At 61.2% G+C, this 224,048-nt stretch carries 224 protein-coding genes and 6 tRNA genes (2 of these 230 only partly in view); 116 read left to right on the top strand and 114 right to left on the bottom strand.

Annotated features, from left to right (window positions below; genetic code table 11):
- On the top strand, positions 1-64 hold the final stretch of the coding sequence (locus FHS64_RS02195; protein WP_167174992.1) for a Tat pathway signal protein. Its footprint begins 332 nt before the window's first position; only the last 64 of its 396 coding nucleotides appear in the window; its start codon lies beyond the left edge, outside the window; its stop codon occupies positions 62-64.
- Position 65: 1 nt separating this feature from the next.
- On the opposite strand, the gene FHS64_RS02190 is transcribed toward FHS64_RS02195, so the two are convergent.
- Positions 66-1,055 (bottom strand): ABC transporter ATP-binding protein, encoded by a 990-nt coding sequence (locus tag FHS64_RS02190; protein ID WP_167174989.1) that lies wholly within the window; start codon positions 1,053-1,055, stop codon positions 66-68.
- Positions 1,056-1,219: 164 nt separating this feature from the next.
- Between FHS64_RS02190 and FHS64_RS02185 the strand changes: the two genes are divergently transcribed.
- The 10 genes from FHS64_RS02185 (at position 1,220) to FHS64_RS02140 (ending at position 8,786) form a co-directional block, all read left to right on the top strand.
- Positions 1,220-1,528, top strand: coding sequence for a hypothetical protein (locus FHS64_RS02185; RefSeq protein WP_167174986.1), 309 nt, complete (start codon positions 1,220-1,222; stop codon positions 1,526-1,528).
- A gap of 91 nt (positions 1,529-1,619) precedes the next feature.
- On the top strand, positions 1,620-1,859 hold the full coding sequence (locus FHS64_RS02180; protein WP_167174983.1) for a zinc-finger domain-containing protein: 240 nt from the start codon (positions 1,620-1,622) through the stop codon (positions 1,857-1,859).
- 75 nt (positions 1,860-1,934) lie between these two features.
- Positions 1,935-2,375 (top strand): lactoylglutathione lyase, encoded by a 441-nt coding sequence (locus FHS64_RS02175; RefSeq protein ID WP_167174980.1) that lies wholly within the window; start codon positions 1,935-1,937, stop codon positions 2,373-2,375.
- Between the two features lies 1 nt (position 2,376).
- Positions 2,377-2,994, top strand: a complete 618-nt coding sequence (locus FHS64_RS02170) for a DUF6655 family protein (protein ID WP_167174977.1) — start codon at positions 2,377-2,379, stop codon at positions 2,992-2,994.
- Positions 2,995-3,198: 204 nt separating this feature from the next.
- Positions 3,199-3,804 (top strand): nicotinate-nucleotide adenylyltransferase, encoded by a 606-nt coding sequence (locus tag FHS64_RS02165; RefSeq protein ID WP_208380523.1) that lies wholly within the window; start codon positions 3,199-3,201, stop codon positions 3,802-3,804.
- A gap of 57 nt (positions 3,805-3,861) precedes the next feature.
- Positions 3,862-4,362, top strand: coding sequence for a ribosome silencing factor (gene rsfS, locus FHS64_RS02160; RefSeq protein WP_167176223.1), 501 nt, complete (start codon positions 3,862-3,864; stop codon positions 4,360-4,362).
- Positions 4,363-4,388: 26 nt separating this feature from the next.
- Positions 4,389-4,853 (top strand): 23S rRNA (pseudouridine(1915)-N(3))-methyltransferase RlmH, encoded by a 465-nt coding sequence (gene rlmH / locus FHS64_RS02155; protein ID WP_167174972.1) that lies wholly within the window; start codon positions 4,389-4,391, stop codon positions 4,851-4,853.
- Positions 4,853-5,941, top strand: a complete 1,089-nt coding sequence (locus tag FHS64_RS02150; protein WP_167174969.1) for a murein hydrolase activator EnvC family protein — start codon at positions 4,853-4,855, stop codon at positions 5,939-5,941. Before rlmH ends, FHS64_RS02150 begins: the two co-directional genes overlap by 1 nt.
- A 174-nt stretch (positions 5,942-6,115) precedes the next feature.
- The gene (locus FHS64_RS02145; protein ID WP_167174966.1) at positions 6,116-7,474 is read left to right on the top strand and encodes a S41 family peptidase; all 1,359 of its coding nucleotides are present in this window, start codon (positions 6,116-6,118) and stop codon (positions 7,472-7,474) included.
- A 127-nt stretch (positions 7,475-7,601) separates the two neighbouring features.
- Positions 7,602-8,786: a divergent polysaccharide deacetylase family protein gene (locus FHS64_RS02140; protein WP_167176221.1), complete on the top strand. Its 1,185-nt coding sequence runs from the start codon at positions 7,602-7,604 to the stop codon at positions 8,784-8,786.
- On the opposite strand, the gene bioB is transcribed toward FHS64_RS02140, so the two are convergent.
- Together bioB and FHS64_RS02130 are read right to left on the bottom strand one after the other, a co-directional pair.
- A complete protein-coding gene (gene bioB, locus FHS64_RS02135) occupies positions 8,783-9,805 on the bottom strand; it encodes a biotin synthase BioB (protein ID WP_167174964.1) in 1,023 nt (340 codons plus the stop codon). The two genes, FHS64_RS02140 and bioB, sit on opposite strands and share 4 nt — an antisense overlap.
- Before the next feature lie 102 nt (positions 9,806-9,907).
- Positions 9,908-11,401, bottom strand: a complete 1,494-nt coding sequence (locus tag FHS64_RS02130; RefSeq protein ID WP_167174961.1) for a globin-coupled sensor protein — start codon at positions 11,399-11,401, stop codon at positions 9,908-9,910.
- Positions 11,402-11,656: 255 nt separating this feature from the next.
- Here FHS64_RS02130 and ahcY point away from each other — a divergent pair, with 255 nt between their 5' ends.
- Complete coding sequence (ahcY, locus tag FHS64_RS02125; RefSeq protein ID WP_167174958.1) at positions 11,657-13,048, top strand: adenosylhomocysteinase; 1,392 nt, start codon at positions 11,657-11,659, stop codon at positions 13,046-13,048.
- A gap of 63 nt (positions 13,049-13,111) precedes the next feature.
- Here ahcY and FHS64_RS02120 read toward each other — a convergent pair whose 3' ends face one another.
- Positions 13,112-14,233, bottom strand: coding sequence for a hypothetical protein (locus FHS64_RS02120; protein ID WP_167174955.1), 1,122 nt, complete (start codon positions 14,231-14,233; stop codon positions 13,112-13,114).
- Positions 14,234-14,351: 118 nt separating this feature from the next.
- The gene (locus tag FHS64_RS02115) at positions 14,352-16,565 is read right to left on the bottom strand and encodes a TonB-dependent receptor domain-containing protein (protein ID WP_167174953.1); all 2,214 of its coding nucleotides are present in this window, start codon (positions 16,563-16,565) and stop codon (positions 14,352-14,354) included.
- Positions 16,566-16,722: 157 nt separating this feature from the next.
- Here FHS64_RS02115 and FHS64_RS02110 point away from each other — a divergent pair, with 157 nt between their 5' ends.
- Positions 16,723-16,926, top strand: a complete 204-nt coding sequence (locus FHS64_RS02110; protein ID WP_167174950.1) for a twin transmembrane helix small protein — start codon at positions 16,723-16,725, stop codon at positions 16,924-16,926.
- Positions 16,927-16,963: 37 nt separating this feature from the next.
- Positions 16,964-17,536, top strand: a complete 573-nt coding sequence (locus FHS64_RS02105; protein WP_167174947.1) for a cob(I)yrinic acid a,c-diamide adenosyltransferase — start codon at positions 16,964-16,966, stop codon at positions 17,534-17,536.
- 92 nt (positions 17,537-17,628) lie between these two features.
- On the opposite strand, the gene FHS64_RS02100 is transcribed toward FHS64_RS02105, so the two are convergent.
- Entirely contained in the window at positions 17,629-17,970 is a 342-nt protein-coding gene (locus FHS64_RS02100) for a hypothetical protein (protein WP_167174943.1), read from the bottom strand.
- A 124-nt stretch (positions 17,971-18,094) separates the two neighbouring features.
- On the opposite strand from FHS64_RS02100, the gene FHS64_RS02095 reads away from it, so the two are divergent.
- From FHS64_RS02095 to arfB, 7 genes are all read left to right on the top strand, one after another.
- Positions 18,095-18,859 carry an electron transfer flavoprotein subunit beta/FixA family protein gene (locus tag FHS64_RS02095; protein WP_167174940.1) on the top strand — a complete coding sequence of 255 codons (765 nt, stop codon included), beginning with the start codon at positions 18,095-18,097 and terminating at the stop codon, positions 18,857-18,859.
- Positions 18,859-19,788, top strand: a complete 930-nt coding sequence (locus FHS64_RS02090; RefSeq protein ID WP_167174937.1) for an electron transfer flavoprotein subunit alpha/FixB family protein — start codon at positions 18,859-18,861, stop codon at positions 19,786-19,788. Before FHS64_RS02095 ends, FHS64_RS02090 begins: the two co-directional genes overlap by 1 nt.
- 109 nt (positions 19,789-19,897) lie before the next feature.
- On the top strand, positions 19,898-20,179 hold the full coding sequence (locus FHS64_RS02085; RefSeq protein ID WP_167174934.1) for a DUF167 family protein: 282 nt from the start codon (positions 19,898-19,900) through the stop codon (positions 20,177-20,179).
- Positions 20,180-20,263: 84 nt separating this feature from the next.
- Positions 20,264-21,754, top strand: a complete 1,491-nt coding sequence (locus FHS64_RS02080; protein WP_167174931.1) for an amidohydrolase — start codon at positions 20,264-20,266, stop codon at positions 21,752-21,754.
- Positions 21,755-21,757: 3 nt separating this feature from the next.
- On the top strand, positions 21,758-23,119 hold the full coding sequence (locus FHS64_RS02075) for an amidohydrolase family protein (RefSeq protein WP_167174928.1): 1,362 nt from the start codon (positions 21,758-21,760) through the stop codon (positions 23,117-23,119).
- A gap of 100 nt (positions 23,120-23,219) precedes the next feature.
- Positions 23,220-23,675, top strand: a complete 456-nt coding sequence (locus tag FHS64_RS02070; RefSeq protein ID WP_167174925.1) for a YaiI/YqxD family protein — start codon at positions 23,220-23,222, stop codon at positions 23,673-23,675.
- On the top strand, positions 23,675-24,088 hold the full coding sequence (gene arfB, locus FHS64_RS02065) for an alternative ribosome rescue aminoacyl-tRNA hydrolase ArfB (protein WP_167174922.1): 414 nt from the start codon (positions 23,675-23,677) through the stop codon (positions 24,086-24,088). The genes FHS64_RS02070 and arfB overlap by 1 nt, the downstream gene beginning before the upstream one ends.
- Here arfB and FHS64_RS02060 read toward each other — a convergent pair whose 3' ends face one another.
- From FHS64_RS02060 to FHS64_RS02050, 3 genes are read right to left on the bottom strand one after another with little or no spacing between them, the layout of a single operon-like run.
- Positions 24,089-24,571, bottom strand: coding sequence for a hypothetical protein (locus FHS64_RS02060; protein ID WP_167174919.1), 483 nt, complete (start codon positions 24,569-24,571; stop codon positions 24,089-24,091).
- Positions 24,572-24,609: 38 nt separating this feature from the next.
- Positions 24,610-26,193 carry a 2-polyprenylphenol 6-hydroxylase gene (ubiB, locus tag FHS64_RS02055; RefSeq protein WP_167174917.1) on the bottom strand — a complete coding sequence of 528 codons (1,584 nt, stop codon included), beginning with the start codon at positions 26,191-26,193 and terminating at the stop codon, positions 24,610-24,612.
- Positions 26,181-26,879, bottom strand: a complete 699-nt coding sequence (locus tag FHS64_RS02050; RefSeq protein ID WP_243862767.1) for a class I SAM-dependent methyltransferase — start codon at positions 26,877-26,879, stop codon at positions 26,181-26,183. Before FHS64_RS02050 ends, ubiB begins: the two co-directional genes overlap by 13 nt.
- A gap of 253 nt (positions 26,880-27,132) precedes the next feature.
- On the opposite strand from FHS64_RS02050, the gene FHS64_RS02045 reads away from it, so the two are divergent.
- From FHS64_RS02045 to FHS64_RS02030, 4 genes are all read left to right on the top strand, one after another.
- Complete coding sequence (locus tag FHS64_RS02045) at positions 27,133-27,438, top strand: 4a-hydroxytetrahydrobiopterin dehydratase (protein ID WP_167174912.1); 306 nt, start codon at positions 27,133-27,135, stop codon at positions 27,436-27,438.
- On the top strand, positions 27,435-28,217 hold the full coding sequence (locus tag FHS64_RS02040; RefSeq protein ID WP_167174909.1) for an SDR family oxidoreductase: 783 nt from the start codon (positions 27,435-27,437) through the stop codon (positions 28,215-28,217). The genes FHS64_RS02045 and FHS64_RS02040 overlap by 4 nt, the downstream gene beginning before the upstream one ends.
- Before the next feature lie 105 nt (positions 28,218-28,322).
- A tRNA-Arg gene (locus FHS64_RS02035) sits at positions 28,323-28,399 on the top strand.
- A gap of 351 nt (positions 28,400-28,750) precedes the next feature.
- Positions 28,751-29,377, top strand: a complete 627-nt coding sequence (locus FHS64_RS02030; protein ID WP_167174906.1) for a TetR/AcrR family transcriptional regulator — start codon at positions 28,751-28,753, stop codon at positions 29,375-29,377.
- Positions 29,378-29,534: 157 nt separating this feature from the next.
- On the opposite strand, the gene FHS64_RS02025 is transcribed toward FHS64_RS02030, so the two are convergent.
- Positions 29,535-29,611, bottom strand: a tRNA-Arg gene (locus FHS64_RS02025).
- A 178-nt stretch (positions 29,612-29,789) separates the two neighbouring features.
- Between FHS64_RS02025 and FHS64_RS02020 the strand changes: the two genes are divergently transcribed.
- Positions 29,790-31,550, top strand: coding sequence for a gamma-glutamyltransferase family protein (locus FHS64_RS02020; protein WP_167174903.1), 1,761 nt, complete (start codon positions 29,790-29,792; stop codon positions 31,548-31,550).
- A 56-nt stretch (positions 31,551-31,606) separates the two neighbouring features.
- Here the strand turns inward: FHS64_RS02020 and FHS64_RS02015 are convergent, their stop codons facing one another.
- Positions 31,607-32,338 (bottom strand): lipid A-modifier LpxR family protein, encoded by a 732-nt coding sequence (locus FHS64_RS02015; protein ID WP_243862671.1) that lies wholly within the window; start codon positions 32,336-32,338, stop codon positions 31,607-31,609.
- Between the two features lie 159 nt (positions 32,339-32,497).
- Positions 32,498-34,384: a ribonucleoside-diphosphate reductase subunit alpha gene (locus tag FHS64_RS02010; protein ID WP_167174897.1), complete on the bottom strand. Its 1,887-nt coding sequence runs from the start codon at positions 34,382-34,384 to the stop codon at positions 32,498-32,500.
- A 266-nt stretch (positions 34,385-34,650) separates the two neighbouring features.
- Here FHS64_RS02010 and FHS64_RS02005 point away from each other — a divergent pair, with 266 nt between their 5' ends.
- Both FHS64_RS02005 and FHS64_RS02000 read left to right on the top strand, forming a co-directional pair.
- Entirely contained in the window at positions 34,651-35,388 is a 738-nt protein-coding gene (locus tag FHS64_RS02005) for a phosphatase PAP2 family protein (protein WP_167174894.1), read from the top strand.
- Between the two features lie 116 nt (positions 35,389-35,504).
- Positions 35,505-36,830 (top strand): acetyl-CoA hydrolase/transferase family protein, encoded by a 1,326-nt coding sequence (locus FHS64_RS02000; RefSeq protein WP_167174891.1) that lies wholly within the window; start codon positions 35,505-35,507, stop codon positions 36,828-36,830.
- A 67-nt stretch (positions 36,831-36,897) separates the two neighbouring features.
- Here FHS64_RS02000 and FHS64_RS01995 read toward each other — a convergent pair whose 3' ends face one another.
- Positions 36,898-37,473, bottom strand: a complete 576-nt coding sequence (locus tag FHS64_RS01995; RefSeq protein ID WP_167174888.1) for an HdeD family acid-resistance protein — start codon at positions 37,471-37,473, stop codon at positions 36,898-36,900.
- Positions 37,474-37,781: 308 nt separating this feature from the next.
- On the opposite strand from FHS64_RS01995, the gene FHS64_RS01990 reads away from it, so the two are divergent.
- Complete coding sequence (locus tag FHS64_RS01990) at positions 37,782-38,834, top strand: ribonucleotide-diphosphate reductase subunit beta (RefSeq protein ID WP_167174885.1); 1,053 nt, start codon at positions 37,782-37,784, stop codon at positions 38,832-38,834.
- Between the two features lie 77 nt (positions 38,835-38,911).
- Here the strand turns inward: FHS64_RS01990 and FHS64_RS01985 are convergent, their stop codons facing one another.
- The 3 genes from FHS64_RS01985 to FHS64_RS01975 all read right to left on the bottom strand — a co-directional run bounded on the left by FHS64_RS01985 (position 38,912) and on the right by FHS64_RS01975 (position 41,666).
- Complete coding sequence (locus FHS64_RS01985; RefSeq protein WP_167174883.1) at positions 38,912-39,355, bottom strand: cell wall hydrolase; 444 nt, start codon at positions 39,353-39,355, stop codon at positions 38,912-38,914.
- The gene (locus FHS64_RS01980; protein ID WP_341771048.1) at positions 39,345-40,862 is read right to left on the bottom strand and encodes a sensor histidine kinase; all 1,518 of its coding nucleotides are present in this window, start codon (positions 40,860-40,862) and stop codon (positions 39,345-39,347) included. The genes FHS64_RS01985 and FHS64_RS01980 overlap by 11 nt, the downstream gene beginning before the upstream one ends.
- 84 nt (positions 40,863-40,946) lie before the next feature.
- Positions 40,947-41,666: a TVP38/TMEM64 family protein gene (locus tag FHS64_RS01975; RefSeq protein WP_243862761.1), complete on the bottom strand. Its 720-nt coding sequence runs from the start codon at positions 41,664-41,666 to the stop codon at positions 40,947-40,949.
- A gap of 183 nt (positions 41,667-41,849) precedes the next feature.
- On the opposite strand from FHS64_RS01975, the gene rpmH reads away from it, so the two are divergent.
- From rpmH to FHS64_RS01945, 6 genes are all read left to right on the top strand, one after another.
- Positions 41,850-41,984: a 50S ribosomal protein L34 gene (gene rpmH / locus FHS64_RS01970; protein ID WP_003164000.1), complete on the top strand. Its 135-nt coding sequence runs from the start codon at positions 41,850-41,852 to the stop codon at positions 41,982-41,984.
- 36 nt (positions 41,985-42,020) lie between these two features.
- Entirely contained in the window at positions 42,021-42,461 is a 441-nt protein-coding gene (rnpA, locus tag FHS64_RS01965) for a ribonuclease P protein component (protein WP_167174877.1), read from the top strand.
- Positions 42,462-42,466: 5 nt separating this feature from the next.
- The gene (yidC, locus tag FHS64_RS01960) at positions 42,467-44,260 is read left to right on the top strand and encodes a membrane protein insertase YidC (protein WP_167174874.1); all 1,794 of its coding nucleotides are present in this window, start codon (positions 42,467-42,469) and stop codon (positions 44,258-44,260) included.
- A gap of 4 nt (positions 44,261-44,264) precedes the next feature.
- Positions 44,265-44,924, top strand: coding sequence for a ribosome biogenesis GTP-binding protein YihA/YsxC (gene yihA, locus FHS64_RS01955; protein ID WP_243862670.1), 660 nt, complete (start codon positions 44,265-44,267; stop codon positions 44,922-44,924).
- A gap of 74 nt (positions 44,925-44,998) precedes the next feature.
- Positions 44,999-45,496: a DUF3617 domain-containing protein gene (locus tag FHS64_RS01950; protein ID WP_167174867.1), complete on the top strand. Its 498-nt coding sequence runs from the start codon at positions 44,999-45,001 to the stop codon at positions 45,494-45,496.
- A 70-nt stretch (positions 45,497-45,566) separates the two neighbouring features.
- A complete protein-coding gene (locus FHS64_RS01945) occupies positions 45,567-46,562 on the top strand; it encodes an LLM class flavin-dependent oxidoreductase (protein WP_167174864.1) in 996 nt (331 codons plus the stop codon).
- Here FHS64_RS01945 and FHS64_RS01940 read toward each other — a convergent pair.
- The 5 genes from FHS64_RS01940 to FHS64_RS01920 form a co-directional block, all read right to left on the bottom strand.
- Positions 46,559-47,101, bottom strand: a complete 543-nt coding sequence (locus FHS64_RS01940) for a hypothetical protein (protein WP_167174861.1) — start codon at positions 47,099-47,101, stop codon at positions 46,559-46,561. The genes FHS64_RS01945 and FHS64_RS01940 overlap by 4 nt on opposite strands.
- Entirely contained in the window at positions 47,101-48,225 is a 1,125-nt protein-coding gene (locus FHS64_RS01935; protein WP_167174858.1) for a polysaccharide biosynthesis/export family protein, read from the bottom strand. The genes FHS64_RS01940 and FHS64_RS01935 overlap by 1 nt, the downstream gene beginning before the upstream one ends.
- A 30-nt stretch (positions 48,226-48,255) precedes the next feature.
- Positions 48,256-49,518 carry a glycosyltransferase family 4 protein gene (locus FHS64_RS01930; RefSeq protein WP_167174855.1) on the bottom strand — a complete coding sequence of 421 codons (1,263 nt, stop codon included), beginning with the start codon at positions 49,516-49,518 and terminating at the stop codon, positions 48,256-48,258.
- Positions 49,518-50,513 (bottom strand): KpsF/GutQ family sugar-phosphate isomerase, encoded by a 996-nt coding sequence (locus FHS64_RS01925; protein WP_167174852.1) that lies wholly within the window; start codon positions 50,511-50,513, stop codon positions 49,518-49,520. Before FHS64_RS01925 ends, FHS64_RS01930 begins: the two co-directional genes overlap by 1 nt.
- A gap of 169 nt (positions 50,514-50,682) precedes the next feature.
- Complete coding sequence (locus FHS64_RS01920; protein WP_167176217.1) at positions 50,683-51,573, bottom strand: SDR family NAD(P)-dependent oxidoreductase; 891 nt, start codon at positions 51,571-51,573, stop codon at positions 50,683-50,685.
- A gap of 208 nt (positions 51,574-51,781) precedes the next feature.
- Between FHS64_RS01920 and FHS64_RS01915 the strand changes: the two genes are divergently transcribed.
- The 5 genes from FHS64_RS01915 (at position 51,782) to aguB (ending at position 58,995) form a co-directional block, all read left to right on the top strand.
- Positions 51,782-52,933, top strand: a complete 1,152-nt coding sequence (locus tag FHS64_RS01915) for an OmpA family protein (RefSeq protein WP_167174849.1) — start codon at positions 51,782-51,784, stop codon at positions 52,931-52,933.
- 316 nt (positions 52,934-53,249) lie between these two features.
- The gene (locus tag FHS64_RS01910) at positions 53,250-54,419 is read left to right on the top strand and encodes a capsular polysaccharide export protein, LipB/KpsS family (RefSeq protein WP_341771043.1); all 1,170 of its coding nucleotides are present in this window, start codon (positions 53,250-53,252) and stop codon (positions 54,417-54,419) included.
- Between the two features lie 180 nt (positions 54,420-54,599).
- On the top strand, positions 54,600-56,966 hold the full coding sequence (locus FHS64_RS01905; RefSeq protein WP_243862669.1) for a TonB-dependent receptor: 2,367 nt from the start codon (positions 54,600-54,602) through the stop codon (positions 56,964-56,966).
- Positions 56,967-57,121: 155 nt separating this feature from the next.
- Positions 57,122-58,126, top strand: a complete 1,005-nt coding sequence (locus FHS64_RS01900) for an agmatine deiminase family protein (RefSeq protein WP_167174843.1) — start codon at positions 57,122-57,124, stop codon at positions 58,124-58,126.
- Positions 58,126-58,995: an N-carbamoylputrescine amidase gene (gene aguB, locus FHS64_RS01895; RefSeq protein WP_167174840.1), complete on the top strand. Its 870-nt coding sequence runs from the start codon at positions 58,126-58,128 to the stop codon at positions 58,993-58,995. The genes FHS64_RS01900 and aguB overlap by 1 nt, the downstream gene beginning before the upstream one ends.
- A 33-nt stretch (positions 58,996-59,028) precedes the next feature.
- On the opposite strand, the gene FHS64_RS01890 is transcribed toward aguB, so the two are convergent.
- The 5 genes from FHS64_RS01890 to FHS64_RS01870 form a co-directional block, all read right to left on the bottom strand.
- Positions 59,029-59,988, bottom strand: coding sequence for a right-handed parallel beta-helix repeat-containing protein (locus FHS64_RS01890; RefSeq protein ID WP_167174837.1), 960 nt, complete (start codon positions 59,986-59,988; stop codon positions 59,029-59,031).
- A complete protein-coding gene (locus FHS64_RS01885; protein WP_167174834.1) occupies positions 59,985-60,809 on the bottom strand; it encodes a phosphatase PAP2 family protein in 825 nt (274 codons plus the stop codon). Before FHS64_RS01885 ends, FHS64_RS01890 begins: the two co-directional genes overlap by 4 nt.
- Positions 60,810-60,822: 13 nt before the next feature.
- Positions 60,823-61,302, bottom strand: a complete 480-nt coding sequence (locus tag FHS64_RS01880) for a hypothetical protein (RefSeq protein WP_167174831.1) — start codon at positions 61,300-61,302, stop codon at positions 60,823-60,825.
- 292 nt (positions 61,303-61,594) lie between these two features.
- Positions 61,595-62,641 (bottom strand): 1,9-bis(guanidino)-5-aza-nonane synthase, encoded by a 1,047-nt coding sequence (locus FHS64_RS01875; protein WP_167174827.1) that lies wholly within the window; start codon positions 62,639-62,641, stop codon positions 61,595-61,597.
- Between the two features lie 157 nt (positions 62,642-62,798).
- Complete coding sequence (locus FHS64_RS01870; RefSeq protein WP_167174824.1) at positions 62,799-64,061, bottom strand: type III PLP-dependent enzyme; 1,263 nt, start codon at positions 64,059-64,061, stop codon at positions 62,799-62,801.
- Between the two features lie 295 nt (positions 64,062-64,356).
- Here FHS64_RS01870 and phnC point away from each other — a divergent pair, with 295 nt between their 5' ends.
- From phnC to FHS64_RS01850, 4 genes are all read left to right on the top strand, one after another.
- Complete coding sequence (gene phnC / locus FHS64_RS01865; RefSeq protein ID WP_167174821.1) at positions 64,357-65,151, top strand: phosphonate ABC transporter ATP-binding protein; 795 nt, start codon at positions 64,357-64,359, stop codon at positions 65,149-65,151.
- A complete protein-coding gene (gene phnD / locus FHS64_RS01860; RefSeq protein WP_167174818.1) occupies positions 65,148-66,152 on the top strand; it encodes a phosphate/phosphite/phosphonate ABC transporter substrate-binding protein in 1,005 nt (334 codons plus the stop codon). Before phnC ends, phnD begins: the two co-directional genes overlap by 4 nt.
- Before the next feature lie 83 nt (positions 66,153-66,235).
- The gene (phnE, locus tag FHS64_RS01855; RefSeq protein ID WP_167176213.1) at positions 66,236-66,970 is read left to right on the top strand and encodes a phosphonate ABC transporter, permease protein PhnE; all 735 of its coding nucleotides are present in this window, start codon (positions 66,236-66,238) and stop codon (positions 66,968-66,970) included.
- A 96-nt stretch (positions 66,971-67,066) separates the two neighbouring features.
- Positions 67,067-68,152, top strand: coding sequence for a substrate-binding domain-containing protein (locus FHS64_RS01850; RefSeq protein WP_208380521.1), 1,086 nt, complete (start codon positions 67,067-67,069; stop codon positions 68,150-68,152).
- Positions 68,153-68,220: 68 nt separating this feature from the next.
- Here FHS64_RS01850 and FHS64_RS01845 read toward each other — a convergent pair whose 3' ends face one another.
- Positions 68,221-69,306 (bottom strand): glycosyltransferase family 4 protein, encoded by a 1,086-nt coding sequence (locus FHS64_RS01845; RefSeq protein ID WP_167174816.1) that lies wholly within the window; start codon positions 69,304-69,306, stop codon positions 68,221-68,223.
- A gap of 217 nt (positions 69,307-69,523) precedes the next feature.
- Between FHS64_RS01845 and FHS64_RS01840 the strand changes: the two genes are divergently transcribed.
- The 6 genes from FHS64_RS01840 (at position 69,524) to FHS64_RS01815 (ending at position 76,745) form a co-directional block, all read left to right on the top strand.
- Entirely contained in the window at positions 69,524-70,384 is an 861-nt protein-coding gene (locus FHS64_RS01840) for an FkbM family methyltransferase (RefSeq protein WP_167174813.1), read from the top strand.
- An 89-nt stretch (positions 70,385-70,473) separates the two neighbouring features.
- Complete coding sequence (putA, locus tag FHS64_RS01835; protein ID WP_167174811.1) at positions 70,474-73,590, top strand: bifunctional proline dehydrogenase/L-glutamate gamma-semialdehyde dehydrogenase PutA; 3,117 nt, start codon at positions 70,474-70,476, stop codon at positions 73,588-73,590.
- A 100-nt stretch (positions 73,591-73,690) separates the two neighbouring features.
- Positions 73,691-74,467: an ABC transporter permease gene (locus FHS64_RS01830; protein ID WP_167174808.1), complete on the top strand. Its 777-nt coding sequence runs from the start codon at positions 73,691-73,693 to the stop codon at positions 74,465-74,467.
- Between the two features lie 24 nt (positions 74,468-74,491).
- On the top strand, positions 74,492-75,655 hold the full coding sequence (locus tag FHS64_RS01825) for a KpsE/RkpR family capsule polysaccharide export protein (RefSeq protein WP_167174805.1): 1,164 nt from the start codon (positions 74,492-74,494) through the stop codon (positions 75,653-75,655).
- Positions 75,622-76,332 (top strand): ABC transporter ATP-binding protein, encoded by a 711-nt coding sequence (locus FHS64_RS01820; protein WP_167174802.1) that lies wholly within the window; start codon positions 75,622-75,624, stop codon positions 76,330-76,332. Before FHS64_RS01825 ends, FHS64_RS01820 begins: the two co-directional genes overlap by 34 nt.
- Positions 76,333-76,334: 2 nt before the next feature.
- Positions 76,335-76,745: a hypothetical protein gene (locus FHS64_RS01815; protein WP_167174799.1), complete on the top strand. Its 411-nt coding sequence runs from the start codon at positions 76,335-76,337 to the stop codon at positions 76,743-76,745.
- 82 nt (positions 76,746-76,827) lie between these two features.
- Here the strand turns inward: FHS64_RS01815 and FHS64_RS01810 are convergent, their stop codons facing one another.
- Genes FHS64_RS01810 through FHS64_RS01795 form a run of 4 tightly spaced genes read right to left on the bottom strand, consistent with a single transcriptional unit; the run spans position 76,828 to position 82,922 of the window.
- Entirely contained in the window at positions 76,828-78,981 is a 2,154-nt protein-coding gene (locus FHS64_RS01810) for a capsular polysaccharide export protein, LipB/KpsS family (RefSeq protein ID WP_167174796.1), read from the bottom strand.
- Positions 78,982-78,988: 7 nt separating this feature from the next.
- Positions 78,989-80,305 carry a glycosyltransferase family 4 protein gene (locus FHS64_RS01805; protein ID WP_167174793.1) on the bottom strand — a complete coding sequence of 439 codons (1,317 nt, stop codon included), beginning with the start codon at positions 80,303-80,305 and terminating at the stop codon, positions 78,989-78,991.
- A 17-nt stretch (positions 80,306-80,322) separates the two neighbouring features.
- Positions 80,323-81,237, bottom strand: coding sequence for a hydroxymethylglutaryl-CoA lyase (locus FHS64_RS01800; RefSeq protein ID WP_167174790.1), 915 nt, complete (start codon positions 81,235-81,237; stop codon positions 80,323-80,325).
- Positions 81,237-82,922: an ArnT family glycosyltransferase gene (locus FHS64_RS01795; RefSeq protein ID WP_167174787.1), complete on the bottom strand. Its 1,686-nt coding sequence runs from the start codon at positions 82,920-82,922 to the stop codon at positions 81,237-81,239. The genes FHS64_RS01800 and FHS64_RS01795 overlap by 1 nt, the downstream gene beginning before the upstream one ends.
- 136 nt (positions 82,923-83,058) lie before the next feature.
- Here FHS64_RS01795 and FHS64_RS01790 point away from each other — a divergent pair, with 136 nt between their 5' ends.
- Positions 83,059-83,835: a glycosyltransferase family 2 protein gene (locus FHS64_RS01790; RefSeq protein WP_167174784.1), complete on the top strand. Its 777-nt coding sequence runs from the start codon at positions 83,059-83,061 to the stop codon at positions 83,833-83,835.
- A 142-nt stretch (positions 83,836-83,977) separates the two neighbouring features.
- Here the strand turns inward: FHS64_RS01790 and FHS64_RS01785 are convergent, their stop codons facing one another.
- The 3 genes from FHS64_RS01785 to trhA all read right to left on the bottom strand — a co-directional run bounded on the left by FHS64_RS01785 (position 83,978) and on the right by trhA (position 85,803).
- Positions 83,978-84,343, bottom strand: a complete 366-nt coding sequence (locus FHS64_RS01785) for a hypothetical protein (RefSeq protein ID WP_167174781.1) — start codon at positions 84,341-84,343, stop codon at positions 83,978-83,980.
- Positions 84,344-84,357: 14 nt separating this feature from the next.
- Positions 84,358-84,945 (bottom strand): polyhydroxyalkanoate synthesis repressor PhaR, encoded by a 588-nt coding sequence (phaR, locus tag FHS64_RS01780; protein ID WP_243862668.1) that lies wholly within the window; start codon positions 84,943-84,945, stop codon positions 84,358-84,360.
- Between the two features lie 123 nt (positions 84,946-85,068).
- Positions 85,069-85,803, bottom strand: a complete 735-nt coding sequence (gene trhA, locus FHS64_RS01775) for a PAQR family membrane homeostasis protein TrhA (RefSeq protein ID WP_243862667.1) — start codon at positions 85,801-85,803, stop codon at positions 85,069-85,071.
- 175 nt (positions 85,804-85,978) lie between these two features.
- Between trhA and FHS64_RS01770 the strand changes: the two genes are divergently transcribed.
- Positions 85,979-87,154 carry an acetyl-CoA C-acetyltransferase gene (locus tag FHS64_RS01770; RefSeq protein WP_167174774.1) on the top strand — a complete coding sequence of 392 codons (1,176 nt, stop codon included), beginning with the start codon at positions 85,979-85,981 and terminating at the stop codon, positions 87,152-87,154.
- Between the two features lie 71 nt (positions 87,155-87,225).
- Here FHS64_RS01770 and FHS64_RS01765 read toward each other — a convergent pair whose 3' ends face one another.
- The 4 genes from FHS64_RS01765 to argB all read right to left on the bottom strand — a co-directional run bounded on the left by FHS64_RS01765 (position 87,226) and on the right by argB (position 92,156).
- Positions 87,226-89,343, bottom strand: coding sequence for a S8 family peptidase (locus tag FHS64_RS01765; RefSeq protein WP_341771042.1), 2,118 nt, complete (start codon positions 89,341-89,343; stop codon positions 87,226-87,228).
- Between the two features lie 331 nt (positions 89,344-89,674).
- Positions 89,675-90,532: a 2,3,4,5-tetrahydropyridine-2,6-dicarboxylate N-succinyltransferase gene (gene dapD / locus FHS64_RS01760; RefSeq protein WP_167174771.1), complete on the bottom strand. Its 858-nt coding sequence runs from the start codon at positions 90,530-90,532 to the stop codon at positions 89,675-89,677.
- Entirely contained in the window at positions 90,529-91,230 is a 702-nt protein-coding gene (locus tag FHS64_RS01755; protein ID WP_167174768.1) for a pyrimidine 5'-nucleotidase, read from the bottom strand. Before FHS64_RS01755 ends, dapD begins: the two co-directional genes overlap by 4 nt.
- Positions 91,227-92,156 carry an acetylglutamate kinase gene (gene argB / locus FHS64_RS01750; protein WP_167174765.1) on the bottom strand — a complete coding sequence of 310 codons (930 nt, stop codon included), beginning with the start codon at positions 92,154-92,156 and terminating at the stop codon, positions 91,227-91,229. The genes FHS64_RS01755 and argB overlap by 4 nt, the downstream gene beginning before the upstream one ends.
- 232 nt (positions 92,157-92,388) lie before the next feature.
- On the opposite strand from argB, the gene FHS64_RS01745 reads away from it, so the two are divergent.
- The 3 genes from FHS64_RS01745 to FHS64_RS01735 all read left to right on the top strand — a co-directional run bounded on the left by FHS64_RS01745 (position 92,389) and on the right by FHS64_RS01735 (position 97,479).
- The gene (locus tag FHS64_RS01745) at positions 92,389-94,611 is read left to right on the top strand and encodes an AGE family epimerase/isomerase (protein WP_167174762.1); all 2,223 of its coding nucleotides are present in this window, start codon (positions 92,389-92,391) and stop codon (positions 94,609-94,611) included.
- A gap of 209 nt (positions 94,612-94,820) precedes the next feature.
- Positions 94,821-95,981, top strand: coding sequence for an OmpA family protein (locus FHS64_RS01740; RefSeq protein WP_167174759.1), 1,161 nt, complete (start codon positions 94,821-94,823; stop codon positions 95,979-95,981).
- A gap of 184 nt (positions 95,982-96,165) precedes the next feature.
- Positions 96,166-97,479, top strand: a complete 1,314-nt coding sequence (locus FHS64_RS01735; RefSeq protein WP_167174756.1) for a UDP-glucose dehydrogenase family protein — start codon at positions 96,166-96,168, stop codon at positions 97,477-97,479.
- A gap of 66 nt (positions 97,480-97,545) precedes the next feature.
- Here FHS64_RS01735 and FHS64_RS01730 read toward each other — a convergent pair whose 3' ends face one another.
- Positions 97,546-98,217, bottom strand: a complete 672-nt coding sequence (locus tag FHS64_RS01730; RefSeq protein ID WP_167174753.1) for a YiaD family glycine zipper/OmpA-like lipoprotein — start codon at positions 98,215-98,217, stop codon at positions 97,546-97,548.
- A gap of 217 nt (positions 98,218-98,434) precedes the next feature.
- Between FHS64_RS01730 and FHS64_RS01725 the strand changes: the two genes are divergently transcribed.
- Complete coding sequence (locus FHS64_RS01725; RefSeq protein ID WP_167174750.1) at positions 98,435-98,851, top strand: Hsp20 family protein; 417 nt, start codon at positions 98,435-98,437, stop codon at positions 98,849-98,851.
- 81 nt (positions 98,852-98,932) lie between these two features.
- The gene (locus FHS64_RS01720) at positions 98,933-99,178 is read left to right on the top strand and encodes a DUF1150 family protein (protein ID WP_167174747.1); all 246 of its coding nucleotides are present in this window, start codon (positions 98,933-98,935) and stop codon (positions 99,176-99,178) included.
- A 71-nt stretch (positions 99,179-99,249) separates the two neighbouring features.
- On the opposite strand, the gene FHS64_RS01715 is transcribed toward FHS64_RS01720, so the two are convergent.
- From FHS64_RS01715 to rplU, 11 genes are all read right to left on the bottom strand, one after another.
- Positions 99,250-99,714 carry a PTS sugar transporter subunit IIA gene (locus tag FHS64_RS01715; protein WP_167174744.1) on the bottom strand — a complete coding sequence of 155 codons (465 nt, stop codon included), beginning with the start codon at positions 99,712-99,714 and terminating at the stop codon, positions 99,250-99,252.
- Positions 99,715-99,813: 99 nt separating this feature from the next.
- Entirely contained in the window at positions 99,814-100,449 is a 636-nt protein-coding gene (gene hpf / locus FHS64_RS01710; protein WP_167174741.1) for a ribosome hibernation-promoting factor, HPF/YfiA family, read from the bottom strand.
- Between the two features lie 90 nt (positions 100,450-100,539).
- Positions 100,540-102,030, bottom strand: coding sequence for an RNA polymerase factor sigma-54 (gene rpoN, locus FHS64_RS01705; protein ID WP_167174738.1), 1,491 nt, complete (start codon positions 102,028-102,030; stop codon positions 100,540-100,542).
- Between the two features lie 131 nt (positions 102,031-102,161).
- On the bottom strand, positions 102,162-102,962 hold the full coding sequence (gene lptB / locus FHS64_RS01700) for an LPS export ABC transporter ATP-binding protein (protein ID WP_243862666.1): 801 nt from the start codon (positions 102,960-102,962) through the stop codon (positions 102,162-102,164).
- A 10-nt stretch (positions 102,963-102,972) separates the two neighbouring features.
- Positions 102,973-103,452: an LptA/OstA family protein gene (locus FHS64_RS01695; protein WP_167174732.1), complete on the bottom strand. Its 480-nt coding sequence runs from the start codon at positions 103,450-103,452 to the stop codon at positions 102,973-102,975.
- 3 nt (positions 103,453-103,455) lie between these two features.
- Positions 103,456-104,130, bottom strand: coding sequence for an LPS export ABC transporter periplasmic protein LptC (gene lptC / locus FHS64_RS01690; RefSeq protein ID WP_167174729.1), 675 nt, complete (start codon positions 104,128-104,130; stop codon positions 103,456-103,458).
- A 19-nt stretch (positions 104,131-104,149) separates the two neighbouring features.
- Positions 104,150-104,764, bottom strand: a complete 615-nt coding sequence (locus tag FHS64_RS01685) for a ribonuclease D (RefSeq protein WP_167174726.1) — start codon at positions 104,762-104,764, stop codon at positions 104,150-104,152.
- 173 nt (positions 104,765-104,937) lie between these two features.
- Positions 104,938-105,024: transfer RNA gene (locus FHS64_RS01680), tRNA-Leu, on the bottom strand.
- A 128-nt stretch (positions 105,025-105,152) separates the two neighbouring features.
- The gene (locus tag FHS64_RS01675; RefSeq protein WP_167174723.1) at positions 105,153-105,686 is read right to left on the bottom strand and encodes a GNAT family N-acetyltransferase; all 534 of its coding nucleotides are present in this window, start codon (positions 105,684-105,686) and stop codon (positions 105,153-105,155) included.
- Positions 105,687-105,855: 169 nt separating this feature from the next.
- Positions 105,856-106,140 carry a 50S ribosomal protein L27 gene (rpmA, locus tag FHS64_RS01670; RefSeq protein WP_167174720.1) on the bottom strand — a complete coding sequence of 95 codons (285 nt, stop codon included), beginning with the start codon at positions 106,138-106,140 and terminating at the stop codon, positions 105,856-105,858.
- Positions 106,141-106,270: 130 nt separating this feature from the next.
- Entirely contained in the window at positions 106,271-106,744 is a 474-nt protein-coding gene (gene rplU, locus FHS64_RS01665; protein WP_167174717.1) for a 50S ribosomal protein L21, read from the bottom strand.
- Between the two features lie 268 nt (positions 106,745-107,012).
- Here rplU and FHS64_RS01660 point away from each other — a divergent pair, with 268 nt between their 5' ends.
- From FHS64_RS01660 to FHS64_RS01650, 3 genes are all read left to right on the top strand, one after another.
- Entirely contained in the window at positions 107,013-107,669 is a 657-nt protein-coding gene (locus FHS64_RS01660) for a hypothetical protein (protein ID WP_167174714.1), read from the top strand.
- Positions 107,670-107,744: 75 nt separating this feature from the next.
- Positions 107,745-108,857, top strand: coding sequence for a CobW family GTP-binding protein (locus FHS64_RS01655; RefSeq protein ID WP_167174711.1), 1,113 nt, complete (start codon positions 107,745-107,747; stop codon positions 108,855-108,857).
- Between the two features lie 10 nt (positions 108,858-108,867).
- Positions 108,868-109,074 (top strand): DUF2093 domain-containing protein, encoded by a 207-nt coding sequence (locus tag FHS64_RS01650; RefSeq protein ID WP_167174708.1) that lies wholly within the window; start codon positions 108,868-108,870, stop codon positions 109,072-109,074.
- 59 nt (positions 109,075-109,133) lie between these two features.
- Here FHS64_RS01650 and FHS64_RS01645 read toward each other — a convergent pair whose 3' ends face one another.
- The gene (locus FHS64_RS01645; RefSeq protein WP_167174705.1) at positions 109,134-109,814 is read right to left on the bottom strand and encodes an alpha/beta fold hydrolase; all 681 of its coding nucleotides are present in this window, start codon (positions 109,812-109,814) and stop codon (positions 109,134-109,136) included.
- Between the two features lie 98 nt (positions 109,815-109,912).
- Here FHS64_RS01645 and FHS64_RS01640 point away from each other — a divergent pair, with 98 nt between their 5' ends.
- From FHS64_RS01640 to FHS64_RS01630, 3 genes are all read left to right on the top strand, one after another.
- Positions 109,913-110,872 (top strand): WD40 repeat domain-containing protein, encoded by a 960-nt coding sequence (locus tag FHS64_RS01640; RefSeq protein ID WP_167174702.1) that lies wholly within the window; start codon positions 109,913-109,915, stop codon positions 110,870-110,872.
- Positions 110,873-110,894: 22 nt separating this feature from the next.
- Entirely contained in the window at positions 110,895-111,602 is a 708-nt protein-coding gene (gene mtgA / locus FHS64_RS01635; protein ID WP_167174699.1) for a monofunctional biosynthetic peptidoglycan transglycosylase, read from the top strand.
- 125 nt (positions 111,603-111,727) lie between these two features.
- Positions 111,728-113,617, top strand: a complete 1,890-nt coding sequence (locus FHS64_RS01630) for a TadE/TadG family type IV pilus assembly protein (protein ID WP_243862665.1) — start codon at positions 111,728-111,730, stop codon at positions 113,615-113,617.
- A gap of 78 nt (positions 113,618-113,695) precedes the next feature.
- Here FHS64_RS01630 and FHS64_RS01625 read toward each other — a convergent pair whose 3' ends face one another.
- From FHS64_RS01625 to FHS64_RS01605, 5 genes are all read right to left on the bottom strand, one after another.
- Complete coding sequence (locus FHS64_RS01625; RefSeq protein WP_167176205.1) at positions 113,696-114,607, bottom strand: isopenicillin N synthase family dioxygenase; 912 nt, start codon at positions 114,605-114,607, stop codon at positions 113,696-113,698.
- Positions 114,608-114,784: 177 nt separating this feature from the next.
- Positions 114,785-115,399 carry a thermonuclease family protein gene (locus tag FHS64_RS01620; RefSeq protein ID WP_167174693.1) on the bottom strand — a complete coding sequence of 205 codons (615 nt, stop codon included), beginning with the start codon at positions 115,397-115,399 and terminating at the stop codon, positions 114,785-114,787.
- Positions 115,400-115,494: 95 nt separating this feature from the next.
- Positions 115,495-115,570 (bottom strand) — tRNA-Ala (locus tag FHS64_RS01615).
- Between the two features lie 81 nt (positions 115,571-115,651).
- Positions 115,652-115,727, bottom strand: a tRNA-Ala gene (locus FHS64_RS01610).
- Positions 115,728-115,849: 122 nt separating this feature from the next.
- Positions 115,850-116,308 carry a TIGR02300 family protein gene (locus tag FHS64_RS01605; RefSeq protein ID WP_167174690.1) on the bottom strand — a complete coding sequence of 153 codons (459 nt, stop codon included), beginning with the start codon at positions 116,306-116,308 and terminating at the stop codon, positions 115,850-115,852.
- Positions 116,309-116,469: 161 nt separating this feature from the next.
- On the opposite strand from FHS64_RS01605, the gene aroA reads away from it, so the two are divergent.
- From aroA to mscL, 5 genes are all read left to right on the top strand, one after another.
- Positions 116,470-117,762 carry a 3-phosphoshikimate 1-carboxyvinyltransferase gene (aroA, locus tag FHS64_RS01600; protein WP_167176203.1) on the top strand — a complete coding sequence of 431 codons (1,293 nt, stop codon included), beginning with the start codon at positions 116,470-116,472 and terminating at the stop codon, positions 117,760-117,762.
- A 306-nt stretch (positions 117,763-118,068) separates the two neighbouring features.
- Positions 118,069-118,719: a (d)CMP kinase gene (gene cmk / locus FHS64_RS01595; protein ID WP_167176201.1), complete on the top strand. Its 651-nt coding sequence runs from the start codon at positions 118,069-118,071 to the stop codon at positions 118,717-118,719.
- A 231-nt stretch (positions 118,720-118,950) separates the two neighbouring features.
- Positions 118,951-120,648, top strand: a complete 1,698-nt coding sequence (rpsA, locus tag FHS64_RS01590) for a 30S ribosomal protein S1 (protein WP_167174687.1) — start codon at positions 118,951-118,953, stop codon at positions 120,646-120,648.
- Positions 120,649-120,884: 236 nt separating this feature from the next.
- Complete coding sequence (locus FHS64_RS01585; protein ID WP_167174684.1) at positions 120,885-121,175, top strand: integration host factor subunit beta; 291 nt, start codon at positions 120,885-120,887, stop codon at positions 121,173-121,175.
- Positions 121,176-121,240: 65 nt separating this feature from the next.
- A complete protein-coding gene (mscL, locus tag FHS64_RS01580; protein WP_167174681.1) occupies positions 121,241-121,642 on the top strand; it encodes a large-conductance mechanosensitive channel protein MscL in 402 nt (133 codons plus the stop codon).
- A gap of 70 nt (positions 121,643-121,712) precedes the next feature.
- Here mscL and FHS64_RS01575 read toward each other — a convergent pair whose 3' ends face one another.
- A complete protein-coding gene (locus FHS64_RS01575) occupies positions 121,713-122,279 on the bottom strand; it encodes a 3D domain-containing protein (protein WP_167174678.1) in 567 nt (188 codons plus the stop codon).
- A gap of 413 nt (positions 122,280-122,692) precedes the next feature.
- On the opposite strand from FHS64_RS01575, the gene FHS64_RS01570 reads away from it, so the two are divergent.
- On the top strand, positions 122,693-123,724 hold the full coding sequence (locus FHS64_RS01570; protein ID WP_243862664.1) for a phospholipase C/P1 nuclease family protein: 1,032 nt from the start codon (positions 122,693-122,695) through the stop codon (positions 123,722-123,724).
- Between the two features lie 83 nt (positions 123,725-123,807).
- Positions 123,808-124,626 (top strand): RNA methyltransferase, encoded by an 819-nt coding sequence (locus FHS64_RS01565; protein ID WP_167174675.1) that lies wholly within the window; start codon positions 123,808-123,810, stop codon positions 124,624-124,626.
- A 6-nt stretch (positions 124,627-124,632) separates the two neighbouring features.
- Here the strand turns inward: FHS64_RS01565 and FHS64_RS01560 are convergent, their stop codons facing one another.
- The 5 genes from FHS64_RS01560 to ppa form a co-directional block, all read right to left on the bottom strand.
- Entirely contained in the window at positions 124,633-125,799 is a 1,167-nt protein-coding gene (locus FHS64_RS01560; protein WP_167174672.1) for a patatin-like phospholipase family protein, read from the bottom strand.
- A 43-nt stretch (positions 125,800-125,842) separates the two neighbouring features.
- Positions 125,843-126,961 (bottom strand): acyl-CoA dehydrogenase family protein, encoded by a 1,119-nt coding sequence (locus tag FHS64_RS01555; protein ID WP_167174669.1) that lies wholly within the window; start codon positions 126,959-126,961, stop codon positions 125,843-125,845.
- 5 nt (positions 126,962-126,966) lie between these two features.
- Positions 126,967-128,145: an acyl-CoA dehydrogenase family protein gene (locus FHS64_RS01550; protein ID WP_167174666.1), complete on the bottom strand. Its 1,179-nt coding sequence runs from the start codon at positions 128,143-128,145 to the stop codon at positions 126,967-126,969.
- 99 nt (positions 128,146-128,244) lie between these two features.
- Positions 128,245-128,502, bottom strand: a complete 258-nt coding sequence (locus FHS64_RS01545; RefSeq protein ID WP_167174663.1) for an Lrp/AsnC ligand binding domain-containing protein — start codon at positions 128,500-128,502, stop codon at positions 128,245-128,247.
- A gap of 107 nt (positions 128,503-128,609) precedes the next feature.
- Positions 128,610-129,152: an inorganic diphosphatase gene (gene ppa / locus FHS64_RS01540; protein ID WP_167174660.1), complete on the bottom strand. Its 543-nt coding sequence runs from the start codon at positions 129,150-129,152 to the stop codon at positions 128,610-128,612.
- A gap of 122 nt (positions 129,153-129,274) precedes the next feature.
- On the opposite strand from ppa, the gene FHS64_RS01535 reads away from it, so the two are divergent.
- Positions 129,275-129,961 (top strand): DUF599 domain-containing protein, encoded by a 687-nt coding sequence (locus FHS64_RS01535; protein ID WP_167174657.1) that lies wholly within the window; start codon positions 129,275-129,277, stop codon positions 129,959-129,961.
- Between the two features lie 264 nt (positions 129,962-130,225).
- Here FHS64_RS01535 and FHS64_RS01530 read toward each other — a convergent pair whose 3' ends face one another.
- Positions 130,226-131,101 carry an N-formylglutamate amidohydrolase gene (locus FHS64_RS01530; RefSeq protein WP_243862663.1) on the bottom strand — a complete coding sequence of 292 codons (876 nt, stop codon included), beginning with the start codon at positions 131,099-131,101 and terminating at the stop codon, positions 130,226-130,228.
- A 120-nt stretch (positions 131,102-131,221) separates the two neighbouring features.
- Between FHS64_RS01530 and cpdR the strand changes: the two genes are divergently transcribed.
- From cpdR to FHS64_RS01515, 3 genes are all read left to right on the top strand, one after another.
- Positions 131,222-131,578, top strand: coding sequence for a cell cycle two-component system response regulator CpdR (cpdR, locus tag FHS64_RS01525; protein WP_167174653.1), 357 nt, complete (start codon positions 131,222-131,224; stop codon positions 131,576-131,578).
- 112 nt (positions 131,579-131,690) lie between these two features.
- Positions 131,691-131,765, top strand: a tRNA-Val gene (locus FHS64_RS01520).
- 266 nt (positions 131,766-132,031) lie between these two features.
- Positions 132,032-133,573: a S10 family peptidase gene (locus tag FHS64_RS01515; RefSeq protein WP_208380517.1), complete on the top strand. Its 1,542-nt coding sequence runs from the start codon at positions 132,032-132,034 to the stop codon at positions 133,571-133,573.
- Between the two features lie 60 nt (positions 133,574-133,633).
- On the opposite strand, the gene FHS64_RS01510 is transcribed toward FHS64_RS01515, so the two are convergent.
- The 11 genes from FHS64_RS01510 to FHS64_RS01460 all read right to left on the bottom strand — a co-directional run bounded on the left by FHS64_RS01510 (position 133,634) and on the right by FHS64_RS01460 (position 143,947).
- Complete coding sequence (locus FHS64_RS01510; protein ID WP_167174644.1) at positions 133,634-135,670, bottom strand: TonB-dependent receptor; 2,037 nt, start codon at positions 135,668-135,670, stop codon at positions 133,634-133,636.
- Positions 135,671-135,786: 116 nt separating this feature from the next.
- The gene (locus tag FHS64_RS01505) at positions 135,787-136,080 is read right to left on the bottom strand and encodes a hypothetical protein (RefSeq protein ID WP_167174641.1); all 294 of its coding nucleotides are present in this window, start codon (positions 136,078-136,080) and stop codon (positions 135,787-135,789) included.
- A gap of 159 nt (positions 136,081-136,239) precedes the next feature.
- Positions 136,240-137,124: a hypothetical protein gene (locus FHS64_RS14180; protein WP_208380515.1), complete on the bottom strand. Its 885-nt coding sequence runs from the start codon at positions 137,122-137,124 to the stop codon at positions 136,240-136,242.
- Between the two features lie 120 nt (positions 137,125-137,244).
- Complete coding sequence (gene hisIE / locus FHS64_RS01495) at positions 137,245-137,868, bottom strand: bifunctional phosphoribosyl-AMP cyclohydrolase/phosphoribosyl-ATP diphosphatase HisIE (protein ID WP_167174638.1); 624 nt, start codon at positions 137,866-137,868, stop codon at positions 137,245-137,247.
- A complete protein-coding gene (gene hisF, locus FHS64_RS01490) occupies positions 137,865-138,632 on the bottom strand; it encodes an imidazole glycerol phosphate synthase subunit HisF (protein ID WP_167174635.1) in 768 nt (255 codons plus the stop codon). Before hisF ends, hisIE begins: the two co-directional genes overlap by 4 nt.
- Before the next feature lie 28 nt (positions 138,633-138,660).
- Positions 138,661-139,392, bottom strand: a complete 732-nt coding sequence (gene hisA / locus FHS64_RS01485; RefSeq protein ID WP_167174632.1) for a 1-(5-phosphoribosyl)-5-[(5-phosphoribosylamino)methylideneamino]imidazole-4-carboxamide isomerase — start codon at positions 139,390-139,392, stop codon at positions 138,661-138,663.
- The gene (gene hisH / locus FHS64_RS01480; RefSeq protein ID WP_167174629.1) at positions 139,389-139,988 is read right to left on the bottom strand and encodes an imidazole glycerol phosphate synthase subunit HisH; all 600 of its coding nucleotides are present in this window, start codon (positions 139,986-139,988) and stop codon (positions 139,389-139,391) included. Before hisH ends, hisA begins: the two co-directional genes overlap by 4 nt.
- Positions 139,988-141,412, bottom strand: a complete 1,425-nt coding sequence (hisB, locus tag FHS64_RS01475) for an imidazoleglycerol-phosphate dehydratase HisB (RefSeq protein ID WP_167174626.1) — start codon at positions 141,410-141,412, stop codon at positions 139,988-139,990. The genes hisH and hisB overlap by 1 nt, the downstream gene beginning before the upstream one ends.
- Positions 141,409-142,716 carry a histidinol dehydrogenase gene (gene hisD, locus FHS64_RS01470; protein WP_167174623.1) on the bottom strand — a complete coding sequence of 436 codons (1,308 nt, stop codon included), beginning with the start codon at positions 142,714-142,716 and terminating at the stop codon, positions 141,409-141,411. Before hisD ends, hisB begins: the two co-directional genes overlap by 4 nt.
- A complete protein-coding gene (gene hisG / locus FHS64_RS01465; protein WP_167174620.1) occupies positions 142,716-143,597 on the bottom strand; it encodes an ATP phosphoribosyltransferase in 882 nt (293 codons plus the stop codon). Before hisG ends, hisD begins: the two co-directional genes overlap by 1 nt.
- Positions 143,598-143,620: 23 nt before the next feature.
- On the bottom strand, positions 143,621-143,947 hold the full coding sequence (locus tag FHS64_RS01460; RefSeq protein WP_167174617.1) for a YerC/YecD family TrpR-related protein: 327 nt from the start codon (positions 143,945-143,947) through the stop codon (positions 143,621-143,623).
- A gap of 174 nt (positions 143,948-144,121) precedes the next feature.
- Between FHS64_RS01460 and FHS64_RS01455 the strand changes: the two genes are divergently transcribed.
- Complete coding sequence (locus FHS64_RS01455) at positions 144,122-146,383, top strand: TonB-dependent receptor (protein WP_167174614.1); 2,262 nt, start codon at positions 144,122-144,124, stop codon at positions 146,381-146,383.
- Between the two features lie 84 nt (positions 146,384-146,467).
- On the top strand, positions 146,468-147,145 hold the full coding sequence (locus tag FHS64_RS01450; protein ID WP_167174611.1) for a Fe2+-dependent dioxygenase: 678 nt from the start codon (positions 146,468-146,470) through the stop codon (positions 147,143-147,145).
- A gap of 4 nt (positions 147,146-147,149) precedes the next feature.
- Here the strand turns inward: FHS64_RS01450 and FHS64_RS01445 are convergent, their stop codons facing one another.
- From FHS64_RS01445 to FHS64_RS01420, 6 genes are all read right to left on the bottom strand, one after another.
- Complete coding sequence (locus FHS64_RS01445; RefSeq protein ID WP_208380513.1) at positions 147,150-148,517, bottom strand: sulfite reductase subunit alpha; 1,368 nt, start codon at positions 148,515-148,517, stop codon at positions 147,150-147,152.
- Positions 148,518-148,536: 19 nt separating this feature from the next.
- Positions 148,537-149,628 (bottom strand): FAD:protein FMN transferase, encoded by a 1,092-nt coding sequence (locus tag FHS64_RS01440; protein WP_167174608.1) that lies wholly within the window; start codon positions 149,626-149,628, stop codon positions 148,537-148,539.
- Between the two features lie 2 nt (positions 149,629-149,630).
- A complete protein-coding gene (locus tag FHS64_RS01435) occupies positions 149,631-150,431 on the bottom strand; it encodes a DUF4198 domain-containing protein (RefSeq protein WP_167174605.1) in 801 nt (266 codons plus the stop codon).
- Between the two features lie 11 nt (positions 150,432-150,442).
- The gene (locus FHS64_RS01430) at positions 150,443-150,955 is read right to left on the bottom strand and encodes a DUF2271 domain-containing protein (RefSeq protein WP_167174602.1); all 513 of its coding nucleotides are present in this window, start codon (positions 150,953-150,955) and stop codon (positions 150,443-150,445) included.
- Positions 150,956-150,968: 13 nt separating this feature from the next.
- On the bottom strand, positions 150,969-151,580 hold the full coding sequence (locus FHS64_RS01425) for a PepSY-associated TM helix domain-containing protein (protein ID WP_243862756.1): 612 nt from the start codon (positions 151,578-151,580) through the stop codon (positions 150,969-150,971).
- Positions 151,581-151,720: 140 nt separating this feature from the next.
- On the bottom strand, positions 151,721-153,106 hold the full coding sequence (locus tag FHS64_RS01420) for a Mur ligase family protein (protein ID WP_167174599.1): 1,386 nt from the start codon (positions 153,104-153,106) through the stop codon (positions 151,721-151,723).
- 109 nt (positions 153,107-153,215) lie between these two features.
- Here FHS64_RS01420 and FHS64_RS01415 point away from each other — a divergent pair, with 109 nt between their 5' ends.
- Positions 153,216-154,061, top strand: a complete 846-nt coding sequence (locus FHS64_RS01415; RefSeq protein ID WP_167174596.1) for an LD-carboxypeptidase — start codon at positions 153,216-153,218, stop codon at positions 154,059-154,061.
- Here the strand turns inward: FHS64_RS01415 and FHS64_RS01410 are convergent.
- Together FHS64_RS01410 and FHS64_RS01405 are read right to left on the bottom strand one after the other, a co-directional pair.
- A complete protein-coding gene (locus tag FHS64_RS01410) occupies positions 154,058-154,567 on the bottom strand; it encodes a retropepsin-like aspartic protease family protein (RefSeq protein WP_167174593.1) in 510 nt (169 codons plus the stop codon). The genes FHS64_RS01415 and FHS64_RS01410 overlap by 4 nt on opposite strands.
- A gap of 78 nt (positions 154,568-154,645) precedes the next feature.
- Positions 154,646-154,870: a DUF1289 domain-containing protein gene (locus FHS64_RS01405; RefSeq protein WP_243862662.1), complete on the bottom strand. Its 225-nt coding sequence runs from the start codon at positions 154,868-154,870 to the stop codon at positions 154,646-154,648.
- A 183-nt stretch (positions 154,871-155,053) separates the two neighbouring features.
- On the opposite strand from FHS64_RS01405, the gene FHS64_RS01400 reads away from it, so the two are divergent.
- Together FHS64_RS01400 and FHS64_RS01395 are read left to right on the top strand one after the other, a co-directional pair.
- Positions 155,054-155,212, top strand: a complete 159-nt coding sequence (locus FHS64_RS01400) for a hypothetical protein (RefSeq protein WP_167174590.1) — start codon at positions 155,054-155,056, stop codon at positions 155,210-155,212.
- A 138-nt stretch (positions 155,213-155,350) separates the two neighbouring features.
- A complete protein-coding gene (locus FHS64_RS01395) occupies positions 155,351-156,148 on the top strand; it encodes a crotonase/enoyl-CoA hydratase family protein (protein ID WP_167174587.1) in 798 nt (265 codons plus the stop codon).
- 68 nt (positions 156,149-156,216) lie between these two features.
- On the opposite strand, the gene FHS64_RS01390 is transcribed toward FHS64_RS01395, so the two are convergent.
- From FHS64_RS01390 to FHS64_RS01380, 3 genes are read right to left on the bottom strand one after another with little or no spacing between them, the layout of a single operon-like run.
- On the bottom strand, positions 156,217-157,227 hold the full coding sequence (locus FHS64_RS01390) for an HlyD family secretion protein (protein WP_167174584.1): 1,011 nt from the start codon (positions 157,225-157,227) through the stop codon (positions 156,217-156,219).
- A 24-nt stretch (positions 157,228-157,251) separates the two neighbouring features.
- The gene (locus tag FHS64_RS01385; RefSeq protein ID WP_167174581.1) at positions 157,252-158,013 is read right to left on the bottom strand and encodes an ABC transporter ATP-binding protein; all 762 of its coding nucleotides are present in this window, start codon (positions 158,011-158,013) and stop codon (positions 157,252-157,254) included.
- A complete protein-coding gene (locus FHS64_RS01380) occupies positions 158,010-159,182 on the bottom strand; it encodes an ABC transporter permease (protein WP_167174578.1) in 1,173 nt (390 codons plus the stop codon). Before FHS64_RS01380 ends, FHS64_RS01385 begins: the two co-directional genes overlap by 4 nt.
- Before the next feature lie 200 nt (positions 159,183-159,382).
- Here FHS64_RS01380 and FHS64_RS01375 point away from each other — a divergent pair, with 200 nt between their 5' ends.
- From FHS64_RS01375 to FHS64_RS01365, 3 genes are all read left to right on the top strand, one after another.
- Complete coding sequence (locus FHS64_RS01375) at positions 159,383-161,479, top strand: S46 family peptidase (protein ID WP_167174575.1); 2,097 nt, start codon at positions 159,383-159,385, stop codon at positions 161,477-161,479.
- A gap of 89 nt (positions 161,480-161,568) precedes the next feature.
- The gene (locus tag FHS64_RS01370) at positions 161,569-163,659 is read left to right on the top strand and encodes a S46 family peptidase (protein ID WP_167174572.1); all 2,091 of its coding nucleotides are present in this window, start codon (positions 161,569-161,571) and stop codon (positions 163,657-163,659) included.
- Positions 163,660-163,670: 11 nt separating this feature from the next.
- Positions 163,671-164,201 (top strand): GNAT family N-acetyltransferase, encoded by a 531-nt coding sequence (locus tag FHS64_RS01365; RefSeq protein WP_167174569.1) that lies wholly within the window; start codon positions 163,671-163,673, stop codon positions 164,199-164,201.
- Between the two features lie 77 nt (positions 164,202-164,278).
- On the opposite strand, the gene pgsA is transcribed toward FHS64_RS01365, so the two are convergent.
- The 5 genes from pgsA to FHS64_RS01340 all read right to left on the bottom strand — a co-directional run bounded on the left by pgsA (position 164,279) and on the right by FHS64_RS01340 (position 168,479).
- Positions 164,279-164,911, bottom strand: coding sequence for a CDP-diacylglycerol--glycerol-3-phosphate 3-phosphatidyltransferase (gene pgsA / locus FHS64_RS01360; protein ID WP_167174566.1), 633 nt, complete (start codon positions 164,909-164,911; stop codon positions 164,279-164,281).
- A gap of 71 nt (positions 164,912-164,982) precedes the next feature.
- On the bottom strand, positions 164,983-165,594 hold the full coding sequence (locus tag FHS64_RS01355; RefSeq protein ID WP_167174563.1) for a carbonic anhydrase: 612 nt from the start codon (positions 165,592-165,594) through the stop codon (positions 164,983-164,985).
- A gap of 72 nt (positions 165,595-165,666) precedes the next feature.
- Complete coding sequence (uvrC, locus tag FHS64_RS01350) at positions 165,667-167,532, bottom strand: excinuclease ABC subunit UvrC (protein ID WP_167174560.1); 1,866 nt, start codon at positions 167,530-167,532, stop codon at positions 165,667-165,669.
- An 18-nt stretch (positions 167,533-167,550) separates the two neighbouring features.
- Entirely contained in the window at positions 167,551-168,000 is a 450-nt protein-coding gene (locus tag FHS64_RS01345) for a DMT family transporter (RefSeq protein WP_341771040.1), read from the bottom strand.
- Positions 168,001-168,005: 5 nt separating this feature from the next.
- Positions 168,006-168,479, bottom strand: coding sequence for an NUDIX domain-containing protein (locus FHS64_RS01340; protein ID WP_167174554.1), 474 nt, complete (start codon positions 168,477-168,479; stop codon positions 168,006-168,008).
- 154 nt (positions 168,480-168,633) lie between these two features.
- Between FHS64_RS01340 and FHS64_RS01335 the strand changes: the two genes are divergently transcribed.
- From FHS64_RS01335 to FHS64_RS01310, 6 genes are all read left to right on the top strand, one after another.
- Entirely contained in the window at positions 168,634-169,038 is a 405-nt protein-coding gene (locus tag FHS64_RS01335; RefSeq protein ID WP_167174551.1) for a dihydroneopterin aldolase, read from the top strand.
- A complete protein-coding gene (locus tag FHS64_RS01330; RefSeq protein ID WP_167174548.1) occupies positions 169,035-169,805 on the top strand; it encodes an SDR family NAD(P)-dependent oxidoreductase in 771 nt (256 codons plus the stop codon). Before FHS64_RS01335 ends, FHS64_RS01330 begins: the two co-directional genes overlap by 4 nt.
- An 89-nt stretch (positions 169,806-169,894) precedes the next feature.
- A complete protein-coding gene (locus FHS64_RS01325; protein WP_167174545.1) occupies positions 169,895-170,431 on the top strand; it encodes a 6-pyruvoyl trahydropterin synthase family protein in 537 nt (178 codons plus the stop codon).
- On the top strand, positions 170,428-170,817 hold the full coding sequence (gene folB / locus FHS64_RS01320; RefSeq protein ID WP_243862661.1) for a dihydroneopterin aldolase: 390 nt from the start codon (positions 170,428-170,430) through the stop codon (positions 170,815-170,817). Before FHS64_RS01325 ends, folB begins: the two co-directional genes overlap by 4 nt.
- A gap of 78 nt (positions 170,818-170,895) precedes the next feature.
- Positions 170,896-171,249 (top strand): serine/threonine protein kinase, encoded by a 354-nt coding sequence (locus FHS64_RS01315; RefSeq protein WP_167174543.1) that lies wholly within the window; start codon positions 170,896-170,898, stop codon positions 171,247-171,249.
- 16 nt (positions 171,250-171,265) lie between these two features.
- A complete protein-coding gene (locus FHS64_RS01310) occupies positions 171,266-171,556 on the top strand; it encodes an N-acetyltransferase (protein ID WP_167174540.1) in 291 nt (96 codons plus the stop codon).
- A gap of 139 nt (positions 171,557-171,695) precedes the next feature.
- Here FHS64_RS01310 and FHS64_RS01305 read toward each other — a convergent pair whose 3' ends face one another.
- Entirely contained in the window at positions 171,696-172,022 is a 327-nt protein-coding gene (locus tag FHS64_RS01305) for a hypothetical protein (protein WP_167174537.1), read from the bottom strand.
- 356 nt (positions 172,023-172,378) lie between these two features.
- Positions 172,379-172,609 (bottom strand): hypothetical protein, encoded by a 231-nt coding sequence (locus FHS64_RS01300; protein WP_167174534.1) that lies wholly within the window; start codon positions 172,607-172,609, stop codon positions 172,379-172,381.
- 1,178 nt (positions 172,610-173,787) lie between these two features.
- On the opposite strand from FHS64_RS01300, the gene FHS64_RS01295 reads away from it, so the two are divergent.
- Together FHS64_RS01295 and FHS64_RS01290 are read left to right on the top strand one after the other, a co-directional pair.
- Positions 173,788-175,059: an ATP-binding protein gene (locus tag FHS64_RS01295; protein WP_167174531.1), complete on the top strand. Its 1,272-nt coding sequence runs from the start codon at positions 173,788-173,790 to the stop codon at positions 175,057-175,059.
- Complete coding sequence (locus FHS64_RS01290; protein ID WP_167174528.1) at positions 175,056-175,895, top strand: DUF4435 domain-containing protein; 840 nt, start codon at positions 175,056-175,058, stop codon at positions 175,893-175,895. Before FHS64_RS01295 ends, FHS64_RS01290 begins: the two co-directional genes overlap by 4 nt.
- Positions 175,896-175,910: 15 nt before the next feature.
- Here FHS64_RS01290 and uvrB read toward each other — a convergent pair whose 3' ends face one another.
- Positions 175,911-178,241 carry an excinuclease ABC subunit UvrB gene (gene uvrB / locus FHS64_RS01285; protein WP_167176188.1) on the bottom strand — a complete coding sequence of 777 codons (2,331 nt, stop codon included), beginning with the start codon at positions 178,239-178,241 and terminating at the stop codon, positions 175,911-175,913.
- Between the two features lie 256 nt (positions 178,242-178,497).
- Here uvrB and FHS64_RS01280 point away from each other — a divergent pair, with 256 nt between their 5' ends.
- From FHS64_RS01280 to FHS64_RS01255, 6 genes are all read left to right on the top strand, one after another.
- Positions 178,498-179,076 (top strand): hypothetical protein, encoded by a 579-nt coding sequence (locus FHS64_RS01280; RefSeq protein ID WP_167174526.1) that lies wholly within the window; start codon positions 178,498-178,500, stop codon positions 179,074-179,076.
- 3 nt (positions 179,077-179,079) lie between these two features.
- Positions 179,080-180,345, top strand: a complete 1,266-nt coding sequence (locus FHS64_RS01275; RefSeq protein WP_167174523.1) for a dicarboxylate/amino acid:cation symporter — start codon at positions 179,080-179,082, stop codon at positions 180,343-180,345.
- Between the two features lie 89 nt (positions 180,346-180,434).
- Positions 180,435-180,647: a hypothetical protein gene (locus tag FHS64_RS01270; RefSeq protein WP_167174520.1), complete on the top strand. Its 213-nt coding sequence runs from the start codon at positions 180,435-180,437 to the stop codon at positions 180,645-180,647.
- 153 nt (positions 180,648-180,800) lie between these two features.
- Positions 180,801-181,127, top strand: a complete 327-nt coding sequence (locus tag FHS64_RS01265; protein ID WP_167174517.1) for a helix-turn-helix transcriptional regulator — start codon at positions 180,801-180,803, stop codon at positions 181,125-181,127.
- Positions 181,124-182,242: a hypothetical protein gene (locus FHS64_RS01260; RefSeq protein ID WP_167174514.1), complete on the top strand. Its 1,119-nt coding sequence runs from the start codon at positions 181,124-181,126 to the stop codon at positions 182,240-182,242. Before FHS64_RS01265 ends, FHS64_RS01260 begins: the two co-directional genes overlap by 4 nt.
- A gap of 73 nt (positions 182,243-182,315) precedes the next feature.
- Positions 182,316-182,843, top strand: a complete 528-nt coding sequence (locus tag FHS64_RS01255; protein WP_167174512.1) for a methylated-DNA--[protein]-cysteine S-methyltransferase — start codon at positions 182,316-182,318, stop codon at positions 182,841-182,843.
- Between the two features lie 13 nt (positions 182,844-182,856).
- Here the strand turns inward: FHS64_RS01255 and FHS64_RS01250 are convergent, their stop codons facing one another.
- The 3 genes from FHS64_RS01250 to FHS64_RS01240 form a co-directional block, all read right to left on the bottom strand.
- The gene (locus tag FHS64_RS01250) at positions 182,857-183,090 is read right to left on the bottom strand and encodes a DUF2798 domain-containing protein (protein ID WP_167174509.1); all 234 of its coding nucleotides are present in this window, start codon (positions 183,088-183,090) and stop codon (positions 182,857-182,859) included.
- A gap of 209 nt (positions 183,091-183,299) precedes the next feature.
- Positions 183,300-184,088 carry a tetratricopeptide repeat protein gene (locus FHS64_RS01245; protein ID WP_167174506.1) on the bottom strand — a complete coding sequence of 263 codons (789 nt, stop codon included), beginning with the start codon at positions 184,086-184,088 and terminating at the stop codon, positions 183,300-183,302.
- Between the two features lie 58 nt (positions 184,089-184,146).
- Positions 184,147-184,656 carry a GNAT family N-acetyltransferase gene (locus FHS64_RS01240; protein WP_167174503.1) on the bottom strand — a complete coding sequence of 170 codons (510 nt, stop codon included), beginning with the start codon at positions 184,654-184,656 and terminating at the stop codon, positions 184,147-184,149.
- A 106-nt stretch (positions 184,657-184,762) separates the two neighbouring features.
- Between FHS64_RS01240 and FHS64_RS01235 the strand changes: the two genes are divergently transcribed.
- From FHS64_RS01235 to FHS64_RS01225, 3 genes are all read left to right on the top strand, one after another.
- Positions 184,763-185,164, top strand: a complete 402-nt coding sequence (locus FHS64_RS01235; RefSeq protein WP_167174499.1) for a host attachment family protein — start codon at positions 184,763-184,765, stop codon at positions 185,162-185,164.
- A gap of 109 nt (positions 185,165-185,273) precedes the next feature.
- Positions 185,274-185,546 carry a hypothetical protein gene (locus tag FHS64_RS01230; RefSeq protein ID WP_167174496.1) on the top strand — a complete coding sequence of 91 codons (273 nt, stop codon included), beginning with the start codon at positions 185,274-185,276 and terminating at the stop codon, positions 185,544-185,546.
- A 90-nt stretch (positions 185,547-185,636) separates the two neighbouring features.
- Positions 185,637-185,984, top strand: coding sequence for a DUF3060 domain-containing protein (locus FHS64_RS01225; protein WP_167174493.1), 348 nt, complete (start codon positions 185,637-185,639; stop codon positions 185,982-185,984).
- Between the two features lie 55 nt (positions 185,985-186,039).
- Here the strand turns inward: FHS64_RS01225 and ilvA are convergent, their stop codons facing one another.
- Positions 186,040-187,548, bottom strand: a complete 1,509-nt coding sequence (ilvA, locus tag FHS64_RS01220) for a threonine ammonia-lyase, biosynthetic (RefSeq protein ID WP_167174490.1) — start codon at positions 187,546-187,548, stop codon at positions 186,040-186,042.
- Between the two features lie 214 nt (positions 187,549-187,762).
- Between ilvA and FHS64_RS01215 the strand changes: the two genes are divergently transcribed.
- The 7 genes from FHS64_RS01215 (at position 187,763) to nadC (ending at position 193,631) form a co-directional block, all read left to right on the top strand.
- Positions 187,763-188,413 (top strand): hypothetical protein, encoded by a 651-nt coding sequence (locus tag FHS64_RS01215; protein ID WP_167174487.1) that lies wholly within the window; start codon positions 187,763-187,765, stop codon positions 188,411-188,413.
- Positions 188,406-189,038 (top strand): hypothetical protein, encoded by a 633-nt coding sequence (locus tag FHS64_RS01210; RefSeq protein ID WP_167174484.1) that lies wholly within the window; start codon positions 188,406-188,408, stop codon positions 189,036-189,038. Before FHS64_RS01215 ends, FHS64_RS01210 begins: the two co-directional genes overlap by 8 nt.
- A complete protein-coding gene (locus FHS64_RS01205; protein ID WP_167174482.1) occupies positions 189,031-189,240 on the top strand; it encodes a helix-turn-helix transcriptional regulator in 210 nt (69 codons plus the stop codon). The genes FHS64_RS01210 and FHS64_RS01205 overlap by 8 nt, the downstream gene beginning before the upstream one ends.
- An 80-nt stretch (positions 189,241-189,320) precedes the next feature.
- Positions 189,321-190,403 (top strand): quinolinate synthase NadA, encoded by a 1,083-nt coding sequence (gene nadA / locus FHS64_RS01200; protein WP_167174479.1) that lies wholly within the window; start codon positions 189,321-189,323, stop codon positions 190,401-190,403.
- Positions 190,404-191,255, top strand: a complete 852-nt coding sequence (locus FHS64_RS01195) for a metalloprotease (protein WP_341771039.1) — start codon at positions 190,404-190,406, stop codon at positions 191,253-191,255.
- Positions 191,255-192,763, top strand: a complete 1,509-nt coding sequence (locus tag FHS64_RS01190; protein ID WP_167174476.1) for an L-aspartate oxidase — start codon at positions 191,255-191,257, stop codon at positions 192,761-192,763. Before FHS64_RS01195 ends, FHS64_RS01190 begins: the two co-directional genes overlap by 1 nt.
- Before the next feature lie 13 nt (positions 192,764-192,776).
- Positions 192,777-193,631: a carboxylating nicotinate-nucleotide diphosphorylase gene (gene nadC, locus FHS64_RS01185; RefSeq protein ID WP_167174473.1), complete on the top strand. Its 855-nt coding sequence runs from the start codon at positions 192,777-192,779 to the stop codon at positions 193,629-193,631.
- An 86-nt stretch (positions 193,632-193,717) separates the two neighbouring features.
- Here nadC and FHS64_RS01180 read toward each other — a convergent pair whose 3' ends face one another.
- Positions 193,718-194,728, bottom strand: coding sequence for a cell wall hydrolase (locus tag FHS64_RS01180; RefSeq protein ID WP_243862660.1), 1,011 nt, complete (start codon positions 194,726-194,728; stop codon positions 193,718-193,720).
- A 427-nt stretch (positions 194,729-195,155) separates the two neighbouring features.
- On the opposite strand from FHS64_RS01180, the gene FHS64_RS01175 reads away from it, so the two are divergent.
- Complete coding sequence (locus tag FHS64_RS01175) at positions 195,156-195,368, top strand: hypothetical protein (protein WP_167173843.1); 213 nt, start codon at positions 195,156-195,158, stop codon at positions 195,366-195,368.
- Positions 195,369-195,464: 96 nt separating this feature from the next.
- On the opposite strand, the gene FHS64_RS01170 is transcribed toward FHS64_RS01175, so the two are convergent.
- Complete coding sequence (locus tag FHS64_RS01170; protein ID WP_167174470.1) at positions 195,465-198,335, bottom strand: PAS domain S-box protein; 2,871 nt, start codon at positions 198,333-198,335, stop codon at positions 195,465-195,467.
- Between the two features lie 228 nt (positions 198,336-198,563).
- On the opposite strand from FHS64_RS01170, the gene FHS64_RS01165 reads away from it, so the two are divergent.
- Positions 198,564-199,043, top strand: a complete 480-nt coding sequence (locus tag FHS64_RS01165; RefSeq protein ID WP_167174467.1) for a Dps family protein — start codon at positions 198,564-198,566, stop codon at positions 199,041-199,043.
- A gap of 135 nt (positions 199,044-199,178) precedes the next feature.
- Entirely contained in the window at positions 199,179-200,348 is a 1,170-nt protein-coding gene (locus tag FHS64_RS01160) for a cell wall hydrolase (RefSeq protein ID WP_167174463.1), read from the top strand.
- 13 nt (positions 200,349-200,361) lie between these two features.
- On the opposite strand, the gene FHS64_RS01155 is transcribed toward FHS64_RS01160, so the two are convergent.
- Both FHS64_RS01155 and FHS64_RS01150 read right to left on the bottom strand, forming a co-directional pair.
- Positions 200,362-200,607: a helix-turn-helix domain-containing protein gene (locus FHS64_RS01155; protein WP_167174461.1), complete on the bottom strand. Its 246-nt coding sequence runs from the start codon at positions 200,605-200,607 to the stop codon at positions 200,362-200,364.
- Positions 200,607-201,209 (bottom strand): DUF2975 domain-containing protein, encoded by a 603-nt coding sequence (locus FHS64_RS01150; RefSeq protein ID WP_167174458.1) that lies wholly within the window; start codon positions 201,207-201,209, stop codon positions 200,607-200,609. The genes FHS64_RS01155 and FHS64_RS01150 overlap by 1 nt, the downstream gene beginning before the upstream one ends.
- A gap of 82 nt (positions 201,210-201,291) precedes the next feature.
- Here FHS64_RS01150 and FHS64_RS01145 point away from each other — a divergent pair, with 82 nt between their 5' ends.
- Positions 201,292-202,248: an MBL fold metallo-hydrolase gene (locus tag FHS64_RS01145; RefSeq protein ID WP_208380511.1), complete on the top strand. Its 957-nt coding sequence runs from the start codon at positions 201,292-201,294 to the stop codon at positions 202,246-202,248.
- On the opposite strand, the gene FHS64_RS01140 is transcribed toward FHS64_RS01145, so the two are convergent.
- From FHS64_RS01140 to FHS64_RS01100, 9 genes are all read right to left on the bottom strand, one after another.
- The gene (locus FHS64_RS01140; RefSeq protein ID WP_167174454.1) at positions 202,245-203,285 is read right to left on the bottom strand and encodes a hypothetical protein; all 1,041 of its coding nucleotides are present in this window, start codon (positions 203,283-203,285) and stop codon (positions 202,245-202,247) included. The two genes, FHS64_RS01145 and FHS64_RS01140, sit on opposite strands and share 4 nt — an antisense overlap.
- Before the next feature lie 434 nt (positions 203,286-203,719).
- Positions 203,720-204,691 carry a thioredoxin-disulfide reductase gene (trxB, locus tag FHS64_RS01135; RefSeq protein ID WP_167174451.1) on the bottom strand — a complete coding sequence of 324 codons (972 nt, stop codon included), beginning with the start codon at positions 204,689-204,691 and terminating at the stop codon, positions 203,720-203,722.
- 50 nt (positions 204,692-204,741) lie between these two features.
- Positions 204,742-206,259, bottom strand: a complete 1,518-nt coding sequence (locus FHS64_RS01130; protein ID WP_167174448.1) for a DUF389 domain-containing protein — start codon at positions 206,257-206,259, stop codon at positions 204,742-204,744.
- Between the two features lie 84 nt (positions 206,260-206,343).
- Positions 206,344-207,291 carry a mitochondrial fission ELM1 family protein gene (locus FHS64_RS01125; RefSeq protein WP_243862659.1) on the bottom strand — a complete coding sequence of 316 codons (948 nt, stop codon included), beginning with the start codon at positions 207,289-207,291 and terminating at the stop codon, positions 206,344-206,346.
- 50 nt (positions 207,292-207,341) lie between these two features.
- On the bottom strand, positions 207,342-207,815 hold the full coding sequence (gene greA / locus FHS64_RS01120) for a transcription elongation factor GreA (protein ID WP_167174442.1): 474 nt from the start codon (positions 207,813-207,815) through the stop codon (positions 207,342-207,344).
- 152 nt (positions 207,816-207,967) lie between these two features.
- Complete coding sequence (locus tag FHS64_RS01115) at positions 207,968-208,213, bottom strand: hypothetical protein (RefSeq protein ID WP_167174439.1); 246 nt, start codon at positions 208,211-208,213, stop codon at positions 207,968-207,970.
- A 102-nt stretch (positions 208,214-208,315) separates the two neighbouring features.
- Positions 208,316-208,537, bottom strand: coding sequence for a tellurite resistance TerB family protein (locus tag FHS64_RS01110; protein WP_167174436.1), 222 nt, complete (start codon positions 208,535-208,537; stop codon positions 208,316-208,318).
- Between the two features lie 86 nt (positions 208,538-208,623).
- Complete coding sequence (locus tag FHS64_RS01105; RefSeq protein ID WP_167174433.1) at positions 208,624-209,964, bottom strand: M20 metallopeptidase family protein; 1,341 nt, start codon at positions 209,962-209,964, stop codon at positions 208,624-208,626.
- A 64-nt stretch (positions 209,965-210,028) separates the two neighbouring features.
- A complete protein-coding gene (locus FHS64_RS01100) occupies positions 210,029-210,301 on the bottom strand; it encodes a DUF1294 domain-containing protein (protein ID WP_167174430.1) in 273 nt (90 codons plus the stop codon).
- 48 nt (positions 210,302-210,349) lie between these two features.
- On the opposite strand from FHS64_RS01100, the gene FHS64_RS01095 reads away from it, so the two are divergent.
- A complete protein-coding gene (locus FHS64_RS01095; protein ID WP_167174428.1) occupies positions 210,350-210,775 on the top strand; it encodes a hypothetical protein in 426 nt (141 codons plus the stop codon).
- Between the two features lie 167 nt (positions 210,776-210,942).
- On the opposite strand, the gene carB is transcribed toward FHS64_RS01095, so the two are convergent.
- The 4 genes from carB to FHS64_RS01075 form a co-directional block, all read right to left on the bottom strand.
- On the bottom strand, positions 210,943-214,242 hold the full coding sequence (gene carB, locus FHS64_RS01090) for a carbamoyl-phosphate synthase large subunit (RefSeq protein ID WP_167174424.1): 3,300 nt from the start codon (positions 214,240-214,242) through the stop codon (positions 210,943-210,945).
- Positions 214,243-214,254: 12 nt separating this feature from the next.
- The gene (locus FHS64_RS01085) at positions 214,255-214,527 is read right to left on the bottom strand and encodes a hypothetical protein (protein WP_341771038.1); all 273 of its coding nucleotides are present in this window, start codon (positions 214,525-214,527) and stop codon (positions 214,255-214,257) included.
- A gap of 317 nt (positions 214,528-214,844) precedes the next feature.
- Entirely contained in the window at positions 214,845-218,189 is a 3,345-nt protein-coding gene (locus FHS64_RS01080) for a TonB-dependent receptor domain-containing protein (protein WP_167174409.1), read from the bottom strand.
- Between the two features lie 319 nt (positions 218,190-218,508).
- Entirely contained in the window at positions 218,509-219,207 is a 699-nt protein-coding gene (locus tag FHS64_RS01075) for an HAD family hydrolase (protein WP_167174407.1), read from the bottom strand.
- A gap of 122 nt (positions 219,208-219,329) precedes the next feature.
- On the opposite strand from FHS64_RS01075, the gene FHS64_RS01070 reads away from it, so the two are divergent.
- The 5 genes from FHS64_RS01070 to FHS64_RS01050 all read left to right on the top strand — a co-directional run.
- Complete coding sequence (locus tag FHS64_RS01070) at positions 219,330-220,646, top strand: amino acid permease (RefSeq protein WP_167174405.1); 1,317 nt, start codon at positions 219,330-219,332, stop codon at positions 220,644-220,646.
- A gap of 89 nt (positions 220,647-220,735) precedes the next feature.
- Positions 220,736-221,896: a glutamine-hydrolyzing carbamoyl-phosphate synthase small subunit gene (gene carA / locus FHS64_RS01065; protein WP_167174403.1), complete on the top strand. Its 1,161-nt coding sequence runs from the start codon at positions 220,736-220,738 to the stop codon at positions 221,894-221,896.
- The gene (locus FHS64_RS01060; protein WP_167174395.1) at positions 221,897-222,874 is read left to right on the top strand and encodes a hypothetical protein; all 978 of its coding nucleotides are present in this window, start codon (positions 221,897-221,899) and stop codon (positions 222,872-222,874) included.
- Positions 222,875-222,975: 101 nt separating this feature from the next.
- Positions 222,976-223,755 carry an enoyl-CoA hydratase-related protein gene (locus FHS64_RS01055; RefSeq protein ID WP_167174393.1) on the top strand — a complete coding sequence of 260 codons (780 nt, stop codon included), beginning with the start codon at positions 222,976-222,978 and terminating at the stop codon, positions 223,753-223,755.
- Positions 223,756-223,759: 4 nt separating this feature from the next.
- Positions 223,760-224,048 carry the start of an SDR family NAD(P)-dependent oxidoreductase gene (locus FHS64_RS01050; protein WP_167174390.1) on the top strand. It continues 434 nt past the right edge of the window, so 289 of the gene's 723 nt are visible here — the first part of the coding sequence; it begins with the start codon at positions 223,760-223,762; its stop codon lies beyond the right edge, outside the window.

Below are 224,048 nucleotides of genomic sequence, written 5' to 3'. Positions count from 1 at the left end.
CGCCGACCGCGTTCTGGGCCGGACGGGTGCCCGCGTCATGCTGGGCACGGTTATGGTGACCTGACCTAGTCCTTGGTCGGATCGGGACGGCTGGTATCGCCATAGGTCAGGGCGAGGAAGACGTCTTCCAGATCGGGGTCTTCGGTCGTGATGTCGTGAATGGAAATACCCGCGCCACGCACAGCGGCCAGCACCTGCTCTACACTGGCCTCGCCCGTGCGATAGGTGACGGCAAAGGCCCCATTGGCCCGCGACGTAACGCTAAATCCGTTGAGGACGGGCAGGGTGGTGACGGGCGTCTCGGGCGTGACCACCACATTGCGCGTGTCCAGACGGCGCAGCAACTGCTCGGTTGGCTCGCAGGTAATGACCTCGCCGCGATTGACGATGGCGATGGTGTCACACAGTTCCTGCGCTTCTTCGAGATAGTGGGTCGTCAGGATAACCGTGACGCCTTCCTCGTTGATCTTGCGGACATAGTCCCAGAGTTGGCGGCGCAGTTCCACATCCACACCGGCAGTCGGCTCGTCGAGGATCAGTACCGGCGGATTATGCACCAGCGCCTTGGCCACCATCAGGCGGCGCTTCATGCCACCCGACAGCGAGCGCACATAGGCATTGGCCTTGTCCGACAGGCCAAGAGCGGCCAGCAACTCATCGGAGCGACGTTCGTCGGCAGGCACGCCATAGAAACCGGCCTGAACCTCCAGGGATTCGCGCGGGGTGAAGAACACGTCGGCGACGATTTCCTGCGGCACCACACCCAGTGCCGAACGGGCATCACGGCTGTGGGTGTCGATGTCGCGGTCCCAGATTTTGACCGTACCCTCGGACTTGTTCACCACGCCGGCAATGATGTTGATGAGGGTGGACTTGCCCGCACCGTTCGGACCCAGAAGGCCGAACATCGAGCCGCGCTTGACCGTCAGATCCACGCCGCGCAACGCCACCTTGGGTGGGGCCTTGCCATTGCCCTTATAGGTCTTTTTCAGACCGAGAACCTCGATGGCGTTTTCAGGCAGGATCGAGGGTGTCGAGGCAGTGGAAGCAGTCATGCGCGGGCTTTGCATATCAAAGAGGAACAGCTGGGCCATAGGTAGGGATGATGTCGGCCTTAGCCAAGGCATGGTAGAAAAAACATCAGACAAGTGTGCTTGACATCGCAAAACAGATAGGACAAGTTATCTTTACATAACGACAAGGTATCTGGACACAGCAAATGACCCAAGCCACCACCGCCATCGAAGCCCCGAAAAAACGTTCGCTGAAACTGCGCACGATCGGTTTTGTCGCTCTCGGATTCTGCGCCCTCGGCTATGCCGGTTTTGTGGCCAGCGTGTTTGCGATCAAGGCCGAAATGATCGCCATGACTACGGGCCTTGCCATAGCCGGTGTCTTTGCCATTGTCGGCGAGGCCGGACTGTGGATCGGGGCGGCCAGTCTGGGTCTGAGCTTCTATGCCCGCCGTCGTGACCGTGTGGCCCGCTTCTTTGGCCGGATGAAGTCGGCCTTTTCCTCAAAGTCCTGAGCCGGAGCCAGCCAAGACGCGGGCGGCAAGGGTTTGACCTGATGACGGCAGACGCCTAGGAAGGCGCAAACGCCTATCTGAGGATTGATCCATGCCGCCGCGCCACCTCGACGCCCCTGTTCCCCAAGCCGAAGAAGTTCTGGTCTCGCAAAAGCGCGTGGCCTGTGACGGCGGTGGCGGTGCCCTCGGTCACCCGCTGGTCTATCTGGAAATGGGTGAAGACGACTCCGTCGAGTGCACCTATTGCGACCGCCGCTTCGTACTGGCAGCCTCGGCCCATGACGACAGCCACTATGTGGATCCGGCAGCCCGCCCGCCAGAATCCCACTAAGGCCAGCAAGGCTCGCAGAAATGCGGGCCTTTGGTTTGTCACATTTAGGTCGTTGTTCGGGGTAAGGTAGCTCTCATGCGTTATTTACACACCATGGTTCGGGTGAAAGACCTCGAGGCGTCGCTGCGTTTCTACTGTGACCTGCTGGGTCTGGTGGAAACCCGCCGTATAGAAAACGAGGCGGGCCGCTTTACGCTGGTCTATCTGGCGGCACCGATGGATGCGGACCGTGCGCGTACCGAGCACCAGCCCGAAGTCGAGTTGACCTATAATTGGGACACCGAAGACTATGATGGCGGTCGTAATTTCGGCCACCTCGCCTTCGAGGTCGATGATGTCTATGCCGCCTGTGAAAAACTTGCCGCTGGCGGTGTGGTGATCAACCGCCCGCCGCGTGACGGCTGGATGGCCTTTATCCGCTCGCCGGACAATATCTCGATCGAACTGCTGCAAAAGGGCGAGCGTCTTGCGCCCGCCGAACCGTGGGCTTCGATGCCCAATACGGGTCACTGGTAAGATGGGGGCCGCACGCCTTCTTCCGGTTTTGTCGCTGGCCTTGCTGGCGACAGCCTGTGCCTCGGTGACCGAAACCAATCCGGCACGGACGGCAACGGACATGCTGCTGGTCAACCGTGCCGCCGAGCGTGCGGTCGAAGGCTTGATGCTGCCGATCCCGCAAGGGGCGCGGGTCTATGTCGATGAAACCTATTTTCAGGCCGAGAATGCCCGTTTTGCGCTGAGCGCCATTCGCGCCGCCCTGTCAGAAGCGGGCTATGCGCTGGTGCGTGAGCGCGGCGAAAGCGATGCGGTATTCGAGGTTCGCGCTGCCGCCCTGTCGTTGGAACAGATGCGCCGCGTATTCGGTATCCCCGACATGCGTGTGCCGATCAATGACGCGTTGAATGTCGTCTCCATCCCCGAGGTTTCGATCTATTCGAACCGTGATCGGATGGGCGTGGCCGAGTTTTCGGGCTTTATCTATGACACCCGCACCGGCATGCCGTTGGGCGCAGTCACCCCGATGATCGGCCAGTACAAGATCCGCAGCCACAAGGCGCTGATGATGATCACCTGGGGCCAGCAACTGGCACAACCGGGCGAGCGTGATCCGGGATCGAGCTGGCGCGAGTTCTGATCGCTCATAAAACTGGCCGTATCCAGACGTTTTGGCCCCGTGTCGGGTTTCGTCGAGACAGGCCGTAAACCGCATGTTAGGGCAGCCATGAGCAAAAGCACCCTACTGTCACCTCAAAGCCGTAACTGAACGCCCTTGTCCTTCTTCCATGCCGGACCTGCACCCAAAGGCAGCGGCCTCCGTTCCGGAGCGCTGAGGGATGGGTTGCACCTGACACCGGGGATGAAGGTGGGCCTGTTTGGCGGCTCGTTTAATCCGGCCCATGACGGTCATGCCCATGTGGCCGAAACTGCGATGCGTCGCCTCGGGCTGGACCGTGTGGTCTGGCTGGTCTCCCCGCAAAATCCGCTGAAATCCACGCATGAGATGGCCCCACTGGACGAGCGGCTGCGCTCGGCGCGCGACATGGCCCGCATGGTCGGTCCCCGCATGATTGTCTCGGATGTCGAGACGCGTATGGGCACCCAGTGGACGGTCGATACGCTTAGAACTTTGGTCGCACGCCACCCCGGGGTGAAATTCGTGTGGTTGATGGGCTCCGACAATCTGGCGGGGTTCCACCGCTGGAGGGGCTGGACCGACATCATGCGGCTGATGCCGATGGCGGTGATCGCCCGCCCCGGAAGCCTGATGGACAGCCGATCTGCGCCTGCTGCGGTGCGGTTCTCGAAGGCGCGTGTTCCGGCAGAGCAGGCGGGCTTGTTGCCCAGCCTTCAGGCTCCGGCCTGGACCTATATCGTGGCCCCTTTGAATCCGCGTTCTTCGAGCGCAATTCGCACAGCACGAAACCGTTCCACCGAGGACGGGTGACGTTTTCAGCGATAGGTGCTATAGTGGTCTTTTGGTAAACCCTATCGGAGCCCTCCGCTGAGCCCCCACCCCGCGCACGATGCGCATGACGTCGCTGCCCAATCGGCAGAGCGTGACACGGACGTCCTCGATCCCCTCCATTCGGTAGCGGACGAGTTTGACGACGAGTCCCTTCAGAATGACGCTGGTGACAACCAGCCGCTGCCGACCGGCCAGACCGAGTTGGAAAACGCCATTCTGGCCAAACTGGATTTTGACAAGGCGCAGGACATGGTCCTGATCGACCTGCGTGGCAAGAGCCCGATGTCCGACGCCATGATCGTGGCTTCGGGCCGCTCGCACCGTCACGTCGGTGCCTTGGCCGACCACCTGCTGCGCCTGTTTAAGGAAATGGGTCTGGGCAAGGTGAAGGTCGAAGGTTTGCCGCACTGTGACTGGGTGCTGCTGGATGCCGGTGACGTCATCGTTCACCTGTTCCGTCCGGAAGTGCGTACCTTCTACAACATCGAAAAGATCTGGGCTGTCGACAGCGCCCACCGTGGCTTCGGTCGCAACTGATCCTTTTTATCTGACGGACTGTCTCGATGAAGCTGGCGATTGCGGCGATCGGTAAACCGGGCCGTGGCCCCGAGGCGGAACTGGCAGACGATTATGCCCGACGGGCGACCCTTGCGGGTCGCCCTTTAGGTTTGGGGCCACTGGAACTGATCGATCTCGAACCGCGCAAGAGCGGTAAGGGGCCGGAAGCGGACCTGTTGCTGGCCGCCGCCGAGGGTGCACACCTGATCGCCTGTGACGAGCGCGGAAAAGCCTATTCCAGCCGCGCCTTTGCCGAACATATTGCCACCCTGCGCGATCAGGGCGAGCGCAAGCTGGTCTTTGTGATCGGCGGCGCAGACGGGCTGGATGCGCGGGTGCGCGATGTGGCCCGCTCGACTCTGGCCTTCGGTCCGCAGACATGGCCCCATGCACTGGCGCGGGCCATGCTGGCCGAACAGGTTTACAGGGCCGTGACGATCATGGCCGGATCACCTTATCATCGGGACTGATGCAACGCCCCGTCCTCATACTGGCGACCTCGACCGCCCTGATGCTGCTGGCCACCGGACCGGCGGTTGGACAGCGTCCGTCTCCGAACGAAGAACTGGCGCGGCTGAATGTCGAGTACCGTGACGAGATGGCCCGCGCGCGCCGTCTGCGGGCCGAGGCGGCACAGGCGGCCGAAGATCTGGTCAAGCTGGATGCACAATTATCGGACCTGCGCGGTGAGCAGGCCAGCGACGACCTGCAAATGGATGCCCAGCGGGCGCGCCTGAAGGAACTGGGCGAGCGCGAGGCGTCCCTGATGTCGCAGATGTCGCGCGAGGGGGCCGCGCAGGGGCGTTTGCTCTCGGCCTTGCAGATGATGTCGCGCAAACCACCGCCGCCATTGCTGGTGCCCGCCGAGCGGGCCCGCGATACGGTGCGCGCCAATATTATGATCCGCGCCATGACGCCGGAAATCCACAAGCGCACCGCGGTTCTGGTCGAGCGGCAGGAAGAGATCAACCGCATCCGCCGACTGGCCGCCATGTCGAGCGAGCGCCTGTTTACGGTCGAAAGCGCCCAGAACCAGCGTCGGGCCGAGATCGAAAACCTGACCACCCGCAAAATGGCCCTTCGCAGTGTGTTGCGGGCCGAGGCGGCCCGTGCCGAACGCGCGACCAATGCACTGGAGGCCCGCATCCGTGATGTCGGCGGGCGTCTGCCTGCGGTTGACGGCCAGACCTCTGAGGCGGTCAGTCGCAACCCTGCGGGCCGCGACCGGTTGGCGCGGCCGGTATCGGGACTTCCGGCCCAGACCTATGGTGCGGGTTCTGTGGGCTGGCGCTGGCATGCCAGCAAGGCTCCGGTGGGGGCACCTGCGGCGGGGCGTGTGCTGTTTGCCGGTCCGATGAAGGAATGGGGCGAGATCGTCATTCTGGACCTCGGACCGGGCTGGCGCGCCGTGATGGCGGGTATGGACCGCGTCGATGTCGAGGTTGGCCAGCGCGTCAGCGAAGGTCAGACCCTTGGCCATACGGCCGAGGATGGCGAAGCCTATTTCGAGCTGCGTCGCGGCGAGCATCCGATTGATCCGGCACCTTGGCTAGATTGACAGGGCTGGATTGAGGGCTGGTCTGATCTCTTCACAAAGTCGCCAGATGGCCCTCTGAGACGGGATTGCCTTAAAAAATCCGAGGCCTACCGATTGTATCTGCGTCTATAGCGCGTAAGGATCGGGCGAATGGATATCGGTCGCCGAACACGGTGGCCGCAGGAAAGAGAACGAATGCGTAAACTGCTTCTCGTGGGCTGTGCCGCCCTGGTCTTGGGCGGGTCGGCCGCGGCTGTGGCCAGCCAGACCCCGCGCAACGAGACCTTCCGCATGCTGGAACTGTTTGGCGATGTCATGGGCATTGTCGAGCAGGTCTATGTGGTGCCGGTCGATAACAAGAAGCTGATCGAGGCGGCGCTGTCGGGCATGATGACGGCGCTGGACCCGCATTCGAACTATCTGGCCCCTAAGGCTTATGGCGATCTGCGTGAACGCACCGAGGGTCAGTATTCGGGCGTCGGCCTGACCATTTCGGCGGACGGTGCGCTGATCAAGGTCGTCTCGCCGATGGATGAAAGCCCCTCGGCCCGTGCCGGTGTTCAGGCGGGCGATGTCATCAGCGCCATCAACGGCCAAAGCACGGCGGGCATGACCGTCAGTGACGTGTCGGACAAGCTGCGCGGTGCGGCGGGCACCTCGATCAAGGTCACCTTCCTGCGCGACGGCGAAGACCCGCGCGAGGTCGAGTTGACCCGCGAAGTCATCAAGGTGAACTCGGTCACCGGTCGTCTTGAAGGCGATTATGGCTATCTGCGCATCTCGACCTTCAACGAGAATACCGAGCGCGAACTGCACGAAACCATTGCTCGCCTGAAGTCCGAAAAGCCGGGCCTGAAGGGCTATGTGCTGGACCTGCGCAATAATGGCGGCGGCTTGCTGAATGCGGCTGTGGCCGTGTCCGACAGCTTTATGGAACAAGGCGAAATCGTCAGCCAGCGCGGCCGTAAGCCCGAGGATATCGAGCGCTGGTCGGCCAAGGCGGGTGATCTGACCGGCGGGCTGCCGGTTGTGGTGCTGATCAACTATGGCTCGGCCTCGGCTTCGGAAATCGTGGCCGGTGCGCTCAAGGATCAGGAACGCGCCACTATTGTCGGCCTGACCAGCTTCGGCAAGGGCTCGGTCCAGACCGTGATTCCGCTGCGTGGCGGTCAGGATGGCGCGGTCTCGCTGACCACGGCCCGCTACTACACGCCGTCGGGACGCTCGATCCAGAAGATCGGCATCGAGCCGGACCTCGAGGTCGCCCGCTCCGAAGCCGAAGCCAAGGTGATTTCGCGCTCCAGCTTCATCTATTCCGAAGCGGCCTATGCCACGGCTCTGGATTCCTCGATCGGTGCTGAGCGCCGTGGCCCGCACACGCCGCACGAGGCACCGGGCGAGGGCTTTGACAAGGACACCGATTATCAGCTCCAGCGCGCGCTGGATGTGCTGAAGGCCGGCGGCGACCTGTCCAAGGTGGCGGCACCGCCCGAGGGCATTATTGTCTTCGATCCCGAAGCCGAAGTGCCAGCCAAGGAAGAGAGCACCGACTAAATCGGCGCTTTTGTCCAACGTGGTGAACAAACGTTAGGGTTTCTTAACCCTGACGTGACTTGATCCAAGGTGAAGGTTGCCGTCTTGCGGCAACTGCCCCCTGGATTGATCGAGCCTCGCTGTGACCATGTTCGCAAAGAGACAATCTGCTCTTGCCGCTGCGGCGGGAATGCCCTCGGCCTCTGCGCGCGAGCGGTTGAACCGCGCCATACTGGCCAAGCCGCAGGTGATTGTGGGAGCGGCGGGTCTGTGCGTTGTGGGGGCTGCGGCTCTGTTTATCGCCCTGACGGGTGATCCGCGTGCGGCCATGCCCTCTGCCGGTGCGCGTCTGGAAGCCGACAAGCCCACAGCCGAACTGGCCAGCGGCGAAGACGTCTTCGGCTATGCGGGAATGGACCTCTACCAGACCCTCGATAACGAAGGTCTGGATGCCGAAGGTGCGGGCGGTTTTGGTGACGCCCTGATCACCCTGCCCGAAGGGGCCAGCGTATCGGCCACCGGCAGTTTCACCGCCCCAGTGCGCCAGCCTGATCCCCTACCTGCCGCCCCCATGGCGGGTCTGCACCAGCCGGGGCCGGAAGGGCCACTGCCGCGCATCGCCGCCGATGGCCGCGTTCCGGCACAGGCCTATGCCCGTCCGTTCCGCGCCAATGGCAAGCCGACAGTTTCGCTGGTGGTAGGCGGTCTGGGGCTGAACGCTGTGACAACGCGCGCGGCGATTGAACGCCTGCCTGCCGATGTGACGCTCAGCTTCGTGCCCTATGCCGAGGGCTTGCAGCGCTGGGTGGATATGGCCCGCTCCTATGGCCACGAGGTTCTGATCGAACTGCCGATGGAGCCGACCGGCTATCCGAACAATGACCCCGGTCCCTATACGCTTTTGGCCAGCAGCAGCGCCGAGGATGTCTCGGTCAAGCTTGACTGGCTGCTGTCGCGGGCCGTGGGCTTTTACGGGGTCAGCAACTATCTGGGCGACCGCTTTGCCACCTCCGATACGGCGACCTCGGCCCTGATGGGCCAGTTGCGCCAACGCGGTCTGGCCTTTGTCGATGACGGCAGCCTGCAGGGCCGCCCGGGGGCCTTTGCCCGTGCATCGGCGGACCGTATCGTCGATGAGGAACAGTCACCGGCGGCTATCCTGCGCCAGCTTCATGCGCTGGAGATCCAAGCCAAGACCGACGGTGCGGCCTTTGGCTCGGGCTTCAGCTATCCGGTGACCATCGAGGTGGCCTCGCGCTGGGTGGCCGGACTGGAGCAACGCGGTCTGCAACTGGCTCCGGCCTCGGCCATGACCCGCCGTCGTTCGGCCTAGGCCGACACAGCTTCCCTCAAAGGCATGGGCCGCAGGTCCAGCATACGGAACAGCGCCGTATCGTGATCTTCCTCGGGGTTCGGCGTGGTTAAAAGCTTGCCGCCGACAAAGATGGAATTGGCACCGGCAAGGAAGCACAAGGCCTGCATTTCTGCGCTCATGCCCTCGCGACCTGCCGACAGCCTCACCATGGATTTGGGGCAGACCAGACGCGCGACGGCGACCGTGCGCACGAACTCGATCGGATGAATCTCGCCTTCCTTGAGCACCCTCTCGCCCAGCGGCGTGCCGCCAACCGGCACCAGAGCATTGACCGGCAGACTGTCGGGATGGACGGGCAGGGTGGCCAGTTGCTGCAACAGGCCTGCACGGTCGCGGCGGCTCTCGCCCATGCCGACAATACCGCCGCAGCAGGTGCTCATACCGGCATCGCGCACATGCTGCAGGGTGTCGAGACGGTCCTGATAGGAGCGGGTGGTCACCACCTGATCGTAGTAGTCGGGTCCGGTGTCGAGGTTGTGGTTATAATAGTCCAGACCGGCCTCTTTGAGTTGGCGGGCCTGATCGGCATTCAACATGCCCAGCGTGGCGCAGGTTTCCAATCCCAGCGCTTTGACGCCTGAAATCATCGCCGCCAGCTTGGGCGTGTCGCGGTCTTTCAGTTCGCGCCATGCGGCACCCATGCAGAACCGGCTGGCCCCGCCTGCCTTGGCGGCCATGGCCTCGGCGATGACATCGGTAGGGACCATCAGCTTTTCGGCTTTCAGGCCGGTTTTGAAACTGGCCGATTGCGAGCAATAGCCACAGTTCTCGGCGCAGCCGCCGGTCTTGATCGACAGAAGCTGGCTTTTCTGGACCTCGCTGGGATCAAAGCTTTGGCGGTGGACGCTGGCGGCCTGATAGACCAGTTCCATAAAGGGCAGGGCGAACAGGGCCTCGACCTCGTCCAGCGTCCAGTCGTGACGCGGAATGCCCGCAGCGGCGGGGTGGGGGCGGTCGGCGCGTGAATCGTCTGGCATGGTCTGGCTCCTGTCAAAACAGGGCAAACCAACTAGACGCCGACCGCTTCAGTCCCAAGAGCGATTTCGAAAAATCGCCATCGATAATCGATAAGTCGGGTTTTACGCGACGTGGGTATTGCTGACAGCCAGACGCACGGGCGGCTCGTTATGATCCAGCTTGAAGCGGCTGACCTGCTGGTTCAGGCCGTGGGCTTCGTTGGCCAATTGACGGGCCGCAGCGGTGGCCTCTTCGGTCATGGCGGCGTTCTGCTGGGTGATGTCGTCCATCTCGCCCATGGCGCGGCGCACGCGGGCAAGGCCCTCGGCCTGTTCCTGTGCCGACATGGCAATACTGCCGGCCAGAGCATCAACGGCGACCACCTTGGAGCCAATGCGTTCCAGCGCTTCGCCGGTCTTCTCGACCAGATCAACGCCCTTGGCGACATGGGCGCTGGAGGTCGAGATCAGACCCCGGATTTCGCCCGAAGCCGCTGCCGAACGCTGGGCCAGTGCCCGCACTTCCTGCGCCACGACCGAGAAGCCACGACCGGCATCGCCCGCGCGGGCGGCTTCGACACTGGCATTCAGGGCCAGCAGGTTGGTCTGGAAGGCAATCTCGTCGATCAGGCTGGTGAAGCGGGCAATCTCGGCCGAGGATTCGGCAATGGCGTGGATGGCGTGGACGGCATCGGCCACGACCGAGGTGGTGTCCAACACATCGGCGCGGGCCTCTGCCACAGCCGCCGCCGTCTGGCGCGCGCCTTCGGCAGAGGTGCTGACCTGAGTGGCGATGGCGTCGGTCTCGTTGACGGTGCGCTCCAGATTGGCGGCCTGACGTTCGGTGCGCGTGGCCAGATCTTCGGAGGCCACGGCCAGTTGGCTGGAGCCTGCGCTCAGGCTCTCGACACTGTCGGCCACGGCGCGAACCGTGGTGCGAAGGGCGCGGGTGGCGGCATGGAAGTCATGCTGCAACGAGCGGTATTCTTCAGGGAAATTGCCGTTGATCGTGGTCGAAAGATCGCTCTCGGCCAGACCGTGCAGGGCCTTGCCGAGGGCGGCAACGACTTCGTTCTGGCGGGCTTCGGCCTCGAGTTGTTGCTGTTGGGCCTTGTTGCGGGCCTCGGCCAGTGTGTCCAGATAGACGCTGATGGCCATGTCCATATCCAGCATGACGCGCTGGTTCAGCTCGGCAATGGCCTCGGCGGTGACGCGGTCATGGGCCTTTTTATTGGCGAACATCTTGCGCGGGCGCAGGGCGATCGCGCGCGTCAGATAGGCCAGGATGATGCTGTAGCCACCGATATACCAACGCGGCTCTAGGCCGATGCGGGCATGGACCCTGCCGATGGTGCGCACGGATGCGCCATATTCCGCATCGGCGCGGCCTTCGATGATGGATTTCCAGTGTTGCTGCTGGGCGGCATGGGCGGTCTGGATATGAGCTTCATCACGGAAGAAGCGCATCGTTTCCGGCTCGGCGCGGGCGCGGTCGTAAAACGCATCCAGTGCCTTGGGAAGGGCGGTCTCGATGATCGACCCCATGGCGCGGTAGCTGGCAGTCGTGCCGTTTAAGCCCATGAAATTCATACGGTGTTCCAGCGTTTGAACCGACATACGCGTACAAAACTCCTGTGCAGATGCAGGCCCGGCACCGACAACATACTGATCATGGGGGATGGCCAAGCTTGTCCATAAGGGGTGAAGCCAAACGGAACCTTAATCTGGATCAAAGTCCGGTGGAGGGATTCATATAAAGATATCCTTATATGATGATTGCCCTGTGGACCGGCGCGCGGTATAGGCAGTGCAAGTTAAACTGCCATCCATGCCACTTCGCCTGCGGGCCTAGACATTAAGAGACCCCTCCGCATGACCGATTATATCGTTCGCGACATCTCGCTTGCCGACTTTGGCAACAAGGAAATCGCCATCGCCGAAACCGAAATGCCGGGCCTGATGGCGCTGCGTGCGGAATACGGTGCCGCGCAACCGCTGAAGGGTGCCCGCATCGCCGGCAGCCTGCACATGACCATCCAGACTGCCGTTCTGATCCAGACGCTGGAAGCGCTGGGTGCCGAAGTGCGCTGGGCCTCGTGCAACATCTTCTCGACGCAGGACCACGCCGCTGCGGCCATCGCCGCTTCGGGCACGCCGGTCTTCGCTCTGAAGGGTGAAACCCTCGAAGAGTACTGGGACTATGCCCACAAGATCTTCGAATGGGCTGACGGTGGCTATCCGAACCTGATCCTCGACGACGGTGGCGACGCCACCCTGCTGTGCGTGCTTGGCCCGAAGGCCGAGAAGGACATCTCGGTCCTGTCGAACCCGCAGAACGAAGAAGAAGAAGCTCTCTTCAAGGTCATGAAGCGTTACATCGCTGAAAAGCCGGGCTTCTATTCGGCCATCCGTGACGCCATCGGCGGCGTGTCGGAAGAAACCACCACCGGCGTTCACCGCCTGTACCAGATGGCAGAGCGCGGCGAACTGCCGTTCCCGGCCATCAACGTCAATGACAGCGTCACCAAGTCGAAATTCGACAACCTGTATGGCTGCCGTGAATCGCTGGTGGATGCGATCCGTCGCGGCACCGACGTCATGCTGTCGGGCAAGGTTGCTGTGGTTTGCGGTTATGGCGACGTGGGCAAGGGCTCGGCCGCTTCGCTCCGTAATGGCGGCGCACGCGTGATCGTCACCGAAATCGACCCGATCTGCGCCCTGCAAGCGGCGATGGAAGGCTATGAGGTCCAGACCCTCGAAGACGTTGCCGACAAGGCCGACATCTTCGTCACCACGACCGGCAACAAGGACGTTATCCGCGTCGAGCACATGCGTGCGATGCGTAACAACGCCATCGTCTGCAACATCGGTCACTTCGACTCGGAGATTCAGGTCGCTGGCCTGAAGAACTTCAAGTGGGACGAGATCAAGCCGCAGGTCCACCACATCGAATTCCCGGACGGCAAGAAGATCATCCTGCTGTCGGAAGGCCGTCTGGTGAACCTCGGCAACGCGACCGGCCACCCGTCGTTCGTGATGTCGGCTTCGTTCACCAACCAGACTCTGGCCCAGATCGAACTGTGGACCAATGCCAAGTCGTACGAGAACTCGGTCTACACCCTGCCCAAGCACCTCGACGAGAAGGTCGCCTTCCTGCACCTCGAAAAGCTGGGCGCGAAACTGACCGTCCTGAACAAGGAACAGGCCGACTATATCAACGTGCCGGTCGAAGGCCCGTTCAAGCCGGAGCACTACCGCTACTAAGCGGCAGTCACTGTCAAAATGCGAAAGGGCCAGCGGAAACGCTGGCCCTTTTTCTTTGTACAATCAGACCTGAAACTCGGCGGCGAGGTCTTCCAGATTTCGCCCCATCAGGCCGGTCTCGAAATCCATGAAGATGTCGATCAGTTCGTCGACCTGAACCGGTGCGCTTTGCGGGCTGAAGCGGAAGCGCCAGAAGCTGACAATGTGCTGGATCGCCCCCAACTGGTCACCCAGACGGGTAAACAGATGCGGTGCCTCCAAAAGGAAGTCGCGGAAGGCCAGCGGTTCGCCGCGCGTGGTAAGGCCCGCATAGGCCTCGTCATAATAGCGCAGGGTCTGGCTGACCTTGTCGCAGGTCTGGACGATGTTACTGCGAAGGACGCTGCGCCCGCGACGGATATATTCCTTGGACGAGGCATCGACCGGCCCATGCGGCGTGATGCTGGCGACCTCGTCGGCGACCTTGGCAATGTCCTGCGTCAGGCTGCTGAGCGCCCATTTGTAATAGAGGAAGCCTTTCCAGCAGAAGACGCCCTCCTGATACTGTTCAGGCTCTAGCCGCAGGGTCAGGCGCAGGGCTTCCAGACGGTCGCCGGGCGTATTGGACAGGATCTTGTTGGCCATCCGTGCCGAAGAATGCGAGGCATCCTGATCGGCCCCGATGCTCATACGCACCAGAGGTTCGACTTCGCGTTCCACAAAGGCCGACATCCTGGCGAGGTCCGCTTCGGAAATGGCGAAATAGCAAGGCGCGGCATCCACGCCGCCACGGCGCAGCTGCTCGCGCAACAGGAACGGGTCCAGCGAAGGAAGCTGGTCCATCAGGCGCAGGGTGCGGATGTCAGGGTGTTCGGGCGGCAGGCCAAAGGCCTCCAGCATCACCCGCTCGAAACCGATCTGGTTGACGAACACAAAGCGCCCGCCGGTCTTCAGGTCATTCACATCGATCGGCAGCACCAGCTTGGTGGCGACCTGACGGCGACCGGGGAAGCTGTCCGTCTCGTTGCGACGCAGACGATGCTTGATGATCAGCGACGTATTCAGTGACGGCGTCTGGAACATAGGCCGCTCGGCCCAATCGTCGGTATGGCCGTGATCGTCGGCAACCTTGAGCAGGTTCAGCACGCGTGCGGTCGAGGCGGAACGCCGCAGATGTTCAAGATTTCGAATGGCGCGATCAGTCATGCGGGCATTAATGGCGTCGAAATATGACCAAGGACTTAGCTGTCACGACTTTTGTCGAATACAAACAATAAGGGCCACCCGACGGGGTGGCCCTGACTGAACTTAAAGGCTGTGCCGTTTAGAAGCTGGTGGTCACCGACACCCAGAGACGGCGCGGCTCCTGATTGTTGGCGTACAGGTTGGTATAGCTGACGGCATTGGTATTGGTGTTGCTGACATAGGCACCGTACGAGACGAAATCCTTGTCCAGCAGGTTGTAGATGGCACCGTTAAAGGTAACGCGCTCGTTCAGCTTGTACGAACCGCCAAGGTGGAAGACCTCATAGGCGCGGTAGTCGCCCCAGGTGGCCTTGGCCGTGCTGGTGGCGGTGTCGGGATCGCGGAAGCGGTCGCTGCGATATTCGCCGCGCAGCCACAGGTTCAGCTTGTCGTTCACATCCCAGCGCACGGCGGCATTCAGCATATGTTCGGGCGTGTTGTAGAGGGGCAGGCCGATCTCGGGACCGCTCTTCTGCTCGCTGTCCGTATAGGTGTAGTTGCCGTTCAGCGACCATGCGTCCGCAAAGTTCCAGCGGAAGGCGGCTTCCACACCCTGCGTTACGGCCTCGTCGACGTTTACCGACTGGCTGAACTGATCGACATCGGGCCAGTAGCCGTAATCGACGCAGCCGGGACGGTTGTTCTGCGTCTCGTCACGGATGACGGGCGGGCCGTTATCGATGATGGGCGCGAACGAACAGTTCAGCAGGCCGTTGCCGCTGGTGATCTTGTCGGTGAACTCGTTGTGGAAGACGACGAAGTTGGCGCGGAAATTGTCGCGGTTGTCATAGAAGACGGCGAACTCGGTCGAGGTCGAGGTTTCCGGCTTCAGGGTCGGCGTGCCGATGGTCGGGCGCGTGCCCTGTCCGGTGAAGCCGGTGATGCCGGGGGCGATCTGGTCCAGACGCGGGGTCTTGAAGCCCTGGCTGACACCACCCTTCAGGGTCCAGTTCTCGGTCGCGTTCCACACCAGATAGGCGCGCGGGCTGAAGTGGTCGCCGAACACATTGTGATCGTCGTAGCGGACGCCCAGCGTCAGAGCCAGATTGTCGGCCAGACGCCATTCGTCTTCGGCAAACAGGGCCCATTGCTGGTGGGTATAGGGGGCGGGGGCCACGCCATCGACCATTTCGGCATCCCAGTACTGGCCGCCGACGGTGAAGGTGTGGTTGCGCCACTGCGACAGCAACTTGGTGTCGAAGATGGTGTTGGTCGCTTCCAGCGTGCGCGCATCACCGGCCTTGCGGTCGGTATCGGGCACGTCGTCGGGCAGGATGCGGCCCAGTGTCTCGCGCGTCGAATGCGACAGGGTGGATTGCAGCTCACCAAACGGCAGGCGCCAGTTGTGGGCGACGACATATTCGTTCTGGTTGAACTCTTGCGAGGGACCATAGCCACGCAGGCCCAGCGTACCCAGCTGGGCGGTAGAGTTGTCGTACCACTGGCGTTGCAGGTCCACATCCACATAGAGGTCGTGGTCGGCATGGGCCGTCAGGTTCAAGCGGCCACCGATGGACCAGATTTCGTTCTCGACCGGGCTGGGGCCGCGCTGGCTGATGATGACCGCGCCGCCGTCATCCTTTTCATAGGTCAGGCTGGACGCTTCGCGCTGGGAATAACGGCCGCGCAGGGCCAGACCCAGCAGGTCGGGAACCAGAGGTCCCTGTGCATAGGCGCTGGCGCTGTAGATATTGCCGAACTGGTCGTCGCCTTGCAGGGTCGCGTCGGCGCTGAACGAGCCAGCCCATTCGGTTCCGACCTTGCGGGTGATGATGTTGACCACACCGCCCATGGCATCCGACCCGTAAAGGGTCGAGACCGGACCACGTACCACCTCGATGCGGTCGATGGCCGACATGGGCGGGATAAAGCTGGTCGAGGTTTCGCCAAAGCCGTTCGGCGTGATGTTGCCCGCAGCATTCTGGCGACGGCCGTCGATCAAAATCAGGGTGTAGTCGCTGGGCATACCGCGGATCGAGATGTTCAGACCGCCGGTCTTGCCCGCCGAGGCACCCACATCGATGCCCTCAACATTGGCCAGCGCTTCGGCCAGACTCTGGTGGCGCTCGGAAGACAATTCCTCGCGGGTCAGGACGCTGATTGAAGCGGGAGCCTGTTCAATTTTTTGCTCGAAACCGCCTGCCGTCACGACGACGTCGCTGACGCGGGTGGGCGTGTTTTGATCCACAATCACCGTCTCGGCATGCGCGCCGGCACCAAAGGACAGAAGTCCTGCGCCGAGTGCGGATGCGGCCAAATATTGCGCGCGACGAGAAGTGTTCTGGATAGCCATGGGAGCCCCGTTTCATTTGCGAGTGCTTCTCAACTCCCTTTGCAAACGATTTGCAATAACGACTCTATGTACTGCGACAGACTGCCGCAGTTTTGGGCCGGACACGAGGTCGTCATTGAGGCTGGCGTCCTAAAGGGCCCCGCATTAGAAGGAGGGCATGAACGTGATCGATATCCTGATTGTCATTGCCCTGATCGGCGTGGTCGCGAGCCTGGTTCTGGGTATCGCCAACCTTTATCGCAGCAGCGAGAAGGACAGCATGCGCTCGAACAAGCTGATGCGCATGCGGGTGATTTTTCAGGCTGTGGCCATTGTGCTGCTTGTGGTCGGTGTGGCCATCAAGAAATACCACGCAGGCTAAGGCCTTTCTGCTCGTCCAGTTTTAAACGGAGTTCCCGATGGTTACGCTCAACAAGATCTACACGCGCACCGGGGACAAGGGCACGACGCGGCTGGCCACGGGTCAGGAAGTGTCCAAGACCAGCCACCGCGTCTCGGCCTATGGGGCCGTGGACGAACTGAACGCCATTATCGGTATTGCCCGTCTGCACAGCGCCCAGAACGACCGTATCGATGCCAAGCTGGGACGTATCCAGAACGAGTTGTTCGATCTGGGGGCCGATCTGGCCACACCGCTGGAGCCTGCACCCAAATGGGAGGCGCTGCGGATTGTCGCATCGCAGGTCGAGCGTCTGGAGCAGGAAATCGACTGGATGAACGAGAGCCTGAAGCCTCTCGACAGCTTCATCCTGCCGGGTGGTTCGCCGCTCTCGACCTATCTGCATGTGGCCCGCACCATCTGCCGTCGTGCAGAGCGTGACACCGTGGCGATGATCGAGGCGGGCGAGGTCGTCAATAACGAGGCGCTGCGCTATCTCAACCGCCTGTCCGACCACCTGTTCGTGGCGGCACGCCGCGCCAATGCCAATGGTGCGGACGACATCAAGTGGGTACCCGGCGGGACGCGCTAACAGCGCGGTAACGCAAAAAGCCTAAGAGCCGGCACGCGCTAGGACACTTTGAACGACAGACTGTTTGGAAGGGCGCGATAATCGCGCCCTTTTTATTTGGCGTTGAGCGCTTCGACGCGGGCGCGTTCAGCATCGGTGGCGGCTTTGCGAGCGCGGTTATAGGCAGCCAGCTGGGCTTCCTTGTCCACCAGATCCTTGTTCATGCCTGCCGACGCCTCGGCGCGGGTGGTGCCTTCGGGGCGGCCCGTAATGTCCGGAATATAGATGGGCTGGGCACAGATACGGGTTTCCATATCGTACCAGCGACCTTCGCGGGCGCACTTCTCGCCCGGCTCCACCCAGAAATGCTGCAGGATGAACAGGCCACACATTGCAACCGCAAACAGGGCTGCGAAAATCATGGACAGGCGACGGAAAGTCAAAAACCGCTTCATGATAGCGCCTATAAATCAAAAAACATCACTTGGCACGGCGGTTCTTCACCTTACGTTACGTTGACAGGCGCGGACTCTCGGTCCACTCCCTCCCCAAACATTTCGACCACAAGCGGATAGTCTTATGAAGATACTCGTCCCGGTGAAACGGGTGATCGATTCCAACGTGAAGGCTCGCGTCAAGGCGGACCAGACCGGTGTTGATCTGGCCAACGTCAAGATGAGCATGAACCCCTTTGACGAAATCGCCGTCGAGGAAGCTGTCCGTCTGAAGGAAGGCAAGGAACACCACGCTGCTGGCACCGCCAGCGAGATCGTGGTCGTGTCCATCGGCGTCACCCAGGCGCAAGAGACCATCCGCACGGCTCTGGCCATGGGTGCCGATCGCGGCATTCTGGTCCAGTCCGATACCGATCTGGAGCCGCTGGCCATTGCCAAGCTGCTCAAGGCGGTTGTCGATGAAGAAAAGCCGGACCTGATCCTGATGGGCAAACAGTCCATCGACGGCGACAACAATGCTGTGGGCCAGATGCTGGCCGCTCTGCTGGACTGGCCGCAAGCCACGTTTGCCGGCAAGCTGGAAATCGCTGGCGGCAAGGCCACTGTGACCCGCGAAGTCGATGGCGGTCTGCAAACCGTAGCCGCCGAGCTTCCGGCTGTGGTCACGGTTGACCTGCGCCTGAACACCCCGCGCTATGCTTCGCTGCCGAACATCATGAAGGCGAAGAAGAAAGAGATCGTCACCAAGTCGGTCGCCGATTACGGCGTCGACACGGCGGACCGTCTCAAGGTGCTCAAGGTTACCGAACCGGCCAAGCGTTCGGCCGGTATCAAGGTGGCCGACGCTGCCGAACTGGTTGCCAACCTCAAGAATGCGGGTGTTCTGTAATGGCTGTTCTCGTAATTGCTGACCACGACGGCGCTCACCTGCGTGACACCACCCACAAGACCGTAACGGCCGCCAAGGCCATTTCGGGTGATGTGGACGTTATGGTTCTGGGCCAAGGCGCATCGGCTGTGGCCGACGCTGCGGCCAAGATCGACGGCGTGCGCAAGGTCCTGCTGGCCGAAGGCGCTGGCGTGGCTCAGGGTCTGGCCGAAGCTGTAGAAGCGACGGTTGTGCCGCTGGCTGCGGGCTATGACGCCATTCTGGTTCCGGCCAATACCGACGGCAAGAACTACGCCCCGCGTATCGCCGCCAAGCTGGACGTGGCACCGATCTCGGACATCGTGGAAGTGGTATCGGCCGACACCTTCGTGCGTCCGATCTATGCCGGTAACGCGCTGGAAACCATCCAGTCCGCCGACGCCAAGAAGGTCATCACGGTTCGCCCGACGGCTTTTGCCGCAGCAGGTGAAGGGGGCTCGGCCTCGGTTGAGTCCATCGCCGCTGCCGAAGCGCCGAAGACCACCTTCGTCTCGGCGGAAATGGTCAAGTCGGATCGTCCGGAACTGGGCGCTGCCAAGATCATCGTCTCGGGCGGTCGCGCTCTGGGTTCGGCCGAAGAGTTCGCAGCCGTTATCGAGCCGCTGGCTGACAAGCTGGGTGCTGCTGTCGGTGCCTCGCGCGCCGCAGTGGACGCTGGCTATGCGCCGAACGATTACCAAGTCGGCCAGACCGGCAAGGTCGTCGCGCCGCAACTCTATATCGCGATCGGTATCTCGGGTGCCATCCAGCACCTTGCTGGCATGAAGGACTCCAAGGTCATCGTGGCGATCAACAAGGACGCGGATGCCCCGATCTTCCAGATCGCGGACTTCGGTCTGGTTGCCGACTACAAGACCGCCGTGCCGGAACTGATGGCTGCCCTCGGTTAAGGGCTTGGGCTAAGACGCCCACATCATCATCCGCAAGGATCAGAAGCGCGCCGGACGGGAAACTGTCCGGCGCGTTTTCTTTTGGGCCACAGGCTGGCTATGAGAGGCTATGAGCGCGCGTATTCCCGTCAAACTGACCCCCAAATCCTCGAAGGATGCCGTCGAGGGGTGGGACCTTGATCCCGAAGGCCGTCCGGTCCTCAAGGTGAGGGTGCGGGCCATGCCGGTTGATGGCGCGGCCAATGCGGCGCTGGTGGCGGTGCTGGCCAAGGCCTTGGGCGTGCCGCGCCGCGACGTGAATCTAGCGCGTGGAAACCAGTCCAGATTGAAGATGATCGAGGTCGAGGGGCTTAGCGATAGCGAAGTTCGCGAAAGATTGCCCGCAGGCTGATTTCGCCTTTACAGCGCCGGTGTAACCCCCTTTGAATACCCGCAGTTGTCTGCCCGCAGACTGCGGGTGTGAGGGGGCTCACCCATGTTACTGAATCGCCTGCGAGGCCCAAGCCTCGCTGTCCTGTCATGCGCCATGGGCGCACTGTTGCTGTCGGCCTGTGCGACGACGGGCGAGGCTTCGTCCTCGAACGCGCAAACGCCGGTCAAATCGGAAAGCCGCGCACTGGCTACGGGCTTGAACAGCGCGTCCGATCTCAATCCGTATCCCTCGACCTATGCGCCGCTGCCACGCCAGAACATGGCCATTGTCGGCGCGACGGTTTTTGACGGCGCAGGCCGCAAGATCGAGAACGGTGTGGTGGTTGTGACCGACGGTCTGATCGCCGCCGTAGGCGATGCCTCGACGCCGGTTCCGCAAGGATACCAGATTGTCGATGGCCGTGGTCGTTTCGTGACGCCGGGCATTATCGACATCCACTCGCACCTTGGTGTCTATCCGTCGCCGGGCGTGCAGGGCATGTCGGACGGAAACGAGGTTACCGGCCCCAACACGGCCAATGTCTGGTCCGAGCACTCGGTCTGGCCGCAAGATCCCGGTTTCCACACGGCCCGCGCCGGTGGTGTGACCACGGTTCAAATCCTGCCCGGTTCGGCCAACCTGTTTGGCGGTCGCGGTGTGACGCTGCGTAACGTGCCGTCCACCACCATGCAGGGGATGAAATTCCCCAATGCGCCCTATGGTCTGAAAATGGCCTGTGGTGAAAACCCGTCGCGCGTCTATGGCAGCCGTAACCAGACGCCTGCCACCGGCATGGGCAATATGGCCGGTTTCCGTGCGGGCTTCATTGCCGCGCAGGATTACCGTGACAAGTGGAACAAGTACCGTGAAACGGGTCAGGGCACGCCGCCGACCCGCAATCTGCAACTGGAAACCATTGCCGGTGTTCTGGACGGCAGCATCATGGTGCAGAACCACTGCTACCGCGCTGACGAAATGGCGCTGATGATGGATATGGCCGAGGAGTTCGGCTTCAAGATCAAGACCTTCCACCATGCGATCGAGGGTTACAAGCTGGCCCCACAACTGGCCGAGGCCGGTATCTGTGCCGCCATGTGGACCGGCTGGTGGGGCTTCAAGATGGAAGCTCTGGACGGTATCGAGGAAAATGCGGCCATTGTTGATGCGGCCCCGAACTCGTGCGCTGTCATCCACTCCGATGATGCCGAACTGATCCAGCGCCTCAATCAGGAAGCCGCGGCTTCGCTGTCGGCGGGGCGTCGTGCGGGTATGAATATCTCCGAGGAACGCGCCATCAGCTGGATCACGCTGAACGCGGCCAAGGCCATCGGCATCGAGGACCAGACCGGTTCGCTGGAAGTCGGCAAACGCGCCGATGTGGTGATCTGGAGCGCCAACCCGCTGTCCGTCTATGCGCGTGCCGATCAGGTCTTCATCGACGGCAGCCTGAGCTTTGACCGTAGCAATCCGGCCTATCAGCCGGTGTCCGATTTCGAACTGGGCCAGCCGGGCTTTAATCGCCCTGCCGCAGGCACCGCACAGGGAGCCCGCTGATCCATGCGTATGACCTCGATTATGGCCGCTGTTGCGGCAACGCTCCTGACCGCTGCGCCGGTTCTGGCCCAAGACGTCGCCATCACAGGTGCCAAGGTTCTGACCGGGACCTCGGTGATTGAAAACGGCACGGTGCTGATCCGTAATGGCCGTGTGGTATCCGTCGGCACGGCGGCAGCCCCTGCGGGCATCCGCACCATCGACGCACGCGGCAAGATTGTCTCGCCGGGTATTGTGGCGGTGGATTCCGGCCTCGCGACCAGCGAAGTCAGCTCGGTGCGCGGCACGAATGACCTGTCCAACAGCGCCAACTCGCTGACGGCGGCGTTCGATGTCTCCTATGGCATCGATCCGTGGTCCTTCACCCTGCCGACTGCGCGTCTGGGCGGTGTCACCCGCGCGGTGGTCACGCCCCAGCATGGCGGCTCGGGCGGTGGTCACAGCCACGACGATTCCGGCTTTGACGATATGACGGCCGGTGCCGGTCATGGCGGCTTCCAAAGCCCGGGCCTGTTTGCAGGTCAGGCGGCAGTCATCAGTCTGAAAGACGGCACCGATATTCTGGTGAAGTCCAAGGTGGCCATGACGGCCCCGTTCGGTGAAGCCGGTGCCCGCGTGGCCGGTGGTTCGCGCGGTGGCCAGTTTGTGCTGTTCAAGGAAACCCTGAACGAAGTGCGCGCCTATCAGCGCAACAAGGCGGCCTATGACCGTGGCGACATGCGCGCCCTGTCGCTGTCGCGTGCCGACCTCGAGGCCCTGATCCCTGTGATCGAAGGCCGTATGCCGCTGATCGTGACGGTGAACCGTGCCTCGGACATCCGTCAGGTCCTGCGTCTGGCCCGCGAGGAAGGCCTGAAGGTCATCCTCGACGGTGCCGCCGAGGGCTGGCTGGTGGCTGACGAAATCGCTGCTGCCAATGTGCCGGTTCTGATCCATCCGATCACCAACCTGCCCAGCAATTTCGAAATGCGGGCCGCCCGTATGCAGAACGCTGCCGCGCTGAATGCGGCCGGTGTGCTGATCGCGCTTAAAGGCAATGAGGGTGCAAACCATCGCGCCCGCGACATTCGCTATAATGCCGGTAACGCCGTCTCGCACGGCCTGCCGTTCGAGGCTGCGATTGCCGCCATCACCGTCAATCCGGCGCGTATCTTCGGCTTTGCCGGCCAGTTCGGCGAGTTGAAAGCCGGCGCTGCGGGCGATGTGGTGATCTGGTCGGGTGATCCGCTGGAGCCGCTGAGCCAGCCGGAAGCCGTGCTGATCGACGGTGTCGAGCAGCCACTGGATACGGCGCGCAACCTGCAACTGCGTGATCGCTATCTGCCGAATGCTGCGGGCAACCGCGCACCGGCCTATACCTACTGATCATCCGAAAGGGTGAAACAAGGGGGCATCCGGTCCATGGGCCGGATGCCCTTTTGCTTGCGGCTCTTTAGTTTGCGGGCCAGTCCGCTAAAGAGGGGCTATGGCCAAGACCTTATACATTGATGCCGATGCCTGCCCTGTGAAGGAAGAGGTCTATCGCGTGGCCCGTCGCCTGAACTGGCCGGTCTTTGTGGTGTCCAACAGTTGGATACGCACGCCGCAGGAAAGCCTGATCCGCCAGATCGTTGTCGATGCCGGTCCCGATATTGCCGATGACTGGATCGCCGAGCGGGCAGGGGCGGGCGATGTGGTCATCACCAATGATTTTCCGCTGGCCGACCGTTGCCTGAAATCGGGCGCGGAATGCATTCGCCCCAATGGCACAGTGCTGGATGAAAACACCATCGGCTCGGCACTGGCAGGGCGTATGGTGGGCGAACATCTGCGCTCGATGGGGGTGGAGACTTCCGGCCCGCCGCCCTTTTCCAATGCCGACCGTTCCAAATTCCTTCAGGCACTGGATGCTGCTGCCGCGCGGGCAGCAAGGAAGGCGTAATGGCCGAGCTGAAACGCCGCATCCCTGACGAAGAGTTGGAGTTCCGTTTCTATCGCGCCGGCGGTCCGGGCGGCCAGAACGTCAACAAGGTCTCGACCGCCGTACAGATGCGGTTCGATGCCAAAAACTCGCCCAGCCTCAACGACTATACGCGCGAGCGCCTGATGAAAAAGGCGGGCAGTCGCCTGACGCTGGACGGGGTGATCGTGATCACCGCGACGCGCTTTCGCACGCAGGAGCGCAACCGTCAGGACGCTATCGAGCGGCTGGAGGAAATGGTCGCCGAGGCGGCAGTGCGTCAGGCCTATCGCGTGGCCACCAAGCCGACGCGGGCTTCCAAGGAGCGTCGCCTCAAGGCCAAGTCCACCCGCTCTGCCGTCAAGAGCGGGCGGGGCAAGGTCAGTTTCGACTGATTACTGTTCGACCGGACGGAACAGGAGGGCCGCGATCTGGTCTTCATTGTCGAAGCCGATCATCCACTCGGTCGACTGGTTTTTGAAATCCACGCGGAACACATCCACGCCGTCAGGCTGGGCCAGATGGCGCACGGACTGGATGTCACCGAACTGGGTCAGCAAGCCGCCGATCTGGCTGGACTGTTCGCGAATCTTGGCCGCCAGATCGGCGCTGAAAGGCGAATAATCGACCTCGCCCGATTTCAGGTTGGCGATCACTTCCAAAAGCGCGGTCTGGGCGCGCGCAATATCGGGTGCGGCTGGCGGGGCAGGTGGAGCCGGTGGTGTCGCCGGTCGCGCGGGCTGCTGGGCTGGCGTGCTAAAGGTATCGGGCAGTCTGGCTGCCGCTGCGGGGTTTTGCGCGGGAGCTGTTTGGGCGCTGGCGGCGGCGGGGGCCGCCACAGCCACGGCGATCAAGGCAAACAGGGCAGTCGTCTTCATAAAACAGTCCTTTGCTGGCCCGTCGCCGAGCCGATGGATCAGCTCAGAAGATGGGGCCAAAGCGTCAATATCAAGGCTGCCGCCGAGGCACAGGCCGAGAGCGTGGCAATGACCACGACCCAGGCCGGTGTATGGGGGCGCTCGACCACTAACGTCTGGGACTGCTGAGGGTTCTGCGCCATTTGCGACAGGGCCTTCAGGGTATCGCGGGCATCTTCCAGCAATTCCTTGGCCTGAGCCTGCACACCCAGTTCGCGGCGGATCCAGCGCTCGACAACCGGCTTGGCCGCTTCCCACAGGTCGTGATCGGGGTTCAGGCGACGCGCCACACCCTCGACCGACACCATGGTCTTTTGCAGCAGCACCAGTTCGGGGCGCAGATGCATGTCGAACAGGGCGGTGATCTCGAACAACTGGCCCAGCAAACGCCCCATCGAGACCTGTGACGCGGCACGGCCAATCACCGGCTCGCCTACGGCCCGTAGAGCCTGCGCAAAGGTTTCCACCGAATGGTGCGGCGGCACATAGCCAGCATCGAAATGGACGCGCGAGATGCGGTCATAATCGCGGCTGATGAAACCCCACAGGATTTCGGCCAGATAGCGACGCTCGGACGGACGCAGACGACCGACAATGCCGAAATCGATGGCAGTGATCTTGTCGGCCCCGTCTGCGAACAGATTGCCTTCGTGCAGATCGGCATGGAACACGCCGTGGTCCAGCGCCTGAACGAGGAAGGCACGCACCACCTTGTCGGCCAGCACATTGCGTTCCAGCACAGGCAGATCGGCCATTTCAGGGGCCGTCATCGGCAGGCCTTGCGCCCATTCCAGCGTCAGAACGCGCTTGCCGACGCCATCCCAGATCACCTTGGGGGCGATCATATAGCCGTCCTTGGCCATGACCTCGCCAAGCTCGGACGCCGCAGCGGCCTCGAGGCGCATGTCCAACTCAAGCTGGAGCGAGCGGGCAATGATCTCGACAAAGGCGCGCGGTTCCAGACGGCGGGCAGGCTCTACGGCCCAGTCCACCAGCTTGGCCCCCAGACGCATGGCGTCCAGACCCTGCGATACCTTGCGTTCGATACCGGGGCGCAGGATTTTGACGGCCACCTTGGTGCCATCGGCCATGGTGGCCGGATGGGCCTGTGCCAGCGATGCGGCACCTACGGCCTCACCGAAATCCACATAGAGACTATCGGCACTGCGACCCAGCGAGCGTTCGATCTCCTTGCGGGCCTGATCGATCGGGAAGGGCGGCAGCTTGTCCTTCAGGTGGCCAAGGTCTTGCGCGAACTGCAGGCCGAAAATATCGGCGCGGGTGGCCAGAACCTGACCCAGCTTGATCGCCACCGGTCCAAGCTTTTCGCAGGCCGCACCGACACGCTGGCCGGGGCGACCGGCGCGTAGCTTACGGCTGGCAAAGGCCTGAACGAAACCGGCAAACGGGCGGCCCCATGCGGGTAGAAGCTCATTGGCCTCGCGCGGGATCAGGGCATCGTGACGCGCCAGAACCCACCCCCATTGCACCAGCCGCAAGGCCGAGCGCACGGGCGCTTTGATCCGCTCGACCTCGGGTTTGGGGGGCGGGGTCTTAAAAGTCAGCCGGCTCAGATCGCCCACCCGTGGTGAATGGCGGCGACGCCACCCGTCAGATTGGTCACCGAGACGCGGCTGAAACCGGCATCCTCGATCATGGTCTTGAAGGTCTGCTGGTCAGGGAAGCGACGGATGGATTCCACCAGATACTGGTAGCTGTCACGGTCCTTGGCGACCAGTTGACCAATGGCCGGAATAGCGTTGAACGACCATGCGTCATAGGCCTTGCGCATGACCGCCGTGGTCGGGCGTGAGAATTCGAGGCACATGAAGCGGCCGCCGGGCTTAAGCACGCGGCGGGCTTCCTTCAGGGCGACCGGAATATCGGCCACGTTACGGATGCCGAAACTGATCGAATAGGCATCGACCGAGGCGTCCGGCAGCGGCAGGCTCATGGCGTCACCGACGCTCCAGACCATTTCCGGCTCGCCGCCCTTATGGACACCGGCAAGGATCATCTCGGCATTGTAGTCCAGCACGATGACCTTGGCGTCTTCACCGCCGCGACGTTCCTGTGCGGCGCGTGCCATCTTGGAATAGCGACGCGACATGTCGCCCGTGCCACCGGCCACATCCAGAATAACCTCGCCCGGACGGGCATTCAGCTTAGCGGCGGCAGCGTCTTTCCAGACGCGGTGCACACCGACGCTCATCAGGTCGTTCATCAAGTCGTAATTTGAGGCGACCGAGTTGAAGACACCGCGCACCATCTGCACCTTCTCGCGCGCATCAACATCGCGGAAGCCGAAGGAGGAGGTCTTGCCCGAAGGCGTGCCCGAGAGCGTGTCTGCAGACTTGTCGGAAGCGGTATCTGAGGAGGTCATGTGGCTGGTTTAGCGCCTGTGATGCGGTTCGTCATCCGTCGATGCATGCGAAGTTTGCAATGACATGCACCGGATGCTTGTCGGGGCAGGAAGAAGCGGGTTACGCCTAGGGGAATAAATGATCCTCAGGGAGTGGGATATGTCTGCTGTGCCGCCACAGATCGCCGTCGAACAGGCGCTGGAACAATTGCCGCTGTGGCAAAAGGCCGACGATGCGCGCCCTGCCATTTTCCGTTCGCTGCGCTTTGCCGATTTCAATGCCGCCTTCGGCTTTATGACCCGCATCGCCATTCAGGCGGAAAAGTCCGACCACCATCCCGAATGGTCCAATGTCTGGAACCGCGTGGATATTGTCCTGACCACCCATGATGCGGGCGGTGTGACCCAGCGCGATCTGGATCTGGCGCGTTTTATCGATGCAGCTTCTGACGGCCTGACCCAATGAGCGGTCGGGTTGCAGGTAAGGCGGCCCTGATAACGGGTGCAGCCGGTGGTCTCGGCGAGGCCATGGCACGCATGATGGCCCGCGAAGGGGCCAAGCTGGCCCTGACCGATATCGACGGTGATCGCGTTCAGGCCCTGGCCGACAGCATCAATGCCGACCATCCCGACACCGCCTTTGCCTATGCCCATGATGTCACCGATGAGGGCGACTGGATGCGGGTGGTGGCCAACAGCGCCCGCGATATGGGCGGTATTTCGGTGCTGGTGAACAATGCCGGTATCGGTGGCCAGTTGGTGTTTGCCGAGCAGGACACGCTGGAAAACTGGCGCAAGGTCCAGTCGGTCAATCTCGAATCGGTCATGCTGGGATGCAAGCATGCTTTGCCGCATCTGAAAGCCGCGCCGATGGCCTCGATCATCAACATCTCGTCGATCGCGGGCTTGGCGGCGGCGCCCGGCATGGGGGCCTATAACGCCACCAAGGCAGCGGTCTGGCTCTATACCAAGACCGTGGCTCTGGAATGCGCCAAGGCGGGCGGCACGGTGCGCGCCAACTCGGTGCATCCGGTCTTTATCAAGACGCCCATCCTTGATCCCTTCATCGCCATGGCGGGCGGTCAGGAAGATATGGCACACGAAAAACTGGCCCGCGGCATCCCGCTGAAACGCATCGGCGAGCCGGATGATGTGGCCTATTGCGTGCTGTATCTGGCCTCCGACGAGAGCAAGTTCGTCACTGGTGCCGAGTTCAAAATCGATGGCGGACTGACGGCCCAATAGACGGCTCAGTAAAAGACAGTGCTTTAGCAGCGCGGCGGTCGATCATCAGGGTTGAGGCCGCCACGCCCTTGCTGTAAGCACCGCCTTCGGCCTCGCGCCGCCAACGCACCCGTAGCTCAGCTGGATAGAGTACTGCCCTCCGAAGGCAGGGGTCACAGGTTCGAATCCTGTCGGGTGCGCCATTTTCCTCAATCTATGTGCGTGTGAACCAGGCTGCGTTTGTGGTCTGGTTTCAACCTGTGCGCGGTGTGCCGGTATGGGCGGATCGGGGCGGTTTTAAGCGCGATAGGCCCGGTTCTGACGCGTTAAGTAATAATGCGTATACAAACTGAAATGTCTGGTCAGGTGGAACCAAATGCACAATCAACGCGATTGAGCATGGGTGTTCGCGCTGTAGCTGGTGTTGTGGGCGGGTACTTTTATTTTTAGTCCCGTAACCGTCATGGGGTGCTGTTGTCGCGATACCGTCAGGTCATCGTCGAGGTCGTGCAACCTATGCCGGACAAAGCTGTAGTGGTTAGAACATGCAAACCGTGAACACGTCCCGAATCCCTCTGGATGGCCGTCACCTTCGCAGTGAGCGTAGCCGCTCTGTTATTGCCCGCAGCATGCTCGATCTGGTGCGCGAGACAGGCCAGATGCCGACCACGGATGCGGTCGCCGATCGGGCCGGTGTCTCGCGTCGTTCGGTGTTCCGCCACTATGCCGATGTCAGCGAGCTGCTGACCGCAGCCTACGAGCTTCAGCGCGAGGAAGCCTTCAGGCGCTTTCCACGCCGCGATCCGTCGCAATGGTCGCCCGAGGAGCGGATCATGGCGCTGTCGGAGCGTTCCAGCGAACTGTACGAATATGTCAGCCCTGTGCGCCGTGCCGCCGTCTATATGTCTCGTGACTATCCTGTGCTGCAACATTTGCTGAGGGGCGATGATTCCGTTCACCGGATGATCGTTATCGATCTGTTCGCCCCGTCACTGGAGCATCGCAGCGATGCGGACGCTTCGGTGCTGATCTCTGCACTGGTGGCGGCATCGGGGTGGGCCACTTGGGAAGGCTTGCGCCGCGAACAGGGGCTGTCGGTCGAGGTGGCCCGTGCGGTGGTGCAAAACCTGATGCGGGGCATTCTCATGGTTGCCAAAACGGGTACCCCCGTCACCGTCTGATACTAATCCTTGGCCAATCCCTATGGGGGCTGGCCAAGGCTTTTCCTGCGCGGGCAAACCCGCAGCCCTGAAAAGCAGAAACCCCGCCGCGGTAAACCGCAGGCGGGGTTTTCTAGTCTGTCGAAGTCATGTCCATTTTATCCGATGAAGGAGAAAATGGCGCACCCGGAGCGATTCGAACGCCCGACCCTCAGATTCGTAGTCTGATGCTCTATCCAGCTGAGCTACGGGTGCGCTGTGACTTTCGTCGTTCTCGTCGTGGGCAGTTCCCCGCGGCGAGGTGGGCTATCTAGCTTTCCCCCTTTGGGATGGCAATAGAAAAATCGAAAAAACTGAAAGAAAATCTTGGGTTGGCGGAAAGAGGCTTAAGCCTTAGGCATAAGTCTCCCGTGATGCGGCAGGAGTAGAGTTGATGAACGCAATATTTGACCGTCCGAATGGCTTGAAGCGCACGAGTGCACTATCGGCTCTGTTTTTGGCGGTTGGGCTGCTTTCCGCAAATATTCCGGACACGGCTATCGCGTATGAGGCACCGGTCGCACAGGATGCGGCTGCGGCTTCATCACAGCGCGCACACGGCCCGTTTGTAGCGGCGGCGAATCCGCTGGCGGCCGAGGCGGGCATGAAGATTCTGCGCGCGGGTGGTTCGGCCGTGGATGCCGCTGTCGCCATTCAGGCCACCCTCAGCCTTGTCGAGCCGCAATCGTCGGGTCTAGGCGGCGGGGCCTTCATGATGGTCTATGACGCCGAGAGCGGTGATGTGCATGCCTATGACGGGCGCGAAATGGCCCCGGGCAATGCCACACCGGAACTGTTCTACGAGAATGGCGAGCCGCTGGCCTTTATGGATGCGGTGCTGTCGGGCCGTTCGACGGGCGTGCCGGGTGTGGTGGCCATGCTGGGTATGGCCCACAAGGATTACGGGACTCTGGAATGGCGCAACCTGTTCGGCGATGCCGAGCATTGGGCCACGGAGGGCTTTGTCGTTTCGCCGCGCATGGCCGGTTTTGTGAATGCCGGTCGCGGTCAGGCTGTCACCGAATGGGCAACCCGCTATTTCACCAAGCCGGACGGCACCCGCTATCAGGCTGGCGATACGCTGAAGAATCCCGCCTATGCCCACACCCTGCGCCGTCTGGCCAATGAGGGACCGAGCGTCTTCTATCAGGGCGATATCCCTGAACAAATTATTGCCGCCACCCATGCACAGCCGCGTCCCGGTGGTCTGACGCTGGAGGACTTTGCCGATTATCGTCCGCTGCGCCGTGACCCGCTGTGCCGTCCGTATCGGGCCTATGTGGTCTGCGTGCCGACCACGCCGTCCAGTGGCGTGGCCATACTCCAGTTCCTCGGTATGGCCGAACAGACCCCCGATCTGGCCAAGGGCAAGGACAGCCCTGAGGCCTGGGTGGCGCTGGGCCGTCTGCAACGCCTGATGTATGCCGACCGTGACCGCTATGTGGGCGATGGCGACTTTGTCGGCGTGCCGGTGGCGGGCCTGCTGGATCAGGACTATATGGCCTCGCGCGCGGCACTGCTGCCGCAGATCAACGGGCCGGTAGAGGCGGGACGTCCTACCGGATCGTCCGCGCAACTGTCGGACGCGACGCTGGAGCCTGCAGGTACCACGCACTTCGTCGTTGTCGATGCGGCCGGTAATGCCGTCAGTATGACCACGACGGTGGAATCCTATTTCGGGTCCGGCCGTATGGCGGGCGGTTTCTTTGTGAACAACCAACTGACGGACTTCTCGTTCACACCGATGGAAGATGGCCATCCGGCCCCCAATGCAGTGGCCGCAGGCAAGCGTCCGCGTTCGTCCATGATCCCGACGATCATTCTGGATCGTGAAGGCAATCTGGTGGGCGCGATCGGCTCTCCGGGCGGTTCGTCCATTCTGGCCTATGTGGCCAAGACGCTGGTGGGTGTGGTTGAGTGGGACATGACCATGCAGGACGCCATTGCCCTGCCCAATCTGGTGGTGCGCGGCACCATGGTCGGCGCTGACTCAGAGCAGATTCCGGCTAATATCCGTGATGCTCTGGGCGCAGCCGGTATGGAGGTGCGCCCCAACGCGACTGAAACATCCGGCCTGCATGGTGCCATGTGGCGTGATGGCCGCTGGGACGGCGGGGCCGATCCGCGCCGCGAGGGCGTGGCGCTGACCCAATAGGCTCCACACAGACTTCAAAGGCCGGATCATTTGATCCGGCCTTTTTTGTTGTCTGCCTATTGGGGGCGGATCGAGAACTGGAAGGCGAGGCGGGCCTCGTCAACATCGGTTTTCAGGCCGCCATAACCGCGCAGGCCGTCAATATCGACCTCGCGATAGGCAATCCCCACCGAGCTTTGCATGGCTCCGCGCCGCCACGCTACGCCGATAGCGGCATCGCCTAGCGAGTGGCTGCTATCCTGACTGAGTCCCTCATTGCTGAGACCCCCGTCACGCTGGCGGGTGAAATTGTAGCCGACCGCGCGCTTTGAGCCCGAGGCAAACACATACCAGCGCGGGCGGTCGCCAAAGGTGTCCTCACCATCGGGGGCCAGTTCGTCCAGACTGTCATCAAGACCGCGTCCAAAGCGTATGGTGGCACCGGCTTGGGCGCTGGACCGGCCTTCGCTCCAGCCGAGACCGGCATGGGGGGTCAGCGAGACTTCGAGGCCCGATGTTGTGAGTTCATGTAGGGCGGTCCAGTCCTTGCGCCATTCAACGGCGGTATGGACGGGCTGGCTGTCGGGGCGTTGCAGGGCCAGCGGACTATCCAGAGGGGACAGGTGCCGGACGGTCCAGCGTTCATCGCTGTCGGGCATGGCCATGGTCTGGTGGATTTCGCGCCATTCCGGTCCGGCAAGGGCTGTGGTCTGGTGGTCCAGAGACACTGTCCAGTCAGGGCTTTGGGCGTGGACGGGGATGGCGCTCATGCCCAGGGCGCAACAGGCATAGGCCACCATTGTGGGCATGGTCCTGTCCGCTTTCCGGTGCGGGCCTGTGCAGCGCATGTCCAGCCTCCCTTGGCACTTCCGTTTTCGCTTAGCGGCAACGCTCCATGAGAATTAAAAACGCTGCCCGAGAGGAAGTTCCCGGGCAGCGTCAAATAAAGGCGGGATTGTGTCAATGCCCTATTGGCAGGCGAGGCACTCGTCGTAATCGGTCGGGGCGGCCGAGAAGAGGTCCGGCTGGTTCGGATCGATCTCGGCTTCTTCCTTGGTGTCGGCACCGGCAAAGGCGGCGCGCTGGACCGATTTGGAGCGTAGATAATACAGCGATTTCACGCCGCGTTCCCACGCCGACCAGTGCAGCATGTGCAGGTCCCACTTGTTGACATCGCCCGGCACGAACAGGTTCAGCGACTGGGCCTGACAGATTTCAGGCGCACGGTCGGCGGCCAGTTCGATCAGCCAACGCTGGTCCAGCTCGAAGGCGGTCTTGAAGATGTCCTTCTCGTCGTCGGACAGGAAGTCCAGATGCTGGATCGAGCCTTCGTGTTCGAGGATCGAGTTCCAGTTGGCCTCGGTGTTCTGGCCCTTTTCTTCAAGCAGACGCTCGAGGAAGGGGTTCTTGACGGCGAACGAGCCCGACAGGGTCTTGTGGGTATAGATATTGGCCGGGATCGGCTCGATGCCTGCAGATGTACCGCCGCAGATGATCGAGATCGATGCGGTCGGGGCAATCGCCATCTTGTGCGAGAAGCGCTCCATGACGCCACGGTCGGCGGCGTCGGGGCAGGGGCCTTTTTCTTCGGCAAGCAGCTTGGAGGCCTTGTCGGCCTCGCGGCGCAGGTGCTTGAACAGGCGCATGTTCCAGCTCTTGGCCATGGCGCTTTCAAAGGCCACGCCCTGAGCTTGCAGGAACGAGTGGAAGCCCATCAGGCCCAGACCCACCGAACGCTCGCGCTGGGCCGAATAAACGGCCTGCGACATGGCATCCGGCGCGCGGTCGATAAAGTCCTGCAGGACATTGTCGAGGAAGCGCATGACGTCTTCGATGAACTGCGGCTCTTCGCGCCATTCGAGGAAGGTCTCGGCATTGACCGACGACAGGCAGCACACGGCGGTGCGCTCGTTGTTCAGGTGGTCCTTGCCGGTGGCCAGCATGATTTCGGCGCACAGGTTGGATTGCTTGACCGACAGACCCAGTTCGCGCTGGTGCTGGGCCAGCTGGCGGTTCACCGTGTCCGAGAAAATCAGATAGGGCTCACCCGTCTGCATGCGGATGTCGAGGATCTTGGTCCACAGCGAGCGGGCATCGACCGTCTTGCGAACTTCGTTGTTCTTGGGCGAGCGCAGGTCGAACGACTTGCCGTCGCGCACGGCTTCCATGAACGCGTCGCTGATGCTGATCCCGTGGTGCAGGTTCAGCGACTTGCGGTTGAAGTCACCCGAGGGTTTGCGGATTTCGAGGAATTCCTCGATCTCGGGGTGGTGGACGTCCAGATAGACAGCCGCCGAACCGCGACGCAGCGAGCCTTGCGAAATGGCCAGGGTCAGGCTGTCCATAACGCGGATGAAGGGGATGATGCCCGAGGTCTGGCCCGCGCCCTTGACCTGTTCACCGATGGAGCGGACGTCGCCCCAATAGGTGCCGATGCCGCCACCGTTCGAGGCCAGCTGGACGTTCTCGTTCCAGACGTTCTGGATGCCGTCGAGGCTGTCGGATACCGAGTTCAGGAAGCAGGAGATGGGCAGGCCGCGATCGGCACCGCCGTTCGACAGAACCGGCGTGGCAGGCATGAACCACAGTTTCGACATGTAGTCGTAAACACGCTGGGCGTGCTCGGCATCGTCGGCGAAGGCGACGGCGACGCGGGCAAACATGTCCTGATAGGATTCACCGGCGAGGAGATAACGGTCCTCGAGGGTCTTTTTGCCGAAATCTGTCAACAGGTCGTCACGCGAACGGTCTAGCGTGAGGCTACCCGCCACCAGTTCAAGACGTGGTTTGAAAGTCTTCAAACCCGTTGAAACTGCCGAAAAATCCGTTGTCTTGAGAGCTTCGCCGCCTGCCATTGCTACAACCCGTAAACCTGTGGATAACGCCAGATGTTGTAGTCACAACACCACTTACCTCTAAATCTAGGGTTAAGACGGGGCTGGGTTCAAATTCTTTAATTTCAAATTCAGCTAATTTTTCTCTTGCTATCCCTATGTGGGCCAATGGCGTTGCAGTGGCTTGGAATAAGCCGAAACCTATGCCACGGTTTTGTCATAATTATCTCGGGAATCGTCCCGTAAGGGGACGGAACTGAAAGCTGACAGGAGCCGTTGTCGATCCCATGACTGCTCATCCGATTGCGTTCACCGCACGTGTTATCCGTGTCGCCCGTGCAGAAATTGGCACTGTTGCAGGCCTGTTGGCAGGCAGTCTCGGTCTGGCGCTTTTTGCCGGCGTCGCCGATGGCGTGGCCGATGGGGATGACCAGAGTTTTGACTGGGCTGTGCTGCGCTGGACCCGTCCCTATGCCGACGCACCGGATCGCCCCATAGGTCCATGGTGGCTGCATGAAGCGGCCATCGACATCACCTCGCTGGGCGGCATTTCGGTACTGGCGATTTTTGCCCTGATGGCGGTCGGTTTCCTGCTGATCCACGGCAAGAAGCTGTCGGCCTTCCTGATGGTGCTGGGTCTGGCGGGTGGTGTGCTGCTGTCGGAAGGGCTGAAGGCATTGTTTGACCGCCCGCGTCCGCCCGCCGCCTATCAGGTGGTCGAGACGCTGAATGCCAGTTTCCCCTCGGGTCATGCCCTGTTGGCGACAGTCTTTTATCTCAGCGTCGGTGTCATGCTGACGCGGGCCTTTCCGCGCACCCGCATGAAGGCCTATGCGCTGGGATGGGCGGTGGTGCTGGTCTTGCTGATCGGGCTGACGCGCATCTATCTGGGCGCGCACTGGGCCTCGGATGTGGCGGCGGGCTGGGGGATTGGCGCTTTCTGGGCCATGCTTTTGTGGCTGTTTGCCTATGCGATGGAGCGCCGCCAGAGGCTGCACATGGCGCGCTTGCAGGACGAACCCTAGTATCTGTTCCTAGACCAAGGTCTAGGAAGGGACAGGCCCCGAGTGCGGTTACCAAAAGTCATGACAAACCGAGACGCGCGCCCCGCCTAAGGGCTTGCGGAACCATCGAGGACGCTATGACCGATCTTGCCGCTCTTTATGCCGAAAAACGGGTAACGGCTGACGAGGCTGTCAAGGCGATACCTGCGGGCGCGAAACTGGCCATGGGTCTGGGCATCTCGCAGCCGCCAGCCCTGCTGAAGGCCTTGGCCCAGCGTGCCGAGGCGGGCGATATTGCCGATGTGAACATCTATTACCTGCTGTCGGTGAAGACGGCGGGCGATACGGTCCTGCGCTACGAGCTGACAGACCGTCTGCGTCCCTACAGCCTGTTCCACGGGGCCATCGAGCGCAAGCTGGACCAGCGCGGTCGCGAGGAAGGTCGTCAGGGCGTGTGGTTCGTGCCCGTCAGCTTCCAGCAAACCCCCGAGGTGCTGGTCAACCAGATCAAGGTGGACACGCTGGTGACCACGGTCTCGCCGATGGACGAGGACGGCTATTTCTCGTTCGGCGTGAATGTGGACTATGCGACGCCGGTGGCCCGCTCGGGCGCGCGCCTGATCCTCGAGGTCAACGAGAACTTCCCGCGTGTGGCCGGTGATACCCGCGTGCATATTTCCGAGGTCACGGCTCTGGTCGAGAACCATGTACCGCTGATCGAGGTGGGCCAGGCCCCGATGACGCCCAATGACGAGATCATCGGCGGCATTATCGCTGGAATGATCGAGGATGGTTCGACCCTGCAAATGGGCATCGGTGCCCTGCCGGATGCTGTCTGTGCGGCCCTGTTCGAGCGCAAGGATCTGGGGGTGCATACCGAATTGATGACGCCGGGCCTGATCGCGCTGATCCGTGCAGGGGTCATCAATAACAGCCAAAAGGCCATCCATACCGGCAAGTCGATCTTTACCTTCGCCATGGGCACCAAGGCCGATTACGACTTCATCAACGGCAATGATGATTTCGAGGCCTATGGCGTCGATTATGTGAACGATCCGGCCGTGATCGCCCAAAATGACAAGGTGGTTTCCGTTAACGCGACCCTGCAGATCGATCTGTTCGGGGCCGCCTGTTCGGAATATCTGAACGGTCGCCAGTTCACCGCCTCGGGCGGTCAGCTGGACTTTGTGCGCGGGGCATCGCGCTCCAAGGGCGGCAAGTCGATCATCGCCTGCCACTCGACGGCTGCCAAGGGCGCGGTTTCGCGCATTGTCGCCAGACTGGATGGTCCGGTGACGACGCCGCGCAATGATGTGCACTGGGTGGTAACCGAGCATGGTGCCGTCAATCTGCGCGGGCTGACCGATTGTGAGCGCGCGCGTGCCCTGATCGGGATTGCCGCCCCTGAATTCCGTGAAGGATTGATGGCCGAGGCCCGCGAAATGGGGCTGATCCAAGCCTAAAAAGCTGGAGATGTTGCCATAAGCCCGTCGCCTGATGTGCAGGCGGCGGGCTTTTTGTTTTGGCCGATTACTGGGCGTGCTTACGAAGCTGCAAGGCCCAGATCACGCCCGCTATACCCAGAACAATGGCCCATGCGCCGATCACCCATGTGATGGCCAAGGAGGCTTGGGCCGGAGCGGACAGTACCAGTATCCCGAACAGGACCGAGACGATCCCTGCAGGGATCAGGATCCATGAATGTTTGGTCGTTTTGCGCAGCATAATGGCACCGGCAAAATCGAACAGGCCCCGCACAATCGCGGCCACGCCGACCAGCATGATAAAGACCAGAGCTGTAAGGCCGGGCATGGCGAGCGCGATGCCGCCGGCAATCAGGGCCACAATCCCGCCGAGTACCAGCCACCAGCGCGAGCGCGTACCACCACCGCGAATGGCCGCGATGAGCGACAAGATGCCATCCGCCAGAGCGTAAAAGGCATACAGAAATACAAATGCGATCAAGCTGACCATGGGCCAGACGACGGCAATCGCTCCGAATGCGATGGCCAGAATCGAGCGCAAAAGGACAATATTCCACGCCGCAGAAAGGTCGGTTTGCAAAGCGGAAAACGGATTGATTCCAGAGGGGGTGTTCTCGTTCATTCTGCTCGCTCGTGCACTGTTGAGGGTGTTTGCAAAAATCCCGATGGGGGACCACATTATGAATAACAGTGGTTCTTAAATATTTCTATTACGGGGCTGCATGGCAGGGAGCCTGTGGCGATTTGTAATGGGGCCAAGGCTTATCCTCTGATTATCCCACAGATGAATGGTCTAGATGCTCTACATATTGTGGCTGAATAAAATTTGATCGCAATATAGGCGAAAAATCGGGTTGTATGCGCACGGCGGCTGGCGCATGTTCGGGGCCTCTAATCCCTATCCGTTCCTATTCGTCAGGACCTTGAGCGATGAACGCGCCTTCCTCGATCATCCGGCCCGGTACCGCCGGTCTGTTGACCCCTTCCGCTGCCTATAAGCCCTTCCGCTATCCGTGGGCTTTCGACATGTGGAAGACCCAGCAACAGGTCCACTGGATGCCTGAAGAGGTGCCGCTGGGCGAGGATGTCAAGGACTGGGCGAACAACCTCACCGACAGCGAGCGTAACCTGCTGACCCAGATTTTCCGCTTCTTTACGCAAGCGGATATCGAGGTTCAGGACAACTATATGGAACGCTACGGTCGGGTGTTTAAGCCGACCGAAGTGAAGATGATGCTGGCGGCCTTTGCGAATATGGAAACCATCCATATCGCCGCCTATGCGCTTCTGCTCGAAACCATCGGCATGCCCGAGAGCGAGTTCGGGGCCTTCATGGAATACGAGGCCATGAAGGACAAGCACGACTATATGGGCCAGTTCGGTGTCGATACGGATGCCGATATCTGTCGCACGCTGGCGATGTTCGGTGGCTTCTCCGAAGGGCTCCAGCTGTTCGCGTCGTTTGCGATGCTGATGAACTTCCCGCGCCAGAACAAGATGAAGGGCATGGGCCAGATCGTGTCGTGGTCGGTGCGTGACGAGAGCCTGCACTGCGACGGCATCATTAAGCTGTACCACGCCTTCAACAAGGAAACCGGTGCCGTCACCAAGTCTGTGGCCGACGACATTGTCGATTGCTGCAAGACCGTGATCGACATGGAAGACAAGTTCATCGATCTGGCCTTCGAGCTGGGTCCGGTGAACGGCATGACGCCGGAAGACATCAAGCAATATATCCGCTTTATTGCCGACTGGCGTCTGCGCCAACTGCAACTGCCCGAAGTGTACGGCGTGACGGAAAACCCGCTGCCGTGGCTACAGTCGCTGCTGTCGGGTGTCGAGCATGCCAACTTCTTCGAGGCCCGCGCGACCGAATATTCCAAGGCTGCAACCCAGGGCGCATGGCATGGCGCGGACGGTGTGTGGGACAGCTTCGATGCGCTGATGAAAAAGCGCAAGGAACAGGCCGCACAGGACGCCTGATCCCGAACCTTGGCTGATTAAAAAAGGCGCGGACCTCTCGGGGACCGCGCCTTTTTCATTATGCGTTCTGTTGTCGCCTATTGCGGTGTGCAGCGGCTGCGGTCGCCCTTGTTACAGGCCTCCCAGTCGGCACGGACGCGGGCATAGCGTTCCTGCTCGGCCTGATAGCGGGCCTGGTTCTCGGCGTTCTCGGCGTCGATACGCTGGCGCTCGGCTTCAACGCGGGCCAGTTCGGCCTGATATTCGGCCTGTGCCTTGGCGTACTCGGCCTGATTGGCGCGGTCGCGCATCTCGGCCAGATCGTTCTGGTCCAGAATCTCGGCATTCAGGGCATTGGTGGTGCGCTGCTCTTGCGGGTCCTGCTTTTCGTCAGGGGCATGGCGGTAGGCCTCGCCACGCTCGCGCAGGGCCTGTGCCACCGGATCGGGCGTCTTGGCCTCAGGGGCGGCGTTCTGGGCCACTGCGGGGGCAGCCAGACCCAGTACCAGGGCGCTGCAAAGGATAAGGGTCTTAGTCGGCATGGAAGGGGACTCCCGTTTCTTCAGTCGTTTTGGCAGGTGTATCGGCACCGGTTAATGGCTGTGGCAGTCGCAGTTCAAACGTCGAACCCTCCGGTCCGGTTTCAACCAGCCGCAGGTCGCCGCCATGATTGGCCGCCAGTTCGCGTGAGATGGTCAGGCCAAGGCCTGTGCCATCGGACTTGGATCCGCTGACAAACGGCTCGAACAGGCGACCGGCCAGACGTTCGGGAACACCCGGACCATTGTCGCGGATACGGATGACGGACATGCCGTTTTGGATGTCGGCCTCGATGGTGATCTGTCCGGCCTCGCCCGCATTGAGGGTTTCGATGGCCTGACGGGCATTTCGCATCAGATTGACCAGAATGCGGTGTAGCTGGTCGGGATCGGCGCTGATGACAAAACGCGCCGGCAGATGGGCGGCCAGACGCACCCCCTTGTCCGACAGGCCGGCATCCTCGCCAGCCGCGGCCACCACGCGGGCCAGCAGCAGGCGGCGACGTTCGGGCTCAGGCTCTTCGGACTTGCCGTATTCCAGCACATTGCGCGCCAGGTTGGCGGCGCGTCCCAGCGCCCGCTCCAGACGCGGCAGGGCCTTGGCCACCAGCGGGTCGGACGAGGAGGACAGGCGCTCGGAGGCAATCTGGGCCGAGGTCAGCATGTTGCGAAGGTCGTGGTTGATCTTGGCCACAGCCTCGCCCAGCGCCACCAGACGGGCACGCGAGCGCAGCGACTGGCGCACCTCTTCTTGCATACGGGCCAGTTCGCGCTCGACGCGGCCGATCTCGTCATGACGATCCGAAGGGGCCTCGCCACGGATTTCGGGATTGGCCGCAAAGCGTTCAATGGAGCGGGTGACCCGTTGCAACGGTTGCAGCACCAGAAATGACAGGCCCAGCCACAGGAGGCCACCGGCCACCAAGGCGATAATCATCGACACAAACAGATTATTGAGAATAAAGGCCCGCAGCTCGACCTTGAGCGGCTGTGCGGGGGCCAATATCTCGATCAGGTCACCCGAGCGATAACGGGGCGTAGCCTGCACCCGCAGCGAGCGGTCAGGGTGGCCAAACAGGGTCCGCCACGGGTCGAGCAGCTTGTTGCCGATGCTGCGGTTTCTCAGGTCGATCAGGTCGGGTGTGCGTGGCAGGTTGGGGGCCTGTAGCAACAGTCGCCTTACGCCCTGTTCGCCGACTACAACCGATTGCACGCCACCAATAGTCAGAAGTTGCTCGGCGGTGGTGTCCTCGACCGCCGAATAGGGCAGGGCCTCGACCCCCACAGAAGCCAGTTCCGCCGCCTGTAGGCGGTCCCTCAGCCAGCGTTCCTGAAAGGACGAGGCGCTGGGGACAAGGATCATGCCCGCCACCAGCAGCGTAAACGCCACCGTCAGCAACATCAGGCGCGCTGTCAGCCCGTCGGGTCCATGCGGACGCAAGCGCTCGCCCTTGCGGGGCGGAAGCGGCAGCTTCAGCTTGCCAATAGAGATGCGGCGCGGATCAATCACAACAGGTTCAATAGCACGTCTGTAAAGCTTGGTGAGCCTCTCTTGGGCAGAAGAGGCCAGAGCGGTGGCCCGAGTGGGTGTTTGTCAGTCTTCTTTGCCGATGGGCGATGAAAAGCGCGATTTGTACAGCTTCAGGCCAAGGGGCAGGATCATCGACAGGAAGGCCACCCCCAGCAAGGGCCACATAAAGCGCTGGAACAGGGACTGGATGTCTGGGTCGGGATCATACAGCAGCACGCTGTGCAGGCCGCTGCCGATCCAGCAATAGATGATGTGGGCGGGTAACAGGCCGATAAAGGTGGCGGCCAGATAGGGGCGCAAGGGGGCCGACATAATTCCTGCGGCCACATTGATCATATGAAACGGCACAGAAACGATCAGGCGGGCGGTCAGGACGTACCAGAAGGTATTGCGGTCCACACCGTCACAGATGCGCTTGAGCAGACCTGTATCGGCCTCGGCCTTGCGTTTCAGTGATTCTCCAAGCGCTGTGCGGCCCACATAATAGACGGCCAGCGCCCCCACTGTGGCGGCAAAAGAGGTGGCGATGCCCCCGACCCACGGTCCAAACAGATATCCGGCGGTCAGGGTGACGAAGAACACCCCCGGCACAACGCTGGCGGTCAGGACGGTAAACACCACCATCAAGGCCAGCAGGGCCAGAAGGTAATACTGGTCTACCCATGCCGAAAGCACGGCCCCGTGCAATCTCAGCGTCTCCAGAGACAGATATCTGTTCCAGCCCGAGGCAAAGATCAGGGCGGCGGCCAAAACCACCAGTGCCAGAGGGATAAAGCGTGACATACGGGGCAAGTCGGGCATTCCAGATTGCGGTGTTGTCGAAAAACTTGGCGGATTCCAGTGTTTGCGGCGCAGACAAAAGGCTCGGTACCGTTGACTCCGGTGCAGGGGGGTTCTATACGCCCGCCTCTCTTCCGCGGTAGATGATCGTATCTATCGTTAACCTATATAAACCTGGAGCCGACCGTGAAACGGACCTATCAGCCGTCGCGTCTCGTGCGCAAGCGCCGTCACGGCTTCCGTTCGCGGATGGCCACCAAGAACGGTCAAAAGATCGTAGCGCGTCGCCGCGCTAAAGGCCGCAAGCGCCTGACCGCCTAAAGTCACGCGCCCATTAACCCATATAAAGGGGGGCGCATGACCGATCTGATGAAAATCGATCGCCTATTGCGGCGGCCCCAGTTTCTGGCGGCCGCCAAAGGCGTTTCTCAACCGAGAGGCGCCGTGGTCATCCAACAGCTTGACCGGGCCGACGGCAGCGATGCCATCCGTGCCGGATTTACCGCGACCCGCAAGGTCGGCGGATCGGTGGTGCGCAACCGCGCCAAGCGACGGTTACGCGAGGCTGCACGCCAGCTTTTGCCCCTTTATGGCGCGCCGGGCTGTGACTATGTGCTGATTGCCCGCATGGGCACGGCCGACCGAGACTGGGACCGATTGCTTGACGACGTGAAATCGGCCCTTACAAGGCTCTCCAAGATGCGTACCGATCCATCCCTTGCTAAGGGTGGTTCTTCCGGTGCGCCCCATAACGATCAATCGCGCCCCGCCACACAGGCCGCTGACCAGGACCGCTGATCCCGATGCAAAGAGAAAATTCGCGCAACACAATCATCTTCTTCGTGTGCGCGGCCCTGATTATGGGCTTCTACTATTTCGCCGTGATGAAGCCGCAGGCTGACCAACAGCGTGCGGCCCGTATTGCGACCGCTGAAATGTCGCAAGAGGCTGGCACCGCTGTAGGCGATGCCGAGGCCACTCTGGCCGGTGGTGCCTATGTCACGGACCGTTCGGCGGCGCTGGGCGCAGCAGGTCGTGTCCAGATCGAAACCGGTACCGTCAAGGGCTCGCTGTCCCTGCTGGGTAGCCGCATCGACGACCTGTTCCTGACCAATTACAAACAGGAACTGGGCAGCGATGCTCCGGTCGAACTGTTCCGCCCGCAGGGCATGGAACATGCCTATTTCGCGCAATTCGGCTGGCGCGGTGAAAACGTCGCCGGTGGTGTCCCGGGACCGAACACGGTCTGGACCCTGTCCAAGGGCGACAAGCTGACCCCGACCACGCCGGTTGAACTGACGTGGGATAACGGCAATGGCCTGCGTTTCGTCCGTACCATCTCGGTTGACGAGCAATACCTGTTCACCGTCAAAGATACGGTCGCCAACCTCGGTGCAACCGCGATCACGATTGCGCCTTATGGCCGCGTCGAGCGTCAGGGCATCGGCAGCGATCTGGGCAAGCAGATGATCTCGCACGAGGGCGCCATCGGCACCTTCGGTGATGGCAAGTCCTATTCGACCGAGCAGATCAAGTACAAGGACTGGGCCAAGAAGGCGCGCGTGGAGAAGACCTCTACCGGCGGCTGGATGGGCATCAGCGACAAATACTGGCTGGCGGCCCTGATCCCGGCACAGGACGAAAAGATCGATGCGCGCTTTACCGTGCGTAATGTCCAGAACGTCGATGTGCACGAGGCGAACATGCTGGGCGCGGCCCACATCATCGCGCCGGGCAAGCAGATCACCGAGACGCAACGTCTGTTCGCCGGTGTGAAGCGCAACGAGATTCTGAAATCCTACGAGGAAAACCTCGGCCTGCCGCGTTTCGTCTATGCGATCGACTGGGGCATGTTCTGGTTCCTGACCCGCCCGATCTTTGCGGTTCTGGAATTCTTCTTCGGCCTGCTGGGCAATTTCGGTCTGGCCATTCTGGCCCTGACTGTGGTCGTCAAGCTGGTTCTCTTCCCGCTGGCCAACAAGTCGTATGCGTCGATGTCGAAGATGCGCATGCTGCAGCCCAAGCTGGAAGAGCTGAAGAAAAAGCACGGCAAGGACCCGCAAAAGCAGCAGCAGGAAATGATGGCCCTGTACCAGCGCGAGAAGATCAATCCGCTGGCGGGTTGCCTTCCGATCCTGGTGCAGATTCCGGTCTTCTATGCGCTGTACAAGGTGCTGTTCGTGACCATCGAAATGCGTCACGCGCCGTTCTTCGGCTGGATCAAGGACCTGTCGGCGAAAGACCCGACGACCATCTGGAACCTGTTCGGTGCCATCCCGTTCGATCCGGCGGCTATTCCGCTGCTGGGCGGTCTGCTGGGTGGTCCGCTGCACCTCGGCGTCCTGCCGCTGGTCTATGGTCTGACCATGTGGCTGCAAATGTCGATGAACCCGCCGGCACAGGACCCGATGCAGCGCCAGATCTTTGCGCTGATGCCGCTGGTCTTCACTTTCATCATGGCACCGTTCGCGGCTGGCCTGCTGATCTACTGGGCGTGGAACAACATCCTGTCGATCCTGCAGCAGTATGTGATCATGCATAAATACAAGGCCGAGAACCCTATCGACACCTTCTTTGCCCGTTTCAAGAAGGGCTGATTCATTGGACGAACCCAAGGTTGGCGAATATTCCGCCGAAGAGGTCGAAGCCGCCCGCGTCCTGTTTTCGCGTCAGGCCACCTTCATGCTCGGCTGCGCCAAGATCGAGCAACTGCCCGAGCCCAATCTCCCCGAGATTGCGTTCGCCGGTCGCTCGAACGTGGGCAAGTCCAGCCTGATCAACGGTCTGGTGGGCATGCACAAGCTGGCGCGTGCCTCCAACGAGCCGGGTCGTACCCGCGAGGTCAACTTCTTCAACCTCGACGACAAGATCCGTCTGGTGGACCTTCCGGGCTATGGCTGGGCCAAGGCCTCCAAGAGCACCGTGAAGAAGTTTCAGGATCTCGGCCGCGACTATCTGCGCGGTCGGGTGACCTTGAAACGGGTCTATCTGCTGATCGATGCCCGCCACGGCCTGAAAAAGGTTGATGACGAGGCACTGGATGCGCTCGATTTGGCGGCGGTGTCGTACCAGATCGTGCTGACCAAGGCGGACAAGCTCAAAAAGGGCGAGGCCGAAAAGGTTCAGGCCGAGACCCTGAAAGCGATTGCCAAGCGTCCGGCAGCCTATCCCCATGTCGCCGTGACCTCTTCGGAGAAGGGTCTGGGCCTTCCCGAGCTGCGTGCCGAGATTCTGCGCACGACCGGCGTGGTGATGGATTAAACGCTGCCTTACTGAACTATGTTCAGAATATGGCGTTCTCGCAGGTGCAATGATTGGCACTTGGGAGATATGTCATGCGTTTTGCGAACATCGGTTGCGTTGCGGTTATCGGTATTCTGGGGCTGGCGGCCTGTAGTAACAATGCCGAGACTCCGGCAGGTGAGGCGGGCACAGCCGCCAAGGGGGGCGATAGCGCCCCCGCCATGCTCGAAGGGCCAAAGCCCGGTAAGTGGCGTATCACGACGGCTATGACCGGCATGCCGGGCGGTGTCGCCATTCCTCCGACAGAAATCTGCGTGACCGAGGCCGTGCTGGAAGCTCCGGTCGGGGCGGGCCAAACCGAAGGGGCCGAGTGCAGCGTCACGCCGTACAGTCGCGAGGGTGATGCCACTGTGGCCACATCGACCTGCAAGATGCCGGGGAATATGACCGCGACATCTACGGTGCGCATTACCGGTGATTTCAACAGCCGCTATGTGACCGAGGTCACGACCAAGATGGATCCGGCACCGGCACCGACCATGGCTGAAACCAAGATGACGATTACCTCGGAACGCATCGGCGACTGCTGATCGGTCTGATTTCTTGTGAAGCGGTCATCCCCGCTATGGTGTCACGACGAGACGTCACCATATCGGAGGGATGACCGCTTTTTCGATTCTTGATCTCGCACCCGTGCCCTCCGGTTCCAGCATCGGACAGGCGCTCCACAATACGATTGATCTGGCCCGCCATGCCGAGCGCCTGGGCTATAAGCGATATTGGCTGGCCGAACACCACAACATGCCCGGCATTGCCAGTGCCGCGACCTCGGTCGTGATCGGGGCGGTGGCAGCGGCGACCAAGACGATCCGCGTGGGCGCGGGCGGTGTCATGCTGCCCAACCATGCGCCTCTGGTCATTGCCGAACAGTTCGGAACCTTGGCCGCCCTTTATCCAGGCCGGATTGATCTGGGGCTGGGGCGTGCGCCCGGTACAGACCAGATGACGGCCCGCGCCTTGCGCCGGACGCTGCAGGGCGATGTGGACAGCTTCCCGCAGGATGTGATGGAGCTGATGCGCTGGTTCGATCCTGTGGTGGAGGGCCAGCGTATCGCCGCCTATCCGGGCGAAGGTCAGGACGTGAAGGTCTGGGTGCTCGGCTCGTCCACCTACGGGGCACAGTTGGCGGCCCATCTGGGATTGCCCTATGCCTTTGCCAGCCATTTCGCGCCGGGCGAGATGATGCGGGCCATCGATATCTATCGCCAGACCTTCCGGCCTTCGGCCGCGCTGGAAGCCCCCTATGTGATGCTGGGCTATAATGCCTTTGTGGCCGATAGCGATGTCGAGGCGCACAAGCTGTTCAGTTCGGTCCAGCAGGCCTTTGTGAACCTGCGCCTGAACAAGGCGGGCAAGCTGCCTATGCCGGTCGAGGGGTATTATGAGGGGCTGGACGGCACATCGAAGGCCGTGGTGGATTCGGCCCTGTCCTGTGCGGCGGTCGGCGCGGTGGACACAGTACGCGAAACCATCAAGGCGTTTGTCGAGAAAACCGGCGCGGACGAGCTGATGGTCACCAGCCAGATATGGGACCCGCAGGCCCGCGTGCGCTCGCTGGAACTGTTGGCCGAGGCCGTCGGGCTGGGTGCCGTCTAGGTCTTGTCTGCGACAGAGGTGAAGACCAGAGGCGTATAGGTCTCACCACCGGATTTGCTGTTTCGCGCCTGCATCAACAGGCCGGACGCCGTGCCGAGCAACAGGGCATTGGCAATATCGCCGGAGGTGACAGCTTCGTCGCTTTCTAGTTTCTGGCGTAACTCGTCACAGGTCTGGAGCAGGCTGGAGGCGTGGCGCACCTCCTCGACCGGACTGTGGCGACCAAGGCGGGCGCGTGTACCAAAGCGCCAGCCCGCGCCTTCGGGCGCGGCTTGCAGCAGGTCCCATTTCTGGGCAGGGGTCAGGCCATCGGGCAGCCGTTCCCACGGCGCATCCGGCCCCTTGGCGCAATAGCTACCGGCTTCTGTAGGCAGGCCATGCTGGCGGTAAATGTCCAGCGAGGCCTCCTGAACCGACCGGATCTGGCGCGGCAGGTCATCGGGCCATGCGAGAGCGTTTAACGGCGCATCGGGGATGACCGCAGGCTCAGGACGGGGCGTGATGCCCAGTGCCTGACGCATGCGGTCCCGAATGCCCATTAGTCGTTCAGAGCGTTGCTGGTGACCGACACATCATAGACAATGCGGGTCATGCTCTGGACCACTTCAAAGAATTTACGCATCTCGGCGGCACCCGAACGCGGCGCATAGATGATGTCGTCCGGTTCGATCTGGAAATTGCTGGCGATAAAGAAGCCCTGACCCTCATTGAGGTTCAGGCGGTAAACCACCGGCACACCGCGCGAGGTCACAGGCTGGGTCAGGCCCAGTGCGCTGGCCACTTCGGGGCGCTCGAAACGGAAGACCAGCACCGAACGGGCATTGGCCTGATTTGTGTCCAGACCGCCCACACCGCTCAAGGCTTCGCTGAGAGTCAGCGGGCCGGGCGGCAGTTCGCTGCGGGCCACAGCATTAAAGGCCCCGAACGACGAGAAGCGACGCGGACGATAGGTCAGGTTGATCTGGTCGCCGCGTTGCAGGCGGATATTCTCGTCAAACTTGGTGGTCACGACCGACATGGGGGCCGAATAGGTGCGGCCCTCGCGCATGATCACCACATCGACATCATAGGGCGAACGCGACGAGCCACCGGCGGCGGCGATGATGTCCAGCAACTGGTCATGATTGGCGTTCAACGCCTGACGGCCCGGATTGCGGACATCGCCCAGAACCGTGACCGAGTTGGAGGCCGAATTGGCGGTGACGACCACCTGCGGATTGGCAACCTTGCCCGCAAGCGAGCGGCGGATGGCGGTGGCCGCCTGGCCGGGCGTCATGCCGCGCACAGTGACCGAACCGGCATAGGGCACAGGCACGGCACCGTTGCGGTCCACAGTCAGAGGTGGCAGCGAGGGGCCGCTATCACCGCTGGCAAACAGGTTGGTACCGGGGGCGAAAATGCTGACGGCCAGAGTGTCGCCGATGCCGATAATATCGGTCGGTTCATGGCTGTCGGCCAAGGCCAGACCGGCAAAGGAACGCGGCGGGGCCTGGCGCAGGCGCTCGCTCAGTTCGAAGCTCAGATCGACCATGGCATAGCTGCGTGTCGCATCGGCTGATGTCGCGCCATCATTGACGCCCGAACCCGACGGTCCGTCACGCGGCAAGGTCTGGCAACCCGCAAGAAGGGCCAGGATCATCAGGCTTGCAGCGGTTCTGGTCATATGAAGCTCTAAATTCCGTTTCACCGAGACTTACCCCTGTTGGTGCAAAGTCGCCAGAGGATTGAGTATCCGCTCTTCGACAATGGCGAAATGTTCGGCCCAGCTGGGGGCGGTATACTGTGGCGCAGAGGGTTTGCGGGCGCTGTATTCTTGGATGGCCGACATCCAGCCCGACCCGTCTAGCGGGTCGATAAGGCGGGCATGGCCGACCAGTTCACGATGCGGGGGGATGTCGGAGGCAATCAACGGCACACCAAGGGCCGAGGCCTCGACCGCAGGCAGATCAAAGCCCTCGACACTGGAAGGCGATAGTACGGCCTGCGCGCCCAGCATGATCTTGGTCAGGGTATGGTCCGACATGCCTTCGGCCTGATGTACCAGCCCCTGTAGCTCGGGGCAGCGGTGTAGCAGGGCCAATTCCGCTTCGTTCTCCCAGCCATAGCGCCCGATCAGGACGAGGGCAGGGGTCTGTTCGCCCATCTGTTCGGCGAGGGTGCGCCACAGACTAAGGATGAAGGCGAGGTTCTTGCGGCCTTCGATCGTGCCGACATGCACGAAATAGGGACGTGCAGTTTCCAGCGGCTCGGCTTGTCCAAGATGGCTTTCCAGCCCCAGATGCGCGACATCGACCGGCAGGCTGGGCAGGTCATTGGCTGTCGCAAACCGCCCAAGCTCGCTGGCCGTATAGGCGCTGTTGGCAATGATATGGCTGCCCAGTGACAGGGCATGGCGCATGCGGCGGGCATGTTTCTCGTCATCGCCGAGGCGGCAATATTGCGGATGGGTCACAGGAATGAGGTCGTGAACCATCAGCAGGCGGGGAATACCGGCCTCCTGAAGCGAATTCAGGAGTTCAGGCTCGTCCAGCCCCGTATGGCCGACATTGATATAGGCCATGGCCGACGGCAGGGCCGTGCGGCGCGCGCGGAAAAACTGTCGGGCGACGTGGCGTTTTTTACGCGTTTCTGTGCTGACCGGCAGGGGCGAGCGCACCGAATATTGCGGGCGCTGTGTGGCGCTGAGTGCCTGAAGCAGAGCCGTGTCCTGCGGGCGATCCTGCGCTTCGGACAAGCCGTTCCAGCGCGATCTCATTTCGCTGATGCGGTCGCGGAACCAGTCATTGGACACCAGAGCCAACTGGCCCTTGCGGGCGCGAACCGGCACCATCCGGTAGTACGGATGGGCGATCAGCCATTCCGCATAAGCCAGACAGACGCGGTCAATGCCGGTCGGTGCTGCCCGCTCAGTGCGGCTCAGCAACCGGCTGGCATCCAGCAGGACGGTGGGATGCATCAGGAAACGTAACCGGCTTGCATAAGCTCGGCGAGGTGGATCACGGCCACCGGACGCTCATTCTCGACCACATAGAGATTACTGATCTTGTTGGTCGTCAGTAGGTCCACGACATCACGCATACGCTGGTCCGGATCCACCGTGATCGGCGAACGGCTCATAATATCGGCGGCGGTAATGGCCGAGATGTCATGGCTGAAGGCTCGGCGCACGTCGCCATCGGTAATGATACCGGCCAGAGTCTTGTCAGGATTGAGCACCGCCACCGTGCCCTTGCGGCCTTTGGTGATGGCCGAGACGATGTCGGTGAAATTGGCATCCAGCGGCACCGAGGTGGGCACGGCGCTATGGCCACCCATCCATTCGCGGACCGATTGCAGGCTCATGCCGAGGGCACCGCCCGGATGATGCAGGCCGAAATCCTCGCGCGTAAAGCCGCGCTGTTCCATCAGCACCATGGACAGGGCATCGCCAAGCGCCAGTGTCATCAGTGTGGATGTGGTCGGGGCCAGCCCCTCGGGGCAGGCCTCTGCGACCTTGGGCATTTCCAGCACTACCTGCGAGTGGCGGCCCAGAAGGCTGTCCTTGCGCTGGGTGATGCCGATGACCGGAATATTGTTACGCTGGCAATAGATCAGCGGATCGCGCAACTCGCGGCTTTCGCCGGAGTTGGAAATGGCGAGGACCGTCACATCGGGGCGCAACATGCCCAGATCGCCATGGCTCATCTCGGCGGGGTGGACGAAGAAGGCATTGGTGCCGGTCGAGGCCATGGTGGCGGCAATCTTGCCGCCGATATGGCCCGACTTGCCCATGCCGGTAACGACCACATAGCCGGGGCGCGACAGAATAATGGCGCAGGCGCGGGCAATGGAATCGTCCAGCGTCTCGTCCAGCTTTTGCAGGGCGGCAATGTTCAACTGGATAACGCTTCGGGCCCGCTCGGTCATGGCGATGGCAGCATCGGAAAGGGAGAGCCCGGATGAAGTGGTCATAAGTCGTTCCAGTGACGCGATTGTCTCTAATCTCGTGTGATTAACGCCATCCGGTACGGGCTGACAACGACCCGTGAGTCTTTATGTGGTGCACGAGGTGTCGCACAGCGCGTGAAAGTCAGAGAAAATGGAGTACAGGCCGAGCTTGATACCTGTACTCCACTCATGCTCATCCTTGGGCGGACTGTGCCTTTGTGAGCTCGATCATGCCTTGTGCCGCGCCCATCTCCGGTACGATTTCACCGGTACGGTCGGATATCTTGTCAAAACGGGCGGCCACCTGCTCTGCGGCCTCGGGGCCGGTGATAAAATCACCCTGCGTCAGGGTAATATAGGCGCGCTCGAAGCCGCCTGCACCTGCGGCCAGAATGCAGCGGGTGGGGGCATCGGGGCTGACCAGGTGCAACAGGCCCGGGGTGACCAGAGCCGGTGCCAGGGCTTCCAAGGGGAGGCCAAGATCTTCTGTCATGCGGGTATGGGCGGTCGGTGCCAAGCAGTTAACGCGGATATCGTTCTTGGCTCCTTCAATCGACAGGGTCTGCATCAATCCGACCAGAGCCATCTTGGCGGCCCCGTAGTTGGACTGTCCAAAATTGCCGAACAGACCCGATGAGGATGTGGTCATGACGATGCGGCCATAATTCTGGGCGCGCATGATGTCCCAGACGGCCTTGGTGCAGTTGACGGCCCCCATCAGGTGCACATCCATGACCAACCGGAAGTCGTCGAGCTCCATCTTGGCAAAGCTCTTGTCGCGCAAAATTCCGGCATTATTGACCAGAATATCGATGCGGCCCCATTGGGCCATGGTGTCGGCCACCATCTGGCTGACGGCTGCGAAATCGGTCACAGAAGCGGCACTGGCCATGGCCTCACCTCCTGCGGCGCGAATTTCGTCTACGACAGCTTCGGCGGCCGACTGGGAAGCGCCCGATCCGTCGCGCGAACCGCCCAGATCATTAATGACCACCTTGGCTCCGCGCGCGGCCAGGGCCAATGCGTGCTCACGACCCAAACCCCCGCCCGCGCCGGTGACGATGGCGACCTGACCTTTGAACATATCTGACACGCATGACCTCCCGAATGTGTGCGATCAGGTCTTGTACATGAGGGTGCCGGGGGCAACAAAAAAGTGTTGGAAAGGCGCCACAGTTGCCATAATCCGCGTGATTACAAGGAACCAGCATGCAGCAACGTCGTTTGTTGCCTCGAGTGTCTTTGTGGGAACATGAAGACTTCGCACTCATAAATCAGTGAGAGAGGACACCATGAAGCTGAAACTTCTTGCCAGTGTCGCCGCCGCGGGACTGTTTGCGGCTGGTGCCGCTTCGGCTGAGCCGGACGGCTGGTACGGCGCTATCGATGCCGGTTATCATATCATCGACGACATCAATGCCGAGTCGTCGACCACCGGTGCAAACTGGAACTGGGAAGTCAACGACGGCTGGACCGCTTTTGCGCGTCTCGGCTACCGCTTCAACCCGAACTGGCGCGCCGAACTCGAAGGCGGCTACCGCTCGGGTGACATCGGCACCGTTCGTGCCGTCTCGGGCGCACAGGGTCTGTGCAACCTGACCCCGGCTACCGGTCCGTGCCACTCGCCGGAAGGCGACATCACCTCGACCACCCTGATGGCCAACGTCATTTATGACTTCGGCACCCCGGAATGGACCCTGCGTCCGTTCGTGGGTCTGGGCGTCGGTGTGAACCGCGTAAACGTCGACACTGTCGGTCGTCTGCGTCAGGCTCCGGGTGGCGCTTTCGCTGCTGACGATTCCTCGACCAAGTTCGCTGCTCAGGCCATTGCTGGTCTGGCATGGGCGATCTCGGATCGTGCAAACATCGACCTGACCTACCGTTACCTGACCGGCGATGCCAACTGGGAATCGTCCGTTCCGGCTTCGGTTACTCCGGCATTTGGCGAATGGTCGGGCGATTATGACCAGTCGCACGCTGTGACCCTGGGTCTGCGTTATGCGTTCGGTGCGGAAGACGCTCCGCCTCCGCCGCCTCCGCCGCCTCCGCCGCCTCCGCCGCCGCCTCCGCCGCCGCCTCCGCCGCCTCCGCCGCCTCCGGCCAAGCCGGCAGCCCGTCAGTTCGTGGTCTACTTCGACTTCGACCGTTCGGACCTGACCGCGGAAGCACGCTCGGTTGTGACCCAGGCTGCCAACTACGCCAAGTCGGGCGCTCCGACCCGCGTACTGGTCGTCGGTCACACGGATACCTCGGGTAACGCAGCCTACAACCTGGGCCTGTCGAACCGTCGTGCCCGTACCGTTGCTGATGCCCTGGTTGCCCAAGGCGTCAACGGTGGCGTGATCTCGCTGGACGGCAAGGGCGAAACCGCTCCGGCCAAGCCTACGGCTGACGGCGTGCGCGAGCCGCTGAACCGTCGTGCCAGCATCGACATCAACTTCTAATCTACTGAAGGGGAGGGCGGTGACGTTCTCCCCGACAGTTGACCGAAGATGATCATTTACATTGAACCGCAGGGTGCCCATCCAGCATTCTGCGGTTCTTTTGTATGGACTTAAGTCTTCAATATTTACTTTCTGTTTGGCGTAACGCGCGAAGCTGAGTACCAAGATTTTGGAGGGCATTCGCGGTGTGAGATTGCCGTTCGACCCTTGCCCTCCCTATGAGAGACTTTGACTGTTGCTAGCCCCATACGAACCTGAACATACAACTGTTGTCGACGGGCAGGCGAAGGCGTTGCAAGGGCGACGTTTTCTATTGGTGACCTTGCCGTTCGGCCCTTTTGGTCGTCATCTGAACACAGCATTGTTGGCTATGGGAGCCGACAGTGTGCACCGCATGGTGTTTAATGCGGGTGATGCTTTCAATTGGGAGCTTAAAGGTCGGGTCCGGTTCAGTGGCTCGTCTGCGGACTGGCAGAAGCAGTTTCCAGGCATCGCCGGCCAGTACACGGATGTGGTCATTTTCGGTGAAAGCGGACCGTATAATCAGGCCGTAGCCGAATTGGCCAAATCCATTCCGTCGCGTTTGTGGGTGTTGGAGAACGGCTATTTTCGCCCGGACTGGATTACGCTGGAGCGTAATGGCGTCAATGCCTCCAGTCCCTTACCGCGATCGGCTGAAGGCTATGGAGAGCCGGTTCCCGAAATGGCGGTCAGCCATAGTGTCGGTCGCATCCTGCCGTACCACATCATCAATATCAGCGCGTATCATATGGTGCAGTTGCTGGGGGGCTGGCTCTACCCCAATTATCGCAACCCCTATACGGTACCGGCCTGGCTACAGTGTGTCAGCCATGTGCAACGCTATGTCCGCTTGGCTTTGCGGTCTTCCAAGCAGGTGGTGGATGCAGAGGCCTTACGCGAAAAGGGGCCTTTCTTTATCGGATGCCTGCAGCGTGAAGGTGATAACCAGCTTCTGCGTTATTCCAAATATGCAGATAACACGGCCTTTATTGTCGAGTTAATGAACAGCTTTGCCAAGCATGCGCCCGCATCGGCGCGTCTTGTGTTCAAGAACCACCCGCTGGACCCGGGGCTAGTTGATTTCAGCGCTGTCGTAAAAAATCTGGCGGTCTCACGCGGTCTGTCCGGTCGCGTTGACTTTATTGATGGTGGAAATCTTGCCGAACTTTGCCGTGCCTCACAGGGCATGGTGGTCAATAATTCGAGCGCAGCCTTGTCTGCACTGGGGTTTGGCACGCCGGTAAAGGTATTGGGCAAGGCTTTCTTTAATTTCGAAGGTTTGACCTACCAGAAGTCCCTGCATGACTTCTGGAGACACCCGAAACCCGCGGACCCTGAACTGTTCAAACGCTTCAGGGCGCATGTGCTGGCCAAGGCACAAATCAACGGCAATTTTCATGAGCCGAGGGTCATTCGTCGAACGGCCCGCGCAGTTGCTGCACGCTTTGTGCGGCTAGATAGCTGATTTGTCCTTTTAAATCCGGACTTTCCACAGGCTGTGGCGTCTAGGACACCCTGCGACGCTGTCATGTTTCTGTCATGTTTTTGTCGCCCAAACTTATGTTCCAGCGACTAAATCCCCGTTCATCAAATGAACAAGTACCTCCCTCCTTTCACCTCGGGGGTACGACAAAGGGGATATCCGTTGTCCAATTTTGCTCGCAGCCTGACCTTCGGCGCATCGGCTATCGCCATTGCGCTTGGTATGGCCACCACCGCTTCGGCTCAATCGACCGGCTCGGAAGCTTTTGAAGTCGAACAAGTCGTCGTCACCGGTACGCGCGGTCCGCGCGCTATCGAAGGTGTTGTTGCAGAGAACAACCCGAAGTCGCGTGCGACCATCACCGAGCAATACATCGGTACGCAGGCTGCTGGTCAAACCATCCTGAACTCGATCAACCTTCTTCCGGGTGTGAACTTCACCAACAACGATGCTTACGGTTCGGCTGGTGGTGACCTGACCATCCGCGGTTTCGATTCTGCACGTGTTTCGCTGACCCAAGACGGCATCCCGATGAACGATACCGGGAACTATGCCATCTACTCGAACCAGCAGATGGACCCGGAACTGATCCAGCGCGCTGCTGTGAACCTGGGCACGACCGACGTCGACTCCCCGACGGCATCGGCTACCGGTGGCACCGTGAACTATGTCACCCGTCGTCCGAGTGAAGAGTTTGGCGTGATCTTCCAGCCGTCGCTGGGCGAATACGGCTATCGTCGTGCATTCGGCTTGGTTGAAACCGGCGAGTTCGGCCCGTGGGGCACCCGCGCCTGGTTTGCTGCGTCTAAGACCAAGTACGACCACTTTGTGGGTGCAGGCGGCGTGGACAAGATGCAGCTGAACGGCCGCATTTATCAGCCGCTGGGCGACAATGGCGACTTCGTCTCGCTGACCGCTCACTACAATGAAAACCGCAACCAGTTCATGCCGCGCGTTAGTCTCGCCGACTTTGAAAAGGGCGGTGCTTACGACAAGAACGACTACAATACCGTCCGTTCGCAAGCCACGGCTGTGAACCCGTCGAACACCGGCAACATCCGCGGTCAATCGCGTTTCACCCTGTCGGACAAGCTGACCCTGACGGTTGACCCTTCGTTCCAGTACACTCTGGCACACGGTGGCGGTACGCACACCACCAGCGAAACCGATCCGCAGCTGATCGGTAACTCGTCGGCGGCCGGTGTAGATCTGAACGGTGACGGCAAGATCGACCCGAACACCAAGGTAACCCTGTTCCGCCCGAACATCACCAACACCCACCGTTATGGCGTGACCAGCTCGCTGATCTGGAACGTGAGCGAGAACCACCAACTGCGTGGTGCCTACACCTTTGACTGGGGTCGTCACCGCCAGACCGGCCAAATGGGCTATATCGACGCCAACGGCTTCCCGGAAGACTGGTTCGCCGGTCGTAACGGTCGCCCGGTCGAGCTGCCGGACGGCACTGTCCTGCGTCGTCGTGACCGCCTGTCGTACGCCATGCTGAACCAGATCGCTGCCGAGTACCGCGGTTCGTTCTTCAACAACGCTGTTGACCTGACCGTTGGCGTCCGCGCCCCGTTCTTCGATCGCGAACTGAACAACTACTGCTACCAGCGCGATACCTTCAACGCTTACTGCACCACCGAAACGCCTTCGGTTGTGAACCCGGACGGCACTGTGCAGTTCCCGTCGTCGGCGATGAACAGCAATGCCAACAACAAGTACCGTGCGCCTGTTTCGTTCGACAAGAAGTATGACGCCGTGCTGCCAAACCTGGGTGTGACCTGGAAGTTTGGTGACAGCCAGTCGATCTATGCTTCGTATGCTGAAGGCTTCTCGGCTCCGCGTACCGATGACCTGTACGACGTTGTTGACGTGAATCCGGAACCGGAAACCACGAACTCGTACGACATCGGCTACCGCTTCCAGTCGGGCACCCTGATCGCTTCGATTGCTGCTTGGAAGACCGATTACGCCAACCGTATCGTTCGTACATATGACGAAGCGGCTGACATGTACCTGACCCGCAACGTGGGTGACGTGACCCTGCAGGGTATTGATGGTCAAATCGGTTGGTCCCCGATCGAGAACCTGTCGCTGACCGGTTCGTTCACCTACACTGACAGTGAAGTGAAGAACGACCTGCCGAATGGCATCAAAGATGGTGTAGCGCAGTTCATCCCGACCGCCGGCAACCAACTGGTTGAAACCCCGGATTGGCAGTTCGGTGGCCGCGTGGCCTACACGATCGGTGATTTCGATCTGGGCCTGCAAGGCAAGTATGTCGGTGAGCGTTTCGCCAACGACATCAACACCGAAGTGGCTCCGGACTACCTGACCTTCGATCTGGACGTCCGTTACAATCTGAAGGCTCTGGGCAAGGGTAACTCCTACCTGCAGCTGAACGTGATCAACCTGTTCGACGAAGAATATCTGGCTGATATCTCGACCCAGACCGATCGTGCGGCCTCGTACCAGCTGGGCGCACCGCGCACAGCTATGATCACCCTGCGCGCTTCGTTCTAAGACGAACTGCCAGTTTGCTAAAAAGGAAGGGCGGTCCGGAAACGGGCCGCCCTTTCTGTTTGAGGCTATGACGGCGTATCCATTGAAGTGAGAGGCTATAAGTCCTATCTCGCCACTTCGTTTTTCTGTTTCCACGCCCTTTCGAGGACGCCCCGATGACCACCACCTTGATCCCTGCCGAATGGGCACCGCAGCGTGCCATGTGGGTTGGCTGGCCCAGCCATGCCGAGCTTTGGCAAGAAGACCTCGAACAGGCACAGGAAGAGGTCGAGGCTCTGGTGCGGGCTCTGGCCGGTGCCGGTGGCGTCAAGGTCAAGCTGATGACCGGTAACGAAGAGGCGCTGGAGCCTGCGCGTGCGCGTTTTGCCGATGTCGCGGGCGTAGAGATTGTGGCCGGTCGCTTTGGCGATATCTGGCTGCGTGATACCGGCCCGATCTTTGGTCAGGGTTCGGCCTCGGCCAATGCCTTCACCTTTAATGGCTGGGGCGGCAAATATGACCTGCCGTTTGACGACGAGGTCGCCGACCAGATTGGCGAGCAGTCGGGCGTGGCCATTACCCGCCATGACTTCATCCTTGAAGGCGGCGCGGTCGATCACGATGGCGAGGGCACGGTTCTGACCACGCGCCAGTGCGTGCTGAACACCAACCGCAACCAGGGCTGGACGGAAGAAGCCGCAGAGGCGGCCTTTGCCAAGGCACTGGGGGCCAAGAAGGTCATCTGGCTGGGTGATGGTCTGTTGAACGACCACACAGATGGCCACGTCGATAATCTGGCCCGCTTTGTTGCCCCGGGTGTCGTGGCGTGCCCGATCGCGTTTGGCGAAGATGATCCGAATGCGGACGTTTACGACGAAACCGCGCGTATTCTGTCGGCCTCGACCGATGCGGCGGGCCGTCCGATCAAGGTGCTGCGTATTCCGTCGCCGGGTCTGGTTGCGGACGAGGATGGCGAGCCTATTCCGGCCAGCCACATGAATTTCCTCATCACCAATAAGGCTGTGGTCGTGCCGACCTATGGCAATGACATTGCGGCCCGCATGGCCTGCGAAGCACTGGCCACGGTCTATCCGGACCACAAGATCATTCCGTCGCCGTCGATGGCCATTCTGACCGGCGGTGGCTCGTTCCACTGCATCAGCCAGCAGGAGCCTGCATAATGTCCCGCACGATTTCCGTCGCCGGTATCCAGACCTCTTACGGCATGGATATTCAGGACAATATCGACAAGACCATTGTCCTGATCCGTGAAGCTGCCGCCAAGGGTGCGCAGGTCATCCTGCCGCCTGAGCTGTTTCAGGGGCCGTATTTCTGCGTCTCGCAGGAAGAGCACTGGTTCGAGCATGCCTATGAGTGGGACAAGCACCCGTGCGTGACCCAGTTGATGCCGATCGCCAAGGAACTGGGCGTGGCCATCCCCGTCTCGATCTTCGAGCGTGAAGGCCCGCAATATTATAACTCGCTAGTCATGCTGGATGCCGATGGCGAGGCCATGGGCGTCTATCGCAAGAGCCACATCCCTGATGGTCCGGGCTATCAGGAGAAGTATTATTTCCGTCCGGGCGATACCGGCTTCAAGGTCTGGAACACGCGCTTCGGCAAGGTCGGCGTCGGTATCTGCTGGGACCAGTGGTACCCCGAGACCGCCCGCGCCATGATGCTGCAAGGCGCAGAGGTGCTGATGTACCCGACCGCCATCGGCACCGAGCCGCATGATGACAGCCTCGACACCGCTGCTCCGTGGCAGCGCGCCATGCAGGGCCATGCGGTATCCAATGTGGTGCCGGTCGTCGGTGCCAACCGCATCGGCCACGAACAGGTGACTGAAGCCGGCCAGACCTTCTATGGCCACAGCTTCATCGCCAACCATCGCGGTGATCTGGTTGAAAGCTTCGGGCGTGATGAAGAGGGTGTGCTGGTTGCGACCTTCGACCTCGACTTCCTTGATCGCCACCGCGCGGCGTGGGGCTTCTTCCGCGACCGCCGCACGGACCTTTATGGTCCGCTGACGGGCACCAAGCGCGTTTAAAATGAAAAGGCGGGGTCACATGCCCCGCCTTTTTTATGGTCTGCGATTATTGCGCACAGTGTTGCCGGTGGCGTTGTCGCGGTCATCAATGCTGCTGCCGAACGGATAGCCGCTATCTGCGCCACAATAGGAACGGCGGCCATTACGGGCATTCTCGACCACCAGACGCGGACGCAGCCACGCGGTACCGGTAAAGCTGTTGTTCTCGATGATGTTGTCCGAGGGGGTCTGGTGGCGGATCACGCCGCGTTCGCCGCAGTTGCGATACAGATAGATGCCCGGCTGGCCATGCAGATCAAAGCGATTGCCGCTGATCGTGTTGCGGGCTGATCCGTCGATAGCGATCATCTCGCGGCCCGTGCGGGTCAGGATGCGGTTATTGCGGAGGGTATTGTCCGCGCTCTCGGCATCCAGATAAACGGCGGTGGCTGTTGTGGTGCCATCCAGCGTGGCGTCCTCTAACGTAAGGCGCGTGACCCCCGGCCCGACATAGAGCGGAATAGTGCCGCGTGCCGTGATGCGTACCTGCTCCAACCGGATATGGCGTGGTGCGACCGCTTGCAGGTGCTCTGTGTGGCCTGCTTGGCGCGAGGAGAGGCGTAGGTCGTCATAACTGCCGTCTGCGCCCATGCCCCACACCCGCACAGCACCAAAGACATGGCAGTTGCGCACGGTGATACCGGACGTCGGTAGCCATTGTCCGCCTGCGGACTTTTCCGAGCGGATCATCACCGTGGGGGCCGAGGCACTGACCGTCGTATCGGGGCGGCCAATTGAGCCACCATTACAATCCAGCGTCACATTCGAAGATTGCGGGCCTTCCAGCACAAGATGGCGACGGATGGGCTGATCCGGTGCCAAACGGGCGCTACAGGTCAGGCGATAGGGCGTGTCGGAGAGGGCTGTGAGGGCGGCGACCTGTTCGGGGCTGCATGAAGGTGCGGCAGATACAGCGCCAGACAGGCTGGCCGCCAGTATCAGGGCTGTAATCACAGGTTCTGGGACAGGGCAGACCGTTCGGCGGCACAGCCGGGATTGGTCTTGCCGCTGGCCTTTAGGGCGGCATATTCCTGACGGGCCAAGGCGAGGTCGGCCTGAAACTCTGCGGCATCGGCGGCGCGGTCAAAGACGGCCTTGCCCAAGCCTTCGCCGGTCTGGGCGTCCAGCGGATAGTGCATGGCGCAGACAACGCGGCTGAGGGCGATCTGGTGACCTGTCTCGCGGGCGGCCTGTGCATGTTCTGGGGCGATGGCGGCCATGGCCTCGCCATAGGCCGCGGCCACGGTGGCGCTACCCGACGGATAGGAGGCAGAGGCGCGGCCTGCGCGGGAGACGCGCTGGCACGCCTCGCGGGCCGGATCATCGCCGACAGGGCGGGCGCGATGGGCACGAAGTTTGACGAGGGTGGATGTGGCCTCGGCATCCTCGAACAGGCGCTGCATCAGGCGCGCCGTGGCGGGGGTGGTATTCTGGGCCGGATCGAAGCGAACACCCAAGGTGCAATCAAAATGCTGAAGCGCGAATGGCGAACGGACCTCGGCATGGCTGGTGGCCATCAGCCAGCGGTCGGTATTTTCAAGCACGCGATAGGTGGCCGACAAGGCGCGGTCAGCGGCTTCGGCCTCGCTGCCCGCAGCGGGAGGCGGCGGTACGACATCGGCCAGCAATTGCAGGTCACTGCGGGACAGATAGCCGTGATGGGCGGGATCGGCGGCAACGGCCTTGGGTTCGAATGCGGCCGGGGTGCCGACGCATCCGCTTAACAAGGCGGAGAGACTGGCCACACAGGTGCCAAAAACGAAACCTGCCTTCATGGCCTTTGATCCTCTAGTGACCCGATTTCCAGGTCAGATGTACCGATGTCAGGTTCTGGTCGCCGGGCGAGGCAATGACCTGAACCTCGGCCCCCTTGGCATCAAGCGCGGCAAAGGCGCGGGCATTGCCCTGATTCATCGCCATGACGGGATCAAGGCCGTTGGTATCGGCCAGGGTACGATAATGTTCGATGACCTGTTCGGGCGTGGCCGGGGTGGTGAACTCGGCAATTCCGCCGGGACCATCGGGGCCATCGGCTGTGACCGGCGGCTGCAGCAGGGTTGCGCCCGGATAGAGGCTGGCAAAGGCTGGCGCATTGGCGGCCAGAGGTTGCAGGTCGGCGCTTTCGGCGGTAGCGACCGGAGTCTTCGGCGCAGCGTCGACAGGGGTCGCTTGCGCATCGGTGATCGGCGCATTGCTACCGGTGTCACCACAGGCGGCAAGGCTGCTGGCCAGTACCATGACAGCAATCGTTTTTGCGTAGACCTTCATATGCCGACTAGATCCTAAACCATGGATTAAACCCATAACTGAACCATTGGAGCGACCGCAGCAAGGCACCATTATGGTATTCGTGTCTCATTGTTTTCATGGGTAATATTACGGGCACACCGCCCCCTGATGTGACGGGCAGTTTTGTCTGGAATGATCCGTAAGCAACAGATCGGGCATTGTGAAAAAGCGTCACCAACGCGCTTCAAACATTATGCAGGCAAAGAAAAACCCCGACGGATAATCCATCGGGGTTTTCTTTATTTGGAAGCGTAAAACGCGTGCTTTCGGCTTACTTGCCGAACAGCTTGGCGAAGTTACGGGCTTCGCGCGTCTTCCAAGCACCACGGTGATAGGCGTCCGAACCGATCAGCGGCACGACGGTGGTGGCTTCGGCATAGACCATTTGTTCGTAGGTGGTCGAAACCTTGCCCCACGAAGCGGCTTCCTTGAGGGTCGAGGACGAGCAGGCACCGTCGCGGACGTCGGCGACAGTGATCTGGATGGCGTATTTGTGCATTTCGGCATCAACACCGAGGATTTCGGCGCAGACCACGGTGTCTTGAGCGAAGTTCTTCGGAACGCCGCCGCCAACCATGAACAGGCCGGTGGTGCCAGCAGCGATCTTGATGTCGGTCAGTTCGCGGAAGTCGGCAACCGCGTCGATGCACATGTAAGGCTGACCGGCAGCGGCGCGTTCTTTCTGGTGCTTGACCAGACCGAAGCCAGCCGACGAGTCGACGAAGGCCGGGCAGAAGATCGGCACGCCCTTCTCATAGGCGGTCTGGATCAGAGAGCCAGGCTTCTTGGCATTGCCTTCCGACAGCCACTTGCCCATTTCCCAGATGAATTCGCGCGACGAGTACGGGCGCGGCTCGAGGCTGTTGGCGATCTCGAGAATGGTGTGGTCGCAGTTTTGCAGCTCTTCTTCATCGATATAGGTATCGTAGATACGGTCGATGTAGTTTTCGCGCAGGACGTTGTCGTCCACCTGGCTGTCAGCTTGGTAGTGCTTGTAGCCAAGGGCTTCGAAGAAATCCATGTCCACGATCGAGGCACCGGTGGCGACCACGGCGTCGATCATGTTGCACTGGAGCATGTCGCGATAGACGTGCATGCAGCCGCCAGCCGAGGTCGAACCGGCCAGGATCAGCCACGGCGAGCACTCTTTGTCTTCCAGTGCCATGTTGAAGATGTCGGCGGCGCGGGCGGTGTCGCGCGACGAGAACGACATCTTGCGCATCGAGTCGATGATCGGACGGGCGTCATAGGACGAGATATCGACGTGCTCGACAGTGTTGTTGAGCAGTTGTGCTTTCATGTTCGACTGAGCGGTCATTTCAGCGGTTTCCCTAAAGATTTGAGCGCCCGTCTTAAACGAAACAGCGACCCGGACGGAGCGACGGGCCGCTATTTATACAAACGCCCTATGACGCTTTTGGCGCCATATGACGTTTTTGGACCGGTCCACGAAGGAACCGGTCCGTATCTGGTGATTATTTCCGGCGCTTGCGTTGGCCAGCCTTGCCCTTGGGGCGCGACAGACGAACGATCTTGCGCGAGTTTTCCTCGGCGGTCGTGCGGACCGTCGGGATCGAACGCGGGGCCAGACCGTAGAGCGAAGCCATCGGCGCATCTTCGACAACAGCGACCTCGTGATCGCCATAGCCGTTGAAGCCGGTGGACATGGCCACGCCATAGGCACCCATCATGCCGATCTCGATGAAGTCGCCTTCACGGATATCGGCCGGCAGGTAAAACGGGCCGGGCATGTGGTCGATGCTGTCGCAGGTCGGGCCATAGAAGCGGAACGGCTTCATTTCCGACGAGGATTCACCGTCACGGACCAGCTTGGTCGGGAAAGGCCAGCGCGAGTGCGTGGCATCGAACAGCGAGCCATATGAGCCGTCGTTCAGATACAGGGCATCGCCTTTACGCAGATCGACACGGCACAGGACGGACGAACCTTCGGCCACCAGCGCACGACCCGGCTCGCACCACAGTTCCGTGGTTTCCGAGACAGGCATGTCTTCAAAGCCGCGATGGATCGCGTCGGCATATTCCTGAAGGTCCGGCGGGACCATGCCCGGATAGACCGACGGGAAGCCGCCGCCGACATCCACGATATCGACGAACACGCCGGCCTTCTTGATGGCGCGACCGACCTGGGTCATCGCCGCCTCATAGGCCGACGGGCGCATGCATTGCGAACCGACGTGGAAGCTGACGCCCATCTGGCCGTGCTGAACCGCCTGGCGGGCGGCCAGCAGCAGGGCAGGGGCCTGATCGGGCGTGATGCCGAACTTGCCGGACAGCGAATAGGCTGCGCCATCCGCCGACACACCCATGCGCACGATCAGGTTCAGATCGGCTGCATTGTCCGTCGACTCGATGATCTTTTGCAGTTCATCGTGGCTGTCGAGCACGAAGGTGCGCACATTATAGTCAAAATAGGCAGACTTGATGGCGGCACGACTCTTGACCGGATGCATGAAGGCCAGACGGGCATCGGCGCTGATCGAGCGCACCAGCGCGATCTCGGCAATCGAGGCCACGTCAAAGGCGTTGACGCCCGAATTGACGAGGGTCTCGATGATCCACGCAGAAGGGTTCGCCTTCACGGCATAGAAGACGTCGGCCTTGAGATTATTCTGGAACCAGCGCGCTGCTACGGCAACCGAGGCCGGACGCACAAGTGCGACAGGACGCTCGGGGGACCGCTCACGGACCAGGTCCAGGGGAAGTTGGTACGTGCGCAATTCACGTAACCCCCTGTTAATTGTTAAACCCAGACCGGCGTTAGCGGCGCAAGAGGACCTTACGGGGTCCGCCGGAAGTCGCGATATGGGGTTATTACGCCGCGTTGTAAAGAGGTAATTTTAAGGCAAGCCGAGCGTCGTTATAAAGCCTCAAAGTACGTATTTATACGCACTATACCGTTGTCTGAAACAACGCGCACTGGACGAAATCGCCGCATGCGTGTCATTAAGACTTGCCCTTGCGCCGTTCTCGCGTCATGCGGCGCCCCTTTATCTTAACCTCACCCACGGGTTCATGAGTTCTTCAAACATCGCCGTCGCGTCGGTACGCGGCGTCTCGAAGACCTACGGGGCCAGAAAGGCTCTCGACGGCGTGTCCGTCGAGGTCGGCGCCGGTGAAATGGTCGCCCTGATTGGTCCCTCGGGTTCGGGCAAGTCTACCTTGCTGCGCTCGATCACTGGTCTTCATCCGATTGATCCCGGCGGGACAATCACCGTATTTGGCGACGTCGTTCAGCAGAACGGGCGTGTGACCGGTGCTGTGCGCCGTGCGCGTGGTCGTCTGGGCATGATCTTCCAGCAGTTCAATCTGGTGGGACGTCTCAGCCTGTTTTCCAATGTCATGCTGGGTGCGCTGGGTCGTCTGCCTGCGTGGCGCGGCTTCTTCGGGCTCTGGCCCAAGGCCGACCGCGAGATGGCCATGGCGGCCCTGCATCGCGTCGGCGTGTCCGAATATGCTCCCCAGCGTGCCAACACCCTGTCGGGTGGCCAGCAGCAACGCGGCGCTATCGCCCGTGCACTGGTACAAGGCGCGCAGGCCATTCTGGCCGACGAGCCTGTCGCCTCGCTTGATCCGGTTTCCGCCCGCAAGGTGATGGAACTGCTGGTCGAGCTGAACAAGCGCGACGGTCTGGGTGTCATTGTTACCCTGCACCAGGTTGATTATGCGATCCGTTATTGTGACCGCGTCATCGCCCTGCAAAAGGGCAAGATTGTCTATGACGGACCGGCGACCGGTCTGGATACGCAACGCCTGATCGAAATCTACGGTCCCGAATACGAGGACGCGTTCTGGGAGGCCAAGGCATGACCCAATTCAATCTGTCGCGTCGTGCGCTGGCGGCTGTTGCCGGTGCCGTTCTGGCACTGGGTGTTGCCGCCTGTGGTTCGGGCGACAAGCCCGCATCCGGCAGCGCGCAAGAAGTGAAGTTCGCCATTCTACCGGCCGAGGGTCAATCGTCCTCGGGCCCGCTATGGCAGCCACTGCTGGACGATATGTCCAAGTCGATCGGCGTGCCGGTCAAGCCGTACTTTGCCTCGAACTATACGGTTCTGGTCGAAGCCATGCGCGGCAACCAGATCCAGGCAGCCTGGTTCCCGGCCAAGACGGCCATTGAAGCCATCGAGCGCGCCAATGGCGAGGTTGTGGCCCGTATCGTCGATCCGAACGGTCTGGACAGCTACCAGTCGACCCTGATCGTCAAAAAGGGTTCGGGTATTACGCTTGAAGACGTGATGGCCTGTGGCAAGAAGTACGATTTCGGTATCGGTGATGCCCTGTCGACCTCGGGCACGCTGGCTCCGCTGACCTTCCTGTTCAATCCGGCGGGCGTCAGCCCCGAGCAGTGCTTCAAGACCGTGCGTGCGGCCAACCATCAGGCGAACTCGTTCGCGGTGGCTAATGGTCTGGTGCAGGTTGCGACCTCGAATACCATCAATGCCATCACCGTAAAGCGCCAAAATCCAGCCATCGCGGCACAGCTTGAAGAAATCTGGCGTTCGCCGCCGATGCCGGAAGCCGGTATCGTTGTGCGTAACGACCTTGATCCGGCTGTGAAGGAAAAGATCCGCACCTTCTTCCTGACCTATGGTCGCGGTGAAGGTCCGGAAGGCGATCGTCAGCGTCAGATCCTGCTGGCCCTGAACTATTCGGGCTTCAATCCGGCCGACGAAAGCTATCTGAATCCGATCCGTGAAATGATTGCGGACCAGAATCTGGCCGACGCCAAGAAGAAGGGCGACAAGGCTGCGGCTGAACGTGCCGAGGCGGAACTGAACCGCCTGCGTGCCCTGCGCGAGGTTCAACCTTGACCGCACCTGTAACTTCGCCTGCCAGTGTGACCGCTGTCCCCAAACCCCCCGTCAAATCGTTGGGGGCCTGGGCTCTCGACGCCATGATCTGGGGTGGTGTGGCGGTTCTGCTGCTCATCAGCATCGACGCTGTCGATCTGAAGAACGTCTCGCGCCTGTTCACCAATGCCGAGAACATGAAGGGCTTCGCAGCCGATCTGCTGCGCCCGAATTGGGATGACTGGCAGCTCTATGTTTCCAAGATGTGGGAAACGATCCAGATCGCGCTCTGGGGCACCTTCCTTGCCATCTTCCTCGGCGTGCCGATGGGTTTGGCGGCGGCCCGCAATATTGCGCCTGTATGGGTGGTAACGCCCGTGCGCTGGTTGATGAACGCCCTGCGCTCGATCCCCGATCTGGTTATGGGCCTGCTGTTCGTCGTTGCTGTGGGCCTTGGTCCTCTGGCCGGTGTTCTGGCGATTGCGCTGAACACGGCCGGTGTTCTGGCCAAGCTGTTCTCGGAAGCGGTTGAATCCATCGACAAGGGTCCGGTCGAAGGCGTTCGCGCCACCGGCGCTCCGAAGCTGCATGAAATCATGTGGGGCGTGATCCCGCAGGTTGCGCCGCTGTGGACCTCGTTTGCCCTCTACCGCTTTGAATCCAACAGCCGCTCGGCCACCGTGCTGGGTCTGATTGGTGCGGGCGGTATCGGTCAGGTGCTGTTCGACCGTATGAACGGCTTTGACTACAGCTCCGTCTCGGCCATCGTGATCATTGTCGTGGTTGCGGTGACGCTGATCGACATGTTGTCACAAGCTATGCGCAAGCGTCTGCTGTAACCGCGTCAGGTTTACGCAGACTGTCACAAAAGGTCTGGCCGGACCGTCACAAATCGTCTCTATGCGCATCATATTGATGATTTGAGAGGTCCGGCCATGACTGTCCTTCCGACCCGCCTGTTTAAAGTTTCGGTCTGTGTAGCGGCCTTTGCCGCTCTGGCCGCCTGTGGCGAAGGCTCCTCTTCGGGAGCTGCCGGCAACCAGAAAGCCCGTACGGGCGTTTGGGCCGCCGGTTCTTCTACTGTTTTCCCGTTCGTGACCCGCGTTGCCGAAAATTTCGGCCGCAACAATGCCGGTGGCGCACAGCCCCGCGTTGAAGCTCTGGGCACCGGCGGCGGCATTCAGGCCTTCTGTTCGGGTATTGGTCCTTCGACCCCCGACATCGCCAATGCTTCGCGCCAGATGAAGCAGAGCGAGTTTGACCGTTGCGTCCAGAACGGTGTCACCGACATTATCGAGCTGAAGATCGGCTATGACGGTATCGTCGTGGCCACGGCCCGTAATGGCGCATCGTTCGATCTGCGCCTGCAGGACCTGTATATGGGTCTGGCCAAGGAAGTTCCGGGTGCGGACGGCAAGTTTGTCGCCAACCCGAACACGGCGTGGAATCAGGTGAACCCGAACCTTCCGGCGCAACGTATCCAGGTTTACGGCCCGCCGCCCACCTCGGGCACCCGCGATGCCTTCCTTGAGCTGGGTATGGCACCGGGTGGCGAAAAGGTACCGGCTGTGGCCGCTCTGAAAGGTGACAAGGCCCGCTTCGAGGCCCTGACCCACACCCTGCGTGAAGACACCCTGTGGATCGACTCGGGCGAGAACGACAACGCTATCGTCCAGACCCTGACCCGTACTCCGGGTTCGCTGGGCGTGTTCGGCTTCTCGTTCCTTGAGCAGAACATGGACACCGTGAAGGCCGAGACGATTGATGGCGTCGCGCCGTCGATCGAAGCGATTGCCGACGGCTCCTATCCGCTGGCCCGCAGCCTGTATGTCTATGTGAAGAAGGCCCATATCGGCGTCATTCCGGGCCTGCAGGAATTCGTTCTGGAATTCATGTCGGACGGTTCGGCCGGTCGTGGCGGTTATCTGCAAGACCGTGGTCTGGTGCCGCTGGGTGCCGAAGAACTGGCCGCCGAGCGTGCCAAGGCGAGCAGCCAAACGGTTATGGCGCGCCCGAACTAAGCGAGCGCCTTTAAGCCAAAAAGAAACGCCCCGAAGAGAACTTCGGGGCGTTTTGTTTTGTCAGGTTGTCAGGCGGCCTGTTTGCGGCGTAGGCGCGCTATGCGGCGCAGGCGGCGCCAGAAGCGTCCGCGCTGGGGTTCCGGATAGGGTTGCAGGTTCTCGACGAACTGCTCGGCCGAGGCGCGCCAGCTGAACTTCTCGGCATAGGCACGCACGGCCTTGCGGTCGAGTTGCAGACATTCGAGGCAGGCGGTTCTCAGATCGTCATTGATGACGCCGGCGCCCGAGTTTGGAATGATGTCGATGGGGCCGTGGGCGGGGAAGGCAGCGACCGGCGTGCCGGTGGCCATGGCTTCCAGAATCACCAGCCCGAACGTGTCGGTCCAGCTGGGGAAGACAAACACATCGGCATCGGCAAAGCAGCGGGCCAGATCGTCACCGAACTTGGCCCCGAGGAATTTGGCCTCGGGGTATTTCTCCTCGAGCTCGGCGCGCGCCGGACCATCACCGACGATGATCTTGGTACCGGGCAGGTCCTGTTCGAGGAAGGTCTCGATGTTTTTCTCGACGGCAACACGGCCCACATTCAGGAAGAAGGGGCGCGGCCAGTCCTTGCCGCCCAGTTCGTCGAAAATGGGCGCAAGGTCCGGATTGAAAATGTCCGTATCCACACCGCGTGTCCACGGCGAGACATTGCGGAAGCCATGCTCGGTCAGTTCGTCACGCAGGGTCGGGGTCGCCACCATCAGGCGTCCCGATGGCTTGTGGAACCACTTCATATAGGCGTAGCCGACCTGAACAGGGATCGGGAAACGCGCCGAAACATATTCGGGAAACTTGGTGTGGTAGCTGGTGGTGAAGGGCAGTTTCCACTCGATACAGATGCGGCGTGTGGCAATGCCCAGCGGCCCTTCGGTGGAGATATGCACCGCCTCTGGCTCGAACGCGCGCAGGCGCTCGCGGATTTCCTCTTCGGCCCCGAGGGCGAGGCGGATTTCCGGATAGGTCGGGCAGGGGATAGTTTTGAACTGGTTGGGTTCAATCACCTCGACCTCATGGCCCATGGCGCGGCATTCAGCCACGGTACGGGTCAGGGTGCGGACGACGCCATTGACCTGAGGTTCCCAGGCGTCAGTGACCAGAACGATACGCATGAAGTCGATTGGGCCTTCCAGCCGTTTCGGAGATTCAACCAGTTGTAGCGACTTGCTGTGACGAAGGCGAGACGAAAGCACCGACTATTGATGGATGCCGTCCGACGGAGAGATCAGAACACGCACGGGTTAGTATACAAATATTCGGCGCATTGTTGGTTTGTGGTTCAAATAAGCGGCTGCGGTCGCTAGTAGAGGCCTAACTTCAGGAGTGTGCATGCGGTTTTTCAAGAAAAACTCGGCAAAAAATATTGTGGCTCAGCAGCCCGTCGAGATGCCCCGTGAGTATTATTATCTAGGCGAAGGCATTGCGCAGCTACGGTTGAAGAGTGGTCACTTCATCCATGTCGACCCTATGGATGAAAGCGTCTGCGCGCACCTGATTGCTTTTGGCGAATGGGAACCCTGGATTCTACGGGTTGTACGCCAGTTGCTGCGACCCGGAGACCATGTGGTCGAGGTGGGAGGCCATGTCGGCTATTACACCCTGGCGATGGCCGACAAGGTTGGCGCGACGGGCTCGATCCTGTCTTTCGAGGCCAATCCGCGTCTGGCCGAATTGGCGCGACGTTCGGTTCTGTTCAACGGTTACGCATCGCGTGTGCGTATCGAACAGAAGGCTGTCAGTCATGCGGGCGGAATGCTGCGTTTTATGCTGTCGCGACGTTTCTCGGGTGGTGGACACCTGTTTATACGCAACGGGCTGCTTTCGAAGGATGCAGAGGTCATAGAGGTCGAGTCTGTGCGACTGGACGATCTGGATTTGCCGAAGGTCCGGTTGCTGCGAATGGATGCTGAGGGCTCCGAGGCTCTGATCCTCGAGGGTGCGTCAAATCTGCTTGAGACAGAAGGCCTTATCGTTTGTATGGAGTGGGATCGGATCCAGATGCGGTCCCGCTCGAAGCCTGCGGAACTGGTCAAATCTTTAACCGACAGAGGCTTCCGTTTCTGGTATATTACGATGCAGGGCGAAGTAGAGCCCGTGGATGCATCCGCTATGATGGAAATCCCGCATTGTGATATCTTGGTGAGCAGGATTGATGTTCTTGACCTGATGTCTTCGGAGAATGTTGTTTAAAGGCCTTAAAATTCGGTCTTGATGGCCATTAGCCGCAACACATTCGCCCATCTCTTGATTATCAGAGTGATATTATAGGAGTATAGGCGATGAAGCCGAGTGAACTGCGCCACTGGGACGACTTGGATCGTAACAAGTTCCGCGATGAGCGTGAAACCGTTGCTGACCTTTTGTCGCGTCCTCACCTGAGTCCGGCCGAGCGCGCCACGGTTCTGGCCGAGGCGACCGCCTTGGTCGAGCATGCGCGCCAGAGCCAGAAGAAACAGGGCGTAGTCGAAAGCTTCTTACAGGAGTTCTCGCTGGGCACTCAAGAGGGTCTGGCCCTGATGACGCTGGCCGAAGCCCTGCTGCGGACGCCGGATTCGATGACGCGCGACCGCCTGATCTCCGAGAAGATCGGCTCGGCCGACTGGGCCAGCCATATGGGCCAGTCGGACAGCGCTCTGGTCAACTTCTCCAGCTTCGGCCTGATGATTGCGGGCAAGCTGGTCGAGCCGGAAGACGAGATCAAGCGCGACCTGCCCAACTATCTGAAGCGCATTGCCGGACGTCTGGGCGAGCCGGTGATTCGTCAGGCCGTGGGTACGGCTGTGAAGATCATGGGCGAGCAGTTCGTAGTTGGCCGCACGATCGAGGGTGCCCTGAAGCGTTCGGATAAAGAAGGCTGGCTGTGCAGCTTCGACATGCTGGGCGAAGGGGCCCGCACGGTCGCCGATGCCGAGCGTTACGAAAAAATCTATGCCGATGCCATCGAGGCTGTCGGCAAGACCGCAACGGGCCAAGGCCCCGAGGTCGGTCACGGTGTGTCGGTCAAGCTGTCGGCCCTGTCGCCGCGCTATCAGGCCGTACAGGAAGACCGCGTCTGGGAAGAGCTCTATCCGCGCATCCTGCGTCTGGCGCAGATCGCCGCTAAATATGACATCAACTATACGATCGACGCCGAAGAGGCCGACCGTCTGGCGCTGTCGCTGAAGCTGCTGGAGCGCCTGTGCGCCGAGCCGTCGCTGGGCAACTGGAAGGGCCTTGGCCTTGCGGTCCAAGCCTATCAGAAGCGCACGACCGAAACGATCCAGTCGCTGATCGACCTGTCCAAGCGCACCAACCGTCGCCTGATGGTGCGTCTGGTCAAGGGTGCCTATTGGGACACCGAGATCAAGCTGGCGCAGGTCAATGGCCGCACCGACTATCCGGTGTTCACCACCAAGCCCGCAACCGACCTGAATTATCTGGTTTGCGCGCGCATGATGATCGAGGCTGCGCCTCACATCTATTGCCAGTTCGCGACCCACAATGCGCACACTCTGGCCGCTGTTCGACGTATGGCGCGTGACCGTAACGTCACCATCGAGCACCAGCGCCTGCACGGTATGGGCGAGGCTCTGTACGAAGCAGGCAACAGCCTGTGGTCGGACGAGAAGCTGATTGTCCGCGCCTATGCACCGGTCGGTGGCCACGAAGAGCTGCTGCCCTATCTGGTGCGCCGTCTGCTTGAAAACGGTGCCAACTCCTCCTTCGTGCACGCCCTGCTGGACGAGCGCGTACCGGCCGCTGATGTGGCCGCCGATCCTATCACTGCCGTCGAGGCCCAGCCCGACCGCCATCCCAAGATTGCAGTACCCATGAACATCTACGGTGACCGCCAGAACTCCCTTGGCCGCGACTATTCGACCGCTGAAGCCCGCGACGCCCATGCTGTGGCGCTTAAGGCTGTGGATGCCGAGACGCTGACGGCGGGCCCGATCATCGGTGGCAAACTGCTGGGCGGTACAAATGCTCAGGACGTGACCAACCCGTATGACCGCGCTCAGGTCGTCGGCAAAACCTCGGACGCGACGCCGGAACAGGTCGATCAGGCTGTTCGTAAAGCCGCCGAAGCACAGGTGGCGTGGGACAAGCTGCTGGGTTCCGGTCGTGCGCCGGTTCTGCGCGCCATGGCCGATACGCTCGAAGCCGACATGGACCGCATGGTCGCCATCCTGTCGCGCGAAGCGGGTAAGACGCTGAACGACGGCGTGGCCGAGGTTCGCGAAGCCGTCGATTTCCTGCGCTATTACGCCATGCTGGCCGAGCGCGACTTTGGCGGTCGCGAGACGCTGAAGGGCCCGACGGGCGAAGTGAACCAACTGGTCCTGCATGGCCGTGGCGTCTTCGCTGCCATCAGCCCGTGGAACTTCCCGCTGGCCATCTTCACCGGCCAGATCGCTGCGGCACTGGCGGCGGGTAATGCTGTCGTGGCCAAGCCTGCCGAGCAGACCCCGCTGGTCGCCGCCGAAGCGGTGCGCCTGTATTACAAGGCTGGCCTGAACCCTGACCTGCTGGCCCTCGTTCCGGGCCGTGGCGAGACAGTGGGCGTGGCTCTGACCTCGCACCCGATGATTGACGGTGTGGCCTTCACCGGCGGCACCGACACCGCCAACGCCATCAACCGTGGTCTGGCTAACCGCCAAGGCCCGATCATCCCGTTCATCGCCGAAACCGGCGGCCTGAACGGCATGTTCGTGGATACGACGGCCCTGAAAGAACAGATCATCGACGACGTGATCCTGTCGGCCTTCGGCTCGGCTGGTCAGCGTTGCTCGGCCCTGCGCATCCTCTATGTGCCGCATGAAGCCGCCGATGCTCTCATCGAGGGTCTGAAGGGCGCTCTGGCCGTTCAGGTCATCGCTGATCCGTCTGATCCCAAGACCGATATCGGTCCGGTGATCGATGCCGAAAGCCGCGAGAACCTCGAAAAGCACGTCGCGCGTCTGGAAAAAGAAGCCAAGATCATCGCACGCGGCACCCTGCCGGCGGATGCCGCCAAGGGTGACCTGTTCGCGCCGGTCATCGCCGAAATCCCGACGCCGGACTTCTTGGAGCGCGAAGTGTTCGGCCCGATCCTGCACGTCTATCGCTATGACGCGAAGAAGCTGAAGGAAACGGCATCGGCACTGGCGGCGCGCGGCTTTGGCCTGACGCTGGGCGTACACAGCCGTATCGACGCCTTCGCTGAAGAAGTGATGGCACTGGTTCCGGCGGGCAATGTCTATGTGAACCGCTCGATCATCGGCGCAGTCGTCGGCGTCCAGCCGTTCGGCGGCGAAGGCCTGTCGGGCACCGGCCCCAAGGCCGGCGGCCCCAACAGCCTGATCCGCTACGCCTCCGAAAAGGCCATCAGCATCAACATCGCCGCCCAAGGCGGTGATCCGGCACTGCTGAACCTGTAACTGGACGTTGCGTTTCGGTTCGCCGTAGTTATGGTGCCGAGGAAATTACCTTCCTTGGCACCATATGTTCGCAACTGCGGGCGAAACTCTTGGATTCCTGATGATCCGCGCATTCCTATCCAGGCAATCCCAGATCATCGGTGCGCTCATGATGCGCGAAATGGCCACTCGCTACGGACGTCGTGGCGGTGGCTTTTTGTGGTTGATCGGCGAGCCCCTGCTTTTTTGCGTCGGCGTGATACTGATGTGGGTTTTTATCCGGCATCGTGGACAGTCAGATGTGGCTGTCGCGCCATTCGTAATGAGTGGCTATATGTGTCTCATCTTGTTGAGGCACAGCATCAGCTTCAGCATTAGCGCAGTTAATTCAAATATTGGCTTGCTGTACCATCGGGCGATCAGTCCGATGCATTTCTTCGTGTCTCGTTCGGTACTGGAACTAGCCGGTACGACACTGGCCTTTATCGTTGTGTATGTGGCCTTGGTGGTGCTTCATCAGGTGGGAGCGCCCAGTGATTGGCTGTACCTGTATGGGGGCTGGTTCCTGATGTGGCTGATGGCCACGGGGACGGGCTACATACTTTCAGGCCTTGCGATGCGTTCTGATGTTATGGAACGTCTCGTTCCCTTGGTCAGTTACGCCATGATCCCCCTATCCGGCGTGTTTTTCATGATCGACTGGTTGCCGGAAGCTGCGCGTGAAAAATACTTGCTGGTGCCGTTTCCCAATGCGGTGGAAATGGTAAGGGCCGGTATTTTCGGTGATATAGTGACGACTCATTTTAACGTTGGTTATGCCATAGGGTCTGCACTTGTGCTTTTACTGGCGGGACTGCTTCTGCTCCGTAATGCCGAGGGTTATCTCGATGTGGACTAGAAAATTTGGGATAAGTTGGGCTTTATGACTGATCAGCTTCGTTATGTTGGAGGCTTGCCCGGCAAGGTGCAGCCTCCCAAGTCGAACCTTGCACGGTTGAGCAAGCGTATCCCTGTGGGACTGGCCTTGGTTGTGGGTGTTCCAACGGTGTTGGCATGCCTGTATTGGGGCGTAATAGCCTCACCGCGCTATGTGTCCGAGGCCCATTTTACGGTGCGCAAAACGGATGCGTCGCGACCCAATAATCTCGGCTTGGTTCTGCAGAATGTTGGTTTGTCGGCAGGCACTTCTGAATCTTTTGCCGTGCAGGACTTTGTCACGTCGCGCGATGCTGCCAAGCAACTCCATCAAGAGTTCAACCTTGACGAGGTGTTTACCCGCAATGGTGCAGACATATTCTCGCGGCACCCGGGCATTTTTTCAGGCGAGACAGATGAAGGTCGTTACAAGACGCTAAAGCGTTATGTGAAGGTGACCTATAATGGCACCAGCGGCATTACCAAGCTTTCCGTGCAGGCATTCACCCCGCAGGACGCACGCAACCTCAATCTGGCCTTGCTTGCCGCAGGCGAGCAACTGGTAAACCGCCTGAACGAACGGGCTGCGAAAGATGCGGTCGTCGATGCGGAACAGGCCGTTCAGGATGCGACAGCCAAACGTAGCTTGGTTCAGGCGCAACTGACGGAGTTTCGTAATCGTGAGCGCTTTGTAGATCCGCAGATGACGGCTGCTGAATCGACGCAGTTGATCTCGGGCCTGTTGGCGACGGCAGCAGGTATCAGGGCAGAACTGTCCGAACTGCGTCGTTCGGCTCCCCAAAGTCCGCAAATCCCTATTCTGGCCGGGCGACTGTCGGCCTATGAGGGCCAAATCGCCGAGGCTCGGGCCGAGCTGGTAGGCGAGGCAGAATCTCTGGTCCCCAAGCTCTCCGCCTATGAAGGACTTGTCCTGCAACGTGAATTGGCAGACCGCGCTCTTACCGAAGCTTCGGCGGGCTTGATTACGGCCCAGCAATCCGCACGACGCCAGAAGCTGTATCTGGACAGGATCGTGGAACCGAACCTGTCTGATAAGTCGACCCAACCGCATCGTCTGCGTTCTATTCTGATCGTCTTCCTGAGCAGCTTCATCATCTATGTGCTGGGACGCTTGCTATGGGCGGGCTTGCGGGAGCATCGCCAAGAGTGACGCAAGATGGCTTGGCTCCACCGGCAGGTTTGCGTGTACGCAATGTGTCCAAGGCCTATAAACACGCAAACCGTACTGTTTTTTCGGGGCTGAGTTTCGATCTCGAACGTGGAGAGCGGATGGCAATCCTGGGCCGTAATGGTCAGGGAAAGTCAACGCTCATCAAGATGCTGGGTGGCGTGTTGCCGGTGACCAGCGGCACGATTGACTGGCGGATGAGCTCGTCCTGGCCCATTGGCTTTTCGGGTGGGTTTCAGGGAAGCTTGTCCGGCCTCGACAATATTCGCTTTCTGGCGCGCCTGCACCAGAAAGACTATCGCGAGACCTTGGAGCGCGTCGATGCGTTTGCCGAATTGGGCAAGGCGCTAGAAGAACCGGCCAAGCATTACTCCTCGGGTATGAGGGCGCGCTTGGCATTCGGTTTGTCGCTTGCGATCGAATTCGATTGTTATCTGATCGACGAGCTTGTGGCCGTCGGTGATGCCCGTTTTCAAAAGAAATGTAATCAGGAACTTTTTGAAAAACGTGCAGACCGCGCTTTTATGATTGCTTCACACAACACCAAGCTTGTTCTGGATATTTGCGACCGTGCCCTACTTATCGAAAGCGGGCAGTCAAGAATATTCGACGACGTGGAAGAAGCGCTCGACGTCTATAGCTGGCTGAAAGCGATTTAGACATGAACGCGCACTCAGGCACAGTTATCGACGCTCAAAATTGGGGTGTTGAGCGTTTCCGATATAATGATCGCGGACTTGTTCAACGCGAACGTATCAATAAAATGGATATAGTCGGGCGTGCCCGCTGCTTGGTGTGGGGGCCTTATCAGGAGCTACCGCCTGGACGATGGGTGGCGAAGGCTAGGTTTAGTATGGATGAGTGGGCTTGCCGCCATCAATTTGCGATCGAGTTTGGTCAAAAATCTAACTATAGCCGACATGAATTTCGAGCGGGTAAGCCCGGAATATTTGAATTCGATATTGAATTTGAAACGAACGAAACCGAAAAAACGGAACTTCGTATAATTTTGAATCAAAGTTCTCTTGGCGGTGAGTTTGAGTTTCTTGGCGTGCAAGTTACGCGCCAGTAAAGCTTGATCCTGTCAAGTTAAATTGGCCGCGCTCGGTGAAGCGAGCGTAAACCAATCCAATATGACTGCATTGCCATATTGGTTATTTTAGATGCTTTATCCAGATACCTAAAAAAATGGGTCTAGGAGACGAAGTGGCAGTCGGTGCCATGGGCCATTTTGTTCTGAACTCGTAGTTGGCCTGCTGTTTAGGAGCCAATCTCGTCCGGAATTTAAAGAAAGGTGTCGATGATACCTTGGTTGCCTGATCCAGCCTATGTTCGATGATTTCCATCTTCAGACGTTTCCAGCGGGGCCACGCCAGCATGCTCTTGGCAAAGTCGTACCAGGACGCAGAAGGCAGTATCCAAGATACCTCCCACTGGCCGCTGGGGAGGGGCAGGTAGGGGCCATATAGAAGGTGGGGGTATGCACCATCCAGGGGGACGTGGCCCGTGCTCGGTGCTGGAACTGTGGCGGGATAGCTGAAGGCCTCAGGCGGTAGGTGCCAGTCGATATAATCGGTAGCGTCGATTGTCGGCACTTGCATGCCTTGCGGTGAGACACACAGGGTTACAAGTCGATAGTCTGTATTCTCGGGATCGTTCTCGACCAATATGTACGGCCCGCGCAGCTCGGCGCAGATATAGGCAATATCATCTGACGAAAAACGCTGGGCACTGGCGGGATCGGCTGAAACATCCAGGCGGCAACCAATCCGGACCGGTGCGCAATATTGCTTCAGGGCATGATCGAGAAAGGCCTGCGGGAAGGCGCACTCTTCTAGCCGAATGCTCAGGGTCGTGAGCCCGTCCTGTTTATTTCCTCGAACGGGATGGGCGGCTAGAACTGATGGCGGGGCGCATGGCCCGCCGTACGGGTGGGCGAAGAGCGCCGTGTCCGGTGTGTGCTCGAAGAGTGTAGAACGCTCGAAGCTGCTTAGCAGGCTCAAGGCCTGATCAAGTTTTGGCGTGTGATGAAGCTGTGCATGTAGGGCACGGGCTACCAGAACCAGATCCTGAACCTTTTGCGAATAATAGGGGGTCAGGCTCTGTTGGCTCGCAGGTGGCTGGGCGATCTGTAGACGGTCGCGCAACTGCTGGTGGTTACCATCGGCGATCAGACTGTGATGCAGAAGGTGCTGCACCACGACAGCGACAGTCTCGGGGGGCGGTGGGTTCAGGTTGACGGAACTGAAGGGATTGTCGCCAGCGCCAAGGCCACAGGTTAGTCCGTATCCGCTATAGATGGGCTGGCCGGTCATGATCACCGGCTTACCCCTCAAGGCGGCTTCCAGACCGGCATTGGAGCTATGGACAAGGACGGCGTCGCTATTTTCTATCGCGGTATGGATGTCGATGTCTGCGACCAGCAGGTCATCGCCGATCGTGCGCGGCAGGGTAATGGCGTCAGGGGCGGCCTTGGGGTGCGGCTTGAACAGGATGCGCCAGTCCAAGGACAGCTTGGCAATCGTAGCGGCGTAAAGCGCTTGCAGAGAGCTATGCTCGCCAAGGCCGACAACGGCATTGGCATCGCTAGGGACCTGACCGGCTACAAACAGAACCGGGCGGCTGTCGCGGGCCTTCCATTCCAGCAGCGCAGCATCGTGTGCGCTATCCTGAAGATATTTGCTTTGTCTGGCCTGTCGCCAGTTATGGATGAAGGCGTGTGTATCAGGGGTAATTTCAGTGGAGACTGGCTGGGTATCGCTGGCGCACAGACCTCTGAAAAAATGCGGGGCCTGTGCATCCACATAAAGGTGGTCGGGGAAAAAACCGCTTTCCCAAAATAGGGCTGGAATGCCTCTGAATGCGGCGACCTCGGTGATGAGGCGCGAAATGATTTCGGCCCCGTGGGCAATGAAAATCACATCGGGACGTTCGCGCTCGAACATCTCGATCAGCCGGACAGCGATGCCACGCAGGTGCTGGTGCCATATGCTTTCCGGAAGCAGCAAGTCGGGTGTCGCCGCCTCGGTGGCAAAGCTGTGTGCCAGAAGCTCCAGCAAATCCAGCGTCAGGCCGTATTGACGCTGGAGGGCAAACTCCGAGACGCGAGGTGCCGAGCCGATATCGGCATCGAGAAGGGTTGTCTCGGTGTGCCATGCGGCCTGACCATCCGGCCAGTAGGGAACCATGGTGACGCATAGCCCTGCCTGCTCGCCGGTGCGGGCAAGTTTTTCAGCATTCCGGGCAGATTCGTCGCCCGGAAGGCGAAAGAGAAGCGCACGTTTGGAGGGGGCAGGGCCAGTGGTCATGGACGGATCAGGTGGCTGCAAAGCCCAGCTTTGCATACATGGCGGCCAGAGCCTGTTGATAGGCCTCGACACTGAAGCGTCCTGACTGGATCAGGCCTCGGGCTTGTAGATCATCACGCAGCGCATCATCCGCATCCAGTGTTCTGATGCCTACCGTCATGGCGCGCACATCATAAGGATCGACCATGATGGCAGCATCGCCCGCAACCTCTGGCAAGGAACCGCCTGTCGAGGTCAATACGGCTGTGCCCAGTGCCATCGATTCAAGCACCGGCAGGCCGAAGCCCTCATAAAGCGAGGGGAACAAGGTGGCCTTGGCACCCCGGATCAGGCTGACCAGCAGGCTGAAGGGCATGTATTCATATTGGCGAATGCGGTCGGCACTGGGACCACCATCGCGCTTAACCTGATTGAGTAGAGCCACTTCGCCCGCTTCCAGCCAGCCATTTCCGCCAATCAGGACCAGTGGCGTCTGTGAGCCGGAAGCCAGATAGGCCTCGACGACGCGCCCCAGATTTTTCTTGGGCTCGATAGCTCCGAAATGCAGGAAGTAGTTTTTCCAACCTAAACCGAAAATGCCTTCCAGTTCGGTTTCGACATCCTCTTGAGGGCGTTCGGTCAGAGACTTTGGCAGATCAACGGCCTGATACGTATTGGTGATGCGTTCCTCGGGCACGTTCAGGATACGGATCAGGTCCTGCTTGGTCGTTTCCGACACGACGGCGATGTGATCGGCACGTTTCACCACTTCCTGACACTGGGCCATGAACACCTCCTTGTCGTCCATGGTCGCATGGGGCAGGCGCAAGGGGATCAGGTCGTGGAAGGTGTAGATGTTCGGGACGCCCTTGGCATAGGTCGGCAAGGGGCAGGTCCAGTGCATCACATCCGGCTTGGTAAAACCGTTCTGTTCGCTAAAGCTGACAGGGCTGGGCTTGCCATATGTCTTGAAACTGCGGTGAGCTAGGTCATACAGCGCGTTTGAAACCCAGAAGCTGTCCGCTGCCGGACGATTGCCGCCGGGCCAGATCACTTCACCGGACGGTTTGACAGGATAGGCGGTTTGGCCGAACCGCGAGGTATAGGTGCGCATCATGCGCTGGGCCCTGGCCTTGCGGTTCAGTTTCGCGGGCGCGCGCGGTGCATCGGTGAGTGCGGTTTCATTGACGATATTGCTCGCACTGGCTTTGAGCGCAGGGCCGTAAAGGGCCTGTGTCTCATAGTTCAGGCTCTTCAGGTTGGACAGCAGGTTGCGTCCATAGGTGGCAATACCAGTGCCCTTGGGCAGGGCGAGGTTGAAGCCGTCGATGCAGATTTTGGTCATGAAGTTTTGTGGGTCTTTTAGGCAGGCCAGTGACCGGCGCGGCTAAGGGCGCTGGGGACGGGGCGGTTCAGGTGCTGGCCGATCCAGCGGGCGGTGTCGATGAGGGCTTCGAGATTGTAGCCGGTTTGGAAGCCGCCGCGGTGGAGGGCGTAGACGAGGTCTTCGGTGGCGAGGTTGCCGGTGGCACCGGGGGCGAACGGGCATCCGCCAATGCCGCCGACCGAGGCGTCCAGAATGTCGATACCGGCTTCGATGCCGGCATAGGCATTGGCAAGGCCGGTATTGCGGGTGTCGTGGAAATGCAGGCGCAGTTTGGCGTCTCTGGCGACCTTGCGGGCGGCCTCGACCTTTTTGGTGACGCTCCACGGATCGGCCACGCCGATGGTGTCGGCCAGAGCGATTTCTTTCAGGCCCAGTTCGGCGACGCGTCCGACCATGTCGGTGACCTGATCGACCGATATCTCGCCATCAAACGGACAGCCCCAGACGCAGGACAGGGTGGCTGACAAGGACGGGACGCCTTCGCCAGAGCCCTCGGCATTGGCGCGACCGGCGACGATCTCGGACAACATCTGGATTTGCTGGTCGGGCGTCAGGCCCTGGTTTTTGACGCCGAAACCTTCGCTGACGGACAAGGAGACATTGACCTCGTCAACAGCGGTGCCAAGGGCACGATCATAGCCCTTGCCATTGAGGACCAGACCGATGCGGCTGCGGCCCGCTTCGTGGGGCAGGGTAGCCATGACCTCTTCGGCACCGGCCATTTGCGGCACATATTTGGGATGCACGAAGCTGACAGCCTCGATGCGGCGGGCGCCTGCGGCCTCTAGGCGGCGTACGAACTCGGCACGGATATTGGGGGCAAGGACGGCTTTTTCGTTTTGCAGGCCGTCACGCGGGCCGACCTCTACGATCTCGATAAAACGGCCCATCAACGCGCCTCGTTACTGTTCTTGGCTTGGCCATGCCCGACGGGGGCATAGACGGTCAGGCGCACATCGTCGCCATTGGAATAGTTGTGTCCGCGTACCTCGCCAACGGAGCGACCCGCGGCACCGAGCTCGGACATGGCGGTGCGGAAGGCCGCATCGTCGCGGGATTCGACGATAGCGGGGCGACCTTCGGCCAAGGCCTTGGCGGCACCGGCGGCATCGGTCAGTTGTGTCTCGCGTCCGGTCAGGAACACAAAGCTGGGTTCATGGAAACCGGTGATGGCGACGGGGCCGGGCAGGCGTCCTTGAGCGGGGTGAATGCCGGCGCTTTCCATGGTCTTGACCAGTTGCGGGGCCACAGACAGGGGGCGTAACTGACGCAGGGTTCCTGCCAGACCGGCATGGGCGATAATACCAAAGACCAGCGCCGCCAGAACGGCCGTGATAGCGGCGCGGTTGACCAGCATGAAGCCACCGATAGCCGCTGCCATCATGGCGCAAACGATGGTGATATTGGCCCATGTCTGGGCGGTCGAGCGACCGAACTCGGTCAGGCCATACAGCACAAGCAGGCTGAGCAGTCCGGCAACCAACAGGCCGAGCGCTGCACCCGTCCAGCGCGAAATGCGCCCGATGGGCTGCGTCAGGGCTGCTGCCATCAACAGGGCCAGCGCCCCGAAGGTGGGCAAGGTGTAGTGGACCAGCTTGGTCGGGGCCAGTTCGAACATAATCCACGCCGGTATCAGCCAGCACAGCGCAAAGCGGATCAGCGGCTCGGAACGACGCTGCCATCCGATCACAAGGGCGGCAGGCAACATCAAGGTGGCAGGGAACAGAAGCAGCGGTGCCAGCAACAGATAGGTGCCAAACGGCGCACCGTGGCTTTCATGCGCACCGACCAGTTTGGGGGCCAGATCGCCGCCGAGCGCCTCACGCCAGAAGCCGCCATCGGTGGCAATGGTGATGGCAATGGCCCACGGCCCGATCATCAGGGCCAGCAGGGGCAGACCCCAGCCCCAGCCCAGCTTGCCCAGCCAGCGGATATTGCGGTCCCACAGGCTGAGGGAGATCATGGTCAGGGCGATGACCATGGGACCAATCGGTCCCTTGATGAGGATCGACAGGCCGATCCCCGCCCAGAATAGAAGCTTGTGCAGACGTTCAGGTGTCTGTCCGGCGCGCGTGGCCAGATAGATGCGGGCCAGTGCGGCCAGAGACAATGTGGTCAGGCCACACAGCATGGCATCGGTCTTGGCGATCCCTGCCTCGGTCGAGAGCAGGAAGGTGGCCCCTAGAATGGCCCCTGCGAGGAAACCGGCGCGGTTGCCGAGTGTGGCGGCCCCCAGCCATGCCACGGCCCATGCGGCCAGCATGGCCCCGAACAGCGAAGGCAGGCGATAGGGCTGGATGGCGCGATCAGCCGGATCGGAAATCGTGCCGACGACTGCGGCCTGCATCCAGTGGATGCCTATGGGCTTTTTCCAGCGAGGGTCGTCCTGAAAGCGGATATCGACATAGTCGCCCGTTTCCAGCATTTGCGACGTGGCCTGTGCAAAGCGGCTTTCGTCGCGATCCAGTGGCGGCAACAGCAGCAGGCCCGGCAAACCGGCGAGCAGGGTCAGCAGGGCCGCCAGCATGGGGCCACGCCATCCGGCGATAAATCGATCCAAGTTCGGACGCATCATAAGGTCATTCGTATCATGCGTTGCCAAAGAGGCGAAAGCTTTTGGCGATCATAGGGCTGTGAAGAATGACGGGGTTTGACGCGGGCGTGAAATCCGGCCCGTATCGTCTGTCACAGGGATGGTTTAAAGCGGAGCCATGAGCGGTATTCTGAAATCTGTTTCTTCGCCCGATAGCTTTGATGCTCCCGCCATTTCGGTGGTCGTGCCGGTGCATGACGAGGCCGGTGCGGCGGTGGCGCTGGCGCGTGATATCGCCACGGCTTTTGCGGGGCGGTCTTATGAAATGGTCTTTGTCGATGATGCCAGCCGCGACGATACGCTGAGCCTGTTGCGCGCCGCGACGAAGGACATGCCGCACTTGCGGGTCTTGTCGCACGGCACCAATGCAGGCCAGAGCCGCGCGGTGCGCACAGGGGTGCTGGCGGCTCGAGGCGACATCATTGTCACGCTGGATGGTGATGGCCAGAATCCACCGCATGATGCGCCGCGACTGGTTGACCTGTTGCAAGCCTCGGAACCGGATGTGGCACTGGTCGGCGGGCGTCGTGCCAAGCGTCAGGACAGCGCGGCCAAACGTAGTGCCTCGGTATGGGCGAACCGTATCCGCAAAAAACTGCTGAAGGACGATGCCGACGATACGGGGTGCGGCCTGAAGGTGTTTCGTCGCGAGGCCTATCTGCGTCTTCCCTATTTTGATCACATGCACCGCTATCTGCCGGCGCTGATGATCCGAGAGGGCTATCGCAACCTTTACTTGGATGTGGATCACCGCCACCGCGAGACGGGCCGCTCGAAATACACCAACTGGGGGCGCTTGAAGGCCTCGGTGTGGGACATGCTGGGTGTGATCTGGTTGCAGTCGCGCCTGCGCTCGCCGGGCAAGGTCACCGAATACGGCGCGCCGGAAGCCTGAACCTAGCTGAAGGCCAGAAAGATCAGGCTGACAACGGTGGTTTCAAACAGGCGGCTGGTGACAGACAGGATCGACAGCATGGGTGGCTCCGTGACGTAGTGTCACGACAGCCCGCAAATGTGATGCCACAAACCTGTGGGGTCTAGATTTCGGTCTTCTTGCGCTGGCCGGTAGGCGGACGACGGTCGTTCTGGCCTGAATATTCGCGGCTCAGATAGGTGCTGCGGGCGGTATCCAGAACCTCGGGCCCGCCGCGCAGGCCGCGCTTCTTGCCGGGTTGACCCAGTATCTGGGCGGCAAAAGCCGCCGGAGGGGGCGGGGATACTGAGGCAGGCTTTGCCGAGCGGGGCGTTTCATCGCGGCTATTGGGGCCCGCAACCAGTGCCTTGGAGTCCGGTGTACGTTTCTGGCGGCGCTCGCCCTGCCGACGCTCGCCATCACGCGGGTCCATCGCATCGGGGATGGAGGCGTGGATGGCGGCATTCACAGGAGGGATCGGCGCGGTCATGGTCCGGTCGCCGTTTAGGAGCCGGACGATTTGGACAGGCGGTCCAGCTGTTCGCGCATGGCGTCCATCTGGCGGCGCATTTCGTTCAGATCGTCGTTCTTGCTTTCGGTCTGGCCTTCGCTGGCAGCGGGGGCAGGCGCATCTGCGGGGGCGGCGGCATTATAGCCAAAGCCGGGGAACATCCGCATGGTCCGCTCGAAGATGGCCATGTTCTGGCGCACGGCTTCTTCCATGATATTGCCGCCGGGCGTCTGGGCAAAAGCCTTGGTGAACTGCTGGCGCAGGTCATCCTGCTGGCGGGTAAAGTGGTCCAGCGACATTTCCAGATAGGATGGCAGAACGGCCTGCATGTTGTCGCCATAATAGCCGATCAACTGGCGCAGGAACTGGACCGGCAACAGGGCCTCGCCACGGTTCTCCTGCTCGAAGATGATCTGGGTCAGGATCTGGCGCGTCAGGTCGTCATTCGACTTGGCGTCATGAACAGTGAACTCGATCCCCTGACGAACCATCTGGGCCAGATCGTCCAGCGTCACATAGCTGCTGGTGGCCGTATTATAGAGACGGCGGTTGGCGTACTTCTTGATGACGACGGTACCCATCGACTTTCCACCCTCTGAAGACGTGTTTGCCACGCTTTTTCTCGCACTGTTTATGCGCGCACCATCCCGCATTGCGAGTGCGAAGGCGAGTCCGGATTTTCAAACCGTGGTGAACAGTCAGGCTTAACTGGCAACAGGGGCCAGTACGACGCCGATCAGGATGGCAGTCCAGTGCATCCCTGCGCCCGCAACCACAAAGCTGTGCCAGATGGCGCGGCGATATTTCAGGGCGCGGTTGATGAAGAAGAGCACACCGACCGTATAGGTCACGCCGCCGGCCACCAGCAGGCCAAGGGCGACAGGCGATATCGTGTCGATCATCGGCTTGATGGCAAACACAATCAGCCAGCCGAACAGCACATAGACGCAGGACCAGAAGATGTCCGACAGGCGCGGCACGAACATCTTGGCAAAGGCCCCGCCCAGACCGATGGTCCAGACCAGCAGGGTAAAGCCGATCGATAGTGCGCCCTCGAAACGCTGGGTCGTGATGGGGGTATAGCTGCCCGCGATCATCAGAAAGATAAAGGCTTCGTCCAGACGACGCAGGACAGGCCGTGCCGCACACGGATGGGTCTGGTTATAGACGGTCGAGGCCGTCAACATGCCGATCAGGCACAGGCTGTACAGCAGGGTGGCGGCTACCGCACCGATACCGGCATAGATGCCCGCCAGAGTGGCCAGAACGCCCGCACCGATCAGGGCCAGAACCAGACCGACCGCATGCACCAGAAGATCGGCCCGCTTGGCCGCAGGGCTGGCATAATGTTCTTCCATGTCCAGCGCGTCGGGCGTGGTCATGATGCGCAACAGGCGGCGGCCCAGATTGAGCTTCTCGGCAGGTGGCATTTCGGTCATCGGGCGGGCTCCCTTTTCGAGGGGGTGGAGGCGGACGCGGTCAGAACACTGGGAAACTATATAGGCGGGAAGATGTCTGGAAGCTGAATCGTTCCCGCCTCTTGCATCAAAGGTTGGCTTGCGCCCTAAATGCTGCATGTGCGAAGAAGCAAAAAATCTTCGGGGAGTGAATATCTTGAAAGACGTTGTCATCGTTTCCGCCGCCCGCACGCCGGTTGGCTCTTTCCTCGGGGCGCTGTCCTCGCTGCCAGCCTCGAAGCTGGGCGAGGTCGTGATCAAGGGGGCGCTGGAGCGTGCCGGTGTTTCGGGCGAGGAAGTGGACGAGGTCATCCTCGGTCAGGTTTTGCAAGCCGGTGCAGGCCAAGGTCCGGCCCGTCAGGCCGCTATCAATGCCGGTGTCCGCAAGGAAGCGGCGGCCTGGTCGCTGAACCAGCTGTGCGGCTCGGGTTTGCGCGCTGTCGCTCTGGGCTATCAGCAGATTGCTGCGGGCGATGCCAATATTGTCGTCGTCGGTGGTCAGGAATCCATGTCGCAGGCTCCGCACCTGCAACAACTGCGTAATGGCCACAAGATGGGCGCTGTGACCTTTGAAGATCACATGCTGCGTGATGGTCTGCTGGATGCCTTCCACGGCTATCACATGGGCCAGACCGCCGAGAACATCGCCAACAAGTGGGAACTGTCGCGCGCCGAGCAGGACCAGTTCGCTGTCGCCAGCCAGAACAAGGCCGAGGCCGCTCAAAAGGCAGGCAAGTTCGCCGATGAAATCGTTCCGGTGACCGTGCCGGGCCGCAAGGGCGATGTGGTTGTCGATCAGGACGAATATATTCGCCACGGCGCAACCATCGAGGCCATGGAAAAACTGCGTCCGGCCTTTGTAAAGGACGGTTCGGTAACGGCGGCTAACGCCTCGGGCATCAATGACGGTGCTGCCGCTCTGGTGCTGATGAGCGCCGAAGAAGCCGCCAAGCGCGGTCTGGAACCGCTGGCCCGCATCGCCTCGTGGGCGACCGCTGGCGTTGATCCGGCCATCATGGGCACCGGCCCCATTCCGGCCTCGACCGCCGCTCTGAAAAAGGCAGGCTGGGAAGTGGCAGACCTCGACCTGATCGAGTCGAACGAAGCCTTTGCCGCCCAGTCGCTATGCGTGGTCAAGGAACTGAACCTCGATCCGGCCAAGGTGAACGTCAATGGTGGTGCCATCGCCATCGGTCACCCTGTCGGGGCTTCGGGTGCGCGTATCCTGACCACACTGCTGTTCGAGATGAAGCGCTCGGGTGCGAAGAAGGGTCTGGCGACCCTGTGCGTCGGCGGCGGCATGGGCGTGGCCCTGTGCGTCGAACGCACTTAACGCTCAAGACTTGATGTCAAAAGAAACGGCCGGTGGTTCATCCACCGGCCGTTTTGTTTTGAGCCCTGTACTTAGAAGGCCCGTCGCCAGTGGGCGAGGAAGGCATAGCCGGGCTTGGCGTCGCGCTGGTGCTGTTCGTTGCGGATGGCGGTGGCCTCGAACTGGAGAGTGGCACCGTCGGACAGGGCGTGGATGCTGCGCATGCTGAAATCGATCTGGCGACCTGACGGGCTGGCCGAGAAGCGGCGCACCGAGAAGGTCACGGGATCGAAATAGTCCAGAGGCGTATCGGCCAGAGTAGCGCTGAAAGTGCCGCTTTCGACGCGCAAGGGCTGGCTGATCTGCCAGCTCAACTGCTGGCAGCCCAGCAGCTCGAACGGACACAGCGCCAGCATTTGCAGACGCCAGTTGCTGCTGATGGCCTTGTCTTCCAGCGACATGAAGCGACCGTCGATTGCGGTGCTGCCGATACCGCCCTCGGCCACAAAGGCCAGACCGTTGGCCATCTGCCAGTTGCCGCCTATGGCCGCAAAGGTGGTGTTGGCCGGAAGGGCCAGATCACTGCTGGTGGGCATATAGGCACCCAGCGGCCCCATGCGCTCGTCCAGTTGGCCAAGGCTGAAGGACAGGCCGCCCGCGCCTTTGCGCCAGTCCAGACCGAAGCGGGCATATTTGGCGGCGTCGCGCTCGACCGATTGCAGGGGCGCACGGCGGTCGCCGCCCCCGCTCTCGGCGGTGACATTGAAATGGCCGAGGGTTTCGTCCTGGAAGTTCAGCGACCCGCGCACGGCGTGATTGGCCTGTGCGAGGGCGGTGAAACCATCGCCCGCGCCGGTGCGGAAGGGCGAGCGCGCCCCGCCTTCGCCCTGCCATGCAGCAAATGAAACGTGCGGCGTGTCGATCGCCACCATGGCTTCGCGGCGGGTTTCGGTGCCCAGCCACGGGGCCGAATACAGGTCATGGCGCGGCAGTAAGGGCTCGGGCTCCAGCATGGGCTGGGCGGCGCTGAGTGACAGGGTACTGCCCGCAGGACCAAGGGCCGTCACGCGGGTCTGTACGGTGGGCGGGGCCAGATCGGGTTGGAAGCTGCGGCGCGGTGCGGCGCGATAGCTGCCGGCCAGATTGACCGTAAACAGGCGTGAATACTGGTCATAGGCGATGGTGCCCAGACTGTCGGTGCGGGAAATGGCATCACCAAAGGCAGCACCGGCATAGGTGCCCGGTGGCACATCCAGACCAATGGCTGTGGCGGATGTTGCGCTCGGCGAAGAGGTCCGGCCAATCGGCTGGAAGGCCCGCTCGATATCCAGCTTGCCGCGACCCCAGACGATATCGGTGCCGGTATCACCGGCATCTGTCGCCGAGGTCAGCAGGATATCGACAATCTCGCGTCCCGAAAGGTTGGGGAAGGCCTGTTTCAACAAGGCCATGGCACCGGCCACGGCAGGCGACGAAAAGGATGTGCCGGAAATCTCCCAGCAACTGGTGTCACCACAGTCGGCAATAATCTTTTCGCCCGGCGCGGAAATATAGGCCGTTTGGTTGACACCGGCGCGGTTGGAAAACGAGGACATGCCGCCCGTTACGCCATGGGAGCCAACAACGATGATGCTACCGGCAAAGCGGGGATCCGTCGCATAGCGGCCCGGCCATGACGGGTTTACCTCGCCCTCATTGCCCGATGAGATGGCAATAATGGCGCCGGCATTGACCGCCCGCAGCAGGGCCTGCTCGAAGGTGAACCCCATCGAGCTTTCACCACCCAGTGACATATTGATGATGCGGGCTCCGTTGGCGACGGCATAATCAAGGGCACGGGCGAGGTCAGAGCTTTTGAAACAGACATCGTCTTCGGGCTTGGTGCATTCGCTGACATCGGCGCGAATGGCCAGAATGGTGGATTCATGGGCCACGCCGATGGTGCCGCGCCCGTTATGCGGAGCGGCGATCACGCTGGCGACACGGGTGCCGTGGCGGTCGGGGCTTTCCAGTGTGTTGCGGCCCATAACGATGTCGGTCGAGGCCGCAGAGACGTTGATGCCAAGGTCGGGATGGTTGGCGGTCATGCCGCTGTCGATGACGGCGACCGAAACCCCTCTACCGGTCGCACCGGTTTGCCATGCCGAAATCGCTTTGGCGTCGGCGATACCCCAGTTGCGCGTGTATTCGCGCGAGTTGACGTCCGGCACTGTCGCCGGAGGGGGCGGCGGTGGAGGAGGAGGGGGCGGCGGCGGTGGTGGAGGCGGAGGGACAGGCGTGGGCGTTGCTGCGCCTCCGCCACCGCCGCCACCACAGGCCGCGAGAGGAACCGCCATCAGCAGAATGGCACTGAATGACAGCACCAAGGATTTGATCCGCATCCGTCCCATCCTGCGCACTCCATGATGAGGAAGTTTTCGACAGCCAGATTAGAACGCAACCGTTAATCAACCGATGCAATCCCAATAATGTTCCGCCATAAAAAAGGGTCGACCCAGAAGGCCGACCCTTTAAATATCTGTGCGAATAGTCGCGAAAGCTTTAGTCGCGCAGCAGTTCGTTGACGCCGGTCTTGGCGCGGGTCTGGGCATCCACACGCTTGACGATGACGGCGCAATACAGCGACGGACCGCCGTTCGGATCGGGCAGCGAACCCGGAACCACGACCGAATAGGCCGGAACCTCGCCACGGAAGATTTCGCCGGTGGCGCGATCCACGATCTTGGTCGAGCCGGACAGGAAGACGCCCATGGCCAGAACGGCGCCTTCGCGCACGATCACGCCTTCGGCGACCTCGGCACGGGCACCGATGAAGCAGCCGTCCTCGATGATGGTCGGGTTGGCTTGCAGCGGCTCCAGCACGCCGCCGATACCGGCACCGCCCGACAGGTGGACGTTCTTGCCGATCTGGGCGCACGAGCCGACGGTGGCCCAGGTATCGACCATGGTGCCTTCACCGACATAGGCACCGATGTTGACGAAGGACGGCATCAGAACGACCGACTTGGCGATGTGCGCGCCGTGACGGACGATAGCCCCCGGAACCGAACGGAAACCTGCGGTCTGGTAATCGGTGGTGGTCCAGTCACCGAACTTGTTCGGGACCTTGTCGAAGAACGGGCCGATGCCGGGGGCGGGGCTGTTCATGCCACGGTCGCCTGCGCGCATGATGACATTGTCATTCAGGCGGAAGCCCAGCAGCACGGCTTTTTTCAGCCACTGGTGGGTGTTCCACACGCCGTCATCGCCACGGGTGGCGACGCGCGCCTCGCCCGAATCCAGCATGTCGAGTGCGGCCTCGACCGCTTCGCGCACTTCGCCATGGGTCGAGGACGAGATATCGGCACGGGCTTCCCATGCGGCTTCGATAACGGCTTCAAGCTGGGCGTGTTTGGTCATACGGGATCTCCGTCAAGAATGGCGGTGGTCAGGAAGGGCGGCAGGGCAGCCGCACGATAGTCGATAAAGTCGCCTTCGGCACTGAAGGCTTTGGGACCGACCAGAACAGTGGTCATGCCGATTGCCTTGGCCGGAACCAAATTTTGCGGCGTGTCCTCGAAGAAGCAGGCCGTGGAGGCATCAATGCCGAAACGGGCCAGCATTTTGTCAAATGTGCGCGGATCGGGCTTGGGGATCAGGTCGGCATCTTCCAGCGCAAACACGCCGTCAAATAGATCGTCAATGCCCAGCTTGCCCAGAACGCGGTGGGCATGGACGCTGGAGCCATTGGTGAAGATGACGCGACGCCCCTCAAGGCGCTCCAGCCCCTGACGCAGGGCCGTGTCCGGCTCCAGCACGTCCAGAGGGACATCGTGGACCTCGGCCAGAAAATGGTGCGGGTCGATCTGGTAGCGGGTCATCAGGCCGGCCAGCGAGGTGCCATAGTTGTGCAGGAAGGATTTTTGCATCACCAGCGCCTCGTCGGCAGGTAGGCCGGAGGTGCGCACCACATAGGCATTGATGCGCTGCTCCACGAGACCCATGAACTGGTTCTCGACCGGATAGAGGGTGTTATCGAGGTCGAAAACCCACGACTTCACACCCCGCAGGTCGGCCGCGCTGTCGGCGGCCAGACCTTGTGTAGAGAGAAGGCTCAACGGGCTGTGACCAGCGTACCGGCACCATTTTCGGTGAACAGTTCCACCAGCATGGCATGCGGACGGCGGCCATCCAGAATAACCACGGCCTCGACGCCTGCACGGACAGCCGCCATTGCGGTTTCCAGCTTGGGGATCATGCCGCCGGTGGCGACGCCGTCGTCGATCAGCTTTTGTGCGTCTTCGAGACTCATCTGGCGGATAATCTCGCCATCGGCACCCTTAACGCCCGGAACGTCGGTCAGCAGCAGCATGCGCTTGGCATTCAGCGAACCGGCAATGGCACCGGCGACGGTGTCGGCGTTGACATTATAGGTCAGGCCGTCTTCGGCCACGCCGATGGGGGCGATGACCGGAACCCAGTCTTCGGTTTCCGACGCGATCAGGCCCTTGATCAGCTTGGGGTCAACCTTGGTTGGCTCGCCGACAAAGCCCAGATCGACCTCATGCTCGATCATGCTGTCGGGGTCGCGTTTGGTGCGGCGCGTTTTCTCGACGGTCAGCAGACCGGCATCCTTGCCCGACAGACCCACGCCGCGCACATCGGCTTCCTTGCCGGCGACGGTGATCCAGTGGGCGATCTCTTTATTGACCGCACCCGACAGGACCATCTCGGCCACAGCCATCGTGTCTTTGTCGGTGACGCGCAGGCCGTCCACAAAAGCGGATTTGACCCCCGCCTTGTCCAGCATGGCGCTGATTTGCGGGCCGCCGCCGTGGACAACCACGGGGTTCACACCCATCAGTTTCAGCAGCACCACATCAGCGGCGAACTGTTTGGCAACAGCGCTCTCGCCCATGGCGTGGCCGCCATATTTAATGACCACAGTCTCCCGGTCATAGACCTGGATATAGGGCAGGGCCTCGGCAAGGGTCTTTGCCGTCTCCCAGCTGCGCTCTTCGGATTGCCGATCAACTTCGTTCATAGCCGCGCGCATAGCGCTCTAGCGCCGCTAAGTCACCCTCGAAACAGGAATAAGAATGCAGAAGCGGTAAAGGTTTGATCCCGGAACAGGGGTGGTGGCCAAGGTCGCGCGCTGCGTTTTGCCACAGGGTTGAATGCGCAATTCTTATGTGCTGTCTTGCCCGTTCGTGATGCTAATCGTCTGACGACTATCAACATCTGGCGTGTGTTACTCACCATTACCGAGGATTGTTTTGGCGCTTTACCCTGTGATTATGTGCGGTGGCTCCGGCACGCGTCTGTGGCCAGCATCGCGTCCGTCACGCCCTAAACAGTTCATTCCGCTGAGCGGTAACCGGTCGCTGTTTCAGGAAACGGTGCTGCGTGTCCTGCCGATGGTTCAGGCTCCGGGCCGTATCATCGTGGTCGGTGGTGTGGTGCACCGTGCGCTGATCGTCGAACAATTAGAGGCTATCGGTGTTAGCGCCCAGATTCTGCTGGAGCCGGAGGGACGGGATTCCGCACCGGCCATGGCCGCGGCAGCGGCATGGACGCTGACGCAGGACGCTGACGGTATCAACGTCTTCGTTTCCTCGGACCATTATGTGCCCGATCGTGCCGCGTTTCAGGCCGCGATTACGCAGGCCGTAGGCGGTGCCGAGGCCGGACGGATCGTGACGCTCGGTATCAAGCCAACCGAAGCGGCAACGGCCTATGGGTATATTGCGCCGTCGGGACCGGGGCTTTCGGATGTTCGCCAGTTTATTGAAAAACCGGATAAGGCGGCGGCCCAGAGCCTGGTCAATGCGGGCTATCTTTGGAATGCGGGCATTTTTATTTGCCGCGCCGATGTCCTGAAAAACGAGTTCGAGGTCTGTGAATCGACCGTCTGGCCGGTGGCCGAGCGCAGTCTTGCGGGCGTGGGGCACCATACGCTGGCGGTTCTAAGTAGCGCGTTCAGCAAGGCCCCTAAAATCTCGATCGACTATGCGGTGATGGAGAACACCCAAAAGGCCAGTGTCCTTGAAGTGGATTTCCACTGGTCGGATCTTGGCTCATGGGATGCCCTTGCGGCACGTGGTGACGGTGAATACGGCACCCATATTTTCGAAGACGCCGAAGGCTGCATGGTGCGTGCGCCCGAGGGTACTCTGGTGGCCGCTCTGGGCGTGCGTGATCTGGGTATTATTGTCGAGAAAGATGCGGTTCTGGTGTGTGACCTGTCGCGCGCCCAAGAAGTTAAAAAAATTGTCGAGCGGGTGAAGCTGCTCTCGCCCCAGCATCTGGACTTTGAAAAAGCCGAAACGCCCTCGTTGCAGGATAGCGGCAAGCGCTTTTTCGAATGGATGAAACTGCGGGCTTTGCCGGTTTGGCATTCACTGGGGCAGGACGAGGATGGTGTGTTTGCGGAGGCCCTGACCCTGTCGGGCGAGCAGACGACGTTGACGCATCGCCTGCGCGTACAGACCCGTCAGATCTATTGCTTTGCCGAGGCGGGCGCGTTGGGCTGGGCGGGGCGCTGGCGCTCTGCGGTCGAGGGCGGGGTCGATGCTCTGGAGCGGTTTTACCATAAGGGCGACGCAGAATGGCTACCCGCCATCCATTGTGACCGTTCGGCCGTCAGTGGCGAGACACTGGTCTATGATCAGGCCTTTGTGCTGTTTGCTCTGGCGGCGGCGGCAAAGCATGACATTGCAGCAGAACGGTCCAAGGCGCAGGCCAAGGCGTTACTGGATCGCTTAAGACAGAACCGGTTGCCGCAGGGCGGTCTGCGCGAAGGTGGGAGCCATCCGTTCCAGTCCAATGCCCACATGCATTTGCTGGAGGCCTGTCTGGCCTGGGCCGAAGTGGATGATGATCCGTGCTGGCTGGAGTTCGCCGACGACATTGTGGAGCTTGCGCTCAAATATTTCATTGACCCTGAAACAGGCTGTCTGCGCGAGTTTTTTGACGCGCAGTGGCAACCTGCGGCGGGGGATGACGGGCGTATTATCGAGCCGGGGCATCAGTTCGAGTGGATGTGGTTGCTTAGCCGCTATGCGCAGTTGCGTAACCGCAGTGACATTATGCCGGTGGCCTTGCGCCTCTATTCATGGGGGCAACGCGGATACTGGGATCCGGCCTGTGTGATGGTGGATACACTGAACGAGGACGGCTCTGCGCGCGTGCGTCGTGCACGTCTATGGCCGCAGGCTGAATGGTTGCGTGCCGCACTGCTCATGGCCGAGATGGCCCCGCGTTCGGAGCGCAAGACCTATCTGGACGATGCCAATTCTGCCTTGCAGGGTTTGGAGCTTTACCTGACAGACAGGGGGCTTTGGCACGATAAACGGGTCTCGAATCTGAGCTTTATTGACGAGCCGTCTCCCGCCACATCCCTGTATCACATCATGGGGGCCTGTAATCAGTTGGCGAAGACGGACAAGGCTCTGAGATTGGGCATATTGTCGAACGGCTTTGCTACGGCTTTGACATAAGGCGTGCAAATTTAGGGTATGTGCTTGTGCGCCCTGAACTTCTTTTCTTAACACTTATTTACAGCTTGTAGCCTCAAAACCACGGTTGTCAGTCGATATTGTTCAGCTTCGGTTCATCGCTCGACCTTAGCCTTAGTCACTGATATCTATCTAAACAGGCGTGGCCTTGAGTCTCGTCATCTTTCAACAATTCTTGGAGGGCCGCTTTCATGCGCGTCAAGAGTTTGATTCTGGCTTCTAGCGCGGCGGCCGCTCTGGCGATGTCGGCTGGTGCCGCTTCGGCTGAGCCGGACGGCTGGTACGGTGCTATCGATGCCGGTTACCACATCATCGACGACATCAATGCCGAGGCTTCGGTCACCGGTAACAATTGGAACTGGGAAGTCAACGACGGCTGGACTGCCTTTGCGCGTCTCGGCTACCGCTTCAACCCGAACTGGCGCGCTGAACTCGAAGGCGGCTACCGCTCGGGTGACATCGGCACCGTTCGTGCCGCCTCGGGCGCACAGGGTCTGTGCAACCTGACCCCGGCTACCGGTCCGTGCCACTCGCCGGAAGGCGACATCACCTCGACCACCCTGATGGCCAACGTCATTTATGACTTCGGCACCCCGGAATGGACCCTGCGTCCGTTCGTGGGTCTGGGCGTCGGTGTGAACCGCGTAAACGTCGACACCGTTGGTCGTCTGCGTCAGGCTCCGGGTGGTGCTTTCGCTGCTGACGATTCCTCGACCAAGTTCGCTGCTCAGGCCATTGCTGGTCTGGCATGGGCTGTTTCGGATCGTGCAAACATCGACCTGACCTACCGTTACCTGACCGGCGAAGCCAACTGGCAGTCGTCCGTTCCGGCTTCGGTTAATCCGGCATTCGGTGAATGGTCGGGCGACTATGACCAGTCGCACGCTGTGACCCTGGGTCTGCGTTATGCGTTCGGTGCGGAAGACGCTCCGCCGCCGCCGCCGCCGCCGCCGCCGCCGCCTCCGCCGCCGCCGCCGCCGCCTCCGCCGCCGCCTCCGCCGCCTCCGGCCAAGCCGGCAGCCCGTCAGTTCGTGGTCTACTTCGACTTCGACCGTTCGGACCTGACCGCGGAAGCACGCTCGGTTGTGACCCAGGCTGCCAACTACGCCAAGTCGGGCGCTCCGACCCGCGTACTGGTCGTCGGTCACACGGATACCTCGGGTAACGCAGCCTACAACCTGGGCCTGTCGAACCGTCGTGCCCGTACCGTTGCTGATGCCCTGGTTGCCCAAGGCGTCAACGGTGGCGTGATCTCGCTGGACGGCAAGGGCGAAACCGCTCCGGCCAAGCCTACGGCTGACGGCGTGCGCGAGCCGCTGAACCGTCGTGCCAGCATCGACATCAACTTCTAATCTACTGAAGGGGAGGCGGTAACGTTCTCCCCGACAGTTGACCGAAGTGTCGACAAGATTGAGGACGATTGGCCTAACCGCCAGTCGTCCTTTTTCTTTTTGTCATGCAAGCATGCGATGTGCTGGATCGCGAAGGGCGTAGCGGCTATTTCAGACGTGCCTACAGTGAAAGAGGGAAACGCTTATGCGCGTCGCCATGATCGGCACTGGCTATGTTGGCCTCGTATCGGGGGCCTGTTTTGCAGACTTTGGTCACGTGGTGACCTGTGTCGACAAGGATCAGGGCAAGATTGAAAGCCTTGAGCAAAATATTATTCCGATATTCGAACCGGGTCTGGATGATCTGGTGGCAACCAATGCGCGTGATGGTCGGCTGAAATTTGCCATCGATGGTGCCGAAGCCATCCGGACGGCCGATGCGGTCTTTATCGCGGTAGGAACACCGTCACGTCGCGGAGACGGCCATGCGGACCTGTCCTATGTCTATGCGGCAGCCGAAGAGATCGCGGACCTGATCGAAGGCTTTACCGTGATCGTCACCAAGTCGACGGTTCCGGTCGGGACGGGCGACGAGATAGAGCGCATCATCCGCGAGCGCCGTCCCGACGCCGACTTTGCCGTCGTTTCCAATCCCGAATTTTTGCGTGAAGGGGCGGCAATTGACGATTTCAAGCGCCCTGACCGTGTGGTTGTCGGCACCGATAGCGAGCGCGCCCGTCTGGTGATGGCCGAGCTCTATCGTCCGCTCAATCTGAACGAAACACCGATGCTGTACACAGGACGTCGCACGTCCGAACTGATCAAATATGCGGCCAATGCGTTTCTGGCGATGAAGATTACCTTCATCAACGAGATGGCGGACCTGTGTGAAACCGTGGGTGCGGACGTGCAGCAGGTGGCGCGCGGTATCGGTCTGGATAACCGCATCGGTTCCAAATTCCTGCATGCGGGACCGGGCTATGGCGGATCGTGCTTCCCCAAGGATACGCTGGCTCTGGTGAGGACGGCGACCGATGCCGGATCGCCTGTCCGCTTGATCGAGACGACAGTGGCCGTCAACGAGGCGCGCAAAAAGGCCATGGCCGACCGTGTCGTCAAGGCGCTGGGCGGCACGGTTGTAGGCAAGACGGTTGGCGTGTTGGGTCTGACCTTCAAGCCCAATACGGACGACATGCGCGATGCCCCGTCACTGGACATTATTCCGGCTCTGCAAGCCGCCGGTGCGATCATCAAGGCCTTTGACCCCGAAGGCATGGACGAAGCGGCCAAGCTGCTCAGCAATGTCGAATATTGCAAAGGCCCCTATGATGCGGTGACGGGTGCCGATGTGGTGTGCATCCTGACCGAGTGGGACCAGTTCCGCGCACTGGATCTGGACCGGATCAAATTGCTGATGACGGCACCGATCATGGTCGATCTGCGCAACGTCTATAAGGACGCGTATATGCGGGCGAGGGGCTTTGTCTATACGTCCATTGGGCGTCCGGACGAGGCGTAACATATAAAAAGGGCGGCCTTTGCGGGCCGCCCTTTTCGTATGCGCCTGTAGATTTAAGACGGCAGATCAGCCGGTGAACGGACGGATCACGATCTCGACGCGGCGGTTCCGGGCCTTGCCCTCGACCGTATCATTGGAGGCAATGGGGTTGCGGGCGCTGTTGCCTGCCACATACAGGCGTTCACGCAGTACGCCATTATTGATCAGATAGTTGGCGACCGACAGGGCGCGGTTTTCCGACAGGGGCTGATTAATGTGATCGCCGCCCGAGGCATCGGTATGGCCAACAATGTCCACGGTCGAACGGTCATATTCACGCAGCACGCGGGCCACGTCGTCGAGTACCGGCAGGAAGCGGGCATCGATGCTGGCCTGGTTCACCGCGAAGGTGACATCCGACGGCATGCGCAGAACCAGATTGTCACCCTGACGGGCAACGCCCACGCCGGTGCCGGACAGTTCGGCTTCGAGGGCGCGTTGCTGGCGGTCCATATATTGGCCAACGCCTGCGCCAGCCAGAGCACCGATACCGGCACCGATCAGAGCATTCTTGCGGCCCTGTTCGGAGTTGTTGGTATTGGTCAGATAACCCAGCACGGCGCCACCCAGAGCGCCAGCAATCGCACCGGTTCCGGTGTTGTTGCGGCGGGGCCCCGAGCTATAGGGGTCAGTGGTGGTGCAGGCTGCGCCCATCAGAGCGGCGATGCTGATACCGATTACGGTGATTTTGGCGCGCATTGGGAACCTCGAAAGAAGGGGAAAAATCTATGTCCGCTAAACGAATACATATGGTGCAGGTTCCTGTCTGTATATGCGATGAACGACAAGAAATATCGGGGATGGGCTAAGGCATTGATTTGAGCCTGAACTGTTCCCATTCTAAGTTTAGGTGACGGCTTGGGGTTTTACACACAAGGCGTCTTGGTTGCTGGATTCAGGACCGCAGGAGTTTGTAATGAGCCGTACCCCGTCTTTGATGGACGCCCCTTTTTTGCTGGGCTTCGATCAGACCCGCGCCTTGATAGACCGTGCCCAGCGCGCGGCATCGGATGCCTATCCACCGTATAATGTTGAACAAATCGGCGAGGGCGTTCGCATTACGCTGGCAGTGGCCGGTTTTACGCCGGATGAGCTGAATGTCACTGTCGAGGGGCGCCAACTGACCCTGACCGGCAAGCGCGACGAGGCGGCACGTCCCGAGGGAGCCTTCCTGCATCGTGGCATTGCCTCACGCGGATTCGTGCGGACCTTTGTGCTGGCCGACGGACTGGAAGTGAAGGGCTCGCGCTTGCTGCACGGTCTGCTTCATGTCGATCTTTTCCAGCCTGACCAGAAGAAAGCCACACGCAATATCCCGATTTCCACGGACTGAGCAGATTCGTTCCACAGGCAGAGCATACGCCAAGCTTGCGTATCGCTAAGGCTGTTATCCTAGTTTGAGGAGGCGTTCCCAATGATGCCGATGATGATGGACCACGATTTCAGCGCGTTTGAAGTGCCGGGTCTTGTCTATGTGCGCGAGGTTTTTGCGCGCGATATCCTGTCGGATATCGAAGATGACGACGTCGATTTTTCGCCGGATCAGGTGCTGTATGCCCTTTATGGCTCGGATGGCGAACGTCTGGCCGTGATGCTGGACCGCGAGACGGCCTTCAAGGCCGCAGAGGCCCACGATATGGCACCCGTCTCGGTGCAATAGGCGCACTACGGATTGAAACGAAAACGGGGCCCCGTAAGGAGCCCCGTTTTTTATGTCCGTCGATATGCGCGCTATGCGGCGGCGGCACTGCCTGTTTGCACAAACAGAGCCTGAACGCCGTCAACCGTCTGGGCCTGACGCAGACGTTCGCGCAGTTCGGGCGAACGCATGGCACGGGACACCACAGCCAGTGCCCGCAAATGTTCTGCACCGGCCGAAGGCGGCGCAAACAGACCGAACAACAGGTCTACCGGACGGTCATCCAGCGATTCATAGGCGACCGGACTGTCCAGTCGCACAAAGACGCCGCAGACACGCTCCAAGCCCTCGACCCGGGCATGGGGCACAGCGACCCCGTAGCCAAGGCCGGTCGAGCCAAGCGCTTCACGTTCCAGCAGGGCATCCAGCGCCTTGGTGGCGTCCAGACCAAAGGCGTTGGCCGCCAAGTCGGCGACAGCGCCCAAGGCCTGGCGTTTGGAAGATACGCCCCCGCGCAAGACAACACCGTCTGATGACAGCAAATCTGCGATATCCATATCGGTCTCGTTCAACGGCCCATAGGGTACAGGGCGCCGCCTTTTAGGCGGTTTACCCCGAATACAAAAGCCACTTTAGTGTGCTCTAGGCGATCGACGTTACTTTCGGACCAATGTGCGCTCGGGATCGACCCAGCCCACATTGCCGTCAGGACGCCGATAAACCACGGACAAACCGCCATGTGCCGCATTGCGGAACATCACGACCGGATAGCCCGTCATGTCCAGCTCGGCCACGGCACGACCCACAGTCAGGGTGCGGATTTCGGCCTCGGTTTCGGCAATGACCATGCCGACCGGAGGCGGCTCATGGGCATTCTCGAGATCACCGAACTCGGCTTCATCCTCGACCTGATCGGGGTTTTTGAAAATGGTCAGTTGCGCCACTTCGCGGGCGGCGTTTTCGGTTTTCTCGGGCGATAGACCCTTGGGCCCGATATGGTGATCTTTCAGGCGGCGCTTATAGCGGCGAACACGCTTTTCAAGCTTGTCGAGGCTATCGGAGAATGCCGAATGGGCATCGCTCCCCTGACCTGTTGTGACCAATGACTGTCCCGATGCGAGCCGGACCCAGCTATCTACTCGAAAGCCATGTCCGTCCTTAGAGACAACAACCTCGGCGTCTTGTGCGCCTCGGGCAAAATATTTGCCGACTCCATCTTCAAGTTCTTGAGAGATGCGCGAGCCTAGCGCTTCGCCAACATCAACTTGTTTACCGGTGACCTGAATGTTCATAGCCATACCAATACAACGCGACTGTTCCGACTTGGTGTCAACGTCGATCACTGAAATGTGGTGAGGCTTAACCCTGAAGCAAACAGGGACCTAGGCAGCCTTGCGCATACGGCGGCGCTCGACCGAGGATGGAATCCTCAAGGCTTCTCGATACTTGGCGACGGTACGACGGGCGATATCGATACCCGTGTCCTGCAAAATCTCGACGATGCGATCGTCGCTCAAAACCTCGCCTGTAACATCTTCGGCGTCGATCATGGATTTGATCCGGTGACGGACGGCTTCGGCGGAGTGGGTCGCCCCGCCATCGCTGGACTGGATGGCGGCGGTGAAGAAGAATTTCAGCTCGAAAACACCGCGCGGCGTGGCGATGTATTTATTGGACGTGACGCGGCTGACGGTCGATTCGTGCATTTCGATGGCCTCGGCCACGACCTTGAGGGTCAGCGGGCGCAGGAACTCGACGCCGAAGGCCAGAAACGCATCCTGCTGGCGCACAATCTCGCTGGCGACCTTGAGGATGGTGCGGGCGCGCTGGTCCAGCGATTTCACCAGCCAACTGGCCTGCGCGGCGCAATCGGCCACAAACACCTTGTCATCGTCCGAGCGGGCGCTGGCCGAGACTTCGGCATGATAGCGCTTGTCCATCAGCAGGCGGGGCAGGGTGTCGCTGTTCAGTTCGACCTTCCAGCCGCCAGCGGGGTCGGAACGCACAAATACATCCGGCACAACCGTCTGGGCCGGTTCGGAGCCAAAACCGGCCCCCGGACGCGGGGTCAAACCCTGAATCTCGGCAATCATCTCGCCAAGGTCTTCCTGATCGACGCCGCACAGCTTGCGAAGGGCGACCAGATCGCGACGGGCCAGAAGATCGAGATTGTCCAGCAGGGCTTCCATGGCCGGATCAAACCGGTTTTGCTCGACAAGTTGCAGCTTCAGACATTCGGGGATGTTGCGGGCCATCACACCGGTCGGCTCGAAGCCCTGACAGCAGGTCAGGATTGCCTCGATCCGTGCGCGGGCCACACCCAGTCGGGTGGCGATCTCGTCGAGGTCGGCGCGCAGATAGCCCGCGTCATCGACACTATCGATCAGGATCAGCGCAATGGCATGGTCGCTGGGGCTGAAACCGGCCAGCGACGCCTGTGCCTGAAGGTGTTCCGACAGCGTGGTTTCCTGCTTGTCGGGGCGATCATGGTCGTCACTGTCGAACGAGCCGCCATTACCTGTGCGTGACCAGTCGCTGAGGCCGGGCTGGGCGTCGGTGCGGACTTCGTTCTGTTCGCCGGGGGCGGCGTCATAGACGGCCTCCTGCGGGGCATCGAGGGCGTTCTCACTGCCTTGGGCAACGCCGTCCTGAAACTGGATCTCGCTGTCGGAGGCGTGGGCCTCCGGGGCTTCAGCCGCCTCGGAGGGGGCTTCGTTCTCGATGCGCGACAATAGGGGATTGCGCTCAAGCTCGGCCTCGACAAAGGCCTCAAGCTCAAGATTGGATAGCTGCAATAGTTTGATGGCCTGCTGAAGCTGGGGGGTAATAACCAACCCCTGCCCCTGCCGGACCTCAAGCCTCTGCCCGATCACGCGTCGTTTCCCCCTGCCGGTGCACCAGATTGGCCCGGAACTTGCTTATCGATCATAACATGACCGATAGCCAGTTAACGACTGGTGAGTGGCTAGGCTTTCGCAGGTCTTAAAGGCATGGGGAGGCGGCCCTAGCCGTACATCTCGCCCAGATAGGCGCGGCGTACCTCGGCGCTGTCGACGGCTTCCTGAGCGGTGCCTTCAAACAGGACCGAGCCGGAAGTGATGATCGAAACGCGATCGATAATGTCCAGCGTCTCGCGCACATTGTGGTCGGTAATCAGCACGCCAATGCCCTGACCGGACAGATAGCGGATGACCGAACGGATATCGGCAATGGCCAAGGGGTCGATACCGGCAAAGGGTTCGTCCAGCAGCATGAAGCTGGGCTTGCCGGCCAAGGCGCGGGCGATCTCGACACGGCGGCGCTCGCCACCCGACAGGCCTGTGGCAGGCGCATGACGCAGATGGTCGATACGCAGCTCTTCCAGCAGGCGCGTGGTCTCGTCTTTAATCTCGCGCTCGGACGTATGGCGCAGTTCCACCACGGCGGCGACGTTCTGTTCGACCGTCATACCGCGAAAGATCGAGGCCTCCTGCGCCAGATAGCCAAGGCCCATGCGCGAGCGCTGGTACATCGGCTGATGGGTGATGTTCTCGTTGTCCAGCCAGATGGTGCCGCTGTCGGCGGGGATCAGGCCGGTAATCATGTAGAAGCAGGTCGTCTTGCCCGCACCGTTTGGTCCCAGCAGGCCGAAAACCTCGCCGCGCTGAACGGTCAGCGACACATCGCGCACGACCTGACGCGGGCCAAAGCTGCGGGCCAGATGCTCGACACGCAGGCCGCGCTTGGCAGCATCGTTCACCGGCTGGTCGGAAGTGTGTTCCGGCTCCGGTGTGATGTTCAGGGCTGACAGTTCCTTGCGCGCCAAGTGGGGCCCCTTAGTTCGACGGGTAGAAGACGCCGCGAACGCGGGTGCCGGCGCTTTCGATGCGGGCTGTCTCGGTACGGACATTATAGACCAGACGCCCGCCGGTCAGAACATTCTGGCCCTGCGTCAGGATGACATCGCCGGTTACCAGAACCTGACCGTCATTGAGCGTATAGACGGCGTTATTGCCGCGCATGCTCTGGTCGGGGGTGACGAAATAGACATTGCCGGTGGCTTCCACGCGGGTCAGTTCGCCATTGGTGGTATAGCCGCGAATGGCATCGGCCCGCAGACGGTTGGTGCCTTGCGTCACCTCGGCACGGCCACGCAGGGCGAAGCCGTCGGCGGTATATTCACCGGAGTCCGCGCCGTACTGGACGGGTTGACGGGTGGCGTCGGCCGGATTGCTGCTCTGGGCGCCGGTCACAGCCGGAACGCCAAGGGCGAGGATCAGCGCAGCGCTGGCAATAAGGGTGCTGGTCTTAGACATAGTTTACCTGCCCGGCCCCGAAGGGTTGATGGTTCCGCTGATCTTTTGGTCGCCCTGACCTTTGAATTCAATACGGCGGCCGTCTTCGTAAATGGCATAGGACGACGCATTGATGGTTCCAAGCGGGCCGTTACCGACAACGCCCTTGTCACCTGTAACGATCCCGGTCTGGGTGTCGATAACCGCTTCGGGCGTTTTCAGCGAGAAGCCGGATGCGCCGTCGGTAATCTGTACATTAGGACCGATAACGACCTTGCGGTCGCCTTCGTCATAGCGCCCGCCATCGGCCGTCAGCTTGGTGATTTTCTGGCCGCCAAGGTTCAGTTCCAGAAGAGGCTTGATCAGCCGGTACTGGTCGTTGTCGGGCGCGCGGACGGCCCCTTCGGCTCCGATACGGAAGCTGCGTCCTTGCGCGTCCTGACCGTGGAACATGGGGTTGTCGAGGCGCAGTTCGCGGCTTTCGCTGGCGCGGCGCTCGACGCCCGACATGACCGAGCGGAACACCACCCAGGTCACGGCGCTGCCGGCAATCAACAGGATAATGATGGGCAGGATTTTACGCAGGCGCTGCACGCGTTCGGAGCGTCGGCGCCAGCGCACACCGGCGGCGGCCACGCGCGCTTCGTCGGCGTCTTTCAACGCTTGCTGATGCGGGTTGTGGCCTTCGGGTTCGCTCATCAGTGTCTCTAAGGGCGGATCAGGCGTGGGCGAAGATGTCGACTTCGTCCCAGCCAGCCAGATCGAGGCGGGAGCGAATCGGCAGGAAATCGAAACAGGCGGCGGCCAGCTCGGCGCGGCCTTCGCGCGCCAGCATGATATTCAGACGCTCCATGACGACGTGCAGATGCAGCACGTCGGAGGCGGCATAGTCCAGTTGCGCCTGCGTCAGGGTTTCGGAACCCCAGTCCGAAGATTGCTGGGCCTTGGACAGGTCCACACCGGCCATTTCACGCACCACGTCCTTCAGGCCGTGGCGGTCCGTATAGGTGCGGGCCAGTTTGGACGCGATCTTGGTGCAGTACACCGGACGGGTCTCGACACCCAGATGCAGTTCGAACATGCCGATGTCGAAACGGCCAAAGTGGAAGATTTTCAAAACCTTCGGGTCGGACAGGACGCGTTTCAGGTTCGGGCAGTCATAGGCCGGACGACGCATGCGCACGACGTGGGCATTGCCGTCACCCGACGACAGCTGCACCACGCACAGCTCATCACGACGGAAGCGCAGGCCCATGGTTTCCGAATCCACAGCCACAACGGGGCCAAGATCCAGATCGTCGGGCAGGTCACCTTCGTGGAGATAAACGGTCATGTGTCGAACTCGGTTTGCAGCGTATCCGTGGATACGACAAAATGGGGCCTGAACATAGACGAACCACGTCTGACCGCTAGGTAGTGTGCCCAAGAAAGCACCCGTGACGGGACAGACGGGAGGTCCATAGACAAATGGCGCTGCATCTTGTGATGCAGCGCCATTTGAATAAATGGTGCCCAGAAGAGGACTCGAACCTCCACGGCCGTTAAGCCACTGGCACCTGAAGCCAGCGCGTCTACCAATTCCGCCATCTGGGCCGGAGGGAGCGTTTCCGCCCCGCCGATGAGTGGGGTATAGGGGGCGCTCATTCGGCGGTCAACAGAGTTTTTTCAGTTTCGTGAAAAAACACGGTGATTGGCGAAACTACCGCGATTACAGCGACCTATCAGGCAAGCCAGACCATGCGGCGCGTGTCTGTGAGGGCGCTGCGGGCGTGACTGAATTCGCGGCGGGTTTCGCCCGTATAGAGGAAGCCGGCCTTCTCCAGAACGCGACCCGAAGCGGGGTTGTCGGCAAAGTGGCCCGCGACCATGGCGCGGCGCTTCCACTTGCGCGACGCCCAGACCAGAGCCCCTTGCAGCGCTTCGGTGGCATAGCCGCGACCCCAGAATTCGCGCCCGATCCAATAGCCGGTTTCAGGTACAGGATCGCTATCCTCGAACATGCCGATCACACCGACAGGGCCGTGGTCCTCGTGTTCGATGACGAAGGTGTTGGCGCGGGCTGGGTCCTGACTGGCGACGTGCAGCACGAAATCTTCGGCGTGGATCGACGTATAGGGGTGGGGGAGCCGCAGGGTCATGCGGGCAATATCGATATCGTTCGCCATACGGGCGATGCGCGATGCGTCTTGAGGGCGCGGAGCGCGCAAGGTCAGGCGCCGCGTTTCGACGACGGGAGAGGTTTCAATCACGCACATGTACTGCCTCGATCTCTCTGTACCGTCGCCTTGGAGGGTTCGGACGGCTTTCGAAGCGGGGAAACGCAAACGGGGAGCCTGGTGATCCAGACTCCCCGCGGAATATTTTCCCTAGGTCCGGATCGGCTGCTGGTTGAGCAACACGATCCGAATCAAAGTGCAGATCGCGTTACTCGGCGGCCATCGCCTCGGCTGCGTCATTGGCAGCCACGATGGATACGTAACAACGGCCACCAGCTTTGGTGGTGAACTGCACTGCGCCGGTTGCGGTCGCAAACAGGGTGTGGTCACGACCCAGGCCAACATTGGTGCCCGGGTGGAACTTGGTGCCGCGTTGGCGCACGAGGATGTTGCCAGCGAGAACCTTCTCGCCGCCATACTTCTTCACGCCAAGGCGTTTCGACTCTGAGTCGCGGCCGTTACGCGACGAACCGCCGGATTTTTTGTGAGCCATCTTGCTGCTCCTCTGTTTGACGCGCTCCGGTCCTGAAACCTGTGTGGAGCTTGTCTATCGTTACTGGCGGCCCGTTAGATAACGGTCGCATGTTCTATGTGGGTGCCCCGTAAGGCACCCGGCGAAACTCTTAGGCCTCGGTGGCCTTGGCTTTTTTGGCCGGAGCCTTCTTAGCCTTAGGAGCTTCCTCAGCTGGGGCGGCTTCGACGCGCGGGGCCAGGCCACGAGCGCGAGCATTGATTTCAGCCTTGGTGATAAGGTTGACCGTACCATCCCATTTTGCAGTTTCGCCAGCACCTTCGATGCCGGTGATTTGCAGAACGGATTCCATCTGGCGATGGCCGTTGGTACGACGATAACCCTGACGACGGATCTTCTTGAAGATCTTGATCTTCTCGCCCTTGCGGGTTTCGATCAGGGTCGCAGCCACCGTGGCGCCTTCGACAACAGGAGCGCCAACAGTGACACCCTTGTCGCCGCCCAGCATGAGGACTTCGTTAAAGGAAATAGCAGCGCCTGCATCGCCGTCGAGCTTTTCGACAACAACAACATCGCCCGGTTGGACCCGGTACTGCTTTCCGCCGGTCTTGATCACCGCGTACATATGAAGCCTCAGCGTGAACGCAAAAAAGAATGCGCCCGCCGGGAAACCCGCGGGCGAAGAGCGGCGACATATACGGATGGTGACGAAAGAGTCAACGGATATCGGGTATTAAAGCCCGTGAAGTCGTCGCTGAATGTGGGGTGTGGCCTGATTGCATGCCTGCTGCAAGGGATTTGGCGCTGAATCAGGGTTTCTCACCCTATCCTAAAGTGTGATTCCGCCTGCGGGAGTCTCGACTGTTACATCATAACACTATAGAGGGGTGGTGATGATAACCTCCGACCTCGCCCAGCCTCTTGTCCTGTCTCTGCTCGGAGGTGGCTTTATAGCGGCAGCCCTGCATGCGGCCCTGCCCACCCACTGGTTACCCTTTGTACTGGTCGGGCGTGCGCAAGGCTGGACGATGCGTCGTCTGGGCATGGTGGTGGTGGCCGCCGCGCTGGCGCATGTGGCAACAACGGCTCTTATAGGGGGCGCAGTCACGATTGCAGGGGTAGCGCTGGACCGCTGGCTGCATGGCGTCTTGCCGCATCTGTCGTCGGCCCTGCTGTTTCTGTTCGGGGCTTTTTATCTGGCGCGCTATTGGCACCGCACCACAGTGCCTGACTGTAAAGGGTGCGAGCATGACGAGCCCAAGGTGTCTGACCGCACGGCGATTCTGGGCCTGATTGCCCTGATGGCGGCCTCGCCGGGCGAGGTTCTGTTGCCGGTCTATCTGTCTTCGGCCACGCAGGGCTTGAGCGTGTTTCTAGCTCTGACGGCCGGATTTGTGCTGGGGACCATTGTGGGCATGCTGGTTCTGACCTCGCTGGCCATGGCGGGCTATTCCATTTTGCGACTGGAACGCTGGGCGCGTTACGAAGGTGTGGTGCTGGGCGCGGCCCTGATCGGGCTTGGCTTTATAATGGCCTTCCATCCCGCCTGAGTAGATGTGTCGTTGCCGCGTTAAAATGGCGCGATGGGGCTTTTCAACCGGCGTTTGAAGGGCCATCTAGCGGCCATGACCCAAAAGACCCCAGTGACCGTCCTGACCGGCTACCTCGGTGCCGGTAAAACCACGCTTCTGAACCGCATCCTCACCGAGGATCACGGCAAGCGTTATGCTGTCATCGTCAACGAGTTCGGCGAGATCGGTATCGACAACGATCTGGTGGTCGGTGCCGACGAAGACGTGTTCGAAATGAACAATGGCTGCGTCTGCTGCACGGTGCGCGGTGACTTGATCCGTGTGGTTTCGGGCCTGATGAAGCGCCAGCGTCCGGGTAAACCCGCATTTGACGCCATCATCGTCGAAACGACCGGCTTGGCCGATCCGGGGCCGGTGGCCCAGACCTTCTTTGTTGACGAAGAGGTCAAGGCCAAGACCCAGTTGGACAGCGTGACGGCGCTGGTTGACGCCAAGCACGTCATGGCGCGTCTGGACGACAGCAAAGAAGCCCGCGAGCAGGTGGCCTTTGCCGACCGTATTATCCTGAACAAGATCGATCTGGTGTCCGAAGAGGAACTGGTTGCGGTCGAGGCCCGCCTGCGTGCGCTGAACCCACTGGCCCCCATCGTGCGCGCCGAGCGCTCGAACGTGCCGCTGGATCAGGTTCTGGGTCTTCATGCGTTTGATCTGGAGCGCATCCTCGAGGTCAATCCGAACTTTGTGAACCCGCCGCACGGTGCCGATGGCCACGTCCATGACGAGCATTGCGGCCATGACCACGGCCATCACCACCACGATCATGACCATGTGCATGACGAGAACTGTGGCCACGACCACAGCGATGACCACGGCCACGACCACCATCATGGCGCACGCGGCCACGCCCATAATGACGACATCAAAGGCATCTCGCTGACGCTGGATCGCCCGATGAACGGTGCCAAATTCACCGCATGGCTGGACAAGCTGCTGGGCGAGCAGGGCCAGAACATCCTGCGCGCCAAGGGCATTATCGACGTGGCGGGCGAGGATCGCCGTCTGGTGTTCCAGGCCGTGCACATGATCCTTGAAGGCGACCTGCAACAGCCATGGGGCGACGAGCGCCGCTGGAGCCGTGCCGTCTTTATTGGCCGTGACCTCGACGAAGCCGAACTGAAGGCTGGCTTCGAGGCGTGTGCCGCCTAAGGAGAATAGAATGACCGAAGCATTCAAGCGCGAAGCCAAGCTGGTCTATCACTCGGGCAGTTTCGATGTGGTCCAGTCCGGCGACCATGTCGTCTGCGCCGTCAGCGGCCAGCCTGTGCCTGTCGAGGCCTTGAACTACTGGAGCGCCGAGCTTCAGGAGGCCTATGCCAAACCGGCGCTGATGATCGAGCGTCTGCGTGGGCTGGATCGTCTGTAAGCGACCTATTCGCCCATATTGAAACGGCCACTGTCGCTAGGCAGTGGCCGTTTTGCTTTTTAGAACCCTTGCAGCCAGTCCGTCATGGTGCTGGCCAGCGCGTCTGGCTGTTCCAGCGGGATCATGTGGCCGCTATCGGGGATGGTGATCAGAGACGCCGAAATGCCGTTCGCCAGTTCTTGGGCCTCGGCGGGGCTTCTGAGGGCGTCAGTGTCGGCAGCGATAATCAGGGTTGGCACGTTGATGTCGGACAGGCGGTCCAGATCGCCGTCGCGGGCGATGTAGGACTGTCGGTGAAAGACGTGGCCGCCCAGATTGATGCCCATATCGCGGACGCGGGCCAGCATGTCGGCATCATCACGCAGTCGGGGATGCAAGGATGACTGGATGGCGGGGCGGCTGAGGCCTTTAAAGCGTTCGGGCGGGGATTTGAGGCTGGAGCGACGCTGGCGGATCATTTCATCCGTGTCGCCGCGCGCCGAGGTGGCGATCAGGATCAGGCTTTGCACGCGATCCGGCGCAAGGCGCACGATTTCGCGGGCCACATAGCCGCCCATGGAAAAACCGGCGAGATGGAAATGCGCGGGCAGGGCGGGCAACAGGGCCTGCGCCATCGCCTCGATGGTTTCGCCTTCGCGCAGGGCCACGGGAATGACCGGCCTGTACGGAGCTAGGGCCTCCAGCATGTCATCCCACAGGGTTTCATCGGCCATAAAGCCGGAGACGAGAACAATCGCCATAGCTACTCCCTTTGCGTGTTTCCTATAGGCGCGCCCGCCCGCCACGGCTATGAGCAGTCTTTAGAGTATTTGCGCCCTTCAAGCTTGCCGAGACCCCTATGAATTTCACCTTCGATGCCCAGATTACCGCTGCCCTGTTCGACAAAACACAGGCCGTGTTCGCATTGGGTGACGGTTCGGTGCGTTTCGAGGACGGGTCGCGCAACGAAGTGCATGACGGCGCGGTGCTGTGCGCCTGTGTCCACCCGTCGGGAGAGGGCATTGTCACTGGTGGTGATGACGGCAAGGTCGTTTGGAGCCGTGTGGGCGAGGCCATGGTTCTGGCCGAGGGCAAGGGCTGGATCGACTCGATTGCTGCCAGCGCTGAAAGCGGTCTGATCGCTTTTTCGTCGGGGCGCACCCTGTCGGTGATCGACACCAAGGATCCGGTCTTCCGTCGTGATTTTCAGCACGAACGCACCGTCTCGGGCGTGGCTTTTGATCCCAAGGGGCGCCGTATCGCCACCTCGACCTATGGCGGGGCGTGGCTGTGGTATGCGCGGATTGAACAGCAGCAGCCGGTGAAGCTGCAATGGGCAGGCTCGCACCTGTCCGTCGCCTTCTCGCCGGACGGTGCCTATGTGATCACCGCCATGCAGGACAACCAGTTGCATGGCTGGCGCCTGAAGGATCAACGCAATATGCGGATGGGCGGCTATCCGTCCAAGATCAAGAGCTTTGCCTTCCTGTCCAAGGGGCAGCTTCTGGCCACGTCGGGCGCGCAAGGTGTGGTGCTGTGGCCGTTCATCGGCTCCAACGGTCCGATGGGCCGCGAGGCGACCGAGATCGGGTATGACGAGACGACCTTGATCGCGCAGGTGGCGGCATCGAACACGCAAGGCCGTCTGGTCGCGGGTCTGGAAGATGGCCGTGTCTGGTGGGCCGATCCGGCAGGGCGCGGTCTGGACTTCATCAAGCAGGACAAGGGTGCGCCGATCACTGCTCTGGCCATGAGCCATGGCGGCGCGCGCATCGCATGGGCCGATGAAGACGGCCATGCGGGCGTTCATTCGTTCTGATTTCTGCGCAGGGGGGGCGAGGATGGCCAAGTCGGCAAGCCGTAAACGGCGACCACTGCTGAAGCTGTTCCTGTTTGTGTTGGCGCTTCCGTTCCTGCAGGTGGCGGTGTTTCGCTTTGTACCGCCGCCGCCAAACATTCTAATGATCTCGCAAGCCCTCAAGGGGCACGGGCTGGATTATCGCTGGCGCTCGCTGGATGACTTGTCGCCCTATCTGGTGACCGCAGCCATTGCGGCCGAGGATGCGCAGTTTTGCGCGCATAACGGCTTTGACGTGGACGCTATCCGCAAGGCGATGAAGGCCAATGAGCGGGCCGAGGCGCGCGGTTCGGCCAAGATGCGCGGCGGCTCGACCATTTCGCAGCAGACAGCCAAGAACGTCTTTCTGTGGCCGGGGCGCTCCTATATCCGCAAAGGTCTGGAGGCGGGCTATACGGTCCTGATCGAGTTCGGCTGGGGCAAGAAGCGGATCATGGAAGTGTATCTGAACGTCGCCGAGTTCGCGCCGGGGGTGTACGGGGCCGAGGCTGCGGCGCAGCACTGGTTCGGGAAAAGTGCCAAAAACCTGGATCGTCGCGAGGCGGCACGCCTGATCGCGGTTTTGCCCAGCCCGCGTCGCTATAATGCGGCATCCCCCGGTCCCTATGTGCGCGGCCGTACTTCACGCATTCAGGCTAATGCCGGACAGGTGCGGGCGCAGGGCTTGAACCGGTGTGTCATAGACCGTTAGGGGTCTTGTGACACTGTGAGGGCGGCACAACCATGGCGTTAACCCTTCCTGTTGATCGCCTATAACCAATTTATCGCCCATTTTAGGCTGTTCGAGCGAATGGCAAACTGATGCTGGAGAGTAGAATGAACAGCTTCACAGGTCGTTTTGTGCATTTGTTGCAACGTTTTACACGTTCGCAACGAGGCAATGTGGCGATGATTGCCGGTATTGCCCTGCCTGTGCTGCTAATGATCTCGGCCGGTGCCATCGACCTGCACAATGCCGCCAAGGTGAAGAGCGAGCTTCAGGACGCGCTGGATGCCGCGACACTGGCCGCAGCCCGTTCGAACGCGACGACCAATGCCGATGTGCAGAAGGTTGGCATGGCATCGCTCAAGGCCAATATGCCGAACTATTTCCTGACCAATCCCGGTGACGTCGCCAGCTTTACTGTGAATGATAGGACCGAGGTTCAGGCCACCGCGACGGTTCAGGTCAAGACCATCATCGCCAATGTCTTCCTGCCGCCCTACGGCCAGTTGTTCGACGACTACCTGCCTATGGGGGCGTCTTCCAACGTCCTGCGCGCGTCGCGCAATGTGGAAGTGGCTATGGCGCTGGACGTGACCGGCTCGATGAGCGACGGCGTCGATTACATGCCAGACCTCAGGGCCGCTGCGACGGAACTGGCGGGAATTGTGGTTCAAGGCGATCAAAGTCTGTTCACCACGCGCGTGGCGCTGGTGCCTTATGCAGGCGGGGTCAATGTCGGAGATTTTGCCAACGCCTTACGTGGGTCCATGCGGGACCAGCTTACCGATGTGACCAAGTCCGAATGGGCGCAATCACCAACATCGATTACGGGGGTGTCAGGCCAGACTTTGACGGCCCGCAATCACGGCTTGAAGGTTGGAGATCCCGTTTTCCTGACAGGATTTAGCACGCGCGGAAACCTGAATGAGACTGCCCGTATTGTTAAAAAAGTGACGAGTGCAGACAATTTCGAATTGGAGGGCTCGTATAGCTCGACAGATTTGGGGGGCTCCTCACGCGCAGTGCGAAAATGCGAAACTGAGGGCTGTTATACGGTCCTGACTTCTGTGAACCACAGCTTGGTCACAGGCGAAATCGCGCAAATCACAAATACAAGTGGCGTAACCGGTTTGAATGATCGTCATCCGGTTACGGTGATCGACGAGAACCGTTTCTCGGTCCCGCTGGTGGGGTATAATCGCGGTAATTTGTCACGAAACGGCAAGGTGGAATGCGGCCGCGATGGTTGTCAGAACCGTATGTTCCGACACATCCGCAACAGCACTAAGGTGGATTATTATACCCGTCTGCCCGCTACGACCTGTGTCAGTGAACGTCCACGGGGCAATAACGCGCCCTCCGAAGCCGCGCCCTCATCAACGACCTATGTCGGTCGTGCCTATTTGAGCAGCAGTAACAATCCCTGCCCGTCGGCCCAGTTCATACCTCTGACCAACCAGTTGACCGGTAAGGGGGGATTGAACGAAACGATTAAAACCTACCGTGCCGGTGGTTCGACGGCCGGCCAAGTCGGGATCGAGATGGCTTGGTATGCTGTTTCCCCGACCTTCGGCAGCGTGTTTCCGGCAGCGAGCCGTCCCAATGCCTATAACACTGCGGAGACGGTGAAGGCGGTTATTCTGATGACGGATGGTGAGTTCAACACGCCTTTTTGTGAGGGTGTTATCGCTCGTAATGCCGGATCAGGCTCGGGTAATGACGAGTTCAAGATCAACTGCAATGCTACCAATGGCGAGGGTTTTGCGCAGTCTGTACAGCTGTGTGCCGCCATGAAGGCGCAAGGCATCGTGGTCTACACAGTGGGCTTCAATCTTAAGCTAACCAGCATTTCTGGTCCGATCGATACGGCTTATGAAGTCATGCACACCTGTGCCACCAATCCGAATGAGACCTTCTTCCCTGCTGCGACCGGTACCGACCTAAAGGAAGCCTTCAAATCTATCGGTCGTGACATTACGCGCCTGCGGATCGCCCGCTAAGGCGAGGTGTGCAGCGGATACAAGAAGGGCCGGACGAGTGATCGTCCGGCCCTTTTCATTTGGTGGTGCCTAGGTCGCTTAGATCAGTTTGATTTCGCGCAGGCGCTCGGTGAGGAAGTCCTCGGCCAGGATGGTCTTGCCGGCATAACGGTCAGGATTTTCCTCGGTGATCGTCGACGGCAGGGTCTCGATCGGGAAGTCCGGATTGAAGTGCAGGAAGAACGGGGTCGAGTAGCGCGCAAAGCCGCGGCGTTCCGGTGCCGGATTGACCACGCGGTGGGTGGTGGACGGCAGGACGTGGTTGACCAGACGTTGCAGCATGTCACCGATATTGATGACCAGCGCACCCGGAGGCGGGGCGATGTCCAGCCATTCGCCGTCCGAGTCCTTCAGTTGCAGACCGGCTTCTTCGGCGCCCAGCAACAGGGTGATGACGTTGATGTCTTCGTGGGCACCGGCGCGCACGCCTTCGGCATCGGCCGGAAGCGGCGGATAGTGCAGCAGGCGCAGGATCGAGTTACCCAGCTGGACCTTGTCCTCGAAATAGTCGTCGTCCAGCTTCAGATAGCGGGCGATGGCCTTGAGGACGCGGCGACCCAGCTCGTCCAGAGCCGAGAACATGCCATAGACGTTTTTCTGGAAGGTCGGAACTTCCGACGGCCAGACATTGTCACGCATGAACTTCTTGTATTCGTGACCTTCGGGCAGTTCGCGGCCGGTGTGCCAGAACTCTTTCAGGTCGCGTACCGAAGCGCCCTTGGCGGTTTCGATACCGAACGGAGTCAGGCCGCGTGCGCCGCCGGTGCCGGCCTGATGGTATTGGCGCTTGGTCTCTTCATCGAGGGCGAAGAAGGTCTTGGCATCGGCAATGGCGGCGTCGATGACGGCCTGATCCAGACCGTGATCGGATACGACGGCAAAGCCGTAGCGGGCAAAGGACGCGCCCAGTTCGTCGGCGAAACCCTGAAAATCGGCATCATAGCGGGTCATCGAGACCGGAACGATAGCCTTGGTGTTGCTGCCTTCGGCAGCTTTGGCGGTGATGGTGCTCACAGCAATCAGCCTCTAAACCAGAAATATGGCCCGCCTCTTACAGCAATATGTGGCCAAAAGGCAGACGCATGGCGAAAGGTCGGGGGATCGGGCCGAAATCTGATCTGGATCAAGCTATAGGGCGTCGGGTGTCGCCTGACAGATGGGCACGTCGCGATGGAAGCGCGGCCATAGGGCGGCATTGCCGCTTTGGACCATGGCGCAGTTCACCTCGGTATGGTCGGGCGTCCAGCAGATGGCGGTCACGCGCTCATAGCTTTGACCGACATTCTGGCAGGACAGGGTCTTGTTCTGCACCAGACGCTTGAGGGCCTCGGTCGAGGCGGCCGCCGAGGCTGTGGGGCAGGGGTGCCCCTGCGAGCAGGTTTCATCACGTTCGCGGGCCGAGATGGCATGCAGGCGCACGCGTGTGCCGTCCTTGCAGCGCAGGGTATCGCCATCGTTCACGCGCTCGACGCGGCAGGTGAAATCGGCCTTGCGCGCCAGTATCTCATTGGTGGGCGCAGGTGCCATGGCCGGAGAAATGGTGCGCCCGATCTGTTGGGCGGTGGACACGGCCTGTTCAGGCAGGCCCGCCTTCTCGCCATATTGCGACACCAGCCAGATCGCCAACAGAACCAGCAGCACCAAGCCGATCCCCAGCGGTCCCTTGGGCATCTTGGGGCGACGCGGCGGCGGAGGGGTGCGCGGGCGGAAGCGAACTACATGGGAGCGGTTTTGGCGGGACATCGGGAGCCATCGGCGAATCGTCAGGAAGGCGGCACTCTAGCCGATCGGGTGCCAGATAGGACAAAGGCCCCGCGGGGGTTCCGCGAGGCCTTTGATGGTGGAGCTTAGCGGAGTCGAACCGCTGACCTCTTGCATGCCATGCAAGCGCTCTACCAACTGAGCTAAAGCCCCGGACCGTTTGGTCGGGTGAAAGTCCAAAACAGGGCCTTCATAAAATGGAAAACCCCCCGCTGTGGTCCAGCGAGGGGTTTATGGTGGAGCTTAGCGGAGTCGAACCGCTGACCTCTTGCATGCCATGCAAGCGCTCTACCAACTGAGCTAAAGCCCCGAACCTTCCGGTCGGTCCCGTCGGGCTTGTGGCCCGTCGAGGTGGCGGAAACTAGGGAGTTCCGACCGGAAGGTCAAGCGGTTCTGAAAACTTTTTTCCGCTTAGTTTTCAGAACCTTGTTTTTATTCGTCGTCGAGTGACGGCTTGGTCAGTTCTTCTTCCAGACCATCGTCATCTTCGTCTTCGATGAAGGGTACGGAGTCGTCATCTTCGTCGAGAACGTCGTCGTCATCACCGTCTGTGGTGTTGAGGTTGGCTTCGTCATCGACAGGATCGGCGTCGTCATCGTCCGGCGTCAGGATCGGCTCGTGGCCTTCCTGATCGATCTCGGGCGTCGAGGCCTCGCCATCGTCCTCTTCGTCTTCGGCGTCTGCCGACTTGTCGGCGACTTGATCTTCATTTTCTTCTTCGTCGGCAGCATAGCCGGCACCACGACGGACGCGACGGCTCTTCAGAGCCTCTTCCATCGGGTCGAACTCGGTTGCGCATTTGGGGCAACGCGCCGGACGACGGTTCAGGTCGTAGAATTTGGCCTGGCAGCTCGGGCAGAGCTGCTTTTGGCCCAGTTCAGGATTAGCCACGGATGAAACCTTCGGCGGGAGTGGAGTTGAAACTCGGGAAATCGGTCGGCTCCCTTGCCACCCGATGAGCCCACTGTCAAAAGCCTTATGTGACGCGCCTGCGTCCTGTTTTCCAGATGTAATCGGAGCCGAGTAGCCGGGTGAGCGAATCCAAGACCTTTATTGCGTCCCCAAGTCCCTCCCTGAAGGGGGCGGTGAAGGCTCCCGGAGATAAGTCTATCTCTCACAGAAGTCTCATCTTTGGCGCTATGGCCGAAGGTGTGACCGAGATCGACGGGCTACTGGAAGGCGACGATATTCTGGCCACGGCGCGGGCTATGGCCTCGCTGGGGGCCAAGGTTGAAAAATTCGGTCAGGGTCACTGGAAGGTGACCGGCAAGGGCCGTCTGCAATCGCCGAACGACACGATCGACTGTGGCAATGCCGGAACCGGCGTGCGTCTGTTGATGGGGGCGGTGGCCGGATATCCGGTCAATGTGACCTTTGATGGCGATGTGTCTTTGCGCAAGCGCCCGATGAAGCGTGTGACCGGGCCTCTGGCCTCGATGGGCGCGCGGTTTGACTGGAAGCTGGACGAGGATCGTCTGCCGGTAGAGGTCAAGGGCGGCAAGCTGACGGCCATCGACTATGTGCAGAGCGTCGCCTCGGCACAGATCAAGTCGGCCATCCTGCTGGCAGCTTTGAATGCCTCGGGCACCACCCGTATTACCGAGCCGGAAAAGAGCCGTGACCATACCGAGCGTATGCTGGTGGCCTTCGGGGCCAAGGTGGATGTGCAGGAGGTCGGCGAGGGCTGGGTGATCGCGCTGGAGGGCGGTCAGTCCTTGCGCGGCACTTCGGTATCGGTGCCGGGCGATCCGTCGTCTGCGGCCTTCCCGCTGGCGGCAGCCCTGATCGTGCCGGGCTCGGAAGTGACGGTAGAAGGCGTGATGCTGAACCCGTTGCGCGCGGCCCTGTTCGACACATGGATCGATATGGGCGCGGATCTGACCATCACCAATCGCCAGATGGCGGGTGGCGAGGAGGTCGGTGATGTGACGGCCCGTTATTCCAGGCTGAAGGGCATTGTGGTGCCGGAAATGCGCGCCGCAGCCATGATCGACGAATATCCGGTCCTTGCCGCCACCGCCGCCTTTGCCGAGGGGCAGACGGTGATGCGCGGCATTGGCGAGATGCGCGTGAAAGAAAGCGACCGCATCGCCCTGATGGTGGCGGGTCTGCGGGCATGCGGCGTTGAGGTCGAGGAAGAGCCCGAAGGCTTTGTCGTCACCGGTGGTCCGGTCAAGGGCGGGGCCACGGTGGATACCGCCCACGATCACCGCATTGCCATGAGCCATCTGGTGCTAGGCCTTGCTGCGGAACATCCGGTGGCTGTGCGTGATCCTGAAATGATCGCCACGTCCTTCCCCGGTTTTGTCGCTCTGATGAACGGGTTGGGTGCCAAGATCGCGTGAAGCCGATAGCTGTATCGTGATGAGCCCCCGAAAAAACAAAGGCCGCCCATGGCGTGACATCGTCACGTCGCGGGCGGCCTTCGGGTTCTTGTCATGGTGCGTTTTCGAGGGCGCGCGCGGGTTTCTGGATATTCTTGAGCGCGGATCAATCCGTAACCGGCGTGGTCCGGACATCGATGTTAGCGAGAACCCTCTTGTATTTTGGGGCCTAAACGGCTTTTTCGGGCTCTCTATTTTACTGGCAGCAGGATTGGCCGTGATCTGCCTGTTTGCTGCCTTCCAAGCCTTTTCTAGAAAGTCAGTATCCTGACACAGTCCCTCGTCATCGCCGTTGATGGTCCTGCCGCATCCGGCAAGGGTACGATCGCCTCGCGTCTGGCCGATCATTATGGCCTGCCCTATCTGGATACGGGGCTGCTGTACCGTGCTGTGGGCATGGGTGTGCTGGATGCCGGTGGTGATCTGGACGACGAGGCTGTGGCCGGCGAGGTCGCGCGCAAACTGAAGGCCGAGGGCCTTTCGGACGATGTGCGTCTGACCACAGGCGAGGCCGGAGAGGCGGCCAGCCGCGTGGCGGGCCACAAGGCTGTGCGCGAGGCTTTGCTGAAGCTGCAACAGGACTTTGCCGCCCAAGATGGTGGTGCAGTGCTGGATGGTCGCGACATCGGCACGGTGATCGCGCCAGATGCCCATGCGAAACTGTTTGTGACAGCCTCTGCCGAAGTGCGGGCCGAGCGCCGCTGGAAACAGCTGAATGCGCGCGGCATCCTGATATCGTTTGAAGAAATGCTGGCCGATATCCGCAAGCGCGATGCCCGTGATGCCGGTCGCGATTCCGCGCCGATGGTACAAGCTGACGACGCTATCTTGCTGGATACGACTGAAATGGGTATAGAGGCCGCCTTCGATGCGGCCCGCCGTATCGTCGAGACAGCGCGCGCTAAGCACGGCGTCTGATCATAACGGCCCGCCTGTCGAGGACAGGTCCGCCGGATCGGAACCGCAGTTCTTTAGCAAATCCAACGCGTTGAACCTCGAGAACCGCGGGCGTTACGGGCTTTCAAGCCGCCTATTTGCGCGCCTCGTATCGACACGATTTCTACCCAAACTCTTCACCCCCTTCGCGTGCGCGCCGCTTTTCGAAGCTGTTGTTCGCAAAGACCCATTCCCATCAACCCCAAGAGTCATATGACCGATACCTTTAACCCCACTCGCGATGATTTCGCCGCTCTGCTCGACGAACAACTGCAAGGCCGCGATCTTGGCGAAGGCCAAGTCGTTCACGGTCGCGTTGTCGGCATCGAAAAAGACATCGTCATCATCGACGTTGGCCTGAAAACCGAAGGCCGCATCGCCATGCGCGAATTCGGTCAAGGCGAAGGCGCTGTCCTTCCGAAGGTCGGCGACAACGTCGAAGTTTACCTGGAACGCGTTGAAAACGCTCTGGGTGAAGCCGTCATCAGCCGCGACAAGGCTCGCCGCGAAGAAGCCTGGACCCGTCTGGAAGCCGTCTTCGCCGAAGGTCAGCCGGTCAACGGTGCTATCGTCGGCCGCGTCAAGGGTGGTTTCACTGTCGATCTGGGCGGCGCTTCGGCCTTCCTGCCGGGTTCGCAAGTCGACATCCGTCCGGTTCGCGACGTCACCCCGCTGATGGGCAAGGAACAACCGTTCGCCATCCTGAAAATGGACCGTCCGCGCGGCAACATCGTTGTTTCGCGCCGTGCGATCCTGGAAGAAGCCCGCGCCGAACAGCGCACCGAGCTGGTTGGTCAGCTGGCCGAGGGTGAAATCCGTGAAGGCGTCGTCAAGAACATCACCGATTACGGTGCGTTCGTTGACCTGGGCGGCATCGACGGCCTGCTGCACGTCACCGACATGTCGTGGAAGCGCGTGTCGCATCCGTCGCAAGTCCTGGCTGTTGGCGACACCGTCAAGGTCCAGATCGTCAAGATCAACCCGGACACCCAACGTATCTCGCTGGGCATGAAGCAACTGCAGTCGGATCCGTGGGATGGTGTTGAAGCCAAGTACCCGGTCGGCGCCAAGTACACCGGTCGCATCACCAACATCACTGACTACGGCGCATTCGTTGAGCTGGAAGCCGGTGTTGAAGGTCTGGTCCACGTTTCGGAAATGTCCTGGACCAAGAAGAACGTCCACCCGGGCAAGATCGTCTCCACCTCGCAAGAAGTGGACGTCATCGTTCTGGACGTCGACAGCGCCAAGCGCCGTATCTCGCTGGGCCTGAAGCAAGCTCAAGCCAACCCGTGGGAAGCTTTCGTTGAAGCTCACCCGGTCGGTTCGACCGTCGAAGGTGAAGTCAAGAACGCCACCGAGTTCGGCCTGTTCGTCGGCCTGGACAACGACATCGACGGCATGGTCCACCTGTCGGACCTGGACTGGAACGTGTCGGGCGAAGAAGCCATCCAGCGTTACCGCAAGGGTGAAGTCATCAAGGCCAAGGTTCTTGATGTCGACATCGAGAAAGAACGCGTCTCGCTGGGCGTCAAGCAACTGGGCGCTGACCCGATGGAAGGCGACGTCTACAAGCGTGGCCAACAGATCACCGTCACCGTTTCGGCTATCGAAACCGGCGGCATCGAAGTCAAGTTCGGTGAAGACGACGCTCTGGTCACCGCCTTCATCCGCAAGTCGGACCTGTCGCGCGACCGTAACGAGCAGCGTCCGGAACGCTTCTCGGTTGGCGATCGTATCGACGCTATGATCACTGCCGTTGACAAGGCCACGCGCCGCGTCTCGGTGTCGGTCAAGGCACTCGAAATGAAGGACGAGCAAGAAGCCATCGAGCAGTTCGGTTCGTCGGAATCGGGCGCTTCGCTGGGCGACATTCTGGGCGCAGCCCTGAAGAACGCCTCGAAGGACTAAGTCCTGAAGCGACCAAGGCTGTGGCCCTCAAGGCCATAGTCGGGAAATGACGAGGGCGGCCGGAGCAATCCGGTCGCCCTTTTCTTTGCCGTGCGCTTACGGAGCGGATTTAGAGGTTAATCGCAGAAAATCGTTATCTGAGATGCGATTTTCCTCTTTCTTCCAAGGTCATCAGGTGTTTAGGTGCTGTACCGAGGATGGCGAATGGGCCAGCCGAGACACAGACGGGGGCCTGTATGATCAAGTCCGAACTGATCGAGAAGCTGGCAGCAGAGAATCTCCATCTCACGCATGCCGAAGTCGAACGCGTGGTAAACGTCATTCTTGGACAAATGACCGGTGCCTTGTCCGAGGGCGGGCGGGTAGAGCTTCGGGGGTTTGGCGCGTTTTCTGTACGCAGCCGTCCGGCCCGTTCCGGCCGCAACCCGCGCACTGGTGAAACCGTAGAAGTTCCGGCCAAGGCCGTACCGTTTTTCAAAAGCGGCAAGGAACTAAGGGTGCGTCTGAACGCTTCTGGCGACGCCTGATCTTCCCTATAGGGGGAACAGATTCTGGTGCGGTCGATGCCGCGCCCGCCTAAAGGAGCAAATCAATGAGTCTTGGTAGCGAATTCAAGGAATTCATCGCACGCGGCAACGTTGTCGATCTGGCTGTCGGTGTCATCATCGGCGGGGCCTTCGGCAAGATCGTTACCAGCCTGGTGGACCAGATTGTCATGCCGCCGATTGGCTGGCTGATTGGCGGTGTAGATTTTGCCGCCCTGAAATACACGCTGCCGGTCAATCCGACGAACCCGACGGGCGATCCGGCGGTGATCGAATACGGTGCGTTTATCAACACCTGTATCCAGTTCCTGATCGTGGCCTTCGTCATCTTCATGATGGTCAAGGTGGTGAACAAGCTGCGTCGCACGCAGGAAGAGGCACCGGCTGCACCCTCGGCTACCGAGGCTCTGCTGGCTGAAATCCGTGACGAGTTGAAAAAGCGCCCTTAAGCGGTGGCTTCGAGACAAACAAAAAGGCCGCCGGATCGCTCCGGCGGCCTTTTTTGTATCTTGGTATCGATCAGTTCGATGCGGTTTCCCAGGCGGGCGGGCAACCTTCGAAATCGCCGGCATCCACAACCGTCAGGGTCTTCATGTTCAGCGGCATGGCCGGACGCATCGAGCCGCGACCATGGCCGGTATAGAGGTCGATCTTGGAGCCACGGATGGCACCGCCCGTGTCCGAAGCATACCAGTAGCCGTCGTGCTTGGTACCGTCTGCCATTTGCAGGCCCACGGTCTCACGGATGAACAGGCGGGTGCGGCGCGGAATAACGCGCGGGTCGGTGGCGACGGTACGCATGGCAATCGGGCGGCAACCGAGAGAATCGTTACCGGTCGCGCCACCACCACCTGCGTGATAGAGGCGGGCCGAGGCGCGCCAGTCGGCTTCGGCGCTCATATGTTCTTGCTGTTCGTCGCTGAGCACCGCGTTTTCGACGGCGGCGACGGCTTCGGTGTCAACTTCGGCTGCGAGAGATGCGGGAGCAATTTCGTTTGCAACAACAGTCTCATAGGGGACAGGTCCGCCAGTAGCAGCGAACGACAGGGCCCACAGGGCGGCCAGAGCGGCGACCGTATTCAGCATCTAATTCACATGAGCAGCACCGGCACCACGCTCACCGGCGAGAGCGCTTTTGACGACGAAATGTGTCAAAGTCGTGTCAAATGAGTTGATCGAGAGGAAGGTCGCAATTTTACTAGGCATTGTAACAGCACATCGCCGCGTCTGTTCAGAATAGGGCGCGGTAATGAATACAGTATTGAGTGATATTGCTAATCTTTTTGCCGCAATCATCTCATGTAAATTTTCTTATCACGCGTCTGTGAAAGCTTTATTGCGAAGATTTCAGTTCGTAAGAGCAAATATTCTCGGCTTTGGTGTTTCTTTAATCGACGAATTTCGAGCGCAACCACAGGTGTATGAAGCGCATCGGTGGCGGGCTGTGTCCGAATGGGATAAATCAGCACACGATTTGACCCTATCCACCGGAGTTCGCCATGCGATCCACCAAGCACCTGATGATTTCTGCCGCTGCCGCCCTGATGCTGGTGGCTGTGCCTGCCGCGCAGGTCGTGGCCTGGGGGGCTTCGGGGCACCGCGTGATCGGCGTTACCGCCATGCGCGCCCTGCCGGACACCCTGCCGGCCTTCCTGCGTTCGCCGGGGGCTGCATCGGATGTGGGTGAATATTCGCGCGAGCCGGACCGCTGGAAGGGTGCGGGCCAACCGCACGACCGCGAGCGCGACACGGCACACTTTGTCGACATGGATGATGCAGGCCGTGTGATGGACCATCGCGGCATGACGATGGACCAGTTGCCACGCCTTAAGTCGGAATATGATGCGGCCCTGACCAAGGCGGGTCTGGATGTCGATAAGGCCGGTTATCTGCCCTATGCGATCATGGATGCGTGGCAAAACCTGGAACGCGACTTTGCCTATTGGCGCGTGCTGAACGCTGCCGAAGCGCGTGAAACCGATCTGGCCAAGCGCGAATGGTATCGTGCCGACCGCCTGCGCCGCGAACAACTGATCCTGCGCGATATCGGCGTCCTCAGCCACTATCTGGGCGACGCGTCCCAGCCGCACCACACGACCATCCACTTCAATGGCTGGGGCGGTGAAACCAATCCCGAAGGCTTTACGACCTCGCGCCGCACACACGGCCAGTTTGAAGGGGCCTTTACCTCGCGCAACCTGAATCCGGCGACGGTATCGGCGGCAATGGCACCGCTGAATGTCGAAGGCTTTGATGTTCGCGCCCGCACCGGTACGTTTTTGAACACCACGCTGGGCACGGTTATTCCCTTCTATCGCATGGAGAAGGACGGGGCCTTTGATGGCACCGATCCGCGCGGTATTGCCTTTGTGAACGAGCGTCTGGCCGCAGGGGCCGAACAGGTCCGCGACTTTACGGTGGCGGCGTGGAATGTGTCGGGCACGGCCGCCGTCGGCTGGCCAGCGGTCAAGGTGGCCGAGGTCGAGGCAGGTAGCGTCGATCCGTGGGTGGCTCTGGTCGGCGAAGACTAAATCGGACGAAACTTTCGTCAATTATGATGAACGGGACCGCTCCTGCCTTCGCAGGGGCGGTCTTCGCGTTTAAGGAAGCGGCTATGAGCGAACACACCCCCAGCCCCCTTACGCCGCCGGTCGTCATTCTCGACCGCTCGCAACTGGCCGACAACATCGGTTCGGTGGCGCGTGTCATGGCCAATTTCGGTCTGTCGGAACTGCGTCTGGTCAATCCGCGCGATGGCTGGCCGCAGGAACGGGCCTGGGCGACGGCGTCCGGTGCCGACTGGGTGCTGGACGGTATCAAGGTGTTCGATACGGTGGCCGACGCCATCAGCGACCTGAACGTGGTGTTCGCCACCACCGCCCGTCCGCGCGAGACACGCCAGCCGGTGCGCACGCCGCGCGAGAGTGCCCGCGTCCTGTATGACGAGACGGCATCGGGCCTGAAATGCGGTCTGCTGTTTGGCGGAGAGCGTGCCGGACTGGAGACCTCGGATATTGCCCTTTGCGCGGGCATCACCACCATTCCGATCGATCCGCGCCACCAGTCACTGAATCTGGCACAGGCCGTGGCGATCAATGCCTATGAGTGGCGCACCCTGATCCTCGATGCCCCGCCGCCGCGTTTCCGCGAGGCAGAGCCACCGGCGGCCAATGAGCTGCTGATCGGCATGTACGAGCATCTGGAGGCAGAGCTGGATAATGGCGGCTTCTTCCACCCGCCCGAGAAGAAGCGCTCCATGAGCCAGAACCTGCGGGTCATGTTGGGGCGCGCTAGCTTTAGCGAGCAGGAAGTGGCCACCTTCCGTGGTGTGATCCATGCGCTGGCCAAGGGCCGTGGTCGTGTGCTGGCCAAGTTGGCGGCCAAAGCCGCGGCGGAAAACAAGGACCAGCCTTCCAAACCGTCCGAAGGCTAAACTCGCCTATTTAAGCAGGCTGTCTTTCCACCGCTCGAACCCTGTGGGGGCCACGGCGGTGGTCCACAGCTCGCCCGAGGCGGCGCGCTGGCGTCCCGCTTCGAACAGACGTGCCATGGCGGCGGTTTCAAAATTCATGGCATGCCCCCGCTCGGCACTGGGCGGGATGGAAGCCAGCTTTAGCGGGATGCCACGCGCGGCGCACAGGGTGATCGCCGTTGATAGCGCCTGACGATAGGAAAACCGCAGCATGGCCTCGAAGCTGCGGGTTAGGACGGCGGCAATATTGGGCGGGGTGGTGCGTGGATCGGGATCCAGCACAGTATTGATCAACACATGCACCCGTCCGCCCTTCAGGCGACGCCCCAGATTTTGCCACTGCATCAGGGCCGTGGGCATCAGAAACAGAGGCGAGGCGACGCCGCCATCGACGTGCATCTCCTCATAGCGCTGACCTTCATGCTCGGTGATGATGCGGCGGGGGCTGAAGATACCCGGCAGGCTGGCCGAGGCGACCAGAACATCGCGGAACAGGTTCAGCGCCGCCTCGCCACCATGACTGGCAATGGCACCCATGTCCCAGACGCTGGGTTCCTGACGGTCCAGATCGGTGGTGGTGACCAGTAGCCTGCGCCCGCGTGCATGTTCGGCGGCGACCGCCTTTATCAGTTCGGCATCAATGAAAGGGGCGATCAACTCGTCCAGCGAGCGACTGCTGATGAGGCCGCCGCTAAAAGGTGCCGCGACACGGCGCGGGCTGAGCAGGCTTTGGGCATGGCCGCCCGTATAGGCCTCTTTCAGCTTGTGGTCCCATTGCGGGCCCAGAAAGGCGAGGGGGGCGATCAGGGCCCCTGTGCTGACGCCGGTCACGAGGGCGAATTCGGGGCGGGTGCCGGTCTCGCTCCACCCCGTGATGGCCCCGGCACCATAGGCCCCATCTGCGGCACCGCCTGACAGGGCCAGAATGTCATAGCGTCCCGAGGCCCAGCCCGATCGGGGCAGGGACAGGTGGTCGGCGGCGCTAACGAGACCGGCCTCGGCACTGTCGGTACACAGGCGGATATTCTTGAAACCCGGCACACTGGCATTGGCGACGGGCGGACATTCCAGTCTGCCGCGTACAAAGGGGCGCGACCGGCGCGCGGCAGGATCGGATGACGGGGTGTCGCTCATAATCCCAGCCTTACGCAGCGGTCGGCCCTTGGCAAGACTGGCCCTAATAGTTGCGAGCGCGGGCCAGTTGCTCGGCGTGGAAATGGCTGTCGCCCAGCGTCTCGTTCAGCACCCTGACCCGCTTCATATAGAGACCGATGTCGAACTCGTCGGTCATGCCGACGCCGCCATGCATCTGCACGCCTTCCTGAACGGCCAGTTCGGCCACGCGACCGGCCTTGGCCTTGGCGACAGAGGCAGACAGGCCAGCTGTTTCCTTGCCCTCGTCGATAGCTTGCAGGGCACCGAGGGTTGCGGCCTTGGCCAGTTCCAGCTCGGTATAGAGATGGGCGGCGCGGTGTTGCAGGGCTTGGAACTCGCCGATCAGCTTGCCGAACTGCTGGCGGGTTTTCAGATAGTCGAGCGTGATGGCAAAGGCCTGATCGCCCGCGCCGTTCAGGCCCGCTGCGGCACAGGCGCGGCCCAGTGACAGGGCCCTGTCCAGCACCGGCTGGCCGGAACCGACCTCGCCGATCAGGGCGTCGGCATCGACCTCGACATCCTTCAAGGTAATGCGGGCGGCATTATGGGCATCGACCATGACGGTCCGCTCGATATTGATCCCGTCTGTTTTGGGATCAACGAGGAACAGGCTGAGGCCCTCATCGGTTTGCGCGGCAACAATCAGGGCATCGGCGACGTGGCCGTCCAGCACCAGCGCCTTGGCTCCGTTCAGTTTGAAGCCGTTACCGCTGCGTTCCGCGCGGGTCTCTATGCGGTGCGGGGCGTGTTTGGCCCCTTCATCGACAGCCAGAGAGACAATGGCCTCGCCCGCTGCGATCTTGGACAGCCAAAACTTCTGCGCGTCCGATCCGGCGTTTTGCAAAATACTGGCCGAGAGGACCGCGCTGCCGAAGAAGGGCGAGGGGGGCAGGGTGCGGCCAAGGCTTTCGGCAATCACGCCCGCCTCGACAGCACCGAGGCCGGAGCCGCCATGTTCTTCGTCAATCAGCACACCGGCAAAGCCCATTTCGCCGAACTGCTGCCACAGGGTGCGAGAGAGGCCGTCGGCATCATGGCTGTCGCGCAACTGGCGCAAATGTTTGATCGGGGCGTGCTCGCCAAGAAAGCCGTCCACGGCATCTTTCAGCATCACCTGTTCGTCTGTCAGGATCAAAGCCATGGTCTTTATGCTCCCGGCAGGTTGAGAAGGTGTTTGGCGATGATGTTGAGCTGCACCTCGGTGGTGCCGCCCTCGATGGAGTTGGCCTTGGTGCGTAACCAGCTGCGGGCGGTATCGCCCTCGTGCGAGCGCTCGCTTTCCCATTCCAGCGCGTCGATGCCGCCCGCGGCCATCAACAACTCGTATTTGCGCTTGTTCAGCTCAGAGCCGTAATATTTCAGCATCGAGGCCAATGCCGGATGGGCCTGACCGGCCTTCATGCGATCCACGGCACTGTCCATGGCCAGCTTGAAGGCAGCGGCATCCATGTCCCATTCGGTGATGCGGGCGCGCAGCATCGGATCATCGATACGACCCTGATCGTCGGTGCCGATGGAATCACGGGCGATCTCGCCCAGCGGGCGGCCCATGCCTTCGCCCATGGCCCCGATCATGGTGCGTTCGTGGGCCAGCAGGTATTTGGCGACGTCCCAGCCGCGGTTCAGTTCACCGACGAGGTTTTCCTTCTCGACGCGGACATTGTCGAAGAAGGTCTCGCAGAAGGGCGACTTGCCGGAAATCAGCGTGATGGGGCGTGTCGAGACACCCGGCGTTTCCATGTCGAACAGGACAAAGCTGATGCCGCGATGCTTGTTTGACGGGTCGGTACGGACCAGACAGAAGATCCAGTCGGCCTTGTCGGCATAGGAGGTCCAGATTTTCTGGCCGTTGACGATCCAGTGGTCGCCCATATCCTCGGCGCGGGTTTGGAGCGAGGCGAGGTCCGAACCCGATCCCGGTTCCGAATAGCCCTGACACCAGCGGATTTCGCCGCGCACGATAGGGGGCAGGTATTTCTTTTTCTGCTCTTCAGTGCCGAAGGCCAAAAGGGCAGGGCCAAGCATCCAGATGCCAAAGCTGCTGAGGGCTGGCTGGGCCTTGATGCGGAGAAGCTCGGATTGCAAAATCTTGGCCTGTTCGCGGGTCAGGCCACCGCCGCCATATTCGGCGGGCCATTCGGGGGCAGTCCAGCCCTTGGCCCCCATGGCATCCATCCACGCCTTGTGGGCGGGGGTTTTGAAGGTGGCGTTGCGGCCACCCCAGATCAGATCATTTTCAGATTCGACCAGCCCGCGTACTTCGGGTGGGCAGTTCGCTTCCAGCCAGTTCCGCACTTCGAGGCGGAAGGTTTCCGGATCACTCATAGGCACGTTTCCCCTTCGGTATGGCCTCTGCGGGCCATCTTCGGGATCGACGTTATCACATGGGTTTCGATTGGCTACGGTCTAGATCAAACCGTGCGATCACCCCTTCGTGGGCAGGAAGGGCGAGAAGGTGATGACCGTAAACGTGTCGCGGATATGCGGACGGGTCTGGACCTGTTTGGTGACGAAGGTGCCGATATCGGCATCCTTGGGCAGGTGGAACTTGGCCAGAAGGTCATGCTGGCCCGAGGTGGAATAGACCTCGCTGACGTTCTCGACATTGTCCACCAGATCGGCGGCCACGTCATTGGCATAGCCCAGCTCGCATTTGATGAAGACGAAGATGGCGGTCATCATGGCGGTATTCTCCCTAGTCAGGCTTCTTTAGCGTGTGGCCGCTGTAACGGCCAAGAAAAAGGGCGCAGCCGTTGCCGGATGCGCCCCAGATCGTTTTTAGCGGTCGCTTACTTGGCGGCCAGCTTGGCCTGATGCGCGGCCTGACCGGCAACGATCAGGTCAGCGGCTTCCTGAGCCGAACCCCAACGGTCGATCTTGACGAACTTGCCCTTCTCCAGATCCTTGTAGCGGGTGAAGAAGTGCTCGATCTGCTGCAGCTGGATGGCCGGCAGTTGCTCGTATGACTTAATGTCCGAATAGAACGGGCTCATCTTGTCGACCGGCACGCACAGGATCTTCTCGTCGCCACCGGCTTCGTCGGTCATGATCAGCACGCCGATCGGACGCGAACGCAGGACGCTGCCCGGGACCACCGGATACGGGGTCAGGACCAGCACGTCGCAGGGGTCGCCATCGTCCGACAGGGTGTGCGGGATGAAGCCATAATTGGCCGGATAGATCATCGGGGTCGACAGGAAGCGGTCGACGTACAGAGCGCCCGATTCCTTATCCATCTCGTACTTGACCGGCGAGCCGCCAGCCGAGATTTCGATGATGGCGTTAACGTCCCACGGGGCGTCCTTACCAACCGGAATGGCGTCGATGTTCATATTTGTGCTCTATTGCAGATGCGAAAGATGTTGGCGGGCGTGATAAGCTTTGCGCGGGCCGACGGCAAGCGTCACGGCTTGGTTGTGTGTGCGGCAATGGTGTTCGGGAGGGTTTGACGTCGATGTCGGTTCTGGATTGGGTCGCTCTTGTCGTCTTTCTTGTGGCCTGGCTGGGCTATGATCCGGTGCTGGGTGCGTTGGCGCGGCGCGGCGGCACTTTGAACACCGATATGCTGACGGTGCGCAACAGCTGGATGAACGCCATGACCAATCGCCAGATGCGGTTGGTGGATGCCCAGCTTATGGGGCACACAATTTCGTCGGCCTCATTCTTTGCTTCGACCAACCTGCTGCTGATTGCGGCGGTGGCGGGCGTGTTGTTCGGCGGGGATGTCGCCTTGCGCAATATCGCCGCTCTGGGCGCTGAAGTGACGACTATCAAGGTGATGGAGGGCAAGCTGGCCCTGATCCTGCTTTGTCTGGCGCGGGGACTTCTGGACTTTATCTGGGCGCTGCGACAGCTCAACTATACGGTGGCCCTGATCGGCGCGGCGCCCGAAGTGCACGAGGAAGCCGATCGCGCATCCTACGGGGCGGCTGTGGGCAAGGTGCTCAATCCGGCCCTGTCTTCGTTCAACCGGGGTGAACGGGGCTATTATTTCGCCCTTGCGGCGGCGGTCTGGATGTTTGGATCGCTGTGGTTGTTGCTGGCGGTCATCATGGTGACCAGCCTGTTATTGTGGCGCCAGTCGGCATCGCCATCGGCCCGTGCGGTTCGCGCGGCCCGCCGCTTGTTGGAGCGTCCCTAGACCTTGGTCGAATGCTGTTGTGCAATTCAGCGAAATAACGCCGGAATGTAACGAATTCGCTCAATTATTACAGGGTTTGAAACAGGGTGTGAAACAAAGCCGTGAATCCGAGGCTTGATATTTTGTGCACTGCAACCTAACTTGTTCTTCGACGCTTTCGGGCGTCTCGCCCTTCCTGGGCGTTTCCTCCCTATAGACTTTTATAGCCGCGCCGGTTCTGGCGCGGCTTTTTTTTAGCTGAATTCAGGTTGACCTAGGGTCAGATTATGCGCCGCCGAGGGTTCCGGCATGGATGCGGCCCAGCTCGGCGATGACCCGTTTCAATGCTGTGTGACAGCGCTTCCAGCCGATAGCGGGCTGATGGTGGGCCTCGTTCCAGTACAGGCGGCGATTGACCTCGATTTGCAGGGCATGGAACCCGTCTTCGGGGCGACCCCACTCTTGGGTGGCATAGCCTCCCGCATAGGGGCGGTTCAAACCGACGCGCCAGCCCTGCGCCTCGCACAGGGCGCGTAGTGTGCGGGTCCAAAACACATCGCAACTGGTACCGTGACGGTCCCCCAGAATAATATCGGGACCGTTCGCGCCGGTGGCTCTTTGGGGCATGGAGTGCCAGTCGATCAGCAGGGCCTGTCCGTGCTGTTCTCTCGCCTGTGTCATCAGCCCGGCAAGGGCGGTATGATAGGGGCGATAGACGCGATCAAGCCGTGCGCTGGCCTCAAGGAAAGTCAGGCGGCGCTGATATAGAGGCTGTCTGTCGCTGGCCAACCGGTGCAGCACGCCATAGCCCGCCAGTGTCTTTGGCGATGGCTCCAGCGGCGGGCAGTCGATGATCAGGCTGGGGTCCAGATCGGTTTCAGCGCGGTTCAGATCTATATAGGCGCGCCCGTATCGGGCAATCAGAAGGGCTGCCCCGTGGTCTGTGCCGCTGGCGATCAACCGGTCCATGGCGGCGTCCTCAACCGCCTGCACCGTGGCCTTGTCAGCCACGCAATCCATATCGGCGGGATAGAAGTCGCCGGAATGGGGAGAGGCAAAGATCAGGCCCGCAATGTCCGGCTTGGACGCTGGCCGGACCTCGTAGGATGCGGGCATCGCATCTGTGTCGGTATCCGCAGCAGGGGACGAGTTGAAGGCCATGGCACGACATACAATGTTTGGCGTCTGACGTCGCCTTTGCTGTTTCCCTTCATGCGTGGTTTACGCGTCGGTGTTAGACGAAAGTCCAGCAACTGATTCAATGGGTCACCGGAACCACTCATGGCGCGAATTCTTCTGGCCGAAGATGATTATTCCCTGCGCGGCTTTCTCAAGCGGGCGCTTGAGCGGGCCGGTCACGATGTGATCGATTGCGAAAATGGCGACGATGCGATCGATGCACTGGAGGTGCACGATTTCGATCTGCTGTTGACCGATATTGTTATGCCGGGGGCGGACGGTATCGAGGTGGCCCGCACCGCCAGTGCCCGCGATCCGGCCATGAAAATCATGTTCATCAGCGGTTTCGCCGCTGTGGCCCTGACCGCAGCCCAGGCGTCGCCGCAGGCCAAGGTCCTGGCCAAACCCGTCCATTTGAAAGACCTCGTGGACGAAGTTGACCGTATGATTGCGGCGTGATTTGAAAAATAACGGAAAAGGCCGAAAAAACCACTTGCGGAAGTCGTAAAACGGGGGCTATACGACGGGCCTTCCCGCCCACCAAGGCAACTTGATGGGTCGCTGAAAAGGCGGACGCGTAGCTCAGCGGGAGAGCACCTCGTTGACATCGAGGGGGTCACAGGTTCAATCCCTGTCGTGTCCACCATTTCCTCTTATCCAGACATTCTGACGTACAGCTCTGAGCAAGAGCCTTTTTCGCGTGTCTGGAATGGTGGCTCTGTGGGCCATAGGGGTTTAGGTCCCCTTTTCGGATAATCTTCGGTGAACCTCGAGGATTGGACCGATTTTATCTGACCCTTTCGTTATATCGCTGGTTTACATTCGGACTGGATTGCCGCCACATTTCACTATGGTGCTGCCTTAGGCACCACGCGCTCGAGGGGAGTGCGGATGTGTATGAGGGGCTTCAACTTGAAGAAACTGGTTATTGCCGCCGTCTCGGCGTTGTTGCTGGCGGGGCCTGCGATGGCCCAAGGCCAAAGTCAGGCTTCGGGCGACGCGCGCAGCGAGGGAGCCGCCTCGCGCGAGCGTCCCTCGCATAATATTCCGCCGCCGGTGGTTTCGACCACGCGCCATACGGGCGTGTTCGGCGGTCAGCGCATTGCCTATCGCGCCATTGCGGGCGAGACCTATCTGAAGGACAAGGACGGCAAGCCGCTCGCGGCCATCACCTCCTATAGCTACATCAAGGAAGGTCCGACCGATCCGAACCGTCCGGTGACCTTCCTGTGGAATGGTGGTCCGGGTTCGGGTTCGCTGTGGCTGCAGATGGGTGCCTTTGGTCCCAAGCGCGTTGTTGTGCCGTCGGATGCCCGCGATGACGGTGCCGCACCGTTCCCGATGATCGACAACACCGAGTCGCTGTTGGATGTCACCGACATCGTCTTTATCGATCCGGTCGGTACAGGCTTCAGCCGCGCACTGGGCGATACGGATCCGGCCAAATACTGGGGCGTGACGCAGGACGCCAAGTCGATGGCGGACTTCATCCGTCTGTGGCTGAACGAGCATGGCCGCTGGAACGCACCGAAATTTATCGGTGGTGAAAGCTATGGCACCACCCGTTCGGCGGCAGTCATCAACGAGCTGGAGGGCACTTATACGGATGTGTCCATCAACGGCATCCTGCTGATCTCGTCGATCCTCGACTTCAGTCAGGCCGCCAATGTTCAGGGCAATGAGCTGGGCTTTGTCACCAACCTGCCGTCCTATGCGGCGACGGCCTGGTACCACAACAAGGTGCCGAACCGTCCGGCGACGGTGGAAGCCTTTGCGGCCGAGGCCCGTGCCTTTGCCATTGGTCCGTATGCTTCGGCCCTGTTGAAGGGCAATGACCTGACCGCTCAGGAGCGTGCAGCCATCCTGCCGCAACTGGCGCGTTATACCGGCATTTCGGAAACCTATCTCGATCAGGTCAATCTGCGCCTGTCGCCCAGCCGCTTCTATAAAGAGCTGTTGCGTGACCGTGGCCTGTCTGTTGGGCGTCTGGACACCCGCTATACCGGCGTCGATTACGACAATGGCGGCGAGCGCCCGGACAATGATCCGAGCTTCTACGGCATCGATGGTGCCTATACGGCGGCGATGAACAGCTGGGTGCGCGAGACACTGAAATACTCGCCGGACGTGGTCTATTCCTCGATCGGCGGCACGCGTAGCTGGGACTGGACGCTTCCCTCCGCCGGGCGCGGTGGTGCCGAGTATCTGAACGTAGCGCCTTACATCGGTAAGGCCCTGCGCGAGAACAGCGCCCTGCGCGTCTTTGTGGGGCAGGGCTATTACGACATGGCCACGCCGTTCTTCGGGGCGGAATACTCGCTGAACCGTCCGGGCTTCCCGACCGATGGCCGTATCGAGTGGCACTACTATGAATCCGGACACATGATGTACGTCCGCGAGGATGATCTGCGTAAATTGTCGAACGACATCCGCACCTTCATCCGTAACCGTTAAGCCGTCTGGGCTTATGATCCTTGGCCCCGCAGCTTCGGCTGCGGGGCTATTTTTATGCTCTTAATAGGTCAGGCGCACACCGGCCCGTACCGTGCGCGGGGCGGTATATCCGGCAATGCCGGTGCCGGTCATCGCGGTCTCGATATCCTCGTCCAGCAGGTTGTCGGCGGCGATCCACAGGGCGGCATGGGACAGGACCTGCCACTGGGCGCGGGTGTCGATGGTCCATGCGGCCTTGAGGGGACGGCTGTTTAGATCATCGTCGAAACGGGCCGATTCATAACGGGCATTGGCCGACAAGGAGAGGCTGGGTGTCATCTGCCAGTCCGCCCCGATATTGGCGCTCCATTCGGGGGCCTGTGCGGGACGAAGGCCGGTCAGTTGCGGGGCCAGCATGCCGCCGTCCATTTCGGCATCCGTCCATGCCAGTGCGGCCTTGAGGTCAAGGGTGTCGCTGGCCTCATAACGGCCTGCCAGTTCCAGACCCGTGGCCGAAACCGATCCGGCATTCTGGCGCTGGCGCAACACGCCGCCTGCCGGCACAAAGCCCGCACGCGGGAAGGTGCCCGGCCCCTCGGCGAGGGTGACGTTGACCACAACGTCGTCGATCATATTGCGGAACAGGGTGGCCGACAGGCTGTGGCGATCACCCCTATGGCCCCACTCCATTTCGATGCCTTGCAGGGTTTCCGGTATCAGCCCCGCATTGGCTTCGGTCAGGTCGTTGCCGACGCGGAACGGACGGTGAAGCTCGTTGAGGGTGGCGGGACGGAAGCCGGAATAGGCCGAGGCGCGCAGCCAGCTATTGGCCCCCAAGGCACGGCGAACCCCCAAGCGGGCGCTGACGACCTTGTCGCTGCGGGCGGGATCGTTTTCATCAAGGGTGGTGGCCCCCGTTTGCAGGTCATTTTCAAACCGGAAGCCGTTCTCATTCTTCCATTCGTCGAGGCGCAGGCCACCGGCGACAATCCATGGCCCGTTAAGCCATGAGGCATCGACATAGCCGCCAATGACCGAGGTCTCGCCGCCCGCCATGCGCCCGCGCGTAAAGACACCGCCCATATAGCGGAACATTTCCTGCGTCTGGCCCTCGTTAAAGCGGGCATCAAGACCGATCTCCCATTCCAGCAGGCCGTTCAGGGCCAGCGTGTTGCGAATCGCGACATTGGCCCCGCGACCGCGGGCTGGGGTGCGGTATTGCTCATTGGCGGGCGTGACGGTGGTGCGGTCTGGCGAGACCGCACCGGACGTGTTGAACAGGTTGCTGTGGTTCTCCCACAACTGGATGCGCCACGATGGCCCTTGGGTGGCCTGTTTGGACAAGGTGGCCGAGACGCTGTTTCCCGACGCATTGGCACGGTTGCGGCCAAGGCCCGATCCGCGGTCTTCTTCCCAGCTTGCGGCCCGCAGCGACAGGCTGGTCTCGTCACCGACAGCATAGTCCAGACGACCGGACAGGCTTTCAAGCTTCAGGTCCATCGGCACATCGGCAGGGCCGGATTGAAGGCCGCGCACCGGCACATAGCCGTCGCTGGTTTCGTGGTTGCCGGAAACGGTCAGCCCGAACCGGCCATGTTCAAGACGGGTGCTGGCGGCGGCGCGTAGTCCGCCACGGCTGGCCACCGACAGGTCGGCCATGCCCTGAGGGCGGTCGCTTTCGCGCAGGGCAATCGTGCCCGTCAGTGCCCCTGCGCCATAGGGGCCGGAGCCCGCGCCGCGCATGACATCAATGGCTTCAAGGCTTTCGGGCGTGATCTGTCCCCAGATGACCCAGCCGCCAAAGGGATCGTTTATCGGCACCCCGTCCAGCGTCACCAAGGCGCGACCGGCCCCCGTCGGGGCTATGGCGCGAAGGGACAGGCCTTGGGTGGTCGGGTTGGCGGCCAGACTGTCGGCGCGGCGAAACAGGGTGACGGCGGGGATTTGGCGCAGGGCCTGATCGACACGCGGTGCGTTCGCCAAGTCCTGAGCCAGCAACAGGGTGTGGTCAAAGGCGAGCTGGGCCTGTTGCGGGCGCAAGCGGGCCGCTGTGACGACAATCTCTTCGAGCCGGGCGATTTCGGAAGGCGAGGTTTGCGGGGGTGGGGGGATATCCATCAGCACGAAACACTCCATCAAACCTTGCGAACCTTCACCATAGCCAAGGCCGGTCTGCTTGCAAAAGAAGAACCCCGCCGACAGAGCCAGCGGGGTTTTGGGCAGATCACATCAGCTTAGTGGCTGGGGGTAGCCGGAGCCGGGGCCGGTGCGGGGGTCGCGCTGTCACGAATGGCGTCGGCCTGTTTTTCGGCAGCCTTGCCCACAGCATCGGCCTGGGCATCAAGCGATTCCTGAGCGGCATTGGTGGAGGCGGCATCAGCCTGATTTTCAAGCTGGGTCACGGCCACATCGGCCTGAGCCTCTACGGCATCGGCCTTGGCGTCGGCTTCTTTTTCGGCCGCGTTCTGGCAAGCGGCCAGACCGGTCAGGGCAGCAACAGAAATCGCAGCAAGTACAATTTTACGCATTTGGAACTCCTCGCAAGGGGTGTGGAGATAGGTAAACGCGAAGGAGCAGATTCAGTTCACACATCCGTGAAGTTTGAGTGATCCGAGATATTTAAGGCAAAGAAAAACGCCCCGTACCGGAAAGGTGCGGGGCGCTTCATCTTGCTTGGAAATACAGGCTTAGTTGATTTCCGAAACTGACAGGGTGCCGTTGGCCATTTGGCCGCCAACCGTGCCGACCCAGATGTCGTAGGTGCCGCTCTGGGCGCGGCGATAGGAGACGCGCGGGTCCAGATTGCCGTCGCTGTCGTCGTCGCAGGTCCATTCACCGTCCGGCCCGTTGATAAGCAGCACGGCGTCATCATCGCTGACGAAGGTGAAGACCAGCGGCGCGTTGCGGTTGCCCGTATAGGTCACCGAATAGTCCGGTGCCGAGGACACCGAACCGGGGCAGCTGTCATCCACCGAGGAGATCGGCACACTGCCACCGGCCACAATCTCGATATTGTGCGGATCGGGGCGGAAGCCGCTGCGCAGGGTCACGCCGCCGAAATTGGAATCGAGGCTCAGATCGATCTGGCCACCCGAGGCATAGGTGCCCGAATCCGATAGTTCCGAGATTTCCAGCGTGGCGCGTGCGCGCTCATTGCCATAGGTGCCGACCCAGATGTGATAGGTACCCGATTGCGGGCGCGGGAAGGACAGTTCCGGGCTCAGGCCGTTGGTGTCGTCATCGCACTGCCAGGAACCTTGCGGATCGCGCACGACCAGCGTGGTGTCGGAATCCGAATTGCTGCGGATATAGAGCGGCATGTCGGTGGCCGAGTAACGCAGCACATAGTCCGGATTATTGCCGATCATACCGGCGCAGCGACCGCCGCCCAGTTGGCCGGCGTCATTATTGCCGCCAGCGGTCATTTGCACGGTGTGGGGATCCGGTGTGAAGCCGCCGCTCAGTCGGGTCTGACCGAATACCGGCGTGCCACGCCAATCCTGAGCCTGAGCGGTCGCTACCGGTGCGAGGACCAGGCACGCGGCCAGTACAGGACGGATAAATCGCGACATGTGTATCTCTCCAAGGCGAACAGGCTGTTCGCAGGGCGGTTGGCATATTCAGCGCAACATAAAAAAGCAAAGCACAGCCATGTTACTACTGGGGATATGACAGTTCGTTACTCGAAAGGGTTACTTTTCACGCGATTTCAGAACGTCGATGACATCCTTAAGTTTCATGCCGCGCGCCTGAAGCAGGACCAGAAGGTGATAGATCAGGTCGGCTGATTCACTGGCGACTTCCGCGTCGGGACCGGCGGTCGCGGCCAGAGCGGTTTCAACGCCTTCTTCACCGACCTTCTGGGCAATGCGTTTGATGCCTTGCTGCATCAGGCGGGCGGTCCAGCTTTCTTGAGGATCGGCGGCGGCACGGATAGCAATGGTGCGTTCCAGTTTCGCCAGTTGACCGACACCGGGGGCCACTTCGTCACCAAAACAAGAGACGCGGTTCAGGTGGCAGGCATTGCCGACGGGGCGGACCTTGAGCACTACGGCATCGGCATCGCAATCGGGCGTGACCGACACGACATTGAGGAAATCGCCCGAGGTTTCCCCCTTGCGCCATCGCCCGCCGCGCGAGCGCGAGAAGAAGGTGGCCTGTCCGCTGTCTATGGTTTCGGCAAGCGCCGCCTTGTCCATATAGGCGAGGGTCAGGACCTGAAGTGTGTCGGCATCCTGAACCACGGCGGGGATCAGGCCGTCGCCCTTGGCAAAGTCGATGGTTTCGATATCGAAATCGACAGTCACAGCGGTCATATCCGCACCTCTATGCCATGGGCATCCAGATAGGTTTTCAGGTCGGGAATGGCGATGGCTCCCGAGTGGAAGACGCTGGCGGCCAAGGCACCTGAAACGTCGGCATCCTTGAAGGCCGACAGGAAATGCTCCATCGCGCCTGCGCCGCCCGACGCCACCAATGGAATGGTCAGGCGCTCGCGCACCGCAGACAGTTGGGCAATGTCATAGCCTTTACGCACGCCGTCCTGATCGATGCAGTTCAGCACGATCTCGCCTGCGCCCAGGCTCTGGGCTTCCAGAATCCAGTCCAGTGTCCGCTTGCCCGCGCCGCGTCGGGCATCGGGATCGCCAGTATATTTGTGGACCTTCCATTCGCCATCCTGAAAGGCGCTGTCGACGCCGACGACGACGCACTGACGGCCCAGTCGCTCGGCCATTTCGGTAATCAGTTCGGGCCGTTCCAGAGCGGGCGAGTTGATCGACACCTTGTCAGCCCCGTGGTCCAGACAGCGGGCGGCCTGTTCGACAGTGCGGATACCGCCCGCGACACAGAAGGGGATGTCCAAAAGGCGGGCAATGTCCTGCACCCATGAATAATCAAGGGTGCGGCCTTCGGGACTGGCGGTGATGTCGTAAAAGACCAGCTCGTCCGCGCCCTCGTCACGATAACGGGCGGCAAGCTCTGCGGCATCGCCCATATCGACGTGACCTTCAAAGCGCACGCCCTTGACGACGCGACCGTCTTTCACGTCGAGGCAGGGGATGATGCGCCTGGCGGTCATTGGACCGCATCCTTGCTGAAAAACAGGGTCATTGGACCGCTTTCAGGGCTTCGGTCACCGTGAAACGGCCTTCATAGAGGGCGCGGCCGGTGATGGCACCGTCACAGCCGATGGCCTTGGCGGCGGTCAGGTCCTCAAGGGTGGCGACGCCGCCCGAGGCCTGTATCTTTAGATCGGGGCGGCGTTGTACGGCCTCGCTCAGCAGGTCGATATTGGCACCGGTCAAGGCACCGTCACGGCTGACATCGGTCATCAGAACATGGGTCAGCAGGCTGGACGGATAGCGGTCCAGCACGGTCCACAGATCGACACCGGCCGACTGGGTCCAGCCCTTCAGGGCGGGCACGGGCAGGCCGTCCTCGTATTTGACATCGAGGGCCAGAGTGATGGCTTCGGAGCCGAACTGGTCCAGCCATGCCAGAACCTGATCGGTCTGGGTGACGGCCAGAGAGCCGACAACGACGCGGGTGACGCCATTGTCCAGCAGGTGTTTGATATCGTCCTCGGTACGGACCCCGCCGCCGCACTGGATTTTGATATCCACGGCACGGGCCATTTCGCCGACCAGCTCATATTGCTGGGCCGCGCCGGCCTTGGCACCGTCGAGATCGACAATATGGACCCATTGCGCACCCTCGGCAGCAAAGGCGGCGAGGCGGTGGGCGGGGTTGTCGTCGTAGCGGGTGACCTGATTGAAATCACCGTGCAGCAGGCGCACCGCAAAGCCGTCTTTCAGGTCGATGGCGGGGTAGATGATCATGCCGGTAACTCGAGGAAGTTTTTGAGGATACGCGCGCCGGTCTTGGCCGAACGCTCGGGGTGGAATTGGCAGCCCCAGCGATTGCCGCTGTTCACAACGGCGGGAACGGTCTGGCCGTAATCGGCATAGGCGACGGTGGCCGGACCATCGGGGCAGACGAAGCTATGCACGAAATAGACCCATTCTCCGGCCTCGACGCCCTGCATTAACGGGTCATCGCGGCGGATATGCAGGCGGCTCCATCCCATATGGGGGGAGGGACGCGAGGGGCCGGATATGACGGGGGTAACGCGGCCGTCGATCAGACCCAGCATGTCGGCACCGCCGTCTTCGTCGGATGTCTCGAACAAAAGCTGCTGGCCAAGGCAGACGCCCAGCAAGGGACGCTCGAAGGCCCGCAGCGCATCCGTCAGCCCGAGGGCGTTGAGCTGTTTCATGGCATAGCCCGCCGCCCCGACACCGGGCAGGATGACACGCTCGGCCTCGGGCACATCTGCCGGATCGTCGGTGATGCGCACCCGCGCACCCAGCCGCTCCAGCGCAAAACGCACCGAGGCGATATTGCCCGCGCCATAACCGATCAGGGTCACGTCCATTACAGCACGCCCTTGGTGGACGGGATGGCGTCGCCCTCGATGCGGATGGCCTGACGCAGCGCGCGGCCAAAACCCTTATAGCAGGCCTCGGTCTTGTGGTGGTCGTCGGTGCCGGTGACCTTGATGTGGACGGCGGCCCCGAGGTGTTCGGCCAGCGAGCGGAAGACGTGGGCGGTCATGTCGGTGCGATAGTCACCCAGATAGGGCGTATCGAACGTGCCTTCGAAGACAGGGAAGGGACGGCCCGACAGGTCGATGGAGACAACCGCATTGGCTTCGTCCATCGGCAGGACAAAGCCGTAACGCTGGATGCCCTTGCGTTCGCCCAGTGCCTGTTTCAGGGCTTGGCCCAGAGCAATGGCGCTGTCTTCGATGGTGTGGTGCGGATCGGTGTGGAGATCGCCCTCGCATTTGAGGCGCAGCGAAAACCCGCCATGGGCGGCGATCTGTTCCAGCATGTGGTCAAAGAAGCCGATGCCGGTTTCGATCTTTACAGGACCGGTTTCATCAAGGTTCACGGCGCAGACGATACGGGTCTCGTGGGTATCACGCACAGATTGGCCGGTACGGGGTGCGCGTTTGTTGGCGGGCGTCAGGCCGAAGGCAGCCAGAAGGCGGTCATTGACGTCGCTCTTGAGGGACACCGGCAGACGCAGGCGCTCTTCGGACACATCGGCACTGATGCCGTATGTTTTCAACGCGGCCAGTGCGCTGTCGATATCGGCGGGGCGGGCGATGATGATCGGACCTATGCCGTTATCGACGGGCATGAGGCGCGACAGTTCGCGCACGAGGCGTTCGCGTTCGCGACGGACCGTGGCGATACGTTCATGGCCTTCCAGCATGCGCGACGGGTCCAGCACCTGCTGCGCCAGCTTCACCAGCGGGGCGGGCAGGGCATAGGGTTCCAGCACGCTTTCAAGGCGGGCGAGGATTTGCGGTTGGGCAATGGCGGCCCCGACACGCGCACCGGCCAGACCATAGGCCAGTGACAGGCTGCGAAGCACGACGAGGTTGGGCGTGTCTTTAATGACCGTGACGGCCGAGGTGGCATCCGAAAACTCGATCATGCCTTCGTCCACCACCAGCAGGGCGGGGGCGACGCGGGCGGCCATTTCGGTAATAGCCTCGAGCGATCCTACGGCGCGGGCGATGACAGCCATCGCATCACCCTTGGCCGGATAGATGGCTGACAGGCGCAAGTAAGGCTCGGCCTTGGGGGCTTCGACCGAGCCACCGTCACGGGCCGCCAGACGCCACACCAGTTCCAGCGCGTGGGTCAGACCGCGAACAGGCAGAACCTGTTCGGGATCAACGCCATAGATCTCGGCCATACGCGCGGCCAGAGCCGCAGGACTGGCCGGATAGGCGTCCAGGCCCTCGGCACCCGATACGAGCGGAGGAAAGGGTGCGGGCAGGCTCATTCTTCACACCTGTAATCTGCGGCGCGGGCGTGGGCTTCCAACCCTTCGAGGCGGGCAAGGCGTGCGGCCACGGGGGCAAGGGTGTGCGCGCCTTCCTCGTTGACATATTGCACCGACATCGAGGTCATGAAGCTGGCGGTGGTGATACCGCCAAGGGCGCGGGCGCTGCCATCGGTGGGCAGGACGTGGCTGGGACCGGCGGCGTAATCGCCGAGGGTTTCTGCGGCCCATGCCCCGACAAAGATGGCACCGGCAGCTTCGATCCCGTCCACCAGATCACCGGCATCCTCGGTTTGCAGGGCAAGGTGTTCGGGGGCGTAGAGGTTGATGACCTCCAGTATCGTCTCGCGGTCCCGAGCAAGGATGCCGCGGGCATTGGCTAGCGAGGCGCGGGCAATCTCTGCGCGGGGCAGGGTGGTGATCTGGTCTTCGACCTCTTCGATAATGGCGTTGAGGGCGGATTTGGATGTGGCGACCAGAATAACCTGTGCGTCGGTATCGTGCTCGGCCTGACCCAGCAGGTCGGCGGCGGCGATGATCGGATCGGCGGCGCTATCGGCCACCACCATCAGTTCGGACGGACCGGCGGGCATGTCGATGGCCGGACCGGAAGGCAGGGCAGCGGCCTGTTTTTTGGCCTCGGCCACATAGGCATTGCCCGGCCCGAACAGCTTGTCGCAGCGCGGAATAATGCCATCTTCCAGTTCGACACCATAGGTCATGGCGGCGATGGCCTGTGCCCCGCCCATGGCCCAGATGGCCTCAAGGCCCGCCTCGGCGGCGGCAATAATCATGGCGGGGTGGACGCCTCCATCCTTGGAGGGCGGGGTCACGACGATGCGGGTGGCCACACCGGCCACCTGCGCCGGAATGGCCTGCATCAACAGGGACGAGAACAGGGGGGCCGTGCCACCCGGAACATAGATGCCCGCTGTTCTGATGGTGCGCCATGCCAGCTTGGAGCGTACGCCCTTGGTGGTTTCGATCAGGTCTGTATCCGACGGCTTGGTCGCCTGATGGAAGACGCGGATATTTTCGGCTGCGATACGGATGGCGCGGGTATCGGCAGGGGCCAGCAGATCGCGGGCGGCGTTCAGCGTCTCGTTATTGATCGCGATGCGGCGCGGCGGGGCACCGTCCAGCTTGAGGCACCAGTCGGTTACGGCGGCACCACCGCGTGCGGCGACGTCATCCATGATCTGGCGCACCACATCCGTCACATCGGCGGCGACGCGGTTGGCCGGACGGGCCAGTGCCTCGCGCTTTTGGGCGGCATCCAGTTGGGACCATTCAAACGTCTTCATCACATCATCTTCTCAATGGGCAGGACAAGGATGGCCGAGGCCCCGACGGCCTTCAGCTTTTCCAGCGTTTCCCAGAATACAGCTTCCTGACACACGGCGTGAAGCGCCACGGCATCGTCACGGCCCGCCAGCGGCATAATGGTGGGCGATCCGGCCCCCGGCAGGATGGCGATGATGTCGTCCAGTGCGGAACGCGGGGCGTTCATCATCACATATTTTGCACCCGAAGAGGCGATAACGCCGCTCATACGCTCCATGATGCTGTCCAGCAGATCGGCCAGTTCCGCCTCGGGCGGTGTGGGCGATTTGATCAGGACGGCCTGTGATTCAAACACGGTGTCGCGAGCCACAAGGCCGTTGGCTTCCAGCGTGGCACCGGTCGAAACCAGATCGCAGATACCGGTGGCCAGCTTCATGCGCGGGGCAACCTCAACGGCACCACGCATCAGCACGACATCGGCCTTGACCCCTTCACCCGCCAGATAGCGCTTCAGGATATTGGGATAGGAGGTGGCAATGCGCTGGCCTTGCAGCGATTGCGGGCCCTGCCAGTCTATGCCCGGCAAGGTGGCCAGTTTCAGCGTGCAGCGGCCAAAGCCCAGCGGCATGACCACCTCGGCATTGGGGCCGCCATTACGGCCTTCTTCGAGGACGTTCTCGCCGACAATGCCCAGATCGCATACGCCATCGGCGACGAAGGTGGGGATGTCGTCATCGCGCACGCGGATCAGGTCGATGGGATAGTTCTCGACGCGATACAGCAGTTCGTTGTGACCCTTGACCCATTTCAGGCCCGCATCGCGGATCAGGTCCAGCGAGCGGTCGGCCAGACGGCCGGATTTCTGAATGGCGATGCGGAGCCGACCTTGTGCGGTGCTCATGGGGTTACTCTTTCGGGTAGAATTCAGTCAGCGGACGAAAGGCGATCAAGGGCAATGCGATAGCCTTGATGCGGCATGTCCTTCAGGTAGCGGGCCACGCGGACGACAGTGGTGGGGCTGGCCTCGGCTTCGGCGGCAATCTCGCGATAGGACTTGCCGCCCCCGTCCAGCAGGCGTGCCACCTGCCAGCGCTCGGTAAAGGCCCGTAGTTCCGCCGGTGTGCAAAGGTCGGCCAGAAAGGCCTCCATTTCCTCGGGCGACTGCATGGACAGCAGGGCCTCCAGAAGGGCCGCGCGGGCGGTGTCCTTTGGGGCGGGTGTCGAGGCAGGGCGTGCGGGCTGTGTCGTCATGACCGTTCCACTATGCTGTAACAGTGGAACGGTCAAGGGGGCAGAACGGATCGGGTGCGACAAATTTGCACACCTTTTAAGCGTGATAATGAGAACGGTTATCATTCGACTTGCGACAGTCTGACGCAGCCTATATGCAAGCGCTTCTCATTTTTACATCAAGGGCTGAACCCGATGTCCGATACCCGAGCCTTGGCACTGAAGGCGCTTTTCCTGGCTGGCGGAGCCGCCGGTGTGCTGGCCGCAGCACCAGTCATGGCCGAAGACATCGCGCCCCTGCCCGAAGCGCAGGACAGCACTAATCTCGGAACCATCGATGTTAACGGCCACAAGACCCGTCGCGAGCCGTCGGGTAACAAGTTCGTTGCGCCGCTGGTGGATACGCCGCGCGCTGTGACCGTGATCCCGCAACAGGTGATCGAACAGACGGCAGCCATGTCGCTGCAGGATATTCTGGCCAACTCGCCGGGCATCACGCTGGGCGCAGGCGAAGGTGGCCAGCCGCTGGCCGACCGTCCGGTCATCCGTGGTCAGGCCTCGGGCAACAACATCTTTGTCGACGGACTGCGCGATTCGGGCGGCCAGCAGCGCGAACTGTTCAATCTTGAACAGGTAGAAGTCGTGAAGGGTCCCGATGCGGTCTATGCGGGCCGTGGCTCGGGCGGTGGCAGCATCAATCTGGCCACCAAGCAACCGCGCCTGACCGACTTCACCCACGCCTCGATCGGTGCGGGCACCGACGGTTATCTGCGCGGTACGGTGGACGGCAATTATCGCGTCGGCGAGAATACGGCCCTGCGTCTGAACATCATGGGTGCCCAAGGCGACGTGCCGGGCCGTGATACGGTCGATTATGACAAGTGGGGCGTGGCCGCAGCCTTCGCGGCGGGCCTTGGCACCGACACCACCTTTACGGCCAGCTACTACCATCTGACGTCCAACCAGATGCCGGACTATGGTCTGCCGTTGTTCACCAAGACCAATGTACGCGATGATGAAAGCGGTATTCTGGAGGTGCCGCGCGACGCCTTCTATGGCCTGAAGGACCGCGACTATCTGGAGAATACGGTCGATACCTTCTCGGCCATCTTTACCCACGATTTCAGCGACACGCTGCGTATCCGCAATGTCAGCCGCTATTCGCAAACCCTGAACGACTATGTCGTCACCAATCCCGGCGACGGCGGCAATGTCACCAATGGTGGCGTGGCCAATGTGGACGGCGTCTGGTGGATGAAGCGCGGCACCAAGTCGCGCTGGAATCCGGCCGAGACGATTGCCAATGTGACCGACCTGACCGGCAGCTTTGACACCGGTTCGATCCGTCACAACTTCAATGCCGGTGTGGAACTGTCGCGCGAAAAGAACCGCAACGCCTCCTATACGGTGGTCACGACCTCGGGTGCGGCCTGCCCTGCGCCGTTGACGGGTATGGACTGCACGCCGCTGTATAATCCGAACACTTCGGATAGCTGGTCCGGCACGATCACGCGCGGTCCGGTCAGCCGCAATACCACGGACACCGTGGCCCTTTATGCGTTTGATGCGATCCATCTGACCGACAAGCTGATCCTGAATCTGGGCATCCGCTATGACGATTATTCGGTCGAGGGTGTCGATGCTTCGGGGTCACTGGATGCGCCGGTCTATACGCCGCGCCAGGGTGACTGGAGCTTCACCAACTATCAGGCCGGTCTTGTTTACAAGCCGACGCAGAACTCCAGCATCTATGCTTCGTGGTCCACGTCTTCGACCCCGCCGACCATTTCGGCAGGTGACCAGAATACGGGTGGCGGCATTGGTACGGGCAATCTGTCCGACCGTCTGCTGGACCCCGAAGAAACCGAGAGCTTCGAAATCGGGGCCAAGGCCAACCTGTTCGACCAGAAGCTGTCTCTGGGCATTGCCGCCTTCCAGCTGACCCGCGAGAATGCCCAGATTCTGACGGCCCCGAACGTCTATGAGCAGGCGGGCGAAGTCGAGGTGAAGGGTATCGAACTGTCGGCAGCCGGTAACATCACCGACAAGTGGCAGGTGTTCGGCGGTTATACTTGGATGGATTCGGAACTGACCAAGGGAGCCTATAACAGCACTGTGGTTGGCGAATCCCTTGCCAATACGCCGGAACATTCGGCCAGCCTGTTCACCACCTATCGCCTGCTGCCCAAGCTGACTGTCGGCGGCGGCGTCTATTATGTGTCCAAGTCGTGGGGCGGTAATCAGGGCGGTGCCGGTGGTGGTGCCAACCGTGTTTATGCGCCGGAATATACCCGTGTGGACCTGATGGGCACCTATGACATCAACGAGAAGGCGTCTGTGACGCTGAACGTCAAGAATGTCGGCGACGAGCGTTACATCATGCGCACCAACGGCGTGCACCACGCCGATGTGGCACCGGGCCGTCAGGCTCTGCTGACACTGAACCTGCGTTACTGATCGCGGGCTTGAAACCCGAAACTTATGGCCCTGTCACCCTTGCGGTGGCAGGGTCATTTGCATCTTTCCAAGGATTGATCCGACATGCTGCTGCACATTCCTGCTGTCTTCACCAAGGACGAAGTGGCGCGTTTGCGCTCGGTGCTGGATGCGGGGCCGTGGGCGGATGGCAATATGACCTCTGGCCACCAGTCGGCGACGGCCAAGCAGAACCGGCAACTGCCCGAAGACTGCGCCGAGGCAAAAGAGATGTCGGCACTGGTGACACAGGCGCTCTATGCCCACCCGATGTTCATGTCGGCGGCCTTGCCGCACACCCTCTTTCCGCCGCTGTTCAACCGTTACGAGGGCGGGGACACCTTTGGTCTGCATGTCGATAATGCCATTCGCCAGCGCGGCAATATGCGTATCCGCAGCGACCTGTCGGCCACCCTGTTTCTGAGCGAGCCGGATGATTATGACGGCGGCGAACTGGTGATCGAAGAGATGTATGGCGAGCAGAGCGTCAAACTGCCCGCCGGTGACATGGTGCTTTACCCGTCAAAAAGCCTGCACCGTGTCACGCCCGTGACGCGCGGCGCGCGGGTATCAAGCTTTATGTGGTTGCAAAGCCTGATCCGCGACGATGCCGACCGCGAGAGCCTGTTCCGCATGGATGTGGCTATCCAGCGTCTGAACATCGAACGTGGTCCGAAAGATCAGGCTGTGATCGAGCTAACGGGCGTTTATCACAATCTGCTTCGGCGCTGGTCCGAGGTCTAAGGCCTTAATAGACGTCGCGGCGGTAATGGCCGCTGTCGGTTAGGCCATTCAGTATGTCCTCGCCCAGCGCCACTTCGAGGGCTGCGTGGACGCCCTGCGACATGCCTTCCAGACTGCCGCAGACAAAGATCGTGGCCCCTTCTTCGACCATGCGGACGATCTCGCGGGCATTTTCCGACACCAGATGCTGGACGTAGCGGCCATCGCCTTCGTCACGCGACCATGCGCGGTCCAGTCGGGTCAGGTGCTTGTCGGCCAGCATCTGCTGTAGTTCGGCATCGAACAGGGCATCGTGGGCTTGGGTACGCTCGCCGTACAGCAGCCATGTGGGGGCCTGTCCGGTACGGGTTTTCAGATGCGCGCGCAGGCCAGCAATGCCGGTGCCGTTGCCGATCAGGATCGCGGTGGATTGCGGTGGGACCGGACGGAAGGCGGGGTTGCTGCGGACCCGCATTTCCACCTCTCCGCCCATTTTCAGGGTTTGGATCATCCAGCCGGAACCGGCCCCAAAGCCACCGTCAGGCAGGGTGGCCAGACGCACGCACAGTTCCAGACTGCCATCCTGTGGCAGGCTGGCAATGGAATATTCGCGCAGCAGATCGGGGGCGTCACCTGCCACCGGAATCACCATCTCGGCAATGTCTCCGGCCTGCCAGGTCGGAATATGGCCCTTGGGCGTAAAGCGTAAGTGCCATGCCTCGCCGCCGGGGCTGCCGAGGTTCATCAAGGTGCGCTCGGCCAGTATCCACGGATCATAGGCGGGCGGTGCCCAGTCATGATCGGTGGTCGAGCCGGTCAGGGCCGACAGGTGGTGCTGCCAGTGGTGGATGTCCTCGATGCGGCCATTATCGACCTCGATGCGCTCGAAGATGGGGCTGGCCTTGCTGGCGGCCAGCCAGTGGTCCAGCGCGCGGCCAAAGGCGCAATAATGCTCATAGCTGCTGTCACCCAGTGCCAGCACGGCATAGGACAGATGCGACAGGGCCATGGGCTGACCCATGTGGCGACGCAGGAAGCCCGAAGCATTGTCCGGTGCATCGCCTTCACCCGTCGTCGAGGCGATGAACAGGATGCGGCGGGCAACCGACAGGGTATCGGCGTCCAGTTCGCTAAGCGCGATGACGCGCGCCGCCACACCGGCATCGGTCAGGGCCGAGGCGGTCTTTTCTGCCAGTTCCGAGGCCAGACCCGTCTGGCTGCCATAGGCCACCAGCACGGTGTGGGCCGCACCGGATTTCAGTTCTTCGGAGCGGGCCTTCTTGGTGCGAGCCAGCTTGCGGGACTTGGCAAAGGCCCAGCCTGCATGGGCCAGCCACAGGGCGGTCAGGCCACCGGCCCACATCCAGTTGCTAAGATCGGAAGTCACAGTCATGCGGTCACAAACAAAGGTCTTATTGGTCGGGCGAAGCGGTCGCTTCGTCGTCCATCATGGCGGCATAGGCCGGGGTATAGGCTTCGCGAAGGCCGTCAGCGGTGCGGATCAGGAAATGGGCGCACAGGTTCATGGCGCGGGCCAAATCAAGGCCGTCATAGGGGCCAAGAACGGTCAACGCCGTCGCCAGAGCATCGGCGCACATGGCCGAAGCCTCGAATACGGTGACCTGTGCCACGCCGTTATTGACCGGATAGCCGGTAGAGCCGTCGATCGTGTGGCTGTAGTTTTGGCCGTTATGGCTGAAGGTTTTGCGCCAGTCGCCGGATGTGGCCACGGCCAGATCATAAAGGGCGCAGACGGTGCGCGGGGCGGGGCTGTTCTCGACAGTTTCGATCTCGACCCACCACGGCTGGGCATCGGGTTTGACGCCGCGCCCTTTCAGCTCGCCACCGATCTCGACCAGATGCGAGGTGGCCCCGAGACGGGTCAGGAGGTCGGAAATCCTGTCGACAGCATGGCCCTTGGCGATGCCGGAAAAGTCTAGCTTCATATTGCCCGCTTGCAGCGCCGAGCGTTCGTCGCGGTTTAGACGCAGACGGTTCCAGCCACTGACCTTCAGGGCCTCGGCAATATCGGTTTCGGACGGGACGGGGAGGAGCGACGGGCGCGGACCCTGCGGGCCAAAGCCCCACAGATCGACAAGGGCACCCAGTGTCGGATCGACGGCGCCGTTCACATCGTCGGCGAGGTCGAGCGAGGCGGTCAGAAGCGACCAGAATTGTTCGGACAGCGGCACAAAGCCGGTATCGGCATTATTGAAGCGCGAGATTTCGCTGTGGTCTACCCACGGACTGAACAGGGCAATCACCGTGTCCAGTTCGGCCTCGATGGCCGCGCGGAAGGTTTGAAGGTCCGAGGCTGGCGGTGGCACAAAGCGCACCTGCCAGCTCGTCCCCATGCTCAGCCCGTCCAGCGACCAGACCATGTCGCTGGGCGGGCGTTCAGGTCCGCCCTCTACCGGTGGGATCAACACGCGGTTCTCGCCGAAATCATTGGCGACTGGATCGCCGATAATGACGGGCGAGGGGGCGGAACTGGAGCGTTTCATACTTACGGCAGGACTTCGATCGTGCCGTTATAGGAGGCATTGGTGCCCGGCTGGCCATTGGCACCCTCCGAGCGGACCGAAGCGCCGATCCAGTGCAGACCGGCACCCGACCATGCGACCGAGAAGGTACCGTCAGCAGCGGTCTTGACGGTGACTTCTTCAGGGTTGCTGCGATAGCGGATGCCTTCGCGGGCGATGGTCACGTCCACATCGGTAGCCGGTTGACCGTTCAGCAGCAGTTTGAAGGTCGAGGTTTCACCTTCGGCCGCATCGTTCGGGTGGGTGACGGGGATCAGTTCCAGACCCTGGTTGGTCGGAGCCAGCGCCGTATCATTCGGGTTGCCCAGCGTCACAAAGGTTTCGGTGCGCGAGGCGGTACGGGTCGGCACGACATTGGTGGCGTCAGCGGGAATGGCGGTGGCGAACTCGGCCTCGGTGCCACGGAAGCGCTTACGCTCGCCGCCCTGTTCGTACATGGCCATGAAGCCCTGCGAGACATTGGCGATGCGGTAGGTGCCTTCCTGCTTCAGTTCGACATCGAACATGGAGCGGTAGCGGCCTTGGGCGCTGTTCTGCGCTTGCAGCTTGGTGCCGTCCGGCGCGGTGATTTCGAGGCCCGACAGGCGCATGGCGGCATGGTCGGCATGGAAGACGATGTTGGACATGCCGGCATCAAAGCCGACCCATGCATCATTGCCCGACAGGACGGTGGCGCTCGGGGCCATCCATGCACGGTGGGCCTGCGCGGCCATCGGGGCGGCCAGAGCGGCCGTCAGGGCCAGAAAGGCGAGGGTCTTTTTCATGAAACTGATCCTTAGCGGGTGACGTTGACGCGCACAGCGCCGAGTTCGGAAGAGCCGGAGCCATTGGCCGTGTTCGGGCCGCCCCAGCGGAAGGGAACGCGGACGATCTCGCGACCACCCAGTTCACGCGCGGCCTCGACCGCAATCACATAGTTGCCGGCGGCCAGATTACGCAGGCGTGCGGCAGGCACAGTGACCGTATGGCGACCCGGAGCCTTGGTCGGGCCGGAAACACCGTCGGCCGGAAGCTGCATGGCGCGACCGCCCTTGCGCCACCAGGTGCGCATGTCCTTCAGCCAGTCCTTGCCATCGCCCTCGGCATTACGGGTCTGTTGGTACCAGACGGCGAGGCTGCGGTTCAGGGACTGGTCGGGGTTCTCGATCCACACAGCCACATAGGGGCGGTGGTAGGAGGCCGTGTTCAGGCGCGGAACGTCCACAGTCACCGACAGGTCGGCGGCCAGTGCCGGAGCGGCAGCAGCCGTCATAGCGGCGGTGGTCAGGACGAGAGGAAGCTTACGCATAGGAGGATGCTCGTCAGTGGATAAAGATAAGGGCGATAACGACAGGAATAAGCAGTCCCAGACCCACCAGAGGCCATGAGGACGGGCGGCTGCGGGCATGCAGCCAGACAAGGGCAAGGCCGGTCAGGGTGAAGATCACGCAGGCCACAGCGAACACATCGATGAACCAGAACCACACCGTGCCGCTGTTACGGCCCTTGTGCAGGTCGTTCAGATAGGAGATCGCGCCGCGCGTGGTCTTTTCATAGACGACTTCACCCGAGGTGCGGTCCATTGTCATCCATGCATCGCCACCCGGCATGGGCAGGGCGACATAGATTTCTTCCGCCGTGGTTTCGGTCGGCTTGTCGGCGATGTTGACGCTCAGGATCTCGGAGGCCCAGCGGACCATATAGTCTGGCACCGGATCGGTGGTTTCGTCGGGAAACTCTGCGAGCCGCCGAACCAGCGGGGTCGGGATCTGCGCCAGGGTTTCCTTGACCACCGGGGTCGAGGGAATGCTGGCGGCGTGGTTCAGCGTAATGCCGGTAATGGCAAACAGCATCATGCCCACAAGGCTGATGGCCGCTGAAATCCAGTGCCATGTATGAAGCTGTTTCAGCCAGAACGAGCGACGCGCGTTCATGGCCGCCGCAGGGCGGGCTTCGGCAGTCTCGGACGGGGAGGCAACTTTGTTCACGCAGTGGCTGTGCCACATACTGCGAACGATTTGCAATACCAAAAGAGCGCCAGCGTCACTGTGTTCGCTGATGTGGGTGGAAAACCTTAAATCCGGTCCAGAATATCGCGCGCAAAAACAGACAAGGTGTCGTCGCGGGCACCCATGACCAGAATCCGGTCACCGCTGCGGGCCAGTTCAAGAATGCGGTTGCCGCAGTCCTCGCGGGTTTCCAGTGCCTCGGCGGCCTGACCGCGCTGGCGCACGCCTTCTGCAATGTCTTCGGAGGTAACGCTGCGGTCGGTGGTGCCGCCATAATAGACGGGCTGCGGCATCAGAAGGACGTCACCGTCCTTCATCAGCGAGGCAAAGGTGTCGATGAACTCGGCCTTCATTAGCTTCAGCGGGCCAAAGCCGTGCGGCTGGAACATGATGACCAGACGGCCTGCATAGCTGTGCAGTGTGTTCAGCGTGGCCGAGATTTTGTCGGGGTTATGGGCAAAATCGTCGATGACGGTGATGCTGTTCTTGGTGCCGACGGTTTCCAGACGACGACGGATGCCCTCGAAGCTTTCCAGCGCCTTGGCGGCAGCGGCCACATCTAGCCCCAGCGCCTTGACGGCGGCGATGGCGGCCAGCGCATTGGCGATGTTGTGAGCGCCCGGAACCTTGAGGCGTACTGTGTGGGTATGGCCCTGATCGACCATGTCGAAGCGGATGCCATCGGCCAGTGGCTCGATGTTGCAGGCATGAAGATCGGCGGCGGGATTGTGCAGCGAGAAGGTCAGGACCGGCTTGCCGGACAGACGCGCGGCCAAGGCGGCGCTTTCGTCATTGTCGAGATTCAGTACGGCGGCCTTGGCGCGACCCACAAACCCGCCGAACAGGTCGCGCAACTCCTCCATCGACTTGTGGTCGAGCGAGATGTTGGAGACGACAGCGACCGTGGCGTCATAGCGGGCAATAGAGCCGTCGGACTCATCGACCTCGGCGGCGAATACATCGGGGTTGCCGACGAGGGCCGAGGCAAAGGGATGGTCCTCGGTGGCGAAATTCTTCATCACCGCGCCGTTTACGACGGTCGGCTGGCGATCAAGTTGGTGCAAGATCCAGGCAATCATGCCGGTAATGGTGGACTTGCCGCTGGTGCCCGCCACGCCGATCGAGGTCGGGGCGGCATTGAACAACTGGCTCAGCATTTGCGGGCGGGTGATGATGGTGGCACCCACGGCCTTGGCGGCGGCGATATCGGGCACCGTGTCCTCGATAGCGCCGGAGGCAACCACGATCTGTTCCGGCGAGGTCACGCCCGAGCCGTCCTGCGCGAACAGGGCCACGCCATGCTCGCGGAGCCAGTCGAACTTTTCGGGCGTGCGTCCCTGATCCAGCGAGCGGTCCGAACCGGCGATGCGATGGCCTTGCGATTGTACGATCAGGGCCAGCGGCATCATGCCGGATCCACCGATGCCACAGAAATAGTAGTCTTTAATCATGGGCCTGATCTTGACGCAGGAGGTCGGGAGTTGTCCGGTGCCTGACTAGCACGCAAGACGCTTTGCGCCACCCCAGAACACCATTCCCGTTGACGAGATCCGACAGACCATGACGACCAAAGCTTTCCGTATCGGTGTGGTCAATGCCAGCTCGCGACTTGATCCACTGCGGGGTCAGGCGATTGCGGACTGGGCGGCGCGTCTATGGCCTGCGGGCGAGGTGGAACTGGTGATGCATCCGTCGCTCTATGAGGTGCATGGCCATTTTGGCGGTGATGACGCCACACGGGCGGCGGCTTTTGTGGACTGTGCCAATGATCCCGATCTCGATGCTGTCTGGTTTGCGCGCGGGGGCTATGGCGCATGCCGGATTGCCGAGGCGGTGATCCCGCAACTGAACGAACATGCCCGCGCCAAGCGCTATATGGGCTATTCGGATGCCGGAACCCTGCTGGCGGCCTTGTACAAGGCGGGCATTGGTCAGGTGGCGCACGGGCCAATGGCGGCGGACGGCTCGCGCAATGACGAAACGGGCTTGCGGGCGGTGAACTGGCTACGAACCGGAGATGCGTCTTCGCTGGAAGGCAATCTGGCGAGTGATCCGCGCCCTGCTGTGGCGTTTAATCTGACCATTCTGAATGAGTTGGTGGGCACGGCGGTCGAGCCGGACCTGTCAGGCCATGTCATCATGCTGGAAGAGGTTTCCGAGGCGCTTTATCGTGTGGACAGGATGATGTTCCACCTGACGGGGCAGGCCTCGATCCGCAAATGCGTGGGTATTCGCATGGGGCGCGTGTCGGACGTCACCGAGAATGATCCCGACTTCGGTATGACGGCGGTGGAAATCGCCCGCTACTGGTGCGAGCGTTCGGGCATTGCCTATCTGGGCGAGGCCGATATCGGTCATGACCGCAATAACAAGGTGGTGCCGTTCGGGCCACGCCGAGGCGTTTAGCCCTTCAGGACGATTCCGTCGGGGCGGGCCTCGAAGGCAGACAGGCGGCCAAGGAAGCTCATACCCAGCAGGGGTGCGGGCAGGTCGCGGTCCACGATGACGGCCTCGACATTTTTCATCTGCACACCGGCAATGGCGATATCGCGCAGCACCACGGGCGCGGCCCTGACGGGACCTGCGGCTGTGGCAAGGGTCTGCGAGAAGTCGCTGTCGTGCGGGATGACGCCCAGCTTGCGGGCATCGCGGCGGCTGAGGGTTACGAGGCTGGCACCGGTATCAACCAGCATCCTCATGGACTGGCCCTCGATGGCGGCATCGGCCCAATAATGGCCGTCGGCGGCGCGCAGCACGGCAGGCGCTGCTATCGGTGTCAGCGAGGACGCGCGCAAGGCGACGGGGCTTTGCGGCTCGGCGCTATAGGCCAGATGCAAGGCACCGACGCAGGCCACCGACGTGGCCACTGCGGCGATAAAGATTGATATTGAGCGCGTATCGAAGCGGATCATGGGGTGATCCTGCCACCGGCGGGTTCTTATGGTGTGAACCGACGTGGCGAACAAAAGGTTTACGCGGGAACCTTGTTCTTAGCGCAGTTTCGGATCGATGCGTTCGATGCGGGAGGGCAGTTCCAGCATCAGTTGCTGGCGGCGCTGTTCGCCCATCCGGCTCCATTCGGCGATTTCACCCAAGGTCCGGTAGCAGCCCAGGCACAGGCCGGATGCGCCATCCACCGTGCAGACCATAATACAGGGGCTGGTTATCGGGGGATTGGCAATCGGGCGCGGCGGCGCAGGGCGTTGGTCAGTCATGCTCTTTGTCATTCTGAACTGCTTTTATGACAGAGGTGCGACAGATATTCCGATCTCTGAGCATAATTATTGACTTTCTCAACCTTTAGTCTATATAGGACGCATTACACGAACTGACTTCACAGGGTGAGAGTCCCAAAAAGCAAGCGTGTTTTCTTTCTCGTTCAACTGAAAGGAAACGCTATGAACGACAAGAACCGTAAGTTGCAGCACGCCATGATGTCCTTCGCCCTTTTTGGCGGCATGCTGGTAAACACAAAGAATGTGAATGGCGCAGGTGATCGTGCGATCAGCCATCCATCCAACTTTGTACCGATCAAACTCAATAAGGCGCGCGCGTAGTCGCGAGACCTGTTGAAGTTTAAATATCGAACCCCGGTCAGAAAGGCCGGGGTTTTTGTATTTTAAGGCACTTTTTCTTGCCCTTGCGCGGGCGGTGGTTGAAACAGGGCGCAGTGATCGCTGCAAACCGGAGCTCCCATGGCCCTGATTACCGAGACGCGTGAAGGTTCTGTCCTGATCTGGACCCTTAGCCGACCAGAGCGCCTGAATGCGCTGCCGGACATGACCGACGGGGACGAGGTGGCCAATGCGTGCGAGCGCGCCAATGCCGATCCGAGCGTCTCCTGTGTGGTGCTGACGGGCGAAGGGCGGGCCTTTTCGGCCGGTGGCGATCTGCGGGCCATGCAGGAACGCCGCGATCTGTTTGAAGGCTCGGGGGCGGCGATCCGCGAGCGCTATCGCCGGATTGTCCATCGCATTGTGCGGGCGCTGTACGGGCTGGACGTGCCGCTGATTACGGCTGTGAACGGTCCGGCCATGGGTCTGGGATGCGATATTGCGGGCCTTGGCGATATCCGTATCGCTTCGGAACGGGCCAGTTTCGGCATTCCGTTTATGAAGCTGGGCATTATTCCGGGCGATGGCGGATCGTGGCTGTTGCCGCGCAATATTGGCTATAACCGCGCGGCGGAAATGCTGTTCACAGCCCGCTCGATCGATGCGGAAACGGCGGACAAATGGGGTCTGGTCAACCGTGTCGTGGCGCATGATACGCTGATGGACGAGGCCATGATAACGGCCCGCCAGATTGCCGCCCAGCCGGTACAGGCGGTGCGTATGGGCAAGACGCTGTTGCGTCAGGGCCGCGACACCAATTTCGACCAGATGCTGGAAATGAGTGCCGCCATGCAGGCACTGGCCCATTTGACCGAGGACCACATCGAAGGCGTGACGGCTGTACTGGAAAAGCGCACCGGCGTGTTCACGGGCCAATAGGCACCGACATTACGATCAAAAAAAAGGCCCGCCGGTTTGGCGGGCCTTTTGTTTTGTGTGGCGCGGCCTTAGCGGCGGGCCGGTGTTTGCATGGCGCGGTTGGCGGGGACACCGACCGTGGGTTCACGCTTGGCACCGGGGGTCTCGCCGGGCTTCATGAACTTGACCAGTACGCGCTGGCCGATCAGCAGCGGAGCATCGCCGACATCAACGACAACCTCGACGACGCGTTCGTCGGTGCGTTGCGACGGGTCGTCCGAGGCCAGTTTACGGGCACCGAACACGGCGGCACGGCGCAGAACCTTGCCGACATAGACCTTGGACGGGTCACTTTCCGGGGTCACCTCGACCTGCTGTCCAGCGGCCACATTGGGGATGTCGGCTTCGACGATTTCGGCGCGCGCGATACGCGGAGCCTTGGGTTCCAGATCGAACATGTTCGACACGTTCAGGGTCGAGGCACCGGCACCCGGATTGGCATAGCGGCGCACGATGCGGCCATCGGCGGGTGCACGGATGACGGTCATCTCGACATTATAGGCGGCTTGATCGCGACGGGCGCGGGCGGTTTCGACCGCTGCCTGCTGCGAGCCCAGACGGGCGCGGGCCGAGGCAACATCGTCGCGGGCCTTGTCGAGACGCTGGGCGGCGACGAAATTGGTCGCGGCCAGTTGCTGCATACGGGCCAGTTCACGTTCGGCGGCGCTGATATCCACCTGAATCTGGCGAAGCTGGCTCTCGGCAGCGTTCAGATCGGCATTGGCGGTTTGCAGTTGCAGGCGCGGCTCGTCGTCTTCCTGACGGGCCAGAATCTGGCCGGTGGTGACCATGTCGCCTTCCTGCACCAGCACATCGCGCACGACACCGCCTCGACGGGCCGCGATCTGGATGATGCCGCCTTCAACGTCGATCTTGCCATTGGCGATGGCGGCATAGGGGCTTTCGACCTTAACCGCAGCCTGTTTGGCTTCTTCGGCTTTCTTGGCCTTGGCACCGTTGAACATCGTAAATCCGGCGAGCGCCAGTACGACGAGGACCAGACCGATCCAGAGCCATTTGTTCTTCAGAAAGGCGGGCATTTCAAAGAGTTCCAGACATTAAGATCAGTGTGGGGCCAAGGCGGAGTTTAGAAGGGCTTCGGGATCGGGGGAGCGACGCTGGTCATCAATGATGACCCCGTCCTCGATATGGATGACGCGGTCGGCCCAGGCTTCAAGGCGCGGGTCGTGGGTCACGCAGATGACGGCGGCACCATGTTCGGTTGCGGCACGACGCAGTAGGCGGATAACGACCTGACCGTTCTCGCCATCCAGCGCCGAGGTTGGTTCGTCCGCGAAGAGAATCTGCGGGTCCTTGGCAAGGGCGCGGGCAATGGCGACGCGCTGCTTCTCGCCGCCGGACAATGCCGCCGGTCGCTGGTGCAGGCGATGGCCAAGGCCGACTTCTTCAAGGGCCAGCTTGGCGCGGGCCTTGGCGGCATCGGGCGTCAGGCCCTGATATTTAAGGACCGTCGTGACCTGTTGCAGGGCGCTGAGCGACGGGAACAGGTTGAAACCCTGAAAGATGAAACCGCAGTGATCGAGGCGGAACTTGTCGATCTTGCCGGACGAAAGCTTCCACAGATTGGGTTGATCCAGCGCCGCAACGGTGCCCTCATCGGGGCGCAACAGGCCGGACAGGGCGGCGATCAGGGTGGACTTACCCGAACCGGACGGCCCCATAACCATGGTCAGGTCGCCGTGGCGGGCATCGAAGTCGACATTCTTCAGAACCTCGACATAGCCACGACCGGACTTGAAGCGCTTGATAATGCCCTTGGCTTCGATGGCAGCGTCGCCGTGTTTTCCATGAACTTTTGTGATCATCGCAGCAGGTCCGCCGGTTGGCTCTTTTTGAGGATGCCCATCGAGAGGAAGCCCGACAGCATGGAGATGGCGATCAGGCCACCACCGACGACGATCAACAGCAGGGGCGGCATGGCGATAATGACCGCATTGGAACGGGCCAGCAGGGACAAGATCCATGTCAGCAGGATTGCAGCCCCCACGCCGACCAAGCCCACCCAGAAGCTCAGCTCCATGACGATGCGGCGCAGCGAGCCCATGCCGACGCCCAGAGCCCGCAGCGAGGCGAACTCCTTGATATTGGCCATGATGGCACCGCGCAGGGTCTGCCAGGTGATGGCTACACCGATGATGATACCCAGCACGACGCAACCGCCGATGATGATGACGAGGATGCCTTCCTCGAACATGGCGCCGGCATTGGCGTCGGCCAGTTCCTGACGGGTCCAGGCCTTCCATTGGCCCTTGCCCATTTCATTCAACTGGGCGGCGACAATTGTGGCTTGCGACGGATCGCGCAGCTTGATCATCAGCGGGCCAACACGCGGTCCGGTATCGGCCTGACCGACCATACGCAAGGTATCGCGCGACATGACCACGCCCGGTTGCATCATGTTGGGATAGCCGCGGGTTACGCCGACGATCGTGACGGTCTGGCCATTATAAAGGGCCTTGTCGCCCAGCTTGACGCCGAGGGTCTTCAGCGCCGTCTCGTCCACAGCGACCGTATAAGGTTGGCGCAGGGCATCGACCAGTTCGCGCGAATAGTCGGTGGGAATTGTTACCGAACCCGGTGTGGTGTCGATGATGCTGGACTGGACGAATTTTTGACGCGGGGCACCTTGCTTGGCGCGATCCGCCTGACTGCGTGTCGGATCAACTTCCTTGATCGACTGGAAGGTTCCGCCAGCACCGTCCAGAGGTTGGACCTCGACGACAGCAGGGTGGTTATAGGTCAGAGGAATAAAGCGGCGCGGCACGCCGGACGGCCCGCCGATCAGGCTCTTGGCACCCGGTTGCATGATGATGATATCGGCGCTGGAGCGTTCGATAGTGGCGGTAAAGCCCTTGCCGATGCCGATGAAGACACCGGTCATGGCCAGCACAAGCAGACCTGACAGGGCCAGAGCCATAACGGCGGCCATATATCTGCGCCACTCGAAGAGCAGCGTGGACAGCGCAAGCGACATTTGTGGAACGACCCTCGTAATATGATGATGTTCTGGAGGCTGGCTGACCTAAGGCCAAGTTAAATCGAGGTAAGACTGTGACTTTACCTCGGCGGCAGCTTGGGATTATGGCTGTGCGCGGAAACCACCCTTTGCGGTGGCAGGATTTTCGAAGAGGGGGGAGGGCGTGGTGCCCTGTCCGTGTTTCGAAGGGAGCCCCTATGTCGCTTCGTCGTACGATTAGCTTCTCGGCCTCGCTGGCCGTGTTGGGCATGGCCGCCGCCATGGTCAGCGTTCCGACCACTTCGGCCCGCGCCGAAGAAGGTATGTGGACCTTTGATAATTTCCCGATTCAGGCCGTCAACACGGCCTATGGCACCCGTCTGGACCAGAAGTGGCTGGACAGCGTGCGTGAGTCGGCTGTGCGTCTGCAAGGTTGCTCGGCTTCGTTCGTATCGGGCGAAGGCCTGATCCTGACCAACCACCACTGTGTGGTGTCCTGCATTCAGGACCTGTCGAGCGCAGAAAACGACTATGTGAAAAATGGCTGGGTGACGGCCAACCGCGAAGAAGAAAAGACCTGCCCGGGCCAGACCGCTGAAGTCCTGACCGAGATCGTCGATGTGACGGATCGTGTTCTGGGTGCCGGTGCCGGTCTTGAAGGCGGTGCCTTTGTACGTGCCCGCTCCAGCGAGATCGAAAAGATCCAGAAGGAAGCCTGCGGCGACGATACCAAGCGCACCTGTCAGGTGATCAGCTTCTATCGCGGTGGCCAGTACAAGCTTTACAAGTTCAAGAAGTACGATGACGTCCGTCTGGTGTTCGCACCGGAATTCCAGGCCGCCTTCTTCGGTGGTGATCCGGACAATTTCAACTTCCCGCGCTATGCCCTCGATGCGGCCTTCCTGCGTGCCTATGAAGACGGCAAGCCCGTCACCTCGCCGGTGCACCTGAAGTGGAATGCCGATGCGCCCAAGGAAGGCGATCCGGTATTTGTCGCCGGTAACCCCGGCACGACCCAGCGCCTGCTGACCGTTTCGCAACTGGCGCAACTGCGTGACCAGCAACTGCCGGTGACGCTGATCCAGTCGTCGGAACTGCGTGGCCGTCTGGGCGAATATGCCACGACGTCCGAGGAAGCCCGCCGCGTGACGGTGGACCCGCTGTTCGGTCTGGAGAACAGCTTCAAGGTCTTCTACGGCCAGGTCGGTGCTCTGACTGATCCGGCCTTCTTCGGCAAGAAGGTGGCCGAGGAAGCCGAGCTGCGCGAGCGCGTGGCGGCTGATCCGGCTCTGGTCGAGCGCATCGGCAATCCGTGGGCCGATATGGATGCGGTGGTTGCGACCCAGCGTCGTCTGTACCTGCCGTATCGCCAACTGGAAGCCGCTGCCGGCCAACGCTCGTCGCTGTACTCGTATGCCCGTTCGATCGTGCGCGCCTCCAAGGAACGCGCCAAGGCCGCCGACCAGCGCCGTGCCGGTTATTCGGATGCGGACATCGCGGCCATGGGCCGTCGCCTGTCCACCGAAGTGCCGATTGCCAATGATGTCGAGCGTATCGCGCTCAGCTTCTGGCTGACCAAGACCCGCGAATATCTGACGGCTGATCATCCGCAGGTGAAGGCTCTGATCGGTGCCGAGAACCCCGAAGAGCTGGCCACCCGTTTGGTGGAAGGCACCCGTCTGGCCGATCCGGCCTTCCGTGCTCAGGCTCTGGCTATGACGCCGGAACAGATCGCCGCTTCGGACGATGCCCTGCTGAAGTTCGTGCTGGCCAATGACGATGCGGCCCAAGCCGTTCGTGCCCAGTATGAAGCCGAGGTTTCGGCCCCGTCTTCGCGCGCGGCTGAAAAGATCGCTCAGGCCCGTTTCGCCGTTTACGGCACCAACCTGTATCCGGACGCGACCTTTAGCCTGCGTCTGTCGTACGGCTCGGTGAAGGGCTGGACCGAGGGTGACAAGACCATCACCCCGTTCACCAATATCGGTGGCCTGTATGAGCGTCAGACCGGTGCATCGCCTTATGATGCCTCGGAGCGTTTCATGGCGGCGCGTGATCGCGTGAACAATGATGCGGTTTATAACTTCGTTTCGACCAATGACATCATTGGTGGCAACTCCGGTTCGCCGGTGATCAATGCCAAGGGCGAAGTGATCGGCGCAGCCTTCGACGGCAACATCCACTCGCTGGGTGGCAGCTTCGGCTATGACGGCGAACTGAACCGTACGGTTACGGTTTCGACCTCGGCCATCACCGAAGCCCTGCGTACGGTTTACAACCAACCGCACCTGCTGCGTGAACTGGGTGTGCGCCGCTAAGCGCACAGATCATTCACAATGATGCGGAGGGGGTTGCCATTGGCAGCCCCCTCTTGTCTTTTCAGCGCAATTCACGAGGGACCACCTTCATGCGCCATTTCGCATTCTTCGCTTCCGCCGCCGTGCTTGCCTTTGCAGCTTCGGTTACTCCCGCCGCTGCCGAAGAAGGCATGTGGACCTATGACAACTTCCCGATTGCGCGGGCGAACGAGTCACTGGGCACCCATATCGATCAGGGCTTCCTTGATCGTCTGCGCCTGTCGTCGGTGAAGTTTGGCGGTTGCTCGGCCGGTCTGATTTCGGGCGAAGGCCTGATCATGACCAATAACCACTGCGTTGCGACCTGCGTGGCCAACCTGTCCACGCCGCAACTCCAGTATGCCGAGACGGGCTTCCTGCCGAAGAGCCGCGAGGAAGAGCTGAAGTGTCAGGGCGCGACGGCGGAAATCCTGACCGATATCTCGGATGTGACCGAGCGTATCAACAAGGCCGCCCACGGTCTGGAAGGTCAGGCCTTTACCCGCGCCCGAGAATCCGAGGCGGGCCGCATCGAGCTTGAAGCCTGCGGCACGGACAAGACGATCCGCTGTCAGGTGGTCAGCCTGTATCGCGGTGGTCAGTTCAAGCTCTACAAGTTCCGCAAATATGATGACGTGCGTTTGGCATGGGCACCGGAAGACCGCGCGGCCACCTTTGGCGGCGACCTCGACAACTTCTCCTTCCCGCGCTTTGCCATCGATGCCGCCTTTATCCGCGTTTACGAGGACGGCAAGCCGGCGCAGACCCCGACCCATTTCACATGGAATGCGGATAAGCCGACCGAGGGTGAGCCTGTTTTCCTGTCGGGTAATCCCGGCTCGACCCAGCGTCTGCTGACGCAGGCCCAGTTGATGACGATCCGTGATGTGGTCCTGCCGATGGACCAGTTGATCGCGTCCGAACTGCGCGGTCGTCTGATCCGCTATTCGGAAGAAGGCGACGAGCAGGCCTTTATTGCCATGGACCCGATTGTCGGTGTCGAGAACACCTATAAGCGCGGCGTGGGCCGTATGCGCGCCCTGACCGATGCAGACTTCATGGATCGACTGGCGGGTCAGGAAACGGTCTTCCGTCGCAGTGTCGCCGAGAGCGAGGTGCTTTCGGCACAGGTCGGCGATCCGTGGGCCAATCTGGCCGCTGTCCAGTCTGACGCCCGCGAGCTTTATGCGCCGATGGCGCTGCTGGAAGGCGGAACCGGCATGGGCACGACATCGGTGGCCGGTGGTTCCAACCTGTTCGGCTATGCGAAAACGCTCGTGCGCGGCGCTCAGGAACGCGCCAAGCCGTCGGCCGAGCGTCTGGCCGAATATTCGGACAGCCGTTTGTCGGGCGTCGAGGCCCGTCTGTTTGCCGAACGCCCGACCTATCCGGAACTGGAGCAGATCCGTCTGGAATGGTGGCTGTCCAAGACCCGTGAATGGCTGACGGTGGATAGCCCCTATATGGCGGCCCTGCTGGGCAAGGAAAGCCCTGAAGGCCTGTCGGCGCGTCTGGTGGCAGGCTCGAAACTGGCCGATCCGGCGGTGCGTCGTGCGTTGTGGGAAGGCGGTCTGGCAGCCATTCAGGCGTCCGATGACCCGATGATCCAGTACGCGCTGCGTATCGACGCCGATTCGCGTGCTGTGCGCACCGACTGGGAAAACAAGGTCGATGGTCCGACCAGCAAGGCGTCAGAGCAATTGTCGGCTGCTCGCTTTGCCGTCTATGGCGACACCGTCTATCCGGATGCGACCGGCACGCTGCGCCTGACCTATGGCAAGGTTGAAGGCTCTGATGTACCGGGACAGCGCTTTGGCGCTTTCACCACCTTTGCTGGTCTGTGGGACCGTGCGACGGGTGCCGAGCCGTTCGTGCTGACGCCGGGTCTGCAAGCCGCGCGTGACCGGATCGACCCTAACACGGTGATGAACATGGCTGTCTCGACGGACACCATCGGTGGCTCTTCGGGATCGCCGGTTCTGAATGCCAAGGGCGAGATCATCGGGGCGAACTTCGACTCCACCGTACTCAGCCAGCGTAACGCCTATGGCTATGACATCCGCACCAACCGCAGCGTGATCGTGACGACCCAAGCGGTCACGACGGCCCTGCGCGATGTCTATGGTCTGGACCACCTGCTGGTCGAACTGGGCGTCAAATAAGGAACCGGCCTGTGGCAGAGATTACGTTTCGCACGGCCACCATGGCCGATATCGAAATCCTGCATGCCTTGGTTGAAAGCGCCTATCGCGGCGCTTCGGCCAAGGCGGGCTGGACGCACGAGGCCGACCTTCTAGGCGGCCAGCGCACCGATGCTGACGAACTGTCGGACATCATCAACGACAAGGAACAGACGATTACGCTGGCCTTTATTGATGGTGAGCTGGCGGGCTGTGTGAATGTCTCGAACCGGGGCGACGGACGCGGCTATCTGGGGATGCTGACGGTTGATCCGCAGCGTCAGGCCGGTGGTCTTGGTCGCCAACTGATCGAGATGGCCGAGCAGGGCGCTGTCAGCGGCTTTGGTGCAGGTGTGATGGAGATGACCGTCATCGCCCAGCGCAAGGAGCTGATCGCCTATTACGAGCGTCGGGGCTATGGACTGACGCCGGAGACGCGGCCCTTCCCGTTGCATGATCCCCGCTTTGGCGAGGCGCGACGCGATGACCTCTATTTCGTGGTCATGGAGAAGGCTCTGGCCTGAGACTGGGTATTCTACAGGCATAGAAAAAGGCGCTGGTGGTAAAACCAGCGCCTTTTGTTTTGGAGCCGTAGACCGGATCAGAGATCCTGCATCTGTTTCTTGGCGGCGGAGAAATACTGCCAGCCGGTCCACAGGGTGGCGATGGCGGCCAGCCAGATCAGCACGTCGGCGAATAGCTGGAAGTGCGACAGGTAGTCGAAGGGCAGGCCAAAACCATCCCAGTTGCGCGCGAACAGCTGGCAACCCAGTGCGACCATTTGCAGGGTCGTCTTCCACTTGGCAGCCAGCGTGACCGGCAGGGTGATACGGCCAGCCATGGTTTCGCGCAGTGCCGAAACGGCGAACTCGCGGAACAAGATCAGGCCGCAAGGGATGATGATCTGTTGCACAGTGCCGGAAGTCAGCACGCCGAGAATAGCGCCGGTGACCAGAATCTTGTCGGCGATAGGGTCAAGGATAGCGCCCCAGCGGGTGGTCGCATTCCAGCGACGTGCCAGATAGCCGTCGATCCAGTCGGTCGAGGCCGCGATGACGAAGATCCAGAAGCCGATGCGATACATGGCGAACTGGTCGTCGGGGCTCAGCGTGGCCGAGATCAGCGGCCAGCCGCTGGTGGCACCGGCCAGCAGCAGGAACATCACCACACCAGCGGCCAGTCGAATACCGGTCAGGATGTTGGGAATAGGATTGGGCTTGTGGGCAGTCGCCATAACGTCTTCCGTAAATGAGCCACAAGATGTGCCACGCTTTGCAAGCAGAAGCGAGGCTTAGGGCATCTAGCCTAGTCGAGAGGCTCGAAGCGGGGGGCGTCGCCAGCGCGGGTCAACTTGCCGTCGGCAATGCCGAAATGCAGACCGACGAGTTCCAGCTCACCGCGTTCAACCTTTTCGGCAATCCACGGGAAAGTCCGCAGATTGTCCAGCGACAGGCGCACAATGGCTTCTTCGGCGACACGTTCGGCCTGATCGGCAGGCCAGTCCTCGCAAGCACGGCGCACGGTCGGCACACCCTGTTCCACCCACGGCAGAACAAAGTCGCGGCAGTTGTCCGGTGTGCCGTTGAGCATGGCTGTGACACCGCCACAGCCTGCATGGCCCATGACCACGATCTGTTTGACGCCCAGAACATTGACGCCGAATTCGAGCGCCGCCGAAACACCGTGCAGCTTGCCGTCCGGTTGATACGGCGGCACCAGATTGGCGACGTTGCGCACGACGAAAAGCTCGCCGGGGGCCGTGTCGAAAATCAGGGCTGGATCAGCGCGGCTGTCGGAGCAGGCGACGATCAGGGTGTGCGGTTTCTGGCCCCTGGCCAACAACTCGTATTCAGCTTTCTCCGAGGGCCAACGGTCCTCACGGAAGCGGCGATAACCTTGGGTGAGCTTGGTAATCATGATGCGGTTCCTTGCCGCAGGGGCAGGGGCTCTGCAACCGGAAACATAACCGCACGATAAAAAACCGGAAACCTAACGCGAGAAGAAGGCGTGGATTCTCTCGGCCAAAGCGAGGTTGATCCCGTCGATCTTGGCCAGGTCCTGTATCGAGGCGCGTGACACGGCCTTGGCCGAGCCAAAGGCGTGCAGCAGGGCCTTTTTACGGGTCGGGCCAACGCCTTCGATTTCGTCCAGCGGGTTCTTCTTGATGTCCATAGAACGACGCTTGGCGTGGGCACCATTGGCGAACCGGTGGGCCTCGTCGCGCAGGCGCTGGATGTAATAGAGAGCCGGTGACTTTAGCGGCAGCATGAAGGGCGGCTTGCCCCGCATGAAGAAATGCTCCTTACCCGCATCACGGTCCGGTCCCTTGGCCACACCGACGGCGACGATGTCGTCCAGACCGTATTCGTCCAGCATGGCTTGTACTTCGGCCAGTTGTCCGGCCCCGCCGTCGATCAGCAAGAGGTCGGGGCGTTCGACCTGTTCGCCCGCATCTTCGTCTTTCACCAGCTTGCCGAAGCGGCGGCGCATGACTTCGCGCATCATGCCGTAGTCGTCACCGGGGGTGAGGTCTTCGCCGCGAATATTGAATTTGCGGTACTGGTTTTTGCGGAAGCCTTCGGGACCAGCCACCACCATGCCGCCCACGGCATTGGAGCCTTGAATATGGGCGTTGTCGTAGATTTCGATCCGCTCGGGTCGGCTCTCCAGACCCAGAGCCTCGGTCATTTCATCGAGGATCTTCGACTGGGCTGAATTCTCGGCCAGTTTGCGACCCAGAGCCTCGCGGGCATTGGTGACAGTCGTCTCGACGAGCGATTTCTTGTCGCCGCGCTGGGGGCGGACAATCTCGACCTTATGACCGGCCTTCATCGAGAAGGCTTCTTCGAGGAGCGCATGCTCCAGTGGCACCGTATTGGTCAGGATCAGGCGCGGAACCGGCTTGTCTTCGTAGAACTGGGCCATGAAGGCCGAGATGACGGCGGCCTCGTCATCACTGCGGTCGATGCGCGGGAAATAGGCGCGTCCGCCCCAGTTCTGGCCTGCACGATAGAAGAAGACCTGCACACAGGCCTGACCGCCATCGACATGAACGGCCATGACATCGGCTTCTTCGATACCATAGGCGTGGACGCTGGATTCCATCGCAATGGCCGACATGGCGCGGATACGGTCGCGCAGGCGGGCGGCGGTTTCGAACTCGAGGTCGTCCGAGGCCTGCTGCATCTCGTCGGACAGGTGCTTGATGACCGTGCGCGACTTGCCGCGCAGGAAGTCGGCGGCTTCCTCGACCATGATGTTGTAGTTTTCCAGACTGATCTCGCCGGTGCAGGGGGCCGAGCAGCGTTTGATCTGGTGCAACATGCAGGGGCGGGTGCGGCTCTCGAAAACCGCATCGGTGCAGGTACGCAAAAGGAAGGCTTTTTGTAGGGTGGTCAGGGTGTGGTTGACCGCCCATGTCGAGGCAAAGGGGCCGAAATAGTCGCCCTTGATGGTGCGTGCGCCGCGATGTTTGCGAACCTGTGCGGCAGGGTGATCGCGCCGGATGAGCAGTTCGGCGAAAGACTTGTCATCGCGCAGCAGCACATTGAAGCGCGGCTTAAGGCGTTTGATATAGCCTGCCTCCAGCAGCAGGGCTTCGTTTTCAGACTGGGTGACGACCAGTTCCATACGGCGTGTCTGGCTGACCATCAGGCCGATACGCTGGGTGTGGAAGCGACCCTGAGCATACTGGACGATGCGCTTCTTCAGCGACTTGGCCTTGCCGACATACAGGCATGATCCGTCCTCGCCATACATGCGATACACGCCCGGCTTGTCCGGTGCGCGGCGCGCTTCGTCAGCGATCAGGGCGGTGGCCTGTAGGGGAAGGGGGGCGTCGGTGGATTCGGTCATTTAGGCTTGAATATAGGGTCAGCCGCGCCGGACCAGAAGCATCCCGCCGATAACCAATGCGATTCCGGCGATGCGGGTCAGGCTAACGGGGTGCGGCTGCGTCCCCAGCGCTCCGAAATGATCGAGGATGACGCCCATGACCATCTGGCCCGAAATCGCCAGCACCAGCGTGGTCGCAACGCCCAGTTTGGGAACGCCCCAAGCCAGCGCAGTGACCAGAAGACAGCCATATAAACCGCCCAGCCATCCCCACCATGGCAGGGTGCGTAAGGCCTGGGCATCGGGGCGGGCCTGAAGAAACAGGACCACCAAGCCGAGGACGATTGTGCCAACAGCGAAAGAAACGAAGGCGGCATTGATGGTCGAGCCTGCGGCCAGTGCCAGTCGGGCATTGGTGGGGCCTTGAAAGGCGGTCGCTGCTCCGGCCAGCACCAGTATAGTCATGATCAGAAATACGGGCTGGCTCACGGGTTTCACCATTCGGGGGTCGTGGCCTTCTGGCCCAGATATTCGAGGATGCGGTTGCGACTGGCAACGGTAATGTCATCGGGCAGGGCATCGGGGGCGAACCAGCCGGTTTCGGCAATCTCGCCATGGCTGGTGCGTTCGGTCATTTCAAATCTGTCGATGTGAAAGACGGCCACATGGTCGCCGGGAAAGAAGCGCTCATTGGAATGGATAGATAAGAGGCGTGGTTCCGACGTGGCGATCAGGCCCGCTTCTTCGCGCACTTCGCGGACCGCTGCCGCGTGGGTGGTTTCGCCCTTGTCCACACCGCCGCCCGGCAGCCACCAGCCATGCAGATAGGTGTGTTTGACCAGCAGGATATGGCCCCGCTCGTTGGTGGCAATCACCCGTACACCCAGTGTCATGCCACGGCTCAACCGCGACCAGACAAAGAACAGGGGACGGGTGAAAGGCTCGATACGGGTGCGCCATTGGGTCATGGAATAACGATAGGCTGTGGACGGGTGGCTTGAATAGGGGCCGCAGTGCCTCTATTCGGAAGCGAACAGGGAGATTTCACCATGCTGGCCATCGCCATCATCTTTGCTTTTATCGCCGTTATCGCTGCTGTGAACTATTACGAGTTCGGTAGCATTGACTAAGACCGGTATGGAGGCTGGCGTCATGGACTGGCGAGCGGCCTCCGACCATGTGCGGGTTTTCCTGAAGGATGTGGTGGTTGACCTCAGTGTCGGCCTGCATCCGTGGGAGCGTCATCCCGAGCGCCCGACACGCCTGATCGTTAATGTCGAGATGTTCGCGTCCCTGCCGATGGCAGAGGGCGCTTTCATTAATTACGACCATGTGCGCCAGAAGATTCAGGGCTGGGCGGGGCGCGAGCACGTCGAGCTTTTGGAAACCCTGGCCGAGGAAGTCATCGGCACCTGTTTCGAACTGCCGCTGGTGGAAGCGTGCCGCGTGCGTGTCGAGAAGCCGCAGGTGTTTAACGAGGCTTCGGGCGCGGGCGTTGAACTGTTCCGTAAAAGGTCGCCTCAATGACCGGTAAGGTCGTGCTGGTAACCGGAGCGGCGCGGCGCGTCGGGGCGGGACTAGCCAAGGGGCTGGCCGCAGCAGGCTGGACGGTGGCCATCCACCATCGCGGCGGTGCCGAGGATGCACAGGCTGTGGCGGCCGGTATTCGTGATGCGGGCGGTCAGGCCGAAACCTTTTATGCCGATCTGGCCGAGGTGGCAGGCCGTGAGGGGCTGATCCCTGCGGTGGTGGCGCGTTTCGGGCGTATCGACGCCCTGATCAACAATGCCTCCATGTTTGCATACGATAATCTGGAGACGCTGACCGACGCCCTGTGGGAGGCCCATATTGCCGCCAACCTGACCGCGCCGGTGTTTCTGGTCCGTGATTTTGTGCGTGCGGTGAAGCAGCAGGGTGGGCAAGGCGCGGTGGTCAATATCCTCGATCACAAGCTGGTCGCGGCCAATCCCGATTTCCTGTCCTATACGGCGGGCAAGGCAGGGCTTGGTGGACTGACACAGGCGCTGGCACTGGCGGTGGCCCCCGAGGTGCGGCTGAATGGGGTCTCCCCTGGTCTGGTGTTGCGTAGCGGTGAACAGACGGATGCCGATTACGACAAGGCGTGGGTGGATACGCCGCTGGGCCGTGGCACCAGTCTGGACGATATCGTCGCCAGTGTGCGTTTCCTTCTGGAGACGAAGGGGATTACCGGACAGGTTATTACCGTCGATGGCGGCGAGAGCCTGAAGCCGCGCGGTCGCGATATCTCGCTGGATCCCGCGCTGAAAGACTGAAGTACGCCTTTACTTTGCCGCGTGTGCGGTGTTGATGCGCGAGCCTTTTGTTCTCCCTATATAGGCCCTGTTGGTCACCGAGTTTCTGAATGCCTGCTGTTCGTTTCACCCGCCGCTTTTCGATGGCGCACCGGCTGATTGCCGATGCGGCGTCCAAGTGTGCCGTGCCGCACGGGCATAACGAGTTTGTCTCGGTGACGCTGGAGCCGTTGGCCGAGATCGACTTTGGCGGGGCCAACTATGCCACCAGTTTCGAGCGCCTGAAGACGCGTTGGCACGGGTTTGTGGACCGCAGTCTGGACCATGCGTTCCAGTTGAACGCGACCGACCCCCTGCTGAACTATTTCAAAGACCATGAGCCGCAGCGCCTGAAACAGGTGCTGGTGGTGGATGGCGATCCGACGACCGAGGCGCTGGTCATCGCTCTGTGGCGCAAGATGGAAGCCATCATTGCCGCCGAGGACCTGCCGTTCCGTCTGGCGGAACTGGCGATTGAAGAGACGCCGACCAATACGGTTCTGGCGCGTGGGCTGACGGATGCCGAGCGGGCATGGCCGCTGGCGGGCTGGTGCGACCGCGCCGATAACAGCATCAATGACATCCTGCCGCCGGAGAGCTGGGCATGACAGTAACGGCTCTGCCGCTGGCGGAAGGCTTGCCGCGCCGTCAGGGGATGACGGTGCATGTGCGCGGTCTGGAGGTTCAGGCCGGTATCGGTGTCTATGCCCATGAAATGGGCCGTCTTCAGCCGCTGGTTCTGGACGTAGAGCTTGATCTGGGTGCCGCGCCGGTGCGGGAACTGGCCGATACGCTGGATTATGACGGCGTGGCGCGCATTGTGCGGGCGCTGGCATCGGGCGGGCATATCGAGCTGGTGGAAACCTTTGCCGAACAGGTGGCGCTGGCGTGTCTGGAAGACATTAGGGTGCTGGCTGTGCGGGTGAAGGTGGACAAGCCCGAAGCGATCGCCGGTGCACAGGCCGCGGGCTGTACGGTTTCCTACGCGCGTTAATTGCGACTTCGGCGATTGCTTGCGGGCAGGGTGCCGGTGCATGATCGGCGTCGCGTTTTTATCCTCCAGAGGCATTCAATGACCGAGTTCAGCCGCCGTGGCGCGATTGTGGATCGTATCGGACTGTCGGCGACCTATGCCTTGATCCTTTTGACGGTGCCGACATTTGGCGTGGCGGGCGTAGTGGGTCTGGCCAGTGTGTTGTGGGGTGCCGAGCAGGAAGATGCTCTGGGGCGCAGCCACCGCGAATATCAGAAGCGCAGCTTGGTGATTGCTTTGGCGTCGATTGTGATCGGGGCGATCCTGACGGTGATCAATATTGGCGTGTTTGTACTGTTCGTGATGATGGTGTGGACGCTGGTGCGCGGGATGCGGGGCTTGCGGGCTTTGCAGCAGGGGCAGGTGATCGCCAATCCGCGTGGCTGGCTGTAGCAGAGAAGGCAGACTGATGGATCTGAGAGACGTCGTTTCCGAGCATCGCTACGAGCAGGATTTTGCCGATGGCGAAGGGCAGGTTCGCATCGTGTTCGCCGATTATGCGGTGCGCGGCGATACACGGGTTTTGCTGCATGTCGAGGCTGATCCGGCGCTGCGCGGGACTGGCGCGTCCGGTAGGTTCATGCAGGCGCTGGCCGAGCATGCGCGGGCGCAGGGGCTGAAGCTGTATCCGCAGTGCGGCTATGCGCGGACCTGGTTGCAGCGGCATCCCGAATATCGGGATGTGAGTAGTTTTAATTAGGCCCTAATGCTCGCCGCACATTTTTAGTGGCCCGCGGTCGTCGGCCCTGCGGGACCTCCCGACCCGACGCGGGCTGAGCCGCCTTTGGCGGCAGCCCTCAATTAGCGAGCCGCTGCGCGGTGAGCGTTAGGGCACTTACTTAAACATGCGCCTTGGAGACGATGACCTTGATGGTTTCGGCTTTCGAGGGGAGTTCCTCGGTGAGGCGCGAGGCGATTTCGCGGGCACCGACCGGATAGGCATCACCGCCTTCGGCGATTTCGCGGGCCAGTTTGGCGGCGACCATCAGGGCGTCTTCCAGTGCGGTCACCTGTTCCAGAGCCAGTGCGCGGGCTTCGGCCTGAAGGCGCTTGACGCGTTCGGCTGTGCTCTCGGGCGCGCGCATCAGGTCGTAAACTGCCGCATCGGGGGCGGTGACGAGACGCAGATTGGCGGTGCGGTCGGTGTCTTTGTCCGGTTCGGACATTGTACTGGTTCCCTACTTGGAAAAGGCCTCTGTTTCGACGGGTAGCAAGGAGTTAACTGCCGTTAAGTCCGGCGGTTCCGCTATTGTGACGCCTTGACCGATTTTAGACACATTTGCCGAACGGGGTGTGGTTATTTGCACACTCTTTATTGTTGCCCGCGGTCGTCGGCCCTAACGGGACCTCCCGACCCGACGCGGGCTGTTGGGTGGCTCGTGGTCAGGAGGCTCCGCCTTTTCGATCCGACGCGGCATGTTTAGTGGCCCGCGGTCGTCGGCCCTGTGGGGCCTCCCGACCCGACGCGGGCTGTTGGGTGGATAGCGGGCGGAAGGTGCCGTTGTTCGAGTTGGTGTGGGGGTTATTTCATGCTTTGCGCGCCGCTGGGTCCCCCGACCAAGTCGGGGGATGACGGTGGGGATTTTGGGGGGCCGTAGCCTTTGGCGTCGGCGATGGCGAAGAGGAGCTCGGCGCGGCGGAAGAGTTCGCGGCGGAGGCGGCGTTCTTCGCGGGGGCTGATGTAGTCGGGGGAGGCGGGATCATCCCATGGGGCGAGGGTTTTGGCGGGCTTTTTGGGTTTGGGGCGGGTCATTGAGGGTTCCGTTTTAAGAGGATGAGGGGCGACCCCCACCCTGACCTCCCCCAATAGGGGAGGGTTTTTGTGTGCCCCGCGTCGGGTCGGGAGGTCCCGAAGGGCCGACGAGCGCGGGCGAAGTGAAAATGAATTGGCTGCATCCACAGCACCTTCTGGCGTGTGGCTGGAGGGCAGGCGGGGCGCGCGGGCTTTGCCCGGCATAGGTTTGGTTTCCGTTTCGGCAAAGGCACGCGCCCCGCGCAGACGGTTATTCACCAGCTTCCGGCCGCGTCGGGTCGAAAAGGCGGAGCCTTTTGACCGCGGCCGAACTAAAAACCAGGGCAGGCACCGCTGTTGGCGGTTACTCCCAGTGCCGGTGGCGGGCAGCGGGTGCATGCGGCACCCTGCTGGCACGGTCCGAGTTTCCACCTCGACCCTTGCCGGAGTTCTGTGCCTTCGTCTGTTGAAATGCCCCCTCCACCACTTCGTGGTCCCCCTCCCCCGCAAGCAGGGGAAGAGAGAGAGAGAGAGAGACATTGTCAGCCCGCACGCCTGCGTCGGGTCGAAAAGGCGGAGCCTTTTGACCGCAGGCCACTCAAAAGAGTGTCGGGATGTCCCGTAGGGCCGACGACCGCGGGCCACTAAGAATGTATCGGCCGTGTCGGGTCGAGAAGGCGGAGCCTTCTGACCGCGGCCTACTTAGGATGCGATACACGCGCGATTGCGCGGCGGCACCCACCACATTCCCAGTCGCTGTTTGGTCGAGGGCCTAAGAGGCTCCCTGCCGTGCTGGCTGACGTTCAAGACTTAGGCTTTATCGCAAACTCCATCGGCTCCGGTCCTTCCGGCGGGGGTTGGTCCCTTGTGGGGCCAAGCCTCAGCCGGAGGGGCGGACCCCGCTCCATCCACTCCCGTCACCGCAGGTCCGCAGGCCTTACGAGCCCTCCATGCAACGAGACGCGGGAATGATGGCACGGGCGGAAGGTAGGGCGAGCAAAGCATCGCATTGAGGCTCTATGCCCCGTCGACTGTGAATTTGAACGCTACGAATATTTTTCAGACTGCCAAGCTAAAGTACGTGGAGTCGATGTTTGAGGGAGGGCAGGGTTCGGAAATCTGTGCATTTTAAATTTGGTCCCGTATATTTGCCCGCCTAAACTGCCTATCGATGTTGAAAATTAACCGGGGGAATTGATTTGGCTACTGCTGAAAAAGAGCTACGTGTTAGAAGTATAGATGGCGACAAAGTAGATATAGTCTCGTTTGAGATAACGAATCTGTTTGGCAATTGTAGCTACAAAATACCTTTTGATAGAAATCTTTTAAAAGAAAAGACCTTTCCGAATATACTTATACTGTCTGGAAAAAATGGTTGCGGTAAGACAACTATTCTTAAAATGATTTCTGGCATGATAAAGATGAATTTTGATGAATTTCGTCGAGTTCCTTTTGATTCTGCAAGTTTGAACTTAAGTAATGGTAGGTCGCTTAGTGTAAAAAAAACTGGCCGTAGTGATTTTCCGCTTGCGGTTTCTTATAAAGATGCAGAAGTAGAGCTGTATAAATCGAGAAGCATATCTGAAGAATCTAGCCTATATTTACCTGAAGATTACATAGAAAAAATAGAAATTATACGCAATGTAGCAATGCGTGATCTCAACAAAATAAAATTTGAATTAATACTTATTGATAGAGGCTTCTATCAAAGTGATATGGATGTAAATGAATATGGATATATGTATCCTAATAAAGAAAAGACGCGCAAAAACCTAAGTTTATTGGTTAGTAAGTTTATTGCAAACGCTCAAATTGACTATAGACGATTTTTTGAAGATAATACCAATTATTTACTTTCAAAGCTAACGGATAGTATTCTCAATGAATACGACCAGTTTAGTAAAGAAGTAATAGTATCAAGTATTATGGATATAAAATTTAGATACAATAAGATGGATCGTTATAGGTTGTACTATGACAGTAATTCTGACGATCTTTTGAAGATAATAAATAAAACTTACATGAACGTCGATAGAACGATGTCGATGATTTATCCTTATGTGGCTCTTGAGGAGGAAAGACTACGGAGAGCTGAATTTATCATATCAAGGCTTTCAGAATTTGAAGCAATCATGAATGATTTCATGCCTGATAAGAGTATCAGTCTAAACTCAGAGGATGGTATACTTATTAGACGTGGTGATGCTCTTATTAGAGAAGACGACCTGAGTTCTGGTGAGTATCATTTTTTGTATATGATGGTGTCGGCTCTCATATGCGAAAGTGAGGGTACGATTATTGCGATCGACGAACCTGAGTTGTCTTTGCATGTAAGTTGGCAGAGGCGTTTGGTGGACGCTCTGACAAGATGCTCTGCAAAAGCGTCACCTTTATTTCTGTTTGCAACCCATTCGATAGCTATCGCCTCTCAACATAAAGGCTCTGTGTACGAAATGGCAGGACTTGAATGATGAAGTGGACTTTAGATGAGTTTAAGTATGAGTTAGAGGCGGACCCTAAAAGAAAAGTGTTGTTTGTTGAGGGGAGTTCCGATCAAGTTTTATGGAATAAACTTGTACCATCAGAGTCTAGGAACCATTCCATGATCTGTACCTCTGACTATATAGATATAGAAGTTATATTTGGTGGAAATAGGGCGAGGCTGTTAAAGCTCGCCGAAGAATGTGTTGGGTCATGTATTGAAGGCCGTGTTCGGATTTTTATTGATTCTGATTACGATAGCATTTCTGGATATTCATCTTACTCAAATATTGTATCAAGAACCGATTATAGGGATATGGAATCATACTATATAGTTATGAATGGTATAGATGACGTTTGTTCAGTTTATGGATTGAACAAAGAAGATGTTAGGGCTTGTTACGTGCGTATGCTTAAGCCTCTTTATTCTTTAAGATACACGTCAATAGTATCTGGCTTACATCTACCTATAAATGATACGATTTCCGAAAAATTTGGAAAGTATGTCTTAGGTAAAAATATAAAAGAATATAGTATTAATTTGGATAAAATTATTACATCTTCGCTGCAAAATGCTAATATTAGTATATCAAAAAAACATACCGTTTTAGAAGAAGTTAATAAAGTTTTGTCTAGTATAGAGGATAAAGAGGTACCTTTTGTTATACATGGCAAGGATTTGGTGGGATTTATTTCTCATTTAACAAGGGATTCTTTCGAAGTGTCTTCGAAGTCTATTCTGCTATTTCTTTTAGCTAAGGTAGATGATCTTAGGGCTATGCCCAATGTATCCAACCTTGTTAGTTGGGTTGAAGAGTCGACATAAGCGATCTAGCCACTTCTAACGCCCCCTCCTAAACGCCTCAGCCTTCTCCACCGCAGCCTCCTTCCTCCACCGCTTCGGCGCTGACTTGTCCACCTCTTCTCCGGCACCGGTCAGCGCCTCGTTGGCGAATTCGAGATCGAGCAGCTTCATGCGTTTGATCTCGTCCCTCAGTCGGGCGGCTTCTTCGAACTCGAGATTGGCGGCGGCGTCGCGCATGCGGGTTTCCAAGTCCTTGAGGGCGGACTGGAAGTTGGAGCCGGTGAAGGGCTTGGTTTCTTCCTTCACGCCCGGATTGGTGAAGCGGTCGATCTCGCGGGACTCGTAGGGGGAGTCCATGATCTCCTTGATGTCGCGCTTGACCGTGGCGGGGGTGATGCCGTGGGCCTCGTTATAGGCCTGTTGCTTCTCGCGGCGGCGGTTCGTTTCCGAGATGGCGCGTTCCATCGATCCGGTCATGCGGTCGGCATAGAGGATGACGCGGCCATCGACGTTACGCGCGGCGCGGCCGATGGTCTGGATGAGGGAGGTTTCCGAGCGCAGGAAGCCTTCTTTATCGGCATCGAGGATGGCGACGAGGCCGCACTCGGGGATGTCCAGACCTTCGCGCAGCAGGTTGATGCCGATGAGGCAGTCGAAGCTGCCCAAGCGCAGGTCGCGCAGGATTTCGATGCGTTCCAGAGTGTCGATGTCGGAGTGCATGTAGCGGACGCGCACGCCTTGCTCGTGCATGTACTCGGTCAGGTCCTCGGCCATCTTCTTGGTGAGGGTGGTGACGAGGGAGCGGTAGCCCGCGCGGGCGGTGGCCTTTACCTCGTCAATGACGTCATCGACCTGATTGCGGGTCTCGCCGGAAACGGGGCGGATTTCGACCGGAGGGTCGATGAGGCCGGTCGGGCGGATGACCTGTTCCACAAAGACGCCGCCGGACTGTTGCAGTTCCCACGGGCCGGGGGTGGCGGAGACGAAGACCGACTGGGGCCGCATGGCGTCCCATTCCTCGAACTTCAGCGGGCGGTTGTCGATGGCGGAGGGGAGGCGGAAGCCGTACTCGGCCAGTGTGGATTTGCGGCTGTAGTCGCCTTTGAACATGGCGCCGATCTGGCCGACGGTGACGTGGCTTTCGTCGACGAACAGCAGGGCGTTGTCGGGGATGTATTCGAAGAAGGTGGGGGGCGGCTCGCCGGGGGCGCGGCCGGTCAGCCAGCGGCTGTAGTTCTCGATGCCCGCGCAGGAGCCGGTGGCCTCCATCATTTCCAGATCGAAGCGGGTGCGCTGTTCAAGGCGCTGGGCCTCCAGCAGTTTGCCGTTTTCGTTCATCCAGTCGAGCGTTTCTTTTAGCTCGGCCTTGATGCCGTTGATGGCCTGGTTGAGCGTCGGGCGCGGGGTGACGTAGTGGCTGGCGGCATAGACGGTGACTTCGTCCAGGGAGGTGGTCTTTTTGCCGGTGAGGGGGTCGAACTCCTCGATGGACTCGATCTCGTCGCCGAAGAGGGAGATGCGCCAGGCGCGGTCTTCCAAGTGGACGGGGAAGATTTCGAGCGTGTCGCCGCGCTTGCGGAACATGCCGCGCTCGAAATGCACGTCGTTGCGCTTGTATTGCAGGGCGATGAGGTCGGTGCGGAGCTTGGCCTCGTCGATGGTGTCGCCGACCTTTAGCGTGAAGGTCATGGCGGTGTAGGTCTCGACCGAGCCGATACCGTAGATGCAGGACACCGACGCGACGACGATCACGTCGTCTCGCTCGAGGATCGCGCGGGTGGCGGCGTGGCGCATCCGGTCGATCTGCTCGTTAATGGAGCTGTCTTTCTCGATGTAGGTGTCGGTGCGCGGGACGTAGGCTTCGGGCTGATAGTAGTCGTAGTAGGAGACGAAATACTCGACCGCATTGTCCGGGAAGAAGGCCTTGAACTCGGAATAGAGCTGGGCGGCGAGGGTCTTGTTGTGGGCGAGGATCAGGGCGGGGCGCTGGGTCTGCTCGATGACCTTGGCCATGGTGAAGGTCTTGCCGGAGCCGGTGACGCCCAGCAGCACCTGATTTTGCTCGCCCTCGGTGGCTTGCTGGACAAGCTCGGCGATGGCGGCGGGCTGGTCGCCGGCGGGGCTGTAGGGGGTTTCCAGGCGGAAGGGTTTAGAGAGCTTGCTGCCGCCGCGTTCAGGGCGGTGGGGCTGCCAGCCTTCGGGGGTGCCGAGGGCGATCTCGGGGACGAGGCGCGGACCGCTGAGGGGCGCGGCTGCCGGTGTGTCGTGGATGAAGGGGATGCCCGCCTCGGATACGCCGATGGTGCCGGTCGGGGTGTGGACCGGCTTGGAAGACTTTGCGGGCGGTTTCGAGGGGGAACGGGCCATGAACACACAGGTAGTGCACATGGCAGCGGGGCGCTAGGGGGTGGTGGGTGCAGGTGCTGCCTCGCTGGTTAGGCTGTCCGTTGGCTGGCTACGTTACCAATGGTAGTCCGGCTGTTTGCGCCATCGATCTGAGCGGTCCGTCCTTTCGGGGGCGGAGATGAAATGGAAAGGGCGGTGGATCGAAAGGTTCGCCGCCCTTTCTCTTTGCGTGCAACGGTGCCAAGGTCGGGTCTGACATTTCGCTGGGGAGCGACAGATGACGTTGAATATCAGTTGGATGTGGGCAGCGCGCATCGCCAAGGTTGTCGCCTTGTTGCTATTCTTTCTGCCCTGGGTGGCGGTGAGCTGTAACGGCCAGCCTCTGATCGAGGCGAGCGGATATCAGTTGCTGACGGGATCGCCCGAGGTGGCCGATATTCCGGTGCCGAAGGAGAAGCTGGACGCCGCATGGTGGGCCATTGCCGGTGCGGTGGTGATCGTGCTGGGCCTGATCGGCAGCTTTGTGGTCAAGGGGGCCAAGACGGGCGGTCGTGTGGTGCTGGTCAGCAGTGTTCTGGCGATTGCTCTGCTGGGCGGCGGTATGGGCCAGATGGTCGGCCAGATGCGCGGCGCGATCGAAAAGGAAACCGGCCAGAAGGGCGAGGGCGGGACCGAGATGGAGGCGCTGGAGCGTCAGTTGTCGCAGATGATGGGACAGGCCATTCGCGTCGAGATCAGGAACGGCTTCTGGTTGACGCTGGTCTTCCTTGCTGCGGCGGGGGCGTGCGGTGTGGCGACACAGGTGCCGCAGCGCGGACGCGGGCCGGTATCGGTCGATAATACGGGCGGAGCCTGATCAATGCCCAAGACGCGACGCTTTCTGACTTCGTTGAGTGTGCAGGTGCTGTCGGCGCTGGCGCTGGGGCTGGTGGTCGGCATGATCGCCCAGCGCTGGGGTCTGCCCGGCGGGGCGGAGACAGCCGACTTCATCCAGTCGATCGGCCAGTTATGGCTGAATGCGTTGCGTATGACGATCATTCCGCTGGTCTTCAGCCTGCTGGTGACGGGGGTGGCCTCGATTGCCGATGCGGCCAAGGCGGGGCGGATGGCGATGAAGGCGGTGGCATGGTTTGCCGTGCTGATCGCATTCTCGGTCTGTTACTCGGTGGCGGTGTCCTATGGGCTGCTGACCCTGTGGCCGGTGGATGCGGCGGGGGCCAAACTGTTGCTGGCGGCGGCGCCTGACGGGGCGCAGGTCGGGGCAGGGGCGCCGTTTGGCGAGTTCCTGAAAACCATCGCCCCGTCCAACCCGATCAAGGCGGCGGCGGAAGATGCCATCCTGGGTATCGTGGTGTTTGCGGTCTTCTTCGGCTTTGCAGCCTCGCGGTTGCCGGAGCGGTTGCGTTTGCCGCTGACGACCTTTTTCGAGGCGGTCGGCGAGACGATGATTATCATCGTGCGCTGGGTCTTGGTGGCGGCCCCGATCGGGGTGTTTGCCCTGTCGCTGGGGGTCGGTTTGACGGCGGGGGCCAGCGCGGCGGGCGTATTACTGCACTATGTTGTGGTGATCTCGTTGTCGTGCATCGGTATCGGCCTGTTGTTCTATCCGCTGGTCATGGTGTTTGGCCGCGTCAGTCTGGGCCGCTTTGCGCGGGCGGCGGCACCGGCACAAGTGGTGGCGTTCTCGACGCAATCTTCGCTGGCCAGCCTGCCGGTGATGGTGGAGCGGGCAGTCGACATGCTGGGCGTCAAGCGGGCGACGGCGGGTCTGGTCCTGCCGCTGGCCGTGGCGGTGTTCCGCATTACTTCGCCGGTGGCGAACCTCGGGGTGGCGCTGTATTGCGCGCATCTGTTCGGTATCCAGCCGGGCGCGGGACAGTTGATTGCGGCCATGCTCACGGCGGCGCTGATTTCGGTGGGGACGGTGGGCTTGCCGGGGCAGGTCAGCTTCTTTGCCTCGATTGCGCCGATCTGTATCGCCATGGGGGTGCCGCTGGAGATGCTGCCGCTGTTGCTGGCGGTCGAGGTTATCCCCGACATCTTCCGCACTTTGGGCAATGTGACGGCGGATCTGGCCGTGACGCGCATGGTGCAGGGGCAGGACGACGTGCCGGCGCAAAGCTGAGCAGAACACGCAAATGTCAGTCGCTTGCGAGGCGAGCGGCTTTGACAGCCTGGTTTTGGCGGTGCTGACTGCGGGGTGGAGGGACCATCATGCCGTCAGACTATGAGCCGAAACCGCCCAAGGGCGAGGGGCGCTGGACCCTGTTACAGCAGCGCTCTGATCGGTGCATGTGGCAGTGGGACAGGACGGCGAGCGATGGCCATGTCGTGGTGACGCGCTTTGTCATCATCAATGATCCGGCGCGGCTGGACTTTGATGATTTCGAAGAGGCGGAAGCGATCTTCGAAAAGATGGGCGATTAAAGACGGCAACGAGGATTGTCAGGGCGGGCGCAAGGCTCGCCCTTTTTTGTTGCGCGCGATAATTTGTGAACCGGTGTTATTGACTCTTGTGGTTGCTGTGCTTCATACACTGTGTGTCACACACTATGTGGCAGCAAGGGTAGCGGGTGCGTTGTGGCCAATGAGGACCTGTTCGAGAGTTTGAGGCTGGAACTGCGGCGCGGGTCGCTGATCCTGGCGGTGCTGGCCCAGTTACGGCGCGAGCAATACGGCTATTCGCTGCGGATGGCGCTGTCGCAGGCGGGCGTGGAGATGGAGGAGAGTACCCTCTATCCGCTGCTGCGCCGACTGGAGAGCCAGGGGCTGTTGGTTAGCGAATGGCGCGAGGAAGAGAAGCGCAAGAAGCGTTTCTACCAGTTGTCTGAAGAAGGCGAGGAAATGTTAGGGCGACTGGCGGCCGAATGGCGCGCCCTGTCGGCCTCTGTGGAGGGAATGCTATGAGCACATCCGACAAAACTATGGACATGATCGACACCTATCTGGGCGTGGTTGCGGCGCAACTGTCGAAGGATCAGGCCGAGGATATTGTCGCCGAACTGCGCGACGAGATACTGGCGCGCAAGGAGGACCGCGAGGAAGCCTTGGGGCGTCCGCTGGTCGAGGCGGAGCTGGAGGTTTTGCTGCGCGAGGTGGGCCATCCTCTGGTGGTGGCGGCGCGGTATAGTGATCGCCCGCAAGGGCTGATCGGGCCGGAGCTTTATCCGTGGTGGATGTTCGCGGCGCGGCTGGGGCTGATTGCTCTGGTGCTGCTGGCGCTGGCGCGGTTGATCCTGTCGGTGCTGTTTGGTGGCGAGGAACTGGGGCGGGCGCTGGGCCATGCGGTCAGCGGCTTCATGAACGGGGCGATCAGTGTGGTCGGAGTGCTGGCCATTGCCGGATGGGTGGTGGAGCGCCAGCCGAAGAAGCCCGCCTTCCTGACCGACTGGAAGGTGCGTGATCTGGGCCTGTTTGCATGGGCAGGCACGATGGAGCGCAGCGGGCTGGATTTCCTGCGCGGCAATGTGGCGTCGCGTAACAAGGCCAAGGACACGCCTGTGGCGGACCGGTCCGACTTCTCGCCGGTGGCGGGGGCGGCGACCAGCGCGGTGTTTACGCTGATTGTGCTGTTGTGGTGGATCGGGGCGCTGGGCGGTGTGCGGATTGATGCGCTGTTGCTGGGCAACGGGTTTGATCTGGGGGCGGCGTTCCGTGAAATCCATCATCTGGTCTATTGGCCGGTGGTGGCGGTGCTGGCCGCAAGGGTCGGTTTTGATGTGCTGCGGGTGATGACGGGCAGTCCGGTGCGGCTGACAGCGGCGGGCGATTTCATCTTCGCGCTGGCCAATATGGCGATACTGGCGTGGATGTGGATGGCATCGCCCTTGTCTGAACTGATCCGTGTGGCGTCGGCCAATGACTTCTGGCAGCGGATGCTGAGCCGCGATAGCTGGGCGCTGGATGCGGTGCCGACCCTGCTGATGGCGATTGTGGTGTTCGGGTTCATTTGCGAGGCGGTGCGGGCGGTGCAGTCGCTGGCTTCTCTGGTGCTGGATCGCCGGATCGGTGCGCGCTGCTAGGGCGCTTGTCGCGGGACGAAAACGGGTTCAGGCTCGTTTTCGTCCGGTCCAGAAGACAGTCGCGGAGACGGTAATGGCGCAGCACAAAGGCGAGATAATCGGGGTGGGCCAGATGGCCACGCCTCTGGGCGATATCCGTCTGGCCTTTGATGGCGATGCGGCCCTGATGGCGCTGGAATGGAGCGTGGATCGCGGGCGGCTGGAGCAGCTTTTGGGCAAGCAGTGGCCGGGGGCGGTGTTCGAGGAACAGACCGTGCCGGAGGCTTTGCGGGCCGCGCTGGACGATTATTTCGCCGGTGATGTGGCGGCGCTGAACCGGATTGCGGTGCGTACCAATGGCACGGATTTTCGGGAACGGGTCTGGGCGGCCTTGCGGGCCATTCCGACCGGCGAGACGCGCAGCTATGGCCAGATTGCCGTCGCGGTCGGCAGCCCCAAGGCGGTCAGGGCCGTGGGGCAGGCCAATCGCTATAATCCGGTCGGGCTGGTCAATCCGTGCCACCGTGTGATTGCCACGGGCGGCGGACTGGGTGGCTATGAATGGGGCCATGAGCGCAAGACGTGGCTGCTGGCGCATGAGGGCGTCAAATCCCCAGACTGACGCCCTGAAGCGCCTATCGCGCGGGCTTGCGGATCGTGAAGGCGAGCTTGAAGCCGAGGCGGCTGAAGATCTGGGTCAGCAGGAAGGCGACGGGCCATGCGATGGCCCAGTCGCGCGGCCAGACGCCAAGGAAGGTGTCGCCAAAGCCCATATGCAGGATGCCCATAAAGGCGGACATCGTGCCGGACATGAAGAAGGTAATGAAGACCTGTGCCAGAAGCAGGGTCTTGGGGTCGGGTTTGCCCATCGGGACGTCTCGTAAAAATGGACGACGTGCCATGGGGAACCCGTGGCGACGTCATCCTGTGAAAGGAAATGACGTCGCGGGTTCAGGGCGTTTGGCCCTAACTGATCTCGAACCGCGAGAGGCGGGGCGAGGACCGGAATAACCAACCGGCCTGAAAATCTTTTCGACACAGTCGGGGTAGAGCTGTGGCCGGTTCAGGTCAAGCGGGTCTAACGGTTCGCGGTTTGCTGGGCGATATAGGTGAGCTGGCTGCGTGAGAGCTGATCGTAGGGGTTGAGTTCGAGGGCGGCTTCATAGCTGGCCTTGGCGTCGTCGAAACGGCCCAGTTCGATCTGGCAGTAGCCTTGACGGCGCAGGAACAGATCACGGTTCATGGCAAGGACAAGGTCTTCGCTGACAAGGGCTTCGCCCGCCAGTTTCAGGCCGGTTTCGCATTGGCCCATCTTGGTATAGGCGACAATTCTTTCGGCCTGAACCTGAGGGTGGTTGGGCTGGATGCCCAAAAGGCGGTCGGCATAGGCGATGGCGGCAGGGTAGTCCTGACGCTCGACCGCCTCGAAGGCCAGTAGCTGGGCGACCATGCCATAGGTGTTTTCGATGGCGTGGATGCCCGAGGCCTTGCGGCCCTCGTCGGTGGCGAGCAGGGACAGTTGCAGGGGCAGGAAGACCTTCATATCGGCGCTGCGGATGACGATGGCATCCCCGATATGGGCGACGATCGTATAGTCGGCGGGCATGCGATCAAACGCAGCCTGAAGCGCCGGTACATGTCGGCGTACGGCCGAGGGGCCCGAGCGCTGCATGTCCTGCATGACCCGTTCGAGCAGTTTCTTCTCTTCGAGTTCCTGCGGGGACTGCAGCACCGGCATGGCGGTTTGCGCGGAATCGCGGGTGGTGGCCGAGGCGAATGGCCGTGGCGCGGCCGTCTGGGCGGCAACGGTGGCCGGTAAGGCAAGCGAGGCCAGCAGGGCGATAACGGCAAGGGGGCGAACGGACATGGGCGGCTCCGAAAGATTCGGAAGAACGCTGTCATGTCGCTGCAAGCGGCGCAATGGCTTAGCTTGCGGCGAAGCCCGGATGATAGGTGACGATGCCGGAGAGTGCCGGGCCGTTGAGGGGCAGGGACTGGAAATATTCAGCCGGAACGCCCGGATAGACGAGGGCCGGACCATCTGCGGGGGCGGCGCGGAAACCGAAGCGGGCATAATAGGCGGGATCACCCAGCAGGACGCAGCCATTCGTGCCCATGGCGGTGATCTGGTCGAGGGCGGTGCGGATCAGTTTGCTGCCTATGCCCTTGCCATGATGATCGGGATGGACACTGACGGGACCGAGGCCGAGCCAGTTGTGGTCTTGGCCGTCGATCAGCACAGGCGAGAAGGCGACATGGCCGAGAATCTCGCCGTTCTGTTCGGCAACCAGCGACAGGGTCATGGCCTTGGCCGCGCGAAGGGCGTCGATAATGGCCGCTTCGGTCTGCTGGCTGTGGGGGACTGTGGCGAAGGCCGCCTGGGTCACGGCGCGGATGTCGGCGATGTCGGCGGGGGTTTCTGGGCGGATCTGCATGGCCTCACTGTGATATGTGAAGGGCAATGTGACAAGATGGCGGGCAACGGAACGGGGGCTGGATCGTTGGTTCGGGTGTGGGGGCGTTTGATCCGAGGAGAAGCCGATGAACCTGCCGAGCAATAGTCTGGTCGCTGTCGTGGATGGCGAGGTGCTGCGTCTTTATCGAAATACCGGCACGGCGACCGAGGTGGCGCTGGGTGCGGTGGATTTGCCGCCGCTGGAAGAGCGCGTTGTGGGATCAGCGGGGCGGATTTCCACCGAAGCCAATCCCGACAATGACACCCAGGCCGAGGACGGCCATGCCATGAGTGTGGCGCTGGCGCTCAATAACTGGGCGCTGAAGAACAAGTTCGACAAGCTGGTGGTGATTGCTGCGCCCAAGACCATGGGCGAGTTGCGCAAGCATTGGCACAAGGAGGTCGAAGAGAGGCTGCTTGGCGAGATTACCAAGACCCTGACGGGGGCCTCTACGGACGAGATTATCAAGGTGATCGACGCGGCGTAGGGACGACGTATTCACCCGCCAAGCGGTCCGGCGGCAGGTGTCGCCGGACTGTTTTGCGTTCTAACGCTGTTGTGCCAATGTCGGGCGGGTTCAGCATGTCGAGGCACTGATGTCGCAAGATAACAAGACGACTTCTCCGCATAATGACGGGCGGCGGGTGCTGCTTTATTTATCGTTGGCGGGCGTCGTGGGGCTGGTGCTGTGGACGGTGGTGAAGACCGAGCTGCGGGTGCGCGAACTGGTGGCGCAGGGCTTTACCGATGTGGCGATCGATAGCACGCGCAACCATGCCTATTTCCCGATGTTCGGCAGTTTGCTGGGGGCGGCGGTGATGATTGGCGTCGTGGTGACGGTGAAGCGGTTCTTGCGCGCCAAGGGCTAGGACGGGCGTTTTTTCACGACTGTCACAGGATCGAAAAAGGCGTCGCCTACGTTATGGGAGAGGTCAATCCTGACCCTGTATGGAGGCGTGATGTCCCCTCTTCCTATTGTTTTGCTTGTTATGGCCGCATCGGGTCAGGCGGGTTCGGTGGATTATTCTGCGGACCTGATCGAGGTTGTGGGTGATGGTCATCACCGGACAATTCCTTGTGAGGGACGGGCGGTCGAGGTGGCTGGTGTGAACCATGTGCTGACCTTTACCGGAGAGTGCGCCAGCCTCGAGGTTGTCGGCAGCAATAATCAGGTGACGGTGCAGTTGGCACCGGAGGCACCGCTGTCGGTGGCGGGTAGCCGTCATACCGTGCGCTGGAGGTCATCGGCCCCGCCGCGAGTAAGCGTCGAGGGCGTGAATAATCGGGTCGAACGTCTGCGGGACTAGGGCAGGCGATACCGAAACAGAAAGGCTCCGTCGGGATGTGACGGAGTCTTTTTCTTTAGGCGAGGAACAGCCGTGCGGCGGGGTTCATGGTTTCCTCGATATAGGGGTAGCCGAGGGTGTCCAGTGCGGTGGTGACGGCGGCGTATTGGTCGTCGGGGGCGTGGATGCCGGCGAGGACGCGGCCGACATCGTCGCCGTGGTTGCGGTAGTGGAACAGGGTCAGGTTCCATGCCGGTTGCAGGCTGTTCATAAACTTCAGGAAGGCCCCCGGACGTTCGGGGAATTCAAAGCGGAACAGGCGTTCGCCGGTGAGCGACGGGGCGCGGCCACCGACCATATAGCGGACGTGCAGCTTGGCGATTTCGTTGTCGCTCATGTCTTCGACGCCGTAACCGGCCTCGCGCAGGGTGGCGCATAGGGCGTGGCGTTCGTCTCTGTCGCCGGACAACGCGATGCCGACGAAGATTTGCGCCGTGCCATTGCCGCTGAAGCGATAGTTGAATTCGGTGATTGATCGGCCTTGCAGGCTGTTGAGGAAGCGGTGATAGGCGGCGCGGTCGTCGGGCATGGAGACGGCCAGCAGGGCCTCGGTGCCTAGGCCGATCTGGGCGCGTTCGGCGACATGGCGCAGGCGGTCGAAATTGACATTGGCACCGGAGTTGATGGCGGCCAATGCGCCTGTGCCCGGATTGCGGCTGGCCCAGACTTTCAGGCCTGCCAGAGCGACGGCACCGGACGGTTCGGCCACGGCGCGGACATCATCGAAAATGTCTTTGACGGCGGCGCAGATGGCGTCGGTATCGACCAGTACGATGTCATCCAAAAGGTCGCGGCACAGGCGGAAGGTTTCATCGCCGACGCGGCGCACGGCCACGCCGTCGGCGAACAGGCCGACCTGATCCAGCGTATAGACCTCGCCCGCAGCGATGGCGGCCTTCATGGAGCAGGCCTCGACGGGCTCTACGCCGATGATCTTGGTTTCGGGACGCAGGAAACGGATGATGGCGGCGACGCCCGCAGCCAGACCGCCACCGCCGATGGGGATGAAGACGGCATCCAGCGGGTCGGGGTGCTGGCGCAGGATTTCCAGACCCACCGTGCCTTGGCCTGCGATCACATAGGGGTCGTCGAAGGGGTGGACGAAGGTGGCACCGGTTTTGGCCTCGAGTGTGCGGGCATGGGCATTGGCATCGTCGAAGCTTTCGCCGTGCAGGACGACGGTGCCGCCCAGCGCCTTGACCGCCGCGACCTTGATGTCGGGGGTGGTGGTCGGCATGACGATGGTGGACTTGGCCCCGCGCTTGGAAGCGGACAGAGCGACGCCCTGGGCGTGGTTGCCAGCCGAGGCGCAGATGACGCCCTTGGCCAGTTCGGCATCCGTCAGGTGGGCAATGCGGTTATAGGCGCCGCGCACCTTGAACGAGAAGACCGGTTGCAGGTCTTCGCGTTTCAGAAGGACCGGACGTTCGACGCGGGCCGACAGGCGCGGCATGGCATCGAGCGGGGTTTCCACGGCCACGTCATAAACGCGGGCGGTCAGGATGCGGCGGACGGTTTCTTGCACGATTTATTCGCTGATCTGGTCGTTCGGGAGGGAGGTTTGTTCTCTAGGGCGTAGGTGAGGGTATCGCGAGAGTAAAGCTTGCAAAGGGGGGCATCGGTATTTGTGGCTTGATTTTGTAACCTATAGGTATCAATGTCACCTGTGGGTTACATCATGCGCGAGGGTGGGGGCGATGGAAGGGCAAGATAGAGCGGTTTCGGAAAGGGCTGATCGCTTGCGGGCAGAAGCGGCCGAGAGACAGCGCCAGTGGGGGCTGTTGGCGGTCGGGCTGCTGGGGGCAGCGGGGTTTACAGTCTTTTTGCTGGCCCTGTTCATACCGGACAGATTTACCGCGATCCTGGTCGGGTTTGCGGGTGTGGCTGTGGTGGTTATGGCCTTTGCGAGTGCGGGCCGTTTTTCGCGCGATGGCCATACGGATCGTGTCGAACGCAAGAGGGGCGGGCGGCGCGATATGGAGCAGGGCAAGTGGGCCTATGCGGTGGGGATCGTGCCGATGACAAGCTTGCCGGTGTGCATGATATCCAGCGAGGCGCTTTGGCAGATGGCCAACGGGGCCAGTGATGTAATGCTGAGCAAGGCGCTGCTGGGGCCTTTGCTGGCGGCGGGCTGGTTTGTCTATCTGATGTTCGGGCACAGGGGGCGGCAGGAGCGTCGCTGGCTGCATGACGAGTTGATGGTGGCCTATCACGGCAGTGCCATGACGTGGGGGTTTGCGGCAACATTTGCAGGACTGGTCGTCGTGTTTGGTCTGATGTTGTGGAAGCCGCCTGTCGCTGTTGCGGCCATGCCGTATGTGATGCTGGCCGTGGTTTGGGTCGCGGGCTTGCGGCTGTGGTGGCAGGTGCGGGAGGCTGAGCGTGGCTGAACGTGCGAGTTATGATGTCGGCTATCGGGTCGGTGTGGGCTGTGCGGTATTGGGCGCGGTCATGGTGTTGGGTGTGATGGTTCTGGCCCAGCGGGGCTTGGGGCGAGCCGTGTCCGTGCCATTAGTGCTGTTCGGGTTGGCGATCATGCTTGCGGGGATTCTGGCGGGTTTGCGGTTCAAGGACCTACGGGTGCCGCCGGAATTGCAGGCCTCGATGCGCGAGGTGCGGCAGGGGCAGTGGGTGGTCAATCTGGTGCTGATCACCGGTGCCGCTGTGGCGGTGTCCGTTTTTGCGGGCGCTCAGATGTGGAACGCGGCCAGTGGCGAGGCGGCTGTGCAATGGCCGGTCTTGATGGTTGCGGCAGTGTTTATGCTGATAGGCCTGATCGAGCTGACGCTTTATCGGTGGCGGCCCTTGTTGGATGAGGAGATCACACGCCGCTTTGCCGGTGAGGCCAAGGCATGGGGGTTTGCGGCGGCCGTGGCCGGTATGGCCGTTTCCATGGGTCTGATGCTGGTGGATTTGCGCTGGGGTGTCAGCAGTCTGCTGCCGGTGATCGCTGGATCACTGTGGGTCGCGGGCTTGCGGCTGTGGTGGCTGATGAGGAGAGCCGAGCGTGGTTGAGGCGCGGCTGGTGGTGGATTTGAAGGCGGTGCGTCAGGTGGCGGGTTTGACCCAAGGCGAGCTGGCCGAGCGGGCGGGGGTGTCGCGCAAGACGGTGAATACGATCGAGAACGGGGTGTTTACGCCGTCGGTCACTGTGGCGCTGTTATTGGCCGAGGCGCTGGATGTGCCACTGGATGATCTGTTTCGATTGGTGCGCTGATGGTTTGATCTTGCGTCGGACGAAGGAAGGCCTATTGTATGCCCACCTTATGCTAAAAGTGAGCATAAGGGTGTAGGGAGATGGTCATGGGCGCTGCATTCGGCCTGACGAAGGAACTGGCAGAGGAAACTGCCGCTGTGTGGGAGAAGGTCAAGGACCACACCACACCGATGGAATGGCCCGTTCAGGCGGCGCTGATCAGCGAGATCAATGCGCTGAAGAAAGAGCGTAATGCGGTCATTCTGGCGCACAACTATATGACGCCGGACATCTTCCATGGCGTCGGCGATTTCGTGGGCGACAGTCTGGCGCTGGCGAAAGAAGCGGCCAAGGTCGATGCCAAGGTGATCGTTCAGGCGGGCGTTCACTTCATGGCCGAGACGTCGAAGATTCTCAGCCCTGAAAAGACGGTTCTGATCCCTGACTTAAGGGCGGGTTGTTCGCTGGCCTCGTCGATTACGGGGGCCGATGTGCGCCTGATTAAAGAGCGCCATCCCGGCCTGCCGGTCATCACCTATGTGAACACGACCGCCGATGTGAAAGCCGAGACGGACATCTGCTGCACCAGCGCCAATGCGGTGCAGGTGGTGGAGTGGGCGGCCAAGGAATGGGGCGTGGACAAGGTCATCCTGATCCCAGACGAATATCTGGCACGTAACGTGGCGGCGCAGACCAGTGTGGGCATTATCGCCTGGGCGGGGCATTGCGAGGTGCACAAGCGGTTCACCACTCAGGACATTGCCGATATGCGCGCGGCATGGCCGGGGGCCGAGGTTCTGGCCCACCCTGAATGTCCCGAAGAGATTTTGCAGGCGGCGGATTTCGCAGGCTCGACCGCGGCGATGATTTCCTATGTCGAGAAGAACCGCCCCAAGAAGGTGGTGCTGATCACCGAATGTTCGATGGCGTCGAACATCAAGGGCGATGTGCCGGAGGTCGAGTTTGTCGGGCCGTGCAATATGTGCCCGCATATGAAGCGCATCACGCTGGAGAATATCCGCGACTGCCTGTTGCACATGCAGTTCGAGGTGACGGTCGAGCCGGAGATGCAGGAGAAGGCGCGGGCCGCTGTGCAGCGCATGATCGACCTGCCGCCGCCGTCCAAGCCCGCGCGTTATGATCTGGTGCGGGCCAAGCACTCGGTCGCTGTGGAGTTGATCTGAGTGACAGATCAGGGACCCCAAAATACGGGACCATGGGGGCGTCGGGACGGTCGTGATGCGCCTGTGATGGCATCGCCGTCCGCATCATCGTCTGCACCCGCGCCCGAACAGTCGCGCGGCAAGGGACGGGTGACGCTGATCTTGTCCACCCTGCTGATGGTGGGGTTCCTGTGGTTCCTGACCCAGAGCTGGGTCATTGCCGTGTCGCTGATGTTTGCCCTGTTCGTGCATGAATACGGGCATGTGCTGGCCATGAACCGGCTGGGGATGGGACCGGCGCGGATCTATGTCATCCCTTTCCTTGGCGGTCTGGCCAAGGCGACGCTCGAGCCGAAGAATGAATGGGTCGGGGTGCTGGTGTCGTTGGCGGGACCGGCCTTTGGACTGTTGGCCATGCTGCCGCTGGTGGCGGTCGGGCTGGCGACGGGCGACGGGCAGTGGATGGCGGCGGCGTTCTTCGTGGCCATGCTGAACCTGATCAATCTGGTACCGGCACCGCCTCTGGATGGCTCCAAGGCGCTGGGGCCGGTGCTGGCGCGGGTGCATCCGATGCTGGAAAAGCTGGTGCTGCTGGCCATCGGTGTGGCGGTCGTCGCATGGGGCATCATGACGGGGCGCTATATTCTGGCGGTGTTTCTGGGGTTGGCCATCTGGGGCCATCTCAGCAAGGGCGGCTTGCGGAGCATTCGCGGGCCTTTGAGCGGTAAGCAGGCGGCGATGTCGCTGGGTCTGTTTGTGCTGACGGCTGTGGCGTGTGGCGGGGCGGCGGTGGCGTCGCTGCTGGCCATGAATGGCGGGAGCGGTCAGGCCAGTGTGGACATGATCGCCCGCTATCTGGGTATCAGCCTTTAATGGAAACGCGGGTCCATAAGGGGCCGTTGGTGATCGGGGGCGGTCTGGCGGGCCTGTCGGCGGCGCTGGAGGCTGTGCCGGTTAAAGGGGTATCGGGGGGAGTGCTGGTGGTGACGCCTGCGCCCTTGCTGGATGCCTGTTCGTCGGCATGGGCGCAGGGCGGCATGGCGGCGGCCTTGAGCGCCGGAGACAGCCCGCAGCTTCATGCCCGCGATACCGAGGCGGCAGGTGCCGGTCTGGTCGAGAGCGAGGCTGTGCGCGAACTGACGGGGCGCGGGCGCGAGACGGTGGAATGGCTGGCCGGTCTGGGCGCGCCGTTTGATCGTGCGGAAGACGGTGGCTTTGCCGTGTCGCTGGAGGCGGCCCATTCGATTGCGCGTGTGGCGCGGGTGGGCGGCGATGGCGCGGGGCGGGCTATTTTGTCGGCGGTGGTCAAGGCGGCCAGGGCGGCTGACCATATCGAGATTTGGGAAGACGGGCGGTTACGCGCGCTGGTGACCGACGAGACGGGCCGGGTGCGCGGGGCGGTGATCGAGCGGACAGGCGGGCTGGTTCGGGTTCTGGCGCAGGCCGTGGTGCTGGCGACGGGCGGGATCGGCGGTCTGTTCGAGGTGACGACAAATCCGTCGGCCCTGAAGGGCGAGGGGATGGCGCTGGCCTATCTGGCGGGCGCGGAAATCCTTGATCCGGAGTTTGTGCAGTTCCACCCGACGGCGATTGATGCGGGGCTGGACCCTGCGCCGCTGGCGACCGAGGCCTTGCGGGGCGAGGGGGCAAGGCTGGTGGACCGTCAGGGCCGGTTCCTGATCGGGATGGCGGCGGATTCAGACCTTGCGGCGCGTGATATTGTGGCGCGGGCGGTGCACGAGGCGCGGGCCTCGGGGCGCGGGGCGTTTCTGGATGCCAGCAAGGCCGTGGGTGCGGAGTTTGACCACGCGTTTCCGGCGGTATTTGCGGCCTGTATGGCGGTCGGGATTGATCCGCGCGTGCAGCCCATTCCGGTCGCGGCGGCGGTGCACTACCACATGGGCGGGATTTGCGCCGATGACGAGGGGCGGACCTCGGTGGCGGGGCTGTATGCCATTGGCGAGTGCGCGGCGACGGGGGTGCACGGGGCCAATCGTCTGGCGTCCAACAGTCTGTTGGAGGCGGCCGCCTTTGGCCGGATGGCGGGGCGGGCGGCGGCGCAGGATGGCGATGTCGGTGATGTGGCTCTGCGGCCTTTGATCGTCGGTGGCGATCTGCCGGACGAGGTCATGCAGGCCTTGCGGGCGGCGATGACGCAGTATTGCGGCGTGGTGCGCGATGCCAAGGGGCTGGAGGCTCTGACGGGCGTGCTGGACGATATGGCGGGGCTTTATCCGTTTGCGGTGGCCGTGACAGCGGCCAAGCTGGTGGCACATGCTGCGTTGGCGCGGCGTGAAAGCCGTGGTGGACATTTCAGGGCGGACTATCCGCTGAGCAAGAACAGGGCGCAGCACACGCGTGTGCGCCTCGATATCGAATAACGGGAAACGGATAATGACGCGAACCTTGCCGGATCTGGTGATCGAGCCTGTGGTGCGTATGGCGCTGGCGGAGGATCTGGGGCGCTGTGGCGATGTGACGGCGCAGGCCTGTATCCCCGAAGATGCCCGTATGAAGGCCCAGTTCCGCGCGCGTCAGGATGGCGTGATGGCGGGGGGCGCGGGGGTGCGGATTGCCTGTCTGCTGATGGACCCGAAGGCGCGCGTGGATGTGCGCGTCAGCGATGGCGCGGACATTGCCAAGGGCGATGTGCTGGTCGAGGTCGAGGGCTCGGCGCGGGGATTATTGGCGGCCGAGCGGACGGCGCTGAATATTCTGGGCCGGATGTGCGGCATTGCCACCCAGACGCGGGCCTATGTGCAGGCGGTGGCGGGCACCCATGCGAGGATTGCCGATACCCGAAAGACGACACCGGGGCTGCGGGCGCTGGAAAAACATGCTGTGGCGTGTGGCGGCGGGATCAATCACCGCTTCGGGCTGGATGATGCCATCCTGATCAAGGACAACCACGTGGCTGTCTGTGGCGGGGTGGGCAAGGCGGTTCGCGCCGCCAAGGCCTTTGCGCCGCACCTGATGAAGGTCGAGGTCGAGGTGGATGGTCTGGATCAGTTGGACGAGGCGATTGCCGAGCAGCCCGACGTCATCATGCTGGATAATTTCAACCTGACGGACATGGCCACGGCGGTGGCCCGCGTGAAGGCCAGCGGGGTCAAGCTGGTGCTGGAAGCGTCGGGCGGGGTCAATCTCGATACCGTGGCGGGCATTGCGGCAACCGGCGTGGATGTCATCTCGGTGGGGGCGCTGACCCACTCGGTGATCCAGTTGGATATCGGTCTGGATGCCGTTTAAAAACGGCGTTTTCTTTTAGGATTCAAGGAACAAGAAATCGGCACGCGGGTTAATTAACCGCGTGCCGATGATCTGTTTACCTGTTTTCAGGTCGTTGCCGCGAGCGGCGCGGTCTGGACAGAGGCCGCGTCCGCAGCGGTGGCGGCTGCAGGCATCGACACCGTCACAATCGGAGCGGCTTTTTCAGCCGTCTTGGCATCTGCCACATAGGGGCGCGGGCCCGCCGGTTCGCTGGTCAGCGAAGCCTGCATGACGCGCGGCACAGCCGCAGAAGCCTGAATCTCGTTGGCGAGGGTCGAGGCAGAGCCGTTACGACCGCCAAAGCGGTAGAAGACGTGGCTGCCGACCTGATTGACCTGCACCAGACGGTGACGCCACGACGGCGAGACAGCGGTGGTGTGGAAGTGGGTCGCCGTACCGACAGCATTATAGGTTTCACCCGACAGGGCCGCCGAGGCGACGTCGCGGGCACGGTTCCATGCTGCGCGGTTTACCGGTGCACGCATGGCGCCGTTGCAGGTGAAGGAGAACTGGCAGCCGGTCGAGCGGTTGGAGCCTTGGAAGACTACGCTGCAGACCGTCTTGGGGAAGGCGGGGTGGCGGGCGCGGTTCAGGACCACCTGAGCCACAGCCTTCATGCCGTTGGTGCCTTCGCCGCGGGCTTCGTAATAGACAGCCTGGGTCAGGCAATCGAGGTCACGCGACTGGTCGCGGGCACCGGTCATGCGGAAGGGGCTGGCCGGATCGGATGTTTTTACAGATTGCAGACGCGCGGTCAGAAGCTCCGACTGGCGGTCACGCAGGGCAGCGCCGTCCACAGCATAGGGATCATGACGTTGCGCGATGGCCAGCGCGCTGGCGTCCAGTCCACCGGCGGCGAGCGCCATGGCTTCCTGGCTGTACCCATCCATACCGGCAGTGGAAATACGCTCGGCTTGGGTTCGGGTGGTCGAGGCCTGAGCGGTGATACCGCCCATATAGGCTCCTCCGACCGCGAGCGTAACAAGACCACCAAAGGCAGCGGTTGCCGCGACGGGGCGCGGGTCGAGCTTGCTTAAGGCGTGCTTGATGTCACGCAGGGGCGAAGAAAGAAACAAAAGACAAATCCTGTTTGGCAGGGCGAGGAACGCCGCCCCTTATTTCCGGTACTCACTGTCGGACCACGTCCGTACGCAAACACCAGAACCGCGTTCACCAGACAGGGTGTGCCGCGGAAGTTGGGTCTTAAGCCACTCACTTATGGCAGAAATGTGATCGATTCGCTTGTTGTTGTGAAGATGTGGATAAAAGTCGTAGGTCTTTGAGACGGCCCCGAGTGGCTCTAGAGGCTTTGTGTGTCGAATTCTTAGTTGATCTTGCGAATACTGTATTGTGAAGTTCAGGCTATATCTGTCCGAAGTGCTTCCAAGTGGCGAAAGCGGTTTTCGTTAAGGAATGAATACTTGGAAAGGGTGCGCTTTTCGCAAGGGGAACTTTGAGCGGAATTGAGGGTTTAATTTCAGATGATTCAAGGAGTTCGATGCAATGACGGATTCACGTTCTAAATTTCGGGTGCGTGGGCTAGCGACTGTGGCTGTGACGATGGCGTCGGGGCTGCTTTTGGTGGCCTGCGGGCATACAATCGAACAGAAGGCCGCGACGGGCGCGATCGCCGGTGCGGTGGTGGGCGGTCCGGTCGGGGCCGCTGTGGGTGGTGCCGCCGGTGCCGCTGTGGGCCATGCCCAAAAGCCGAAATAGGCCCGCAAAGGTTTAGCCCCGAGCGGGGTAGAGCCGAGCGGGGTAGGCAAGCTTCTTTCGCCCTTGGGCGAAGAAGACGGCAACTGGCCAGACCCTTTAGGGGGTCTGGTCTTTTTTGTGCGCGAGCAGGGTGCGTAGCTGGGCCGGCGTATAGGGCTTGGGCAGGAAGGTCCACGCACTGAGGCGCAGGGTCTCGACCTCGCCGGGGAAGCCGGACGACAATATGATGTGCATGTCGGGCCATTGCGTCTCGACGCGGCGGGCCAGTTCTATGCCGCTGATCCCGCCCGGCATCAGGATGTCGCTGAGCAGAAATTCGTAGTGATTGTGCTCAAGGCAGGCCAGCGCCTCTGTGGCATTACGGGCCAGATCGACATCAAAACCTTCGGAGCGCAGGAAGGTGGCGGTGACCTCGGCCACGCCCGGATCGTCTTCGACCATCAGCAGACGTTTGGGGGCGGTGTCGGCCGCAGCTTCGGTTGTGGCGTCCGGGACGGGGCGGGGTTCGGCCTCGGTGTCGGGTGTGGCTTCGGCGGGGCAGGGGCTGAACATGTGCCACGGCAGGAACAGGTTCATGCGCGTGCCCGTATCGGGCGAGGACTGGATAGAGATGGAGCCGCCGCTCTGGCGGGTGAAGCCATAGACCTGTGACAGGCCAAGGCCGGTGCCGTGGCCGACCCCCTTGGTGGTAAAGAAGGGCTCGAAGACGCGTTTCAGCACATCGTCGGTCATGCCCGAGCCGTTATCGGCCACAGTCACGCGGACATAGCGGCCCGGTGGCAGGTCCGAAGGGTGGATGGCGCTGGCAGGTGTCGCATCGCTGGCGGGCAGGTTGAGGGCCAGCATGGGGGCGGCGGGCGGATGGACCACATAGTCGGCGGTCTCGACGCAGATCTGCGCATCGGATGGCGAGGCGTCGCGGGCATTGACCAAAAGGTTGATCAGGGCGGCTTCGAACTTGGCGGCATCGACGAGGGTGGGGGCCAGACCGCGTTTCAGCTTGAACTGGAGGCTCATGCCCTCGCCCACAGCCTTGTGCAGCAGGGGCTCGCCCTCGCGGATCAGGGCATTCAGGTCAATCGAGGCGGGGCGCAGGGTCTGGCGGCGCGAGAAGGCCAGAAGCTGTCCGGTCAGGCGCTCGCCACGGCGGGCGGCGGCCAGCGCGGCCTCGGCCATTTTCTGGCGGCGGGCGGGGTCGTCGGTTTTACGGATGATTTCCAGACCACCCATAATGACGGTCAGCAGATTGTTGAAATCGTGCGCCACGCCGCCGGTCAGGCGACCGACCGCTTCGAGGCGGTGGGCGCGGACCAGCTCGGCCTCGGCAGCGGCTTTTTCGGCAAGGGCCGCACTGACCCGTTCCTCGAGGCGTTCATTGCTGCGTTTCAGCTCGCGCTCGGCACGCTGGCTTTCGGTGACGTCGAGGCTGACGCCGGTAAAGCCGGCCAGACGACCTTGCAGGTCATAGCGCGGGGCCGCTTCGGTATGCAGCCAGCGGGTGCCGAAGGCCGCGTGGTGGACGGGGCCAAGATAGGAAAAGCGGCGCTCTTCGCGGGTGGCGTCCTCGAGGGTCTGGTCAAAGGCGGGCAGGTCTTCGGGGGCCATCATGCCACGGATGGCGCTGATGAGGTGGTGCGGGGGATTGCCGCCGAAGGTCGAGCGGAAACGGCGATTGCCGAACTCGGTATTGCCGTCGGTATCGACCATCCAGATGATGGCAGGGGCGCTGTCGGCAATAGCGCGAAAACGGGCTTCGGATTCCTGAATGCGTGTGGCGGCTTCGACGGCGTCGGTCACGTCGAAGGCGGTGCCGATAATGCCCTTTTGCACGCCGTCGCGGTCATAGCGGGGCTGGAGGATCGAGCGCACCCAGCGATACTTGCCGTCATGGCGGCGATAGCGGGCCTGTAGCTGGAAGGCCTGACGGCTTTTGAGGCCGACAACGAACTGGTTGACCGTGGTGGCATAGTCGTCGGGGTGGAGCAGGTCTTTCCATTCCTGGGTCGAGACCTGATCGACCGGCTTTCCGGCGAACTCGAAATAGGCGCGATTGACGAAGCGATTGATATTGTCGTTGTCGGACAGCCACATCATGACCGGAATGGTATCGGCGACGCTGTAGAAGTCGTGGCGGCTCTGGGACAGGGCGGCCTCGGTTTTGCGCGCGGTGGTCACGTCCACAACGATACAGACAAAGCCATAGGCGGTGCCGTCTGGATGGCGCAGGCTGCGAACATCCAGCAGCACATGAATGGTGCGGCCGTCGGGGCTGATATAGCGTTTCTCGAACTGCCAGTCGTTCTGGCCGGGGGTGACATAGTCCGATAGCCGCTGTGTCGTCAGGGCGCGGTCGTCAGGGTGGGTGAACCCGATGACGTTGTGGCCGATAATCTGGTCCATAGGCCGCGAGATCATCCGCGCAAACTGTTCGTTAGCTTCGAGGATGACGCCGTCTGTGGTGGTGCGGATAATGCCGCTGGACACCTGGTTGATCATGGCCCTCAGCTCGTCCGAGGTGCTGTGTTCCTTGGCGATCGAGGCCTGAAGGCGGGCATGGGTTTTGTAGAGTTTGCGCACGCAATAGCGCAGCGAGGCCCCGACCACACCGCAGGTCGCGCCGATCAGAACAAAGATCAGGGCAGGGGCAATAAAGGCACCGGGCACTGTCGGGGTGAGGTTGAAGGCCTCGCTCAATCCCCACATGGCGGCAAGGCACAGGATGATCGTCAGGGATACCGTGAACAGACCGCCGCTGAGACCGGCCAGAAGTATGGCAGGGATCAGGATCGAAAAGCCCGGCTGGTCCGGCATGACGGGCACCAGTGCCGCCCGTATGGCAACAAAGACCAGTGTGAACACGGCCGCCAGCAAAAGACAGACCGGCCATGGGGGCATGGAGCGGGCGGCAAGTCTTTCCAGAAAACGGTCGATGGGCGTTGCGCCTTGGGGCGCAGCAGGGTGAGACATGCCAAAATGCAAACAGGCGGCCCCGCACGGAAGCCGGATTAAAGGTAGAGTTTGTGCAACGCCGTCGGCTTGGGGACGTTCCATCGGGCGTACATGTCAGTGGTCTGCAAATGCGGGTAGCGGGGTCTGAGCCTCAATTCGCCGTTTGAAGGCGCTTTGAGGCTTTTAAATCCGGTTCGCCTACCTATATTCTATTTATCCAACCCTATGTTTATGCAGGAAAAGATTATGAGCGATATGATCGATACCGGTTTCAGCGATGCACAGCGCGAGGCGGTCTCGCGCGAACTGTCGAAGGTTCTGGCCGACAGCTATGCGATCTATCTGAAAACACACGGGTATCACTGGAACGTGCGCGGGCCGGAATTCTTCAGCCTGCATGGTCTGTTCCAGCAGCAATATACGGAAATCTGGACGGCTCTGGACGAGATTGCCGAGCGTATCCGTGCGCTGGGTGAACTGGCCCCGCAGTCGGGTTCGGCCTTTGGCAACCTGACCTCGATTTCGGACGGTAATCCGGACAAGAGCGCCAACGAGATGATGTCCGAACTGATCCGCGACCACGGCACGGTCATCAAGACCGCCCGCGCGGCTCTGGACGCCGCGGCCGAGGCCGGTGACGAAGCCACGGTGGACCTGATGACCCAGCGTCTGGCCGCGCACGAAAAGGCTGCATGGATGCTGCGTTCGAGCCTTGGTAACCGCTAAGGTCAGCGTGATTTGCGTCTTTTTCGGCGCAAGTCTCAACAAACCTTAACCTCGACGTCCGAAAACTGCCGGAAAAGCTCTGTTATAAGGACAGGGTGTCCGGCAGGTTTCGGACGTTTTGTTTTTCGAGAGCCGATGGCCCCATTGAATGCCCCAGCAAGGTCCCGACCGTCGCCGCGCCGTCGTGCGCTGCTGCCGGTTGGCGTGGCGGCAGGGGCGGCGCTGGTGGCGGCCTTGGCGACAGGCATGTCGGCACGGTCCGAGAGCGCGCTGGATTTTGTCCGCACGGCGGAGGCGGTGGCCGAGGCATCGGGTGGCGATTACGGCACGCGCGGTCTGGCCGGTGTGATGTCGCGGCTGGACGGGGCGCAGTTGTCGCTGGCCCTGCGGCATGATCCGGCCATGGGCATGGCGACGGTGCCGGGGCTGACGCCCGGGTGGGAAAGTTTACGCCTTGGCGGCAAGCCCGATCCGTTTGCGACGGTGAACGGGCTGGAAGCCTTGCGTCTTAATGCAGCGATGGCGGGCGATGCGGTGGTGAATGCCGCGCCGCCCTTTGCCTTTAGGCCGAGCAGTGCCGATGATCGCAGGCGGGCCATGCGGTGCCTGACGCAGGCGGTCTATTACGAAGCGGCGCTGGAAGCCGATGAAGGGCAGGCCGGTGTGGCGCAGGTGGTGCTGAACCGCGTGCGCGACCCCAACTATCCCAACAGTATTTGCGGCGTCGTCTATCAGGGTGCCGAGCGTAATACGGGCTGCCAGTTTACCTTTACCTGTGACGGATCGCTGTCGCGGGCACCGGTGGCGTGGGCATGGACCCGCGCGCAAAAGGTGGCCGAAAAGGCGCTGGCGGGGGCGGTGGCCGACAAGGTGGGTTCAGCGACCCATTATCATGCCGACTATGTGCGTCCGTGGTGGGCCCCCAGCCTGACCAAGGTGTCGCAGTCGGGGGCGCATATCTTTTATCGCTGGAAGGGAGCGGCCGGAATGGTGGCCTCCCTGACGCAGGGCTATGGCGGGCGCGAGCCGTTGATCGACGAGGCGCGGTTTGCGCGCCCGCGTGATCTGCTGGCGCTGGTCGAAGAAACGTCGCTGGCCGATAACAGCGCCGAACTGGCGCGTCAGCTTTTGGGGACGGGCAACCGCGAGGTCGAGTTCGAGGGCACGACGCGCATAGTTGGCGCGCCCAGCCTCGGTGGACGCCGCCAACCGACGGCCAAGGAAATCTCGGACATCAATGACCGCCTGAAGGCGTTTGAAGAGGGGCGCACCGCCGAGCCTCGTGACGCGGTGGCACAGAACTAAACTGTGCTGAACGTCAGCCGGTCTTGAGGGCTTTGGGCCTGGCGATTTCTTCTGTGTCGGGCCGGTATTCAAGAATGTCGGACGGCGAACAGTCCAGATAGCGGCAGATGGCGTCCAAGGTCGCCAGACGCAGGCCGCGGACCTTGCCGGACTTCAGTAGCGACAGATTGGTTTCGGAGATACCGATAGCGCGCGCGAGGACATTCGAGCGCACCTTGCGCTGTGCCATGACTACATCAAGACGTACGATAATGGGCATTAGACGAACCGCGAGACATCGTCGTGTATGTCTGCCCCCCAAGACATAACACGCGCGATGACGAACAGGATGAGGCCCAGAGCCAGAGCCTTGGCACTGTCGATCCGCAACCAGCCCTCGTCATGAAAACCGGCCAGCGTCACCAGAATATGGCCAATCGTCGGGGCGACGGCATAGGCGATCAGCCAAAGGGCGATATGGCTCATGCAGCGGGCATTCTCGTGCGTCAGGACGATACCTGATCCATAGAGGCGAAACAGTCGCCTTAGTCCCCATAATACGGCCAGAGCAGGGATCATCATGACGCTGGCCGAGACGGCGAGTGCGATCTTCTGGATCCAGGGCAGGGCCCCTACCGTCGTCCAGCCGGAGCGCACCGGCGGCACAATCGCTTCGATATAAATCTGTATGCCACCCGGACGTACCTGTAAGCGGGTTCCGACATAGGTCAGGACCGCGATGATGGCGACAGCCAGCAGGGCCGCACCGAGTGCAAAAAGACATGTGAACAGCCATTCCAGCGGGCGGCTGAGTTGCCGGATTCGTGCAAAGGCGTCTGGTTCACGCGCTACCGGCGGAGGCAGGGTCACGACAACCGTCATGGGATAACGCTGATCCTTTTTGATTGACGAATATATTTTTATGTATTTCGATGTGTTCAATCTCTTATATCGAGGATACGCCATGTCTGGTCAATGCCAAGCGGGTTCGGTGTCTGTGCTCTTGATCCTGAGCCTGGGAGCGCTGTTGGCAGGGTGTGCAACGCCCGCCAGTCGCCATCCGGTAACTGTATCGGATATTGGGACGGCGTCGCGAACCTCCGAGTTGGAGGCCAGTCTGGTGCGGCCCGGTATTGTGACTTTCGAGCGGGTTCGCTTCGCGCAGTGGACGGGTGGACGGGGCACTTTCATCGACCGCAAGGATGCGCGTACTGCGGCGATCCCCAAGGGAAACGAGGAGGCTGTCATCTATGCCTATGTGGTGGACCATCCCCGTTTCGGGCGGGTGATGATCGACAGCGGTGTGTCGGCAGATTTAGGCGAGCGGTTGAACGGTCTGATGCGGCGGGCGGTATCTGATCTCGAGATCCGTATTGAGCGCACTACGGCCCAGTGGCTGGCGGGTCAGACACCGCCGCGCGCGGTCTTTCTGACCCATTTGCATTTTGACCATGTCGGCGGTTTGCTGGACCTGCCCGCCACGACACCTGTTTATGTCGGGCAAGGCGAGGTGCAAGAACGCAGCCGTGTAAATCTGTTGCTGGGGCATCCGGCGGATGCCGCCTTGCAAGGTTACGGTCCCTTGCGCGAATGGCAGTTCCAGCCGGACCCCGATGGCCGTTTCGCCGGTGTGCTGGATATTTTCGGAGACGGTTCGGTCTGGGCGATCAGCGTGCCTGGGCATTCTGCGGGCTCGACCGCTTATCTGATCAATGCCGTGGACGGACCAAAACTGGTGCTGGGTGATGCCGTCAGTACGCGCTTGGGCTGGGAGCAGCAGATGCCGCAGCCGGTCGCAAACGATGCTCGTGACGATGCCGAGGCGTCAGCAGAGCGGTTGCGCCGATTTGCAGCAGACCATCCGGCCGTAAACGTCTTCTTGGGACACCAGTCCAGGACCGGGCAGGCCGAGGCGCTTTAGGTGGCATAGGCCGCCCATGCTTGCTGGAGGGCGGGGATGGAGGCGGGCAGGTTGTGGGCGGGGCCTTGGGTGGCGAGCCAGTTTTCGAAGGTTTGGCCCTGCGAGATCGCCTTGGTGATGTCGGCGATGATGGTCGGGCGGCCGGAGGTCTGGATGAGGAAGTCGGCAAAGGCCCTGATCTGGATATAGAAGAGGGTTTCCTTGCCATTGGGCGGGCCGCTGGCGGTTTGACTGGCGGGGGTGAAGCTGACAGCGACGCCGCCGGACTGGCGGGCCTGTACAAGGGCGGGTGCTGCGCGGTCAAGACCGGGGTGTTGGCGGGACAATAGGCCTTCAAGATCGAGCAGGAAGGGCGCGCCGTCATTGGCCCCGACAGCGGGGACAAAGCCGCCAGCCATCAGGGTTTTGAAATGGGCGCGGCGCTGGTTGGCGGTGGGGGCGTCTTCGAGGAGGATGCCTGCGGCTTCGTCGAGCCAGTCGGGGGCGGGGCTGCCATAATGGCGGGGTGTGTTTTCGTCTTGCGCGTGGTCGGAGGCGCTCCAGAAGGCTTGGTGGGTCCACAGGTGGCCCAGTTCGTGCGGCATCATTCCGGCGTCGATGGCGGCAAGGGATTCCGGTGTGGGCAGTTGTGACAAGGCGCGGGCGATGACCTGTTCGGTCTGTTCGGCGCTCATATTCATTCCGGCGGCAAACTCGCGGGTCTGGGCGGTGACGCGCTCGCGGATGGAACCGTCGATGGCCTGAGGCGCAGGCCAAGGCAGGACGGTGTGGAAACCGGCTGCGTTTAGGGCTTGTCGCGGCGGGACGGGTGGAATGGAAAAGACCACATAGGGGGCGATCGGCAGCGCGAAATGGGTGGCAAAGCGGCCTTCGGCATCACGGGCATTGCGGGCCAGATTGGCGGCATGTTCTGCCGAGGGGGCGAGCGCTACGCCGTAGGTCGCGGGGGCGCAGTGCAGATCGGGTGCGACTTCAAGCGCCTTGGTGCAGAGCGGGTTGGCGACGGTGGCACTGGCGAGCAGGACGAGGAAAACCATGGTCGATCCTTGATGCGGGAGGTGTCAGGGGCAGACTTGGCTGTATATAAGAAAGAGTCAAGTTAACTTGACATAATGAAGCGTGGCAGTGCTGAGGTGTTTGGTGGGGTGAGGAATAAGAGTGCCCCCTCCGTCACGGTTGTGCCGTGACACCTCCCCCGCTGAAGCAGGGGAGGAGAAGGGTCGCGCTGGCGCGCCGCTGGATCCCCCGATCAAGTCGGGGGATGACGGAAGAGGGGAAACACTCATCCAGTTCTGCGGGGAAAGCGGGAGAAGGGATTGAGCGGGCGTGCCATGCTCTCAAGTAGAGAGCCACCGCGTGGCGAGGGGTAGGGTAAAAAAGCCCCTTAAGTAGCGAGCCTCCGCGAGGCGAGCGATAGGGCAAAAAAAAGAAGGGCAAAAAAAAGACCACCCAGTGGGCGGTCTTTTTCTTATCAAACCAAAGTTTTCTTGTGGTCTTCTTCCGCAAGGAAACGTCCGGCGTCGAGAGCGGCCATGCAGCCCATGCCGGCGGCGGTGACGGCTTGGCGGTAGATGTCGTCGGTGACGTCGCCAGCGGCATAGACGCCTTCGATGGCGGTCTTGGGAGTGCCGGGCTGGACGACCAGATAGCCGCCTTCCTTGGTTTCAAGCTGGCCCGCGAACAGTTCGGACGACGGGGCGTGACCGATGGCGATGAAGACGCCGTCGGCGGAGATTTCGGAGGTTTCGCCGGTGACGGTGTCTTTGAGGCGCACGCCGGTGACGTTCTTGGCCATCCCGTCAACCACGCCGACGATTTCCTCGACGGCGCTGTTCCAGATCACCTTGATCTTGGGGTGGGCGAACAGGCGGTCTTGCAGGATTTTTTCCGAGCGCAGGGTGTCGCGGCGGTGAACCAGCGTGACGGTCTCGGCAAAATTGGTGAGGAATAGAGCTTCTTCGACTGCGGTATTGCCGCCGCCGACGACCACGACCTGTTTGCCGCGATAGAAGAAGCCGTCGCAGGTGGCGCAGGCCGAGACGCCAAAGCCCTGATAGGCCATTTCCGATTCAAGGCCGAGCCACTTGGCTTGAGCGCCCGTCGAGATAATGACGGTTTCGGCCAGCATTTCGGTGCCGCTATCCAGCGTCAGGCGGAACGGGCGCTGTGACAGGTCGGCCTTGGTGACGATGTCGTGGATGACCTCGGTGCCGACGTGTTCGGCCTGTTCCTGCATCTGCTGCATCAGCCACGGACCCTGAATGGTCTCGGCAAAGCCCGGATAGTTTTCCACGTCCGTGGTGATGGTCAACTGGCCACCCGGTTGCAGGCCCGCAATAATCACAGGATTGAGCGAGGCGCGGGCGGCATAGATGGCGGCGGTCCAGCCAGCGGGGCCGGAACCGATGATGGCGACACGGACAGTGCGGAGTTCTTGGGTCATGACCCGTATTTAGAGGGTGATTCTATGATCCGCCATGGCCCAATGCGATCTTATCCAGCCAGTGTGATGCGGGCGATGTCGGTATCGCCTCTTTGACAGGTATTGTTGGTGTCGAGCGTGGCGATGACACCGGCGGCGGCCAGTTCGGCAAGGAAGCGGTCGCCGGTTGTGGCGGGGGCGGCACCGTCGTCGGTGACAGTCAGGTTTTGCGGTTTGCACAGGGTGAGGACAGGGCTGGCGTGCCAGCGGGCAAGCGCCCAGACGGTACGCTGGCGGGCGGAGGCGTCGGTTAGATCGACGGCGGCGAGGGGCGCAACGGGCGGAATGACGCGCACATCAATGCCGTCGAAACGCTGGCGCAGGGCCTGTTCCAGTGTGAAGGCGGCGGACAGGTCAAGGCCGGTGGCAGCCGTCAGGGGAATGAGGGCGCGATTGCCGTCGGCATCCATCAGAACGCCGTCATTCTGGAACGGGACAGCATCGGTCAGGCGCCGCGCCAAGGCCTGTTTGGGGTCGGGGGCGGTGCTGGCGATGGTGCGGCTGGCCGACGGGTCGGCGACGACGATCTGGTCCAGACGGGCGGTGACGGGGGTGTGCAGGGCGGCGGTCAGGCGGTCTTGCAGACGGGTCTGGGCGTCGGCCACGAGACGGCGGGTGGACACAAGGGTCGAGACCGTGGCCTGTCCGCCATCGGCGCGGGCTTCCAGCAGGGTGATGCGGGAATCGGCGTCGGAAAAGATTTGTTCGACGGCGAGGCGGGTTTCGGCGGTGGCGCGGCTTTCAAGGGCGATGGCGCGCAACGAGAAGACCAGAGGCACCGACAGGACCAGAAACACCACCAGCACAGCGATGCCGCGCCACGGGCGGGGGCGCTCCAGCAGGCGGGGGCGAAAGCCGTAGAAACCTGCGGTCAGGGTAGCCGACAGGGCGATGGCCACAAGGTTGGTCATGAACAGGAAGAAGGCCCCGCCCGCGATCTGGAGGTCGCCTGTACCAAGGCCAAAGCCGACCGTGGCAATCGGCGGCATCAGGGCGGTGGCGATGGCGACGCCGATAATGGTGTCGCCGCGCTGGCGGATCACGGCATAGGCACCGGCGACGCCCGAAAAGACAGCGATCAGCAGGTCAAAGAAGTTGGGGCGGGTGCGGGCCAGAATCTCGGAGGTGGGTTCTTTCAGCGGTGACAAAAGCACCAGCAGGATGGCCACGCTAAGGGCGACCAGAACGCCGATGACGATGGAGGCCAGAGATTTTTTAAGCTGGGTGAAGTCGAGCAGGGCCAGCGAAAAGCCCAGCGCCACAATCGGTCCCATCATCGGCGAGACCAGCATGGCCCCGATCACCACGGCGGGCGAGTTCAGCATCAGGCCCAGGGCCGCGATCGAGGCCGAGATGACGGTCATCATCAGATAGCGGCCATCGGTGCCGCCATTGCTATAGACGGCCTCGGCGGTGTCGTCGTGGTCGATGTCGCGACGGGCGCGGGCCAGTATGCGCAACAGGATATGACGGACCTCGCGCACGGTGCCGGCTTCGGGTTTATTGTTTGTCGCAGAAGTTGGGGTCATGCCCGCTGTGCCCTTGCCCGTTCACTTTTGAACGTCCCTGTCAGCACAACAGTCGGTCAGCTATGCGGTTCCCGCAACCGCTGTTTAGCGTTGGGCGATGGCGTCCAGTATGGCGCGGGCGGCGCGGGCGGTTTCACGCAAAGGTTCGTAGGTCCAACTTTCCAGCGTACCGTCGAAGGGACGGGCGGCACCGTGGTCTTGCAGGGCCTTGTGCAGGCGTTTGAACTTGGCCTGCGGTTTCAGCGGCACCATGGGCAGGACATGGACCGGTTTGCCGGTGGAGGCGGCCTCGGTGACCATGTTGGCGCTGTCCTCGGTGACGAGGATGTGGTCGGCGGCGTCGAGGAAGGCAAATAGCGGGTTCTCGCCTGCGCCATCCCAGATGATGCCCGGCAGGGTGGCAAGGCGCTGGGTCATCACGGTCTGCGGCAAGAGCGGGGTGCGGCGCGAGAAGGTGACCAGCAGCGAGCCGCCTTTTTCGTCGACCGTTTCGGCGATCAGGTCAGCCAGCAGGGCGGCGTGGTCGAGCGTGAGGTCAAACGCCTTGGACGTGCCGCCGATCATCACGGCCACGCGCGGGTGCGGCAGGGGGGCGATCTTGTCGGCAAAGGCGGGAGCGGCGGCCTTGAGACGTTCGGGGGTGATGCGGTGGGGACTGCCGGTAATGGACAGCACATTGGGGCCGTTCAGGCCGTCATGTTCAGGGGCGACGATCAGGTCATAGGCGCTGTGTTTCCAGCGCGGGTCTTGAGTCTGGACCACGAAGGTTTTGCCCTTCATGCGCACCGACAGGGGCAGCGTGGCGCGGCCCGAGGCGATCCAGATGTCTGGCGGCGGGGCGTGTAGCAGATGCTGGCCCTGTTGCAGCATCCACGGCTGTTTGAGGGCCGAGGGCAGGCGGTCAAAGGCCGGTTTCCAGCGCACCACATGACGGGTGATGGTGGCAGGGGCGAGGTCTGCAATGGCTTCGGCAAGACCCAGAGACTGGTTCTCGATGCCGGTGCGGCCATCGGAGACGACCCAAATGGACAAAGGGCGCGCCGTTGAACCGCGCGCCCCTGAAGTCGTCAAGGGTGTGGAGCTTACTTCCACTCGACCTTGAGGATCTCGTAGGCCTTTACACCGCCGGGGGTGTTGACCTCGACCACGTCGCCGACCTCTTTGGAGATCAGGGCGCGGGCGATCGGGGAGGCGATCGAAATCTTGCGGGCCTTCACATCGGCCTCGTCCTCGCCAACGATCTTGTAGACGGACTCCTCTTCGGTGTCCTCGTCGACCAGATGGACGGTGGCACCGAACTTGACGGCGGAGCCGGACAGTTTGGAGACGTCGATCACCTGCGAACGGGACAGCTTGTCCTCGATCTCGGCGATGGAGCCTTCGATCCAGCCCTGACGTTCCTTGGCGGCGTGGTATTCGGCATTTTCAGACAGGTCGCCGTGTTCGCGCGCCTCTGCGATGGCGGCGATTACTGCGGGTCGTTCGACCGACTTCAATTGCTTAAGTTGATCGTCGAGAGCGCGATAGCCCTCGTCCGTCATCGGCACTTTTTCCATTGTGTCGTGAATTTCTTGCTGCGCCCGAAGACAGGTGGAAGTGAATTACCAGTACTCGCGGCCACTGGGCGGTGCGTGACCGGGGGCTAAGAGGCTAGGCGAAAGCATTGCAAAGTCAAGATGGCGGTGACCCTACCATTTTGTGCAGCATTCTACCGGCCCGTCTGGTTCGAAGAGTTCACATGATTTTGCGGCTTTTGTGAAGCCCCTGCGGGCCTGTGCGCCAGAGCAAAACGGTAAAGGGCGTGCAGCGCGCTAAAGACCACGCAGGCCAGTGCCCCCAGGCCCGCAAAACTGAACAGCGTGGACAGCCAGCCCATGCCTTCTGTCATATAGGCAAACAGAAAGGACAGCGCAGAAGCCAGCAAGGCTATAAAGGGGGTGAGGGACAGGCGCATGAAAGATTAACGGCTATAAATCCGTTTTGTTTCAATGTGCTGGATATAGGCGAAAGGGTGGCGTTCGCGCGGCGACGAGGCGCCAGCTTGGCCGCGCAGGGCTTAGAGCGGGTGTCTGCGGCGGCGGTTGTGGCGGACAGGGCCGGTGCCTGCTTTCGGGCCAGAGGAGGAGGCTGTGGAAGGGGAGCGGTTGCGCTGATAGGTGCGCCATAATTCCCATGCTCCGACGGCCAGGGCCAGCTTGCCGGCATTCTTGCCTGCGATACGGCGACCGCCGCGTGACAGAAGGAGGCCGCCAACCAGAGGCAGGATACGCATCAGCATCGGTATGACCTTTCAAAACGAAGAGTTCTGGAAGGTAACGAAGCGGCAAACGGGTTGGTTCATTTGCCGCTTCGTCGCAGGGCGCTTTAGTGGCCGGTCGAGAACAGGTCCTCGGCGGCGGCAACCGTGGCCTCTACGCCGGCAATGATCGAAGGTTCGGGATCAATGCGGAACAGCGGCGAGTGGTGAGGCGGCGGGGTGTCCTTGAGATCTTCGGGCAGGCCGCCGACGGCGAAGATCACGGCTTTGACGCCATGTTCGGGCGCGCCATAGAAGGCAAAGTCCTCGGCCCCCATGCCCTGACGCGAGATATCCACCACGCGCTCGCTGCCCAGCTGGCTGGCAATGGCGGCCTTCATGCGGGTGGCGGTTTCGGTGTGGTTGATGGTGGGCGGGGTGGATTCGGTAGGGGAACGCACCACAACCGGCAGCTTGTCCTCTGGTACATTGAGGGCGCGGGCCGTGTTCAGGGCGATGCGGTCGATGCCGTCCAGCAGGGTGTCGCGGACCTCGTAGCTGTCCGAGCGCACGGTCAGTTGCAGGTTCACTTCTTCGGGGACGATATTGTGCTTGGTGCCGCCGTGAATAGAGCCGACGGTGACGACCGCGCCCTGAAGCGGGTCAACTTCGCGGCTGCGCAGGGTTTGCAGGGCGCTGATGATCTGGGCCGAGATGACGACCGGATCGACGGTGGATTGCGGGCTGGCCCCGTGGCCGCCGATGCCGCGCACCTTGATGTCCACGCTGTCGGCGCTGGAATAGGCGATGGCGGGCGGCACCCAGACGGTGCCCGCCGGAAGGCCGGAGGCGACGTGGAAGCCGATGGCATATTCAGGCTTGGGGAAGCGGGTGAACAGGCCGTCATTGATCATGGCGCGGGCACCCTCGACGCGTTCCTCGGCCGGTTGGGCGATCAGGACGAGCGTGCCGGACCAGTTGGCCTTGCGTGCGGCCATCTGGCGGGCGGTGCCGATCAGGGCGGTGATGTGGGTGTCATGGCCGCAGGCGTGCATGACATATTGCTCGACGCCGTCGCGGTCGATCTGTTTGTGGGTCGAGGGATTGGAGGCACCCGAGCGTTCCTGAATGGGCAGGCCGTCCATGTCGGCGCGGATCAGAACCGTGGTGCCGGGGCCGTTTTCCAGCACAGCGACAACGCCGGTGCCGCCGACACCCTCGGTGACCTTATAACCCAGCGCCTTCAGTTCGGCGGCCATGCGGGCGGCGGTGCGAGTTTCCTGCCCCGACAGTTCGGGATGGCGGTGGAAGTCGTCGAACAGGCCCGCCAGATTGGCCTGATAATCGGCGCGGACAGCCTCTGACAGGGCCTGGTCGGCGGCCATGGCGGGCATGGCGGTGCCGATAAGGCCGATCAGGGCGCAGCTGGCGAGCAGTCTCTGTGCGAAGCGATGCTGATGGTGACGCATAAAATCCCCTCCCGTGGGTTACGGTGGAAGCGAGACTACAGCGACAACGCTGTTCGGCAAGGCTTTAGAGCAGCAGGGTAATCGTGAAGACGACCAGCATCACATGCAGGACCGCCAGTATTTCCGCATAGCGGCGGAAAGGCTGTTTGCGGGTCTTGTGGCGGATCAGGCCCGAGGCCGTTATCGCGCCGACGCCGCCTACAAAGGTCAGGCCCAGCAGATTGGCCTCGCTTATACGGCGATTGCCGCGCACGGCGGCGACCTTGTCGATGCAGAAGGCCATGAAGGCCCACACATTCGTACCCAGACAGATCATGAGGAAGACAGGCAGCGTCATAAATGTCAGGGTGTGGCGAACTGGAAAAACGCGCAAGGAGGGATTTGCATGGGCAGGATTGTGACCGGCACGGTTATGGCCTTGACGGCGGCGATGCTGCTGGCGGGGTGTGCGAGGGTCGACAGCAAGGTCCATGAGCGCGTGCCATCGCCTGACGGTAGCAAGGAGGCGGTGGTCATGACCTGTCCGCAGGCTTCCGATCCGGCTGTGCCTGTGCTGGTGGGTGCGATCTTCGCCAAGAAGGGGCAGGGCTGTAAGGACGCGACGGTCGACGGGCTCAGCTATTTCATCGCCACGGTGGCCCCCGATGTGGACGGGGCAGGGGCCAAGGTGGTGTGGGACGGCGACAAGGCCATCTTTGATATCGAGGGCGACCGCTATGTCTATTCACGCGGCGCGCAGTCGAATGTCGCGCTGGATCTGATCCAGTTGAAGGGCAGTTTCGACGGGGCGGATATTCACGACGAGGATTAAACCCTCACCCTGCCCTCTCCCAGCGGGAGAGGGTTCTTTTTGAGAGGCGTTCGACGTGGGGCTCTAAAATCTTTCCCCTCAAGTAGCGAGCCACCGCGTGGCGAGCGATAGGGGTCTTAACTCATAAAGAAAAACCCCCGATGGCGAGGCCATCGGGGGTTTTGTCTTTAGTTATAACTCTGGATGGGTCGGACATCCATTTCGCCGTTGCGGATGGCCTTGATGGCCTTGGCGGCGGCGATGGCACCGTAGGCGGTGGTGTAATAGGGCAGTTTCAACATCAGCGCGGTGCGGCGGATGGCGAAGCTGTCGGCCAGAGCCTGTTTGCCTTCGGTGGTGTTGAAGACCAGCTGGATCTCGCCGTTCTTCATCGCGTCGACGATGTTCGGGCGGCCTTCCAGAACCTTCTTGACCAGACCCACTTCGAGGCCTTGTTCGGTCAGATAGGCGTGGGTGCCGCCGGTCGAGACGACCTTGAAGCCTTGATCCAGAAGCGTTTTGACGGCCTCGACGATGAAGGGCTTGTCGGCGTCCTTCACGGATACGAAGGCGGTGCCTTCGGTCGGCAGGATGGTGCCGCCGCCGGTCTGGGCCTTGGCAAAGGCACGGCCGAAGGCTTCGGTCAGATCGGCTTCGCCGTCACGCTTCCAGTCCAGACCCATGACTTCACCCGTCGAACGCATTTCCGGGCCGAGGATGGTGTCGACACCGGCAAAGCGCGCGAACGGGAAGACGGCTTCCTTGACGGCGATGTGGTCCAGTTCCTTGTCGACCAGACCGAAGGAGGCGAGCTTCTCACCGGCCATGACCTTGGCGGCGATGGCGGCAATCGGCTGGCCGATGGTCTTGGCGACGAACGGAGCGGTACGCGAGGCGCGCGGGTTCACTTCGAGCACGAAGATGCGCGGGTTGTCGCTGTGCGGTTCTTCGATGGCGAACTGCACGTTCATCAGGCCGCGCACCTTGAGGGCCTTGGCCATCTCGGTGGTCTGGCGCTTAAGCTCGGTGACGATGGCCGGAGACAAAGAGTGCGGCGGCATGGAGCATGCCGAGTCGCCCGAGTGGACGCCCGCTTCTTCGATGTGTTCCAGAACACCGGCGACGAAGACGGTTTCATCGTCGCACAGGGCGTCGACATCGACCTCGGTGGCGCGGTTCAGATAGTGGTCGATCAGGACGGGATCGTCGCCCGAGACGCGCATGGCCTCGCCGACATAACGGTCCAGACCTTCGCGGTCGTGCACGATCATCATGCCACGGCCACCCAGAACATAGGACGGGCGCAGGACGATCGGATAACCGACTTCCTCGGCCTTGATCGCGGCTTCCTCGGCCGAGCGGGCCAGAGCGTTCGGCGGCTGTTGCAGGCCGATGGCTTGCAGCATCTGCTGGAAGCGCTCGCGGTCTTCGGCCAGGTCGATCGAGTCAACCGAGGTGCCGAGTACCGGAATATTGTCTTCTTGCAGGGCGTGGGCCAGCTTCAGCGGGGTCTGGCCGCCGAACTGGACGACGACGCCGATCAGGTCACCCTTGGCGCGTTCGACCTCGATCAGCTCCAGAACGTCTTCTTCGGTCAGCGGCTCGAAATACAGACGGTCCGAGGTGTCATAGTCGGTCGAAACCGTCTCGGGGTTGCAGTTGACCATGATGCTCTCGACGCCGATGTCGGCGAAAGCAAAGGCGGCGTGCACGCAGCAATAGTCGAATTCGATGCCCTGACCGATACGGTTCGGGCCACCGCCGAGGATAATGGCCTTCTTGCGGTCCGAGACGTCGGCTTCGCAGTGCGGGACCTGACCCAGAATGCCGGTCTCGTAGGTCGAATACATATAGGCGGTCGCCGAGGCGAACTCGGCGGCGCAGGTGTCGATGCGCTTGAAGACCGGACGCACTTCGAGGGCGCGACGGGCGTGACGGACAGCTTTCTCGGTCGAGCCGGTCAGTTGGGCCAGACGCGCATCGGAGAAGCCCTTGGACTTCAGGCGACGGAACTCGGTGGCGTCAGCGGGCAGGCCCTGAACGCGGATATGGCCTTCGGTACGCACGATGTCGGCGATCTGGCGCAGATACCACGGCTCGTAGAAGCAGGCGGCGTTGACTTCTTCCACGGTCAGGCCGTGGCGGAAGGCCTGGGCGATGACGCGGATACGGTCCGGCGTCGGCTTGCCCAGAGCGCGGATAACGGCAGCCTTGATCGAGGCATCGTCAGATGCGCCCGAAACGCCTTCGATCTCGATCTCGTCAAAGCCGTTCAGGCCGGTTTCCAGACCGCGCAGAGCCTTCTGCATGGATTCCTGGAAGGTACGGCCAATGGCCATGACCTCACCGACCGACTTCATGGCGGTGGTCAGGTGCGGTTCCGAACCCGGATATTTCTCGAAGGCGAAACGCGGGATCTTGGTGACGACATAGTCGATGCTCGGCTCGAACGAGGCGGGCGTGACCTTGGTGATGTCGTTGGTCAGTTCGTCCAGCGTGTATCCGACGGCCAGCTTGGCGGCGATCTTGGCGATCGGGAAGCCGGTGGCCTTGGAGGCCAGAGCCGAGGAGCGCGACACGCGCGGGTTCATCTCGATGACGACCATGCGGCCATCGGCAGGGTTGATCGCCCACTGCACGTTCGAGCCGCCGGTTTCGACGCCGATCTCGCGCAGGACGTTGATCGAGCCGGTACGCATCAGCTGGTATTCTTTGTCGGTCAGCGTCAGGGCCGGTGCGACAGTGATGGAGTCGCCCGTATGAACGCCCATCGGGTCGATGTTCTCGATCGAGCAGATGATGATGCAGTTGTCCGCCTTGTCGCGGACGACTTCCATTTCATACTCTTTCCAGCCGAGTACGGATTCTTCGATCAGAACCTCGGTGGTCGGCGACAGGTCCAGACCACGCTCTACGATCTCGTGGAATTCCTCGACATTATAGGCAATGCCGCCGCCGGTACCGGCCAGAGTGAAGCTTGGGCGGATGATGGCGGGCAGGCCGACAAAGGCCAGCGCATCATCGGCTTCTTCGATGTGGTGGATGGCGCGCGAACGCGGGCTCTCGAGGCCCAGCTTGTCCATGGCGTCGCGGAACTTCTGGCGGTCTTCGGCCTTGTCGATGACGTCGGCCTTGGCACCGATCATCTCGACGCCGTACTTGGCCAGTGCGCCCGAGCTTTCCAGTGCCAGCGCCGTGTTCAGGGCGGTCTGGCCACCCATGGTCGGCAGAAGGGCGTCAGGACGCTCCTTGGCGATGATCTTTTCGACCATTTCCGGCGTGATCGGCTCGATATAGGTGGCGTCGGCCACCTCCGGGTCGGTCATGATGGTGGCCGGGTTCGAGTTCACCAGCACGACGCGATAGCCTTCGGCCTTCAGCGCCTTACAGGCTTGCACACCCGAATAGTCGAACTCACACGCCTGGCCGATAACGATCGGGCCAGCGCCGATGATGAGGATGGACTTAATGTCTGTACGCTTGGGCATCGGCGTGTCTACTCAGCTTGCGACCACGCACTCCCAGCCCTCGTAATCGAGCTGGAAGGCCGCGGCCCAGGATTGCATCATGGCCGACACAGGCGCGAAAGACGCCTCGTCGACCGGCATGGTTGTTTCCAGGACGGTCATATCGCCCTGGCCCCGCGTCAAAAACCCTGCACGGCGTGCGACCTCGCAGAGATCACCGTGCATATCCTCGTCGCCATAGAAATAGAACAACGTATGGCGCGGCGTAATCCCGCTATCGCCTTTTTCAGCGAGAGCGGCGCGCACTATAGCGTCCTTTTCCTCATGGCTCAGGTCGGAATGCAGCGGCTTGGTCTCCACGCACGCGAAAAGACGGACACGAGTGTTGGCTCGCGGCCGATCCGTTTGGGTTGTCGGTTAAGCGGCCCGTTTAGAGAGCGATGCCCCCCTCGGCAAGAGGCTATGTGTGCCTAACAGGGGAAAAGACGACCAATGTCGCCCGCGTGGCCGCAGGCACACAGAAACTGTGGCGGCTTGGTGGCGTAAACTTCAGTGACCAGACAGAAAAAAGGCGGCCCCCCGAAGGGAGCCGCCCGGTAGTCTTTGAACTGTTGTTCGTTCGATTAGAACGGACGGAAGTTCACACCTACGAAGAAGCGACGACCGTACGGGTCGAAGTTCGGGTAGATGGTGGTGCCCAGGATGTCGCGCTGTTCGGCATCGAACAGGTTCACAACACCGGCGCGCACGGTCACGTCTTCACGGACCTTGTAACGAACCGTCAGGTCGTGACGGATGAAGTTACCGGTGTCCAGTTGGTCTTGAGCGCGGCTGTCAGCGTTGTTGATGAAGTCACGGGCATGGATGATGTTCTGGCTGGTCTGCCAGTCAGCGGTCCAGTTGACGTTCCACTTGTCGTTCGGACGCCATGCAACCGACGACGACAGACGAACGCGCGGATATTCCAGACCCGATGCAAGCTCGGTGTAGTCCGAAGCATCTGCCGAGTTCAGGAATTGCTTCTGTTCGATCAGCCACGAGCCGTTCAGACGGAAGTCAAACGCACCCCAGTCCTTGCCGAAGTCTTCGGTGTGCAGCGTGTAGCTGCCGCCGAAGTCCAGGCCACGGGTTTCCAGAGCCGCGTAGTTGAACGAGGTCTGGACGAAGCCGCCGATGGCGTCGCCCTGCGGAGCGCCAACGCCGAACTCGATCTTGTCGTTGTTACGGAAGATTGAGCTACAGGCGTCTGCGTTCAGCTCTTTGCCGCTAACGCAGTTATTGGCAATGCCTTGTGCGGTGACGGCTGCGATGACCTGGTCGATGCGGATTTCATAGTAGTCCAGCGAGACGGTCAGGCCCGGGATGAAGCGCGGCTGCAGAACGGTCGAGAAGGTGAAGGATTCCGACTCTTCCGGACGCAGGTTCGGGTTACCACCCGACACACCGGCGATGCCCGAGGTGTAGGCAGGCGCGAAGTCGTCGTCGGTATTTGCCGTTGCGCCGGCAAAGTCGAACACCAGACCCTGTTCGGCAGCCAGTGCCGTACAGTTCTTGATGCGGTTGCCCTTGATTTCCTGATCGTCAACCTTGGCGATGTTTTGCGTGGCGCACGGGTCAACAAAGTTGTTGGCGAAGGTCTGGCCCAGCGGCGAGAAGTTTTCGTCCAGGTTCGGCACGCGGACCGACGAGTTGAACGAGGTCTTGAAGGTGATGTCCGGGATCGGACGGTAGACCAGGTTCAAACCATAGACATCGACATTGCCCACGGTCGAGTAGTCGGCCCAGCGGTACGAACCGCTCAGCTCGGCATATTCACCCAGCTTGCTGTCGCGGAACAGCGGGATCGAGACTTCACCGAACAGTTCCTTCGATTCGTAGCTGACTTCCGGGAAGTCGGCGCTGCCGTTAAGGAACAGCAGGCGGCCGTTGGCCGACGACGAACGACCGATGGCCGAGGTCGTTTCCTTGCGCCATTCACCGCCGAAGGCGACGCCGATGTTACCGGCACCCCAGAAGTCCCACAGTTCGCTGGACATCGAGCCAACAGCCTGATGCTGGACGTTCTCTTCTTGCACGGTGACGAAGGCGTCAACGTACTGAAGGGCTTCGGCCGACTGGTTACCAGCGCCGAACACGTTCAGCGGGGTGCATTGCGACAGCGATTGGCGACCGTATTCGGTTTCGCGCAGGTCACCGCCGCGTACCGGATCGTACAGGCCAGCGTGGATCACGTTGCCCTTGGCGTCGACTTCGCGCATTGGCACGCCTTGGGCGTTCAGCAGAGAAGCGCGGCAGACGATAGCGCCGGCCTTGCCCATAACGCCGAGGTTGTCGACGATAGCGTCGGCAGCCAGTGCCATGCGCTGGGTGTCAACGGCGCGCTCGATGTTCTCGATCTCGGCCTTACCGTAGGTATAGCCGATGTCCCACGACCACGACTTCATGAAGCCCAGTTGGCCATGATTACCATCGAGGCTGACAACGTAGCGTTGCAACTCGCGCGAGTTCTTTTGCGAGCGTTCCGGACCGAACATCGAGTGACGGGCGATCGGCAGGGCAACAGTGTCGATCACTGCGCCCGGAGCGTCAGCGGTCGGCTTGCTGTAGATGTCGATACGGTTGTTGGCGATTGCGTCCTTGATGTTCTGCGGCAGGAAGGCGTTGTCTTCCCAGCGCAGGTCGAAGGACGAGGTGCCCCAGATCGAGTTGGTTTCGCTACGGCCGTACGAGTCGTTATCTAGGTCGATATCGAAGAAGGTCGGCTGACCGCGCATGAAGGTTTCCTCGGTGATGTATTTGGCCGAGGCATGCAGGGTCACTTCGTCAGTGATGCGGAAGTTGGAGCCGACTTGATAGCGCTGCGACTCCGAAGCCGGGATACGGCTGAAGCCAGCGACTTCACCGAGCGGCATACCGTCGCCACCGATGTTATACGGGCGGCTGATGCCGACGTTGCCGACGCGCTCGCCGAAGTCGGCTTCACGGCCGATGCTGCCGTCATACACGAAGGTTTTGCCCGGGGTGACGCCGTAGCAGTTGGGCGAGTAGGAGAAGTCACCCGACTTGGTGTCGAAGCAGTCCCAGTAGCCAACGTTCGGGTTGGTCAGGTCGCTCGGGCGCTGGGTGTTGGCCAGAGTGGTTTGACCCCAAGGCATGATGTCCAGGCGGTTGACGCCGTAGTACATCTTGCTGTCGAGCAGACCGTCATAGCCGTTGTTGGTCGGGTCTGCGTCGATGCTGCCGCGATACGGGGCGCGACGGATCCAGTCGATGTCCATCGAGTCGACATTGTCGATCTTTTCGTATTCGGCGTGAGCGTAGACGTTCAGGCGGTCGTCAAAGAAGTTCTTGCCGATCAGGCCCGAGACACGACGGGTGGCTTCGCCATTGTCGTTGATCTGGCCGTAGTTGGCGTCGATTTCGAGACCTTCGAAGTCTTTCTTCAGGATGAAGTTCAGCACGCCCGAAACGGCGTCTGCGCCGTAAACCGACGACGCGCCGCCGGTGATGATTTCGACGTTCTGGATCAGCAGACGCGGGATGGCGTCGACGTCGACAGCCAAGCCGCCGCCAACCGAACCGACGTGACGGCGACCGTCTACGAGGGTCAAAGTACGGTTCGAGCCCAGCGAGCGCAGGTTAGCCAGCGACAGGCCGCCGGTGTTCAGCGACGAACCGGTGGTGTCCGACGGAACGGTCGAGTTCGACAGGGCCGGAATGGTCGCCAGATAGTCGATTAGGCTGGTTTGGCCAGTCGACAGGATTTCTTCCTGTGTAACCTGGATCAGTGGCGTCGGGGCGTTAGCCGCGCTGCGACGGATACGCGAACCGGTGACGACGATTTCGCCGAGGTTCGAAGCTTCTTCCTGAACAGCAATGGTTTGCACGTCCTGAGCGACCACGCTGGTGGCGGCAAGGGCGCCGACCAGGAAGGACGAAGCCAGGAGGCGGGAACGAATTAAACGCATTTAGGCGTACCTACAAATAACAACACAAGTCGGACTTGAGTTTGTCATAGTCTTGAGAGGGTCGTGGCAGGTCAAGCTAAACCGTTATTAAAGATGTCTACAATTGGGCCATCGTCTCGATATTGTTGCTATCTTGTAACATAATTGGGCGTGCCAATTATTGGCATTTTTTATGAGTATTGTTGTTATATGTATATTTGAATATCGACGGTATAAAGAACATAGTTACTTATATCGTCGATATCTAATAGGCGTGCTTAGTTTTCTCCTGTACCGTATCTTTGACAGGAATCCCTTGGTTAGCGCTGCTTTTGATGGGTCAGACGTCGATATGGCCTAGCCAGTCATCAAGCTCGTCGATGCGGCTGAGGCTGACATAGCGGGGGTGGCCTTCGGGGGCGTCGGCCAGTTCGTGGGCCCAGGTGATGTGGTAGGGGATGTGGACGCCCCATGCGCCGGCCTCGATGGCGGGCAGGACGTCGGACTTCATCGAATTGCCGACCATGACGGCTTCAGAGGGGCCGGTCCCGTGGCGGGTGAAGACGCGCTCATAGGTGGCGCGGTCCTTTTCCGACACAATCTCGACGCCCGAGAAATGCTCGCCCAGACCCGAGGCGGCCAGCTTGCGTTCCTGATCCAGCAGGTCGCCCTTGGTGACGAGGATCAGGCGGTAGTCATTGGCCAGACGGGCCACGGTTTCCTCGACGCCCGGCAGGGGCTCGACCGGATGGTTCAGCATTTCGCGACCGGCCGCCAGAATCTCGCGGATGATATGGGGCGGGGCGGCACCGTCGCACAGTTCCATGGCGGTTTCGATCATCGACAGGGTGAAGCCCTTAACGCCATAGCCATAGAGGCGCAGATTGCGGCGCTCGATAATGGCGAGGCGATCCATCAGTACCGGCTCTTCGGCATGGTCGGCCAGAAGATCGGCAAAGCGCTTCTGGCTGAGGCGGAAGATGGTTTCGTTGTGCCAAAGGGTGTCGTCTGCATCGAGACCGATAGTGGTGATGGGCATATCTTTGGCTCTCACTGAGGTTGCGGGAAGCGGGCTTAATACATGGCAGATGGTGTCGACAACTGGTCTATGTGCGCGGGCGGGTAGCGACGAAGGCGTAATTTATCGCTATGGCGGTTCGCATGAGCCAGATCGACATCATTTCCACAGATAACCGCCGCCTCGGATGGGGCGTGGCCGCACTGGTTGTGGCGGGCAATATGATCGGGTCGGGAGTCTATCTCCTGCCGGTGACATTGGCCCCGACGGGCAGTTCCAGTCTGATCGGCTGGATCATCTGTGGCATTGGTGCGGTGACGCTGGCCCTGGTGTTTGGCGGTCTGGGGCGGTTGATGCCGACGGCGGACGGTCTGTCGGATTTTGCCGCACAGGGGCTGGGCCGTTTTCTGGGTTATCAGGCGGGCCTGTTTTACTGGGGCGCGTGTCTGGTCGGCAATGTGGCCGTGGCGGTGGCCGCCATCGGTTATCTGGCCTTCTTCTTTCCGGTCCTGAAAGAGCCTCTGTGGGGGGCGTTGGCCAATCTGGCCCTGTTGTGGATGACGACGGGCATCTATGCGCTGGGCACACGTTCGGCAGCGCGTTTCGGGGCGGTCAGTCTGGCCGTGGGTCTGGTGCCGATCGTGCTGGCGATTATCGCCGGTGCCATTGCCTTTGACGGCAAGACCTTTGTGGATAGCTGGAGCCCGCAAAACCTGCCCCTGTGGCAGTCGGTTCCGGCATCTCTGGCCATTATCTTCTGGGCGTTTCTGGGGGTTGAAAGCGCGGCGGTGCTGTCGTCGCGGGTCAAAGACCCTGCGCGTGATGTCGGCCGTGCTTCGGTCGCAGGCGTTCTGCTGGCCTTTGCAGTCTATGTGGCGGCCTGTGTGGCGGTATTCGGCGTTATTCCGGCAGGGGTGCTGGCAGAATCAACCAGCCCGTTTGCCGATCTGGTGGCGCGCGTGATGGGGGCCTCGGTGGCCGGTCTGGTGGCGGCCTGTGCGGTGATCAAGACGACAGGCACGATTGTCGGCTGGACCATGACCGGTGGCGAGACGGCGCGGGCGGCGGCGGAACAGGGCTGGCTGCCGCGTGTGTTCGGCGGCAAGGAGACGGGTCGCACACCTTTGAGCAACCCGCTGGCCATGGGCGTGATCATGAGCGCCCTGTTGCTGGTCAGTGTACAGCCCAGCCTAGGCAAACAGTTTGAAATGCTGATCGGGGTGACGTCTGTACTGACGCTTTGTCTTTATGCCGTCTGTTCGCTGTCTTTGTTGCGTCGGGCAAAGGGTGCGGGTTACAGGGTATTGGGCGTATTCGGGCTGGTATTCTCGGCCTTTGCCGTGGTTGCGGCGGCGGGCGGCTATATTGTCCCCAGCGTGCTATTCTTTGCGGTAACGACTGTAGCCTGGTTCTGGGTTCGCCATCGTACGGCCACTTCGGTAGCAAACAATGCGGGATAAGACATAAGGCGGGTTGACCGGGACCTGTATAGTTCTTAGTGACCCCGCCGTTTACCTGCTATTTCCCATTGCTTTAGGAGCCCTGCGCCATGACGTCCAAGATTTTGACCGGTGCAACGGGTGTTCTGGTGCTTGCGGACGGCACAGTCCTGTCGGGACTGGGTGCCGGTGCTACGGGTTCGGCCCTTGGCGAGGTGGTCTTCAACACCGCCATGACCGGCTATCAGGAAATCCTGACCGACCCTTCGTATATGAGCCAGATCCTGGCCTTCACCTTCCCGCACGTCGGCAATGTCGGCGTGAACAGCGAAGATGTGGAGCAGGTGGCCGATGTGGCAGGCAAGGCGGCTGTGGGCGCGGTGTTCCGCGACCTGCCGACCGATCCGGCCAACTGGCGCTCGGGCGGTGATTTCGATGCGTGGCTGAAGTCGCGCAACACGGTGGCGCTGGCCGGTGTGGATACCCGCGCCCTGACGCAACTGATCCGTGACAAGGGCGCGCCGCATGCGGTCATCGCCCACGATCCGGAAGGCAATTTCGATCTGGACGCTCTGGTGGCCAAGGCCAAGGCCTGGACCGGTCTGGTAGGTCTGGACCTCGCCAAGGAAGCCACCACCCTGCAAGCCTTTGAATGGGACGAGGGCGTGTGGGAATGGCCGGCCGGCTATCCCAAGGTGGAAGCGACCGACAAGCATGTCGTGGTTATCGACTATGGCGTGAAGCGCAACATCCTGCGCGCACTGGCCTCGACCGGCTGCAAGATCACCGTGGTTCCGGCCGATACGAAGGCCGAGGACGTGCTGGCTCGCAATCCGGACGGTATCGTCCTGTCGAACGGTCCGGGCGATCCGGCGGCGACCGGCGTCTATGCGGTGCCGGAGATTCAAAAACTGGTCGCCAGCGGCAAGCCGATCATGGGCATTTGTCTGGGCCACCAGATGCTGGCCATTGCTCTGGGTGCCAAGACCATCAAGATGGATCAGGGCCACCACGGCGCGAACCATCCGGTCAAGGACCTGACGACCGGCAAGGTCGAGATCGTCTCCATGAACCACGGCTTTGCGGTGGATCAGGCCAGCCTGCCGGACGGTGTGGTGGAAACCCATGTCAGCCTGTTTGACGGCACCAACTGCGGCATTGCGCTGACGGGCAAGCCTGTGTTCTCTGTACAGCATCACCCGGAAGCATCTCCGGGACCGACGGACAGCCTCTATCTGTTCGGTCGTTTTGCAGACTCTATGCGAGGCTAAATGGCGTCTTCAGCGGTTAAGTCGGTCTATCTGGATTGGCTATCCGCTGCGCTGGCGAAGGTGAGGGGGGCATCCTCGACTATCGCGGCGAGTCATCAGGATCTGGTTCTGGGCTATGCGACCGGCTATGACGCCGCAGACGTCGCCATCTTTGTCCGTTCCCTGCGTTCTCATTATAGCGGCCCTGTCGCCATTGTGGTGGACGGGGATGCAGACCTGCGGGCCTTTCTGGCCGAGTATGATGTCGAGGCACTGGATGCGCCCTGTACGCCGGATATGGCGTCGGGCAAGTCCTGGGCACCCCATCCGGTTGTGTCGCGGTTTGCGGGCTTTGACCTGCTGTTGAGCGAGCGTCCGTGGGTGCGAAATGCGCTGCTGACGGATGTGCGAGATGTGGTGTTTCAGGGCGATCCGTTCGCGCCTGAAGTGACGGGTCTCGAATTCTTTGCCGAATGCGATGCGCCGCTGAAATCGCATGATTTCAACATGAAGTATTTGCGGGCGGTGGCGGGCGATTGCTTTGCCGATTCTGTGGCGGACAGGGCCTGTATCTGTGTTGGGACCATTCTGGGATCGCGCGAGGCTCTATCGCGATTCTGCCGTTTGATCCTGATGCTGGGGGCCATTCCGCGCTCAAGGATCGGGGGCGCGTTCGGGACCGATCAGGCCTCGTGCAATCTGGCGGTGCATCTGGGGCTGATCGATGGTCAGGTCTTTGCCAACCACAGCCGCGTGGCGACACTGGGCATGGTGCCAGCCGAGAAACTGTCTCTGGTGGAAGGCCTGATTTGTAATCCTGACGGTTCGGTCAGTCCGATTGTGCATCAGTATGATCGTCACCCCGAACTGATGACAGCCATGTGGGCAAGATGGGCATCGGACATGCAGCGGCGCGAACGCTGCCGTCCTCGCACGCTGGGCGGCCGTCTGGACCGGATGCGCCAGTCGGTTATGCGCCGCACGGTTGAGCTGCGCTAATTTAATTAGCTGAACAATTATATTGACGTTGCGGGCCTGCCTGTGCGGCAATGACGTCAGGAATGACGGCATGATGTGCTGCGTGTGTGAGGGTTTAGCCTGTGGCTTTGATCGATCTTGAATGGCGTGGGGATGTCGCCATTGTGTGGCTGAATGATCCGCAGACCCTGAATGCGGTCTCCATCGCCATGATGGAAGAACTAGGCGCTGTTCTGGATCAGGTGGAGACCAAGGCACGGGCCATGATCCTGACGGGCGCGGGCAAGGGGTTTTGCTCTGGGGCCAATCTGGCCTGTGGCGGTCTGGAAGGCATAGGCACGGCAGACTATGACGCCGGTTCGGGGCTGGAAAATCCGATCAATCCGCTGATCAAGCGCCTGACGGGTTTGTCGGTGCCTTGGATCGCGGCGGTGAATGGGGCCGCAGCCGGTATCGGGGCCAGTTTTGCTCTGATGGCCGACATGGTTGTAGCGTCCGAGAAAGCTTATTTCATGCAGGCCTTTGCCAAGGTGGGGCTGGTACCGGATGGTGGCTCGACGCATTTGCTGGTGCGCACCATTGGCCGCGTGCGGGCTATGGAAATGATGCTGCTGGCGGGCAAGCTTCCGGCGGCCAAGGCGCTGGAATGGGGGCTGGTCAACCGCGTGGTGGCTGGTGATGCCCTGATGGACGAGGCCGTCGCACTGGCCAGCCAGTTGAGCGTCGGCGCGGCCAGCCTTGGCGAGATCCGCAAACTGGCCTGGATGGCGGTGAATGGCAGCTTTGAGGACAGTCTTCAGGCCGAGCGCGAGGTGCAGTTCCGTGTCGGCCAGACCAAGGATCATGTCGAGGGTGTGATGGCTTTCCTCGAGAAGCGTCCGGCTAGATTTAAGGGAGCCTGAGCCGATGAGCGTCAGCTTTGACTATAGCGGCAAGGTGGTGCTGGTGACCGGCGGCACACAGGGGATCGGTCTGGGTGTGGCCGAGGGTTTTGCCCGTGCGGGGGCCACAGTCCACATCACCGGCACGCGGGCTTCGGCCGCGGACTATGACGGCGACCTGTCGGGCTTTGTCTATCACCGCGTGCGGATGGATGACGAGGCCGAGCGGGCGGCGCTGGTGGCGGCGGTTGGGGCGCTGGATGTGCTGGTCAATAATGCCGGTGGCATGCGCGAGGACGAATATACGATCGAGG

This window comes from Brevundimonas terrae (assembly GCF_011761985.1).
GTDB classification, from domain to species: Bacteria; Pseudomonadota; Alphaproteobacteria; order Caulobacterales; family Caulobacteraceae; genus Brevundimonas; species Brevundimonas terrae.
This window is presented reverse-complemented; position numbering and strand designations above follow the sequence as displayed.

What these genes read in the sequence shown, in the direction of transcription:
- FHS64_RS02190 (WP_167174989.1), bottom strand. Translation starts at nt 1,055, where the DNA reads ATGACTGCTTCCACTGCCTCGACACCCTCGATCCTGCCTGAAAACGCC.
- FHS64_RS02185 (WP_167174986.1), top strand. Translation starts at nt 1,220, where the DNA reads ATGACCCAAGCCACCACCGCCATCGAAGCCCCGAAAAAACGTTCGCTG.
- FHS64_RS02180 (WP_167174983.1), top strand. Translation starts at nt 1,620, where the DNA reads ATGCCGCCGCGCCACCTCGACGCCCCTGTTCCCCAAGCCGAAGAAGTT.
- FHS64_RS02175 (WP_167174980.1), top strand. Translation starts at nt 1,935, where the DNA reads ATGCGTTATTTACACACCATGGTTCGGGTGAAAGACCTCGAGGCGTCG.
- FHS64_RS02170 (WP_167174977.1), top strand. Translation starts at nt 2,377, where the DNA reads ATGGGGGCCGCACGCCTTCTTCCGGTTTTGTCGCTGGCCTTGCTGGCG.
- rlmH (WP_167174972.1), top strand. Translation starts at nt 4,389, where the DNA reads ATGAAGCTGGCGATTGCGGCGATCGGTAAACCGGGCCGTGGCCCCGAG.
- FHS64_RS02150 (WP_167174969.1), top strand. Translation starts at nt 4,853, where the DNA reads ATGCAACGCCCCGTCCTCATACTGGCGACCTCGACCGCCCTGATGCTG.
- FHS64_RS02145 (WP_167174966.1), top strand. Translation starts at nt 6,116, where the DNA reads ATGCGTAAACTGCTTCTCGTGGGCTGTGCCGCCCTGGTCTTGGGCGGG.
- FHS64_RS02140 (WP_167176221.1), top strand. Translation starts at nt 7,602, where the DNA reads ATGTTCGCAAAGAGACAATCTGCTCTTGCCGCTGCGGCGGGAATGCCC.
- bioB (WP_167174964.1), bottom strand. Translation starts at nt 9,805, where the DNA reads ATGCCAGACGATTCACGCGCCGACCGCCCCCACCCCGCCGCTGCGGGC.
- FHS64_RS02130 (WP_167174961.1), bottom strand. Translation starts at nt 11,401, where the DNA reads ATGTCGGTTCAAACGCTGGAACACCGTATGAATTTCATGGGCTTAAAC.
- ahcY (WP_167174958.1), top strand. Translation starts at nt 11,657, where the DNA reads ATGACCGATTATATCGTTCGCGACATCTCGCTTGCCGACTTTGGCAAC.
- FHS64_RS02120 (WP_167174955.1), bottom strand. Translation starts at nt 14,233, where the DNA reads ATGACTGATCGCGCCATTCGAAATCTTGAACATCTGCGGCGTTCCGCC.
- FHS64_RS02115 (WP_167174953.1), bottom strand. Translation starts at nt 16,565, where the DNA reads ATGGCTATCCAGAACACTTCTCGTCGCGCGCAATATTTGGCCGCATCC.
- FHS64_RS02110 (WP_167174950.1), top strand. Translation starts at nt 16,723, where the DNA reads ATGAACGTGATCGATATCCTGATTGTCATTGCCCTGATCGGCGTGGTC.
- FHS64_RS02105 (WP_167174947.1), top strand. Translation starts at nt 16,964, where the DNA reads ATGGTTACGCTCAACAAGATCTACACGCGCACCGGGGACAAGGGCACG.
- FHS64_RS02100 (WP_167174943.1), bottom strand. Translation starts at nt 17,970, where the DNA reads ATGAAGCGGTTTTTGACTTTCCGTCGCCTGTCCATGATTTTCGCAGCC.
- FHS64_RS02095 (WP_167174940.1), top strand. Translation starts at nt 18,095, where the DNA reads ATGAAGATACTCGTCCCGGTGAAACGGGTGATCGATTCCAACGTGAAG.
- FHS64_RS02090 (WP_167174937.1), top strand. Translation starts at nt 18,859, where the DNA reads ATGGCTGTTCTCGTAATTGCTGACCACGACGGCGCTCACCTGCGTGAC.
- FHS64_RS02085 (WP_167174934.1), top strand. Translation starts at nt 19,898, where the DNA reads ATGAGCGCGCGTATTCCCGTCAAACTGACCCCCAAATCCTCGAAGGAT.
- FHS64_RS02080 (WP_167174931.1), top strand. Translation starts at nt 20,264, where the DNA reads ATGTTACTGAATCGCCTGCGAGGCCCAAGCCTCGCTGTCCTGTCATGC.
- FHS64_RS02075 (WP_167174928.1), top strand. Translation starts at nt 21,758, where the DNA reads ATGCGTATGACCTCGATTATGGCCGCTGTTGCGGCAACGCTCCTGACC.
- FHS64_RS02070 (WP_167174925.1), top strand. Translation starts at nt 23,220, where the DNA reads ATGGCCAAGACCTTATACATTGATGCCGATGCCTGCCCTGTGAAGGAA.
- arfB (WP_167174922.1), top strand. Translation starts at nt 23,675, where the DNA reads ATGGCCGAGCTGAAACGCCGCATCCCTGACGAAGAGTTGGAGTTCCGT.
- FHS64_RS02060 (WP_167174919.1), bottom strand. Translation starts at nt 24,571, where the DNA reads ATGAAGACGACTGCCCTGTTTGCCTTGATCGCCGTGGCTGTGGCGGCC.
- FHS64_RS02050 (WP_243862767.1), bottom strand. Translation starts at nt 26,879, where the DNA reads ATGGTGCGCGGTGTCTTCAACTCGGTCGCCTCAAATTACGACTTGATG.
- FHS64_RS02045 (WP_167174912.1), top strand. Translation starts at nt 27,133, where the DNA reads ATGTCTGCTGTGCCGCCACAGATCGCCGTCGAACAGGCGCTGGAACAA.
- FHS64_RS02040 (WP_167174909.1), top strand. Translation starts at nt 27,435, where the DNA reads ATGAGCGGTCGGGTTGCAGGTAAGGCGGCCCTGATAACGGGTGCAGCC.
- FHS64_RS02020 (WP_167174903.1), top strand. Translation starts at nt 29,790, where the DNA reads ATGAACGCAATATTTGACCGTCCGAATGGCTTGAAGCGCACGAGTGCA.
- FHS64_RS02015 (WP_243862671.1), bottom strand. Translation starts at nt 32,338, where the DNA reads ATGCCCACAATGGTGGCCTATGCCTGTTGCGCCCTGGGCATGAGCGCC.
- FHS64_RS02010 (WP_167174897.1), bottom strand. Translation starts at nt 34,384, where the DNA reads ATGGCAGGCGGCGAAGCTCTCAAGACAACGGATTTTTCGGCAGTTTCA.
- FHS64_RS02005 (WP_167174894.1), top strand. Translation starts at nt 34,651, where the DNA reads ATGACTGCTCATCCGATTGCGTTCACCGCACGTGTTATCCGTGTCGCC.
- FHS64_RS02000 (WP_167174891.1), top strand. Translation starts at nt 35,505, where the DNA reads ATGACCGATCTTGCCGCTCTTTATGCCGAAAAACGGGTAACGGCTGAC.
- FHS64_RS01995 (WP_167174888.1), bottom strand. Translation starts at nt 37,473, where the DNA reads ATGAACGAGAACACCCCCTCTGGAATCAATCCGTTTTCCGCTTTGCAA.
- FHS64_RS01990 (WP_167174885.1), top strand. Translation starts at nt 37,782, where the DNA reads ATGAACGCGCCTTCCTCGATCATCCGGCCCGGTACCGCCGGTCTGTTG.
- FHS64_RS01985 (WP_167174883.1), bottom strand. Translation starts at nt 39,355, where the DNA reads ATGCCGACTAAGACCCTTATCCTTTGCAGCGCCCTGGTACTGGGTCTG.
- FHS64_RS01975 (WP_243862761.1), bottom strand. Translation starts at nt 41,666, where the DNA reads ATGTCACGCTTTATCCCTCTGGCACTGGTGGTTTTGGCCGCCGCCCTG.
- rnpA (WP_167174877.1), top strand. Translation starts at nt 42,021, where the DNA reads ATGACCGATCTGATGAAAATCGATCGCCTATTGCGGCGGCCCCAGTTT.
- yidC (WP_167174874.1), top strand. Translation starts at nt 42,467, where the DNA reads ATGCAAAGAGAAAATTCGCGCAACACAATCATCTTCTTCGTGTGCGCG.
- FHS64_RS01950 (WP_167174867.1), top strand. Translation starts at nt 44,999, where the DNA reads ATGCGTTTTGCGAACATCGGTTGCGTTGCGGTTATCGGTATTCTGGGG.
- FHS64_RS01945 (WP_167174864.1), top strand. Translation starts at nt 45,567, where the DNA reads ATGACCGCTTTTTCGATTCTTGATCTCGCACCCGTGCCCTCCGGTTCC.
- FHS64_RS01940 (WP_167174861.1), bottom strand. Translation starts at nt 47,101, where the DNA reads ATGGGCATTCGGGACCGCATGCGTCAGGCACTGGGCATCACGCCCCGT.
- FHS64_RS01935 (WP_167174858.1), bottom strand. Translation starts at nt 48,225, where the DNA reads ATGACCAGAACCGCTGCAAGCCTGATGATCCTGGCCCTTCTTGCGGGT.
- FHS64_RS01930 (WP_167174855.1), bottom strand. Translation starts at nt 49,518, where the DNA reads ATGCATCCCACCGTCCTGCTGGATGCCAGCCGGTTGCTGAGCCGCACT.
- FHS64_RS01925 (WP_167174852.1), bottom strand. Translation starts at nt 50,513, where the DNA reads ATGACCACTTCATCCGGGCTCTCCCTTTCCGATGCTGCCATCGCCATG.
- FHS64_RS01920 (WP_167176217.1), bottom strand. Translation starts at nt 51,573, where the DNA reads ATGTTCAAAGGTCAGGTCGCCATCGTCACCGGCGCGGGCGGGGGTTTG.
- FHS64_RS01915 (WP_167174849.1), top strand. Translation starts at nt 51,782, where the DNA reads ATGAAGCTGAAACTTCTTGCCAGTGTCGCCGCCGCGGGACTGTTTGCG.
- FHS64_RS01900 (WP_167174843.1), top strand. Translation starts at nt 57,122, where the DNA reads ATGACCACCACCTTGATCCCTGCCGAATGGGCACCGCAGCGTGCCATG.
- aguB (WP_167174840.1), top strand. Translation starts at nt 58,126, where the DNA reads ATGTCCCGCACGATTTCCGTCGCCGGTATCCAGACCTCTTACGGCATG.
- FHS64_RS01885 (WP_167174834.1), bottom strand. Translation starts at nt 60,809, where the DNA reads ATGAAGGCAGGTTTCGTTTTTGGCACCTGTGTGGCCAGTCTCTCCGCC.
- FHS64_RS01880 (WP_167174831.1), bottom strand. Translation starts at nt 61,302, where the DNA reads ATGAAGGTCTACGCAAAAACGATTGCTGTCATGGTACTGGCCAGCAGC.
- FHS64_RS01875 (WP_167174827.1), bottom strand. Translation starts at nt 62,641, where the DNA reads ATGACCGCTCAGTCGAACATGAAAGCACAACTGCTCAACAACACTGTC.
- phnC (WP_167174821.1), top strand. Translation starts at nt 64,357, where the DNA reads ATGAGTTCTTCAAACATCGCCGTCGCGTCGGTACGCGGCGTCTCGAAG.
- phnD (WP_167174818.1), top strand. Translation starts at nt 65,148, where the DNA reads ATGACCCAATTCAATCTGTCGCGTCGTGCGCTGGCGGCTGTTGCCGGT.
- phnE (WP_167176213.1), top strand. Translation starts at nt 66,236, where the DNA reads ATGATCTGGGGTGGTGTGGCGGTTCTGCTGCTCATCAGCATCGACGCT.
- FHS64_RS01850 (WP_208380521.1), top strand. Translation starts at nt 67,067, where the DNA reads ATGACTGTCCTTCCGACCCGCCTGTTTAAAGTTTCGGTCTGTGTAGCG.
- FHS64_RS01845 (WP_167174816.1), bottom strand. Translation starts at nt 69,306, where the DNA reads ATGCGTATCGTTCTGGTCACTGACGCCTGGGAACCTCAGGTCAATGGC.
- FHS64_RS01840 (WP_167174813.1), top strand. Translation starts at nt 69,524, where the DNA reads ATGCGGTTTTTCAAGAAAAACTCGGCAAAAAATATTGTGGCTCAGCAG.
- putA (WP_167174811.1), top strand. Translation starts at nt 70,474, where the DNA reads ATGAAGCCGAGTGAACTGCGCCACTGGGACGACTTGGATCGTAACAAG.
- FHS64_RS01830 (WP_167174808.1), top strand. Translation starts at nt 73,691, where the DNA reads ATGATCCGCGCATTCCTATCCAGGCAATCCCAGATCATCGGTGCGCTC.
- FHS64_RS01825 (WP_167174805.1), top strand. Translation starts at nt 74,492, where the DNA reads ATGACTGATCAGCTTCGTTATGTTGGAGGCTTGCCCGGCAAGGTGCAG.
- FHS64_RS01820 (WP_167174802.1), top strand. Translation starts at nt 75,622, where the DNA reads ATGGGCGGGCTTGCGGGAGCATCGCCAAGAGTGACGCAAGATGGCTTG.
- FHS64_RS01815 (WP_167174799.1), top strand. Translation starts at nt 76,335, where the DNA reads ATGAACGCGCACTCAGGCACAGTTATCGACGCTCAAAATTGGGGTGTT.
- FHS64_RS01810 (WP_167174796.1), bottom strand. Translation starts at nt 78,981, where the DNA reads ATGACCACTGGCCCTGCCCCCTCCAAACGTGCGCTTCTCTTTCGCCTT.
- FHS64_RS01805 (WP_167174793.1), bottom strand. Translation starts at nt 80,305, where the DNA reads ATGACCAAAATCTGCATCGACGGCTTCAACCTCGCCCTGCCCAAGGGC.
- FHS64_RS01800 (WP_167174790.1), bottom strand. Translation starts at nt 81,237, where the DNA reads ATGGGCCGTTTTATCGAGATCGTAGAGGTCGGCCCGCGTGACGGCCTG.
- FHS64_RS01795 (WP_167174787.1), bottom strand. Translation starts at nt 82,922, where the DNA reads ATGATGCGTCCGAACTTGGATCGATTTATCGCCGGATGGCGTGGCCCC.
- FHS64_RS01790 (WP_167174784.1), top strand. Translation starts at nt 83,059, where the DNA reads ATGAGCGGTATTCTGAAATCTGTTTCTTCGCCCGATAGCTTTGATGCT.
- FHS64_RS01785 (WP_167174781.1), bottom strand. Translation starts at nt 84,343, where the DNA reads ATGACCGCGCCGATCCCTCCTGTGAATGCCGCCATCCACGCCTCCATC.
- phaR (WP_243862668.1), bottom strand. Translation starts at nt 84,945, where the DNA reads ATGGGTACCGTCGTCATCAAGAAGTACGCCAACCGCCGTCTCTATAAT.
- trhA (WP_243862667.1), bottom strand. Translation starts at nt 85,803, where the DNA reads ATGACCGAAATGCCACCTGCCGAGAAGCTCAATCTGGGCCGCCGCCTG.
- dapD (WP_167174771.1), bottom strand. Translation starts at nt 90,532, where the DNA reads ATGACCAAACACGCCCAGCTTGAAGCCGTTATCGAAGCCGCATGGGAA.
- argB (WP_167174765.1), bottom strand. Translation starts at nt 92,156, where the DNA reads ATGAACGAAGTTGATCGGCAATCCGAAGAGCGCAGCTGGGAGACGGCA.
- FHS64_RS01740 (WP_167174759.1), top strand. Translation starts at nt 94,821, where the DNA reads ATGCGCGTCAAGAGTTTGATTCTGGCTTCTAGCGCGGCGGCCGCTCTG.
- FHS64_RS01735 (WP_167174756.1), top strand. Translation starts at nt 96,166, where the DNA reads ATGCGCGTCGCCATGATCGGCACTGGCTATGTTGGCCTCGTATCGGGG.
- FHS64_RS01730 (WP_167174753.1), bottom strand. Translation starts at nt 98,217, where the DNA reads ATGCGCGCCAAAATCACCGTAATCGGTATCAGCATCGCCGCTCTGATG.
- FHS64_RS01725 (WP_167174750.1), top strand. Translation starts at nt 98,435, where the DNA reads ATGAGCCGTACCCCGTCTTTGATGGACGCCCCTTTTTTGCTGGGCTTC.
- FHS64_RS01720 (WP_167174747.1), top strand. Translation starts at nt 98,933, where the DNA reads ATGATGCCGATGATGATGGACCACGATTTCAGCGCGTTTGAAGTGCCG.
- FHS64_RS01715 (WP_167174744.1), bottom strand. Translation starts at nt 99,714, where the DNA reads ATGGATATCGCAGATTTGCTGTCATCAGACGGTGTTGTCTTGCGCGGG.
- hpf (WP_167174741.1), bottom strand. Translation starts at nt 100,449, where the DNA reads ATGAACATTCAGGTCACCGGTAAACAAGTTGATGTTGGCGAAGCGCTA.
- FHS64_RS01695 (WP_167174732.1), bottom strand. Translation starts at nt 103,452, where the DNA reads ATGTCTAAGACCAGCACCCTTATTGCCAGCGCTGCGCTGATCCTCGCC.
- lptC (WP_167174729.1), bottom strand. Translation starts at nt 104,130, where the DNA reads ATGAGCGAACCCGAAGGCCACAACCCGCATCAGCAAGCGTTGAAAGAC.
- FHS64_RS01685 (WP_167174726.1), bottom strand. Translation starts at nt 104,764, where the DNA reads ATGACCGTTTATCTCCACGAAGGTGACCTGCCCGACGATCTGGATCTT.
- FHS64_RS01675 (WP_167174723.1), bottom strand. Translation starts at nt 105,686, where the DNA reads ATGTGCGTGATTGAAACCTCTCCCGTCGTCGAAACGCGGCGCCTGACC.
- rpmA (WP_167174720.1), bottom strand. Translation starts at nt 106,140, where the DNA reads ATGGCTCACAAAAAATCCGGCGGTTCGTCGCGTAACGGCCGCGACTCA.
- rplU (WP_167174717.1), bottom strand. Translation starts at nt 106,744, where the DNA reads ATGTACGCGGTGATCAAGACCGGCGGAAAGCAGTACCGGGTCCAACCG.
- FHS64_RS01660 (WP_167174714.1), top strand. Translation starts at nt 107,013, where the DNA reads ATGATAACCTCCGACCTCGCCCAGCCTCTTGTCCTGTCTCTGCTCGGA.
- FHS64_RS01655 (WP_167174711.1), top strand. Translation starts at nt 107,745, where the DNA reads ATGACCCAAAAGACCCCAGTGACCGTCCTGACCGGCTACCTCGGTGCC.
- FHS64_RS01650 (WP_167174708.1), top strand. Translation starts at nt 108,868, where the DNA reads ATGACCGAAGCATTCAAGCGCGAAGCCAAGCTGGTCTATCACTCGGGC.
- FHS64_RS01645 (WP_167174705.1), bottom strand. Translation starts at nt 109,814, where the DNA reads ATGGCGATTGTTCTCGTCTCCGGCTTTATGGCCGATGAAACCCTGTGG.
- FHS64_RS01640 (WP_167174702.1), top strand. Translation starts at nt 109,913, where the DNA reads ATGAATTTCACCTTCGATGCCCAGATTACCGCTGCCCTGTTCGACAAA.
- mtgA (WP_167174699.1), top strand. Translation starts at nt 110,895, where the DNA reads ATGGCCAAGTCGGCAAGCCGTAAACGGCGACCACTGCTGAAGCTGTTC.
- FHS64_RS01630 (WP_243862665.1), top strand. Translation starts at nt 111,728, where the DNA reads ATGAACAGCTTCACAGGTCGTTTTGTGCATTTGTTGCAACGTTTTACA.
- FHS64_RS01625 (WP_167176205.1), bottom strand. Translation starts at nt 114,607, where the DNA reads ATGACCCGCTATGATGCCGATTTTCAGGGTTTCGCCGACGAACTGGGC.
- FHS64_RS01620 (WP_167174693.1), bottom strand. Translation starts at nt 115,399, where the DNA reads ATGTCCCGCCAAAACCGCTCCCATGTAGTTCGCTTCCGCCCGCGCACC.
- rpsA (WP_167174687.1), top strand. Translation starts at nt 118,951, where the DNA reads ATGACCGATACCTTTAACCCCACTCGCGATGATTTCGCCGCTCTGCTC.
- FHS64_RS01585 (WP_167174684.1), top strand. Translation starts at nt 120,885, where the DNA reads ATGATCAAGTCCGAACTGATCGAGAAGCTGGCAGCAGAGAATCTCCAT.
- mscL (WP_167174681.1), top strand. Translation starts at nt 121,241, where the DNA reads ATGAGTCTTGGTAGCGAATTCAAGGAATTCATCGCACGCGGCAACGTT.
- FHS64_RS01575 (WP_167174678.1), bottom strand. Translation starts at nt 122,279, where the DNA reads ATGCTGAATACGGTCGCCGCTCTGGCCGCCCTGTGGGCCCTGTCGTTC.
- FHS64_RS01570 (WP_243862664.1), top strand. Translation starts at nt 122,693, where the DNA reads ATGCGATCCACCAAGCACCTGATGATTTCTGCCGCTGCCGCCCTGATG.
- FHS64_RS01565 (WP_167174675.1), top strand. Translation starts at nt 123,808, where the DNA reads ATGAGCGAACACACCCCCAGCCCCCTTACGCCGCCGGTCGTCATTCTC.
- FHS64_RS01560 (WP_167174672.1), bottom strand. Translation starts at nt 125,799, where the DNA reads ATGAGCGACACCCCGTCATCCGATCCTGCCGCGCGCCGGTCGCGCCCC.
- FHS64_RS01555 (WP_167174669.1), bottom strand. Translation starts at nt 126,961, where the DNA reads ATGGCTTTGATCCTGACAGACGAACAGGTGATGCTGAAAGATGCCGTG.
- FHS64_RS01550 (WP_167174666.1), bottom strand. Translation starts at nt 128,145, where the DNA reads ATGAGTGATCCGGAAACCTTCCGCCTCGAAGTGCGGAACTGGCTGGAA.
- FHS64_RS01545 (WP_167174663.1), bottom strand. Translation starts at nt 128,502, where the DNA reads ATGATGACCGCCATCTTCGTCTTCATCAAATGCGAGCTGGGCTATGCC.
- ppa (WP_167174660.1), bottom strand. Translation starts at nt 129,152, where the DNA reads ATGAACATCGACGCCATTCCGGTTGGTAAGGACGCCCCGTGGGACGTT.
- FHS64_RS01535 (WP_167174657.1), top strand. Translation starts at nt 129,275, where the DNA reads ATGTCGGTTCTGGATTGGGTCGCTCTTGTCGTCTTTCTTGTGGCCTGG.
- FHS64_RS01530 (WP_243862663.1), bottom strand. Translation starts at nt 131,101, where the DNA reads ATGGCCTTCAACTCGTCCCCTGCTGCGGATACCGACACAGATGCGATG.
- cpdR (WP_167174653.1), top strand. Translation starts at nt 131,222, where the DNA reads ATGGCGCGAATTCTTCTGGCCGAAGATGATTATTCCCTGCGCGGCTTT.
- FHS64_RS01510 (WP_167174644.1), bottom strand. Translation starts at nt 135,670, where the DNA reads ATGGATATCCCCCCACCCCCGCAAACCTCGCCTTCCGAAATCGCCCGG.
- FHS64_RS01505 (WP_167174641.1), bottom strand. Translation starts at nt 136,080, where the DNA reads ATGCGTAAAATTGTACTTGCTGCGATTTCTGTTGCTGCCCTGACCGGT.
- FHS64_RS14180 (WP_208380515.1), bottom strand. Translation starts at nt 137,124, where the DNA reads ATGTCGCGATTTATCCGTCCTGTACTGGCCGCGTGCCTGGTCCTCGCA.
- hisIE (WP_167174638.1), bottom strand. Translation starts at nt 137,868, where the DNA reads ATGACCGCTGTGACTGTCGATTTCGATATCGAAACCATCGACTTTGCC.
- hisF (WP_167174635.1), bottom strand. Translation starts at nt 138,632, where the DNA reads ATGACCGCCAGGCGCATCATCCCCTGCCTCGACGTGAAAGACGGTCGC.
- hisA (WP_167174632.1), bottom strand. Translation starts at nt 139,392, where the DNA reads ATGATCATCTACCCCGCCATCGACCTGAAAGACGGCTTTGCGGTGCGC.
- hisH (WP_167174629.1), bottom strand. Translation starts at nt 139,988, where the DNA reads ATGGACGTGACCCTGATCGGTTATGGCGCGGGCAATATCGCCTCGGTG.
- hisB (WP_167174626.1), bottom strand. Translation starts at nt 141,412, where the DNA reads ATGAGCCTGCCCGCACCCTTTCCTCCGCTCGTATCGGGTGCCGAGGGC.
- hisD (WP_167174623.1), bottom strand. Translation starts at nt 142,716, where the DNA reads ATGAAGACGTTTGAATGGTCCCAACTGGATGCCGCCCAAAAGCGCGAG.
- hisG (WP_167174620.1), bottom strand. Translation starts at nt 143,597, where the DNA reads ATGAGCACCGCACAAGGTCGGCTCCGCATCGCCATTCAGAAATCCGGC.
- FHS64_RS01460 (WP_167174617.1), bottom strand. Translation starts at nt 143,947, where the DNA reads ATGACGACACAGCCCGCACGCCCTGCCTCGACACCCGCCCCAAAGGAC.
- FHS64_RS01455 (WP_167174614.1), top strand. Translation starts at nt 144,122, where the DNA reads ATGTCCGATACCCGAGCCTTGGCACTGAAGGCGCTTTTCCTGGCTGGC.
- FHS64_RS01450 (WP_167174611.1), top strand. Translation starts at nt 146,468, where the DNA reads ATGCTGCTGCACATTCCTGCTGTCTTCACCAAGGACGAAGTGGCGCGT.
- FHS64_RS01445 (WP_208380513.1), bottom strand. Translation starts at nt 148,517, where the DNA reads ATGACTGTGACTTCCGATCTTAGCAACTGGATGTGGGCCGGTGGCCTG.
- FHS64_RS01440 (WP_167174608.1), bottom strand. Translation starts at nt 149,628, where the DNA reads ATGAAACGCTCCAGTTCCGCCCCCTCGCCCGTCATTATCGGCGATCCA.
- FHS64_RS01435 (WP_167174605.1), bottom strand. Translation starts at nt 150,431, where the DNA reads ATGAAAAAGACCCTCGCCTTTCTGGCCCTGACGGCCGCTCTGGCCGCC.
- FHS64_RS01430 (WP_167174602.1), bottom strand. Translation starts at nt 150,955, where the DNA reads ATGCGTAAGCTTCCTCTCGTCCTGACCACCGCCGCTATGACGGCTGCT.
- FHS64_RS01425 (WP_243862756.1), bottom strand. Translation starts at nt 151,580, where the DNA reads ATGAACGCGCGTCGCTCGTTCTGGCTGAAACAGCTTCATACATGGCAC.
- FHS64_RS01420 (WP_167174599.1), bottom strand. Translation starts at nt 153,106, where the DNA reads ATGATTAAAGACTACTATTTCTGTGGCATCGGTGGATCCGGCATGATG.
- FHS64_RS01415 (WP_167174596.1), top strand. Translation starts at nt 153,216, where the DNA reads ATGACGACCAAAGCTTTCCGTATCGGTGTGGTCAATGCCAGCTCGCGA.
- FHS64_RS01410 (WP_167174593.1), bottom strand. Translation starts at nt 154,567, where the DNA reads ATGATCCGCTTCGATACGCGCTCAATATCAATCTTTATCGCCGCAGTG.
- FHS64_RS01405 (WP_243862662.1), bottom strand. Translation starts at nt 154,870, where the DNA reads ATGACTGACCAACGCCCTGCGCCGCCGCGCCCGATTGCCAATCCCCCG.
- FHS64_RS01400 (WP_167174590.1), top strand. Translation starts at nt 155,054, where the DNA reads ATGAACGACAAGAACCGTAAGTTGCAGCACGCCATGATGTCCTTCGCC.
- FHS64_RS01395 (WP_167174587.1), top strand. Translation starts at nt 155,351, where the DNA reads ATGGCCCTGATTACCGAGACGCGTGAAGGTTCTGTCCTGATCTGGACC.
- FHS64_RS01390 (WP_167174584.1), bottom strand. Translation starts at nt 157,227, where the DNA reads ATGCCCGCCTTTCTGAAGAACAAATGGCTCTGGATCGGTCTGGTCCTC.
- FHS64_RS01385 (WP_167174581.1), bottom strand. Translation starts at nt 158,013, where the DNA reads ATGATCACAAAAGTTCATGGAAAACACGGCGACGCTGCCATCGAAGCC.
- FHS64_RS01380 (WP_167174578.1), bottom strand. Translation starts at nt 159,182, where the DNA reads ATGTCGCTTGCGCTGTCCACGCTGCTCTTCGAGTGGCGCAGATATATG.
- FHS64_RS01375 (WP_167174575.1), top strand. Translation starts at nt 159,383, where the DNA reads ATGTCGCTTCGTCGTACGATTAGCTTCTCGGCCTCGCTGGCCGTGTTG.
- FHS64_RS01370 (WP_167174572.1), top strand. Translation starts at nt 161,569, where the DNA reads ATGCGCCATTTCGCATTCTTCGCTTCCGCCGCCGTGCTTGCCTTTGCA.
- pgsA (WP_167174566.1), bottom strand. Translation starts at nt 164,911, where the DNA reads ATGGCGACTGCCCACAAGCCCAATCCTATTCCCAACATCCTGACCGGT.
- FHS64_RS01355 (WP_167174563.1), bottom strand. Translation starts at nt 165,594, where the DNA reads ATGATTACCAAGCTCACCCAAGGTTATCGCCGCTTCCGTGAGGACCGT.
- uvrC (WP_167174560.1), bottom strand. Translation starts at nt 167,532, where the DNA reads ATGACCGAATCCACCGACGCCCCCCTTCCCCTACAGGCCACCGCCCTG.
- FHS64_RS01340 (WP_167174554.1), bottom strand. Translation starts at nt 168,479, where the DNA reads ATGACCCAATGGCGCACCCGTATCGAGCCTTTCACCCGTCCCCTGTTC.
- FHS64_RS01330 (WP_167174548.1), top strand. Translation starts at nt 169,035, where the DNA reads ATGACCGGTAAGGTCGTGCTGGTAACCGGAGCGGCGCGGCGCGTCGGG.
- FHS64_RS01325 (WP_167174545.1), top strand. Translation starts at nt 169,895, where the DNA reads ATGCCTGCTGTTCGTTTCACCCGCCGCTTTTCGATGGCGCACCGGCTG.
- folB (WP_243862661.1), top strand. Translation starts at nt 170,428, where the DNA reads ATGACAGTAACGGCTCTGCCGCTGGCGGAAGGCTTGCCGCGCCGTCAG.
- FHS64_RS01315 (WP_167174543.1), top strand. Translation starts at nt 170,896, where the DNA reads ATGACCGAGTTCAGCCGCCGTGGCGCGATTGTGGATCGTATCGGACTG.
- FHS64_RS01310 (WP_167174540.1), top strand. Translation starts at nt 171,266, where the DNA reads ATGGATCTGAGAGACGTCGTTTCCGAGCATCGCTACGAGCAGGATTTT.
- FHS64_RS01305 (WP_167174537.1), bottom strand. Translation starts at nt 172,022, where the DNA reads ATGTCCGAACCGGACAAAGACACCGACCGCACCGCCAATCTGCGTCTC.
- FHS64_RS01300 (WP_167174534.1), bottom strand. Translation starts at nt 172,609, where the DNA reads ATGACCCGCCCCAAACCCAAAAAGCCCGCCAAAACCCTCGCCCCATGG.
- FHS64_RS01290 (WP_167174528.1), top strand. Translation starts at nt 175,056, where the DNA reads ATGATGAAGTGGACTTTAGATGAGTTTAAGTATGAGTTAGAGGCGGAC.
- uvrB (WP_167176188.1), bottom strand. Translation starts at nt 178,241, where the DNA reads ATGGCCCGTTCCCCCTCGAAACCGCCCGCAAAGTCTTCCAAGCCGGTC.
- FHS64_RS01280 (WP_167174526.1), top strand. Translation starts at nt 178,498, where the DNA reads ATGACGTTGAATATCAGTTGGATGTGGGCAGCGCGCATCGCCAAGGTT.
- FHS64_RS01275 (WP_167174523.1), top strand. Translation starts at nt 179,080, where the DNA reads ATGCCCAAGACGCGACGCTTTCTGACTTCGTTGAGTGTGCAGGTGCTG.
- FHS64_RS01270 (WP_167174520.1), top strand. Translation starts at nt 180,435, where the DNA reads ATGCCGTCAGACTATGAGCCGAAACCGCCCAAGGGCGAGGGGCGCTGG.
- FHS64_RS01260 (WP_167174514.1), top strand. Translation starts at nt 181,124, where the DNA reads ATGAGCACATCCGACAAAACTATGGACATGATCGACACCTATCTGGGC.
- FHS64_RS01255 (WP_167174512.1), top strand. Translation starts at nt 182,316, where the DNA reads ATGGCGCAGCACAAAGGCGAGATAATCGGGGTGGGCCAGATGGCCACG.
- FHS64_RS01250 (WP_167174509.1), bottom strand. Translation starts at nt 183,090, where the DNA reads ATGGGCAAACCCGACCCCAAGACCCTGCTTCTGGCACAGGTCTTCATT.
- FHS64_RS01245 (WP_167174506.1), bottom strand. Translation starts at nt 184,088, where the DNA reads ATGTCCGTTCGCCCCCTTGCCGTTATCGCCCTGCTGGCCTCGCTTGCC.
- FHS64_RS01240 (WP_167174503.1), bottom strand. Translation starts at nt 184,656, where the DNA reads ATGCAGATCCGCCCAGAAACCCCCGCCGACATCGCCGACATCCGCGCC.
- FHS64_RS01235 (WP_167174499.1), top strand. Translation starts at nt 184,763, where the DNA reads ATGAACCTGCCGAGCAATAGTCTGGTCGCTGTCGTGGATGGCGAGGTG.
- FHS64_RS01230 (WP_167174496.1), top strand. Translation starts at nt 185,274, where the DNA reads ATGTCGCAAGATAACAAGACGACTTCTCCGCATAATGACGGGCGGCGG.
- FHS64_RS01225 (WP_167174493.1), top strand. Translation starts at nt 185,637, where the DNA reads ATGTCCCCTCTTCCTATTGTTTTGCTTGTTATGGCCGCATCGGGTCAG.
- nadA (WP_167174479.1), top strand. Translation starts at nt 189,321, where the DNA reads ATGGTCATGGGCGCTGCATTCGGCCTGACGAAGGAACTGGCAGAGGAA.
- FHS64_RS01190 (WP_167174476.1), top strand. Translation starts at nt 191,255, where the DNA reads ATGGAAACGCGGGTCCATAAGGGGCCGTTGGTGATCGGGGGCGGTCTG.
- nadC (WP_167174473.1), top strand. Translation starts at nt 192,777, where the DNA reads ATGACGCGAACCTTGCCGGATCTGGTGATCGAGCCTGTGGTGCGTATG.
- FHS64_RS01175 (WP_167173843.1), top strand. Translation starts at nt 195,156, where the DNA reads ATGACGGATTCACGTTCTAAATTTCGGGTGCGTGGGCTAGCGACTGTG.
- FHS64_RS01170 (WP_167174470.1), bottom strand. Translation starts at nt 198,335, where the DNA reads ATGTCTCACCCTGCTGCGCCCCAAGGCGCAACGCCCATCGACCGTTTT.
- FHS64_RS01165 (WP_167174467.1), top strand. Translation starts at nt 198,564, where the DNA reads ATGAGCGATATGATCGATACCGGTTTCAGCGATGCACAGCGCGAGGCG.
- FHS64_RS01160 (WP_167174463.1), top strand. Translation starts at nt 199,179, where the DNA reads ATGGCCCCATTGAATGCCCCAGCAAGGTCCCGACCGTCGCCGCGCCGT.
- FHS64_RS01155 (WP_167174461.1), bottom strand. Translation starts at nt 200,607, where the DNA reads ATGCCCATTATCGTACGTCTTGATGTAGTCATGGCACAGCGCAAGGTG.
- FHS64_RS01150 (WP_167174458.1), bottom strand. Translation starts at nt 201,209, where the DNA reads ATGACGGTTGTCGTGACCCTGCCTCCGCCGGTAGCGCGTGAACCAGAC.
- FHS64_RS01145 (WP_208380511.1), top strand. Translation starts at nt 201,292, where the DNA reads ATGTCTGGTCAATGCCAAGCGGGTTCGGTGTCTGTGCTCTTGATCCTG.
- FHS64_RS01140 (WP_167174454.1), bottom strand. Translation starts at nt 203,285, where the DNA reads ATGGTTTTCCTCGTCCTGCTCGCCAGTGCCACCGTCGCCAACCCGCTC.
- trxB (WP_167174451.1), bottom strand. Translation starts at nt 204,691, where the DNA reads ATGACCCAAGAACTCCGCACTGTCCGTGTCGCCATCATCGGTTCCGGC.
- FHS64_RS01130 (WP_167174448.1), bottom strand. Translation starts at nt 206,259, where the DNA reads ATGACCCCAACTTCTGCGACAAACAATAAACCCGAAGCCGGCACCGTG.
- greA (WP_167174442.1), bottom strand. Translation starts at nt 207,815, where the DNA reads ATGGAAAAAGTGCCGATGACGGACGAGGGCTATCGCGCTCTCGACGAT.
- FHS64_RS01115 (WP_167174439.1), bottom strand. Translation starts at nt 208,213, where the DNA reads ATGCGCCTGTCCCTCACCCCCTTTATAGCCTTGCTGGCTTCTGCGCTG.
- FHS64_RS01110 (WP_167174436.1), bottom strand. Translation starts at nt 208,537, where the DNA reads ATGCTGATGCGTATCCTGCCTCTGGTTGGCGGCCTCCTTCTGTCACGC.
- FHS64_RS01105 (WP_167174433.1), bottom strand. Translation starts at nt 209,964, where the DNA reads ATGCGTCACCATCAGCATCGCTTCGCACAGAGACTGCTCGCCAGCTGC.
- FHS64_RS01100 (WP_167174430.1), bottom strand. Translation starts at nt 210,301, where the DNA reads ATGACGCTGCCTGTCTTCCTCATGATCTGTCTGGGTACGAATGTGTGG.
- FHS64_RS01095 (WP_167174428.1), top strand. Translation starts at nt 210,350, where the DNA reads ATGGGCAGGATTGTGACCGGCACGGTTATGGCCTTGACGGCGGCGATG.
- carB (WP_167174424.1), bottom strand. Translation starts at nt 214,242, where the DNA reads ATGCCCAAGCGTACAGACATTAAGTCCATCCTCATCATCGGCGCTGGC.
- FHS64_RS01080 (WP_167174409.1), bottom strand. Translation starts at nt 218,189, where the DNA reads ATGCGTTTAATTCGTTCCCGCCTCCTGGCTTCGTCCTTCCTGGTCGGC.
- FHS64_RS01075 (WP_167174407.1), bottom strand. Translation starts at nt 219,207, where the DNA reads ATGCCCATCACCACTATCGGTCTCGATGCAGACGACACCCTTTGGCAC.
- FHS64_RS01070 (WP_167174405.1), top strand. Translation starts at nt 219,330, where the DNA reads ATGAGCCAGATCGACATCATTTCCACAGATAACCGCCGCCTCGGATGG.
- carA (WP_167174403.1), top strand. Translation starts at nt 220,736, where the DNA reads ATGACGTCCAAGATTTTGACCGGTGCAACGGGTGTTCTGGTGCTTGCG.
- FHS64_RS01060 (WP_167174395.1), top strand. Translation starts at nt 221,897, where the DNA reads ATGGCGTCTTCAGCGGTTAAGTCGGTCTATCTGGATTGGCTATCCGCT.